Below are 226,350 nucleotides of genomic sequence, written 5' to 3' on the forward strand. Positions count from 1 at the left end.
ACCCACAGCACCCGACTGGGTGGACGTCCCGACCGCGCCGGATGGGAGCGACGACGCCCTGGATGAGGTTGCCATCGAAGAGCTTCAGGTTCTGGCCAGCAGGGACTCTGTGGTAGAAGGCCGTACGGTTCGCCTGACGGCGTTGGCGCTCTACGAAGACGGCTCCGAGGACAACGTCACTGAGCAGGCCGAATGGGAAGTCCAGACGGACGGCGATGCCGTCGCAGTGCGGCTCGACGGGTTGGACGATGGCCAGCAGCTCGTCCGCGGCATGCAGGCCGGGCAATCCGCCGGTGTTTCGGCGTCGTTTGGCGGCGTCTCCGGGGGTACGACCATCTCGGTGGTGGCACCGAGTATCGAGACACTGGAAATTCGGCCGACAGAGCCTCGGCCGGTGCGCGTCGCGGTGGGCTCATCCGTGCAGCTCACGGCCGTTGGATCGTTCGAAAACGAGACAACGGATGACTTAACGGGCGATGTGGCGTGGCAATCGGCCAACACGGACATTGCCAACGTGGCAGACGGCTTGGTCAACGCAGAGCAAGCAGGCACTGCGGTCATTACCGCGACCTACGATGGTGAGAACGGCCAGGGCGACGCGGATGCAACCGTCGACATCGAAGTCTTCGATCCGGGTGCGGTGGAGGCCATTCGACTGACCACCGGGGAATGCGGCGGCTCTGACGACCTTTCAGTGATTAACGTGGACCGCAGCCAGGTACTCGGCATCGTCGCCTGCGCAGAATACGAAGGTGATCAATCAGCCGAGAACATCTCGGACGTGGCCACCTGGGGGGTCGCGGAAAACGATGAGAGCGTTGCCCGGATCGAGTCCGTCGGCGGTGATCCGGCGTCGGCTAGGATCGCTGGGGTGACTGCGGGTGATGCGGCGCTCACGGTCGCCTTCGGTGGCGTTGAGAAGCAGGCGACGATTTCAGTCGATCCAGCCGAGAACCAGCCCGGTGCCCTGTCTTTGAGGGCACGACCCGATGTGATTCTGGCCGGGGCGGACGACCCAACGGAGATCACCGCGGCGGTGCGGGCCAACGATCCGGAGACGGGAGTGATCTCCGAGAGGCAGGATCTGACGCTGACGGTCAGCCCCACTGGGGTTCTTGGTCAGGTGCCGGGCACGCTTGAGGCGCACCCGGACGGCGGGATTGCCACTGGCAGCTTCAGCGCGTCAGCGACCGCTGATAACCCGACGCTGGTGCGGCTCGGTGCAAGGCTGCCGGGGACGATCCTTGAGCGGCGGATTCCGCTTCGGGTTGTGACGGATTTCGGGCAGATCTTCCAGCGCTATGGGGCGATTCATCCGGATCGGCGTGAACTCATCGCGATCCTCATCGTGAATACGTCGAACCGGCCGTTCGACGTGGAAAACCTGGAAGTGCAACCGGCGAACCAACTGATCGACCCGTCGGAGCTGATTTTCCAGACGGTCCCGGCTGGCTCCTCCATTTTCCAGATTGTTGAGCTCCCGAGCGACGACTATCTGGACCAGGAAAACGTTGAGTTGCGCTTCAACCTGATCGAGCCCAGGACGCAGGAGCAGTTTTCGGTGAGTGTGCGGTTTTTCTGAGCTAAAGGAGCTCATCGAAGCCCGCAATGGTGGAGTCGCGCCAGTGGCGCTGGTTAGAGCGGTTCCGCGCCTTCGTTGAGGATGTTCAGGTAGCGGCGATAGACGAAGATCCGGTCTCGCTGGCGGCCGGTGATCTCCTCGACGATCCCTAACTCTTCCAGAGCATCGATGGCGCGACCGGCCGTGGGGGCGGCGACGCCAGTACGCCGGCGAATATCCTTGATGGACGCCACCGGTCGCGACCGGAACGCGTTGAATACCCGCAGGGTGTTCGGCGCAGAGCGCCCGAGGCTGTGGATGCGGGCAGCGTCTTCCTGGAATAGGGCCACCAGCCGATTCGCCGTTTCAACGGCACCGGTTGCCGTGGTACGGACACCCTCCAGGAAGAAATCAAGCCACGCTTCCCAATCAGCGTCATAGCGCACGGTATCGAGAAGCCGGTAGTACTCTGCACGGTTCTGCTTGAAGTAGAGACTCAGGTACAGCAGGGGCTCGTGCAGGATGCCGTCCTGATGGAGCGTGAGCGCGATCAGGAGTCGGCCGATTCGGCCGTTCCCGTCCAGAAAGGGGTGGATTGTCTCGAACTGCACATGCGCGAGAGCGGCCTTGATGAGTGCCGAGAATGGAAGGTTTTCGTCATGGAGAAAAACCTCGAGGGCGGCCATGGCATCCTCGACATAATCTGGCGGCGGCGGCACGAACTGCGCGTTTCCGGGCCGTGTCCCACCGATCCAGTTCTGGCTTCGACGGAATTCTCCTGGCTGCTTCTCCGCGCCGCGGCCGCGGGCCAGCAGTAGCTCGTGCATCTCGCGTATAAGGCGGTTAGACAACGGGAAGCCGCTGCGCAGTCGATACAAGCCGTGCGTCAGGGCAGCGATGTAGTTGGATACTTCCACCACATCGTCGAAGGGCACGCCTGGCGCTTCATCCAGTTCGAAAAGCAGGAGATCGGAGAAGGACGACTGCGTGCCTTCGATCTGGCTGGAGACCAGTGCCTCTCGCCGGATATAGGCGTAGAGGAACAGATCGGGCTCGGGGAGAAGCTGGGTGATGGAATCCAGCCGCCCGCACGCGACCAGTGCCTGCTCATGCATTCGGGCACGTTGCCCGGTCACCTCGGGTCCTGGGTTAGGGGGCAGTGGATGGGGTACGAACGCATGGATCGCTTCTCCGCCCAAGTGTCTTGTGTCGTACTCGCCCGTCGTGCCGCGCTGCGCCATTGTTCTCACCTGTTGGAACTCAAGCCTTATTAACACTTTCTGGCTTTCGTGTTAATAGCAAGACGGCTTAGTTACGGTTGTGAAAATAGCGGAGGATGCGCTGTCATGCCGGCAGAGTGAGTGCGGTTTTCGGGTTGGGTGGTTCGCCACGGGCTCCGCTGCTGGGAGCGGCGCGGGCCGCGACCATGGACGGTGCATCGAGATGCACCCTACGGGTGGGCGGCTTTACTGGCGGGTTCCGCGGGGGTGACCGGATGGAGGTCGTATTCCGCCAGGGTTTCCGTGACGGTGCCGAACTTGAAGCTGGCCAGGAGCTTGTCCAGCCGCGCGTGACACCTGTGCAGGTTATTGTAGTGGCGGAAGCGGGATTTCCAGCTCAGGCCGGGGACGCGGGGCTGCTCGGGGTCCACTTCCCAGGGGTGCAGGTAGAAGATGAACGGCTGGTTGCGGCGGTTGATGCTGCCCAGGCCCCATTTGCTGAACCAGTAGGGGAACAGCCGGAAGTACCCTCCCCCGGCCACGGGAATCCGCTGGCCGGCCAGCCGCGCCGTCGACAGCGGGAACTCCACCAACTCGTAGCCGGCATCCGAGGTGAAGCGGTACGGGTGATCCGGGATGTCCGGCATGCCGTAGGTGTCGTGACGGATGGGGAAGAGGCTCGAGTCCCAGGTGAAGCCCAGCTCACCGAGAATATCCAGCGCCCAGCGGGATTTCGGGGTGATGGAATAGCTGGCCGCCCGGTACCCGGTGACGTGCTGGCCGGTGAGATCCTCCAGAAGCACTTTCGAGCGGTAGGTTTCCTCGCGGAAGACGTCCGGCGTCTGGTTGTAGATGAGCTGGTGGCTGTAGCCGTGGGAGGCGATCTCGTGGCCGGCGGCGTGGATGCGCCTGATCAGCTCCGGATGCCGCTCGGCCACCCACCCCAGCACGAAGAACGTGCCGCGCACACCGTGCTTTGCGTAGAGATTCAGGAAGCTCTCGGTGTTGCGCTCCACCCGCCGCGGCCACTGCTCCCACTCGCTCGGATCAATGACTTCCGAGAGCGCGTTGACGTGGAAGTAGTCCTCGACGTCGAGGGTCAAGGCGTTGGTGATGGGTTTCGTCATGGGTGAGCCGGACAGTGGAAAACGATTTCGTGATGATACAGGGATGACGGCCGGTTTTGGAGTGACCGCCCGTGAGGGCTGAAGAAGCCCCACTCTTCCGTGCCTTCCCTCGTGTAGAATGATCGGTAAAGACGCGGCCGGGGCGGACATGGTGGTCGGACTCGCCAGAGACGTTATGCAGGGTGCGCCATGAGCATGATCGGCGTCGTCAGTTACGGCGTCTGTGCGGCGGCGTTCCTGTTCCTTGCGGTGCTGATGGCAACGAGCTGGCGCGGCGGGGTGCACGGGGCGCTGCTGGCGGTGGCGTGCGTGGCCACTGCGCTGTGGGCCGGTGTGCTGGCCTGGAGCGCCCACGCGCCGACGAGCCCGGCTGTCTGGATCGAGGGCACGGAGCTGCTGCGCAGCGGTCTGTGGCTGCTGTTCCTGGCCTGGTTGCTGGCGCCGCTGCGGCGCGAGAGTGGCGCAATCCGGGTGCTGCAGATACTGGCAGTGGCGGCGCCGGTGGGGGTGCTGCTCCTGCTTGTGGGGCAGCGCGTGGTCACCGGGTCGCTGGGGCAGCCCCTGGTGGATGGATTGCATGGTGCGTTCATCGGCGCCGGGATGGCCTTCGGTTTGCTGGGGCTGGTGCTGCTGGAGCAGCTCTACCGCAACCTGCCCCAGGATCGCCGCTGGGCCATGAAGTTCCTGTGCCTTGGCGTGGGCGTGATCTTCGGCTACGACCTCTACCTGTTCTCCGATTCCCTGCTGTTCCAGCAGCTCGACAGCACCGCCTGGCAGGCGCGCGGCGCCGTGCAGGCGCTGGCGGTGCCGCTAATTGCGGTGGCGGCGACGCGCAACCGGTCCTGGGATACGCCGGTGTTCGTCTCTCGGCACGTGGCGTTCCACACTGCGGCCATTGTCGCCGCCGGTGGTTACCTGCTGCTGATCGCCCTGGGCGGCTACTACATCCGGGATTTCGGCGGCACCTGGGGGGCGTTCGCGCAGATCGTGCTGACCGCGGCGGCGGCCATTGCGCTGATCGTGGTGGCGGCCTCGGGGGACGTGCGCGCGCGGCTGCGGGTGTTCCTGACCAAGCACTTTTTCAGCAACAAGTACGACTACCGCGAGGAGTGGCTGCGCCTGACCCACCGCCTGGCGGACGAGGACGACGGCCTCACGCCATACCAGCGCGCCATTCACGTGGTGGCCATGATCGTGGGCAGCCCGTCCGGGCTGGTGTGGCGCCACCACGAGACCGAGGGCGGGTTCACGCCCCAGGGCGGCTGGAAGATGGATCTGCCGGAGAACGGACTGATCCGCGATGACGAGCCGCTGGTGCAGTTCCTGCGCCAGCACAAGTGGATCATTGACATGGCGGAGTACCGCCAGCAGCCGGAGCGCTACGAGCACATCCCCCTGCCCCGGCCCGTGGCGGACATCGAGCGTGCCTGGGCCGTCATCCCGCTGTTGCAGCAGGAAACGGTGACAGGGTTCATACTGCTGACGCGGCCGGACGTGAATACCGAGATCACCTGGGAAGACCGGGATCTGCTCAAGACCCTGGGCCGGCAGATCGCCAGCTACCTGGGCCAGTACGAGGATGCCCAGGCGCTCTCCCAGGCGCGGCAGTTCGAGGCTTTCAACCAGCTCACGGCATTCCTGATGCATGATCTGAAAAACCTCATCGCCCAGCAGTCGCTGGTGGTGAAGAATGCCGAGAAGCACAAGCACAACCCGGAGTTCGTCGACGACGCCATGGAGACCATCGGCAACTCCGTGCGCCGGATGGAACGGCTGCTGGAGCACCTGCAGCGCAGCCGCCAGCACGGGCTGGTGGAACGGGTGGACGTGGCACACCTGCTGGCCGATGCCGTCCGGCGCTGCGGGGATCGCAAACCATCGCCGACGCTGGATGTCCAACTGGACGGCGAACAGGTGGAGGCGAACCCCGAAGAGTTCGCCATGGTGATGGTGCACCTGATTCGCAACGCCCAGGACGCCACACCGGAGTCCGGGCAGGTGTCGATCAAGGCAACACCGGCCGGCGACGAGGTGGTCCTTGAGGTGGCGGATACCGGCGCGGGCATGTCGCCGGAGTTCATCCGCAACGAGCTGTTCCGGCCCTTCAAGACCACCAAGTCCAGCAAGGGCATGGGCATCGGCGCACACCAGGCGCGGGAGTTCGTGCATCAGACCGGCGGGCAGGTGACGGTGCTGAGCAAGCCGGGTGAAGGCACGCACTTCCGGATCACCCTGCCCGTGGTGGCGCGGGCGGAAGCGGGGCAACAACCACAACAGTCCGTTCACGCAGGAGGTGGGTCTTGAGCGCAGAGAAGCTGCTCATCGTGGAGGACGACCCGGGGCTGCAGAAGCAGTTGCGCTGGTCCTTCGACAACTACGAGGTGCTGGCGGCGGAAGACCGCGAAAGCGCCCTCACGCAGTTGCGCCGCCACGAGCCCATGGTGGTGCTGCAGGATCTCGGCCTGCCGCCGGACCCGGACGGCACCAGCGAGGGCATGGCAACGTTGAGCGAGATCCTGAGCGCCGCGCCGCACACCAAGGTGGTGGTGGTCACGGGCAACGGCGACGACAGCAGCGCCGTGCGCGCCGTGGGCCTGGGCGCTTACGACTTCTACCAGAAGCCGGTGGACACCGACACGCTGAACCTCATCGTCTCCCGCGCCTTCCACATCGCCGACCTGGAGCGGCGCAACCGGGAGCTGATGCGCTCGCAGCAGTCGGCGCTGGACGGGCTCATCACCGGCAGCCAGCGCATGCTCAAGGTCTGCCGGCTGGTGGAGAAAGTCGCCAACAGCAATGCCAGTGTGCTGCTGCTGGGCGAGACGGGCAGCGGCAAGGAGGTGCTGGCCCAGGCGCTACACAACATGAGCGAGCGGGCCAGTCGCAACTTCATTGCCATCAACTGCGCGGCCATCCCCGAGAACCTGCTGGAAAGCGAGCTGTTCGGCTACGAGAAAGGCGCCTACACCGGCGCCCACAAGCAGACCAAGGGCAAGATCGAGCTGGCCGACGGGGGCACACTGTTCCTGGACGAGATCGGCGACATGCCCATGGCGCTGCAGTCCAAGCTGCTGCGGTTCCTGCAGGAGCGGGTGATGGAGCGCGTCGGCGGGCGCCAGGAAATTGCGGTGGATGCGCGGGTGATCTGCGCCACCCACCAGAACCTGGGCGACCTGATCAGCAACGGCGGGTTCCGCGAAGACCTCTACTACCGCATTAGCGAGGTAGAGGTGCCGATTCCGCCGCTGCGCGAGCGCGAGGGGGACAGCGTGCTGCTTGCACGGGCGTTCCTGGCGCGGGCAACGGAGCGCCACGGCAGCAGCGTGCGCGGGTTCACCGATGACGCCATCAAGGCCATCCATGCCCATGCCTGGCCCGGCAACGTGCGCGAGCTGGAGAACAAGATCAACAAGGCCGTGATCATTGCCGACGGCAAGCTCCTGGACACCGATGACCTGGGCCTTGCGGACCCCGAGGGGGAATCCGGCGATCTGCCGTCGCTGAACCTCCGCCAGGTGCGCCAGGAGGCGGAACGCCGCGCCCTGGAGGCCGCCATGGCCCACGCCGACGGCAACGTGTCGAAGGCATCGGAGCTACTGGGGGTCTCCCGGCCCACGCTGTACGACCTGATGCGCAAGCACGGCATGAAAGTTGGTAACGACGCATAACGACACAGACGGGGCCCGACCCCGCCGCGCACCCCAATGGAGCGAGATATGACACAAGGAATCAAACGCTGGCTCGGACTCACCGCAGCCGCCTTGCTGCTCGCCGGCTGCGGCGCCCAGAGCGTGGAAGACCTGATGCACCAGGCCGAAGAACTCCGCGAGCAGGGCCGCTACGAATCGGCCATCGCGGACTACCGCGAAGTCCTGGAGCAGGATCCGGACAACGCCGAGGCGCGCTTTGGCGTAGGCGCCTCGCAATTGCGGCTGGGTGAATACGGCCGCGCGGCGAACGCGCTTGAACGCGCCCGAGATGGCGGCATCAGCGCCGAGCGCATCGACCCCTTGCTGGCCCGGGCGCTGCTGTGGGACGGCCAGTATGACGCCGTGCACCGGAAGGTGGATTCGGAGAACCTCACCGATGCGGGCGCCCAGGCAGAAGTGCTGGCGCTGCGCGGGGAGGCCCATCGCCAGGAGGGGTTCGAGGGTGAGGCACGGGAACGTTTCCGGGCCGCGCTGGACCTGGACGAGAACAACGTCACCGCCCTGGTGGGCATGTCGCGCCTGGCCGCCGCCATGGAACGTACCGACGACGCCCGGACGTTCGCGGAGCGGGCCGTTGCAGTGGACGAGGAATCCCCGGCTGCCTGGCTGGCCACGGCCAACGCCGCGCGCCTGGAACAGCGCCAGGAGGACGCCCTGGACGCCTACGCCCGGGTGCTCGACCTGCCGGTGACCGATCTCTCCTCCCGGGAGCAGTTCAACGCCCGGGGCCAGTACGTGCAGATGCTGCTGGCCGCCGACCGGCGTGATGATGCCCGGGACGAGGTGGACACCATGCTCCGCCAGGGCTCCCGGCACCCCTACGCCAACTACCTGGCCGGGCTCATGGCGTACGGGGACGATGACCTCAGCAATGCGGTGGAGCACCTGCAGACGGTGCTCAGCGTGACGCAGGAGAACCCGCCGGCGCAGACGCTGCTGGCGGCAATCCGCATCCGCCAGGAGCAGTACAACCAGGCGGTGAGCCTGCTGCGCGACGTGGTCTCTGCCCAACCCGCCAACGCCCAGGCCCGCGCCATGCTGGCCACGGCATACCGCGGAGCCGGCCAAGACCGACGCGCCAACGAGGTGCTTGCCGAGGGCATGCGGTACGTCGGAGACGACAGCCAGGCGCTGGCCATTCTCGCCCAGGCGGCGGGTGACGACGTGGACGGCGTCATCGAGAACCTGCGGGCCCGCGCGGAGACGAACCCCGAGTTCCGGCCGGCGCAGTTGCGCTTTGCCCAGGCGCTGGTGGGCCGGGGCGAGTTCGAGCCGGCCATGGGCATGCTGGAGCAGCCGGGAATCGCCGAAGGCGATGACGAGATCATGCGCCGGCAGTTCCTGGCCCTGGCCGCCCTGCGCTCCGGCGATACGGAACGGGCCGTGCGCGAGGCCGAGTCACTGACCAGCGAACATCCGGACAACTCCGCAGCGTACAACCTGGCCGGTGGCATCTACATGGCGCTGGAACGCTACGAGGACGCCGGCGGGGCGTTCGATCGTGCCCGCGAACTGGACCCGGACAGCGCCCAGGTGGCCTTCAACCAGGGCCTGCTGGCACTGGCGGAAGAACGTCTGGACGATGCCGTGGAGCACCTGGAACGCGGCCTGGAGCACTCCCCGGACACCTTTAATGCGCTGATGGCCCTGGCGCAGGCCGAACGGCAACGCGGCAATCCCGAGGCGGCTCTGGCCGCACTGGAGCTGGCCATCGAGGTCGAACCCGATACCGTGCAACCGCATGTGGCGATGGCCCAGGTCCATGCCGGCAACGATGACCCGGACGCCGCCCTGGCGGCCATCGACGCTGCCGTGCAGCGCGCCCCGAACAACGCCAATGTGCTCGGCATCCAGGGCGCACTGCGCCTGGAGGCCGGCCAGGCCGAAGAGGCGGTGGAGAGCCTCCAGGCGGCAGTCGCCGCAGATCCGGACTCGGCCCAGTACCGCTTCCAGCTCGCCCGCGCCCAGGATGCCGCCGGCGAGACGGACCGCGCTATTGAGACGCTGGAGACGCTGGTCGCCGATCGACCGGAACTGATCCAGCCGGCGGTGACGCTCGGCCTCGCGCTGTTCGAGCAGAACCGCTATGACGAGGCCCTCTCCGTTGCCGAGAACCTCAAGCAGCAGGACGGCGGCACTGGCCCTGGCAATCTCATCGAGGGCCACGCCCGCTCTGGTCAGGAGGACTACACCGCAGCCGCCGAAGCCTACCAGCGGGCCGTGGACGCAGGCGTTCGCGACGCCCTTGGGCCGCTGGTGGCCAACCGCGCGGAGGCCGGCATGGACGAGCCCGCCGCCCCGCTGGAGCGGTGGCTTGAGGAAAATCCGGATGACAACGGCACCCGCCTGGCCCTGGCGCAGTGGTATGCCGAACGCGACCTGTTCGCGGAAGCGGCACCCCACTTCGAGCGACTGGTAGAAGTCACCGAGCGCGGCAACGCCGCCATGCTCAACAACCTGGCCTACAGCTACCTGCAGATCGAGGACGACCGCGCCCTGGAAACCGCCCGCGAGGCCCACGAACTGGCTCCCGACAACCCGGCCATCACCGACACGGTCGGCTGGGCCGAGTTCAAGGCGGGCAACGTGGAACGGGCTGTCGAACTTCTCTCAAGAGCCGTGGAAGGTGCGCCCGAAAACGCCGATATCCGTTACCACTACGCTGCAGCACTGACGGAGTCCGGCGATCACGACCAGGCGCGCAGGGAGTTGCAGCGTGCGCTGGAAGATGGACGCGAATTCAACTATCGCAGTGAAGCTGAGGCATTGCTCGACGAGCTGGGGTAGTCGGGATTCTTTACGATCGCAGAAACAGGGGCGCCGTAACGCACCGATTTAAGGGTAGTTTCTTTGTTGGCATGACACATGCATTAACTTCCCCTGCAAAGCGGGACGCCCGGTATCCGTCCGGAGCTCCTGAAAAACACGGATAGGGGAGTTCGGATCATGAGACAGATCAAAGGCCTTTCAACAACCGGTATGACGCTCGGCCTGCTGCTGTTTTCGGCGCCATCGTTAGCGGTGATTTGCGGCCCAAACTCTGAGAATCGGCAGATGACACTGAGCCCCGAAGACAGCGGGGATGCGCTCTGCGTAGCCTCCGACGCGTCGGCCTCGAACGTCCTAAACAATTTCCACGAGAACGACGGCGAGACATTCGATCTGTCCTTCCCGGTGGACGACACGAGCGGACTGGGGCTGGACAAAATCTACGAGTTTTCACCCGATGACGAGACGGACGAAGGGTTCGGGAAGGTGACCGGTCTGGACAAACTCTCCGGGAAGGTCGAATTTAAACGCCTGCTTTTCGATAGCTATTCGGACGTCCATGTCTCGTTCTTCTTCGGCAACCCCGATGAACCGGACAACTGGTTCAGCTACGCCTTGGACAACCTGGACAACCCGAACAAGTTCGTTGCTCACTGGAAAGCGGAGTGGACCAAGGATGACGACTTTAACGGTGACCTCGCGCTGTCCAATGTGAAGCTGTGGGGCAACGAGCGGTCGGTGCCCGAACCCTTGACGCTGGGCCTCCTTGGCGCCGGGTTGTTCGCCCTCGGCCTCGCCAGCCGACGTCGACGCGGCACTGGTAGCCCGGCATAACCACCCCGCCATTGCGGTCGGGATCGACGCCGCCGCTCGGGCGGCGTCTACATTTCTTCTCGCTTATCTTCCGCTTATGCGGCCGCCACTGTAACCCGAGTGATGCGGCCCCGGTGGGGCCGCATCACTGTATATCGCGGAGATCCAACCCCTCCTGTAAAGCCTGCCGACACGACCAGCCCAATACCAGCACGCTCGGTCGTCAAATCCCGTCGAAAAAGATTACATTCGGGAAAATACCCGTTCAGGCCCATCCTCCTATTAGTTTGATGCATATAGACAATCGGCCTGTGGCCCGCTATTTGCTACATCTATCCTGAGGATCCACCGAACGTGACCCGCCCCACCGAGCACCTGCTCCCGGGCCGGCCCGCCCGGCATCCACCCCGAAGCCGTTGCTCACTGAGGAATACGGTCATGACGAACCCCCTGATTCTGGCCTTGATCGCGGTGCCAGCCCTTTTTCTCTCCACGCAGGCCTCCGCGGGCCTGGTAAGCTGCGACGCGCTGCCGGGCGGCGCATCGGCGACGGCCAACGGGGCCGACCCGAATGCCTGCTTTGTGGGCAACGTGCAGCAGCCGAATCCGACTAATGAGGCCAGCGCCATCAACCAGCACTTTGGCGGTGATTTCCTCTACATCGGCAAGTACGACGATGACAAAGGCTCTTTCGACGACAGTGACGTCCAATTGGGCGGGTTCACCCTGCTGGTTTCTCAGTCGGACGGCGCCCCCTGGGGCTATAGCTATGAGCTGCAGGTAGCCCCGAACTGGGTCGGCAAGACAGTGGACTGGGCCATGATGGTCAAGCAGGGAAGCGGCGAGGACAGCTCGATCGGGTATCTGTTCGAGACGGTGACCCTGGGTATCGACGGTGTGTTCAGCAACTGGAACAGTAACGAGGACAAGCAGGACTACTCGCACCTGAGCGGGTTTATCCGGGTGAACACTGCCAAGGTGCCGGAGCCCGCCACGCTGGGCCTGCTGGGCGTCGGTCTGCTGGGTCTGGGGCTTGCCGTGACCCGCCGGCGCAACAGGGACGACAGCCTGTAAGCAGTCCGGCACGGCATAGAAACTTTACACCGCCCCTCGTCGGGCGGTTTTTGTTGCCAATGCTGTCGACATTCTTGACGCCCGCTGCGACACGCCCCAGAGCGGGGGGTAAGTGCGATCTAAGGGAGCGACCGGCCCTATCGTGGGAGCGACGTCAGTCGCGATAGCGCGCGCGCTCTGGAAAAATCGCGACTGACGTCGCTCCCACAGGGTCGGCGGACTGAAGGTCCGCCCTACGCCGGGTTGGCGGCGGCGGATCGGTGCATCGAAATGCCCCCTACAGGCGGGCGTCGACATGGTCGCGGGGGTAGACGCTCTTGAGGTCGAACAGGTAGCCGTTGGGCTTCATGTGCCGGCGGATGCCTTCGGCACCGAGTGCTACGAACTCCCGATGGCCAACTGCAAGGACCACGGCGTCGTAGGCGCCTTCTGGCAGCTCATTGATCAAGGACAGGCCGTACTCCTCCTCTGCCTCTGCCCCGTCCACCCACGGGTCGTGCACGTCCACCTGCGCGCTGAAGTTGCGGAGTTCATCGACCACGTCCACGACACGCGTGTTGCGGAGATCCGGGCAGTTTTCCTTGAAGGCGAGTCCCAGCACCAGCAGGCGGGCGCTGACGATGCTCTGGCCGCGCTCGGCCATGTGCTGGAGCAACTGGGTGGCGACGTAGCGGCCCATGTTGTCGTTGATGCGGCGGCCCGCCAGGATCATCTCCGGGTGGTGGCCGACTTCCTGGGCCTTGTGGGTGAGGTAGTACGGGTCCACGCCGATGCAGTGACCGCCCACCAGCCCCGGCCGGAACGGCAGGAAGTTCCACTTGGTGCCGGCGGCTTCCAGGACGGCCTGGGTATCCAGGCCCATGCGCCCGAACAACATGGCCAGCTCGTTCACCAGGGCGATGTTCACGTCCCGCTGGGTGTTCTCGATGACCTTGGCGGCCTCCGCCACCTTGATGCTCGCCGCCTTGTGGGTGCCGGCGGTGATGACGCTGGCGTAGAGGGCATCAAGGAACTCGGCGACTTCGGGCGTGGAACCGGAGGTGACCTTGATGATATCCCGCACGGTGTGCGCCTTGTCGCCGGGATTGATGCGCTCCGGGCTGTAGCCGGCGAAGAAGTCCCGGTTGAAGGTGAGCCCGGAACCCTGCTCCAGGACGGGCACGCAGTCCTCTTCCGTGGCGCCGGGGTAGACGGTGGACTCGTAGACCACCACGTCGCCGGGCTTGAGCACCTGGCTCACGGTCCTGCTGGCGCTGATAAGCGGGCCGAGGTCCGGGCGCCGGTGGCGGTCGATGGGCGTGGGTACGGTGACAATGAACACGTTGCAGTCGGCCAGGTCGGCGACGTCGGCGGTGAGGCGCAGGTTGTCGGCAGCGAGCAGATCCTCCCGGCTGACTTCGCGGGTGCGGTCCAGCCCTTCCCGCAGTTGGCCGATGCGCTTTTCGCTGATGTCGAACCCGGTGACCGGGTATTGGTCGGCGAAGGCGACGGCCAGGGGGAGGCCGACGTAGCCGAGGCCGATGATGGCGATGTTGGCGTTTTGCAGGGAGGCGGGTGGTTGCATGGGTGTGCCTTGGTCGGGAATTGGTTCCGTTTTTCGGTGATTCGGCTGCTCTGGCTGTTCGGCGGACCTGAAGGTCCGCCCTACCTCCGCCCTACCTCCGCCCTGCCGGTGCGGCTGTGGGAGCGACGTAAGTCGCGATTTCCAGGGCCTTCCTGGACTGATCGCGACTTACGTCGCTCCCACGATTCGTCGTCGCGGCTTGCGCCGCTCCTACGGTGGCGCGGGGCGCGCTGTCAGCGCGCGCCCTTGCCGAACAGTACCACCTGCACCGTGTCCAGGAGGATCATGATGTCCAGGAACAGGGTGTGGTTCTTGACGTAGTAGAGGTCGTACTGGAGCTTCTGCCGGGCGTCTTCCACGGAGGCGCCGTAGGCGTAGCGGACCTGGGCCCAGCCGGTGATGCCGGGTTTGATGCTGTGGCGGGCATCGTAGTACGGGATCTGCTCGGCCAGGTCGCTGACGAACTCCGGACGCTCCGGGCGGGGGCCGACGAAGCTCATGTCGCCTCGGAAGACGTTGAAGATCTGCGGCAGTTCGTCGATGCGCAGCAGACGGATCACCCGGCCCACGGGGGTGATGCGATCGTCGTCGGTCATCGCCCACACGGCCTTGCCGTCTTTCTCGGCATCATTGCACATGCTGCGGAACTTGCGGATGGTGAACACCTGACCGCGCTCGCCCACGCGCTGCTGCTTGTAGAACACGGGCCGCCCCATGGTGAGCAGGATGGCCAAGGTGGTCACCGCCATGATGGGCGCCGTCACCACCAGAAGACCGCCGCTGGCAACGATGTCGAAGGTGCGCTTGACGATATTGCGCATGCTGTTGCGGCGGAAGCCCTCGCTGAAGATGAGCCAGCTCGTGTTCAGGGACTCGACACGGATCTGCCCCGTCTCCCGCTCGAAGAAGTCCGTGAGGTAGGTCACCCGGACGCCGTGTAGGCGACACTCCAGCAGTTCTTCCGTGGGCAGGCCGCCGTTGCGGCGGTCACGCACGCCGACGATGATCTCGTTGATGCCGTACCGCCGAACCAAGTCCCACAGGCGCTCGCCTTCCCCGCGCTGGATCAGACGGCGCTCGGGGACATAGTGTTCTTCCTCGTTGCTGGCCACGAAGCCGACAATGTCCATGCGCCGGGCCGAAGGCTGTGCTCGAACAATGTCGTCCACGCGCGACGCCCTGGAGCCGGTCCCGAGCACCATGACCTGCGGGCGCAGGGCCTTGGCACCCTCCCAGCGGAACACGACTAGCCGCTCCACCGAGATCAGCGCCAGGGCCCCCGCCACACCAACGGCACCGGGAATCCCCAGCACCGCCAGGGTCTCGTTGAGCCCCCGGGAGAGCAGCCCCACCACGGCAAAACCGACGCCGGCGGCGATCACCAGCCGGATCAGCGTTGTCTTCCAGCCTTCGATGGAGGATTGCCCGTAGACCCCCATCAGGCCCATGGCCAGGAGCATCGAGCCGGCGAGGATGAAAGACTCCACGGCTAGGCGATCGGCGGAACCGATACTGCCGGGGCCGGTCCAGAGGATGGCGGCCAGATACACGGACGCCGCGAGGATCAATGCTTCGAGTACCGCGATGAACAGTGTGTTCCGCGGTACGTAGTGACTGAATAGCCGTATCATTGTTCAACCTTCCCTTTTTATTGTCGCTCCATGCCACCCTTTCGGTGTCGTGCCCGTCGCCTGTAGTCAGCGATTCGCCGTCGGCGCGATCCCGCACAGCCGCGCCGGGGTGGGGTTATGACGACACCCCCGAGAAATTCTTTCAAGGATACTCTCTTGATAGCACGACAGGGCGCTTTTGTGAACTAGATCACAAAATTGTCATGCCGTGTTGGATTTACCCTAACCAGTCCACCGGTCGCTCGTCGACCAGCAACCCCCGAAAACGGGCACTGGATCACGAACAGTCGGTTAACCGTTGCCGAACGTGTGACAATGATCACACAGGGTTGTCCAAACCAGGCGGACCGGCCGGACTAACCCTGTGCCGTTTTCCGCAAGCGCAACCCGAGCTCCCGCAACTGCGCCTCGCCCACGGGCGCGGGGGCCTCGGTGAGCAGGCAGCTCGCGGTCTGGGTCTTGGGGAAGGCCATGACGTCGCGGATGGAGTGAGAGCCGGTCATGAGCATGACCAGGCGATCGAGACCGAAGGCGATGCCGCCGTGAGGCGGTGCGCCGTATTCCAGGGCGTCCAGCAGGAAGCCGAACTTCTCCCGGGCTTCCTCCTCGCCGATGCCGAGCAGGCCCAGCACAGCGCGCTGCATGTCGGGGCGGTGGATACGGATGGAGCCACCACCGATCTCGGTGCCGTTGAGCACCATGTCGTAGGCGCGGGAGAGGAGCTGTTCGGCATCGGCCGACTGCAGTTCGTCCACGCTCTCCACGGAGGGGGACGTGAAGGGGTGATGCAGGGCGTACAGGCGCTTGTCGCCCTCGTCGTACTCGAACATGGGGAAATCCACCACCCATACCGGGCGCCAGCCGGCTTCCACCAGGCCGCGGTCGTGGCCGATCTGCACGCGCAGGGCGCCCAGGGCCTCGTTGACGATCTTGGCGCGGTCGGCGCCGAAGAAGATGAGGTCGCCGGCCTCGGCGCCGGTGCGCTCGAGGATGCCGGTGACGGCTTCGTCCGGCAGGAACTTGAGGATGGGCGACTGCAGGCCTTCGCGGCCCTGGGCCGGGTCGTTCACCTTGATGTACGCCAGGCCCTTGGCGCCGTAGCGGCCGACGAAGTCAGTGTAAGTGTCGATTTCCTTACGGGTGAGCTCGCCACCTGTGGGCACGCGCAGCGCGGCGACGCGGCCCTTGGGATCCCCGGCCGGGCCGGAGAAGACCTTGAATTCCACGTCGGTGAGCAGATCGGCGACTTCCACCAGTTCCAGCGGGATGCGCAGGTCCGGGCGGTCGATGCCGAAGCGGTGCACCGCCTCGGCGTAGGTCATGCGCGGGAACGGCTGCGGCAGCTCCTGGCCCAGCACGTTGCGGAACAGCCCGGCGATCATGCCCTCCATGAGATCCATGATGCCGTTCTCGTCCATGAACGACGTCTCAATGTCGAGCTGGGTGAACTCGGGCTGGCGGTCGGCGCGCAGGTCTTCGTCCCGGAAGCAGCGGGTGATTTGGTAGTAGCGGTCCATGCCGGACATCATCAGCAACTGCTTGAAGAGCTGCGGCGATTGCGGCAGGGCGTAGAACTCCCCCTGGTGGACGCGGCTCGGCACCAGGTAGTCCCGGGCGCCTTCGGGGGTGGCGCGGGTCAGCATCGGCGTTTCGATGTCCATGAAGCCCTCGCCGTCCAGGAAGCGGCGCAGCTCACTGGTGATGTGGGCGCGGGTGCGCAGCTTATCCAGCATCTCCGGGCGGCGCAGGTCCACGTAGCGGTGGCGCAGGCGCACGTCTTCGCCCACGTCCACATCGTCGAGCTGGAAGGGCGGAGTCTTGGCGGTGTTGAGGATATCCAGCTCGTGGCCGAGCACTTCCACCTGGCCGCTGTTCAGGTTCGGGTTCTCGGTGCCCTCTGGGCGGCGGCGCACACGGCCCTTGATGTGCAGCACGTACTCGCCGCGCACGCTCTCGGCGGTGGCAAAGGACTCGGCCCGGTCCGGGTCGAACACCACCTGCACCAGGCCGTCGCGGTCGCGCAAGTCGATGAAAATGACGCCACCGTGGTCACGCCGCCGGTGCACCCAGCCGCAAAGCTCCACATCCGTATCGAGTAATGCTTCGGTAACCTGGCCGCAATAGTGGCTGCGCATGACAAATTTCCTGGGTATTCAATGGCCGCGCGGCGCGCGCGAGCCGGGGTGGAATCAGGGCGGCAATGGTAAGGGGTTGGCGGTGGGGGCGCAAGGCAGCGGGCACTCTGGCGCCATGAGGACGGACGAGACAGACGCACAACCGTGATGGTTGACACATTGACTGTAATGAACGCTCGTGCAACGCATCCTGATTCCTTATTGTAGAATCGTAATGAAGCACTTCACAGCGAGCTCGCTCCGCCGCTCAACTCGCAAGAGCGGCGCCGGTGGCCACATCACCGGCTTTGCCATCGGGGGGCTGTCAAACGGATGACCGAGACACTGGGACCATCAGGCGACGACGTCCGCGACGCACTGGCGTATTGCCCGAACCTGCCCTCGCTGTCCAGCGTGGCGGTGAAGGTGGTCCAACTGGCGCGGGAACCGGACCCGGACGCCACGCAGCTTGCACACACCCTGAGCCAGGACCCCGCCCTGGCCACTCGCGTGCTGCGGACCAGCAACTCGCCGCTGTACGCGCAGCGCCGTACGGCCAAGACGCTGCACCAGGCCATTTCGATTCTGGGGCTCAACACGACCATCACGGTGGCGCTCAGCTTTGCCCTGGCGGATTCTCTGCGCACGTCAGCACAGGCGGCCTATGTGAATGATTATGTCTGGCGGCGCTCGCTGCTCGGGGCCATGGCGTGTCGCGAGATCGGGCAGACCATCGGGTATCGTGATCCGGAGTCATTGTTCCTGGCAGGGCTGATGCAGGACATAGGCATTCTGGCGCTCCAGACGGCGCTGCCGGAGCGCTACGGGAAGATCACCAACGACCGGCCCACCCACCAGACCCTGATAGAGCGGGAACAGCAGGCGTTCGGTTGCGATCACGCGCAGGCCGGTGCGTGGCTGCTGGCGCAATGGCATCTCCCCGATTACCTGGTGGAGGCGGTTGCCGGGAGCCATGCGCCGCAGTCTGCGGGGCGAGGAGAACAACGCGAACGGCTCTCCCGCATTGTCTCTTTGGCGAGCACGGTCGCCGAGCTGTTCCTCGCCGGGGACGGTCATGTCGACCCCGGCGATATGGCCGCTGAGGCAGACCAGCTCCTGGATCTTGACGGTCCTGAACTGACAGAGGCGCTTGACCGGATCTCGGAGCATATCCCGGGCACGGAGACCTTGTTCGAGACGACCATCGTCTCGGCGACCTATGCCGCCGGTGTGGTCGATCAGGCCCGGGAGATCCTCACCACCCGGCAGCTCGAGATGATCCGCCAGATGGCCGCCCGCGAGCGCGAGGCCAGCGAACTCGAGGAGAGCACGCGCCAGTGGCGTGAGACCGCGCACCGGGACCGGCTCACTGGCCTCAACAACCGCTGGCACCTGGATCAGCGCCTCGAGGGCGAGTTCGCCCTGGCCCGTGACAACCAGTGGCCGCTGACCGTGGCGTTCATCGATCTGGACCACTTCAAGGGCGTCAACGATCAGCACGGCCACCTCACCGGTGACCGCATCCTTGCCGAGGCGGCGAAAACCCTGGCCGTGCGCCTGCGCGACGGCGACTGCGTCGCGCGCTACGGGGGCGAGGAATTCATCGTGCTTTTGCCCGGCACCGACCGGGAGCATGCCAGCATGGTCATGGAACGCCTGCGCTCCGCCCTGGAGTCGACCCGCTTCATGAGCGATGACGGGCACCCTGTCGAGGTTACTGCCTCCATCGGCCTGACCGTGTTCGAGCCCGGGACCAGAGAGGTGGACGGCCCGTCCACGCTGGTCCGCGAGGCTGATCGGGCTCTGTACGATGCCAAGGAACGTGGCCGTAATCGGGTGGAGCGGTTTTTGCGCGACAGCGCCTGAGGGCCGTGAACGTCGATAACGTGGTTCTTGTCGGTCGGCGACGACAAACAATTGTTGACTGTCGCCAGAATGTGACACACTTCACAACTTCAAAAGCCTGCGGCCGCAAGCGATGCCGGCGTTCGGGTACGGGTGCGCGCCGAACCACGGTCCGCAGGGACGTCAGAACGCCGTCCGACAGTCCGCCTGCATTCTCGAGAGCCGGCAAGGATCAGGGTTGTGGAGCGCGAACTTTCAGCACCAATGCCCGACGCGCAACAGCCCCTTGGCGATGCCGGGGCCCTGAGGGCGTGTGTCCAGGAGGCCAGCACCCTGGCTGCCACTGCTGGCGCCTTCGTCGCCGTCTGGGAGGACGGCAACCTGGTGCACCAGGAACACGCTCACCTCGTGTGCATCTCGTCATGGACCGCACTTGCGACCTGCCGATGCATTCTCCGCGGCAGCCTTCGACGCATGCTGGTCACGCCCGCCGGCGTGGTGCATGCGCAGCTCGCATCCCCGGATTCGGGCAAGCCCACGCCCCGGGCCGCGAAAGGGACGGCGCAGCTTGCCTTCCGCTATATCCGCCGCCCCTTTGCGGCCGTCACCTTCGGTGACGCTTGGCAGCGGCGACGCGGTGTCATGCTGATTGCGTACGCGGACGACGCGGAGCCGACGAAGGCGGATCTGGACGCGCTTGCCCGCATTGCCAGCCATGCCCACCTCCCGGGCAGCTCCGCCGGTGAGGCGGCGAGCGACGATGAAGGTCCCGACGTTGCTTCGGCAGATGCAACGGCCGCCGCAACTGCCGGGTTTGGTGAGCAGGCCAAGCCGGCGGCGCCACCGGACGTGCGGCAGGGAAGTTTTGCCAGACAACTGCACGACACGCTGGACAACATTCCGGACGCCTTGTGCCTGCTCGACCAGCAGTGGCGCTTCACCTTCCTCAATCAGCGCTGTGAGCGCATGATCGGACGCACCCGGATGGATCTTCTCGGGCAGGTGATCTGGGAGGCCTTTCCGCAGCTCGATCGCTCCGCGCTGCTCGCCGCCCACGAGGACGCGCGCCTGAATCAGGTGTCCCGAACGGTGGAGGTGCATCTGGCCGCCATCGGCGCGGATTTCGAGATCCGCATCCATCCCGGTCGCCACGGCATCATGCTCTACTTCCAGGACATCACCGAGCGCAAGCGGAAAGAGCGCGAAGTCGAACACCTGGCCCAACACGACACGCTTACGGGGCTGCCGAACCGCTTTGCCCTGGAGCAGGTCCTGGAGCAGCAGAGCCGACAGCCCGCGCGCTGGGCAGGCTTCTATGCTGTGCTGTTCATCGACCTGGACGGCTTCAAGGACATCAATGACACCTGCGGCCACGTGGAGGCCGACGGGGTACTTGTTGAAGTCGGCCGCCGGCTGCAGGAGGCCGTGCGCAACCAGGACACGGTTGCCCGCTACGGCGGCGACGAGTTCGTCGTCGTCCTGTGCGGGCTCAGCGATGATGCCGCCGCCGCGACAGAGGAAACCGAACGGGTGGCGCACAAGCTTCTGGACGCCGTTCGGGCACCGATCCTCGTCGGCGGCCGGACACGGCGGATTGATGCGAGCATCGGCGCGGCCATCAGCCCGATCGGTAAGGGCGAGGCCCAATGCCTCCTGCGTCAGGCCGACACGGCGATGTATCGGGCCAAACGCAGCCACACCGGTCAGATCGGCGTCTTTGACGGCGGCAGGACCGACTCCGTGCTGGCGGTTGAAACGCGGGACCGTTCGTCGGCGGGCTACTAACTGCCGGAGCCGGTACTATTGTGAATTGCCAGCTCGGTTTACCAGGAGCCACACCGACACCCATGAACGACATCCCTTCCCCGGATCAACTGGGTGCATGGAAGCCATTGGACGAACTCGGCGGCGAGAGGCTGGAGCGCCTGCATGCCAAGGCCTCGGCGGAACGGCTGAAGCGCGGCGTCCGACTGGAGGCGGCCAGGGAGACACGGCATCTGGTGTATCTGCTGAAGGGCCGGGCCAGCGTGTCCGAACCGGATGGCGAGGGCGCCTTCATCGAGGCCGGGTCGGCCACATCCGCGCACCCCCTCTTTGACGGGCTGTCACGGCGCGCGGTGGCTCGCCTGGACAGCGGCTCGGTGGTGATGCGACTGCCCCGATCACTGTTCGATCTGCTGCTGGACGAACAGCGCCAATCGGCCTACCAGGTGCAGGAGACCTACGTCGGCGACAGTAGCATGCGACTGGTTCAGCGCCTGCTCACGGAGATTCACGGCAACAGGCTGGAACTCCCGGTGATGCCGAAAATCGCCCGGCATCTCGCCGCCATGGACGAGGACGATGACCTGGACAAGCTGTACAGGATCCTGCGTCTGGAGCCGTCGCTGGCTGGGCGCATCATCCAGGCCTGCAACAGCCCGGCGTACCGGCGGCCCGGACACACCGTCACGCTGCTTAGCGACGCGATCGCTTTGCTTGGTTTCGTGACCGTGCGCCAGCTCGCGCTGGCCATGACCCTGTCCGCGCCCTTCAAGGTCAAGGCCCCGGAGGCGCGGAAGCTGTTGGCGCCCGTGTGGCGTGACAGTGTCCGGGTGTCCGTCGTCGCGGCCCTGATCGCCAGGGAGTCGGCGACCTCACTGAACAGCGAACGCTGCCTGCTCGCTGGCCTGATGCATCAGGTGGGGCACATCCCGATCATCCTCTACTCAGCGGAAGAAGGCGGCGCTGGCAGCGGTGAGCTCCAGGAGGCACTCGACCAGGTCGGCGGGATGATCGGCCGCGAAGTGCTCTCCTTCTGGGGGTTCGAAGAGGCTGTTGCCGTGGTGCCGGAGCGGTTGCAGGAGGTCACGCAACCGCAGGAGGGACAACCCAGCATTGCGGACGCGGTCTCCCTCGCCCGCATCCTGTGCGACCGGACCCGGGGCGGCAAACAACCCGAGGGACTCCCGGCAGACCGCTACCCCGGCACTGTGCGTCTGGGACTGGACCTGGCCGACCCCGGGGCCTGTGCCACCCTGCTGGAACGGTCGCGCTCGGAGTTGCGAGAGCTGCAGCAGGCCCTGGGGTAAGTGCGAGGGCGCGATCAGCGGCTTTCTGAATCGCGACTGACGTCGCTCCCACAGCGGCCCAGCTTAGTGGGGCGACACAGGAGCCGTAGAGCCGTAGGGCGGATCTTCAGATCCGCCGGTCGGGCTACGACTAACCACCGTGGGTTGTATATGCCTGGTAACGGCGGACCTGAAGGTCCGCCCTACGTGTCTGGCTGATATCCCCCGGCAAAGGCGGACCTGAAGGTCCGCCCTACGCGTCGCTTGCGGCCGTTTTGGTTGGGGTGCTCTCTTTCTTGGCGGTGTCCTTCTTGCCGCCCTCGCCGCTGGCGGCCTTGCCTTCGCCGCCGGATTTCTCGGTTTTCTCGCCGCTGCCGGAGCCGTTGGCGCTGCTGCTGTCGCCGATGACGTTACGGCGGTTGCCGTCCTTGAAGTCGGTCTCGTACCAGCCGCCGCCTTTCAGGCGGAAGGCCGCGGCGGAGATTTTGCGGCGCAGCTTCGGTTCGTGGCAGGCCTCGCAGTCGGTCAGCGGATCGTCGCTGAACTTCTGGATGGCTTCCTGTTCGTGCCCACAGTTGTCGCAGAGGTATTCGTAAATCGGCATTTGTTGTTCCTCCCGGAATCGCTGGGGGTTATATAAGGGCTTTGACGGGAGAACGCAATAGGGGGAGGTGCCGGCGCTTCATGTGGCGCATGCCACCTCGTAGGGCGGACGTTCACGTCCGCCGATGGGCTGTGACGAACCTCTGTGGCCGGCATGTCTGTGGACGGCGGACCTGAAGGTCCGCCCTACGGCTGCTGGGAACGGCGGATATGCCTGGGATCGGCGGACGTGAACGTCCGCCCTACGCGGGTTGGTGCGGGATGCGTACAATTGAGCCTCCTGGACCCACCGCCCGGAGCCTGCCATTCCTCTGCTGATCGGCATTATTGCGTTTGTCTTCCTGTTCGCCCTGATCCAGGTGGGGGCGGTGAGTATCGCCTTCGAGAAGCTGGGGCTGACGGCGGGGTCGGGGATGCTGCTGTTGCTGAGCTGCATCGCCGGCAGCCTGATCAACATGCCGCTGTTCCAGATGCAGGCGTCGGCGCCGCAGCAGACCGACCAGCCCCCCTCGCCCATGCCCTGGCTGCGGCGCTTGCAGCCGCCCTTCGAGGGCAAGACGGTGGTGTGCATCAACCTGGGCGGGGCCATCATCCCGGTGGCGTTCAGCGCCTATCTGCTGGCCACCCAGCCGGTGCCGCTGGGTGCGGTGCTGCTGGCCGTTATCGGCCAGAGTGCGGTGTGCTATTTCTTCAGCCGGCCGATTCCGGGCATGGGCATCGGCATGCCCATTCTCATCGCGCCCATCACGGCAGCGGTGCTGGCGGTGATGCTCGGTGGCGAGCAGTCGGCGCCGGTGGCGTACGTCGCCGGAACGCTGGGGGTACTGGTGGGTGCGGACCTCCTGCGCATCAATAACATCCGCGAACTGGGGGTGCCGGTGGCGTCCATCGGTGGTGCCGGAACCTTCGACGGCGTGTTCATCACCGGTATCGTCGCGGTGTTGCTGGCCTGAGACTCCGACACTGACCGCACGATGCGGTAGTGTATGGCCGGTCTTTTCATCACCGACGACAGGGACGACCCCCGCATGACCACTGCGCGCAGCATTCTGATTTCCGGCTGCTCCTCGGGCATCGGCCATGCAACGGCGCTGCACCTGAAGGAGCGGGGCTGGCGCGTGTTTGCCGGCGCGCGGTCCGATCCGGACCTGTACGCACTGCGCGATCGCGGGCTGGAGGCCGTGCACCTGGACATGGACAGCTCCGCGAGCATCAACGCGGCGGTGGAGACCGTACTGGCGAGCACCGGCGGAACCCTCGATGCGCTGTTCAACAATGCCGGGTTCGGCCAGCCGGGGGCGGTGGAGGATCTCACGCGGCACGCCCTGCGCCAGCAGTTCGAGACCAATCTATTCGGCGCCCAGGAGCTGACCAACCTGGTGCTGCCGGCCATGCGCCGCCAGGGGCACGGGCGCATTATCTACAACAGCTCCGTGCTCGGTTTCGCCGCTCTGCCCTATCGCGGCGCCTACGTGGCCTCGAAGTTCGCCATGGAGGGGCTGGTGGATACCCTGCGCATGGAACTGCAGGGGACGGGGATTCACGTCAGCCTGGTGGAGCCCGGCCCCATCGTGAGCCGCTTCCGCGCCAACGCCTTCGCCCGCTACCGCGAGAACATCGATGCCGCCAACAGCGCCCATGCACGCGCCTACACGGCCATGGAGCGGCGCCTGACCGCACCGGACCAGGCCGGCGGCTTCACCCTGCAGGCTTCAGTGGTGGCACGCAAGGTGGAGCGCGCCCTGGAGGCCCGGCGGCCGAAGCCGCGTTACTACGTCACTGTGCCCACCTGGCTGTTCGGCATTCTGCGGCGGTTCCTCTCCTCCCGCGCCATGGACCGGGTGCTGCTGGCGAGCACTGCCGGCGAGCGCCGCGTTCCCGACGATTCGGAGCAGTGATGCAACGCGCAGTCGCCCTGCTTGCCATCGCCCTGCTCTGGCCGGCGACCGGGTCGGCCTACGATCCGGAATGGGGCACGCTGACGCTGGAGTACGAGAATGATCTGTTCGCCGGTGAAGACCGCTACTACACCAGCGGTGTGCGGGCGACCTGGCTCTCGCCGGATGAGCGGATCCCGGGCTGGGTGAGAAGCGGCGCTGATCTCTTCCCCTTCTTCGAGCCCCACGGGCAACTGAAGCTCAGCTATTCCCTGGCGCAGAACATGTACACCCCCGAGGACATCGAGGAGCCCGATCCGCCGCCGGATGACCGCCCCTACGCAGGGTGGCTGTACTTCACGGTGGGTCTTGGCAACGAGACGGCACGCCGGGTGGACCGTCTGCAGCTCAACGTCGGCGTTGTCGGACCGGCCTCGCTGGCGGAGAAGACCCAGGCGGAGATCCACCGCTTTACCGGCTCACCGCAGCCCCAGGCCTGGGACACGCAGTTACGTAACGAGCCCGCGATCATGCTCAGCTACGAGCGCCAGTGGCGCGCCTGGATCGGCACGGGCATGGATGGCTGGGGCATGGATGTCACGCCCCACGTGGGTGGCTCCGTGGGCAACGTGTTCACTCAGTTGAGCACCGGGCTCACCCTGCGCGCCGGGCGCGATCTACCCCTGGACTGGGGACCGCCGCGGATCCAGCCGGCGCTGCCCGGCTCCGGTGTCTTCCGGCCGCGCTCGGACTTCGGCTGGTACCTGTTCGCCGGCGTCGACGGCCGAGCGGTGGCACGGGACATCTTCCTGGACGGCAACACGTTCAAGGACTCCCGCAGCGCCGATAAACGGCCGTTCATCGGCGAGGTCCAGGTGGGCGGGGCAATGAACATCGGCCGGCGCATCCGCATCACCTACACCCACGTCTTCCCCACCCGGGAGTTCCGCGGCCAGGAGGGGACCCAGGACTTCGGCGCCATCGCAGGGTCGATGGTCTTCTAGTGTCCTGTAACCCAAATTCGTTGCATTTTGAGCGCCTGTGCGGCGCCAGGGCAAGGCGCGGCTCGCAGGCAATGTAGGAGTAAGCGGATTGTGCCTATCGACAGCGCACTCGGACTCCCCTATGGTATGAGGAAGTAATACTTCTTACTACGAGGTCAACATGGCGACACCAACCTCCATTAAACTCGATGAGGAACTCAAGGACCGCGTGCAACGCCTGGCCAACTCCCGCGAGCGCTCAGCGCATTGGCTGATGCGCGCGGCCATTGAGGAGTACGTGGACCGAGAGGAAAGGCGGGAGGCATTCAAGCGGGAAGCACTCGAGGCGTGGGAGACCTACCAGGCCACCGGCCTGCATGTGACCTCCGACGAGATGCGGAAGTGGCTGGCCAGTTGGGGGACTGAGGACGAACTGCCGGCGCCGAAGTGTCACGAGTAATATTCACACCGGCGGCGGTCCAGGACCTTGATCGGCTGAAGGGCTTTCTCCAAGCGAAGGGCCCCGCTGCCGCAGAGAAAGCCGCTCAGGCCATTATCCAAGGCATGCAGGCTATTGAGGAGATGCCGCATATCGGCCGTCCTATCGAGGATCTCCCACCGGAGTACCGGGACTGGCTCGTTGACTTCGGCGATAGCGGCTATATCGCACGTTATCGGCTCGATGGGGAGACTGCCGTCGTGCTCGCCATTCGCCACCAGAAAGAAGTCGGCCTGTAGAGGGCCGATCAGACCGGAGATGGCAGTTGAGCGACCTTACCCTCACCGACGACGAACTAGGCCTGTTCACCGACCTCTATGAACTGACCATGCTCCAGGCCTACTGGGCCGAGGGCATGCACGCGGACGGCGTGTTCAGCCTGTTCTTCCGCAAGCCGCCGGCGAACCGCAACATCGTGCTGGCCTGCGGTCAGGAGCATGCCGCCTACATGGCCCGGGAAGTGCGCTTCCCGAAGGCGCAACTGGATCGCCTGGCGGGCATGGGCATGTTCCAGGACGGCTTCCTGCACTGGCTGGAGGATTTCCGCTTCTCCGGGGAGATCCTGGCCATGCCCGAGGGCACGCCGGTGTTCCCCCACGAGCCGCTGCTGGAAGTGCGCGCGCCGGTGGCCGAGGCGCAGTTGCTGGAGACGCTGATCATGAACCTGGTCACCACCGAAACGGTGCTGGCCTCCAAGGCGCTGCGGGTGGCGCTGGCCGCCGGCGACCGGCCGGTGCTGGATTTCGGCATGCGCCGCATGCACGGCACCGACGCCGCCTTGCGCGGCGTGCGCGCCTACCGGGTGGCCGGCATCCGCGCCACCAGTAACGTCCTGGGCAGCCTGCGTTACGGCCTGCCGGCGAGCGGCACCATGGCGCATTCGTTCATCCAGGCTCATCCGGACGAGACCGACGCCTTCCGCATCTACGGCCGCCTGTATCCGGGCACCACGCTGCTGGTGGACACCTACGACACCATGGCGGCGGTGGACAAGGTGATCACCCTGGTGCGGGACGAGGGTCTGGATATCAATGCCATCCGCCTGGACTCCGGTGACCTGCTGCAGCTCAGCCGGGAGGCGCGGCGGCGCATGGACGCCGCCGGCCTGAGTCACATCAAGATTGTGGTCAGCGGCGGCCTGGACGAGTGGAAGATCCAGGAGCTGCTGACCGCGGGCGCTCCCGTCGACAGTTTCGGCGTGGGCACTGACATGGGCGCGGCGGTGGATGCGCCGTCACTGGATCTCGCCTACAAGCTCACCGAATACGGCGGCGAACCGCGGCTGAAGAACGCCCCGGGCAAGAAGCTCCATCCGGGTCCAAAGCAGGTGTGGCGCTTCGCCGATGCCGACGGCCACTACAGTCACGACGAGATCACCGGCCGGGACGAGCACCGCGACGGCGAGCCGCTTCTGCAGCCGGTGATCCGCGCCGGCGAGCCGGTGGGCGAGCCGCCGGACATCGCCGCCGCCCACGACCGGGCCTGGGCCGCGCTGGGGCGCATGCCGGAGGGCATGCGACGGCTGGAGCCCATGGATACACCGTATCCGGTCCATTTCAGCGAGGCGCTGGAGCGGTTGCGGGTGGAGACCATCGAGGCGTTGAATCGGGGTGGTGTGGGGTGAAATCGGGCGGTTTTCTCGGTGCATCAAGATGCACCCTACGGGTGCCGCGGCCCCGGAGCCACGCTGTAACGTAGGGTGCATCTTGATGCACCGTTTTCCGACATCCCCGAACCTTCCCGGCACTTTCAACAAGGAGCCAACCATTGAGCATTGTCATCATCGGGACCGGCCTTGGCGGCTACAACACCGCCAAGGAGCTGCGCAAGCACGACGCCGAGACGCCGCTGACCCTGATTACCGCCGATTCCGGGCGCTCGTACTCCAAGCCCATGCTGTCCACCGGGTTCCGCAAGGAGCAGACACCGGCGGACCTGGTGCAGGGGGAGCCCGAGGCCATGGCGGAGCAGCTCGACGCGCGGGTGATCACGGGGACCCGGGTCGAGGCCGTCGACCGTGAGGCATCCGTGGTGCGGCTTGAAGGCGGCGAGACGGTTCCCTACGACCGCCTGGTCCTGGCCATGGGTGCGGACACGTTCACGCCACCGGTGGATGGTGATGCCGCCGGCGACATCTTCCAGGTGAACGACCTGGACCAGTACGAGCGTTTCCGCTCAGCGGCGGCGGATGTCCGCCGCATCCTGATCATGGGCGGCGGCCTGATCGGCTGCGAGTTCGCCAATGATCTGCGGGAAGCAGGCTACCAGGTGGATATGGTCTTCCCGGAGCCCCTGCCGCTGCCGCGGCTGCTGCCGGAGCGCCCGGCGAAGGCGCTGCACGAGGCACTGACCGAGCTGGGTGCCACGCTGCACACCGGGGTCACGGTGGAGGCGGTGAACCGGGCCGGCGGCGGATATGCGGCAACGCTGTCCGACGGGCGCGCCCTGGAGGCGGACGTGGTCCTCGCCGCCATTGGCCTGAAGCCGCGCACGGCGCTGGCGGAGGCGGCGGGGCTGACGGTCGGCCAGGGCATCCGCGTCGACAGCACACTCGCGACCTCAGACCCTGCCATTTTTGCCCTGGGCGACTGCGCGGAAGTGGAAGGCTGTGTGTTGCCCTACGTGGCGCCGCTTACCAACGCCGCGCGGGCGCTGGGGCAGACCCTGGCCGGCGAGGTGACCCAGGTGAATTACCCGGTGATGCCGGTGACGGTGAAGACGAGCTGTTGCCAGGTGGTGGCGTGGCCGCCGACGGCCGGCGCCGACGGGGAGTGGCAGTTCGACGGTGACGGGCGCGACCTGCGCGGGGAGTTCCGGGACGCCGAGGGGCATCTGCTGGGGTTCGCGCTCACCGGCAAGCGGATCAAGGAGCGGATGCCGTTGACGAAGGAGATGCCGGGGTTGCTCGGGTAAGGGGCTGCAGAGCGGAGAAAGCAAATCGTAGGGCGGACCTTTAGGTCCGCCGAAAAAAGACATGCAAGCCGAGGTGGCTTATCGAGGCATGAACGGCGGACCTGAAGGTCCGCCCTACCAGGGCTGCGGACCGAGGGGGTTAATCCGGGGCAGTCATGGCGGACCTGAAGGTCCGCCCTACGGTTGCTACGGTTGCTTCGATGCGGGATGGGCGGAGTTGCGTGGCCGTTACGTAGCGCCCTGCACGCCGAGGATGCGGGCCTGGGTGCGGCGGCGGTGGTGGATGTCCCAGGTGACGCCGACGGCGAGGATGACGAAGCCGGTGAGCTCGACAATCAGGCTGTAGTCCACGAACAGGGCGTAGCACACCACCAGGGCGCCGGCGGCACCGACGGCGACGGGCCCCGGGTTGCGGTGGTAACGCATGCCCGGGGCGATGGCGACCACGCTGAGCACTGCGAACAGGGCAATCGCCGCGGCCCAGGCGCCCTCGTGCAGGCCGACGCCCGCGCCCATGGCCGCGAGCAGGCCCAGCGCCGCCATGGTGCCGTAACAGGTGAGCAGCGCCAGCCCCAGGCTGGCTGCGCCAATGATGCCGCGGCGCCACAGGGAGCGCACGCCCCGCACCGGATTCAGCCTTCTGGCCCAGTGCCGGACCAGTCCAGGTGCGTGCTCGCCGCGTGCCATGGCCAGCTCCATGGAATGTGCACCGAAACTCGCGGCGATCTCCCGGGTCTGGGCACTGGGGCTGTGGGCGAAGTAGTCCACTGAGCGGATGATGCGGATGTCCTCGAAGCCGGCATCACGGAACATGGCGAGCAGATCCTCGTCCACGGTGGCACCCACCACGCATTCCACCCATAAGCGCGGGTCCTCGCTGCAGTCCACGGTCACCGGCCGCCGGATCACCACATCGGCGATCTGCAGGCGACCGCCCGGGCGCAGCACGCGGAACATTTCCGCCACGGCGCGGCGCTTGTCGGGCACCAGGTTCAGGGCACCGTTGCTGGTGATGCAGTCCACGCTGCCGTCGGCCAGCGGCAGGCGCTCGGCGGACGCCTCGATGACGCTGACGTTGTGGTGGCCGCCCTCTTCCACGGCCTGCCGGATGCGGCGGGTCATGGCCCGGGTGAGATCCAGGGCGATGACGTGGCCGGTATCGCCCACCAGCCCGGCCGCGATGAGGGCATCGTTGCCGGCGCCGGCGCCGATGTCCAGCACGGTGTCACCGGCCTGCATGGCCTCGGCGGAGAAGGGATGGCCGACGCCGGCAAAGGCCTCCAGGGACGTCGCGGGGAGCTGGTCGAGCTGTTCGGCGGGGTAGCCGATGGCCTCCGCGGCAGCGCGGCCGACGGGGAAGTGGAAGTGGTCGTCCGGGGCGCGCGCCACCGCGCCGTACATGTCCCGCACGGCGGTGAAGATCTGTTCCCGCGAATACCCGAGTATCGCCACCATGGCCGCATTCCCTCCCGCGCCGTGGTGTCAGTAGCGATCCAGCACCTTTTTCAGCCGACGCCGCAGCCGCTCCGGTGCGGGCGCCGTTCCCGTCTGCTGCACGCGGTTGCGGAGATGTTTCTCGAACTCCGCCCGCGTGAAGCAGTCACGACAGCGTGCCAGGTGCCGGTCGATGGCAGCGAGGCGGTCGTCGTCCAGTTCCTCATCCAGGTAGGCGAAGAGCTGGTCCAGGACCTCCTCGCAGGTCAGGTCACCGTGACTCATTGTCGCTCCTCGCCGTCGCCGGGAGGCTTCTGGCACGACGGTGATCCCTGCTCCGTCTGCCGGCCGTACTCCCACAATGCCTTTTGCAGCAGGCCACGTCCGCGATTGAGCCGCGAACGCACGGTCCCCACGGGCACCGCCAGCAAGGCCGCTGCTTCCTCATAGGTATACCCTTGCAGTTCCACCAGCACAACCACCAGCCGATAGGCGTCCGGGAGGGCGTCGACGGCGCGGGCGAGATCCTCCTGATCGAGCCCGTCCACGAACTGCTGCTCGGCGGTACCCCACCACAGCAGGAAGGGCTGATGGAGCTTGCGGAACAGGGAGAAGGAGGCCGCGTCCTCGGCATCAGCGGGCAGTTCGTCCCAGGAGGCCTCATGGTCCTGGCGGGAGCGGCGGCGGCGCCACTGGGTGCAGAAGGTGTTGTTCAGGATGCGGAACATCCAGCCCTCGAAGTGCCCCCAGTCACGCAACTCGGGCAGCTTCTCCCAGGCCCGCTCCACCGCCTCGGCCACCACGTCTTCGGCGTCGTCGGGGTTGCGGGTGAGGCGCAATGCGGTGCCGTAGAGGCGGTCCAGCACGCACTCCAGGCGCTCCTCGAAGCGCGTGCATAACACCTCACGCTGGTGGCGCTTCTGGCTGTCCCCGTCTGCCACGACTGCCCTCGCCCAGGGAGGCGTCCGTCTTCACTCCCTGCTCCCGGAAGTCTAGTCCTTTTCGTCGGATGTCCAGAGAGCTTGGAACCATTCGGCACCTGCCGTGCGTCCTTGGGAACACTCCGGGAGATGCGTTCCGGGGTGATGCCAACGCGAAACGGAGGAGAGACCGCCATGAGCACAGCAACAACAGCAATCCGCGAATCCGGCCTGGTGAACCAGGAGGCCCTGCGCCAGAAGGTGAAGGACATGTACCGCCGGGTGGCGAAGGAGCCCGAGGGGGATTTCCACTTCGCCATGGGCCGGCCCCTGGCCGAGGAGCTGGGCTATCCCCCAGCGGACCTGGACCGCATTCCCCGGCAGGCGCTGGAGTCCTTCGCCGGGGTCGGGTACTTCCTGGGCCTCGCGGACATCCAGCCCGGCGAGCGGGTGCTGGACCTCGGCAGCGGCTCCGGGACCGATACTTTCCTGGCCGCCCTGTACACCGGCACGGAGGGTCACGTTCTGGGGCTGGACATGACCGACGCGCAGCGGGACAAGGCCCAGCGGCTGGCGGAGGAAGCCTGGTTCACGAACATCAGCTTCCATGCCGGCTACATCGAGGAGACACCGTTCGAAGACGCCAGCGTGGACGTGGTGATCAGCAACGGCGTCATCAACCTGTCCGCGGAGAAGGACCGGGTGTTCGCCGAGATCGCCCGGGTGCTGCGGCCCGGGGGGCGACTGGCACTGTCGGACATCGTCACCGAGAGCCAGCTCCCAGAGAAGGTGAAGTGCGACGCCACCCTGTGGGCGGCCTGCATCGGCGGCGCCATGCAGCAGAACGACTACCGGGGCGGAATGACCGCCGCCGGCCTGCGGGTGGCGACGATACAGGACAACCCGCAGTACCGCTTCCTCACCGAGGCCGCCCAGGGCGCAAGCCGCGCCTATGGGGTGAAGAGCGTGAACGTGCTGGCGGTGAAGCCGGCGTAACACGGTGCGAACCAACCAGTAGGAGATCAGCCATGAACCGTTTGACCATCATTACCACTGCATCCGCCCTGGCCCTTGGCCTGTCCACGGCCCTGGCGGGGGACAACCACTACGAGCCGGGCTCCGGCGGGCACCTGTTCGTCATGGGCGACGAACTGGAGTGGGGCCCGGTGAGCTCCATGGGCGAAGGGGCCGAGATCGCCGTGATCGAAGGGGATCTCGGCAAGGAAGAGCCCTTCACCTTCCGCCTGCGGCTGGAGGACGGCTACGAGATCAAGCCGCACGTCCATCCGGCGTACGAACGCGGCACCATCCTCCAGGGCACCCTGCATTTCGCCCATGGCGAGGAGTTCGACCGCGATCAGACCAAGGCCCTGCCCGAAGGGAGCACCTTCATCATGGCACCGGGGGCGCCCATGTACGGCTACGCCGAGGGTGAGGTGATCTTCCAGCTTCACGGGGAAGGCCCCTGGGGCATCGAGTACCTCAACGAGGAGCACGATCCCCGGCAATAGGGCCGGGTCAACACCGGGCCGTGGGGTACGGCAATACCCTGCGGCCCGGCTCAGCGAGGCCCATGACAGGCGCGGAGGGGGTACACCATGCAACCGGACGCGGTGGACAAAATCGGGGAATGCCGCTGGCAGCTCCTGTGCCTCCGGTGCCGCCAGTTGGTCCCGCGCATGAGGACAATCCTGGTGCTGGCGGCCGTGGTGCCGACGGTGGCAAAGGTTGCGGGGACGTCTCCGGAGTGGCTGCTTCAGGGCACGGACAGCATGCTTGTGCTGATCGCTGCCTGCGTGATCTACGCGCTGCTTCTCGCCATTCCCTTCATTCCGTCGGTGGAGATCGGGCTGCTGATCATGGTGCTGTTCGGGGCACCGGGAGCCGCGGGGGCCTATCTGGCGACCTGTACCGGCCTTGCCGGAGCCTACCTGATCGGCCGTCGACTGGGCGGTACCGGGCCGTTCCGGCGGATCAACCTGCCGCCCCGCTACAGCGCACGGCTGAGTGCCATCACCGCCCGACTGCCCGCCGGCCTGCTGCCGGTACTCTCGCTAGCCACGCTGCTGAACATGCCCGGTAACACCGCCTTGGGCGGTGGCGGCGGTATCGCCATGGCCTACGGCGCCGGCCGCCTTCTCTCCGCCCCCGCCTTCCTGACCACCGTGGCTCTGGCCACGGGCATTCTGCCTCTCGCCTTTGTCACCGGCCTGGTCGGGCTGGAGCGCTGGTTGGATCCGTAACGGGCACGTGGATTGACGGCTGCGACCCGGTATCCAGGCTCGCCTAACCAACGTCCTGCAGGTTCCATCAACTCACCCCCGACAATCAGATAACCACCTGATCATTAAATTGTGAACTGCACCGCAGCACTCGACGGCGAAGAAGCGTAGATTGGAACCATAGACAGATGCACTGCGAGGTCTCCTCCAGGCGATTTCCGCCGATGGACCGGCAACCAGGGAATCGCCATTTTGACTCCACCTCCAAGGGGTCTGAGCGCGTTAAGGCAGGGATCCCCTGCCTTTTTTTTTGTCCGTCGCAAGCATCAGCCCTCGGCCACCCGCCCCAGCGTTGGCTCCCCTGTTCACGCGAGCGATGCTGAGCCATCACCGGGGCACCCTCTTCTGCTCCGACTCCTCTGGGACCGCTCCGGGCTGAGGATTATCCCCCGCTCCGGGTAACCGCCCCGGCCGGCGAGTTCGTGGACTCGCAACGGTCAAGGCGTGGTCCGACACCACTCGGTAAAACGCCTCCGGCGATCGAACCCACGGCTGGTAGACCAGTACCGGACGAATAACTCCTCGAGTTTGCTAACCTAAAAATGCGTACATTAGCGGCCCAAGGTACGGTCCATGAAGACGGCCAAACAGGAAGCCCAAAAGCTGCTCCGCAACCTTCCGGACGATAGCAGCTATGAGGATATCCAGTACCACCTGTATGTCCTGGAGAAGGTCAGATGCGGCGAGGCCCGTACTGAGGCAGAGGGAACCATGTCTAACGAAGAGGCCCAGAGCCGTCTTTCGACGTTGGGCATGCAGTAAGGTGGTCAGCGGGGAAGCGGTGGAGGACGTTCAAGCCATTGCGGAGTGGATCGGGCGCGATTCCCGGTACTCGGCCTTCCTCTTTATACGTCCGTCTATAGACGCCAGGAAAACCCGACAATGCCCGACCAGCGCCCGCCGCCCTCGACGATGGGGCTGTCCCGCAGGGTGCCGCCGAAGAACTCCCGGTTGACCTGCACGATCACCCCGGCGCGCTCACCGCCCCGGTAGCGCAGACCCAGGCCCACCGTCCGGTTCAGGGATGCCCCGGGGGAGTAGGCAGGGCGTTCCCCCGTCGCCTCGCCATCGCGGACGCCGTAGTAGTAGGCCGTCATGTCGGCGCTCTGCCAGTCCACGCCCACCGAGGGAATGACGATCCACTGGCCTGCAGGGAACGGCAGCGACACCCGCGCCTCCAGCACCTGGCCGTCGTGGCGGCCAAGCAGTTCCTGGTAGACGCTGGCCTCCAGGCGCAGCCAGCGTGGGCCGGTACTGAACCGCACACCGCCTTCCGCCGTGCGCCGGCGGGTGTCCATGCCCGCCAGCACGGGATCATCCGAGGCGCGGAAGCTCTGCATGCGCGCGCGGGCGACCAGCTCGGTGCTCACCGGGCCCGCATCCGGCAGGCGCCAGCCCAGGCCCAGACCGCGAAAGAAGAACCGCTCGCCCTCATAGCCAATGAACGGGACCGGCATGACGTCATAGTCGGCATCCCCGTAGGGTTTGCCGGAGACGACGGTAGCGGCGCCCAGGGACCAGCCGGTGGGAGGTCCTTGGGCATGGGCGGTGGGGCCCAGTATCAGCAGAAACGTGGCGAACAGCAAGAAGAGGCGCCAGAGGGCATTCCGGGGCATACGGCTCCCGGTAGCATCTGGAACATCCGTAGGGCGGACCTTCAGGTCCGCCTTCTTCCGACCAGCAGGACGAATCGGCGCATTGGAGTCGGTCACGGCGGACCTGAAGGTCCGCCCTACGTCTCCTACGAACGGGGAACCCGGGCACACGTAGGGTGCATCTTGATGCACCGGCCCCGGAGCATGGTCGGGCACTGTCCTGACGGGCACGGCGGCATTGACGGTCGGCATGGGCCCATCCTGGCGCGAGTCGTCCATTTACGGGGAATCCATCCTGAAACAGGGCTGCGGCCGCTCAGTGTGCGGCATGCAGACCGATCGGGCTACCCCGTCCGCGCTTGCCGCCGCCGTCGAGCCTCGGCAACAATGCCTGCTTCATCATACGGGGGACATCCAGCCATGCCGCGCATCACCGCAATTCGCTGCCTCGCCGTGGCCTCGGCACTGGCGGCCGCTGGGACGGGGCACGCCGCCGACATCCGCATCGACGGCCGCCTGCAGGCGGCCTACACCTATTTCGACACTTCCGCCGGCGGCCACGGCAGCACCGTGGGCGACGACAAGGGCCAGAGCCGGCTCGGCGTCCAGGCCCGACAGGCGGTGGGCGAAGGCTTTGCCGCTTTGGGCCGCGCCGAGGTGGGACTGGACCCGGACACCTTCGGCAGCGGCGAGGGTGATGGCGGCAATCCGTTCCGCGCCCGGGAGGCCTGGGTGGGCATGCAGTGGGGAGGCGGCCAGTTGCGCGGCGGTCGCCTACCCGGCGCCTACAAGCAGGTGGGCGGCATTCACTGGGATCTGATGAATGCCACCGAACTGCAGCAGCGCCGCGCCGGCGGGCTCGCCGGGGGCGATTACGCCAATACCGGGTTTCTCAACAGCCTGGCGGAGTACCGCACGCCGCCGCTGGGCGGCTTCGAGTTCATCGCCCAGTACGGCTTCGACGACCGCTCCGATGACAACGGCACCGACCGCAACGGCGATGACTTCCTGTTCGGGGCCATCTACCGCGAGGGGCCTTGGGAGCTGATCGGCGCCTACAGCCGGGATGACAGCCGCTCATCCGGCGACAACCGCAACTGGAAGCTGGGCGCACGTTTCGACATGGGCGAGGCCAGCCTGGCGTACCACTACGAGAAGGTCCGCGTGCGGGACCAGATCGATGATGCGGTGGTGAACCGCAGCAGCGGGAACCTGACGATTGAACCCACCGGCGACGAGTTCGATTTCAATACCCGCCACCACATGGTGGGCGTGAGCCAGATGTACGGTACCAGCATGCTCTGGCTTGCCTGGGGGTACATGGATGCCGATGAGAGCGATTTCGACATCCAGAACGCCACGGCGGCATGGACCCAGTTCTTCGGCGAGGGATTCCGGTGGTACACCGGGGTGCAGTATCAGGACCGCGGCCGGGCGTACGACACGCGGCACATGACGGTGGTATCGACAGGGGTGCGGCTCGATTTCTGAGGCTCTGGAATGAATCGCGGCTGAAGCCGCTCCCACAGCCTCATGTAGGGCGGACCTTCAGGTCCGCCGTTGCCCGACATGCAGGCCAAGCAGGCTGATTAAAGCCGGTAAAGGTGGACCTGAAGGTCCACCCTACGAACCTTTGGTCGCGGCTCACGCCGCTCCTACAACTCCTGCATGGGGATACCGGCCCCGGTTTCGTAGGGTGCATCTTGATGCACCGCTGGTCATACCGTTACCGAGAGCACCCGGGCCGCGACCGGCGCCCCCTGGCTCAGCTCATCAACCGCCGCCGCAGGATCAGGGTCGCCACCCAGAAGGCACCGATTCCATAGACTGCCAGCACCGCCAGATGCAGCAGCACGTTATCCGGATACCCGCCCAGCATCAGCGGCCGCACGATCTCCACGGCATGGGCCAGCGGCAGCAGGAAGGCGCCGGTGGCCACCAGGTCCGGCAACTGGTCCAGCGGGAAGAACACGCCGCTGAGCAGCAGCATGGGCGTCATCACCAGGGTGAAGTAGTAGAGGAAGAAGTCGTAGCTCCGCGACACGGCGGTGATCACCATGGCGCAGGCGCCGAAGCAAAAACCAGTGAGCAGGATCACCGGCAGCACCAGGATCGCCTGCCAGCCGCCGACAAGCCCCAGCACGCTGGCCACCACCAGGATGGCGGTGGAGCTGATCAGCGCCTTGGTGGCCGCCCAACTGATCTCGCCCAGGGCGACGTCGTCGACGTTCAGGGGGGCGTCCAGCATCGCGCCCCAGGTGCGCTGTACGGTCATCCGGGTATAGGCGGAGTACAAGGCCTCGAAGCTGGAGGTGTTCATGGCGCTGGAGCAGATGATGCCCGAGGCCAGGAACATGATGTAGGGCAGCTCGCCGATATCCCCCACCAGGCGGCCGAAGCCGTAGCCCAGCGCCAGCAGATAGAGCAGCGGCTCGCCGAAGTTGCCCATGATCGACGGCAGCATCAGCTTGCGCCAGACCAGCAGGTTGCGCCGCCAGATGGCAAGGAAGCGCAGGGAAACAATGGGCAGGTGGTGCATGGAGATCAATCCCGTAGCTCGTGGCCGGTGAGGCGAAGGAAGACATCTTCAAGGCCCGCCGGGCGGTGCCAGTAACGCTGCTCGGGATTGGCGCCAAGGGCGCCCAGCAGGGGCTCCGGATCCCGTGTGTAGAACAGCAGCGTATCGCCGACCCGTTCGGCGCGGTCCGCCAGCGTCGCGCCCTCTTCCTGCCAGCGGCCGATGTCGTGGCCGCGCAGTTCGATCACGTGGGGCTCGATATGCTCGGCGATGAGCCGGCGCGGGGTGTCGCAGGCGATGATGGCGCCGTGGTCGATGATGGCCAGGCGGTCGCACAGGCGCTCGGCCTCTTCCATGTAGTGGGTGGTGAGAATCAGGGTGCGCCCCTGTTCCACCAGGGCATTGAGACGCTGCCAGATATGCTGGCGCGCCTGGGGGTCCAGTCCGGTGCTGGGCTCGTCCAGCACCACCAGGTCCGGTTCGTTGACCAGCGCCCGGGCCAGGCTGAGGCGCCGCTTCATGCCGCCGGACAGGGCCTGGATCTGGGCCCGTGAGCGACCATCGAGCTGGGCGAACTCCAACAGCCGATCCACCCGCTGCTGCACCTCCGGACCGTCCAGACCGAAGTAGCGGGCGTAGGTGAACAGGTTTTCGCGGACGGTGAAGTCCGGGTCCAGGTTGTCCATCTGCGGAACAACGCCGATGCGGTTGCGCGCGCTACGCGCCTGCTCCGGTACCGGGTGGCCGAGCACCTGGAGTTCCCCGCTGCTGGGCGGTGTCTGCCCCAGCAGCATGCGCAGGGTGGTGGTCTTGCCGGCGCCGTTGGGACCCAGCAGGCCGAAGCATTCGCCGCGGCGGACGTCCAGATCCACGCCGCAGACGACTTCGGTGTCACCGTAGCGCTTGCGCAGGCCGCGGGCGCGGACCACGAGCTCGCCAGTATCGGCGCGCGGGGCCTGTTCCTGCATGAGGTCTGCCATGCGTCTCCTTGGTCGCGACGGGCCTCGCCACGAAACCGCGCCTGCAGTAGGCTACGGCATCGGTTTCAGGGAGGCACTGCCATGATGCACCCGCGTTTAAGGGTCCGCCTGTTGATCGGCCTGGTTGCTGCCGGCCTGTTCTCGCTGGCGGCGTGCAGTGTGTTTCAGCCGGAGCTGGAGGAACCGGAGTTCCGCCTGGAGCGCGTGACGGTGCTCGCGCTGGGCCTCAGCGAGCAGCGCTTCCGGCTCACCCTGGAGGTGGACAACCCGAACCGGCAGTCGTTGCAGGTCCGGGAGATCCGCTACGCCGTGACCCTGGGTGGGCTGGACTTCGCGGAGGGAGAGTCCACCGAGGGGTTCCGCCTTGCCGGGGAGGATACTACCACGGTGGATCTGGAGGCGCGCACCCAGCTCCTGGGCAGCCTGCCGGAGCTCAGCCGCATGGCGTACAGCGGGCAGAGGAGTTTCGACTACACCCTCGGTGGCGAGGTGAAGTACGGGCGTTTCTTCCGGGGAACGCGGGCGTTTGACCGAACCGGGTCGGTGCGGTTGTTGCTGGATTGAGGGATGCGGGATCGGGAGCCGGACCTGTGCCGGGTTCAGCGGAAGGCGGCGTAGCGTGGGTCTTGATGCACCTGTGAGTGTTGGCCGGGGCCGTTGACGGTACATCAAGATCACCCCACGCATCGTCGCGGCTTGCGCCGCTCCTCGGGTGGGGTGCGAACCGTAGGCGCGGCGCAAGCCGCGACCGTCAAACGTGTTCGTGCAGACCGCACTCGCGCTTGAGGCCGAAGAAGCGCGTTTCTTCTTCGGTCATGCCGTCGTCCAGGCGGCGTGTGGTGTGAACGTCGCCGATGGAGACGTAGCCTTGGTGCCACAGCGGGTGGTAGGGCAGATCGTGATCCACCAGGTAGCGATACACGTCGCGGTCGGTCCAGTCGATGAGGGGATGGACCTTGAAGCGCCCGTTCTGCTCTGCCACCACGTCGAGCCCTTCCCGGGAGCTGGCCTGCTGGCGACGCAGGCCAGCGAACCAGGCTTCCGCCCGAAGCTCGGCCAGGGCGCGCTGCATGGGCTCGACCTTGTTCATGCGGTTGTACTGATCGATGCCGTCGACACCCTGCTCCCAAAGCTTGCCGTACCGGGCTTCCTGCCAGGCGGGGCTGAGCGCGTTGCGGTAGACATGCAGGTTGAGCCCGAGCCGCTCGGTGAGGTCGTCCACGAAGCGGTAGGTCTCCGGGAACAGGTAGCCGGTATCCACCAGGATCACGGGGATGTCCGGGCGCGCCCTGGTGACCATGTGCAGCGACACAGCCGCCTGCGCCCCAAAGCTCGAGGACAGCACGATGCGCTGACCGAACTGCTCCAGCCCCCACTGAACGCGCTCCTGCGCAGTGGCCTGCTCAAGCTCGGTATTGATCGCCTCAAGGTCGAAATCGCGCCCTTCGGGCAGCGGTGCGACTGTGGCTCGGCTGTTGGTCATCGCTCTCCTCACTGGGTGATCCCTGTGACTGCGATAACCATACATCGCGACTTTCAGGCAGAAAAAGAATGAAAATACCTATCTTCATGCCCTGGGCGAATATACGCCACGTCGACCCTGTCCCGGCGTAACGCTCAAACCTGTTCGCCCGCGGGTTTGGCCATCAGGTAGTGGGACACGAACCATTCGTCGCCGCCGCGATAGCCGAACAGCTCCGCGCAGGCCATGAAAAAGATGCGCCAGCGATTCCACCACAGGCCGACATGGTCGGCGCCGTACGTGTCGGCGAACACCTTTTCTATGTGCCCGCGCGAGGCGTCCATGCGCTGGAGCCAGGCGTTGCAGGTGGTTTCATAGTGCCGGCCGTTGACTCGCCAGTGCCGGCGCATCTGCAGGTGCTCCTGGTAGTAAAGAGGCAGGCTGTCCGCAGGCATGAGCCCGTCGGTGAAGAAGTAGCGCCCCATCCAGTCGTGCTCGCCCTGGGTCTCGAACACGTAGGCGAGCTCCCGGTGACAGAAGACGTGGAAGAACAGTTGCCCGCCGGGCTCCAGCCAGCCGTGAATCCGCCTCAGCAGTTCCCGCCAGTTGCGCATGTGCTCGAACATCTCCAGCGACACGACCCGGTGAAAGCGCGCGTCCGTGGTGAAGTCGTTCATGTCCGCGGTGATCACGGTGAGGTTGTTCAGACCGCGGGCGTCCCGGCGGGCCTCGATGAAGGCACGCTGGGAGGACGAGTTGGAGACGGCAGTGATGCGGCTGCCGGGATAGTGCTCCGCCATCCACAGGGACAGCGCGCCCCAGCCACAGCCCAATTCGAGGATCTCCTGGCCTTCGGCCAGCCCCGCCCGCTCGCAGGTCAGCGCCAGCATGGCCGCCTCGGCCTGCTCAAGATCGTCGACACTGTCCGGCCAGAGGCAGCAGGAGTACTTCAGGTGCGGACCCAGCACGGTCTCGAAGAACCCCGCCGGGAGTTCGTAGTGCTGCTCGTTGGCGGTATCGGTGGCCAGCGCCACGGGGCTGTCGTCCATGGCCGCAAGCAGGGTGTGCATGGCTTCGCGACGTGCCTCGCAGTCACCGCCCTCCTCCCGCAAGCGCTCACCCAGGAGCCGGCGGATACCCATGCGCACCAGTTGGTCGGGGACCCGTCCCTGCTCCACGAGCCCGATGAGTGTCTGCATGTCAGTTGCTCCTGTCTGATGGGGTGATCGTCGAGCGCAATCATACGATATGTCTACAAGACAAGCGCACGCCTCAGCGGTCAGTCACGCGCCTCGTCGTGCGACAGGGTCTCATGTGTCATCAGCGCACAGAAGGTTGAGCCACGTGGAACAGCCAAAAAACCGTAAGCCACTGTTTTTAATAAGTCTAAATTGTTGGCATGGGGCCTGCATTGGTCTGGGTGAGCCGAAAGGCGTTTTGTCACGCAAGCAATGAAGGAGGTCCTTATGACCGCTCTCATCAAGCTCCGTACCCTGATGCTCACCCTGCTGGCCGCTCTTGGTCTGACCCTCGGCGGCATGGCCACTGCCACCGCCGACGCCGATCACAGCGGCGGCTCCGTCAGCGACGCCCCGGAAACCGTCCAGTGGGACGACGATGATGATGACGATGATTGGGGCGACGACGATGATGACTGGGGTGAATGGGACGACGACGAAGATGACGAGTGGGAGGATGACGACGACGCCGACTGGTAATTCGTCAGGTCTCACCAGCATCTGAAACTGAAGCGCCACCGGAGACGGTGGCGCTTTTGATTGTTTTCACTGCATGCCACTTCGGCTGTTGAATGCCTGACGCATCCTCCTTCCAGTCTGACCGGCAGTCCGGGTGACATGACTGACTCCGCCTGGCCTCGAGCAATTCCAGGAGGGTCGTGCGCAGGGTCACATGTGCCGTCAGCGCACAGAGCCTGGAACCGCAGAGCGAACAAGATCGTGCTATAAGTTATTGTTTTTAAAATGTCCCAAATGTTGGCACGCAGCCTGCAACGATCTGGTTGAGCCGAAAGGTGTTTTCTCACACAAGCAGTGAAGGAGGTCCTTATGACCGCTCTCATCAAGCTCCGTACCCTGATGCTCACCCTGCTGGCCGCTCTTGGTCTGACCCTCGGCGGCATGGCCACCGCCACCGCCGACGCCGATCACAGCGGCGGCTCCGTCAGCGACGCCCCGGAAACCGTCCAGTGGGACGATGATGACGATGATGATGATTGGGGCGACGACGATGATGACTGGGGTGAATGGGACGACGATGAAGATGACGAGTGGGAGGATGACGACGACGCCGACTGGTAATTCGTCAGGTCTCACCAGCATCTGAAATTGAAGCGCCACCCTTTGCGGTGGCGCTTTTTGTCTCCCTGAAGGCGGTGCCTGGAGAGTAACCCGCTGTGGGAGCGACGTCAGTCGCGACGGCCGAAGCCGCGTGCTCTGCAATGTCGCGACTCACGTCGCTCCCACGGGCTTTCCCGCTCGGCCGGTCACTGGAAACTCTAGATGCACCCTACGCGAACAGGCGGACCTGAATGCGGGATTCAGGCGTCGCCGGCGCCCTCCACCACCTTCTGCCGGTTTCGGCCGAACTCCAGCATCCGTCCCAGGGAGACGAGTGCCTGCTCGGCCACGGCCGGATCCACATGAATCTCGTTGGCGCCGGTCTCCAGGGTGTGCGCCAGGTTGCGCAAGCCATTCATGGCCATCCAGGGGCAGTGGGCACAACTGGTGCAGGTGGCGCTACGCCCGGCGGTGGGCGCTTTCAGCAGTGTCTTCCCCGGGGCAGCCTCGTGCATCTTGTGGAACAACCCGGCGTCAGTGGCGACGATGAAGGTATCGGCATCATCCGTCTGCACCGCCTTGAGGAGCTGCGAGGTGGAGCCCACCACGTCGGCCAGCGCCACCACCCCCTGGGGCGACTCCGGGTGCACCAACACCTTGGCGCCGGGGTGTTCGGCCCGCTGCTTCTCGAGTTCAATAGCCTTGAATTCCTCGTGGACAATGCAGGCGCCGTCCCACATGAGCATGTCGGCACCGGTCTGCTGCTGCACGTAGGCGCCCAGGTGTTTGTCCGGGGCCCAGAGGATCTTCTCGCCCTGCTCGTGCAGGTGGCGCACCACCTCCAGTGCGATACTGGAAGTGACCACCCAGTCAGCCCGCGCCTTCACCGCAGCACTGGTATTGGCATAGACCACCACCGTGCGGTCGGGGTGCTGATCGCAGAAAGCGGCGAACTCCTCCGGCGGGCAGCCTTCGTCCAGGGAGCAGGTGGCTTCCAGATCGGGCATCAGTACCCGCTTCTCGGGGCTGAGGATCTTGGCCGTCTCGCCCATGAAGCGCACGCCGGCCACCACCACCGTCTGCGCCGGATGCTCATAGCCGAAGCGGGCCATCTCCAGGGAATCGGAGACGATGCCACCAGTCTCGTCGGCCAGGATCTGCAGGTCCGGCGCGGTGTAGTAGTGCGCCACCAGAACGGCATTCTGCGCGCGCAGTTGCTCGCGAATGCGGTCCATCAACTGCTCGCGCTCACCGCTTCGCAGCGTCTCGTCGGCCGTAAACGGCTGCTCCCGGAAGAACTCCACCGGGGCCTCGGCATGGACCGCTTGTACCTTGCTCATGGCGTCAACCTCCGGCCCGCGGGCCGTTGCCTACTTGATGATATCCACCCGGTCCGGCCGGGTGACGCGGAACAGGCGGGCCGGCCGGTGCTTGCCGGCGCGGAACCGCTCCCCCGTGTCCTCGATGCACGGCAGGTTCCTGACCCGCTTGCGGAAGTTCCGCTTGTCCAGTTGTTCACCCAGGATGGTCTCGTAGACCGACTGCAGCTCGCTGAGGGTGAACCGCTCACCCATGAACTGCAGGGCGATGGTCGAATATTCCAGTTTTGCCGCCAGGCGCCGGTGCGCCATGGCGATGATATCGCTGTGGTCGAAAGCGAGCTCGGGCAGTTCGTCCACCGGCTTCCAGGCGAGCCGCTGGGACTCCGAGGGCAGCGACGGCAGCCGTGCCGGCGGCACCAGGGCGTAGTACGACACCGACACCACCCTGCCCCGGGGATCGCGCTCCGGGCGCCCGAAGCTGTAGAGCTGCTCCAGGTACACCCCATGCACGCCGGTCTTCTCCCGCAGCATGCGGCTGGCGCAGTCATCCAGCGCCTCGTCGATGGGCACCATGCCGCCGGGGAGCGACCAGTAGCCGCTGAACGGCGCGCCGCTGCGCTGCACCAGGAGCACGCGCAGGCAGTGGTCAGTGATGGTGAACACCACCACGTCCGTTGCCAGGCCTGTCAGCGCGCGCTCCGTCATCTGGACGCTGTTCCCGTCGCCAAACTGAAACATAAAGTTAGTGTCGTTCGTACACTATGTCAAATAGTGGACAAAGAGGCGCGCCGGAGGTTCCCGAAGTTTGCATCGCAGCACAGACCGGCGGCCCGTCCGCTTACCTACAACTCCTGATGCAGAAAGCGGGTGGCCTCATCCATGGCACCGCCACGCAGGACGAAGGCGAGAAGATGGCCGCGCAAGCGCTGGAGATACAACTCGCTGCTCACGCCCGCCTCCTTCAACGCAGCGTGGAAGTCGGTGGCATGATCCGTCGGCACCAGCCGGTCCATGGTGCCGTGGAACAGGAAGAACGGCGGCGCCTGTTGATGCACATGGACCACTGGCGACGCGGCAGCATAAAGCTCTGGCACCTCGGCCCGGGAGCCACCGAGGAAATCTTCGAGCAGCTCGCCGTCCTCCCATTTGCGTAGATCGCTGGGCGTGCCACCGGCAACGACGGCGGCGGGTCGGGTCTGTGGCCCGCCATCAAGCTCGCCGCCCTGGCCGGCGACCAGCGCCATCAGGCTCACAAGATGGGCACCCGAGGAGTAGCCCAGCGCACCGATCCGCTCGGCATCCACGTTGAGACGCTCGGCGTTGTCGAGCATCCAGTGCATGGCCTGCTGGATGTCATGGAGCTGGGCGGGAAACCAGTGTTCGGGGGCGAAGCGGTAGGCGACGTTGACCGTGACCAGGCCACGCGCTGCCAGCTGCTCGGCAATGCCTTCCATGTCATCCGGGCTCCGCCGTTGCCAGCCACCCCCGTGCACCACCAGCACCGCCGGGAACGGGCCCTCGCCAACGGGCTGCCGAATGCGGGCATCCAGGGGCTGCGGCCAGTCTTGTGGTGTGTATTGCTCGACCAGTACATCCTGCACGTCCGTGCGGGGTAACTCGGTGGACTGCTTGGGTTTGCCCTCATGGACGGCGCAGGCCGCCAGGGCCATGAGCAGGCCGGCGCCGGGGAGCAGCAGATAGCGGGAGGGCATGGCGTTTCCTTTTGGCTGGCATTGGTCCAAGGCGGGCGCCGTCCGGGGTCGGGCTTAGCGCGGTACCTTATCATCGTCTTATACGATTGCTTCGCAAGACTGGATGCAAGCCGCTCCATCAGGAAATGGTGTCATTGTGAGCTCGGACGCATTCCGGCCCTGCGGCAGTCGGGTCCGCGGGGCCGGAATGGCGGGGGGAGTCAATGCAGGACGGTCACCGGGCAGAAGGCGCCGTGGACCACGCGGCGGCTGACACTGCCCATGACAAAAGCCTCGAGTCGTGACAGGCCGCGACGGCCCATGACGATCTCCGCCTCGCCGATCTCGCGGCTGTAGGCGTTGATGGTCGTGGCCGGGTCGCCGCCCCGACGGACATCGAGGACCTCGATGCTCTCGTCATCGATTTCCCTGCGCGCCTGCTTGAAGGCACGCTCCGCCGACTCGCGCCCGAGTTCAGCGAAACTCTCATCGGCAAACGGCCCGACACCGGCCAGCTCCGCCATGCTGCCACCGACTCCGGGAATCTCCCGCGGCGTATTCGGGAACACGTGGAGCAGGTGGATGGACGCGCCGGTGGCCGAGGCCAGACCGGCGGCGTGCCGCACGGCCACCAGCGCCGACTTGGACCCATCCACCGGTACGATGTAGGCGCTGGTGGCGACCACGTCATCGTCGGAAATGACCGTCACCGGACACGTGGCGCGGAGGATGACACCCTCGCTGACACTCCCTACCAGGAACTCGCGCACGCGCCCGAGACCGCGACGCCCCATGATGATAATGGGCGAGTCGACATTCTTCGCATACTCGGCGAGAGCCTCGGCAGGCTCGCCATCGACAATGACCTCTTCCATGCTGACCGCGCCTTCCAGAAGCAGCGAGCGGGCGCTACTGAAGGCGCGGCTGGCGCTTTCCTTGCGGATGCCTTTGAAGGCGTCCGAGGACAGTGGACCCGCGAGGGCCTGCTCGGTGGTGTTACCCAACCGCTCCATCAGCGCCCGCGGCGACTCCGGGAAGGCGTGCAGGAGTTCTACCCGGGCGTCGATCCTGCGCGCGAGCGAATCGGCGTACCGCGCCGCCGCAGCGGCGTGCTTCGAGCCGTCCACGGGGACGAGGATTGTTTTGATGGTGCTGGCCATTGCCGTGTCCTCCTTGCGGGTTTGCTTTCTCAGTATGTCGCGACGCTCGGCCCGATGGCTTGATGCAGGTTAAGAAAAGCGCAGCGGATGCGGGGATGTGCCACTCGTCGGCTGATGGGAGCAGCTCGTCGTCTGGGGCTGGGCGATGGCTCCGGCGTCTCGGTATATCAGAGTCATGAGAAAACGAAACGGCTTCACGCTGATCGAGCTGATGGTGACGCTGGCGGTGGCAGCAATCCTGCTGACCCTCGGCGTACCCAGTTTTCAGTACATCCTGCAAAGCAATCGAGTGTCGACCCAGACCAACGAGCTGATCACTGGCATATCCGGGGCCCGTTCGGAAGCCGTGCGGCGGAACCAGGATGTGCTCTTGGTCCCCATCGACGGCGACTGGAACCGCGGATTCCAAATCGAGGTACCGGCTCTGGAGGACGAGGACGACGAAGATGACGAGTTCCACGTGGTACGTCGCTTCGATACCTTCGGCAATGGCATGGACGTGACCACCACCGATGCGAACCCGATTACTTTCGCTGGCAGAGGGTCGCTGACGTCAGGATCCGGAACACCAACGATCACCTTGCAACCGGAACGCGAGTGCCGCGGGGACATGCGTCGCGTGATCGAGATCTCGGCCAGCGGAAGCGTACAAACCACACGGGAAGCTTGCCAATGAACACAGCAAAGCGGTGGGCCCCGAATACACAACGCCAGCGCGGCTACAGCCTGCTGGAGATTCTGATCGCCGTACTGGTTCTGTCGATCGGGCTACTCGGGCTGGCGGGTCTGCAGACCACCAGCCTGCAGAGTAATCAATCGGCGGCGCAGGTCTCTCAGGCAACATTCCTTGCGCAAGACATTCTCGACCGGATGCGCGCCAACCCAGGCGCGGCAAGGCAGGGCAACTACGATATCGGTTTCGGCACGTCGAGTTCCGACATGGGTAACAGCCCACTCGCCCGGGCAGACCTTCGCGAATGGCTTCAGCAAATGGAGGCCGCGCTGCCCGGCACCACGGGAGACGGGTGTAACGGCGACTGCGGCGCGGCGATCCAGGTGAACGGTGATGGCCGCGCCGAGATCACGCTCCGCTGGGTGGATGAGCGGCGCCCGGAGGACGACGATCAGCGGGTTACCAGCTTCAGGACGGTGTCACGGATATGAATACAGGAATTCACAGCCGGCGATTGGCCGTGAGCGGGTTCTCCCTGATCGAGCTGATGATCGCAATGGCGATCTCACTGATCCTGCTTTTGGGTGTCACCCAGATCTACCTCGGGACGTCAGCGACGAACCGCGCCCAGGAAGGCTTATCCCGGGTGCAGGAAAACGCGCGTTTTGCCATTGACAGCCTGTCACGCGAGATCCGGATGGCCGGATACAACGGCTGTCCACGCTCAAAATCGCCCGAACTCAGCATCATGGCCAACGATGCCGACGCGGATTTCATTTTCAGCGGCCGGAGCGTGATCGGAGTTGACAACGCCGCCAGCGCAGGCACTGATTTCTGGCTTAATGGTTTACCGGACAACCTCGAAGACGAACAACCCGCAATCCGCGTGACGTTTTCCAGTGGCTCCGACATCGCGACCATTCCGGACAGTTTCGGCAACAGCGCTCAGCTCCAGATTGGTTCTAACGAGGTCGGATTCCGGCAGAACGATTTCATCACCATCACGGATTGCGAGACGGCGCATATCGCAGAGATCACCCGAAATCCCCAGAATGATGACGAGGACGCCGACAAGATCAATATTTCGCACGGAAACACCGGAAATAGCCCACATCGATGGTGTGACGAACCATCCGAGGAAGATTGCAACCAGAACCAGGCCTTCCAGAACTACGACGACGGCGCGCAGGCCATGCAGTTCTACTCGTACACGTTTTACCTGGCCGAGAACGGGAGCGGTGCGCCGTCCCTGTATCGGCGTGATGACATGCGATCCGGGGGCGAGGCCGAAGTCCGCGAACTTGTGGAAAACGTAGAGGCCATGCGCATCCAGTATGGGGAGGACACCAGCGGGGACTTCCAGGTCAACCGCTATCGCACGGCGAGCCAGCTCAGCGACAACGACTGGCAGAACGTCCTCAGTGTCCGCATCTCCGTCCTCTTCGCCAGCGACGAAGTGCTCTCGGAAGCACGTGCCACCGATTTCAGCCTGCTGGGCGAGACGATCCCTACGGATGCTGACCGACGTGTGCGCCAGGTGGCCACGACGACGATTTCCCTGAGAAACCGGCTGCAGTAATGGCGCGGGAGCCCAAATGCCCATGCATGTAAACAACCGACTGACAGCAAGCACTGCCTTCTCTGCCCGACAGCGGGGCGCGGTATTAATCGTATCCCTGATTCTGCTGCTGGTCATGACCATCATTGGTGTGTTCGCCATGCGCGGCACCACCATGGAAGAACGGATGGCCGGCAACATGCGTGACCGGAGCATGGCATTCGAAGCCGGCGAGTCGGCACTCCGGGACGCCGAACGGTGGCTCGACAACCAGGGAAGGGAGTTGAATTTCAGCACGGAAGACGGCGCCGACGCACATCTCTTCCATTACTCGGACTTCGGTGATGACAGACCGCAACGTCCATGGGAGTTAACCGGCAACCCCTGGGTGACGGCCGGATCACCCATCGAGGGCCTATCACGCCCGCCCGAGTACATCATCGAACAGCGGCCGTTCTCGCTGGATCGCGAAGTCGAGGATCTGTCCGCTGATGCGCCGCCGCCCCAGAACTCGGATCAGCTATTCCGCATCTGGGTGCAGGCGTGGGGTGGTTCCGCATCGGAACAGCCGTTCGTCTATCTGGAATCCCAGTATCGCCCGCAGTAATCACCCGAGCAGGAGCACACCAATGAAACGTAGTCACGGGTACAGACAGACATCGGTCCTGCTGGCATCGGGCTTTCTGACGGCAGGGGCGCTGATGTCATCCGCGCACGCCGGCCTGAACCTGACAACAAACCCCTTATTCCTCGCAAGCGGGATCGAGCCGAACGTCATGTTCACTATTGACGACTCAGGGTCGATGCGTTACGAGATCACTCCTGATGAACTACGCCCGTCTGCTGGATACCGCTATCTATACCCGGAAAGCGACGACGTATATGGGAGTGGCGGCTACAACGTAAATAATCCTTACAATGAAGAAGGGGAACCATCGGATCCGCGGTTTTTGTCCGCTGATTTTAACTCTACATACTACGACCCAACGGTGAATTATCGCCCTTGGATCCGGGCAGACGGTACGCGATTTCCGGATGCTGACGAAACAGCGGCCGTATATAACCCGGCAGCACCCTCACGGGGCGAGCCGATGGACCTCACTACGGATAACAACTGGGGTGATGCGACCTACTTCCCGGCCACTTATTATGTCTACGAAGGCGGGGCAAACGGCGATCCAGAAAATCATGATGACTATCAGCTCATCGAGATCGTTGAAGGGAGCACCTACAAGGGCGGTCCCAACCGGAGTGACTGTGGACCCAACCCGGAGCAATGTTCTTACGAGCAGGAAATCCAGAACTTCGCGAACTGGTTTAGCTACTACCGCTCTCGTGGACTGGCCGCGCGCGGTGCGATCGGACGCGCATTCGCACCACAGGATAGCGGTATACGTGTGGGTTTTGGCTCCATCAACCAATCTGGCAACGATGTCGATGGTGTTAACACCAGCACTGTAAGCCAAGGCGTCCGTGTGTTCAGCGGAGATAACCGGCAGGAATTTTATGATGCCCTCTATGATCCGGATATCCCGGCCTCTGGAACACCACTGCGAAGGGCAGCCGTGGATGTCGGCGAGTACTTTTCTCGAGATGATCAGCGTGGGCCGTGGAGCACGACTCCCGGTGAGTTGGGAGGCTCCGATCTTGAGTGTCGACGGAGTTCTCATGTCCTGATGACGGACGGCTACTGGAGCGGGCCCTCCCCAAATGTCGGTAACGTCGATGGCACCTCCGGGGAGGTCATACCAAGACCAGACGACGACGGAGACACTTACCAATACGTCCCCGGCGCACCATTCGAGGATGATTACTCCAACACCCTCGCCGATGCAGCAATGGCATATTGGAAACGGGATCTGCGAGAGGATCTTCGTAACAGGGTTCCAACGACCGAGAATAATCCTGCGTACTGGCAACACCTCACCACCTACGGTGTGGGACTTGGGGTAAACGGAACCGTCGATCCGGATGATGCTTTTGCGGCAATACAAAGCGGCGACACGATTGATTGGCCGGATCCACAAAATAGCAATGAAGCAAAACTAGACGACCTACTTCATGCAGCCGTTAATACACGTGGCGGTTTCTTTAGCGCGCAGGATCCAGAAACATTCGCCGAGGAACTCAGTGATCTCCTAACCGGAATCGCGGCCGAGGCCAATCGCTCTACCGGCGGCGTCTCCGCAAATAGCACTGCACTGCAGGACGGCACTTTACTCTTTCAAGCCCGTTTCGAAAGCGGATCATGGACGGGTGATTTGGAGGCCTATGATGCCACTTCGAACGATATGGCACCTGTATGGGTCGCCTCGGAACAAGTTCCCCATTACAGCAATCGCCGAATCATAGCGGGCGATGGGATTGATCTGGAACAGGATGCTTTCGGTGGAAACCGGGAACGCTGGGATTGGTTTCGTGGCAACCTTGACTTGGACGAAATGGCAGAATTCCGTGATCGGGGAGGCAATCCGATAGGGGACATCATCAACAGCGAGCCTGTTCTGGCCGGCACGTTCGATTTCCAGTATGAACGACTCCCGAGCAATGAGGGTGGTGACTCTTACAGAGACTTCTTTGACGACCACAAGACGCATGACGTTGTCTTCATTGGCGCGAACGATGGGATGCTGCATGCCTTCGATGCTGAAGATGGCAGGGAACTCTTTGCGTTTGTTCCTGAAAGCGTTCTTCACAAACTGGACGACCTACCGAATCCGGAATACGCAGACAACCACCAATTCTTCGTTGATGGTTCCGTAACCGTAAACGACGCGTATATCGGTGGCCGATGGCGCACCGTACTCGTCGGCTCAACTGGGCTAGGCGGCCGGAGCGTCTTCGCCATCGATGTAACCGACCCGGAGAATCCCGAAGCGCTCTGGGAGTTCACTGACCCGGACCTAGGTTACACCGTGGGCAAACCCACGATCGCCCGTCTGGCGAACGGCGACTGGGTTGCCGCATTCGGTAACGGCTACAACAGCGAAGAGCATGACGCGGTGTTCTTCACGATCGACTTGGAGAATGGCGAAATCCAGGATCGGATCCGCCTCTCCAATGGCGCCGCCAACGACCCGAATGGTCTCGCCTCGGTCGTGCCCGCAGATCTGACCGGTGACCGGATTACCGACCGCTTCTATGCGGGCGATCTGAACGGCAACATGCACCGCATCGATGCATCGGACGCTGACAACCTCGAGGCCAACGTGCTTTTCCAGGCCACTGACCGGGAGAGCGGCCAGCCGCAGCCCATTACTTCGCGTCCGGCGGTGAGCGGTCATCCGGACCCCGGTGTGGTGATGGTGTTCTTCGGGACGGGCCAGTTCCTGGAGAATGGCGACAACGTCATCGCTGACGACGAACAGATTCAAACTTTTTACGGGGTCCGGGACGACGGCGACGTGACCGACGTGGACCGCGGCGATCTCCTGCCTCAGGAAATCGAGGAGCAATCGGAACAGGACGGCTTCCGTATCCGTCGGTCTTCCCGGAACTCCTTCAGCGAAGACGATCCCGAGGGCGGCTGGTTCATCGACCTGCTCTTTGACGGGGTGCGCGGCACGCCGCAACGCGGCGAACGGGTGCTCTTCGCACCGCAACTGGCAGCCGGGCGGGTGAGCTTCACCACATTCACACCCAACGACGAAGATCCGTGCGCCGGGGGTGGATTCAACTGGTTGATGGAACTCAATGCCATCGACGGCTCCCAGAGCGACCGCCCAATCTTCGATCTGAGCGGGGATGGCGAAATGGACTTTGACGGATCCGGGGTAGCTTTCGGCGAAGGCCCCCCCACACCGGAGGGGCAGACACTTGAAGTGGATGATGAAACGGGGGAGCTGGTCTACGACGTCGACGAGGACCGTCTTGGTCGGGACCGCTCCTACGATGCCGGCGTGCTCGGGCGGCAGTCCTGGCGGGAGTTCGACTAAAATGAATACAATAAGACGGCAGCAATCCCCGGGATCGGTCTACCCCCGTTCCTGGGGCCAGCAGGGCGGGATCACGCTTATCGAGCTCATGGTCGTGGTTGCCATCATCGGCATCCTCGCCGCGATCGGATACCCGTCCTATCAGAACCACGTTGAGAATACGCGCCGGGCCGACGGGCACAGCGCACTGATGCAGACCGCACAGCGGCTGGAGCGCTGTTATACGACGCAGCAGTCCTACACGGATAACAGCGGTGATCTCTGTGTCGACTTGAACGATTCCGACGATGGCTACTATGCATTGTCTGCATCGGACGTGAGCGCGAACACGTTCACTCTGAGGGCAACCCCTCAGGGCCCACAGACGAGTGATGACTGTGGCTGGCTGGAACTGGACCAGCGCGGCGACCAAGACGCTCAGGGAGATGCGGACGACTGTTGGTAAACAAGCGCGCATGGAGCGGTTGAAAACCTTTCAACTCGAAACACACTTCCCGATTGAGAGACCGAAGGACAGGAGGAACTCGCCATGGAACGGCGATCTCACTCAGGCTTCACGCTGGTGGAGCTACTCATAGCCATCGTTGTGGCGGCGATCCTTTTTGCGGTTGCCATTCCCTCGTTCAACGAACTCCTGGAGCGCCAGCGAAGCTGGTCCTCGCTAAATGAACTCCGTACCGGCCTGCACCAGGCTCGCGAATATGCGGCACGGCACGCCGTGCGGATAACGGTCTGCCGCAGCGCCGATGGCGACACCTGCCTCGCTGGCGACCGCTGGAGCGACGGCTGGATCGTGTTCGAGGACCCCTCGAACCTGCGGGACTGCAGCGTCACCTCCTCCGGCGTCTGTGACCACGGCGGTCGCGTACTCTCGGTGAGTCCGGGAACCGGCAACGGCATTTATATCACCGCCAATCATTTCGTGCGGAACACCGTGCGGTTCTACCCGGAAGGGTTTGCCAGAGCGTCCAATGGCACGTTCACGGCGTGCAGTGCGGATGGTGAGGTGTTGCGGGGCATGGTTCTGGCGTTTTCCGGGCGGGCGCGGGTGGCAGAGGCGGGGGATAATACGAGCTGTTGAGGGGGCTTGCGGCAGAACCGGGGAGCCAAGTGCAGGAGCGGCTTTAGCCGCGATGCATTCCAGAGCCTCTCTCGTCATGGGCGGATCTGTCGGGGCTAAAGCCCCTCCCACAGAGGCCCAGTAGCCGTAGGGTGCATCTTGATGCACCGTGACAACCCTGGCTCGGGCCGCCATGGCCCGCTGGTCTTGGGAAGGTGCATCAAGATGCACCCTACGTGGCGAAAGCCCTCCCACGGAGGCCCGCGCAGTCACCCTACGTGGCAGTGCGCTCCTTGCCGGCGCGGATGAGGTCGCGGGGCAGGGAGAAAACGACCTGCTCTTCGCGGCCGGCGAGTTCGCGGGGTTTTTCCACGCCCCATTGCTGGAGGCGGTCCAGGACTTCAGTGACCAGCTCCTCGGGTGCGGATGCGCCAGCCGTCAGGCCAATGCGTTCGTGACCCCGGATCCACTCTTCACGCAGATCCTCGGCGGAGTCGATCTGGTAGGCGGGGATGCCCATGCGTTCGCCGAGCTCGCGCAGGCGGGTGGAGTTGGAGGAATTGCGGGCGCCGACGACGATGAGCATGTCGGACTGCTCGGCGAGCTCCTTCACGGCATCCTGGCGGTTCTGGGTGGCGTAGCAGATGTCGTCCTTACGCGGACCCTGAATTGCGGGGAAGCGCGCCTGCAGGGCTTCGATGATCTGGGCGGTGTCGTCGGTGGACAGTGTGGTCTGGCTGACGAAGGCCAGGTCGTCCGGATTCTTCACCTGCAGGGTGGCCACGTCCGCGGTTTTCTCCACAAGGTAGATGCCTCCGCTCTCGGTGCCTTCACCCACATACTGCCCCATGGTGCCTTCGACTTCCGGGTGACCGTCATGGCCGATGAGCACCACTTCCCGGCCCTCGCGGGCGTGTTTTTCCACTTCCAGGTGGACCTTGGTGACCAGCGGGCAGGTGGCGTCGAACACGCGCAGGCCGCGCTGGGCTGCCTCGTCACGCACGGCCTGGGAGACACCGTGGGCGCTGAAGATCACGGTGGCGCCGTCGGGGATCTCGCGAACCTCTTCCACGAACACCGCACCCTTGTCCCGGAGGCCGTCCACCACCCGTTTGTTGTGCACCACCTCGTGGCGCACGTAGATCGGCGCGCCGAAGTTCTCCAGGGCGCGCTCGACGATGATGATGGCGCGGTCCACGCCGGCGCAGAAGCCGCGTGGGTTGGCGAGGAGGATGCGGGGCATAGTTGGTTCCAGTCGGTGGATATGATCAGGTATATATTGTATCCCCCAGGAACGTTTCGCCCAAACGCAAGGTTGCGGTTCATCAGGCCGTGGCGTGGGCGGGTGGGCCTTAGCGTCGTAGGACGGACCTTCAGGTCCGCCATCTCCAGACAAGCAAGCGAAGGCGGTTTATCGCCTTGCTCACCGGAAAATCAGGAGCGGAGCGAGTAATTTTTCCGCGTGTAGTAACTTGTTAAAGCCTGCCAAGCCAATACTGGGGACGACGACGGTCATGAGCGACGGCAAGAATCTGTATGATGTGCGTCTTTTCGAGATAAATCAGCGACAATGGAAATCGGTGGAGGGGCGCTCTGCGAATATTGGGCTCAGCCTCAACCTGCCACGCCTTTGGCGTCTCACAAACCAGGTTTATCAGCGCTTCAAATTCCTCAATAAGGGCGTCACCCAAACCTGGAACACGGGATTCGTAATAGCCCACTGACTCCAGGAATTCGGCTTCCGCTGCCGGGTGAAAATCGTACTTCATCTAACCAGTGCTCGCGCCTTCCTCAATACTTCTTCCCCAGGGATCGCGTGCGCCGTTCCTTCATCCAGCTCTTTAGCCCTGCGCTGGGCTTCACTCAGCCACTCGGCCCTGACCTCCTCCGGAGACGGAGAGTCAAGGCTAAGCACCAGGCGCTGAATCAACTGGGCGCGGTCTTCCTTGGAGAGGTGCAGAGCTTCGTCTTCGATCTTCTGTCGATCCATAGGAATAACCTTTCTTTTGTCTATGGAAAATTCTGACACGAAGGCCTGAACAGTGCCACGGCATCAGTACTGGTTGCTTTAAAGGAGCATCAACGGCGGACCTTATGGTCCACCCTACGCGGGGCTCGCGAGCGCTCAGGAGCCGCGGGTCTGGCGGCCTTCCAGGAAGAAGGCGTGGATGAGGATCAGGATCACGCCGATGGTGATGGCGGAGTCGGCGATGTTGAAGATGGGGTAGTGCCAGTCCTGCCAGTGGACGTGGATGAAGTCGATGACGTGACCATAGGCGAGCCGATCGATGACGTTGCCGATGGCGCCACCCAGGATCAGGGACAGGCCCCAGGTCTGCCAGCGGTCCCAGGGCGGCAGGCGCCGCAGCCAGATGATCAGGAACACGCTCACCGCCAGGGCGAAGCCGGTGAACAGCCAGCGCTGCCAGCCGCCGGCATCCCCCAGGAGACTGAAGGCGGCACCGGGGTTGTAGCCAAGGGTCAGGCTGAACACGGGCAGGAGTTGAACAGGCTCGTAGAGCTCCAGCCACGCCTCGGCGGCCAGCTTGGTGAGCTGATCGGCAACGATCACCGCCAGGGCGATCACGCTCCACAGGGGCACCCGCAGCATGCGCCGTCAGGCCACGCTGCGCTGTTCGCCGTCGGCGTCGATGTTGACCACGCAACGCCCGCACAGTGACGGATGGGCGGCATGGCTGCCGACATCGGGGCGGCGGTGCCAGCAGCGAGCGCACTTCTCGTGGGCCGAGCGCACCGCGACAATGCCCAGCTCGCCGCCCTGCTCGAGGTGGGCCCGGGCGGCGGTCGCCGGCATGGCGTCGGCCGGATGCAGGCGTGCCTCGGAGGTGATCAGCAGGAAACGCAGCTCATCACCCAACCGCTGGAGCTGGGCGAGGAGCTCCGGCTGGCAGTAGAGATCCACCTCGGCGTCCAGGGACGCGCCGATGTGGTTGTCGTTGCGCAGGGTCTCCAGCTCCCGGGCCACCGCCTCGCGCACGCCCACGATCTGCTCCCAGAACGCCCGACCGAAGCCATCCGCCCCATCCAGGGGCACGAGTTGGTCGTACCACTCGGCGGTGAACACGGTATCGCCACGCGTGCCGGGCAGGTGCTGCCAGAGCTCGTCGGCGGTGAAGCTGAGAACCGGGGTGATCCAGCGCACCAGGGCCTCGGCGATGTGGTACATGGCCGTCTGGCAGGAGCGCCGCGCCAGGCTGTTCTCCGGCGTGGTGTACTGCCGGTCCTTGGTGACATCCAGGTACAGGCTGCCCAGGTCCACGGTGCAGAAGTTGTGGATGCGGTGGTAGATGCGGTGGAACTCGTAGTGGTCGTAGCAGCGCACGATCTCGTCCTGGGCCTGCAGGGCGCGGTCCACCGCGAAGCGGTCGAAGGGCAGCATGCGTTCCGGCGGCACCATGTCGGTGGCCGGATCGAAGCCGTGCAGGTTCCCCAGCAGGAAGCGCGCGGTGTTGCGGATGCGCCGGTACGCGTCGGCGGTGCGCTTGAGAATGTCGTCGGAGACGGCCAGTTCGCCGCTGTAATCCGAGGAGGACACCCACAGCCGCAGCACGTCGGCGCCCAGCTTGTTCATGACTTCCTGGGGGGCGATGACGTTGCCCATGGACTTGGACATCTTGCGGCCGTCGGCGTCCACGGTGAAGCCGTGGGTGAGCACGCCGCGATACGGCGCGGCATCGCGCATGGCCACCGACGTCAGCAGTGACGACTGGAACCAGCCGCGGTGCTGGTCAGAGCCTTCCAGGTAGAGATCCGCCGGCACATGGAAGCGCTCGTCAGTCTCCATGACCGTGGCGTGGGTGACGCCGGAGTCGAACCACACGTCGAGAATGTCGCGGACCTTCTCGTACTGATCGGCCTCGTTACCGAGCAGGTCGGCGGGCTCGATGTCGTACCAGGCATCGATGCCATCTGCCTCCATGCGCTGGGCGACGGCTTCCATGAGCTGCGGCGTATCCGGGTGCGGCTCGCCGGTGCGCTTGTCCACGAACAGGGCAATGGGCACACCCCAGTTGCGCTGCCGGGAGATGCACCAGTCCGGGCGGTTGCGCACCATGCCGTCGATGCGCTGCTCGCCCCAGGCGGGCATCCACTTCACGCCACTGATGGCGCCCAGCGCCTTTTGCCTCAAGCCGGCCTGTTCCAGGTTGATGAACCACTGGGGCGTGGCGCGGAACAGGATGGGCGTCTTGTGGCGCCAGCAGCAGGGGTAGCTGTGGCGGTACTGCACGTGGGCCAGCAGGGCGCCCCGCTCCTGCAGCAGATCGACAATGGAGCGGTTGGCGTCGAAGGCGAACTCGCCGGCGAAGTGCGGGGTATCCGGCAGGAAACGGCCGTCGTCGCCCACCGGGTTGGCCACCTCCAGATCGTAGGCCTGCCCCACCACGTAGTCCTCCTGACCGTGGCCGGGAGCGGTGTGCACGGCGCCGGTGCCGGCCTCGGTGGTGACGTGCTCGCCGAGGATCACCGGCACGTCCATGTCCAGGAACGGGTGGCGCAGCTGCGCGTGCTCCAGGGCAGCACCGCTGATCCGGGTCAGCTCATCCACCTCGACCATGCGATAGCGCGCCAGGGCGTCCTCGTCCAGGCCATCCACCAGCAGCAGGATCTCGCGCTCACCCTCGCGCTCCACCAGCAGCAGCCGGTAGTCCAGCTCCGGGTGCAGGGTGACGGCGCGGTTGGCCGGGATGGTCCAGGGGGTGGTGGTCCAGATGGGCACGGAGACGCGCAGCCCCGCCGTCCGGGCGGGATCGATGCCGGCCCGGGCGGCGAAATCGTCCTCGTCGACCACCATGAAACGCACGTCGATGGCCGGCGAGGTGTGATCGTGGTACTCCACCTCGGCCTCGGCCAGCGCAGAGCCGCAGTCGGCGCACCAGTGCACGGGTTTGAAACCGCGATCCATGTGCCCGCGGGCCATGATGCGCCCCAGGGAGCGCAGGATGTTGGCCTCGGTGCGGTAGTCCATGGTCAGGTAGGGCCGCTCCCAGTCGCCCAGCACCCCCAGACGCTTGAAGTCCTTGCGCTGGCCATCCACCTGGCGCAGGGCGAAGGCGCGGCAGGCGTCACGGAACTCCCGCAGGGTCACGTCGTGCCCGGCCTTGCCGATGTCATGCTCCACCTTCAGCTCGATGGGCAGGCCGTGGCAGTCCCACCCGGGCACATAGGGGGCATCGAAACCGTCCAGGGTGCGGCTTTTGACGATGATGTCCTTGATGATCTTGTTGACCGCGTGACCGATGTGGATATCGCCGTTGGCGTAGGGCGGGCCGTCGTGGAGCACGAACTTGTCCCGGCCGGCCCGCGCCTGCCGGATGGTGCCGTAGAGGTCCATGGACTCCCAGCGCTGCAACATCTCCGGCTCGCGTTTGGCCAGGTTGCCGCGCATGGGAAAGTCGGTCTTCGGCAGGTTCAGGGTGTGTTTGTAGTCGCTCACCGGTGCACTCGCTTTTCTCGATCTTCAGGCGCGTGTAAACCGTCAAGTTTACCAGATCAAGGCTCCGGTCTCCGCACCGGGGTTTCCGGGGTCGGTGATGGGAATACGATGGGCGGATCTGCTCTGGGATGGTCGCGGCTGAAGCCGCTCCTACAGTCCGGGGTCAGCGCTTTCCAAGGCCGTACCAGGCGCGGGCGGCGTCCACGTCGCGGGCGATCTGCTCGCGCAGGGCGTCCAGGGAGTCATAGCGCTCCTGACCACGCAGCCACTCGCGGAAGGTCACCCGCAGGTGGCGCCCGTACAGGCTGCCGCTGTACTCCAGTAGATAGACTTCCAGTAGCGCGCGCTGGCCGTTCACGGTGGGCCGGGTGCCCATGCTGGCAATGCCTGGCCGTGGGCCGTGACCGTCACCGATATCCACGTCGGCCACCAGAATGCCATCCATGGTCGGGCGACGGCGCAGGCGGATGTTGGCGGTGGGGAACCCCAGTTCGCGGCCGATGCGGTCACCGTGAACCACGCGGCCGGAGAGGGTATACGGGTGACCCAGCAGGCGTTCGGCCGCCGCCAGGTCGCCGCTGGCCAGGGCCTCACGCACCCGGGTGCTGCTGGCCCGGGCGCCATCCACCTGATAGGTCGGGGTGCGCTCCAGCTCGAAACCGTGCTGCTCGCTGGCCTCGCGCAGGGTGTTGAAATCACCGGCCCGTTGATGGCCGAAGCGGAAGTCGTCACCGACAATCAGAAACTGCACCCCCAGGCGCTCCAGCAGCAGATCCTGGATGAATGCCTGGGGTGTCATGGCCGCCAGGGAGGGCCGGAACGGCAGGCAGAGAAACCGGTCGACACCGGCGGCGTCCAGCGACAACGCCTTGTCACGCAGGGGCGTAATGCGCGCCGGCGCCTCCTCCGGGCGGAACACCTCCAGCGGGTGCGGCTCGAAGCTCATGGCCAGGGTCGGCAGCCCGAGACGATCTCCCGCCTCCCGCAACCGCCGCAGGATGGTCTGGTGACCCAGGTGCACGCCGTCGAAGTTGCCGATGGTGGCAACACAGCCGCGGTGCCGGGGCTTGAGGTTGTACTGCCCGCGAATCAGTTCCATGCAGTGGTCTCAGTCGCTCGCCGGTGCCGGTTCCCGCAGCATGCGGGGCCGCAGCCCGAGTAATAACAGGGTGCCCGCGTAGAGCACCACCCCCAGCAGCAGCCAGCCGCTGAGAGCGAGAATCCGCTCGCCCACGCCGGCGGTCATCCACGCCTGCAGTTCGCCCACGGCCAGCCACAGTACACCACCCATGACGGTGGTGGCCGCGGCAATCTGCCCGAACAGCCGCCCCCAGCCACGATCCGGGGCGTAGACGTTGCGCCGTCGCAGCCCGAGATAGAGCATGCCAGCGTTGAGCATGGCGGCGACACCCGTCGCCGTGGCGAGGGCAGCATGCCCCACCTCCGTGTCGATGAGCAGGTACACCGCGGTGGTGCTCATGAGCATGTTGGCCACCATGCTGGTGGCGGCGCATTTCACCGGCGTGCGCATGTCCTGCCGGGCAAAGTAACCCGGGGAGAGCACCTTGACCATGATGAAGCCGGTGAGCCCCACGGCGTAGGCGATGACACTGAGCTGCGCCGCCTGCACGTCCCGGGTTGTGAAGGCGCCGTGCTGGAACAGCGTCGAGAGAATGGGCCCCGCCATCACTGCCAGCCCAACTGTTGCCGGGATGGCGATGAGCATGGCCCAGCGCAGCGCCCAGTCCAGGGTGCGGGAGAAATGCGCCGGGGAACTGGCCGCATGCTCGCTGGACAACCGCGGCAGGATCACCGTGCCCAGCGCCACCCCGAACACGCCTAGCGGGAACTCCATGAGCCGGTCGGAGTAATACAGCCAGCTCACGCTGCCGGTGATCAGGAACGACGCCAGGATGGTGTCCACCAGCAGGTTGATCTGCGCCACCGAGGAGCCGAAGATCGCCGGCAGCATCAGCCGCATGATCCGGCGCACGCCGGAATCCCGCCAGTTGGGCCGCGGCAGGGTGAGCATACCCACGGCACGCAGGAACGGCAGCATCAGCAGGAGCTGGGCAATGCCGGCGATGAACACGCCCCAGGCCAGCGCCCGGATGGGCTCGTCGAACCAGGCCGTCCACCACCAGGCGCTGGCGATCAGGATCACGTTCAGCAGCACCGGCGCGAAGGCCGGCGGGCCGAAGCGGCCGTAGGTGTTCAGCACGCCCTGGGCGCAGGCCACCATGGAGATGAACAGGAGATACGGGAAGGTGATCCGCAGCATGTCCGCCGCCATGCCGAACTTCTCCGGCTCGTCCATGAACCCGGGGGCGAACACCATGACCAGGTAGTCCGCGCCCAGCACGGCGAGGACGGTCAACACCAGCAGGATCAGGAACAGCACCCCCGACGCCCGGCTCACCAGGGTACGCACGGCTGCGGCGTCATGGTGGGTGCGGTACTCCGAGAGCACGGGCACGAAGGCGTGGGAGAACGCCCCTTCGGCGAACAACCGGCGCATGAAGTTGGGGATCTTGAAGGCGACGAAGAAGGCGTCGGTGGCGGCGCTGGAGCCGAACACCGCGGCGATCACCACATCCCGCGCCAGACCCAGCACCCGGGAGACCATGGTCAGTGCGCCGAACACCGCCGTGGAGCGGATCAGGCTCATGGTGTCGCGCCACCGTTGATGGGCATGTCGCTACCGTCCCCTTCTGTGCGAATGCGGGGCATCATATCGTATGCTCCGGGTTCGTCGGCAGCGTATGGGAAATCCCGACGGAAAACCGCATCATGCCGGGTGCGTCAAGACGTGGAGAAGGCAGCATGAGCACGGAAACCCGTGAGTACTGGGAGGAGCGCTGGCAGGCGGGCCGAACGGCCTGGGACCGGGGGGCGCCGAGCCCGGCCCTGCGCCACTGGCTGGAGCGGGATCTGATCCCGCCTGGGCGGATTCTGGTCCCCGGCTGCGGCAACGGCTACGAGGTGGAGGCGCTGGCCGGGGCCGGCTTTCAGGTGACGGCCCTGGACATCGTTCCGGGGCCGCTGGAATCGCTGCGTGCACGGCTTGCCGAGCGCGGGCTGGAGGCCGAACTCGTGCAGGACGACGTGTTCACCTATGGCCCCGCTGAACCCTTCGATGCCGTCTATGAGCAAACCTGCCTGTGTGCGTTCAATCCGGACGCACGGCCGGCGTACGTTCGACAACTCACCCGCTGGGTGCGCCCGGGCGGCACGCTGCTGGCGCTATTCGCCCAGACACCCTGGCGCAATGGGCCGCCGTTCCATTCACCGCCGGAGCAGATGCGTGCACTGTTCACCGATGATCAGTGGCAGTGGCCGGAGCAGGCGGACCTGACCGTGCCCCATGAGGCGGGGTTTCAGGAACTGGGGTATCGGTTGGTACGGCGGTGATGGGTAATGACGGATTCGTAGGGTGCATCTTGATGCACCGTGCAAGACCTGCCAACCAAAGAGGGTCGATCCGAGGGTGTCACGGTGCATCAAGATGCACCCTACGCGGGTTGAAGGCCACCGCGATCGCCACCTTCACTCGCTGCCGGCGCGGCCGATGGACTCCACGCGGTCCCGCAGCGCCCGGTTCATGGCCTCGCAGCCGGCGCGGGTGGGCTTGCCCATGCGCCACCAGAGTAGCGGCAGGAGGATGCCGCTGAACTTCTCGCGGTGGCGCAGCAGCGTGTCACCGTCTTCCGTCGGCTCCAGCTCGAAACGGTGCTCGCCATCGAACAGCCCCGGCACGCCCAGACGACCGAGCCAGCTCAGCTCCTGCTCCGGAAGCACGCGCAGGACTTCCGGGCGAAAGCGCATGGGCCGGCGGTCCGGGAGCGCGACGGTGATCTCCAGGCGCTCGCCGGTGTCCGCATGGCCCTCGATGGCGGTGATCAGGGGATTCCACAGAGGATAGGCCGGGAAGTCCAGCAGCACGCGCCAGACGGCAGCCGGAGCCGCCTGAATGTGCACTTCGGTGACGATCTCTTTGCGCATCCAGTGTTCCCTAAACAACCTGATTTTTATAGAATCGCGCACCGCTGCCCTTCCCGGCAATGCGCCGAAACGCATTGTCCGCCATCGGCCTGACCGGCGACACGGAGTACTCATGAACCACGAACAGCAGGATTCCTACCTCAACGACTGGACCCAGCGCCAGGAACTCGCCGAAGAGATGCTGCCGCTGATTGGCAGGCTCTACCGGGATCGCGGTGTGGTGCTGCGCATCTACGGCCGGCCGCTGATCAATTGCACCCCCATCGACATCCTCAAGGCGCACCGGTTCGTCAAGCAGTACGACGCCGAGGGTCTGTCCATCCACAACACCCTGCCGGTGCTCCAGGAGATGGCCAAGCTGGACCTCTCCCCGGCGCGGGTGGACCTGGGCAAGCTCACCAGCGGCTACCTCAACGAGGCCGACAAGGACGAGAGCATCCGTGACTACGTGACGCGCAAGCTCGAGAGCATCGCCGACGGTCGCGGCAGCCTGCAGTTGAAAGAGCCCCAGGATGTGGTGCTGTACGGCTTTGGCCGCATTGGCCGGCTGCTGGCGCGCCAGCTCATCGAGCGCACCGGCAGCGGTAACAAGCTGCGGCTGCGGGCCATTGTGGTGCGCAAGGGCAAGGGCCATGACATCGCCAAGCGCGCCAGCCTGCTGCGGCGCGACTCCGTGCACGGCCCCTTTGACGGCACCATCAACGTGGTGGAAGACGCCAACGCGCTGATCGCCAACGGCAATTTCATCCAGATCATCTACGCCGACTCGCCGGAAGAGATCGATTACACCCAGTATGGCATCAATAACGCCCTGATCGTGGACAACACCGGCAAGTGGCGGGATCCGGAGGGCCTGGGTCTGCATCTGAAGGCCAAGGGCGCCGGCAAGGTCCTGCTCACGGCCCCGGGCAAGGGCGACATGCCGGACATTGTCCACGGCGTGAACCACAACGTCCTCAAGGCGGACGATCGCATTGTCTCCGCGGCGAGTTGCACCACCAACGCCATCGTGCCGGTGCTCAAGGCCATCAACGACGAGTTCGGCATCGAGCACGGCCACGTGGAGACGGTGCACTCCTACACCAACGACCAGAACCTCATCGACAACTACCACCCCGGCTCCCGCCGCGGGCGCAGCGCGCCGCTGAACCTGGTGCTCACGGAAACCGGCGCCGCCAAGGCGGTGGCCAAGGCACTGCCGGAACTCAAGGGCCTGCTCACGGGCAATGCCATCCGTGTGCCCACGCCCAACGTGTCCCTGGCGGTCATGAACCTGACGCTGAACCGGGACACCAACAAGGACGATCTCAACGGCCACCTGCGGGACACGGCACTGTATTCCGACATGCAGGAGCAGATCGACTACACCGCCTCCACCGAGATCGTCTCCACCGACCTGGTGGGTTCGCGCCACGCCGGCGTGGTGGACTCCGCGTCGACGCTGGTCAACGGCAACAAGTGCGTGCTGTACGTGTGGTACGACAACGAGTTCGGTTACAGCTGCCAGGTCGTGCGGGTGATGCAGCAGATGGCGGGCCTGCATTTCCCGAGCGTGCCCTGATCAGCACAGGACCGCGCCCGGGCACTGCCCCGGGCGCGGTTTCCCCGGGATCGGGCGTCAGATGGTCTGAAGGCGGTAGTCTTCCATCAGCGTCTCGACGCGTTGCCGATCGTCTTCGGGCAGCACGACGAATTCCAGACCGGTGTGATGGAACACCGAACTGCCTTCCTTGCGTGACCACACGGGCCGCGCTTCCACAACCATCTCTTCGGCACCGCCGATGGGGCGATCCAGCTCCAGACGAAGGGTGATCGTATCCTGCCCGTCGGCGAGCGCCAGAGGGCGCTGGCTCTGCAGCATCAAACCGTAAACGCTGACATCCGCGAGATAGCCAACAAGGTCTCCGGTGTCAGTGCGAAAGACACGCAGGTAATGATCCAGCACCTCGCGCTGTGTCCGCCGCCCATCATCCGCTATCGCCATTAGACTCCTCCCTCAGCACCCTTGACACGATCTCTTCTTATTCAGTGATAGCGTTCCATTACTGATGGTAACTCGAAAATGTCCCGACGCGCTCACCATCGGCAAACGTTACCACGTCGTACGGATCCTTGCGGTCCCCCATTTCCATGCCGGGCGAGCCCACGGGCATGCCAGGCACGGCAATGCCATCCACGTCCGGGCGCTCCTCCAGCAGCCGGCGAATATCCGCGGCCGGGACATGCCCTTCCACCACGTAGCCGCCGACAAAGGCGGTATGACAGGAGGCCAGTTCCCGGGTCAGTCCTGCTTCCTGCTTGATGGAGTTGAGCTCGCGCTGGTCGACATCCTCCGCGTCCACATTGAAGCCCTCGTCACGCAGGTAGTCCTCCCAGGCCGTGCAGCAACCGCACTGCGGGGTCTTGTACACTTTCACGGTATCGCTGTCCGTCGCAGCCGGGGTGGCGTTGCCACCGCCGGCAATGGCCCAGGCGGCACCCGCCGCCACAACCACCAGCGCGGCCGCGCCCGCCAGCATCCAACCCTTGCGCCTGCTGTGTGCCATTACGCCCCTCATTCCAGTTGACCTCGCACGAACCGCTGCCTTGCTACCGACCGTTCCAGTATCCCCTTGGATTACGGGTGGTGCCCGGCGTTCCCCGGATGCCTACCGGCTGTCGTCGGCATGGCCCTCCATACCTGCTTCATCATACTCTTCCCAGGCCGCGTACACCTCGTCAGACCACAAAGACTGGAACCACGCGATCACCGCGTCAATCTCTTCGTCGCTCAACGCTTTACCGAATCCGGGCATGTTGTTCTGCCCGTGCGCGATGATCCCGCGTAATTCATCCAGCGGGTGGTGCCATGCATGCGCGCTGCCATCCAGCGGGGGCGGCGGCAGGTTGCCGTCCGGCTCACGGGTCCGCCAGTTCTCGTCACCGCGGGCGCCCTCGCCGTGACACGCCATGCACTGGGCCTCGAAAACCGCCTCGCCGCGCTGGACCTGCTCTTCGGTGTACCAGCGTTCGCCGGCCGCGCCGTCGCAGCCGGCCAGGAGGGCGGCCAGTACGGCGACCAGGGCCGCACGCCACAGCCGGCGCGCGTTCCGTTCGTGTCCGTAATCCGGCAAAGTACCGGGAAGAGCGTCAGCACCCAGGGTGACCATGCAACACGCGACCTGTGTCTGCGGTAATCGACTGTTCTTCGAGAATACCGCCTGTCTGGCCTGCGGCAGAACCCTGGGGTTCGTCCCTGAAACCGTGCGGCTACACCCGCTCGAGCCGCACGGTGATCACTGGCAACCCGCGGAGAGTGACGGTCACACACCCCTGCGCCAGTGCGCGAATCGCCATACCGCAGCTACATGCAACTGGATGCTGCCGGCGGATGCGGATGGGCGCCTCTGCCGGGCGTGCCGCCTGAGCCGCGTGATCCCGGACCAGGCGGTGCCGGGAAATCAGCGCCGCTGGCACACCATGGAGCGGGCCAAGCGACATCTGGTATACGGCCTGCTGCGGCTGCATCTGCCCGTGGAGGACCGTGACAGCGCCGAGACCCCGGGGCTGGCATTTGACTTCAAGGAGGACATGGCCGACGGCACACCAGTGCTCACGGGACACGCCGGCGGCGTGATCACCATCAACATTGCCGAGGCGGACGGTGATCGACGCGAGAGCATGCGCCTGGCCATGGGCGAGCCGTACCGCACAGTCCTGGGACATCTGCGCCATGAAAGCGGCCATTACTACTGGGAGCGCCTGGTTCGCGGCACCGGTTGGCACCAGGGTTTTCGCGAGCGCTTCGGCGACGAAACCGCCGACTACGCCGCGGCACTCCGCCGCCATCACCACACACCCGACGAACACTGGCGCGACCATTACATCAGCGCCTACGCCAGCGCTCACCCCTGGGAAGACTGGGCGGAAACCTGGGCGCATTACCTGCACCTGCGGGACACGCTGGAGACGGCCGCCGACCTGGGACTAATAGAGGCCGATGCGGAACAGTACCGTCGTTTCCGCGCCAGCAACACGGATTTCCGCCAGTTGCTGGGCGAATGGATGCGGCTCACCGTGATCATGAATTCCCTGGCGCGCAGTGTCGGCGCACCGGACACCTACCCGTTCTCACTGAACCCGGCGGTGTGCAGCAAACTGGAGTTCGTCCACGGCGTGGTCCACGCGGCGGGCATGGAGGACTGACCGCCCCCGACCTCAGGATTTCTCCCAGTCAAACCGCGGCAGATCGTCGAAAATACGCCGCAGGCCGTCGCCCCACTGCTTACGGATGGAGGCGAAATAGGGGGAGTTCATCTTGTAGCGCAGCGCCTGGGGATGCTCCAGGGAATCCCGCCGGTAGAGCATCAGATCCAGGGGCGGCCCCACGGAGAGGTTGCTGCGCATGGTGGAATCGATGGAGACCAGCGCACAGCGCGCGGCATCCTCCAGGGAGGTGGAGCGGGTAATGATCCGATCCAGGATAGGTTTGCCATACTTGGTCTCGCCGATCTGCAGGAACGGTTGTTCATCAGAGCAGGTGATGTAGTTGCCCTGGGGATAGACGAGAAACAGGCTCGGCGGTTCATCGCCGATCTGGCCACCGACAATGAAGGTGGCCTCCAGGGACACGCCCCCTGCGCTCTGGCCCTCGGGCCTGTGGCGCTGCTGGATCTGCTGGCTGATCTGGCCGACGTAGTCCGCCGCCTGGGCCAGATGGTCGACCTCCCGCAGTGGCCCACCCTGGTCGCTCTCCCGCTGCAAGCGGCTCACCACCGACTGGGTGGTGGCGAGATTGCCGGCACTCAGCAACACCAGTACGCGATCCCCCTCCCAGATGAACGGGTGCAGCTTGGGATAGGTGTTGATGTGGTCGACGCCGGCGTTGGTGCGGGAGTCCGCCGCGAACACGAGCCCGGCATCCACGGCCGCGGCAAGGCAATAAGTCATGGGAACCCCGTTACGAAGGCGATGGTGCCCAGTGTGCGGACAACCGTGGCGCCTGCACAAGCGAAACATTGAACAACTCCCGCGCAGCTCTGCACGAACTGTTCAGTGTTTCCCAAGTGGCAGATTCAAAAGGAAACCGTGACAACACCACGCAGGTCGGCTGGCCGCCCGCCGGGTTCGCTGCTGGGCTCGGCCACCACGAGCTCCACCCCGGCATCCAGCCAGGAGGTGATGCTCACCCCGGCCTGGAGACCCGGGACGAGCTCCAGACCACTGGCCTCATCCGGCCCCCGCACGCGGGCCATACCAATGCGCCCGCCCAGATAGAACCGCGAACCGAAATAGCGGCTAAAGCGGTAGAACAGGCCATTGCTGCGCACCCGCCGCGTTTCACCGGGTGCGATCTCCGGGCGCCGGCCGGACAGGGCGTGCTCGAACCCCAGCTCGAACAGCCAGTTGGCGCTGTCGGCTTCAGTGAGGCGGGCGCGGTAGGTGATCTGTACGGCGTTCACGGTACCGGCATCGCCGAGGCCGTCGTCGTCATCCTCATACCACTGCACCCCGTGGGCGATCCCGACACCCCAGCGCACCTCGGCGTCCGACTCCGGCGGGTCCAGTTCCACGCGCGGCACCTGATCGGCAGCCAGCGGCGCGGCAAGAACCGCCGCAGTCAGCAGGGCGATCCGTCGGGACCATTTCAAGGCGGTGCAGCGCGTGTTCATGCGGCCGGATTGTGTGCCAGCCCCGCGTCTGGGGCAAGCACCATCCGCAGTCGGATACGGACTCATCGTGTAGAATTCTGGCACTGGGCGATACACGGATAAGGACTCCCCATGGCGAACTCTTCGAGCCCGTCAGCCGGCCTGACCGCGCTGCCCGAGTGGCAGGCGTTGCGCGAGCACGGCGGGGAACTCCGCAACCAGCGCATCCGTGACCTCTTCCGCGATGATCCCGCGCGTTTCCAGCACTTCAGCCTGGAGCAGGGTCGGCTGCTGCTGGATTACTCCAAGAACCTGGTCACCACGGAGACCATGCAGCATCTGCGTGCACTGGCGGACCGGCAGGACCTCGCCGGCTGGATCGAGCGGCTGTTCGCGGGTGAACCGGTGAACAGCACCGAGAACCGTGCGGCCATGCACATGGCCCTGCGCAACCGCGGCAACGGCGCCATGTACGTGGGTGGGCGCGATGTCATGCCGGACGTGCAGCGGGAACTCACCCGCATGCGGCTGTTCGTCAACCGCCTGCACCGGGGCGAGTACCGGGGCTGTACCGGGCGGGTGATCACCGACGTGGTCAACATCGGTGTCGGTGGCTCGGACCTGGGCGCGGTGATGGCCACCGAGGCGCTGGCGCCTTACCGCACCAACGCCATTCGCCTGCACTTTGTCAGCAGCATCGACGGCGTCCACGTCACCGACGTGCTGGAACGGGTGAACCCCAAGACCACACTGTTCATTATCTCGTCAAAATCGTTCACCACCCTGGACACCATGACCAATGCGCGCACGGCCCTGGAGTGGTTCCGGCGCCAGGTAGCCGACGAGACGGCGATTCAGCACCATTTCCTCGGGGTATCGGCCAATGACGCCGCCATGGCGGCCTACGGCATTGCAGAGGAAAACCGGTTCCGGGTCTGGGATTGGGTGGGTGGACGCTACTCACTGACATCGGCGGTAGGCCTGCCGCTGGCCATCGCCGTGGGCATGAAGCACTTCGAGGCCATGCTGGAGGGCTGCTATCGCATGGACCAGCACTTCCGCACGGCGCCGTGGGCAGAGAACCTGCCGGTGATCCTCGGGCTGCTGGGGGTGTGGTACACCAATTTCCTGGGGGCCTCGGGCCACGTGGTGCTGCCCTACGATCACCGGCTCAACCGCTTTCCCGCCTATCTCCAGCAACTGGAAATGGAGAGCAACGGCAAGTGCGTCACCCGCGACGGCGAGCCGGTGGACTACGATACCGGCGCCCTCGTCTGGGGCGAGGTGGGGCCCAATGCCCAGCACTCGTTCTACCAGCTTCTGCACCAGGGCACGCGCCCGGTGATTGCGGATTTCCTCGCGCCGGCCCACGGCTCGGCGGAGTACCCGGAGCACCACGAACTGGCACTGGCCAACTGCTTCGCCCAGACCCGGGCGCTCATGGAAGGGCAGAGCGCCGACCAGGCGCGGCAGGAGATGGCCGCCTCCGGCATGTCCGAGGCCCAGATCGAGCAGGCCGTGCCGCACAAGGTCCATCCCGGCAACAAGCCCAGCAACACCCTGCTGTTCCAGCGGCTGGACCCTGCCACCCTGGGTGAACTGGTGGCACTGTATGAGCACAAGGTGTTCGTACAGAGCGTCATCTGGGGTATCAACGCCTTCGACCAATGGGGCGTGGAACTTGGCAAAAAACTGGCCAAGGAGATGCTTCCGGCGGTCACCGGCGAGCGGGATGCAGCGGATGCAGACCCCTCCACCCGCGGCCTGCTGGACTATCTGCACCGGCAGACAAACCAGTGAACCACCGTTGCGTCAGCAATCATGACGCCGTATGTTCCCGGTCATTCGGGCAATGGCAAACGAACCACGAAAGGACGCTTCCATGACTCAACGCATCCGCAAGGTCGTCTTCCCCGTCGCCGGCCTCGGCACCCGTTTCCTGCCCGCCACCAAGGCGAGCCCCAAGGAGATGCTGCCGGTGGTGGACAAGCCTCTGATCCAGTACGCCGTGGAGGAAGCCGTCGCTGCCGGTGCGGACACCCTGATCTTCGTCACCGGTCGCACCAAGCGCGCCATCGAGGACCACTTCGACAAGGCCTACGAACTGGAAGTCGAGCTGCAGGCGAAGAACAAGCTGCGCATGCTGGAACTGGTGCGCAGCACCGTCCCGGAAGGCATCAACTGCATCTATATCCGCCAGGGCGAGGCGCTGGGCCTCGGCCATGCCGTGCTTTGCGCCCAGCCCATTGTCGGCAATGACCCGTTTGGCGTGATCCTGGCCGACGACCTGATCGACGGCCAGGGCGAGAAAGTGATGTCGCAGATGGTGCGGGAGTTCGACGATCACCAGTGCTCGCTCCTGGGTGTCGAACGGGTGCCGAAGGAAGAGACCGGGAGCTACGGCGTGGTCAGCGCGCAGGAGTTTGCCGACGGCGTGTCCGCCGTGGACGCCATCGTCGAGAAGCCCGACCCTGCTGAAGCGCCATCCAATCTTGCCGTGGTGGGACGCTATGTGTTCACTGCCGGCATTTTCGACAAGCTGCGGGAGACGAAACCCGACCCCAAGGGAGAGATCCAGCTCACCGACGCCATCTCCAGCCTGCTGGCCGATGAACGCGTGCTTGCCCACGAATTCAAGGGCAAGCGCTACGACTGCGGCAGCAAGCTGGGCTACCTCAAGGCGACCGTGGAGTATGGACTCCAGCATCCCGAGCTGGGGGCGGCGTTCGCCGAATACCTCGAGTCACGCCAGGGCTGACGGCGTCGCCGCGCTGCGACGAATATCACAGACAACCGGAGACCACGGGCACCAGTCTGTGGTGGCAGCCAAACTAACTACAAAGCGATAGTTTTGATGTGCGGACGGTAGCGGAATTACCGGCACATCCAAGGACCACAATCCCGGCAACGGAGGCCATACACCGTGTACACGAGTATCGACGAGTTCCATCTCGGGCTGGTTGCCCTGTCCTATCTCATCGCCACCTTTGGTTCCCTCACCGGGCTGCTGACCTCGCGCAACATCCCTCTGGGCGGCCGCCGAATCCACTACGGCTGGCTGCTGGTATCCGCCTTCATGCTGGGCACCTACGCCATCTGGTCCATGCACTTCGTGGGTATGCTGGCGTACGACCCGGGCACGCCCATTACCTACGACACGCAGCTCACGGCGCTGTCACTGGTATTCCCCATTGTCATGATGGCCGGCGGCCTCTGGGCGGCGTACCGCTGGCGGCGCTCGCTGATCGCACTGGCCGTGGCCGCGGTAATCATGGGCTGCGGCATTGCTGCCATGCACTACACCGGCATGGCAGCAATGCGCGTGCAGGCGGACATGCACCATGCCCACGGCCCAGTGGTGGTCTCGGTAATCATCGGCGTCGTGGCGTCCTTCGCGGCGCTGTACATCGTGCGCGAATTCAAGGGTGTCCTGCGCTACGCCTGCGCACCGGTGATGGGGCTGGCGGTATGCGCCCTGCACTACACCGGCATGGCGGGGCTGGTGCTGGAGCCCCGGGAGATGGACATCAACTATTTCGAGGGGGCAGTGACCTCGCCGCAAATGCTGTTCCTGATTGCAGTGAGCATGACCTCTGCCGTGGTGCTCAGCGTCTACCTGTACTGGTGGCAGGAGGACCGCTGGCAGCGCCAGGCCCGCCGGGCGCGCTGAGCAGGCCCGGCGGACGTTGGAGAGGCCGCGGCTTTGCGGGGCCTTGCAACGGTGCATCAATATGCACCGTTGTGCGGCGGATGCCTAATAGGCCCTTCCCGGCCATAGAGCCGTAGGGTGAACCTTCAGGTCCACCGTTGCGGCCTCCGATGGGCCGCCTTGGCTTGCATGTCGGGGGAAGGCGGACCTTGAAGGTCCGCCCTACGTCCCTCTCCCGGCTTCCGGACGCTCCCGGCCGGCGTGGGCTGAAGCCGCTCCTGTGGCAGGGGGGATCCCCGGGCCACGATAGCGGAGCCGTCCCCGTTCAGGCGGAGACGATGAAGAACGGATTGTGGAGATCGTCCTTGTTGTAGCGCAGGGGCGTGGCCTCGTCCTCGGCCAGGCGCACCCGGCCGCCGGCCGCCTCGACGATGGCATGGCCGGCGCCGGTATCCCATTCCATGGTGGGGCCGAAGCGGGGGTACAGCGTGGCGCGGCCCTCGGCGACGGCGCAGAACTTCAGCGAACTGCCCACCGGCACTTCGTCCGCGACATGGATCTTCTCCAGGTAGTCCGCCAGCTCTCCGGTGGGGTGGGAACGGCTCTTGACCACGGCATGGCCGTTGTCCGGCGTTTTCACAGCCAACGGCTCACGGGGGCCGTCCCCCTCCTGCCGCCAGCCCCCCTCACCGACGCGGCCAACATAGGTGGTGCCCAGCGCCGGGGCACGAATGACGCCCCACACCGGCGCACCGTCTTCCACCAGGGCGATGTTCACGGTGAACTCGCCGTTGCGCTTGATGAACTCCTTGGTGCCGTCCAGGGGATCCACCAGCCAGAATCGCTGCCACGCCTGGCGCTCCGCGTAGGGGACGTCGGCGCCCTCCTCCGAGAGCACCGGAATGGCCGGCGTCAGCGCCCGCAGCTCGCGGTCGATGAGCCGGTGCGCCGCCCGGTCGGCGGCGGTGAGCGGCGACTCGTCGTCCTTGGTCTGGACGTCGAACTCGGGGCCGTTGTAGACCTCGAGAATGGCGTTGCCCGCCTCCCGCGCGATGGCGATCACGGCTTCGAAATCGGGTTGGGTCATGATTGTTCTCTTCTCTAGAACAGGGAGAAGGTGGACGTAAACGTCCACCCTACAGCATGGCAGAGACCGTCGGTCCGCCCTACGAGGGTCTCCCTGCGGATCATCCCGTTCAATCCAGGTCGATGTAGCCCTGCTTCTCCAGGTGCAGGATCACCTGCTGGGCCAGTTCGTCGGCAGAGTAGCGGGAGGTGTCCACCACCACTTCGGCCTGCTCCGGCTCCTCGTAGGGGTCGTCGATGCCGGTGAACTGCTTGATCTGCCCGGCGCGCGCCTTGGCGTACAGACCCTTGCGGTCACGCTCCTCGCACACCTCCAGCGGCGTGGCCACATAGACCTCGACGAAACCGCCACCCTGGCTGACCATCTCGCGGACCTCCCGGCGGGTGGCCCGATACGGCGCGATGGGGGCACAGATGGCAACGCCGCCGTTCTTGGTGATCTCGCTGGCAACGAAACCAATGCGGCGGATGTTGATCTCCCGGTGCTCCTTGGAGAAGCCCAGCTCACTGGACAGGTGCTTGCGCACCAGGTCGCCGTCGAGCAGGGTCACCGGCCGGGTGCCCTGCTCCATGAGCTTGGCCATGAGCACGTTGGCTATGGTGGACTTGCCGGAGCCGGACAGGCCGGTGAAAAAGACCGTAAAGCCCTGCTTCTTCTTCGGCGGGAAGGCCTGACGCAGGCGCGTGATCACTTCCGGGTAGGAGAACCAGTCCGGCAGGTCCAGGCCTTCCTTCAGACGCCGGCGCAGTTCGGTGCCGGAGATGTTCAGCACCCGGGAGCCTTCCGGCACCTCGGAGCGGGGCACGTACTGGGCCAGATCCTCCACGAACACCATTTCTTCGAAGGGCTGCATGACAATACCCAGTTCGTCCTGGTACGCGCGTACCAGTTCCTGGGCGTCATAGGGGCCGTAGAAGTCCTCGCCCTGGCTGTTCTTGCCCGGGCCGGCGTGATCGCGGCCGACGATGAAACGCGAGCAGCCGTGGTTCTTGCGGATGATGGCGTGCCACACCGCTTCTCGCGGCCCGCCCATGCGCATGGCCAGGGGCAGCAGGCTGAGCTGGGTGGTCTGCTCGGGAAAGTGCTTGATGACTTCCTGGTAGCAGCGCACGCGCACGAAGTAGTCCACGTCCCCGGGCTTGGTCATGCCCACCACCGGGTGGATCAGCAGGTTGGCCTCGCCCTTCTGGGAGGCGCGCTTGGCCAGTTCCACATGGGCACGATGCATGGGGTTGCGGGTCTGGAACGCCACCACGTTGGTCCAGCCCATCTTGGCGAACCACTCGCGCAGCTCCCTGGGAGAGTGGCGCAGGTGCTTGAAGGTATGGTGCGGGGGCGCCTCGATGCCCTCCAGGGGCCCGCCCAGGTAGACGGGACTGGTCTGGTGGAACAGCCGGAAGACTTCCGGATGGGCCTCGTCTGCGGCGCCGTAGACCTGCTCCGCCTGTCGGCGGAAATCGGGCCGGTAGAGGTCGTCCACGGTCATGATGGCCAGTACCATGCCCTCCGGGTGGCGCAGAGCGATGCGCGACCCCGGCTTGATGCTGCCGGCAAAGTCCTCGGTGACATCCAGGTTGATGGGGATGGGCCACAGGGTGCCGTCGGCCAGGCGCATGTCGGCGCAGACGCTGTCGTAATCCTTCTCCCGCAGGAAGCCGTCCAGGGGCGAGAAGCCGCCGTTGAGCAGCAATTCGATGTCACACACCTGCCGGTCGGTGAGATCCCAGGAGGGCAGATCCCGGGCCTCCTCGCGGAGCTTGGCGGCGCGGTCGGAATCCACCAGCAGCTCCTTGAGGGTGCCGCCGTGGGGCGGGGTGAGGTCCTTGTGGGTGTCAGACATTGGCTTGTACCTCATTGCAGCATTTATGAAAACGGTTCGCCGCGCGTGGCGCGCAGGCGAAAGATCGGGCCCTGGTCTCAGAATCCCCAGACCAGCGGAATCACCAGCACCGCCACCAGCGCGGTCACCAGGTTCAACGGCAGTCCGATGCGCATGAAATCGGAGAAATGATAACCGCCCGGGCCGTACACCATCAGGTTGGTCTGATAGCCGATGGGCGTGGCAAAGCTCGCCGAAGCAGCCAGCATGATGGCCACGGCGAAGGGCATGATACTCACCCCCAGGTCCGATGACAGCGCCATGGCAATGGGGAACATCAGCAGCGCCGCCGCGTTGTTGGTGATCACCGCGGTAAACGCGGCGGTCAGCAGGTAAATGGCCACCAGGTTCACCAGCGGCGCATCACCCGCTGCCTGGATGACGCTGTGGGCCACCACCAGTGCCACGCCGGTCTGCTCCATGGCCGCCCCCAGACCGAAAGCCGCTGCGATGACCAGCAGCACCGACCAGTCGATGTTGCGCCGGGCATTCTCCACCGTGCAGCAGCCAGTGAGGAGCATCCCTGCGGCGGCCAGCAGTGCGGCCTCCAGCATGCTGAGCACGCCAATGCCGGCGGTGACCACCATCACGCCCAGCATGGCCAGGGCCACCGGGGCGCGCTCATGCCGGGGCGGCGAGGAATCCCGGATCTGACTGACCAGGAAGAAGTCGCGACTGTTCCGCTGCTGGTCAACGAAGGCCTGCTTGGCCTCCAGCAGCAGGGTATCCCCCGGCTGGATGACGATATCGCCGATCTTGCCGCCCAGCCGCACGCCGTTGCGGGCCACGGCGATGACCACCGCATCGTAGCGGGAGCGGAAGCGGCCGTCGCGAATGGTCTGCCCCACCACCGGGCAACTGCCGGAGACCACCGCCTCGATCATGATGCGCTCGGAGCGGTGGCCTTCCAGCTTGAACACCTGATCCGTCGCCGGCGTCAGCCCGCGGATCTTCTGCAGTTCCACCACGGATTCCACCACGCCGACGAACACCAGCCGGTCACCGCCCTGGAGCTTTTCCTGGGGCGCCACGGCCGGCAGGATGTCGCCGTTGCGGTCGATCTCGGCCAGAAACATGCCCGAGAGATGACGCAGCCCGGCGCTCTCGATGCTCTTGCCCACCAGCGGACCTTCCGGGTCCACCAGCATTTCCACGCTGTACTCCCGCGGATCGGTGAGGCGCTGCATGGGTGGCTGACGATCCGGCAGCAGCCAGCGGGTGGTGAGCATGATGAAGGCAATGCCCACCACTGCGACGGGCAACCCGACCCAGGCCAGGTCGAACATGCGCAGGCCGTGGTCGGTGCGGTCCACCAGCAGGCCGTTGACCACCAGGTTGGTGCTGGTGCCGATCACCGTGCAGGTGCCGCCCAGAATGGCCGCGTAGCTGAGGGGAATCATGAGTTTCGAGTTGGACAGACCGAACTTCTGTGCCCACTCGTTCACCGCCGGGATCAGCATGGCCACCACCGGCGTGTTGTTCATGAAGGCGCTCAACACCGCCACCGGGCTCATGAGCTTGAGCTGCGCATGCCCCAGCGAACGCGGCCGGCCCAGCACCCGTTGCACGATCCAGTGGATGCCACCGGTCTCCTGCAGGCCGGAGACGACCACGTAGAGGACAGCGACGGTGATCAGGCCCTGATTCGCCAGGCCACCAAAGGCGGCGCGGGCATCCAGCACACCGGTGAGGAGCAGGATGGTGACACCACCCAGGAACACCATGTCCGCCGCCAGCCGCGTGAACGTGAGTACACCCAGGACGCCCACCACCACGGCAACGGTCAGCCATGCTTCCCAGCCCAAGACCTGCCCCCCTGTGGTACACCAGGCGCACAACGCGAAAATGGTCGCGGCCACCAATGCGATCGGTGGCCGCGGAAAGCTGCGACTGTACCCGCCGGCGCTTAGACGAAAAAGGAATCTTTTGTCATACGTTCAGGCGCAAACGGAATACCCGGCAACGCCTTGCAAACCCCGTGGACTGGCCACTGCGTCGCTAGGCCGGCAGCGACAGCGAATCATTGAATCGGCATTTCCCGCACGCTGGCACCGCGGCCGATGGCGTAGTAGGTAAAGCCGCCATCCACCATCCGGCGCGGGTCGTAGACATTGCGGCCATCCACCAGCACGGGCTGCTTCAGGGTGTTGCGGATCCGGTCGAAATCCGGGCTGCGGAACTGTTGCCACTCGGTGCACAGGACCAGGGCATCCGCCCCTTCCAACGCCTCGTAAGGACGTTCGCACAGAACCAGATCGGCGCGCTCGCCGTAGATGTGCCGGGTCTCGTCCATGGCCTCCGGGTCGTAGGCGCGCACCTGGGCGCCCGCCTGCCACAGCGCCTCCATCAGCGTGCGACTCGGGGCATCACGCATGTCGTCGGTATTGGGCTTGAACGCGAGCCCCCACAGGGCAATGGTGCGCCCGGCGAGATGGCCGTGAAAGTGTTCGTTCAGACGCTGGAAAAGCACCTGCTTCTGGCGGGCGTTCACCGCCTCCACCGCATCCAGGATCATGGGCTGGTAGTCCACGTCCCGGGCGGTGTGGGCCAGGGCCTTGACGTCCTTGGGGAAGCAGGAACCGCCGTAGCCGCAACCCGGATAGATGAAATGGTAGCCGATACGCGGGTCGGAACCGATGCCGTGGCGCACGGATTCGATGTCGGCTCCAAGGCGCTCCGCGAGCCCGGCCAGCTCGTTCATGAAGCTGATCTTGGTCGCCAGCATGGCGTTGGCGGCGTACTTGGTGAGCTCCGCCGAGCGCACATCCATGACCAGCACCTTCTCCTGCTTGCGCCCGAAGGGCGCGTAGAGGTCGCGCATGATTTCGGTGGCGCGACGGTCGTCACTGCCCACGATCACCCGGTCCGGCTTCATGAAATCGCTGATGGCTGCCCCTTCCTTGAGGAACTCGGGGTTGGACACCACCGCAAAGGGCACATCCATGCCGCGCTCGGCCAGGGCGGCAACCAGGGTCTCCCGGACCCGGTCAGCGGTGCCCACCGGCACGGTGGACTTGTCCACGATCACCCGGTAGGCGCTCATGTGCTCGCCAATGCTCCGGGCCACCTGCAGCACGTACTTGAGATCGGCTGACCCGTCCTCGTCCGAGGGGGTGCCCACGGCAATGAACTGCAGAAGCCCATGATCCACGGCCTCAGCCACGTCGGTGGTAAAGCGCAGCCGACCGGCCTGACGGTTGGCGGCAATCATGTCCTCGAGGCCCGGCTCGTAGATGGGCACCTCGCCGCGGTTCAACTGCGCCACGCGCTCGGCGTTGATGTCGACGCAGAGGACGTCGTTGCCCGTCTCCGCCAGGCAGGTCCCGGTAACCAGGCCGACGTAGCCGCTGCCGTAGATGGTGACTTTCATGGTTCTGCAATCCCTTCAGAGTATTCAGATATTGTAATAATCGCGGTACCAGTCCACGAAACGACGCACGCCCTCTTCCACCGGCGTATCCGGGCGATAGCCCACCTCCCTCACCAGGTCCTCGGCGTCCGCCCAGGTATCGGGCACATCACCCTGTTGCATGGGCAGCATGCGCTTGTCCGCCTCGCGGCCCAGGCACTCTTCCAGCACATGGATGTAGTGCATGAGCTCGATGGGCCGGTTGTTGCCGATGTTGTAGAGCCGGTAAGGCGCCGCGCTGGTGGCCGGATCGGGCGCATCGCCGGACCATTCGGGATCCGGCGTGGCCACGTGATCCATGGAGCGCATCACGCCCTGGGCGATATCGTCCACGAAGGTGAAATCGCGGCGGTGGTTCCCGTAATTGAAGACGTCGATGGGCTCACCGTTGAGGATGGCCCGGGTGAACAGGAACAGGGCCATATCCGGGCGCCCCCAGGGGCCGTACACGGTGAAGAACCGCAGCCCCGTCACCGGCAGCCGGTAGAGGTGGGCATAGGTATGCGCCATGAGCTCGTTGGCCTTCTTGGTGGCCGCGTACATGGACAGCGGGTGGTCGACGTTCTGGTGCACCGAGAAGGGCATGGCGGTGTTGGCGCCGTACACGGAGCTGGTGGAGGCGTAGACCAGGTGCTCCACACCGGCGTGGCGGCAGCCCTCGAGGATGTTCATGAACCCCACCACGTTGCTGTCAACGTAGGCATGGGGATTCTCGATGGAGTAGCGCACGCCGGCCTGGGCCGCCAGGTGAATCACCCGGTGGAAACCGCTGTGCCGGAACAGCGCCATCATGCCGGCCTGATCGGCCACATCCAGGCGCACGAAGCGGAACCGGTCCCAGTCGCGCAGGCGCGCCAGGCGTGCTTCCTTGAGGGTGACGTCGTAGTAATCGTTGAGATTATCCAGCCCGACGACGGTGTCTCCGCGCTGGAGCAGGAGTTGTGCGACGTGGGAGCCGATGAACCCGGCGGCGCCGGTGACCAGTACCTTCATGGATGCCATTCCCTGCCCCGACCACGGAGAACCACCCGGCCATGAACACTTGGCCGGGTGGACTCTGCGTATGGTACCGGGACGGCCCTGATTCAGCTACCGTTTCCGGGGCTCAGAACAGGCCCACCACCTGCTCGTTCTCGTCGATGTCAATGTGCGCCGCGGCGGGATCGCTGCCCAGCCCGGGCATGGTGCGAACGTCCCCGCACAGGGCATAGACGAACCCGGCGCCGGCGGACAGCCGTACCTCCTTCACCGGCAGGGTCCAGCCGGTGGGTGCGCCCTGCAGGGACGGGTCCGCCGACAGGGACAGATGGGTCTTGGCGATGCACACGGGCAGTTCACCGTATCCCTGGTACTGGTAGGCGTCGATCTGACGCCGGGCCTCGTTACTGAACACCACGCCGTCGGCGCCGTAGATGTGGGTGGCGATGCGCTTGATCTTGTCATCCAGGGCCATGTCGTCGGGGTAGAGGAAGCGGAACTCGCCCGGGTCCTCCGCCGCCTCGGCCACGGCCTCGGCCAGCTCGGCGGCGCCGGAGCCGCCATCGCGGACATGGGTGCACAGCGCCACCCGCGCCCCTGCCCCTTCGGCCACGTCACGAATGGCGGCATGCTCCGAGGCGAAATCCGACGGGAAGACATTGATCGCCACCACCGGGGAGATTCCGTGGGCACGGATATTGGCGATCTGGCGCCGCAGGTTGTCCGCCCCGGCGTAGACGTCGTCCGGATTCTCGGCGGTCATGGCCTCCGGCAGCGGTCGCCCCGGCACCACGTTGAAGCGCCCGGAGTGGAACTTGAGCCCACGCACGGTGGCCACCAGCACGGCGGCATCCGGCTCCATGCCAGACGCCCGGCACTTGATGTTGAAGAACCGCTCGGCACCCATGTCGGCGCCGAAACCTGCCTCGGTGACCAGGAAATCGCTGGTGCGCAACGCGATCCGGTCGGCGACGATGGAGGAGTTGCCGTGGGCAATATTGCCGAACGGACCGGCGTGCATCAGCGCCGGGGTGTGTTCCAGGGTCTGCAGTAGATTGGGCTTGAGGGCATCGCGCAACAGCACCGTCATGGCACCGGCGGCACCGATATCCTCCGCCGTCACCGGCTGATTGCTACGGGTGTAGCCCACCACGATCCGCCCCAGGCGCTGGCGCAGATCACTGATGGAGTGCGCGAGCGCCAGGATCGCCATCACCTCGGAGGCGGCACTGATCTCGAACCCTGTCTGCCTGGTGAAACCGTCCCCCTGGGCACCGAGACCGATGACCATGTTGCGCAGGGAGCGGTCGTTGATGTCCATGGACCGCTTCCAGGTGATGCGCTGGGGATCCAGATCCACACCCCGGCGATGGTGCAGGTGGTTGTCGATCATGGCCGCCAGCAGGTTGTGCGCCGCCGCCACGGCGTGAATGTCCCCGGTGAGGTGGAGGTTGATGCGCTCCATGGGGATCACCTGACTGTAGCCGCCGCCAGCGGCGCCACCCTTGATGCCCAGAGTCGGGCCCATGGATGGCTGCCGCAATGCGACCGAGGCTGTGCGCCCCACGTGGTGGAACGCCTGGGCGAGCCCGATGGAGGTGGTGGTCTTGCCCTCGCCCAGCGGCGTGGGCGTAATCGCCGAAACCACCACGTACTTGCCGCGGGGCCGGTCCGCCAGGGCATGGATGGCGGCCAGATCGATCTTGGCCACATCGAAACCGTACGGCTCCACGTGATCCGGATCCAGCCCCATGCGGGCCGCGATCTCGGCGATGGGTCGGCGCGGCGTATGCCGTGCGATCTCCAGGTTGCTCGGCGGCACGTCCGCCACTGCCGCTTCCACCTCTTTCACGCTCGTTGCCATGTTTCCTCCCCCTCGGGCGTCGTCTGTCATGCCACTGAGGCTGAATTATTCCGCGGCTTCGGCCGTCACGATTGCCCGCAAACGCCTTACGTGGGTTTGCGAGCGACAAACCGGCGCAATTACAGTGGTTTCCGCAACATCGAATCACCGGATTTTACGGCCGGGAGGCGCCGCGACGACAGGCAATGACGTAGATGGAACAGTGTTAACCAAGTCGCAAAGTGAAAAATAGCGAGCGTTACCAGAAAACCAATTGGACCGGGCAAGTGTCCAACCAGTAAACGCATCGATCGGAGGAGAAGACGATGCCGCAGCAAGGCGCGCCGAGCACCCGCCCCAGAAAAGTCGGCTTCCTGCTGGTCCCCGGCTTTTCCAACATGGCCTTCACCTCCGCACTGGAGCCATTGCGCATGGCCAACCAGCTGACGGAGCGAACGCTGTATGAATGGTCAATGGTGAGCCGGGATGGCGGCCCCGTGCGTGCCAGCAACGGGCTCTCGGTGAGCGCCGACTACGCAATGCAGACGGCACCGGAGCTGGACCTGGTCATCGTCTGCAGCGGCATTGACGTTCAGACCCACCTGGACCGGGACGTGCTCACCTGGATCAACCGCCTGGCGAGTCGCCACGTGGCGCTGGGCTCGGTCTGTACCGGCGGGTACATTCTCGCGCGGGCCGGTGTACTCAACGGCTACCGCTGCACCCTGCACTGGGAGCACATCTCCAGCATCCACGAGGCGTTACTGTTCCCCCAGGTGGAGTTTTCCTCCGAGCTGTTCGTGCTGGACCGGGATCGCTACACCTGCTCCGGCGGCGTCGCCCCCATGGACATGATGCTCACCCTGATCGCCCGCGAGCATGGCGCGGATCTCGCCGAGAACATCGCCGAGGAATACCTGCATGAGCGTATTCGCGATTTCAGCGAGCGCCAGCGCACGCCACTCAAGGTGCGGCTGGGCACCAGTCAGCCCAAGCTTGTGGAGGTGGTGACACTGATGGAGGCGAACCTGCACGAGCCGCTGACCCTGGACGAACTGGCGTCTCATGCCCGCCTCTCCCGGCGCCAGCTCGAGCGGTTGTTCCAGCGACACCTGGGCTGTGCACCCACGCGTTACTACATGGATTTGAGACTGGCGCGGGCCAGGCAATTGCTGCTGCAGACGGAAATGCCCATCACCGACATTGCGCTGGCCTGCGGCTTTGTATCGCCGCCGCACTTCACCAAGTGCTACCACGAGCGTCAGGGGCGCTCACCGTCCCAGGAGCGGCGGCTCCGGCGGCAGCGGCTGCTGGCGGGTGAGCCGGGACCAGCCCCGGCAACGTCGCAGGCTGCGCACATGGGGCAGGTGGGCCCGGCAGAGGGCGAGCCGGCGGATGGCGCCATCTGTCGCCTGGATCAGGTGGAGTAAAAAAGGGCCCCTGACGGGGCCCTTTCTCTGTTGGCTGGGGGACCAGGAGATGCGGGGTCCATCCGTGGACCCCGGCACAGCCTGCATCGAACAATCAAAATCACTCCCTGCCCAACCAGACGTCTCTGGCACAAGCCACTGTAGGGTGGACCTTCAGGTCCACCGTTCATGCCTTGATGAGCCGCCTTGGCTTGCATGTCGAGGGAAGGTGGACCTGAAGGTCCACCCTACGCGCGCATCCCGGCCAGACCTCTCTGGCATAAGCTGCGAATAAAGTCCCCCAGGGCAACAAAAAAAGGGCCCCTGACGGGGCCCTTTCTCTGTTGGCTGGGGGACCAGGATTCGAACCTGGGTTGACGGAGTCAGAGTCCGTAGTCCTACCGCTAGACGATCCCCCAATAACCGGGTGCGCGTTAGCGCTTGCTGTACTGGGTGGCGCGGCGGGCCTTGTGCAGGCCGATCTTCTTGCGCTCCACCATGCGGCTGTCACGCGTAACAAAGCCGGCACGGCGCAACGGCGTACGCCACTCTTCGTCGTACTGGATCAGCGCGCGGGTCAGACCGTGACGCACGGCGCCGGCCTGTCCACTGCCACCACCGCCCGCGACGGTAACATTGACGTCGAACCGATCCAAGGCGTCCACCAGCTCCAGGGGCTGGCGCACCACCATCTGGGCGGTCTCGCGGCCGAAGTACTCTTCCAGCGAACGCCCGTTGACGCGAATGTCACCGCTGCCCCGACGCAGGAACACCCTTGCGCGGGAGGTCTTGCGGCGACCGGTTCCGTAATACTGCTCTTCTGCCATTGCTGATTCCGTCCGAACGTTGTTTCGCGGGCTCGCTTAGAGCTCCAGCGGCTTGGGCTGCTGCGCGTGGTGCCGATGCTCGGCGCCGGCGTAGACCTTGAGCTTCCTGGCCATGGCGCGGCCAAGGCGGTTGCGCGGCAGCATGCCCTTCACCGCCAGCTCCACCACCGATTCCGGCTTCTCGGCATGCTGCTTTTCAAACGTCTTCGACCGCAGATGTCCCGGAAAACCGGTATGACGGTAGTACATCTTGTCCGTCGACTTGTTGCCGGTGACGCGCACCTTGTCTGCGTTGACAACGACGACATAGTCGCCGGTGTCCACGTGCGGCGTATATTCCGGCTTGTGCTTGCCGCGCAGGCGCCGTGCCACTTCGGTGGCCAGGCGGCCGAGGGTCTTGCCATCGGCATCCACGACAAACCAGTCGCGTTCAACTTCAGCCGGTTTCGCGCTAAAGGTCTTCATGCACACTCACTCCGAGCGCCGTCGTCCTGATTAAGAAGGGCGCAGATAGTAACCAAATCCCCGGCGCGGTTCAAGCGACAGCGGGGGCTTTATTCCGGGCGATCACCCGTCGATCAACAACCGCTGTACCGGCGTACCGGACTGCAGGTGCTGCTCGATGATGTCGTCCAGATCTTCGTTGTCCACCCAGGTGTACCAGGTGGCCTCGGGGTAAACCACCAGCACGGGCCCCTCGGCGCAGCGGCCGAGGCAGCCGGAGCTGCTCACACGCACCCGCCCGGGGCCGTTCTCGCCGAGCGCCTTGATCCTGTCCTTGAGATAGGCCCTGGCGTCATCCGCCACACCGTTGTTACAGCAGGCGATGTTGTCCTCGCGACGGTTTGTGCAGACGAACACATGGCGCTGGTAGTAACTCATGACGGTCAACGGAACTCCAGCCCAAGGGAGACTTCCTGCCCCGGCTGCAGATTGCGGCCGTAGAAGATCTCCGCCATCTCGCGGCGCAGCTGCATGCGAATCTGCTGCTTGTCCTCCTCGGAGAAGTCCGAGGCCGACTCGCCGAACAGATAGTTGGAGAGCTTGGGCTCCTTGAGCAGCATCTTGGTATGGAACATGTGTTCCTGATAGACGTTCACGTCGATCAGGTGGTACTGCTCCTTGGTGTCCTCGGACAGGTAGTTCTGGATCGAGTTGATCTCGTGGTCGATGAAGTGCTTGCGCCCCTCCACATCCCGGGTAAACCCGCGCACCCGGTAGTCCATGGTGACGATGTCGGAGTCAAAGGAGTGGATCAGGAAGTTCAGCGCCTTCAGCGGCGAGATCACGCCGCAGGTGGAGACATCGATGTCCGCCCGGAAGGTGCTGATGCCGTGATCCGGGTGCGTCTCCGGATACGTATGCACCGTGATGTGGCTCTTGTCCAGGTGCGCAAGCACGGTGTCCGGCAGCGGACCGGGGGCGGCACTGCCAACTTCGGCGCCCTCGATCTCCTCTTCCTCGGAGATCAGCAGGGTAACGCTGGCACCCTGGGGCTCGTAGTCCTGCCGGGCGATATTGAGGATGTTGGCACCGATGATGTTCGCCACCTGCGTGAGGATCTGCGTCAGCCGCTCGGCGTTGTATACCTCGTCGATGTACTCGATATACCGCTGCCGCTGCTGCGCATCACGGGCGTAGCAGATATCGTAGATATTGAAACTCAGCGACTTCGTCAGGTTGTTGAACCCGTGAAGCCTCAGCCCCTCTGACTGGACCAATAGCCCGTCCTCCGATGTCGACCCAGGGAGCGTTCCGCCAGGATGTGCTTTCGGGATCGCCGCCGTCCGGCATGTTGCCGCTCGTCAGGCGCTCACGACCTCGTAATCGTGGGTGAGTTCCGCCACCTGCGCGAGCATGATGGAAGCGGAGCAGTATTTTTCGGCGGACAGATTCACGGCGCGTTTGACCGCCGCGTCCCCGAGCCCCTCGCCGCTGACGCGGTAATGCATGTGGATGCGCGTGAACACCTTGGGGTCGCTCTCGGCGCGCTGCGCCTCCACGTCCACCACGCAGTCGCTCACCGGGTGGCGGCCGCGCTGCAGGATGTGCACCACGTCGAAGGCGGAACAACCGCCCAACCCCAGCAGCAGCATCTCCATGGGGCGCACGCCGCTGTCCTGACCACCGAAATCCGGCGGGCCATCCATACGCACGGTATGCCCGCTGCCCGGGGTGCCCTCAAAGGCGGCTCCACCGACCCATTTCACCGTCGCGTGCATGGACTGCTCCAGCGTTCCGAGGATCCGTTCGCGCCTGGCGCGGGACCCCGCCCCGGGCGCGCGTAGCCGCGGCATTATAGACACATGACCTGCAAGGGTAAATCCATGCGCCCAAGGACGGACAACACCACACGTGCTTGGCCCAACCGCATGGTTCGTTATACTCGTCTACGATTGGAGGAGAAAACGGCGTATACGGACACGCTTCGCAGGGACATCAGGCTCCCGCGGCACACGGACGCAACCAACACGGGTGGATACATGACCGTCGCCGAACCTACGAGAAGAACAAACTGGTCCATCGACAATCTGCTGCGTCACTGCCACCGGCGGCGCTACCCCAGCAAGACGGGCATCATCTATGCGGGCGACCAGCCCGACGCGCTCTACTACATCACCGAGGGCTCGGTGAGCGTGATCATCGAGGACGAGAACGGCCACGAGATCGTGCTGGCTTACCTAAATGCCGGTGATTTCTTCGGCGAACTGGGGCTTTTCGGCCAGGAGACCGTGCGCAGCGCCTGGGTGCGGACCCGTACCTCCTGCGAAGTGGCCGAGATCAGCTACTCGCGCTTCCACCAGGTGGCGGCCGAGGATCCGGAGATCGTCTTCTACCTGGCCGGACAGATGGCGGAGCGGCTACGCAAGACCAGCCGCAAGGTCGGCGACCTGGCGTTCCTGGACGTGACCGGGCGGGTGGCGCGCACGTTGCTGGATCTGTGCAAGGAGCCGGACGCCATGACCCACCCGGACGGCATGCAGATCCGCATCACCCGCCAGGAGCTGGGCCGCATCGTGGGCTGCTCCCGGGAGATGGTAGGTCGGGTGCTGAAGGACCTGGAGGAGCGGGAGCTCATCTCGGTGTCCGGCAAGACCATGGTGATTTTCAACACGCGGTAAGATGTCGGGGACGGTACCCGTCGCGGCTGGCGCCGCTCCTACGCGGTGAGCGGACGTAGGGCGGACCTTCAGGTCCGCCGTTAAAGCCCCGATGAGCCGCCTTGGCTTGCTTGCATGTCTGTCGACGGCGGACCTGAAGGTCCGCCCTACAAGTCTACGGGTCCGCCCCACAGGTCCGCTTTACGCTTGAGGGGGCCACCGGTGGTATCCGCGGCTGGACCCGCCGGATCAGCGAAACATGGCGCGGAGTTGCTCGCCGGGGTCCGGGGCGCGCATGAAGGACTCGCCCACGAGGAAGCCGGGCACGCCCTCTCGCCACATGGCCTCCACGTCGTCGCGGGTGTTGAAACCGCTTTCGGTGACCACGAAAGTGCCCGCGGGGATGCGCTCCAGCAGGCGCAGGGTGGTCTGCAGGTCGGTGTTGAAGGTGTGCAGGTCGCGGTTGTTGATGCCCAGCAGGGCCGGCTCCAGGACCAGGGCACGCTCCAGCTCTTCGTCGCTGTGGACTTCCACCAGCACGTCCATGCCCAGGGTGACGGCCAGGCGGTAAAGCTCAGCCATGCGCGCATCATCCAGGGCGGCGGCGATGAGCAGGATGCAGTCGGCACCCAGCACCCGCGCTTCCCAGACCTGGTACGCATCGATGATGAAATCCTTGCGCAGCACCGGCAGATCGCATGCACCACGGGCCGCACGGAGGTCGAGATCGTGGCCCTGGAAGAACTCCCGGTCGGTGAGCACCGACAGACAGGTGGCGCCGCCGGTAGCATAGCTGCGGGCGATCTCCTCCGGATTGAAATCCTCGCGGATCAGTCCCTTGCTGGGCGAGGCCTTCTTCACCTCGGCGATCACCGCGGGGCGGCCGGCCCCGGCGTCGGCCCGCAAGGCACGCAGGAACCCCCGGGGCGGGCTCGCCGACCCCGCCTCGTGCTGCAGGCTCTGCTCGGTGACGGCCTGGCTCATACGCGCCACATGGGCCGCCTTGTGCTCCAGGATCTTCTTGAGAATGTCCGGTGTCTCGTTCACGCCTTGCTCCGTCAGTTGCCTCGTGTCCTGTCCCCGAAGTGCGTCGTATATTTAGCGCCTGTGCGGTGCCAGTAGACGTAGGGCGGACGTTCAGGTCCGCCGTCTCCGCTCCGCAGGCCAGGGCGGCTTGGGCGAGGCTGGAATGGTGGACCTGAAGGTCCACCTTACGGCTGCTTCAGTGTTTCCCTTGATGCCGGCTGAAGCGCACGAACTCGTCCAGCTTGTCCGCCGCGGCGCCGCTGGAGAGAACGGCGCGCGCCTGTTCCACGCCGGCGGCCACGGTATCGGCCAGACGCGCGGCGTAGATGGCGGCGCCGGCATTCAGCGCCACCAGATCCGACGCCGGCCCCTGCTGGCCCGCGAACACGGCGCGAATCAGCGCCAGACTAGCGTCCACGCTGTCCACGCGCACGGCGTCCAGCGAGGCGCGCTCCATACCGAAATCTTCCGGGGTGATGGTGTACTCGGTGACTTCGTCCTCATCCACCTCGGCCACGTGGGTGGCCGCGGCAATGCTGATTTCGTCCAGGCCGTCCTCGGCGTTGACCACCAGCACCCGGTCGCTGCCCAGGGTCAGCAACACTTCTGCCAGCGGGCGCACCCAATCCCGGGAATAGACGCCGAGCAGCTGGTGAGGGGCGCCCGCCGGGTTGGTGAGCGGGCCCAGCACGTTGAACAGCGTGCGCACCCCCATCTCCTTGCGCGGCCCCACGGCGTGCTTCATGGCCGAGTGGTGGGCCGGGGCGAACAGGAAGCCCACACCCACCTGGTCGATGCACTGCCCCACCTGCGCCGGCGTGAGTTCCAGGTTGGCACCGGCCAGTTCCAGAACGTCGGCACTGCCCGAGGAGCTGGAGACGGAGCGGTTGCCGTGCTTGGCCACGCGCCCGCCGGCGGCGGCCACGACGAAGGCCGTGGCGGTGGAGACGTTGAAGGTGCCGGCCGCATCACCACCGGTGCCGCAGGTATCCACCAGGTGCTCGGTGTCCACGTCCACTTCCGCAGCCAGCCCCCGCATGACCCCGGCGGCGGCGGCGATCTCGTCCACGGTCTCGCCCTTCATGCGCAGGCCGATGAGGAAGCCACCGATCTGCGCCTGGGTTGCCTGGCCGGTCATGATCAAGCGCATGACATCGGTCATTTCGTCGCGGCTGAGGTTGCGGTACTCGGTGACAGCACGAATGGCGTCCTGCATGTCCATTGACTGGTCTCCTGCGGTCATGCCGCCTTGCCGGTGGGCGAGGTGCGGTCAAGAAAGTTCTTCAGCAGTGCATGCCCGTGGTCGGTGAGGATGGACTCCGGATGGAATTGCACCCCCTCCACGTCGAGTTCACGGTGGCGCAGGCCCATGATCTCTTCCACGGCGCCGTCGTCCGCCTCGGTCCAGGCGGTGACCTCCAGGCAGTCCGGCAGACGCTGCTTGTCCACCACCAGGGAGTGGTAGCGGGTCGCCGTCATGGGGTTGGGCAGCCCGGTGAACACGCCGATATCGTGGTGATGCACCTCGGAGGTCTTGCCGTGCATCACCTGACCGGCGTGCACCACGTGGCCACCGAAGGCCTGGCCGATGGCCTGGTGACCGAGGCACACGCCCAACAGGGGAATCCGCCCGGCGAAGCGCTCCACCACCGCCAGGGAGATGCCCGCCTCGTTGGGCGTGCAAGGCCCCGGGGAGAGCACGATCTGCGCCGGTGCCAGGCGCGCGATGGTATCCAGGTCGACGGCGTCGTTGCGGTAGACCTGCACCTCCGCCCCCAACTCGCCCAGGTACTGCACCAGGTTGTAGGTGAAGGAGTCGTAGTTGTCGATCATCAGCAGCATGGCGGCATCCTCACTCGTCCAGCCCGCGTTCGGCCATGGCCACGGCGCGGATCAGGGCCCGGCCCTTGTTCAGGGTTTCCTCCCACTCGGCGCTGGGCACCGAATCCGCCACCACGCCGGCGCCGGCCTGGACGTGCACCTGGCCGTCCTTGATCAGCGCCGTACGAATGGCGATGGCGGTATCCATGTTGCCGGACCAGGACCAGTAGCCCACCGCCCCGGAATACAGGCCCCGGCGCGACGGCTCCATTTCGTCGATGATCTCCATGGCGCGGATCTTGGGCGCACCGCTGAGCGTGCCCGCCGGGAATGTGGCCCGAAGCACGTCCATGGGGCTCAGCTCCGGGCGCAGCCGGGCGCTGACGTTGGAGACGATATGCATGACGTGGGAGTATCGCTCGATGGTCATCTGGTCGGTGACCTCGACGGTGCCGGTCTCGGCGATGCGGCCCACGTCGTTGCGGCCCAGGTCAATGAGCATCAGGTGCTCGGCGCGCTCCTTGGGATCCGCCAGCAGTTCTTCTTCCAGCGCCTGGTCCTCGGCCTCGCTGGCACCGCGCTTGCGAGTGCCAGCCAGAGGGCGGACGGTGACCTCACCCTCTTCCACCCGCACCAGGATCTCCGGCGAGGAGCCCGCCACGTACATGTCCCCCAGATTCAGGAAATACATGTACGGCGACGGGTTGGTGCAGCGAAGCGCCCGGTACAGATCCAGCGGCGCGGCCTTATAGTCGGTGCTCATGCGCTGGGACGGCACCACCTGCATGGCGTCACCGTCGACGATGTAGCGCTTGATCCGCTCCACGGCGCCTTCGAAGTCCTCCCGCGACGTCTCGAAGCGGAAATCGTCCTCGGTAACCTCGCGCCGCTGGTGGTCCGGGCGGTAGTCCGTGGCCGCTGAACGCAGGGTCCGGACCAGGCTTTCGAGACGCGCCTGGGCCTGCTCCCACGCGTCCGGGGCGTCGGCCTCGGCGTGGACGACGAGATACAAGCGACCGGCCAGATTGTCGAACACCAACACCTCGTCCGCCACCATGAGCATGATGTCCGGCATGTCCAGAGTGTCCGGATTGACGCAGTCGGCCAGGCGCGGCTCGATATAGCGGATGGTGTCGTAGCCGAAATAGCCCACCAGACCACCGGTGAAGCGCGGCATCTGCGGAAACCCTGGAGGCGCCGGCACGGCGTGGCGCCCGTGGAACGCCTCCAGCCAGGCCAGCGGGTCCTCCGGGCGCGCCTCTTCGGTCAACTCACCGTCGCGCTCCACGGTGATGTGGCCCTGGCGCACACGAAGCACGGTGCGGCACGGCAGCCCGATAATGGAGTAGCGCCCCCATTTCTCGCCGCCCTGGACGGACTCCAGCAGGAAGGAATACGGCCCGTCGGCGAGCTTGAGATAGGTGCTCAGGGGGGTGTCGAGGTCGGCGAGCACTTCGCGGATCACCGGGATGCGGTTGTAACCCCGGTCAACGAGTTCCTGGAATTGGTCCTTGTTCATGGATGATCACCATCGGCCAACGGTTGAACGAATCACGCAACAGTCACGGGCGCTGTTCAGCCCCGCCATCGTGTGTCGCCCAGCCATGCCTGATGGAGCGATGGTGTCATGGTCATGATCCCGTTTCGCGGTCACCGACGGTCAGCAACCGGTGTAAGTCGTCCATGCTATCAACAATTGCGTCCGGCGCCATGGCCGCCACATCCTCGCCTTGACTGTAGCCATAGGGCACACAGACGACAAACGTGCCTGCGTTGCGGCCGGCGTCCACATCCGCCCGGGAATCCCCCACCATGATGGTGGAGGCAGGTGTGGCGCCCAGCGCGGCGATGGCGTGGTGCACCGGTGCCGGGTCCGGCTTGCGTACCGGCAGCGTGTCACCCCCGACGACCACCGGGAAATAGGCGCCCAGCCCCATTTCTTCCAGTAGCCGGCGCGCCAGGGCCTCGGGCTTGTTGGTGACACAGGCCAGACCATACCCGTCGGCCTGCAACCGGTCCAGCCCGGCCCGCGTGCCCGGGTAGAGCACGCTGTGATCGCTAAGGCGCTCGCCGTAGTAGTCCAGGAACGCCGCCAGGGCGTGCTCGATTTCCGCCTCGGTGGGTTCGCCATCGCCCTGGCCGTCGAGCGCACGCATGACAAGTCGCCGGGCACCGTTGCCCACCCATTGACGCACCCGGGCCTCGCCGGCGGGCCCACGGCCGGCAACGGCGAGCATGCGATCCACTGCCACCGCCATGTCCGGCGCGCTGTCCACCAGCGTGCCGTCCAGGTCGAACAGCAGGGCCCGGATTCCCTTGATCACTGCCCCACCTGCTCCAGTTCCCGGCGCATGGCACCGATCACCCGGGTGTAGTCATCCTTGCCGAAAATGGCCGACCCGGCGACAAAGGTATCGGCACCAGCCTCGGCAACAGTGCGGATGTTCTCCGTCTTGATGCCGCCGTCCACCTCCAGGCGGATATCACGGCCGCTGGCATCGATCAGGGCCCGGGCCTCGCGCAGCTTGTCCAGGGTTCCCGGGATGAAGGACTGGCCGCCGAAACCGGGGTTCACGGACATGAGCAGCACCATATCCACTTTATCCATGACGTACTTGAGAACATCCAGCGGCGTGGCCGGGTTGAACACCAACCCGCTGCGGCAGCCCTGATCGCGCACGAGTTGCAGACTGCGATCCACGTGCTCCGTGGCTTCGGGATGGAAGGTGATCCAGTCGGCGCCGGCGGCGGCGAAGTCGGGGATGATGCGATCCACCGGTTTGATCATCAGGTGCACGTCGATCTCCGCTGTGACGCCGTGGTTGCGCAACGCCTGACAGATCATGGGGCCGATGGTGAGATTGGGGACGTAGTGATTATCCATGACGTCGAAGTGGACCATATCCGCGCCGGCGGCGAGCACGGCATCGACTTCCGCGCCCAGGCACGCGAAGTCGGCGGAGAGGATGGATGGTGCGATGCGGTAGTCAGTCATGGACGCCCCTGCGTATTCGGCTCCGCAACTTTACCGAAAGCGGGCCGGTGGAGCCACCGCAAGGATGCCGGCCACGGTCCGGCACTGCTACACTCCACACGCCTCAACGAAACACTGAACTCAGTGCTTCTTTACCCGAAACACTCGTTGCCAGAGGGATCGCCAAGTGATCAGCATTGCCAGCCTGCTGCATGTCCTGTTCGCCGTCATCTGGGTCGGCGGCATGTTCTTCGCCTACGTCATCCTGCGCCCGGCGGCCGCCAACGTCCTCGAGGCGCCGGAACGCCTGATGCTGTGGCGGCGCGTGCTGGCGAAGTTCTTCGTCTGGGTCTGGAAGTCCGTGGTCATCGTGCTGCTCAGCGGCTACTGGCTTGGCTTCGCCGTGTTCAGCGGCATGGATGCCTGGCCCACCCACGTCCACGTGATGCACGGGCTCGGGCTGATCATGGCATTGCTGTTCCTCCTGGTGTTTTTCCTGCCCTTCCGGCAGTTGCGCAAGGCGGTGGACGCCCAGGACTGGGAACACGGCGCCCGGGCGCTGGCCAACGTCCGGCGCCTGGTCGCGCTGAACCTGGTCATTGGCGTGATCGTGGTGGTGGTGGCCAGCGGCGGCCGCTTCGGCATGCTGGGCTGACGGGGAAGCGCTGACCGCTGCGTCAGAAGCCCTTCTGGCGGCGGATCTCGTCGTAGGCGCGCCGCGCCGCGTGGGTACGGTTGGCGCCGGCGCGTATCTCTTCCTCGGAGCAGCCCCGCGCCTGCAACCGATCCGGGTGATGGCGACTGATCAGCTTGCGGTAGGCCATGCGGATCTGCTCCGGCGTGGCACTCTCCGCCACGCCCAGCACCCGGAACGGGCTCCGGGGCATGGCACGCACCTCGGTGCTGCCCCGCTGGCCGCGGATGAGCCGTCGCAACTCGCTGTCGTTGAAGCCGAGGCGTCGGGCAATGCGCTGGAGCACGGCGTACTGATGGCCTGACGCCGGCCCGTCCGCCTGAGCCACGGCAACCTGATACTCGAGAAAGGCCTGCAACAGGTCGTCATCCCCCTCGCAGGCGCGGTGCAGTCGCTTCAACACCCAGGCCAGGGGAAAATCCCGACGCTTGCCTCGCCCGAACAAGGCAATGGCATCGCCCCGCAACTCATCGTCGATCTCCAGAACGCGGAAGACCTCCCGCGCCACCCTGATCTCGGCCTCACTGACACGGCCATCCGCTTTCGCCACATGGCCCAATACCGCGCAGGCGGCGGTGAGATAGTGGCGCTGCTCCGGATCCGGCAATTCATCACGCCACCGACGACCGGACACCAGCCAGCGGCGCGCGACAATGTCGCCCGCGTACCCGGCCAGCAGTCCCGCCACGGCGCCCGGAGCCCCGAACGCGACGGCGCCGGCGATGGCTCCGGCAAGGCGTCCCGCGGCCCCGGTCAGACGTTCCTGAATCTGTTGCACGGGTCTCCCTGTGATGACAGCCAAAGGATCCTGACCCGAGAGCCCGTGGAAGCCAGCACGGTCAGTGCTCCGGCATGGACACGGCCCGGGGCTCCACGACGCCCAGCGCCACCGCGCGCGCCACGGCCTGCTGCCGGGTACTGGCGCCAAGCTTGCCCACGGCGTTGCTGAGATGAAAGACCACGGTCCGCTCGGCAATACCGAGGCGCAATGCGATTGCCGGCGCACTGCACCCCTCGGCGCACCATAGCAGGCACTCTCGCTCACGGGGCGTGAGCCCTGCCGAGGGATCCGCGCAGACCATGCGTGAGGCGGCATCCTTGAGCCAGGCGCCAGCAAGCATGGCTTGCGGCGCAATGCCTCGAAGCCGCGAATGGGTCTCACGGTCGTCGCGCCCGGTGCCCAACGACAGGATCGCAAACTCGCCCTGCACACCTCGAAAGCCGCAGCTCACACCGTTGCGCAGGCCGAGGGCACGAATCGCTTCCACGTAGCGCGCCGGGGCCGTACCACGCCTGGCCCGGGCGAACGCCTCGTGCCAGAACACCGGCGCCGCCTGCTCGTAGCACTGCAACAGCACCGGATCCGTGTGCAAGCCGTCCATGCGCTCATAGAGTGCCCGAAACCCCTGGGGATAGTCGTCCATCACGATCAGATCGGGATCCACGAACGAGGTGGGCAGGCGCAAGCCAAGGCAGTAGTAGTCCAGTGACAGGGCCTCCCGGACCCGCTTGCAGGCAGCCCCGAGCTCTCCCAGTGTCTCCATCCGGCCCGATTCCCTGCGCAGCGCTGCAAGCCACCCACTTTCCATACATGCTTCCCGCCAGTCCGTCAGGCACCCATTGCTGCGACGGGTTTGCGGGCCACGCGCTCCCGGGGTAACCCGAGTTCGGAACGCAGCTGCTCCACCACACCCTGGAACGTCGTACTGCCACCGACACGGGCGACCTGCAGGCCGCCCTGCAGTGCGGTAAGCACGGACAGCGCCTTGCCGGCAGCCGATCCGCTATAGGTCATCACCCCCTGCGCCGCGCCCTCCTCCAGGGTGCGTGTCATCCACGCCAGCAACTCGCCCAGGAAGACTTCCGTCTCCCGGCGCATGGCCTCCGGAATACCTGCGTGCTCGACACCCACCACACCCAATGGACACACCTTGCCCTCGCGGAGATAGCGCTCCTCGAGATCACAGAACGCCTCCAGCCGGGCCACCGGGTCCAGCCCCTGCGTGGCGAGCTGATCGGTCCACCAGGTGAAGTTCGCCCGGTAGCGGCGAATCAGGGCCACGCCCAGGTCCGTCTTGGATGGAAAGTGATAGTGGATAGCGGCATTCTTCACGCCCAGTTGGGCCGCGATGTGCTGATAGCTGAAACCACCGAAGCCATTACGCTGGAGCAGCTCGCCGGCTGCATCAAGAATGCGCTTGCGGGTGCCTTGCCGCCCTCTCAAGCCGTAACCTCCACGGGATAACTGCCAGTAACTGTAGAGCTACAGGATACGACACTAGTGTCCTGTCCCAGAAGTGCGCTGTATTTTGCCTGACCTCTGGGCGGCTGAGGCAAGGCCATCGGGCCGAAGGCGTAGCGTCACTACGGCGAGGGCCGATAACGCCGGCTCAGCCGCCCAGAGGCAGGCCCTGCGGGAGCGCCTGTGCGGCGCTCAAAATACAGCGCACTTCTGGGACAGGACACTAGGCCACCACCGGTCATCGGCGCATCCGGAAGCGCGTTACAGCCGTACTGGATACCACGGACCTCAATGCACCCTTTCCGAGGGCTGGCATAGCGCCCAAGGTACTGTACAATACTGGTACAACTATTGAATGGAATAAACATGAACGGATCCCGTATTGCGGTTGTCGGTGGTGGCATCAGCGGTCTCGGCGCGGCCTGGCTGTTGAGTCGTCGCCACAGTGTCACGCTGTTCGAAGGCAACGATTACGTGGGCGGCCACAGCCGCACGCGGGACGTACCCGGCCGCGATGGCCCGGTGCCGGTGGATACCGGCTTCATCGTGTATAACGAACGCAACTACCCACACCTGAGCAGCCTGTTCCGTCAGCTGGACGTGCCCACCCGGGACAGTGACATGTCTTTCGCCTTCCGCTCCGCCGACGGCGGACTGGAATGGGCCGGCGACAGCGTGAACAAGCTCTTCGCCCAGCGGCGCAATCTGTTGAGCCCCTCGTTCCTGCGCATGGTGGGCGACATCCTGCGGTTCAATCGGCGGGCCCGTCGGTTCCTGGCGGATGACAGCACCGGCGAGCCGTCCCTGGGCGAGTTTCTGGACGCCATGAACGCCTCCAGTGAGCTGCGGCAGCAATACCTTCTGCCCATGGCCGCGGCCATCTGGTCCTGCCCACCCCAGGACATGCTTGCCTTCCCGGCGCGACGCTTCCTGCAGTTCTTCCACAACCACGGCCTGCTGGACGTGGCCAACCGCCCGCAGTGGCGCACGGTAGCCGGTGGCGCGCGGGAATACGTGCGGCGCATGCTCCCCGGCATCACCGGCGGCTACCACACCCGCACGCCGGTACGGCGGATCAGCCGGGTCAAGGAGGGCGTGGAACTGTTCGGCGATGATGGCCTCCTCGGTCGCTTCGACCAGGTGGTCGTCGGTGCTCACGCCGACCAGACACTGGCCATGCTCGAGCAGCCCAGCTACTGGGAAGAGCGCCTGCTGTCCGCCTTCCGCTATCAGGAGAATATCGGCTGGCTGCACAGTGATCCGCAGCTCATGCCCCGGCTTCGCCGCGTCTGGGCAAGCTGGAATTACCAGGCTGGCGCCCAGCAGCAGCCGGCATCGGTGACATACTGGATGAACCGGCTGCAGGGCCTGGACGGCGTCGGCGACGTTTTCGTCAGCCTGAACCCCGAGTCGCCCCCCGACGAGAGCCTTGTCTACGAGCGCGCAGTCTACGATCACCCGGTCTTTGATGGCGCGGCGGTGCGCGCTCAGGGCATGATGGAGCAGATTCAGGGGCGGGACCGCATCTGGTTCTGTGGCAGCTATCTGGGCTATGGTTTCCATGAGGATGGCCTGCGCTCGGCGGTCAACGTCGCCGGGCGACTCGGGGTGCGGCCGGCGTGGCTTGACCCCGAACCGGTGACACAGGGCGGGTTATTCGGTTCGCCCATCGTTGCAACGGGGTAGGAACGACCATGAACGACGCCACGGAACAGGCTGCCCTGTACACCGGATCAGTGATGCACCGTCGCCATGGCGCCCATCCGCTGCGCTTTCGCTACCGGCTGTTCAGCCTGCTGCTGGACCTGGATGCCATCGACACCACGGCAAAGCGGCTGCGCCTGTTCTCCCGCAACAGGTTCAATCTGTTCAGCTTTTACGACCGCGACCACGGCCCGAAGGACGGCTCACCGTTGCGCCCCTGGATCGACGACGTGCTTGCCCGCGCCGGCATAGTGCTGGAAGGCGGGCGAGTGAAGCTGTTGTGCATGCCCCGGGTGCTGGGCTACGGCTTCAACCCGCTGAGCCTGTGGTACTGCTACCACGCTGACGGCATGTTGCGGGCCGTCCTCTGTGAGGTGCGCAACACCTTCGGCGAGTGGCACGGCTACCTGCTGCACCGACACGGCAGGGCCCTGACTGCCCCGCTCCGCTCCCGGGCCACGAAAGTCTTCCACGTATCCCCGTTCTTCCCCGTCTCGGGGGAGTATCGATTCCGGCTACTGCCGGCGGGTGACACCTTCGTGACCGCCATCCAGTACCTAGACGGTGGCCAGCTGCAGCTAACGGCCGTCCAGCACGGCCAGCGCCGCCCACTCAACGACAGCGAGCTGTTGCGTGCGGGCTGGCGCTACCCATTCATGACCCTGTGGGTCATGATCTCAATCCACTGGCAGGCGCTGAAGCTCTGGCGACGCGGTGCCAGCTTTCACCGCAAACCTTCTCCACCGCAGGAGGACGTCACCTGATGACGTGGGAAAAGTCCATGGCGCAGTCCGGCTCCGGCCTGTCCGGTTTCACCGGGCGCTACTTTGCCCGGGTCCTGGGCCGACTGCAGCACGGCACGCTGGACGTGGAGTTTCCCGACGGCGGCCAACAGCGCTTCTGCGGCGACGACAGCGCCCATGCGGATCTGCGCGTCCAGCGCCCGTGGCGGCTGCTGTGGCGGCTGCTCTCCCAGGGCCATCTGGGCATGGCCGAAGGGTATCTGGCCGGCGACTGGGACACGGGTGACCTGTCGGCACTGTTGCAGCTGATGTTCATGAACGAGGCAGCGCTGGCCCGGGCATCGCGCCCCAGCACCATCACCACGACCCTGGGGCGTCTGCGCCATCGCCTGCGCAGCAACACGCCCCGGGGTAGCCGGCGCAACATTGCCGCGCACTACGACCTTGGCAACGCTTTCTACAGTCAGTGGCTGGACCCCAGCATGACCTACTCCAGCGCCCTGTTCGGTGAAGCCGAAACGCCGGAGACGGACCGTTGGCCGCTGGAGAAGGCGCAGGAGCAGAAGTACCGCCGCATGCTGTCGCTGCTGGAGGCGCGACCGGGGGACCACATCCTGGAGATCGGCTGTGGCTGGGGCGGATTCGGCCGCGAAGCAGCGGCACAGGGGCACCGGGTCACCGGACTGACCCTCTCCCGGGAACAGCTTCAGTGGGCCCGGGAGGCCGCCGGTAACACCGGCCTGGACGGCTCGGTGGACTACGTGTTCCGGGACTACCGGAACGAGACGCAACAGTACGATCACGTCGCCTCCATCGAGATGTTCGAGGCCGTGGGCGAGCAATACTGGCCGGCCTACTTCCGGCAACTGGCCCACTGCCTGAAGCCCGGTGGGCGCGCTGCCCTGCAGGTGATCACCATCGATGAAGCCGCCTTCGCCACCTACCGGCGCAACCCGGATTTCATCCAGCTCTACATTTTCCCCGGCGGCATGTTGCCCACGACCCGGCACCTGACCGAACTGGCCAACGATGCCGGCCTGACCCTGCGGCACATGGATGCCTTCGGCCTCCACTACGCCGAGACGCTGCGGCTTTGGCATGAACGCTTCCTGGCCTGCTGGTCGGGCATCAAGGCACTCGGCTACGACGACCACTTCATGCGCATGTGGCGGTACTACCTGAGCTACTGCGAGGTGGGCTTCCGCATGGGCCGCATCAACCTGATGCAGCTCGCCCTGGAACGCCCGGAGGCGCCGGCTTGAGACCCATCTCCCGCAGCCGGGTGCTGCTCTACGGGCTGCCCGGCCTGCCCCTGGCCATCCTCGGCATTCCCCTCTACGTCTACCTGCCGCCGTTCTACGCGGAGCAGCTCGGCGTCGGTGCCGTGGGCGCGCTGCTGCTGGCCGCGCGCCTCTGGGACGTGGTCACCGACCCGGTGGTGGGTGGTCTGGGCGACCGTCTACGGGTGGGGTTCGGGCGCCGCAAGACGCTGATTCTCATCGGTGTGCCGTTCCTCATGTTCGGAGTGGATCAGCTGTTTCGGCCACCGGGCGACGCCGGCATGCAGCACCTGCTGCTGTGGAGTTTCATCACCTATCTCGCCTGGACCGTGGTGGCGCTGCCCTACATGGCGTGGGGTGCGGAGCTGAGCCGGGATTACCACCAGCGCTCCAGCATCACCGGCAGCCGCGAGGGCTTCGTGCTGGCGGGCATGCTCATCGCCATCGTCCTGCCCGCCATCACCCTCACCGACCCCGAGGCCTCGGCCGGCGCCGCCCTGGAGCAGCTGGCGTGGCTGCTGTGGCTGACGCTCCCGGCAACGGTGCTGATCACCCTGATCGCGGTACCGGAGCCGCGCCACGTGCTGCCCGCCGTGCCCTGGCGAGAAGGAGTCCGGCTGCTGCGGGAGAATCGCCCGTTCTTCCGGCTGCTCATTGCCTACATCATGAACGGCCTGGCCAACGCCCTGCCAGCCACACTGTTCCTGCTGTTCGCGGACCACGTGCTGCAGGCGGAGGGCCAGGCGGGCATCATGCTGGTGGTGTACTTCCTGGCCGGGCTGGGTGGCATCCCCCTGTGGTTGTGGCTGGCGCGCCGCATTGGCAAGCACCGGACGTGGGCGTTGTCCATGCTCTGGGCGGCGGGGATCTTCGCCTGGGTTCCCCTGCTGGGGCCGGGGGACGCGTGGCTGTTCATCATCATCTGCCTGCTCTCGGGGCTCAGCCTGGGCATCGACATGGCCCTGCCCTCATCCATGCAGGCAGACCTGGTGGACCTGGACACCGCCCGCGGCGGCGGCCAGCGTACGGGGCTCTACTTCGGCCTCTGGGGCATGGCCACGAAACTGGCCCTGGCCCTGGCGGTGGGGCTTGCCTATCCGCTGCTGGCGCTGGCGGGTTTCGAGGCGGGCAGCAGTGACCCGGACGGTGTCTGGGCATTGTCCTTGCTGTACGGGCTGGCACCGATCCCGTTCAAGCTGGCGGCGGTGTGGCTGGTGTGGCACTTCCCGGTGGACCAGACGGTGCAGCACCGCACCGTGGAGGACGTGGAGGCCCGCGAGCAGCACGCCTGACGGTTCCGGTTGGCCACGCGGGGCTGTACGCTGCACGCAATCCCCGGTCCGGCGTTGCGTCGCCGCCTGGCCGGGGCAGCACTGCCATCACCCCCGGGAGGAGGCATGGAGTTCATCTACGACTTCGGGCTGTTTCTCAGCAAGGCGGTCACGCTGGTGATCGCGGTTCTGGTCGTGGCGGCGGGCATTGCCGCCCTGGCCGGTCGCGACCGCGAGCAGGGCCGCGAATCCCTGCGGGTGCGCAAGCTCAACCACCGCTACCGGGACATGCGGCGCACCCTGAATCACGCCATCCTGGACCGCAAGGTGCTGCGCCGACTGAAGCGGTCCGAGAAGACGGACAGGAAACAGCGGAAAAAGCAGCAGGCCGCGGACGATACCGATCCCGGTCGCGTCTATGTGCTGCGGTTCGAGGGTGACATCCGCGCCTCGCGGGTGGAGAACCTGCGCGAGGAGGTCACCGCGGTGCTCACCCTGGCACGGCCGGAAAAAGATGAAGTCATCCTCTGCCTGGAAAGTCCCGGCGGCCTGGTGCACAGCTACGGGCTGGCGGCGTCCCAACTGGCGCGGCTGCGGGAGCGTGGCATTACCCTCACCGCGGCGGTGGACCGCGTGGCCGCCAGTGGCGGCTATCTCATGGCCTGCGTGGCCGATCGCATCGTCGCCGCACCGTTCGCCGTGCTGGGCTCCATCGGCGTCGTCGCCCAGCTGCCGAACTTTCACCGCTTCCTCAAACGCCACGATGTCGACGTGGAGCTTCACACCGCCGGCGAGCACAAGCGCACCATCACCACCCTGGGCGAGAACACCCACGCCGGCCGCCGCAAGTTCCAGCACGAACTCGAGGAAACCCATGGTTTGTTCAAGCGCTTCGTCCACCGCTACCGGCCGTCACTGGAGCTGGACCGGGTCGCCAACGGCGATCACTGGTACGGCGAGCAGGCCATCGAGCTGAACCTGGTGGACGCCCTGCAGACCAGCGATGATCTGCTCATGGCCAAGGCCGAGGAGGCGGACGTATTCGAGGTCACCTACCGGCGCAAGCAGCCCATGAGCAAGCGCATCACCCTGGGCATCGAGACGGTGCTGGAGCGGGTGTTGCGGGGACACTAGTGTCCCGTCCCGCAGCTCACTCCTGCGCGGCGTTCGAGTGGACCCAGGACCCTTCCGGGGCGTGCTCGGGGCGGCGGTACATGACCGCGTTCCATGGCACATGCAGCTGGAACTCGAGGAGGTCGTCGGGGCGCTCGACCTCGTAACCCATAGTCTCGAGCCAGTCATAGGCATGGCGAACACCGGCCTCGGCAGCCGAACGCAGGTACGTCTCCGCGAGCTCCCGGTTCCGGAGCCCGCTGTGCAGCCGTCCCAGCAGGTAGTCCGCCAACGGGTAGTCCATCTCGCTGGCCGCCTCAAGGAGCTCACGGGCACGTTCATAGTCGGCCGGGCGGTCAGAATCATGGCCCAGAAGATAGCCGAGCCGGCCCACATACCGCCCCAGCTCCGCCATCGCCACAGGGTCCCCCATCGCCGCGGCACGCTCGTAGATGTCGAGCATGGCCTGCTCGTCATCATTGCGCCTGTACTCCATCAAGCCCAGGGCCGTGAGCGCCTTGATGCTGCCCTTCTCGGCGCCCTCGCGGAGACGGTCGTGGACTTGGTCGCGAAGAAAAAGTGACCGGAACTGAATACGTGCCCAGTAGAAAAACATGTCGGGGTGATGTTCACCCCAGATCAGCACGCCTGAGCACGCCACTTCCTGCCACCTGTTCGAGTCGCGCGCCTCCCGACTGTCTCCGAGATCCGGATACGCAATACAGAAGGCTGTTTTCTCCTCGATATCAAGGTCCAGGACATCACCGAAATCATCAATACCATCCCCGACAGGCCTCGCTTGCAGACTCGAGACTGACAACGCAAGACCAATGGCGAAAACGAGAAACACAGCGAACGGCCGGCGGGCAATCCTGATCGACCCGACCTCCATCACCCTCATAGATCCAGCGCCTCCTGCCATTCGGCGCAGAGTTCCTTGTCGAGATAGACGAAAAGGCCGGGTTGCTGCCGCATCAACAACGTTATATTTTCAAGACGACCGACCGCATCCGAAGCAAGTTTTTCGATCCGCACCGCCTTGGCCTTTGCGTTCTCGCGCTCATCCTTCTGCGCTGCTGCTTGGGCGTCATACGCCCAGGCGCGATCGTGTGAGATCTTTTCTGCAATTCTCCGGGACTTCTCCGGATTGGGAACCCGAATCCGCGAGCGTTCAAGTTGCTGAACGTGTTGCAAATGGTCGCGTTGCTCATCACGCCGCCTCCGCGACTCTTCGATATCGGCATCCAGACGCATTACTACTTCACTCACCACGGCCTCAGAGACCTCGACCTGCTGCCTGATCTCCGCTATCACCCCCTCCAGCGTTTCAAGCTCCGCCAAACGCTCGTATTGGTCGCAGGTGGCACGCCTGGCGCCGAAGGGTAAGTTATCCCCGTAACGCTCAAGATTCGCCTCGATCTCCGTGTACGCCCTGTGGTAATCCTTAGCTGCTTCGTGCAGTGCCTCGATGATTCCCAGCCGGTAGTCCATGGCTGAAGAGGAACCTGCCAATTGCTCGGTGAGATAGGAGTCGACCTTTTCGCTGACCGACGCACCGGCACCAAGAACGCCGGCGCCTTTCACAAGGCCCTTGGCGATCGGCGAAGATGCTCTTTTGGCCGCCGCGTTCGCAAGAGATTTAACGACCGGCCCGAAAAATAGTTTGGCTGCCATAAAGATCCCTCTCCTTAAATTCGGCGATTGTTCGTGCTATCGAAACCCACCACCTGTGGCGGCAATACCCTGCCGTCGGCGTCCTGGCCGACGTATTTCAACTCCCAGGCGGTGAAGCTGATGCGTAGCGTCTCCACCGGGCGGGCGTGACCCCGGCTGCGGGCGCGCACCGCGTACTCGCTGATCAGGGCGTTGTGGAGCACGTACTCGGCAAACGGCTCGGCGCCGGCACCGTCTCCCGTCCGGGTGAGGTGAATGCGGATGGTTTGTCCGCGCCCGCAGCAGGCGCCGAGCACCAGGGCGGGCGTTGCGCGGTCACTGGTGCCGCGGAGTATGAGCTCCTGCAGCTCGGTGTTGCTGGCTTCGCGCCCGCCACGCCGACCCGTGGGCGATGTCACCCCGCGGGTCGCGCCGAACGCGATCTTCTCGATGGGTAACCATCCGAAGTACCCGGCGTCTGCAGCCGCGCCATGGATATCGGGTACTTCCATGGAAATGGACATGGGTTCCGCTCTCCCTGCTGGACATGTCTGTCCAGCCAGGTGCTGCGGGAGAGGGCGTTGTCAATCGCGACTGACGTCGCTCCTACGGGGCCGGGAGGGGTTGGTGTGGTCCTTCCCTGGTCCGTCGCCGGGCGATCCCCGGCACGCCCTCTCCGTGGGCAGTTGCTGGCTGGTGAGTATCAAGATAGGTCAGGAAGGAGTGGCGTGCAAGGCGCGCGGGACCACGGAGATGGCGCATCAAGATGCACCCTTCGGAGAACAGGCAACCGCGTCGTTGCGCTTCTCCAATGCCAACCTCTCTAGTCGCCTTTCTCCACAAGGAAGTAGTAGACCCCGTCGGCGTCCCAGTACTCCACCATGCGGTTGGCGGTTTTCTCGGTGAAGGCGAGGAAGTCCACCACCGAGTGGGGATCGGTGGCCAGCACCCGCAGCACCTGGCCCGTGTCCATGCGGACCAGCTCGCGCTTGGTGCGCAGAATCGGCAACGGGCAGTCCAGGCCGGTGACGTCGAGTTCGCGGTCGTGGTGTGCTGTCATGTCTGCCAGTCGGGGTCGGGCTTGGCGAACCGGGCGAGCGCGCAGGATAACACGGGCTGCCGGGAGATCGGTTATACTCGGCGCCGGTTTTCAACACATCGACGAGGTCGCCGATGAGCGAAAAGGATCAGGACAACAGGAAGGATCTCGACCCGCGCTCCTACACGGACAAGCAGGTCCTGGAGGAGCACTCCCGGGAACAGGTGGAGCGCTGGCGCCGGGAGGCGTTCGAGAAGCATCGGCGCTGGATGGACGTGATGAAGAACGATTACGGCAAGAGCTGACACCCGCACCGACGGTCCGGCACCCCTGCCATCGGGAGGTCAGTCCGCAGCATCGAAAAACGGCTCCAGAACGGCTGCCAGCGCCTCGGGTTGATCGTGATGGATCATGTGGCCGGCGGCGTCGATGCGCACTTCCTCGGCACCGATGATCCCGCGCCGCCGGGCCAGTTCCTCCTCACCGCCGAACCAGGACACGGTGCGCGAGTCATTGCCCACCACCCAGAGCGCCGACGCGGTGATGCATTGCCAGCACGCTTCGGCTTCGGCGAGCCGGTAGAGCACCGGATTGCGCCGTTTGTGGCCGGGGTCGGCGCGTAACTGCCAGCCATCACCGTGCGGGCGCAGCCAGGCGCCGGCGACGAACAGGGCACGGTCCACCGTGAGATGGGGATGCCGCTGCTGCAACCGTTGGGCGAACGCCTCCAGGGACTCCGGTTCGTGCAGTTCGGGCGGCGCGTGCCACTGGTCCAGCCAGCGGGCATAGTTATCCGGGGCTTCCTCCGGCTCCCGGGTGCGGGCACCGAACCCCTCCACCAGGGCCAGCCGGCGGATCCGCTGCGGGCGTACCCCGGCGTACAGCCCGGCGACGTTGCCGCCCATGCTGTGCCCCACGAGATCCACCGGCTCGTCGCCGGCGACGTGGTCCAGCAACCCATCCAGGTCCGCCAGGTAGTCCGGGAAGTAATACCCCCCCGGCACCCACTGGGAGCCCCCGAACCCCCGCCAGTCGGGCGCAACGATGCGACGCTCCCGCGCCAGGGCATCCACCAGGAACTGCCAGGTCTGCCCGGTATCCATCCAGCCATGCAGCAGGACCAGCGGCCGGCCCGTGGCCGGGCCCCAGCACCAGAGCCGGTGGCGCACACCGCGCAGACACAGGTCCTCCGCCCGCGGCACCCGCCGGGGCACGTACATCTGCGTGTCAGCCACCCCACCGCTCCCGGTGGGCCGGCTCGGTAAAGGACCACTCGTCGGCACTGAACTGCTCGCCGTCCACGTCCAGCAGCAGCCAGGCGGTGAAGCGGGCGACGTCGGCCGGGTCTTCCAGCTGGCCGGTGGCGTGCAGATCCATGAAGCGCTGGACCATGGGGAAGCGCTCCGGCGGCTGCTCGCGGATCAGCGCCTGCATGGGCGTGTCCACCACGCCGGGCCGCAGACTGCCGACGGCAATATCGCGGTCGGCGAGTTCCTGGCGCAGCACCTGATAGACCATGAACAGAGCGGCCTTGCCGGCACAGTAACTGCCCCAGCCCGGGTAGCCCTGGTGCGCGGCACCCGAGGACATGTGCAGCACCCGTCCACCCTGCAGGTTGGACAGTAGCCCCTGGGTGAGAAACAGCGGCGCCTCCACGTTGACGGCCTGGGCCTGGCGCCAGTCGTCCAGCAGCACGCCGGCCAGCGGACCGATGGGTTCCAGCATGCCGGCGTTGTGGACAATGCCGGCCAGGGGGCCGTCACCCACGGCGGCGATCACGTCGGCGCGACCCTCCGGCGTGGCGAGATCCGCCGGAACCCGGCTGATGCGCTTCGGATCCAGGGCGCAGGTCTTGTCCAGGGGTTCCCTGCGTCGGCCCACGGCAATGACCTCGACGTCCCGCCGCGCGAGTTCCTGACAGATCGACCGACCCAGGCCGCTGCCGCCTCCGGTAACAATGATGCGTTGTGTCACGCGTGCCTCCCGGCTGTTCATGAGCTTTCGTGATGGTACGTTACGGATAGTACTAAACTAGGGAAACGCTGCGTAATTCCCGCACGCCTCATCGCGTCACGCCATCGCTCCGTACCGGTGGCGCACACGAGGCGACATAACAATACGGGCCAATACCCGGCCGACAACCACCGAACAATCCCTGCCCAGGAGGAGAAACCAATGAGCTACGCGTCCGTCTACCAGCGCTCCATCACTGACCCGGAAGGCTTCTGGCGGGACCAGGCGGCGGAACTGGACTGGTTCAGCCCACCCACCGACATCGTGGGCCAGGACGATCAGGGACTGTACCGGTGGTTCCGCGGTGGCGAACTGAACATGGCGCACCTGGCGCTGGATTACCACGTCAACCAGGGTCGCGGTGACCAGCTCGCCATAATTCACGACTCGCCGGTGACGGACAGTCAGCAGCGCTATACCTACCGTGAACTCCGTGACGCCGTTGCCACCTGCGCCGGCGCGCTGCGCGAGCTGGGGGTTACCAAGGGTGACCGGGTGGTGATCTACATGCCCATGATCCCCGAGGCATTGATCAGCATGCTCGCCTGCGCCCGCCTGGGCGCCATCCATGCGGTGGTCTTCGGCGGCTTCGCGCCCCACGAGCTGGCGGTGCGTATCGACGACGCCAAGCCAAGGGCATTGCTCACCGCCAGCTGCGGCATGGAGTTCGCCAAGGTCATTCCGTACAAGCCGCTGGTGGACGAGGCCATCCGGCAGGCCGAACACAAGCCCGGGGCGGTGGTGGTGAAGGCCCGCCCCCAGGCCGAGGCGGAACTGCAGGCCGACCGCGACAACGACTGGGATCGGCTGATGGCCGGCGCCAGCCCGGCCGACCCGGTACCGGTGGAGGCAACCCATCCGCTGTACATCCTGCACACCTCCGGCACCACCGGCAAACCCAAGGGCGTGATGCGCGACACCGGCGGCTACGCGGTGGCGCTGAACTTCAGCCTGGGCGCCATCTACGACCTCCACCCCGGCGAGGTGTTCTGGACCGCTTCCGACGTGGGCTGGGTGGTGGGCCATTCCTACATCGTCTACGGCCCGCTGGTGCGTGGGCTCACCTCGGTGGTCTACGAGGGCAAACCGGTGAGGACACCGGACGCCGGCGCCTTCTGGCGGGTCATCTCGGAACACCGGGTAAAGACCTTCTTCACCGCGCCCACCGCTTTCCGTGCGGTGAAGAAGGAGGACCCGGAAGCGCGCCACATGGCAGACTACGACCTGAGCTGCCTGAAAACGCTGTTCCTGGCCGGTGAACGCCTGGATCCGCCCACCTACGACTGGCTCAAGGGGATCAGCGACGGTCGCCCGGTGATCGACCACTGGTGGCAGACGGAGACCGGCTGGCCCATTGCGTCCAATCCCATGGGCCTGGAGCCACATCCGGAGAAACCCGGCTCCGCCACCTTCCCCAGCCCCGGCTATCAGGTGGAAATCCTCGACCCCATGGGCGAGCCGCTGGGGCGCGGCGAGCAGGGCCACATCGCCATCCGCCTGCCCCTGCCCCCGGGCTGCCTGCCCACCCTGTGGAACGACGATGCGCGCTTCCGCTCGTCCTATCTGGAGCGCTTCCCCGGCTACTACGACACCTCCGACGGTGGCTACATCGACGAGGACGGCTACCTGTTCGTCATGGGCCGCATGGACGATGTCATCAACGTTGCCGGGCATCGGCTCTCCACCGGCGAGATGGAAGAGATCATCGGCGGCCACGAGGCCGTCGCGGAATGCGCAGTGGTGGGCATCGCCGACGAGATGAAGGGGGAAATGCCCATCGGCTTCGTGGTCCTCAAGGACGGCGCCGAGCTGGATCACGCCACCCTGGAGCAGGACCTGGTGGACATGGTCCGGCGCAACATCGGCGCCTTTGCCTGCCTGCGCCAGGTGGCCATCGTGCAGAAGCTGCCGAAGACCCGCTCGGGCAAGATCCTGCGCAAGAGCATCCGCCAGCTATCCACGGAGTCCGACGTGCCGGTGCCGTCCACCATCGACGACCCCGGCAGCCTGGACGAGATCCGCAGCGCCATGGAGCAACACGGCATGGGACAACAACGACAACGTTGATCCGGATGGCTCGCAATGACGGCGTTTACCGCGTGTCCCCGGGACGGGTGATACCCATCCGGCGTCGTGCCATCATGGTCCGGCGCCGGTACCACGGCGCCCGGTGCGGTTTCCGCACCGGGCACTGAAAGGATTCCTGCGGGGACTGCGAGCATGGGCACACATTACCTGGAGCGGTTCTTCCAGCCCCGGAGCATTGCCGTTATCGGTGCCAGCGAAACCCCCGGCTCGGTGGGTGCGCAGGTGCTGGACAACCTGGTCGACGGCAGCTTCCGGGGCACCATCCTGCCAGTCAACCCGCACCACCGCAGGGTGCGCGAGCTGCCCTGCGTCTCCAGGGTGCAGGCGCTGGCGGAGACCCCGGACCTGGCGGTGATCTGCGTCCCCCCGCGGGCGATTCACCAGGTGGTGGAGGACTGCGGCCGCAAGGGGGTCAGGGCAGCGCTGATCCTGGCCGCCGGCCTGGGCGAGCCAGGCACCGGGGTCAAGCGGGTGGAGCAGTCGGTGATGATGACGGCCCGCCGCCACGGCATCCGGATCATCGGTCCGGACTGGGTGGGCCTGATGCGCCCGCACCTGGGCCTGAACGCCACCTTCTCCCGTAGCCATGCGCTTCCTGGTCAACTCGCGCTGGTCTCCCAGTCCGGCGCGCTCACTTCGGCGGTGCTGGACTGGGCCGACAGCCGCCGCATCGGCTTCTCCGCTGTCTGCTCCCTGGGCGACACCACCGACGTGGACTACGGCGACGTGCTGGACTATCTGGCGCTGGACCCGGATACCCGCAGCATTCTGCTGTACGTGGAGACCATCACCGACGCACGGCGGTTCATGAGCGGCCTGCGCGCCGCCGCCCGGCTGAAGCCGGTGATTGTCATGAAAGTGGGGCGACAGCAGGCCAGCCATCGCGCCACCAGCTCCCACACCGGCGCCCTGGTAGGCGCTGATGACGCCTTCGACGCCGCCCTGGGCCGCGCCGGCGCGGTCCGCGTCCCCACCGTCGGGCAACTCTTTGCCGCCGCCGAGCTGCTGGCCGCCGGGCGGCGTCTGCGGGGGGACCGCATCGCCGTGATCACAAACGGCGGTGGCCCCGGCATCATCGCCACGGACCTGATTGCCGAGCGGGAGCTGCAGCTGTCGGAGCTCAGTGCCGCCACCCTGGACACGCTGAACGAGCATCTCCCGGCGCGATGGCCGGGTGACAACCCGGTGGATATTCTCGGCGACGCCGACGCCGAGCGTTTCCGCAACAGTGTCAGCACCTGCCTGGCCGATCAGGGCGTTGACGGCGCCCTGGTGATCCTCACGCCGCAGGCGCGCACGGAGCCGGAGGCCACGGCACAGGCGCTGTGCGAGCTGGACACGCGGCGCAAGCCGGTGCTGGCCTGCTGGATGGGCGGCACACGCATCCGCAGCGCCCGCGAACAGTTCACCAGCGCCGGTTTTCCCAACTTCGCGACCCCGGAGAACGCCGCCGAGGCACTGTCGGCACTCTCCCGCTACCGGCGCAGCCAGTCCCTGCTCATGCAGGTTCCCGATGCCTCCAGTGCCCGCAGTGAGCCGGACATGGCGACGGCCCAGGGCATCATCGACGCCGCCCTGGCGGCAGGGCAGACCCGGCTCACGCCCTGGCAGTCCAAGTCCATCCTCGAGGCCTTCGAGATCCCTGTCAGCACGACGGTTGTGGCGCGCTCCGCCGCGGAAGCCCGCGCGGCCGCGGAGCGGCTCGGGCTGCCGGTGGCGGTAAAGATCAACTCGCCGGCCATCACCCACAAACGGGCCGTGGACGGTGTGCGCCTGAACGTGCTCAGCGGCGACGCGGTGGAGCAGGCCTACGCCGACATCCTGGCGGCGGTGCGGCGGGCGCGGCCGGACGTGGAGCCGGACGGCGTCTCGGTGGAGCCCATGCACACCCCCCGCCACGGCCACGAGGTCATGCTCGGGGTGGTGCGTGATCCGGTGTTCGGCCCGGTGATCAGCTTCGGCTCCGGCGGCTCCATGGTGGAGGTGATCCGCGACCGCGCCGTGTCGCTGCCGCCGCTGAACGACTTTCTAGCCCGGGACCTCATGGTGCGCACCCGCGTGGGGCGGCACCTGCGCCTGAGCGAGGACAGCCGCCTGCGCCGGGAGTTCGAGCACGCCCTGCTGCGGCTCTCGGATCTGGTGTGCTCGCTGCCCCGGGTCACCGACGTGGACATCAACCCGGTCATTGCCGACCCCGACAGCGGCGTCATCGCGGTGGACGCCCGGGTGCACATCCGCGACAGCGTCGGTGATGGCTACAGCCACATGGCGATCATGCCCTATCCGCGCCACCTCACCCGCACGGAAACCCTGCCCGACGGCACCCGGGTGCTGCTGCGCCCCATCCGGCCGGAGGACGCGGCCATGGAAGAGGCGTTCATCGAGGGGCTGTCGGCACGCTCGCGCTACTACCGCTTCATGGACCACATGGGCCAGGTCACGTTGCCCATGCTGGTGCGCTTCACTCAGATCGACTACCACCGGGAGATGGCGCTGGTGGCCGTGGATGAATCCGGCCAGGAAACCCGGCAGGTGGGGGTCGCCCGCTACGTGGTCAACCCGGACGGGCGCAGCTGCGAGTTCGCCATCGCCGTGGCCGACGACTGGCAGGGCAAGGGGCTTGGCCGTCGGCTGATGGAGCGGCTCATGGAAACGGCCCGCGATCACGGCCTGGAGCGTATCGAAGGCCAGGTGCTCTCGGCCAACCGCGGCATGCTGCGACTGATGGAACGCCTGGGTTTCAGCCGCCAGCGCGTTCCCGGAGACTACAGCGTCATGCAGGTGGAGCGCGCCCTCGAAGGACACGAGCGCCCCGCCCAAGACTACCCCTAAAGTAATACCTTTATTTGTCGACACCTTCACAGCAGTGCCAGGCGCCCCCCTGTAGCCTGCGCGCCTTTCCGTGCAGAACCAAAGGTTGTAGAACGCGCATGCGGAAGAATCTGCCAGTCACGGGCCGTGAACAACGCTTCGACGCCGACAAGCGGCTGATCAGCACCACCGATGCCAAGGGTGTCATCCAGTACGTCAATGACGACTTCTGCGCGGTGGCCGGCTTCCGGCGTGACGAACTCATCGGCCAGGCGCACAACATCATCCGGCATCCGGACATGCCGCCGGCGGTGTTCCAGGATTTCTGGGACACCCTCAAGGCCGGCCGCCCCTGGATGGGCATCGTCAAGAACCGCTGCAAGAACGGTGACCATTACTGGGTGAACGCCTATGTGGCACCCGTGTTCGAGCATGGTCGGCAGGTGGGCTTCCAGTCCGTGCGTACGGCACCGGATAATGATGACGTCCGCCGTGCGGAGCGCCTGTATCAGCAATTCTGGAAAGGCCGGCGGCACCGCCGGCGGTTCTTGCCCGGGCTGCGCGGGCGCATCGCCGCGGCGACGACGGTCGGCGTCCTCGGGGGCTTCGGCGCGGGCAGCCTCGGAGGCACCGCCGGCGCAGCAACAGCCATGGTCGTGCTGGCTGTGGCCGGCGCCAGCGCTGTGTTGGCGGCAGGACGCCTGCACCGTGTGCGGCAACGGGCCGGCGCCCTGTTCGACAATCGCGTTGCCAGGCGGGTCTACGGGGGTGCCGACGACGATGCCGCTCAATTGCTCCTGGAGGTCAAGCTCTACCAGGCCCGGGAGCGGACGCTTCTGGGCCGGATCGGCGACCTGGCCGATCAACTCCGGGACGCGGCGGCCACCTCCGAGCAGGCCGCCGAGCGCAGCGGCGGCGCGATCCAGAGCCAGCAGGAGGAGCTCACCCAGGTGGCCACGGCCATGAACCAGATGTCCGCCACCGTCGCCGAGGTCTCCCGCAACACCAGCCACGCCGCCTCGCGGTCGGAAGACGCCCGTTCCCGGGCGCAGGAGTTCCACGGCCTGGTCCGGGACGCCGACAATGCCATGAACGGCCTCGGCACCGAGACCCGCGACGCAGGCACGGCAATGCAACTGCTTCTGCAGCGCACTGAAGGCATTCAGACCATTCTCGACACCATCCGCGGCATCGCCGAACAGACCAACCTGCTGGCACTCAACGCGGCCATCGAGGCGGCGCGGGCCGGCGACAGCGGTCGCGGCTTCTCGGTAGTCGCCGACGAGGTGCGACAGCTCTCCCGGCGCACCGGCGAGGCCACCGCAGACATCGAAAGTGTCCTCGGTGAAATCAGGACCAGTGCCCGCCAGGCGGCCACCGCCATGGAGCGGGGCCAGACGTCCAGCGAACAGGTGCAGGCGATGACCCGGGATGCGGCCGACGCCGTGGAAGGCGTCCTGGCGGCGGTGGCGGAAATCGCCGACATGAGTCACCAGATCGCCAGCAGTACCGAGCAGCAATCGGCCACGGCGGAGCAGATCAACCAGAACGTCAACACCATCAGCCACGGCCTGGCGCAGACCAGTGAGACAGCCGCCACGGTCGCGGAGACCACCGAGACCCTGACCCGCATGACGGCGGATCTGGGGGATCTGGTCAGACAGTTCCGTTGAGAGTACCGTGCGCAGGATCCAAAGCCAGTGATCGCCCGCCGCCATGGACTTTGCCATCCTGCTCCCAGCCACCGTCACCGTCCTGCTGGTCCTGCTGGCGTTCTTCGTCTGGGTGTCGCGACGACGCCAACGCACGCCGGCCATCAGCGTGCGCCCCAGACCCGTGCTGACCGGGGCTCACCGGCGATTGTACGAAACCCTGCAGGCGGGCCTGCCCAATCACCGCGTACTGGCGCGGGTTCCCTTCAGCGCCTTCCTGGAACCCCGCGGCAAACCACCGCTGGTGCTGGGCGACCAGATCGCGGACTTCCTGGTCTGCGACAGCCAGTTGCGCGTGGTCGCGGTGGCAGAGCTGACGGACGGCCGCCAGCACAGTGAGCGGGATGTCCTGCTACGGGACGCCGCCCTCCCCCTGGTGCGCTGGACAGCAGATGCCCTCCCCGTTGCCAGCGAGGTCCGTGAAACCATCCGCGACCTGGAATCCCTGCGCGCCATGAGCGAACACGTGGATGACGACAGCGCTGACCACGGCGCAGGCGACCCGCCGGACACCGCCCCGATGCAGGGCGACCGGCGCGAGCCGCGCCTCTGACCTAGTGTCCTGTCCCGGACAGGACACTAGACAACGCGCCGCAGATCCTCGCCTCGCCGGTAGGCGCTGACATTCTCGGTGAGCTGCTCGACGATGCGCTGCCGCGCCTCGCGGCTTCCCCACGCGGAATGCGGGGTAACGATCAGGTTGGGAATGCTGTCGTCCAGCAACACGTTGCCCTCCCTCGGCGGCTCCGCCGTGAGCACGTCAAACCCGGCGCCACCCAGTCGTCCGGCGCGCAGGGCCTCCGCCAGGGCCTGCTCGTCCACCAACCCGCCGCGGGCAGTATTGATAACGAAGGCGTGGGGCTGCATGGCGGCCAGTTCCCGGGCACCGATGAGCCCACGGGTGGCATCCGTGAGCGGACAGTGCAGGGACAGCACATCCACCTGCGGCAGCAGCTCATCCAGGGGCACGCGGTCCGGTTCCGGTGCGCCGCCGGGGCGCTGCGCCACCAGCACTTCCATGCCCAGGACCCGGGCTAGCTCGGCCACGCGGCCACCCAGGGTGCCCAGGCCCACCAGCCCGAGGGTGCGCCCGGCCAGTTCCACGATGGGATAGTCCAGCAGACAGAACTGGGTGCTGCGGCCCCAGTCACCGCGCATGGCCGCCCGGTGGTAGTCGAACATGCGCGTGGCCAGGGACAGCATCAGGCCGATGGTGTGCTGAGCCACGGAATCCGTACCATACCCGCGGCAGTTCGCCACGGCGATGCCCGCCTCGCGGCAGGCGTCCACGTCCACGTTGTTGACGCCGGTGGCCGCCACGCAGATCAGTTTCAGATCCGGCAGCCGCTGGACCACGGCGCGGTCCAGGACCACCTTGTTGACCACAGCGATATCGGCATCCGCCAGACGCTCCGCCACCTGCTCGGGGCTGGTACGCTGATGGCTGACGAAGCTGTCCACCGCGCCTTCCAGCGCGGCCATCTTCAGGTCGTTCCGATCCAGGGATTCCCGATCCAGGAATACTGCTTTCACCGTCGTCTCCCCCGTGGTTGTGCGCGCGCCACAAGCACGCAGCTCAGGGCGAGTCTAGCAGCCACCGTGGCCGCCGCGCGCCGACATTTCCTCCCGTGGCCGGGCTTCGGTATCATCGCCGTCTTCAGTTCCACGAGCATCCGTCCCCATGCGTATCGGCCCTTACATCCTTGATGGCAACGTGGTCCTGGCGCCCATGGCGGGGGTCACCGACCGCCCGTTCCGGACCCTCTGTCGCGCCCACGGCGCCGCGATGGCTGCGTCGGAGATGGTCCACTCCGACCCGAAGCTGCGGGACAGCCGCAAGTCCCGCCTGCGCGCTGACCACCGCGGCGAACCCTCGCCCCGGGTTGTCCAGATCGCCGGAGCCGAGCCGGCGATGCTGGCCGACGCCGCGCGCTTCAATGCCGCCGGCGGGGCCCAGATCATCGACATCAACATGGGCTGCCCGGCGAAAAAGGTCTGCAACCGCCAGGCCGGCTCGGCGCTGCTGGCCGACGAGGGCCTGGTGGCGGAGATCCTGGCAACGGTGGTGGCTGCCGTGGACGTGCCGGTGACCCTGAAGATCCGCACCGGACCGGCTCCGGACCATCGCAACGGCGTGCGCATCGCCGAAATCGCCCAGGACGCCGGCATCGCGGCTCTGGCGGTGCACGGGCGCACCCGGGCCGAGCTCTACAAGGGCCGGGCCGAGTACGACACCATCCGCGCCATCCGCCGCGCGGTTACCCTGCCCCTGTTCGCCAACGGCGACATCGACGGCCCCGAGGCCGCCGCCCGGGTCCTGGAGTACACCGGCGCCGACGGCGTCATGATCGGTCGTGCCGCCCAGGGGCGCCCCTGGATTTTCCGCGAGATCCAGCACTATCTGGATACCGGGGAGCAGTCGCCGGAGCCGGACCCGGCGACGGTGCGCGACCTGCTGCTGGGACACCTGCAGCAACTCCACGCCTTCTACGGCCCTGAACAGGGGGTGCGGGTGGCGCGCAAGCACATCGGCTGGTATCTGGCCGGACGCCCGGACGGCGAGGGCGCACGACGCACCCTGGTGCGCATCACGGAACCGGCTGCACAACTCCAGGGGGTGCGCGAGTACTTTGCGCGGCAGCAGGGAGCGCTGGCTGCATGAGCGCCGCAAAACACTGGGCCCCGGCCATGGCCGGCATGGTCGCCGGCTACTGGATGCTGGGCCCCCTGGGCGGCTTCGCCGGGCTCGGCGCCGGCTGGTGGTGGGCGCGCGGCCGGGCAAAGAAGCGCGCCGCCACCGAGCAGCTCCCCGCGGAGCTGGTGGCCGCCTACCGCACCCTGGGCGTGTCGCCCACGGCGGCCGATCCCACGGTGAAGACCGCTTACCGGCGACTGATCAACCGGCATCATCCCGACAAGCTGCCCCCGGACGCCGGGGAACCGCGGCGCCGCAAGGCCGCTGAAGAAGCCACCGCCATTCGCCAGGCCTACGAGCGCATCGTCGCCAGCCGCAGCGACGACTGAAACGGCGCCGTCACGCCCCGGTGGATGGCCGCTCTTCGCGCAGGTTCACCGCGGAGTGCACAGCCAGCGCCGTCAGTACGATGCCGCCTCCGAGCAGGGTCGCTCCCGGCGGCTCCTCGCCCAGCATCACCCAGACCCAGAAGGTCCCCAGTACCGTCTCCACCAGCAGGAACAGGGAAACCTCGGCGGACGGCAAATAGCGGGTGGCCTCCCCCAGGCATGCCAGGGCCACCGGCATCTGCACCAGGCCCATCACCGCCAGCGCCGCCATGCCGCCACCGGTCACGTTCAACGGGTTGACGAACGGCAGCGCCACCAGGGCACCGATCAGTCCGGCGCCGGCCACCGCCGCCATACGATCCACCACGGGGGAGCGGCGCAGCACGGTGAAGTTCGCGCCCACCACCAGGGCGGCCATCAGGGCGAACAGATCCCCGAGCCAGCCGCCGAAGCCGATGGAACCGCCGAACACCAGCAGAATCCCCACCAGGCAAGCGGCCATGGCGACCCAGGTGCGCAATCCCACCCATTCCCGCAGGAACACGCCGGAGAACAGTGCCGCGAACATGGGTGCAGCAGCCAGGATCACCACCACGTTGGCCACACGGGTATTGAGCACCGCCAGCACGAACAGCACCAGCGTGGCCGCGAACCCGGCGCTGACCGCCATCCCCGGCACGCCGCCACGGGCGATCTGCTGCCAGCTCCACAGACCCCGCCACCAGCGCAGCACCACGGTCAGCGACAGGGCGATGAGCAGGCCGCGCCAGAAGATCACCACCCCGGCATCGGCCATGGCCAGGCGCACCAGCAGGGCATCGAAGCTCAGCGCCACCACGCCGATGGTGGCGATCAGGGTGCCACGGCGATGATCAATGGTGCCCCAGGTCTGTTCCACGTCATGCCCCGATTCCCGCAAGCGAGCGACACAGCCTACGCATCCTGCAGGTCCTTTTGCCAGCGATTGAGGGCCGTGTGGGAGCGGCTTTAGCCGCGACGGCGGTATCACAGTGCTCAGGAAGGAATCGCGGCTAAAGCCGCTCCCACAGGCGGGCAGTCTCGCTGCTTTTCTGCACCGTCGCGGTTTGCCCCTTCGCAGATGCTTGAATCCACCATCAGTCGCCGCACAATAGCCGGTGTCATGGGACAACCGGGCGCCACCGCCTTGATCCAGCTTGCCATCGCCGCCGCCCTGCTGGGGCTGATCGTCTACACCTTCCTGCCCGCGGAAAAGCGCCGCGCGTGGGGGCGCAAGGCGCTGCTGTGGGGTGGCGTGGCGTTTCTGGTATTGCTGCTGGTGACCGGGCGGCTGCACTGGATCTTCGCCATCGTGGCAGCACTCTGGCCGCTGGCCATGCGGCTGTGGCCGCTGATCCGGGCATGGCCGCTGCTGCGGCGGTGGCTTGGAGGCGGCCAGGCGTCGGCGGACAGCGGCGATACCGGTGCGGCGGGATCCCGCCGCCGGGATACCCGGCGGGCCGGCCCCCTGAGTCGCGAGGAAGCCTGCGAGATCCTGGGCGTGCCCACGGATGCGGATGCCGAGCAGATCCGCTCCGCCCACCGGCGACTGATGCAGCGCCTGCACCCGGACCGCGGCGGCTCGGACTACCTGGCGAGCCGTATCAACGCCGCCAAGCGACGCCTGCTGGACGAATGACCGCGGCGACGGGAGAAGAGCACGCGGTATGCGCCCTGTGCGGACGTGCCGAGCAGCTCACTCGGCATCACCTGGTGCCACGCACCCGGCACCGCAACCGTCGCACGCGCCGGCAGTATCGCCTGGAGGAGCTGCAGAAGGCGGTGACACTGCTCTGCCGGCCCTGCCACAACCACGTCCACCGCGTGCTCTCCGAGAAGGACCTGGAGCGGGACTACAACACCCTGGAAGCACTGCGGGGGCACCCGGAGATCGCCCGGTTCGTCGCCTGGATCGCCGACAAGCCGGTGGGATTCAAGCCCAAGGCGCCGCCACGGCGTTCGTCGTAGGCGGTGCATCGAGATGCACCATCAATCGTAGAGCGGACCTTCAGGTCCGCCGATCGGGCTTCGGTTACGCCGCCTTGGCCGGCATATCTCGTGACGGCGGATCTGAAGATCCGCCCTACGGCGACGGCTGATCGACCCTGTAGGGCGCGTCATGGTCACAGAACCTGGGCCCCGTGCTCATTTGTCTAAGATGCTGCCGTGCGTCACACTAATGCTTCCGATTCGTGAGTCCGGAGTATCGCATGAGCCGATTGAAGGATATCCCTGTTGTGGTCAGCGGATCCAAGTTCCGCACCGAACAAGGCTTCAACGCCATCAAGAACGGCGTCAAGCAGCAACGTGAGGCAGCACCGGTGCCCCGGGGCGAGAAGCCGCCGTGGCTGCGTGCCCGTATTCCCACCGGCAAGGGCTATTCCGAGGTCAAACGCAACGTGCGCGAGCATCGCCTGAGCACGGTGTGCGAGGAGTCCATGTGCCCCAATATCGGCGAGTGCTGGAACGCCGGTACCGCCACCATCATGCTCATGGGCTCGGTCTGCACCCGCGCCTGCCGATTCTGCGCGGTGGACACCGGCAACCCCGGCGGCTGGCTGGACCACGAGGAACCGGCCAACACGGCGGAGTCGGTGCGCCTGATGGGGCTGAATTACGTGGTCCTCACCTCCGTGGACCGGGACGACCTCCCGGACGGCGGCGCCGAACATTACGCCGAGTGCGTGCGCGCCATTCGCCGCGAGAACCCGGACACCGCCGTGGAGGTACTGACGCCGGACTTCGGCGGTCGCAAGGGCGATGTGGAGAAGGTGGTGGATTCCGGCATCTCGGTGTTCGCCCAGAACGTGGAGACCGTGCGGCGCCTGACTCACCCGGTGCGCGATCCGCGGGCCTCCTATGAGCAGACCCTGGAGGTTCTGGCCCATGCCAAACGCCACCGCCCGGACGTGCTCACCAAGACCAGTCTGATGCTGGGCCTGGGGGAGACGGACGAGGAGATCGACGAGACCATGGACGACCTCCGCGCTCACAACGTGGATATCGTCACCTTCGGTCAGTACCTGCGGCCCACGGTGAATCACCTGCCGGTGGAGCGCTTCGTCACCCCGGATCAGTTTGCCGAGTACCGGGAGCGGGGTCTGGCCAAGGGTTTCCTGGAAGTGGTATCGGGGCCGCTGGTCCGCTCCAGCTACCGCGCCGAGCGGGTGCTGGAAAAGAACAACGTCGGCCTCGGGGACAAGGCCTCGGCGTGAACACTGCCCCTCGGTGCGCGACCGCGTCGCACCGGGGCTGCTCCCGCAACTCGTAGCTTGTAGGGTGGACCTTCAGGTCCACCTTCTGCCTATCTGCAAGCCAGGGTGTTTCGTCAAAGGCAGCAGCGGTGGACCTGAAGATCCACCCTACGCGTGCTTTCCCGTAGGGTGCATCTTGATGCACCGCAAACCACCTCCCACCAACCCGCCTCGGCCGGCATGTCGGGAGAAGGTGCATGAGGATCCACCCTACGTGGCGTCGTGATCCTCCTTTCGGGCCGGTCAGAGCACGTCCTCGGCCTGCAATGCCAGCCGTGAGCGCTCCACTTCCTTCAGGGTCACGTGGGCGGCGTGGGGCCAGCTGCGGAAGCGCTGCACCAGGTAGGTGAGCCCGCAGGTGGTCTCGGTGAGATAGGGGCTGTCGATCTGGCGCACGTTGCCGATGCAGATGATCTTGGTGCCGCGGCCGGCGCGAGTGACCAGGCTCTTGATCTGTTTGGGCGAGAGATTCTGGGCTTCGTCGATGATCAGGAATGTGTCGTTGAACGTGCGACCGCGCATGAATACCGGCGAGCGGAACAGGATCCGGCCGGCGAGCATGTCCTTACCGGCGGCGGCGGTCCAGCTGTCCTCGGCGCGCAGGAGTTCCTCGAGGTTATCCTGAATGCCGCCCATCCAGGGCGCCATCTTCTCTTCCTCGGTACCGGGCAGGAAGCCGATATCCTCCCCCATGGGCACCGCTTCCCGGGTGACGATGATGCGCTCGAAACGGCGGTCCTCGTAGACCTGGTGCAGGCCGGCGGCCAGCGCCATATAGGTCTTGCCGGTGCCGGCCTGGCCGGCGATGGTGACCAGATCAATGGTGGGATCCAGCAGGATGTTCAGGGCGAAGTTCTGGCGGGTGTTGCGCCCGGTGACACCCCAGACCCCGCCGCGATCGCCGCGGTGGTTGCGGCACACTTCCAGCAGCGCAGAGCTGCCGTCATTGTCGCGGACGATGGCCTCGAAGCCGCTGTCCTCGTTCTCGCAGATCAGTAGCCCCGGATGCCACGCCGCCACGCCGGGCCCCGAGACGCGGTAGTAGGTCTTTCCGTCCTCTTTCCAGGAGGCGACGTCGGCATCCAGTTCATCCCAGAGCCCAGGACCACCGACGTGAAGGCCGCTGATCATGGCATCGATGTCGTCCAGAACCTGGTCGTTGCGGTAGTCCTCGACGCGGATACCCAGGGCGGTGGCCTTGACACGCAGATTCACGTCCTTGCTTACCAGCACCACGGCATCCTCGGTGCGGGTGCGCTGCGCCTCCCGCACCTCGGCGATGATGCGGTTGTCCGCGGAGCTGTCGTCCAGCCCCGGGAGCGCCTGCCCGGATGGCGGCATGAAGAAGAACAGCCGTCCCCGCGGCGCATCCGGGTCGGCGGAATCGCCCACGGGAATGCCGTTGGCCACGGCGTCCTGCTCCACCCGATCCAGCAGCGCACCGAGGTTACGGGTGGCCTGGCGTGCGCTCCGGGAGATGTCCGTGGTGCCGGTCTTGAGCCGGTCCAGTTCCTCCAGCACAGCCATCGGAATGATGACGCTGTGTTCCTTGAACTTGTACAACGCGCCCGGGTCGTGGATCAGCACGTTGGTGTCCAGCACGTACGCTCGCCGCCCGGTCATGTCGATGTCGGCCATCCTGCCTCCTCGCGGTCACCATGGTGACGATACTACCAACCGGGGAACGCTTTGTGACGCACGCCAGGGCGTCCGATACATGGTTGGAGCGCCGCCGTGGCGACAATGGTCCGACGACTCCCTTAAGGACCGGACAGAAGGTCCCGTCGCAGGCTGTCCGACAGGGCGTTGTCACCGAGCCAGATCCCCAGGTAGGCGCGGGCGAAATCAGCGCCATTCACGCTGCCCTGCAGTTCACCGTTGAAATACAGGCGCGACTCTTCACCGTCCGGGCGATACTCGTAGACGTATTGATCGCCGTCGCCGACGTCCTGGTACAGCGCGTTGAAGCTGTCGAAGCGGTCGGCGAGTTCCGCCATTTCGTCCTCGTTGAACTGCTCGTCCAGCACCACCCGCGTGGCCTCGCGGATGTCGTCGGCACCCACATCGCGCAGGTAGGTGATCGCCAGTCGCCGTGGAACGTCACTCGCCAGCAGGTCCTCGGGCGCGGTATCTTCCGGACCGTACATGGCCGCGACGTAGACGCGGAAAATGCGGGCGTAGCGGGCCACGCCGTGACCGAAGAGCACCACGGGCGCGCCGTCCACCTCCGCCTGACGCGGAATGTCGACACCCTGGGAACGCACCGTGTCCCCTTGAACCGGCGCAGTGGACAGAAACAGCGAAGCGGCGACCGCGACGGCCAGGAACAGAGGTTTCATGAACAGGGTCTCCCGGGAGCGAACAGCAGTTGGTGGAGCGTCAGACAACACACTAATTATACAACCAACGTACACACCCTTTACTACGAAAACACTGAACGGTTCCTGACGTTTGACCGGGAACCCGCGCTCCGGAAGGGTGGTCTTGAGGGAATGGGGAGAGCATTAAATCCGGATCGGCAAGAGACATCACGAGCACAGTCCGGCATCACCAGCTGCCTGCCAACCGCCAGGGGCGCGATCTGATCGTAGGTGACCTCCATGGTTGCCGTGCGGTGCTGGAGCGCGCGCTGGATGCACTGGGATTCGACCCGGTCAATGACCGGGTGCTGTCCGTGGGTGACCTCATCGACCGGGGCCCTGAATCCGCGGATTGCCTCGCGCTGCTGGAGGCCCCCTGGTTTCATGCGGTAATGGGTAATCACGAGGACATGATGCTCCGCCGTCTCGCCGGTGACCCCGGCGCAGCAGCGCTGCATCTGGAAAACGGCGGCGAGTGGCTGCACGGGCGGCGGCATCCGGAGGAGGAGCCCCGGCTGGCGGCTAACGTCGAAGCGGCGGCAAAGCTGCCCCACCTGATCACCGTTGGCGGTGGCAACGGCGAGTGCTATCACGTGGTGCACGCGGAACTGCCTACCGGCGCCGCAACGGTGGTCACGGACTCGGAACTTGAAGCGGGCATCGACATGGACCCGGCGCACCTGCTCTGGACGCGGAAACTCATGCTCGGCGGCGGCGAGGGCGTGCCGGAACGTGCGCCGGGACTGTCCACCACGTACTGTGGACACACGCCGCATCCGCAGGTCCGGCGCCGGCGATCCCATGTCTGTCTGGATACAGGGGCGGTTTTCGCCTGTCTGACCGGTGACGAAACGGCCGGTGCGCTGACCATGGTGGAACGGCAGTACGGCAGGGAAATGGCGCTCCATCGCTTTGCGCCGTGAAGGAACCGCGCACGGAGGACGCGCATGAACATTCGCCACATTACCGCGGCCATCCTTGTTGCGGCCCTCTGGCAGGTCCCTCAGCTCGCGATGGCAGCACCGGAGGAGGCCTGCAAACAAGAGACCGGCATGCCGGTGGTGCCGGGGGGGTTCTGCGCCCGTCTGGTGGCGGTGGACCTTGGTCCCATGGGCCACATGGACGTCACCGACGATGGCGACCTCTACGTTGCCATTCAGAATACGCCGGACGGGCCCGGAGGAATCGCCGGCCTGCGCGATACGGACGGTGATGGCTGGTTCGACGAGCAGGTCCGCTTCGGTGAACGCGGCGGCGTCGGCCTGGCGATCCAGGGCGACCGGCTGTTCCTTGCAGAGCCGGGGCGGGTACTCAGCTCACCACTGCACGAGGGGCGCCTGGGGCCGCGGGACAGCCCGCGGGTCATCGCCCACGGCTTTCCCGACACCGACGCCCCGCGCTCGCTGGTGGTCCACGAGGACGGTGTCTTCGTCAGCGTGGCCACGGCCAGGGAATCATGCCCTCCGGACGAGCAGGCCACCGCCACGGCAGCACCGTGCAGGGAGCGCGACCGTGCCGCCGGAATCTGGTTTTTCCAGCGTGATGAGGCCGGCCAGAGCCAGGAGGACGCCGAACACTATGCCGCCGGCCTGCGGGATGCCACCGGCATGAGCTGGAACCCGCGTGAGGAGCAGTTGTATGCGCTGGGACAGGCACCCGGCCCGCTGACCCGCCGAGTCGATGACCAGGCACCCATGGCAGACCGGCTGCCACAGGTTGCCGACGAACTGCTGCGCATCGGCGCGGCAAGTGACTTCGGCTGGCCCTACTGCTACTACGACGCCGCCAGGCACCGCCGCCTGGAAACCCCCGACTACGAGCGCGACGGGAAGCCGGGCAACGGTTGCAAGCTGTTCCGGGCGCCGGAAATGACGTTCCCCGGGGCGCGGGCACCAACGGACCTGCTCTTCTACAGCGGCCACCAGTTCCCTGAACACTATCGGCAGTCGGCCTTTGCCGCCTTCGCCGGCGATACCGATACACCGCCCGTGGTCACTGCCCTGTCACTGGACGACGAGGGTCGGTTAACCGGCGAACGCAGCGTGTTCGTTGAGGGCCTGCCAGCAGGGCCGGCACCCCGGGGGCGGGCTATCATCTCCCTGGCGCAGAGCCCGGATGGCAGCCTCTACCTGGGGGATTCCCGCCACGGCAGCATCTGGCGGATCGACTATGTCGGCGAGCCGGACGAAGAGCAATAGGACCGGGAAGCGCTGAACCACCCCCGGCGCCGGGTCGATCAGCCGCCGATGGAGCGCAACTTCGGCGCGGACTTGATCTCCTTGAGTGTGGCGGTGTAGTTCTCCCGCTCCACGTGCTCCTGCTTCACCACCACCGGAATGTACTCCAGCTCCGGGGCAAACCACATGGTGGTGGTGCGCCTCTCCGAACCGCCAACGCGCTGAACCTTGACCGTGTCAAAGGCTCCGGCGTCGGTCTCGATACGTTCATTACCGGCGACCTCGAAACGGTACACTTCCCGCTCGCCGTCGCCTTCCACCACGGTAAATTCCATCTCCGTCTCGCCGGCGCGCACCGCCATTGCCAGGCGTAGCTGCGACAGCAGCTCGTCCATCACCTCGCCCTCGATATCGTCTTGCCACTCGTCGTCGCCGCGGCTATTGACACGCCCGGTGGCGGGATTGAAGAACAGGCGAACGTATTCGTCATTGTCGCCGCGGGCGCGCTGGCGATAGGAGTAGTCCCTGGGGTAAATGCCGTCGGCATCCAGACGGAAGCGGGTGAATTCCTCGATGCGGCCGCGCAGGAGCAGATCGGCGAAGCCCACGGTTCGCCCCTCGGAGCTGAACCGGCAGAGGCCGTCATCCTGGCACCGCAGTGTGCGCGTGAGCTCCGCACCCCGGAGATTGTTGCGCCGGAGTTCGTAGACGGCGCTGAACTCCGGGATCTCCGGGGCCGCCCGCGCCTCGTCGGCGCCGTCGCCGCCGGCGAAGGCCGGCGCACCCGCAAACGCCACGAGAATCGTCCCCAGCAGCAATTGTCTCAACATCCGTGACTCCTGAATCCTGCCCATGCCGCTGACCGCCCGGTCAGCATGCATTTGGACGTCAGTGCGCACGCACAGTTCCGTTCCGCCCCATATTCAGTCCGCCGCGAGGAACTCCAGCAGCTCCTCGTTCAGCAGCCGCCCCAGGGTCCGGCTCAGGGCGGCGTCCAGATAGGCCTGATTGTCGTCGGCGTCCGGGCGATGGCTGACCCGATCCGAATCGCGTGCCCGCGCCTGCCCGCTCAATCGACTCTCGCCGCGATGTCCCTCGGAGCGCAGCTCGATCCGGGTGGACACATCCCGCGAGAGCCCGGCAGAGACCCGGTGCTCCAGGTCCAGGACCCGGACCTCCAGGCGTCGCTCGGCATCGGCGTCCCAGCCGGCGACGGCAAAACCACTGGCCCGCAGGCCCTCTTCCACGGCCTGGCGCACCACCTCCTCCACCTGGACGGCGCCGACCAGATCCGCATGCTCGCCGTCGCGGTTCTCGAGCTGCCCCAGGCGGGCATGCTCACGCTCGTCCACCACCCGCAGCGCCACCGTGTGGCCATCACCGATGGTGCGCTCGTCCATCTGCGCATCCGGGGCGAGGCGGAGCTGTTGGCTGGTCTGGGCACAGCCGGCGAGCAGCAGCACCATCAGCGCCGCTACCATCGTGCGAACCGGTGTCATCGCAAGTCCTCCGCGTTGGTGTCGTACGTGATCGCACCGTATATCATAGCGCCAGGGCAAACCAGTTCCCCGGGGAGGCGCATGGCGGACCGCGGCAATCTCGTTCTCATCGGCATGCCGGGCAGCGGCAAGAGCACCATCGGGCGCCTGCTTGCTGACCGGCTGGGACGGCGCTTCGTGGACACCGATGCCCTCGTGGAGGCGAGCCGCAAATGTTCACTGCAGACCATCGTGGATGCGGAAGGCCCGGCAGGCGTACTGGCCGCCGAAGAAACCGAGGCCCGGGCACTGGACTGTCGCGATACGGTGATCGCCACCGGCGGCTCCATGGTCTACAGCGAGCCCGCCATGACGGCCCTGAAACGCCTGGGCAGGATCCTCTGGCTGGACGTCCCCCTGGCTGCGCTACAGCAGCGCGTGGGCTCGGGTGCCGACCGCGGGCTCGCCATGCGGCCCGACCAGGATCTCTCTGATCTCGCCAGCGAGCGCCTGCCCCTGTACGCACGCCATGCCGACCTGCGCATCCCCGCGCCGGCCGGTGCATCGCCCGAGGACATTACCGCCGTCATCCTCGCGCAGTTGGCCACTACCGACGACAGCGACCCTGGCTGAACATCTCTCAACGGTTATCTTGCGCGGAAGTCCTTGACGTCGCTGAACGATTACTCAAGAGTGGCGTTATGGGATCAGTCTCCGCCGATACATTGCGACGCACGCGTCTCAATAACCTGCCCAGCCCGCCTGATCTGTTGCTACCGCTGATGCGGCTGTGCACGGACGACGAGGCGGTGCCCGCAGACGCATCACGGGTCATCAGCCGTGACTCCGCGCTCAGCACGCGCATGCTCGCCGCCGCTTCGGCGCCGGTATTCGGCCAGCAGCAGCCACATACATCTCTGGATGCAGCAGTGCATGCCCTGGGCATGAACACCGTGCGCAGCCTTGCCCTGGCCGCTACGGTGCAGCAGTACTTCGGCGTTGTTGGCGGCCATGACCGGGAGTGGTTCCCGCGCATCTGGCACCGTGCCATCGCCTGCGCCACCATTGGTTACCAGCTCGCCCGCCATTGCGGCAACGCCCACCCGGAAGAAGCCTACCTGGCGGGCCTGTTGCACAACATCGGCCAGCTGGCCATGTCGCACCAGCTCCGCGACGACTATGCAGCGCTCCTCAATGAGGCGGCTGCCGGCGAACACCACCTGGCCAGCCTGGAGCGCGACCGGTTCGGTATCGATCATGTCAGCCTCGGCGCCGAATTGCTGGAACGCTGGCATGTGCCGGCCCTGGTCGTGGATGCCGTGCGTTTCCAGCAGGAACCCGCGGAGCAGCTTGCCGACGCGCACGCTCTGGTCCGCACCACCGCCCTGGCCCGCACCCTTGCGCCGCAACGCCACGAACCCGACGCGGTCACACGTCATGCCGCGGCCTGCCTGTTCGACCTCGGGCCCACGGCCGTCGCTGCCATTCTCGCCCACGCCGCCACCGACCAGGAGCGGATCCACAACGCCCTGGGCGGCGCGGCGACTGCAGCTCCCACCGTCGACGGCCGCGACGGGCCGGTCGCCCAGGAACTGCGACAGGCCACACTGATGGGCGATGTGCGCCGGCACCTCAGGGGCGACGCGCCGGTAGACGGCATTGCCCGCTGCGCGGTGCTGCTGTTCGGCATCCGGCACATGCTCTGTCTCCAGACCGACAGGGAGCACGGACTCATGCGAGTGCTGCCGCCCAGCGGCGCCGACCCGAGGCTGGCGGAGCTGACCCTGCCCCTGGAGCGCGGGCGCAGCCTGATGGCGGAATGCCTGCTGGACGGGCAGCCGGTGCACACGCTGGACCCGGCCGTGGAATCGCGACTCAGTGTGGTGGACCGCCAGCTCCGGGCCCAGCTACCCGGTGACGGACTGCTCTGCCTGCCCATGGCCACCGGCGAGGCACCGGCCGGGGTACTCGTCCTGGGCATTCGTCACGACCAGGTCTCCGCCCTGCTGGACGAATCGCCCCTGCTTCTGGCCTTTGCCCGCGAGGCCGGCGATGCGCTGCATGCCGCGGACCGGCAACGCCAGCGGCACAACGCCGCCGTTGCCGACGGCGTCGCCGCAGCGCGGGTCGATCAAGACGATCTGGTGCGCGAGGCCAGCGAGCCGCTGGCCATTCTGCGCAACTACCTGGCCACGCTGGAGACACACATTGAGGACGGCAACCCCGCACGCGGACAGCTGCTGGCCCTGAACGAGGAGGCGGAGCGGCTGTCACGACTGCTGGCCACCCATGACGACGGCTCCCGCGCGGCCAGCATCAACCAGCAGGTGCGACGCGCAGTGCGTGTTGCCGAACGCGGTGGCGCGCTGCCGGCCAATGCACGGGTCGAGCTGAGCCTGAATCCGGACCTCGATGGGGAGACGGGCCCAGCCGGACCGACAACGCTGCAGCAGATCCTTCTCAACCTGCTGCGACTCCTGGGCGAGCACATCGGCGGCGGCGTCACCCTGAGCGTGCGCACCACTGGTTTGGTGGAAACCTCCGGGCAACGGTACATTGAGATTCTGCTGGAACACGATGGACCGGATCTGCCAGCGGAAATCCGGCAGCGTCTGGCGGTCGGCAGTGCGCCGAGTGGCGCACCCCATGCCGCCAATGCCGAAGGACTGACCATGGCCGCCACCCTGTTGCGGGACGCGGGTGGGCTGCTGACATACCGATGGATCCATGGCGAAGGAGCGCGCATGCAGGTAATGGTGCCTCCGGCGCCCGCCTGACCATGCGGCTACCGCCGGGCACCGTTGACGACTGGCGACAACCCGCGAGAGACCGCGGGCGGAGCCGCGAGCGGACAACAAGAACCTGAACGGGCACGGGTGGGATGGCTTCAATGGCAGGGGATCAATCTCACGAACGCGTGCTGGCGATCGATGCGCAGCCACGCATGCTGGCGAGTCTGCAGGCGCTCGCGGCGAGCCGTGCCTTGCCGCTGGACACGGCGGACTCCCTGAGTGAAGCCCGTAGTATGCTCGCCGGCGGCCATCACGGCGTGGTGCTGCTGGACCCCCGGTTTCCCGACGGGGACGGCCTGGCACTCCTCCGCGAACTGCGGGACGGCCACCGGGACGTGGACGTGGTGGTGTTCACCGCTGACCCGTCGTCGCAGGCTCCGGTCCAGGCGCTGCGACACGGCGCGTCGGATTTCCTGCGCAAACCCTGCAGCCCCGAAGAGCTGCTGGTCACAGTGCAGAACACCCTGGAGCGACGCGATCTAAGCCGGCGCAATCGCGAAATCAGCAACCGCCTGCGGCGCTCGGAACGCCTTTATCAGTACATCGTCGACAGCTCCCCGGACCTGATCTATGTCCTCGACGACGAAGGGCGGTTCACCTTCGTCAACGACACCATCCAGCGGTTGCTGGGCTACCAGCCGCAGATGCTGCTGGGCCGCCATTTCAGCCAGATCATTACCCGTGCCGACCGCGCCCTGGCCCAGTGCTGCTTCAACGAGCGCCGCACCGGCGACCGCGCAACCCGGGGGCTGGAACTGCGGCTGCAGCCGGCCCGCGGCGGCCACCCGGTGTATGTGGACCTCAATGCCATGGGTATGTATGGGGACGGCGACGGCGAAGCCGCCGGGCGTTTCCTGGGCACCTACGGCGTTGCCCGTGACGTCACTGAACGCAAGCACGCCGAGGCCATCATCCGACACCAGGCCCACCACGACATGCTCACCGGGCTGCCCAACCGGGTGCTGTTCCAGGACCGCCTGCGCCAGACCCTGGCCCAGGCGCGGCGCGCCCAGGCCTCCGCGGCCGTGCTGTTCCTGGACCTGGACCGATTCAAGATGGTCAACGACAGTCTCGGCCACTCCTTCGGTGACCGGCTGCTGGAGAACGTGGCCCGGCGGCTCCGGGACTGCCTCCGCGAGGGCGACACGCTGGCGCGCATGGGCGGCGACGAATTCACCATCCTGCTGCCCAAGCTGGAGCGCGAAGATTCGGCGGCCCGGGTGGCCGAGAAATGCGTCAATGCCCTGGAACCGGCGTTTACCCTGGACGAGCAGGAGATCTACCTGGGGGTGAGCATCGGCATCGCCGTCTATCCCCAGCACGGCGAGACCATGGAGACACTGGTAAAGCATGCCGACGCCGCCATGTACCACGCCAAGGCAACAGAGGCGACGCATTTCGCCTTCTACGACACCAACATGGGATCACGCCTGGATCACTATCTGAGCATGGAAACCGGCCTGCGCCGGGCGCTGGGCAACAACGAACTCAGCGTGGTCTATCAGCCCCAGGTGAACGCCAGTGACGGTCAGACGACCTGCCTGGAAGCCCTGTTGCGCTGGCAGCATCCGGAACGCGGCGCGATTGCGCCCATGGACTTCATCCCGGTGGCGGAACAAACGGGGCTCATCGTACCCATCAGCCTGTGGCTCCTGAGCGAGGCCTGCCGCGAATGCCTGACGCTGGGTCCTCCCGGCAATCCACCACGGCTGGCCGTCAACCTCTCCAGTCTGCAGGTGGAGCAGCCCGACTTCGTCGACGGCGTGGTCGATGTGCTCAACACCACCGGTTTTCCCCCGGAGCGACTGGAGTTCGAGATCACCGAACACCTGTTGCTTCGCAATACCGAGGTGGTGGTGGACAAACTGCGGGATCTGAGCGGACGCGGCATTACCTTCGCCATCGACGATTTCGGCACCGGCTACTCGTCCCTGAGCTATCTGCAGCGCCTGCCCATCCACACCCTCAAGATCGACCAGTCATTCATCCAGGGCCTGCAGAACAGTGGCGACGAGGCAACGCTGGTACAGACCATTGTCGCCATGGCCCGGGGCCTGGGCCTGGCGGTGGTGGCCGAGGGGGTCGAGACCACGGAACAGATGCGCGCCCTGCAGTCCATGGACTGCCATACCATGCAGGGCTACCTGTTCAGCTTCCCCCAGCCGGCCAGCGCCCTCGCCGACCCAGGCCGACCCGGGGAAGGCGCTCCTGCCCCGTCGGCAACACGGGTCAACGCCGGATCTCGGCAGTAAAGTTCAGCGTGGCCTCGCCGCCGGCGGGAACATCCAGCGTCCAGCGTGCCATGCCGGCTTCCGGCCGGGTGTGGTCGACGGACTCCTCCAGCATGGTCCAGTCTCCGGGCAGGGTCTCCACCACGGTCACCTCCCGGTCCACTTCCCCGGCATTGCGCAGGCGGACCTCCCAGCCCTGTTCCTCGGTACGCTCGTCCAGTCGGCGGAAGCGCGTCTGTCGCCGCTCTGCGGTGAGATCAAACGCAGCGCCGATGGTGATCTCCGCCTCCTCCCCTGTCGGTGTGGGCCGCAATCGATCCTGACCGGCAAGCACTGGCTCACCGTCGCTGTCCAGCTGATACACCCGCACGCGGCCACCGGGTAGTGGCTGCCCCAGCGCCGGCTCGTCGTTGACGAAGGTCAGATGCACTGTCACCGGCTGAAAGCTGCCGCGCCCCTGGCGACCGAAGCCAACGCCGCCGCGCATGCGGTATTCCCGGGTCAGCGCCACGTCCTCGGCACCGAGGAAGCGGACCTGCTGTTCGTCACCGGCCTCCAGGGTCACCGGACTCTGCAACCGGAAACGGTGCTGATCAGCGACTGCCTCCGTGTCACCCACCTGATCGTCCAGAGCGCGACTGGCCAGCTGCTCGGGCCGCACCGTGGCATCGGCGGATGCTCCGGCCACCAGCCGCACGTCTGCATTGGAGAACGGCGTCCCGGTGCGGTTGCGCAGCGTTGCCCAGGCGTCCAGGTCCATGGCCTGCGTATCCGCGCTGACGGTCATCACGTACCCCACCTGCCAGTCCAGGCCATCAGCCAGGTAGCTGAAATCCAGGCGCTGCCGCCCGGGGAGATCGGTGTTCAGGACCAGGTCCAGCGCCGGTGTCGCGGACAACGAAGGCGGCAGTTCCTGGAATACCGGCCGCCAGGGGCTGCCGGGCAGAAGCGTTTCCACACCGGCGTCCCCCTGCACCACGGCCCGATCACCCTCCACGGCAAGCACCCGCACTGTGCGCTCGACGGTGTCGCCCGCATCTGCATCGCGAACAAGAGTGATCTCGCGCCCCTGGTGCGCCGCCAGAAGGCGCTCCGGTGTCAGTTGCCCCTGACGCAAGCGGGTGCGAGCAACCCGGGGACTCCCCTCACCGACCACCATCAACGTATCGGCTTGTAGACTCGCGGGCACGCCGAGCAGTCGCAACGCCTGCTCGCCGCGACGCAGCCCCGCAGTGCGACGCTCGGCCACCTGGGCCGGCCCCTGCTGGTACAGCGTCACGATCAGGGCGTCACGGTCCTCGGGACCGGACTCCACGCGGCCGGGCTCATTCAGAGGTGCGCCGTCGACAGTGCGGCCGTCCCACGTCACCGGGGTGACGCGCACTGTCTCCGCCGATGCGGCGGCGGCACCACCCACCAGCACACCCGCTACGGTCAGTGCAAGAACCAGTTTGCCCACGCGTTGTCTCCTTCCACAGGCGCCGTTGATAACGGGCAGCCGTTGACGTTTCACCGGGGGCTTGCAAGACTCCGGCGGCTCAGAACCCAGAACACACGGATAACCGACCAATGCGCCAGCCTCTCCGCCTGACACTCACCGTCGCTGCGCTTACCCTGCTCGCGGTGGCGGGCGATGCCTTTGGCAAGAGCATCTTCGGATGGATCGAACGGGTCAAGCTGATGGACAGTGACCTGATCATGGAAGCCAAGCTCGACACCGGCGCCGACACGTCATCCATTAACGCTCCAGATACCGAGGAATTCGACAAGGATGGCGAGGATTGGGTTCGTTTCGAGATCACGGACGCAGACGGCGACAGCCACACCTTCGAGCTGCCCATCGAGCGCACCGTGCGCATCCGCAGCGCCGCAGGGACCACCCGGCGCCACGTGGTAAGAATGGACATGTGCCTGGGACACATCCGCCGCAAGGCGGAAATCAACCTGGCAGACCGGGAGGAGCTGAGCTACCAGATGCTGATCGGCCGCAATTTCATGGAAGGCTACGTGCTGGTGGACTCGGGCCCGAAGTTCACCATGGACCCCACCTGCCATGACGAGGCCGAGGACGTTGACGCGATGGATGACGCCGACGACGACAAGGACGCTGACCAGGCGCCCGAGGACGAGGGCAACGACGAGACGGCAGAGGACGACGCGGACGACTGATCCCCTGTTACTACACGTAAACGCCGGGCAGGCGATGCGCCGGATCCTGGCGAAAATACCGTCGCAGTTGCTCATACACCCCGGGCAGGGCGTCGCGCAGACCCGCAGGCTGCTCGAAGAAGGCTTCGCATGCCACGGCGAAAAACTCCCCCGGCGCTTCCGCGGCATAGGGGTCCAGAAACGTCTCGCGTTCCTCCTCCACATTCCGGCACAGCGCGTGGTAGGCCTCGCTGAAGGCAGCCGTCCAGGCCTGTAGCGACATCTCCGCGGGCAGCGGCGGGTGGCCATTGGCATCGCCATTGACCATGTCCAGCTTGTGGCAGAGTTCGTGGATGACCACATTGTAGCCGTCGAGATCCAGGGATCGCTCCACGTCATCCCAGGAGAGCACCACCGGCCCGCCCTCCCAGGCCTCACCTGCCAGGGGACTGACCTCCTCGTGCGCCACCCCGGCATCATCGGTGTAGGCGTGCCGGGCCAGGAAACCGCCGGGATACACCAGCACCGTGTGCCAGCCCCGGTAGGCCGACAGGCCCAGGTTCAGGACCGGCAGGCAGGCCAGCGCAGCAAGACCGCCCCGCATGCTGGCATCCAGCTCCAGGCCGTCCAGCGGCTCTACCTGCTTTTCATGCAGGAACAGCGACGCCAGCTCGCGCAAGCGCTCGCGCTCGTCGGTATCCAGGCCGGCGAACTGCGGCAGCCCCTGCATGAGCTCCTGCCACAGCGCCGGGTCGATACCTTCGCGCTCAAGTATGCGTTCGCGCCGCCAGCGGCGCAGTCGATGGAGCATGCCGCTCTCCGTAACGGATGATACCGCCCATGAGATTACCCCCGAAGGATACCCCCTGTCGCGCCCGCAACTGTCGCCTGCCGGCGTCTCCCTTGGGAAACATGTCGCGATCATGGATAATCGCGGCTCCAGTCGTATCCTGCGCGGGAAAAATCCATGGCCCCTCCAGCCCAGTCCGGCGGCCCTCGCCGGGAGATCAGCACCGGTGACAGCCGCTACACCCTCCTCGGCACCGCCCACGTCTCCCGGGCCAGTGCCGAGGAGGTCACCGACCTGATCCGCTCCGGCGAGTTCGATGCCGTGGCCGTGGAGCTGTGCTCCACGCGCTACCAGAGCCTGACCCAGCCGGACAGCATGGCCCGCATGGACCTGTTCCAGGTCATGCGTGAGGGCAAGGCAGGCATGGTGGCGGCCAGTCTGGCCCTGGGTGCCTACCAGCAGCGGGTGGCGGAGCAGGCCGGCATCCAGCCCGGCGCCGAAATGAAGGCCGCCGTGGACGAGGCCAAGGCCGCGGGGCTGCCGGTGATGCTGGTGGACCGGGACATCGGCATCACCCTGCGGCGGGTCTACCACAACGTACCCTGGTGGCAACGCTTCAGCCTCATTTCCGGGCTCATGGCCAGCCTGGTGACACGCCAGGACATCAGTCCCGAGGAAATCGAACAACTCAAGGAAGGGGACGTCCTGGAATCTACCTTCGCCGAATTCGCGGAGCGCTCCGAGCGGCTGTACCAGCCGCTGATCGCCGAGCGTGACAGCTACATGGCGCTGCGCCTGCGGGAAGAGAACGGCGCGGGGCAGTACCGCAACGTGCTGGTGGTGATCGGCGCGGGGCATCTGAAAGGGCTGGCACAGCACCTGGAGGCGCCGGCACCCGCTAATGTCGGGGCCGAGCGGGAACGGCTGGACACGGTGCCGAAGAAAGTCCGGTGGCCGCGCATGATCCCGTGGATCATTGTTGCCCTGATCCTCTCGGGCTTCGTCATCGGCTTCACCCGCAACCCCCAGCTCGGTGCCCAGCTGGTGGGGGAGTGGTTCCTGATCAACGGCGTGCTGTCCGCCGCCGCCGCAACACTGGCCTGGGCGCACCCCGTGACCATCATCGGCACCTTCTTCGCGGCACCGTTGACATCCCTGAACCCCACCATCGGCGCCGGGTTCGTGGCCGCCGCCATCGAAATGACCATGCGCAAGCCCAACGTGGGTCATTTCGCCAGCCTGCGTACCGATGTCGCCTCACTGAAGGGCTGGTGGCGCAACCGCGTCTCGCGCACGCTGCTGGTGTTCCTGTTCGCCACCCTGGGCTCGGCGGCGGGGACCTATATCGCCGGTTTCCGCATCTTCGAGCGCCTGATCACCATGTAGTTGTAGGGTGGACCTTCAGGTCCACCATGGCGGGCTGCGACGAACCACCTTTGCTTGCATGTCTCCTGCCGGCGGACCTGAAGGTCCGCCCTACGGTCCTTCGACGAACCACCTTGGCTTGCATGTCGGGGGAAGGTGGACCTGAAGGTCCACCCTACAGCACGCGCCCAGACCGCCGGGCGAATACGCCGGCCTCTCAATGCTCGCGGGTGGCGTGGAACGCGATGTCCGGCCAGCGTTCCTGGGTGAGGTCGAGATTGACCCTGGTGGGTGCCAGGTAGGTGAGATTGCCGCCCACGTCCTCGGCCAGGTTATCGCCCGCCTTGCGGCGAAACTCCTCGAGCTTCTTCGGATCGTCGCAGGTCACCCATCGTGCGGTATTGACGTTCACCGGTTCGAACAGCGCATCCACGCCGTACTCGCTCTTGAGGCGGTGAGCGACCACGTCGAACTGCAGCACCCCCACGGCACCGACGATGAGGTCGTTGTTGTTCAGCGGCCGGAAAAGCTGTGAAGCGCCCTCCTCGCAGAGCTGCTCGATGCCCTTCTGCAGGGCCTTCATGCGCATGGGATCCTTGAGCACCACACGGCGGAACAGTTCCGGGGCGAAGTTCGGGATGCCGGTGAACTTCAGGGATTCCCCCTGGGTGAAGGTATCACCGATCTGGATGGTGCCGTGGTTGTGCAGGCCGATAATGTCCCCCGGGTAGGCATCCTCGGCCTGATCCCGATCCGAGGCCATGAAGGTGATGGCGTTGGGAATCTTCACGTCCTTGCCCAGGCGCACATGGCGCACCTTCATGCCGCGCTGGAAGTGCCCGGAGCACACCCGCATGAACGCCACCCGGTCCCGGTGGTTCGGGTCCATGTTCGCCTGGATCTTGAACACGAAACCGGTGAGCTTCCCTTCCGACGGGTCCACCGTGCGCTCGGCGGCTTCCCGCGGCTGGGGCTCCGGCGCATAGCTGACGAAGTCATCCAGCAGTTCCTGGATGCCGAAGTTGTTGATGGCCGAGCCGAAGAACACCGGCGTGAGCTCGCCGCGGAGGTAGGCCTCCTTGTCGAAGGCGTGGCTGGCGCCGCGGATGAGCTCGATTTCCTCGCGCAGGGCCTCCGCCTCGCCGGCGCCGAAAAGCTCGTCCAGGCGCGGATTGTCCAGCCCCTGGATCACCTCGCCGTGCTGCACCTTGCCGCCGTGGGTGGGGCTGAACAGATGTACCGCCTCGTTGTAGAGGTGGTAGACACCCTTGAACCCCTTACCCATGCCGATGGGCCAGGTGATGGGGGCGCAGCGGATGTTGAGCACGTCCTCCACCTCGTCCAGGAGTTCCATGGGGTCCCGCCCCTCGCGGTCAAGCTTGTTGACGAAGGTCATGATCGGCGTGGTGCGCAGCCGGCAGACGTCCATGAGCTTGATGGTGCGCTCCTCGACGCCCTTGGCGGCGTCGATGACCATCAGCGCCGAATCCACGGCGGTGAGCACCCGGTAGGTGTCCTCGGAGAAATCCGCATGGCCCGGGGTGTCCAGCAGGTTGACCGTGGTGTCCAGGTAGGGGAACTGCATCACCGACGAGGTCACCGAAATGCCGCGCTCCTGCTCCATCTGCATCCAGTCGGAGGTGGCGTGGGCATCGGCCTTGCGCCCCTTGACCGTACCGGCGACCTGGATGGCGCCACCGTAGAGCAGCAGTTTCTCGGTCACTGTGGTCTTGCCCGCGTCCGGGTGCGAGATAATGGCAAAGGTGCGGCGCTGGGCCACGGTTTCGGAGAGGTTGCTCATGCGTTGCGTCCGGGGGTTAGCATTGAGCGGCGGCGATGCGCCAGCGCTTGTGTACCGAGTGAAGGCGCGCAAGTATAACGCCCTGTCACCGCCACGACGAACCCCGCAACCGGGAGATCCGACCTCCACCATGACCCGACTGTCCCTGATCGCTCTGCTGGCCTGGCTGTCCGTGTGTTTCGTCGTAGCCACCCTGGCTGCCATGGTCACCGACCCGGGTGAATGGTATGCCCAGCTCGACAAGCCCGCCTGGACACCGCCGGACTGGCTGTTCGCGCCGGCCTGGACGGTGCTGTACACGCTCATGGGCGTGTCCGCGTGGATGATCTGGGAGCGGCGCCTGCAGGAGCCGTTGGCGTGGCCGGCCCTGCTGCTGTTCCTGGGGCAGCTGGTACTGAATGGCCTGTGGTCCTGGTTTTTCTTCGGTCAGCACGCCATTGTTGCCGCCTTCGTGGACATCCTGCTGCTGTGGACGGCGCTGCTGGCGACGTTGCTGCTTTTCCTGCGCGTGCGCCGACCGGCGGGCCTGCTGCTGGTGCCTTACCTGCTCTGGGTCACCTACGCAGTGGCGCTGAACGGTGCCATTGTGGTTCTCAACGCGTAAACGGCTGCCCGGATTGTCATGAGCTTCGATAAACGCCCATTCTGGGAAACCAAGACGCTGGAGGAGATGACCGCCACCGAGTGGGAGTCCCTGTGCGATGGCTGCGGCCGCTGCTGCACCCACAAGCTGGAAGACGAGGACACCGGGGAGGTCTACCCCACCAGCATCGCCTGCCGGCTGCTGGACTGCCACGACTGCCTGTGCAGCGACTACGCCAACCGGCGACGGCACGTGCCGGACTGCCTGCAGATGACTCCCGAACTCGCCCGCACGGCCCCGTGGTTGCCCGAGAGCTGCGCCTACCGCCGCGTGGCCGAGGGCCGCGGCCTGGCCTGGTGGCACCATCTGGTGTCGGGGTCCAGGGAGACGGTGCACGAAGCGGGGATCTCGGTGCGCGACCGGCTGACCCCCGAGGCAGAGGTGGACCCGGATGACCTGGAGGACTACCTGGCGGACTGGGTGCAGGACGACCCGGAGGTGGACCCGTAGCTGACCTCGTAGGGCGGACCTTCAGGTCCGCCGTTCATGCTTCGATAAGCCCCTTTGGCTTCTATGTCTTGAGACGGCGGACCTGAAGGTCCGCCCTACGGATACTACGGTTACTTGAAATCGGGGGAAGGCGGACGTAAACGTCCGCCCTACGCGGGGGCGCTGGCACCGTCCAACGGTTACCCCGTACCGGCAACGGCGTTAACCGTTGATGCGCTGGTCGCTCTCCTCGTCCAGGCGGCGGTAGAGGGTGCGGCGGCTGACGTTGAGCAGCGCGGCGGCACGGCGCTTGTTGCCCCCCACCTGTTCCAGTACGTAGCTGATGTAGCGACGTTCGAGTTCATCCAGGGTGGGCAGGATGGGCGAGTCCAGGAACTGCTCCATGACATGGTTGAGACTGGAGCTGTCCACCTGAGGGCGCTGGTGTTCCTGCATGCGCGCCGGCAGGTGTTCCACGTCCACCTGCTCGTCGTGGCAGAAGGTCACCGCACGCTCGATGGCATTCTCGAGTTCGCGCACGTTGCCCGGGAAACCGTACTGCTTGAGACACTGCATGGCCGCCGGCGTGAAACCCTGCACATCGCGGTCCATCTGCACGGCAAACCGCTCCAGGAAGCGGGCGGCGAGCAGTTCCATGTCGTCCTCCCGCTCCCGCAGCGGCGGCACCCGCAGGGTGAAGGTCTCCAGGCGGTAGTAGAGGTCCTCGCGGAAGTCACCGGACTCGATCAGCTCCTCGAGATTGCGGTTAGTGGCAGCCACCACGCGGACATCCACCTGGTGCTCCTTGTTCGCACCAACCGGGCGGATGACACCGTCCTGCAGCACCCGAAGGAGCTTGGCCTGCAGTGCCATGGGCATCTCGCCCATTTCATCCAGGAACAGGGTGCCGCCGTCGGCCTGATCGAACAGGCCCTTGTGGGTCTTGGAGGCGCCGGTGAAGGCGCCGGCCTCGTGGCCGAAGAACTCGCTCTCCAGCAGTTCCGCGGGCACGCCGGCACAGTTCACCGCCTGGAACGGCGCCCGGGCGCGACTGCTCTCGGCGTGGATGGCCCGGGCCACCAGCTCCTTGCCGGTGCCACTTTCGCCAGCCACCAGCACCGGCCCCGCGGCCCGGGCCAGCTGGCGGATCTGATCGAACATCACCTGCATGGTGCGGCCACGCCCGATCATGCCGTGGAAGCTGTCCTGCTCCATGATCTCGCGGAAGCGCTGGACCTCGCCGCGGAGGCGGCGCGTCTCCATGAGGCGGTTCACCGCCAGCATGAAGTGCTCCAGGTCCAGGGGCTTGGTCAGGAACTCGTCGGCACCCTGCTTGAGGGCATCCACGGCCTGGGAAATGGTGCCGAAGGCCGTGATAATCAGGAACGCGGGCCGGGCGTGCAGATTGCGCACCTCCTGTAGCAGGGTCATGCCATCCATGCCGGGCAGGCGCAGATCGCTGATCACCAGATCCGGGCTGGCCTGCTGCAGCGCCTTCAGCGCCTTTTCGGCGGAATCCACCGCCTGGGCTTCCATGCCGGCGTCCTCGAGTTCATCCAGCAGCAGTTCCCGCAGGCCGCGGTCATCCTCGACCAGCAGGACCTTCTCCGGCTGCTTCGCCGCCTTCTTTGTCATGCTTGCTCCCCTGCCCGTTATGTTCCACATCATCCGGATTGCCCTGGCGCGGCAGGGTCAGTCGGAAGCTGGCGCCGCCGTCGGCACTGGCATCGACGGCGATGGTGCCGCCGTGCTCCGTGACAATCCCGTGCACAACGGCAAGGCCCAGGCCGGTCCCTTCACCCACGGACTTGGTGGTGAAGAACGGCTCGAACAGCCTCTCCCGGATGTCCTGGGGAACCCCGGGGCCGTTGTCATCCACCTGCAGCCAGACGGTGCCGTCGTCATCACCCCAGTCCAGGGTGAGCTTCGTGGCTCCCGCCTGGAGGGCATTACGCAGCAGATTCACCAGCACCTGCTCGATGCGTACGGGATCGACGCAGAAGTCGGCGCCGGGTGTCTCGCCGCGGACGATCACCGCGACCCCGTGTTCCCGGAAACGATCCTCCAGTGCCGTGAGCGCAGCCCCCACCAGATCACCGATCCGGGTCCAGCGGAACTGGCGATTCGACGATCGCCCGAATTCCAGCAGCTGCCGCACGATATGCTCCATGCGCGAGACCTCGTCGCGAATCTGCTGCAGCGAGCGCTCCTGGCGCGAATCACTGTCGGCGTGCCGCAACGCTCTCTGGGCCTTGCCGTCGATCACGCTCAACGGCGTCCCCAGTTCGTGCGCCACACCGGCAGACAGCCGCCCGATGGCCGCGAGCTTCTCCGCATGGCGAAGCTCGCCCTCCAGCCGCGCCTGATCCGACCGGCGCTCGGCAATCTCCCGCTCGGCGGCTTCGATACTGTTCAACATGGTGTTGAATGCATTACTCAGCGACCGCACTTCCTTGGGTCCCTCGCCGCTGGCGCGATGATCCCGCTCACCACTCTCGATCCGCGCCATGCTCCCGGCGAGGCCTGCAAGATGCTTGCCGATCGCCTCCCGGTGGCCGAACAGCAATAGCCCGGTAATGACCAGCCCGGCACCGCCCATGAAGGAGAACGCCTGTAGCCGCAACCGGCCGATATCTTCCCGGAAATCACTGCCACGCCGGGTGACCTGCAACAAACCACTAATGCGCCCGCTGCTGTCGGTGAGCGGCTCGAAGTAGGAATACACCTCCTGCCCCTGAATCTCCTCGTAGCCGCCGCTGCGCTCGCCGTCGGCGGCACGCCCGGCGACGTCCTGTTTCTCCGCAGCCGGGTTGACCGCACCTACCGCGGCAACCAGATCCCCTTCCTGGTCGTAGACGTAGGCACCATAGACACGGCCGATCCGGAACACCGACTCCAGGGCCTGACGCACGCTGGCGTCCTCACCACGCTCGAGGCTGTCGCTGATGGGAAGACGGACTGCCCGCGCCACCAGTTCGACGTCTTCCTGCATCTGCGTCTCGATGGACGATTCCAGCGTCCTCAGCCCAACGGCCGTCACCAGACTCATGGCCACAAGCAATGGCACTAGGACGCGCAGGATCAGCGCCCAGCGCAGGCTGTACCGGTGATTCCAGAGTGCCAGGAGCGGCTTCACGGCGCGTAGCATTCTTGTCCCATGTGCCATATTTACACATTATGTGTCACGATCGTAGCCGGCAAGTGGGCGCGCTACCGGCCCAACAGGAGCGCGGTAACGGGCTCCGGGCCGGATTTCCCGGGCATCGTAACGACGCACGGGGATTCTGGCATAGCGCGTGCATTAGTCAGGCCACGAGCAATTTGCAACTTCAGAGGAGTCTCCCGACATGAAGACCCGCACATCCATCCGTTTCATGATTCCGCTGCTTTCGGGGCTGCTTCTGGCACCCACCCTGTACGCCATGGACCAGGAAGACGGTCAGGCCGAGACCTACGAGCAGGAACCGGACGCCATGGCCGAGCAGCAGGATTTTGACGACGAAACGCTGGAACAGTTCGCCGATGCCTATGTCGAGGTGGGCGAGATTCACCGCGAATATTCAGAGCGGCTCCAGGGCGCCGAGGCCACCGAAGACGCGCAGGAACTCCAGCAGGAAGCCAATGACGAAATGGTGGAGGCCATCCAGGCCAGTGGTCTGGAGGTTCAGGAGTATTCCGCCGTCGCCGCGGCGCTGGAGCGTGACCCGGAGATGCGCGAGGAAGTCGTCGGCATGATCGAGGCGCGCCAGTAAGCTGGCTGCAGTCGGACCCGCGCGGTCCGGCATTGGATGGAGAGTTTGTCAAGTGGTTGCCCTCCACGCTTGCCCCGTGTTCGCACGGGGTTTTTTTTGTCCGTTTCCCGGAGGTTCGGGTTCGCAGACGCGAATCGTCATGCACCGCCACTCGATCCTGACGGAGCTATCCCTTACACTTTGCCCGTATTCATCACTGTGCTATCCGCCACGGCGCCTGCCGCTCCGGCGGGTCGTAGCACCCCGAGGACCCGATGGCAACGAATCCGCACTATCTGAAAAACGACTCGAGTTTCGATTACGACGACCTCATCCGGTGCGCCGAAGGCGAGCTCTTTGGTCCGGGCAATCCGCAGCTCCCCAAGCCGGGAATGCTGATGCTGGACCGCATCGTCCACATCGACGACACCGGCGGCACCCATGGCAAGGGCCAGATCCATGCGGAGCTGGATATCCGGCCGGACCTGTGGTTCTTCGACTGCCACTTCAAGAACGATCCGGTGATGCCGGGGTGCCTCGGGCTGGACGCCATGTGGCAGCTGGTGGGCTTTTTCCTGGGCTGGAAGGGTGGTCTGGGCCGCGGCCGCGCTCTGGGTGCCGGTGAGGTGAAGTTCTTCGGTCAGGTACTGCCCCAGGCCAGGCTGGTCACTTACCGGATCAACATGAAACGGGTGATCATGCGCAAGCTGGTGATGGGCATTGCCGACGCCGAGATGCTGGTCGATGACAAGCCCATCTACAGCGCCAGCGATCTCCGTGTCGGCCTGTTCCAGTCTCCGGAGTCCATGGAAGCCTAGTGTCCTGCCCCCTTGGCGGTGCCTCCGGATACCCTTGAGTCGGTTCGTGCCCAGGCACGATGGAGTTGGGAGCAACACGGTATGAAACGCGTGGTGGTAACGGGGGCGGGGATTGTCTCCTGCCTCGGAAACGACAAGTCAGCGGTGGCGGACAGTCTCCGCACCGGCCGCTCGGGCATTCGGTACCGCGAAGCGTACGAAGAGATGGGACTGCGCAGTCGCATCGCCGGCGCCGTGGACCTGGACCTGGACGCCCATGTCGACCGCAAGGCGCGACGCTTCATGGGGGACGCCGCCGGCTTTGCCTACGTCGCCATGCAGGAGGCCATCGAACACGCGGGGCTGGAGCCGCACGAAGTCTCCAACCCGCGCACCGGGCTGATCACCGGCTCCGGCGGCGGCTCCACCGAGAACCTGCTCAAGGCGGCGGATATCCTGCGCGAACGAGGCGTCAAGCGGATCGGCCCGTACATGGTGCCCAAGGTCATGAGCAGTACTGTATCCGCGTGCCTGGCCACACCGTTCAGGATCAAGGGCGTGAACTACTCCATCACGTCTGCATGTGCGACCAGTGCGCATTGCATCGGCAATGCCATGGAACAGATCCAGCTGGGCAAGCAGGACGTGGTTTTCGCCGGCGGCGGCGAGGAAGAGCACTGGACCCTGACCATGCTGTTCGATGCCATGGGGGCGCTGTCGTCAAGGCGCAACGACACGCCGGAGTCCGCCTCGCGGGCGTACGATGCTGACCGGGACGGCTTCGTCATCGCCGGCGGTGCCGGCATGCTGGTGGTGGAGGAACTCGAACATGCACGAGCCCGGGGCGCCACCATTCTCGCCGAATTGACAGGGTACGGGGCCACGTCGGACGGCCACGACATGGTGGCTCCGTCCGGAGAAGGCGCCACACGATGCATGCAGCAGGCCCTGGCAACCCACGACGGACCGGTGGACTACATCAACGCCCACGGCACCAGCACGCCCGCGGGCGATATCACCGAACTCAACGCCATCCGCGAGGTGTTTGGTGACACCCCGCCTGCCGTGAGTTCCACCAAGTCCCTCACCGGCCACTCCCTGGGTGCGGCCGGCGTGCAGGAGGCGATCTACAGCCTGCTGATGCTGCAGAACGATTTCGTCACCGCCTCGGCCAACATCGAGAACCTGGACCCGGAGGCTGAGGGCATGCCCATTGTCCGGGAACGCCGGGACAACGCCGGGTTGAACGCGGTCATGTCCAACAGCTTCGGCTTCGGCGGCACCAACGCCACATTGGTCTTCCGGCGCTGGACCGGAACCTAGCTACATTCTGAGCGCCTGCACGGCAGCAGGGCACCGCGACGGTGTCTGTCGGCATGCCGGATGGCCGGCTTCAGCGACGCGCGCCGTGACGGAGCCCACCCCAAATCGCTATCGAGGATACGATCCATGCGCATCAGAGCACTGGCTGTCTGCCTGTTCACCGCCACCACCCTGGGTCTGACGGCCTGTGGCACCACGGACCCATACACCGGCGAGGAACGCACGGCGCGCACCTCCACCGGCGCGGCCATCGGCGCCATTGCCGGGGCTGCCATCGGTATTGCCACCGGTTCCGACAGCCGCGAACGCCGTCAGCGTGCAGCCATCGGCGCCGGCATCGGCGGTTTGTCCGGCGCGGCGGTGGGGGCCTACATGGACCGCCAGGAAGACAAGCTCCGGGAACAACTGGAAGGGACCGGCGTCAGTGTCACCCGCGAGGGCGACGAGCTGATCCTGAACATGCCGGGTAACATTACCTTCGGTTTCGACAGTGCCGAGTTGCGCTCCGAATTCTACGATGTGCTGGACAGCGTGGTGCTGGTGCTGGAGGAGTTCGACCAGACCCTGATCGAGGTGGCGGGGCACACCGACAGCGTCGGCGATCCGGCCTACAATCAGCGGCTCTCGGAGAGGCGGGCCGACTCGGTGGGCCGCTATCTGCGCAGCGAAGGCATTACCGATCAACGCATCGCAACTGCGGGTTTCGGCGAGGACCACCCCATCGCTGACAACGAGACTGAAGAAGGTCGGCAGGCGAACCGGCGGGTGGAGCTGACGCTGATCCCCATCACCGATGACTGACGAAGCGGCGTTCGCTCTGGCCACTCGGTCGTCAGATCAGGCCGGCAGCAGCCGCTCCAGCAGGGGTAGATAGTGGTCCAGCAGCAGCAGCCCGAAGAGCCCCATCAGATAGGTAATTGAATAGCCGAACGCGCGCATCGGCAATCGCTCATCGCTGGAGTAACGCAGCGCAAAAGCGTAATAGAGGAAGCCGGCATTGAGTAACAGCACGCCGACCAGGTACACGGGCCCGCTCATCCTGGTGGCAAACGGCAGCAGGCTGGCGGCCACCAGCAGCAGGGTGTAGAGCAGGATCTGCACTTCGGTAAAGCGCACCCCGTGGGTCACCGGCAGCATGGGAATGTCCACCTTGGCGTAATCCTCGCGCCGGTGGATGGCCAGGGCCCAGAAATGGGGTGGCGTCCAGATAAAGATGATCAGAAACAGCAGCAGGGCATGGGGATGGATGGTCCCGGTCACCGCCGCCCAGCCCAGCACCGGCGGCGCGGCACCGGCGGCGCCGCCGATGACGATATTCTGCGGCGTCGCCCGCTTCAGGAACAGGGTGTAGACGAACGCATAACCCATCAGCGAAAGGAAAGTGAGCAGCGCCGTCAACGGGTTCACCAGCAAGTAGAGAATGCCGAGCCCGAGCAGGCCGATGGTGGCGGCGAAGACCATGGCGCGGCCGGCCGGTAAGGCCCCGGTGGGCAGGGGGCGCCCCTTGGTACGGGCCATGGCGGCGTCCGCTTTTTCATCCACGATCTGGTTGATCGCCGCCGCCGAGGCGCTGCTCAGGGCAATACCGAGACTGCCGAAGATCAGCGCGTTCCACGGCACCTCCGCCGGTGGGGCGGCCAGCACCATGCCCACCAGCGCGGTGAAGACCAGCAGTGCCACCACCTTGGGCTTGCACAGCTCGTAGTAGTCTTCCCAGCGGTGGCGGCCGTATGCCGTGGAGTGCTGCCCGGAGGCTGTCATGACCCTCATCCCGTCAGTCGCCCGTTCCATGCGTTGCAGTTGCATCATTAGGCAGTGGGCGAAGGGTATGGTAAAGACCGACCACGCTCAACAGCAGTAGCGCGGCGCCGCCGTTATGTGCCACCGCCACCGACAGCGGCAGACTCGCGAGGACGTTGGTGATGCCGAGGATCCACTGCACCACAAGCAGGGCCACCGTGGCGGCGGCATAACCACGGACCAGCGTGGACCGCGTCCGGAGCCATACCGTAACGGCGAGACCGATCACTGCCAGCGCAGTGACCACCGCCCCAAGACGGTGGACAAACTGAATCGCGACTCGCGCCGGGTGATCCAGGACGCCGAACTCGTAGTCGACACCGAGCCCCTTCCACAGCACAAAGGCGTCGGAATAGTCCGCTTCCGGCACCCATTCCCCCCCGCAACGCGGGAAGTCGGTACAGGCCAGAGCCGCGTAATTGGTGCTGACCCAGCCGCCCAGGAGGATCTGCGCCACCACCACGGCGAGCACCGCGAGCACCAGCGGTCGCAGGCGCTGCCCGGGATCCCGCACCGGCGGGCGGTGCATGACGCCGGCCCGCAGGCTGAGCCACCACAACAATGCCAGCGTCGTCATGCCACCGAGCAGGTGCATGGTCACCACCAGCGGTTTGAGCTGCCAAGTGACCGTCCACATGCCGAGAATGGACTGGGCGATAATCAGGATGGACAGAAACACCGGCAGGCCCACGGGTTGCCCGGGCTCATGGCGGCGCCGGACGGCGTAGATGGTGATGGCGAACACCAACAGGCCGAGGATGCCGGCGGCGTAGCGATGGATCATCTCCTTCCATGCCTTGCCCACGTGCACCGGGCGCTCCGGATAGGCCACGTTGGCCGATTCAATGGCTTCCTCGGTCTGCGGCACCCCCAGGAGCATGCCGTAGCAGCCGGGCCAGTCCGGGCAACCGAGACCAGCGTCTTCCAGCCGCACCCAGGCACCGAGGAGTACCACGATCAGGGTGAGGGCGGAAGCAGTCAGACAGAGGCGAAAGAAACCCTGGTTGCGCATGTATTCATTCCCGGTCGGTTGCTGCGTCGCTGCGCTCCCCGCAAAGACGACGGTTCAGCGTTCCTGTAAGCCATCGAGGCGTTCGATATCAATATTCGACAGCCGCAGCAGATGGCGGAGATCGTCGAGCATGCCCGCGGCGTCGAAGGGCTCGCCGTAACGCATCATCAGGTAACCGCGGGTATCCACCAGGCTGAGCGCCACGGATGTGTCCGTCTGCGGCGGGCTGGTCCAGTCGGTGTCCTCCGTGCGCACGACATGGAGGTCCCGGTGACGCTCCAGAAGCCCGCTCTCAGGCGGCTCCGCCCCTTCACCGATCACCAGCACGCGCTGGGCGCGATCGGCGTTCTGCGCCAGCGCGCGGCGGATCTGCCGCGTTTCCCGCAGGCGCTCGACGCAACCGTCGTCGCATGGTTCCCGGAGCGTCATCAGCATCGTCCACCGGCCGCGCAGCTCCGGGGGTCCAGACGTATCCCCCGGACCAGCCAAACGCTCCATGGCGGGCACGTCGAGCTGGACTGGCGAATCCAGGAGATCACCGTGATTGGACGTGGCCGGGGGCCGCCAGCCGGAGAAGAACAGCGTCCACGCGATGGCCGCGGGCACGAAGAACACGGCCAACAGCAACAACAGGGAACGCCGTCCGCGGCGGGTGCGGCTATCAATCGGTGGCATCGGTTCTGACTCGTCGTAGATTGACTGAAACGAAAATCACCATCAACGCGGCGGCCAGCGCAAACCACTGCACCGCGTAGCCATAGTTGCGATCCGGCCCGTAACCTTCCCGGTACACGGGGCCCCACTCGCGCACGAAGCCGTGGTCGGCGTCCGGATCCAACCGCAGCACGACGGGGAGAAGAGGATAGCCGAGCCTTTCCTCCAACTCGTCGAAGTCCACATACTGCACCCGGAGCGGCCAGCCGCTCTCACCGTCGGCCATGCCCCCCAGACGGATGCCCGTGGGCGGGCCCTGATCCACGTGCCCGCGCAACGTCCGGGGCTCGTCCGGAGCGGCCACATCCGGCAGGCGGCCGCGGTCATCGCCGCCGGGCACCCAACCGCGGTCAACGAGCACGGCCGCGTCCCGCCCATCCAGGCGCAATGGCGTCAGCACATGGTAGCCGGGCTGCCGCTGGTGCATCTGATTGTCGACCAGCAGCTGCCGGTCGACATCGTAGATGCCGCGGGCGCGGGCGTTCCGCGTGAGCGCCTGGCGCTCGGGCGGTGCATCACGGTTCAGGTCCAGCGGTGACCGCTGATCCCGCGTCTCGTAGGCCTCCTGGAGCGCTTCACGCTGCTCCGCGCGATCCAGCTGCCAGAACCCCAGGGAGACCAGAACTGGAAACACGATCAGGGTCGCCAGGCTGGGGATCAGGCCGGGCCTGAACTGAAACCCACCGATGCGCATGCAACCTCCGGCGGCCGGGTGTGCGACGGCTCACGCAAGGCGTATGATGAAGAGGTTCGTCTCGAAACGACCCTGAGACGCGCCTCGCTGACCGCTACCGCAACCATCCCTGGTAGAGACCCATGACACTGGCAATCAAGATCGGCGTCGTTCTGGCCATGCTGGCCATCGTGTTCAGCCTGTTCTCCGGGGCCATCTTCCTGGTGCGCGACCAGAGCAGTTCGCGCCGCGTGGTACGGGCCCTGACATGGCGCATCGGCCTGTCGGTGGCCCTGTTCGCCATCATCCTGGTGCTGTTGACAACGGGAGTCATCGAGCCCGGAGACCCGATGCGCCCGTAGGTAGACGCTGAAACGAAGCGGGAGTTCCCGGCGCGGAACCACGGCGTGAAAGGCGTCCGCCTCTCACGCCGGGCGCCAGCGTCAGATCACATAGACGAACACGAACAGGCCCAGCCAGACCACGTCCACGAAGTGCCAGTACCAGGCGGCCGCCTCGAAGCCGAAGTGGTTATCGGCAGTGAAATGGCCCTTGAGCACGCGCAGCAGGATCACCAGCAGTGTCAGGGCGCCGATGATCACGTGCACGCCGTGGAAACCGGTGAGCATGTAGAACAGCGAGCCGTAGATGCCGGTATCCATCCGCAGGTTGAGCTCATCCCATGCGTAGAAATACTCGTACGCCTGAATGGAGCTGAACAGGAAACCAAGCGCCACCGTCAGGGCGAGCCCGATGACCACCTGCCGGCGATGGTTCTCCTTGATGGCGTGGTGAGCCCAGGTCAGGGTCACGCCGGAGGTCAGCAGGATGATGGTGTTAAGCGTCGGCAGGAACCATGCCCCCATGGCCGTGTAGTCCAGGTCCAGCATACCGGGACCGGCAGTCGGCCAGGACAACACCACGGAGTCCCAGAGGAACTGACTGGTGGCAGGATCCGCACCGCTCAGCCACGGAATCGAGAACACCCGGGCGTAGAACAGGGCGCCGAAGAAAGCGCCGAAGAACATCACCTCGGAGAAAATGAACCACGCCATGCCCTGGCGGAAGGAGACATCCACCTGGGCGTTGTACTTGCCACTCACGCTCTCGTGGATCACGTCCCGGAACCACATCACCGTCATGATCAGGGTGATGATCGCCCCGAGCACCATGGTCGGCACGCCCCAGTTGCCCCCGTTCAGGTACACGGAGAACCCCGCCATCAGGAGCGCGATACCCGGAACACCGAATACCGGCCAGCGGCTCTCATGGGGAACGTAGTAGCTGCCTTCTGCTTGGCTCATCGTTATGTTTCCTCGTTTCTCGCCATTCAGCGCGAGCCGGCGTGCAGCTGCGCATCCTCGGGATCGAAATCGGGGTCGTCGCCCGCGCCCAGGTCAAACAGGGTGTACGACAGCGTCACCGTATTCGTGCGGTCATCCAGGCGTGGATCGATAAAGAAGGTCACCGACATATCCCGGTTCTCCCCCGCCTCGAAGGGCTGCTCGGTGAAGCAGAAGCACTCTGTCTTGCGGAAGTCCCGGGCCGCACGACCGGGGGCCACGCTCGGCACGATCTGGCTGACCGTATCTTCGTCCTGGGTGTTGGTCGTCTCGAAGGTCACCGTGTAGAGCTCACCGGGCGTCACCTCCATGCGACGTACCTCGGGCTTGAAATCCCAGGGCCGGTTGTCGTTCACGGTGGCCACGAACTCGACGGTGATCTTGCGGTCCGGATCCACTTCACCGCGTTCGTAGTCCGCGGCCTGGAGATCCACCACGCCATTCAGTCCGGTGATATCGCAGATCACGTCATACAGCGGCACCAGGGCGAAACCGAATCCGAACATGCCGAAGGTGACCAGAACCAGTTTCGTCACCAGACTGGTATGGCGTTTACTCGTGGTCTCGTCACTCATAACCGCACCTGCATCAGGATAAACGTCACGTATAAGCCCAAGGCGATGGCGGCGAGCACCAGCCCCGTAACCACGGCGCCTCGCCGCTTCGACTTGTGCCGATTGTCGCTCAACTGACCTCCGTTACCTCACCACCGGGGGCGTCTCGAAGGAGTGGTACGGCGCCGGCGACGGCAACGTCCACTCGAGGCCTTGCGCTCCGTCCCACACCTGGTCGCTGGCCTTCTCGCCACCGCGGACGCACTTGATGATGATCCAGACGAACAGCAGCTGCGAGAAACCGAACACGAAGCCGCCAATGGACGAGATCATGTTGAACTCCGCGAACTGCAGCGCGTAGTCCGGAATACGCCGTGGCATGCCGGCCAGCCCCAGGAAGTGCTGCGGGAAGAACAATACGTTCACCGAGATGGTGGACACCCAGAAGTGCCACTTGCCCAGGCGCTCGTCGTACATGTGCCCGGTCCACTTCGGCAACCAGTAGTAGACGCCCGCCATGATCGCGAACACGGTGCCGGACACCAGCACGTAGTGGAAGTGGGCCACCACGAAGTAGGTGTCATGGTACTGCAGGTCCACCGGCGCCAGGGCCAGCATTACCCCGGAGAGGCCACCGACGGTGAACAGGATGACGAAGGCGATCGCGAACAGCATGGGCGTTTCGAAACTCATGCTGCCGCGCCACATGGTGGCCATCCAGTTGAAGATCTTCACCCCGGTGGGCACGGCCACCAGCATGGTGGCAAACATGAAGAACAGCTGCCCGGCCAGTGGCAGACCCACGGTAAACATGTGGTGCGCCCAGACGATGAACGACAGGAACGCGATGGCCGCGGTGGCATAGACCATGGAGCTGTAGCCGAACAGCGGCTTGCGCGAGAACGTCGGCAGAATCGCCGAGACGATGCCGAACGCCGGCAGGATCAGGATGTACACCTCGGGATGCCCGAAGAACCAGAAGATGTGCTGGAACATCACCGGGTCACCGCCGCCGGCGGCATCAAAGAAGCTGGTGCCAAAGTACTGATCCGTGAGCAGCATGGTCACCGCCCCGGCCAGCACCGGCATCACCGCGATCATCAGGAAGCCGGTGATCAGCCACGTCCAGACGAACAGCGGCATTTTCATCAGCGTCATGCCGGGAGCGCGCATGTTCAGGATGGTGGCGACGATGTTGATCGACCCCATGATCGAAGAGATGCCCAGGATGTGCACCGCGAAGATCAGGAACGGGAACGCATCACCCAGCTGCAGCACCAGCGGCGGGTACATGGTCCAGCCCGCGGCCGGACCGCCGCCGGGCATGAACAGCGTGGCCAGCAGCAGCACGAAGCCTGCCGGCAGCAACCAGAAGGCCCAGTTGTTGACCCGCGGCAGCGCCATGTCCGGCGCCCCGATCTGCACCGGCACCAGCCAGTTGGCCAGCCCGGTGAGCGCCGGCATCACCGCCCCGAAGATCATCACCAGGGCGTGCATGGTGGTCATCTGATTGAAGAAATAGGGATCAACAAGGTTGTAGCCGGGCTGGAACAGCTCGGCCCGGATTACCATCGCCATGGCGCCGCCGATGAAGAACATCAGCAGCCCGAAGGTCATGTACAGGACGCCGAGATCCTTGTGGTTGGTGGTGAACAACCACCGCGTGATGCCATAGGGCGCGTGGTGATGGTCGTCGTGACCGTGGTGCGCTTCATGTGTCGTGGAGGACATGGCCCAGAACCCCTTCGTTGAAATTCTCTACCCGGCGCTCAGCGCGCGTCCCGAATATCCGACGGCTGGACGAGGTCGCCGGCATCGTTACCCCAGGCGTTACGGATGTAGGTCACCACACCGGCAAGCTCCTGGTCGTCGAGGCGACGGCCAAAGGCCTGCATGGCGGTACCGGACACGCCGTTCACGGTGACGTCGATGGCGAATTCCCTGTCGTCGATCACCCGCTCGTTCCCAGCGAGGGCCGGGAAGTTGCCCATGCCCCCACCCTCAGCACGGTGGCAGGCCAGGCACTGGCTATCGTAGACCTGATTGCCCAGCGTCATGAGCTCGTCCTCGGACATGTCCGCGAGCTCCTCTTCATCGACTTCGGCGACCGCGGGATCTTCCTCGGGAACGTCGCCAACGGCCGGCGCCTCGCCATTCTGTTCGGCGACCCAGTCATCGTATTCGTCCTGCTCCAGCGCCACCACCACGATGGGCATGAAGCCGTGGTCACGGCCACACAGTTCGGCGCACTGGCCGCGGTAGATGCCCGGCTCTTCAATGCGCGCCCAGGCCTCGTTGATGAAGCCGGGAATGGTGTCCTTCTTCCAGCCGAGTTCCGGCACCCACCAGGAGTGGATGACGTCATTGGCGGTCAGCAGGAAGCGGATCTTCTTGTCCACCGGCACCACCAGCGGGTTGTCCACATCCAGCAGGTAGTGCTCGACATCGCGGGGGGAGATTTCCGGATTGCGCTGCCGAGCACGCTGGCTGTCCCGGTCCAGGCGACTGAAGAAGCTGATGTCCTCGTCCAGGTACTCGTACTCCCACATCCACTGGTAGCCGGTCACCTTGACGGTCATGTCGTAGCCGCTGGTGTCTTCCATCTTGATCATGGTCTGCGTGGCGGGCACCGCGATGCCCAGCAGGATCAGGAAGGGAATCACCGTCCACACCACCTCGATGGTGGTGTTGTGGTGGAACTGCGCCGGCTTGGCGCCCACGGAGCGGCGGAACTTCCAGATGGAGTAGAAAATGCCGATGAACACGAAAGCACCGATGGCGCAGACGATATAGAACACCAGCATGTGCAGGTCATAGGCCTGCTGGCTCAGGGACGTCACCCCCTCGGGCAGATTCAGACCCCACGGCTTGCGCCAGCCCGACTCACCAGGGGCGGCGAGTGCGAGAGGCATGAGCCCCATCAGACCCACGGCGGCGAGGGCTCTCACCAGCATCTTCGAAGTCATTCCACGTGTTCTCCCAAATGGAATCGGCGCTTTATCGTCATTCACTCCCGGGGCCGGACCGGGCGGCGGCCTTGCCGCCTCCCGCTGCCATGGGACCAATGCTCTCCATCAGCTCACTGGCCAGGCTCTCGCGCTCCTCGTCTGTGAGGAAGGCGCCACACTCGACCTGATCTCCCCCCGAGCGAATCAGCAGGCGGGCCGGGTGCAAACGCAACGGCGAGCGCTGCAACTCGACCGCGGACCAGGCCCGGCTGAACTCCCAGGTCTGTTCCGGCGTACGGCGACCTTTCTCGATACGAATCCGCTCCGGGCCCACCCGAATGACCTCGCGGTAATCACCGCGACGTGCAGAAACGTACAGCGCCGCACCCAGGGCCACAACTTCCAGCCCGGCAAAGGGCAGGATGGGCCAGAAACCCGCAAACGCGAACACCGTGGCCACGCCAAGGCAAACCACGGAGAGCATCAGGAAGATGACCAGGGTTTGCCGCCAGTAGACACCGGCATTGGGGCGCAGATCAAACAGCCGTTCGTCTTCGGCTGTGTCGCTTCGCGTCATCGCCATGGTGGCTCAACCCCCAGGGCCTGTCAGGCGACCCCGGCATGCCAGAGTCGGATCACCATGACAGCGGATCGTGGACTCATTCTAGAGGAGTTGCCCGCCGGAGAAAAGCGCGCCACGGCGCCATGCGGCGCCTGTATCCCTGGCGCCTGCCCGGATCGAGTCACAAGCCACTGATTCCATGCGCCGATTCAGACCAGCGGACCAACATCCAGCAGTGCCCCCATGGCCGCCGACGAGGCACCGGGTCGTGGCGGCAGGGTCCCCAGGCATGGTGCCGGAAGCCGGGCCTGCAGACTGGCGATCTGTTCCCGCTGCAGCGGCTCGTCCGGGTCCATCACGTTGGCCACCCAGCCGGCCAGGGGCAGACCATCCCGCTGCACCGCCTCCGCGGTGAGCAATGCATGGTTGATGCAGCCCAGCCGGATCGCCACCACCAGCACCACGGGATACCCCAGATCCTGCGCCAGATCTGCGAAGCCGGTGGCCGCACCCAGGGGCACGCGCCAGCCGCCGGCGCCTTCCACCAGCAACAGGTCGGCATCTGCTTCAAGCCGGCGCCCCGCCTGCGCCAGCGCGGAGACGTCGATCTCCACTCCGGCCCGGGCAGCGGCCAGATGTGGCGCCACGGCCGGCTCCAGGGCCACGGGATTGACCTGCTGGTAGGACACCTTCACCGACGCCGTTGCCTGCAGCGCTTCCGCGTCCTCGTTCCGCAGCCCCGCCGACGTGTGGCGACACCCCGAGGCAACGGGCTTCATTGCCACCGTACGCAGCCCCGTGTCGGCCAGCGCCGCCAGCAGGGCGCAGCCCACCACGGTCTTGCCCACCCCGGTGTCCGTACCGGTAACGAACAGCCCGGTCACGGGGACCCGTCCTGGTTCCGGCGACTGCGGAAGGCATCCAGGGAGAATGTCGCGGCGCCGCCGTCGGTCTGCCGCTGCGGCACCATGCTGGTTGCCCAGGCGTGGCCGTAGACCACCTCGCAGGTGGCGGGCAGCCGACCGTCGGCATCAGCATAGCGAGCGTAGGCGGTGGCCATCTGCTGCCAGCGCCCGCGCCCGGTCAACCCTCGCGGGCGGCCGCCCTGGACGGTCTGTGAACCCAGCGCCCGGAGGTCCCGCATGACATCGGCGGGTGTAGCGTAGGTCAGGTTGAAATACTCCATGTCCATGACCGGATCGGCAAACCAGGCGGACACCAGGGCATCGCCGATATCGTGCATGTCCGCGAAGCGGTTCACGTGACGGTAGCCGTCGGCATCGGACCAGCTCTCCCGCAGTTCCCGCAGCGTGTCCGGACCGAAGGTCGTGAACATCAGCAGGCCACCGGGACGCAGCACCCGCTGGCACTCCTTGAACAGCGCGTCCAGGTCGTTACACCAGTGGAATGCGGCATTGGAGTACAACAGGTCCACGCTGCTGTCCGCCAGCGGCAGGGCCTGGGCATCGGCACAGATCACGGGCAGAGGCCGCAGCCAGCTACCGCGATCCCGGGCGCGACGCAACATCCCCGGCGCCAGGTCCAGGGCGAACACCCGCGCCTTGCGGAAGCGCTGTCGCAGCGCCGCCGTCTGCTCGCCGGTCCCGGCGCCGAGGTCCACCGCCCGCTCCGGCGCCAGACGGATGAAGTCGAGCCGCTCGAGCATGCGCCGCCCGACCTCGCGTTGCAGTACCGCCGCCTGATCATACGATGCTGCGGCGCCGTCGAAGGCCCGTTGCAGCGCCTGTCGGTCGAACCGGCTGTCGTCTCCGCTCATGAAAGGCCGTTCCGGGATGCTGGCAGAAAGGCCGTCCATGATACGCCAACAACCGCGTTCCTTCAGGCCTCGACGGTGTCACCGGCGGCGGCTTCGGTGGCGCACTTGGCACCCTCGAACTGCAGCCCCAGCCGGGCGAACAGCCGCTGGTCATGCTCCACATCCGGGTTGCCGGTGGTGAGCAGCTGTTCCCCGTAGAAGATGCTGTTGGCCCCGGCCAGGAAACACAGCGCCTGGGTTTCGTCGCTCATGTCCGTGCGCCCTGCCGACAGGCGAACGTGGGAGTGCGGCATCAGAATCCGGGCAACGGCAATGCAGCGTACGAACTCCAGCGGGTCCAGATCATCCTCGTTCTCGAAGGGCGTGCCGGGCACGCGGATGAGCTGGTTAATGGGCACGCTCTCGGGGTGGGCGGGCAGGTTGGCCAGGGTCTGCAGCATGGAGGCCCGGTCGGTCACCGACTCGCCCATGCCGAGGATGCCGCCGCAGCAGACGTTGATCCCCGCCTCGCGCACGGACTCCAGGGTGTCCAGGCGATCCTGGTAGGTGCGGGTGGTGATCACCTCGCCGTAGTACTCCGGGGAGGTGTCCACGTTGTGGTTGTAGTAGTCCAGCCCCGCCTGCCGCAGCCGCTGACTCTGCGCCCCGTCGAGCATGCCCAGGGTGGCGCAGGTCTCCAGACCCAGCGCCTTCACCTCGCCGATCATCTCGGCGACGCGCTCCAGATCCTTGCCCTTGGGGCTGCGCCAGGCGGCGCCCATGCAGAAGCGGGTGGCGCCCGCATCGCGGGCCGTGCGTGCCGCCGCCAGCACCTCGTCCTTGTCCATCAGCGCCTCGCGCTCCAGGCCGGTGTCGTAGCGTACGCTCTGGGGGCAGTACTTGCAGTCCTCCGGGCAGGCCCCGGTCTTGATGGACAGCAGCGTGCTCACCTGCACGGCATTGGGGTCATGGAAGCGGCGGTGTACCGTCTGGGCCTGGAACAGCAGGTCGTTGAAGGGCAGCTCGAACAGGGCCTGAACCTCGTCCAGGCGCCAGTCGTGGCGAATCGGGCTGTTTGCATCCGGCATGCGGGGGACTCCATGGAGATTGTGGCTAGAAGCGATTCCTGCGATGTTAGCCGGCAACAGGGATGTGTCAACAGATTATGGACAAAATGGTTTACACCCGGCTACGTCACGCCTTTCAGTCGCTGCTGCCCTCCTCCTGCCTGTGCTGCGAGGCTCCGGGCTGCGGCAACGTGGACATCTGCGCCGGCTGCTTCCGCGATCTGCCGCGCAACGAACACGCCTGCACCACCTGCGCGCTGCCCGTCACTGTCGGGCAGCGGGAATGCGGACGCTGCCAGGACCAGCCCCCGCCGTTCTCGCGCCTGGTGGCGCCCTGGCGCTATGCGGAGCCCGTGGACGGGCTGATCCAGGCGCTGAAATTCCGCGGCCAGCTACCGGCGGGCCGGCTTCTGGGGACGCTGCTGGCAAGAGAGCTGTTCCGGCGGCACGCTACCGCCGACGTCATCGTGCCGCTGCCCCTGCACAGGCAGCGCCTGCGTGAGCGCGGCTTCAACCAGGCGACGGAGATCGCCCGCTGCCTGCCGCAGCGACTGGGCATTCCACTGCGGCATGACATACTCCGGCGCGCCGGCGGCACCATCCGCCAGTCGCAGCTCGGGCGTCGGCAGCGCGTTACCAACATCCGCGGCGCATTTGCGACCACGGACAGCGCCCGCGGCCTGCGCATTGCCCTGGTGGATGACGTGGTCACCACGGGCAGTACCATCGAGGAAGCGGCCCGCACTCTGCTGCGACAGGGCGCGGTATCCGTGGAAGTCTGGGCGGTGGCGCGAGCAACGCTCTCGCCCCGCGATCGACATACCGGGGAGACCGAAAAGGAGACGCCGTGAACAACCCCGTCCTGCTGACCCTGCTGGCCACCGCGGTTGTGGGCGGCATTGCCGCAATCCTGCTGCTGCGGCTGCGCATCGTGTTCGTGATCGAGCTCCGGGACGGGCGCGCACGCATTCGCTCCGGCCGCCCGCCGGAGGACTTTCCCGCCGCCTGCGAGGATGTGGCGCGCCGTCGCGGCGTCACCCGCGGCCGTATCACCGGCGTGCGGGACGGCAGCAGCATCCGGCTGACCTTCTCCCGGGATATCCCCGAAAGCAGCCACCAGGCCTTCCGCAATGTCTGGACGCCACCGCCCCCTCGCGGCGGTCCGCCCGGTGGGGGCATGCGCGCCCGGGGCTGATCATGACTGCCGATGGAACCTTTTCCGCTACCCCTGCGTGTGTGTGGGTATGAGTCAACTCGCCCACCTCTGGAAACGCCTCTCCGCGCGCTCCGCCTTCGAGGCGGCGCTGGCACCGCACATGGACCGGCTCTGGCGGCTGGCGCTGCGCTTCCAGGGCAACAGCAGCGATGCCGAGGACCTGCTCCAGGAGCTTGTCAGCCGGGCCTGGGACAAGCGGGCCACCATCCTGGAGCTGGACGCCCCCGGCCCCTGGCTGGCCAAGGTACTGTACCGCCTGCACGTGGATCGCTGGCGCCGGCAAGGCGCGTTTGACCACGCGGAAAGCCTGGATGAAGCCCTGCAGATCGAGGCGGCCAGTCAGACCGAGGCGGCCCTGGAACGCGTCAGCGTGGACGAGATCCTTGCCGAGGTGGAACGGCTGCCGGAGCATCAGCGCGCCGTACTGCTGCTCCACGACGGCGAGGGTTACCGCCTGGAGGAGATTGCCACCATGGTTGAGGCCCCCGTCGGCACGCTGAAGTCGCGCCTGCACCGGGCGCGAGCGGCGGTACGGCGCAGTTTCGCCGAAGATGGAACCAAATCGGACGCGGCTGCGTGTTCAGGGGGTAAGGAGGGATGATCATGGACTGCCAGACGCTGCAATCGGACCTGGACGCCATTCTGGATGGCAACCGCGGCCAGGCGCTCCTCGCGGAAGTGCGGGAGCACCTGGGCCAGTGTCCCGCCTGTCGGGCACATGTGGCCGATGTGCGCGCCCTGCAGCGCGCCCTGGCCGACGGTGACCGCTCCGGGATGCCGGCGGCGACGCGCCAGCGTCTGCTGCGCAGCCGGCATGTAACGGCATTCACCGGCGCTGCGGGCGTTGCCGCCGGGGTGGTACTGGCGGTGGTCGTGACCCTGCTATGGCCGGGCACCGACCACCCCGGCGAGGAAGTGGCCCGTGTGGACGACAGTGACTGGCGCACCACCACGGTGCAGATGGAATTCCGCACTGAACGGGCCCTGTCCGGCGTGCGCTTCAGCCTGGAACTGCCCGAGGGAACGGAGCTGGAGGGCCATCCGGGGCAGCGGCGCCTGAGCTGGGAAGACGATCTGGAAGCGGGGGCGAACCGGCTGCGCATCCCGCTGATCCTGACCAATGAACCGGGTGGCGAACTCGTCGCCCGACTCGAGCACGACGGGCGCAGTCGCGAACTGCGGCTGGCGGCCGATGAACTGCCACGTTAACGACCAATACGGAGGTCGATCATGACGATGAAACGCGCAATGCTGCTGGGACTGATCCTGGTGCCCTTCATGTTTACGCCGCTACACGCCGAAGACGACCTGGACGTGACCATGGACGTGACCGATGAGGACGCCGACGAGGAAGAGGTAAGCCGCGAGCTCAGCCTGCCGGAGAGTGCCTCCGAACAGGGCCGGGAGAGCTCCGAGCAGGGACTGGACACCGCCAACGAGGCCCGCGAGCGGGGCCGCGAATTCGGCCAGGAACGCGCCGAAGAAGCCCGGGAACGGGGCGAGGAAGCCCGCGAGCGGGGTGAAGGACGCGCCGCCGAAGCACGGGAACGCGGCGGCTCTGCCCGTGAACGTGCTGACGGGGCTCGCGAAAACCGCGGTCAGTAAGCGAAACCCGGCTGCCGGGCGTAGGGAAACGCCCGTTCCGTTGCAACTCAAGGTGGCACAGCCGGGCTGTGCCACCTTTTCGCGTTTGCCCGGAGACCCCTCATCGATGACACGCAGACTGCTCTTCCTCGCCCTGCTGGTTTGTGCCCAGCCCCTGCCTGCCGCCGAGAGCACCTACCAACAGGGCCTGGATGCCTTCCGTGACGGCGATTACTCGGCGGCCCTGGAGGCGTTCCAGAGGGCGCAAGACGCAGGCAAAGACACGCCGCAACTCCATTACAACCTCGGGGTGACCCACTATCGCCTGGGGCAGCTCGACCAGGCCGACGCCGCGTTTGCCCGCGCTGCCGAAGGGCCCGACCTGCAGGCACTCGCGCTCTACAATCGTGGTCGCGTCGCCACCCGCGACAACCGCCCGGACGATGCAACGGATCTCTACCGCGCCGCTCGCGACGCGGCGCGCACCGACCAGGTCCACGATCTGGCAAAGGCGGCCCTGGACGCCCAGGCGGAGGCCCGGGACGAGGCCCGGGAACCGCAACGGCCCGGCCCGACGGTACTGGCGGAACTCGGGCTCGGTTACGACAGCAATACGGCGCTGCAGGGCGAGGAGCGCCCCAACGGTGACCGCGGCGACAGCTTTGCCGAACTACTGCTGTACGGCGATATCCCCGTTGCCGGGACCACGGAACGGGGCCTGCGGGTTCACGGCCTGCTCAACGGCGTCCAGCATGCGGACAACAGCGAGGACGACTTCGACCGCCTGGAAACCGGGCTCACCGCTTTCCGCAGCCCCGGCGACTGGCGGCAGGAAATCGGCGCCAACGTCTCCCTCGCCCGCCTGGACGGCGAGCGGCTGGAAACCGCAATGGAGGGGCACGGCGAAGTGAAGCGCGCCCTGGGCGGCGGCCTGCACGCGGGGCTGCGCTACCGGCTGGCATGGATCGATGCCGGTGACGCCTTCGAAGGGCTCGACGGCATCCGGCAGGATCTCCGCGCCCGGCTGCGCGGTTCAAGCGGTGCCGCCCGCTGGCGTGCGGACTACAGCTTCGAGTGGAACGACCGCGACGACATCGAGGATGGGAACGGCGTCATCAGCTACTCGCCCATGCGCCACGGCGTCCATGCCCGCTGGATTCAGCCGCTCACCGACCAGGTGCGGGCCAGTGTCGACGGCGGCGCCCGCTACAGCACCTACCCAGACCGCGAGGACACCGAGGACGGTCTACAGCGCCGGGAGGATCTGCGTTTCCGTCTCAGCGGCCAGGTGACCCGGGAACTCGGCCGCGGCTTCAGCGCGTTCGCCCGCATCCACTGGCTGGACAACCGCTCGTCCATCGAGCGCTACCGGTTCGCCCGCATCCGCGGCGGCGCCGGCCTGGAGTACCTGTTCCACTGAGTCACGGGGCGGCCCGTGGCCGCCCCGTGATGACTGCCGATCAGGTCGGGTCCGGCGTGCCGTCCTCCGGATCCCCCAGCCCCTCGCCGGTGACATCGCCGACATCGCCGGTCTCCGGCCCGGCGATGTGGCCGCGCCGCGGATCGCCGGCATCCGTCTGCAGGGTCTGCACCCGGGCCGGCGGCGCGGAGCCTTCCTTGTCCTGACCGAAGTACAGGGTCATGTGCGGGTACGGAATCTCGATACCCGCCGCATCCAGATGGCGCTTGACCAGGCGGTTGTAGGCGCGGCCCACGGCCCACTGCATGCCCGGCACCGTCTTGATGCGTACCCGCACGCTAACGGCGCTATCGCCGAAGGCGGTGACGCCGAAGATCTCGAGATCGCCCAGGATGTGCTTGCGCTGATCCTCATCTTCCATGAGCTCGTCGAAGGCCTCCTGCAGCCGGGCGATGACGTCGTCGGTATCCTCGCGGTACGCCACACCGTAATCACCCAGGTGGTAACCGTAATCGCGCATGAAGTTGGACACCGAGTCCACGCTGGAGAACGGCACCATGTGGTAGGTGCCGGCCAGGTCACGTAGCCCCAGGGAACGGATGGTGAGCTTCTCCACGGTGCCGGACATGCCGCCGGCGGTGACGAAGTCCCCGGTATTGATGGCGTTCTCCAGCTGGATGAACACCCCGGTGATCACGTCCTGCACCAGCTTCTGGGCGCCGAAGCCCACGGCCAGGCCGAGCACGCCGGCGCCGGCGATCAGCGGGCCGATGTTGATGCCGATCTCCGAGAGCACGATCATCGCCGTCATGGTGATCAGCACGATGGCGAAGGCGTTGCGGAAGATGGACAGCAGCGTCTTCTCCCGCGCGCCCGGCTCGCCACCGCGGGCATCCGGGTTGAGCCGGTGCTCGATCCAGCTGGCGACGCCGATCCAGACGCCGGCGGCCACGGCGAGGATGATGGCCACGGTGATCGCCGTCGCCAGCAGGGCCGCGCCGGCATCGGAGGCCAGCCACCCCCCCAGATCGAAGATCGCCCAGGCATCCAGGATCAGCGCCAGCACGACCAGCAGGATGACCACACGCAACACCTTCAACGCATTGGGCACGTAGGAATTCAGGCGATCTTCCAGGGACGGGAACCGTAACCGCGTCTCTTCCGGCACACTGATGCGCCGGCCGATCACCTGGGTCAGCAGCACGGAAATGAATAGCCCGGCACCGGCCGCGACCAGCGTCTGCACGGTGGCCTGGACCATGAACGGCAGCGCATCCTCCGGCCGCACCAGGGTGGCGAGACTGAGCGCCAGGAAATAGGCGATGGCCAGCAAGTGCCAGGTCCTGCCCAGGGCGTGCAGCAGCGTCCGCGTAAAGGCCATTTCCGCATCACCGGCCCTGGCTTCGAGATTGGCACGCACCCGCTGGCGATTCTGCAGTACGATTGCCAGGGCATAGAGGAACGCCATGGCCATGATCAGTACCGCCAGGATGCGACCCAGCTCCGGCGCCAGGTCCATGTTGACGATGGGCACCACCACCATGAGGCCATAGCCGATGAACCCGGCCAGGCGCGCCAGCCATACGTTCCAGTAAGCGGCCTCCTCGGCCTGCATGGGCAGAAGGCGCAGACCGTCATCCCGTGAGGCGAACACGGTACGGATCAGGGCCTTGAACACTTCGATCAGCAGGAAGGCGTTGAGGAACAGTGCCTGCCGCGTGTCCATCACGCCGGCGTCGCCCAGGACGAACAAGGCGAGACCGTAACCCACCAGATAGGCGAGAACGATCACCGCCAGATCCACCACTGTGGCGCCGATCACGGCAACGGCGCGCCGGATCAGCCCGGTGCCATCACTGACACTGCCAGCCATGGCCCACTGGCTTGCGCCGGCGAACAGCGGCCGCGCCAGGCGCCGCAGCAACAGGAACGCCGCCACGGTCACCGCGATCACGATGCCGAGACCGATCGCCGCGGTACCAATGGCCGCAAACCCGGCGCCAAGCTCATCGAAACGGATGGCCCCGAGCGCGCTTCCGGCCTCACGGAACTCCGAGACAAACCCCTCCGCAATGCCCTGGGTGAAATCGGCAATCTGGCGCGGTAACGTCAGCGCTTCCGTGGGTTCCTCCTCCGCCGCCGGTGCCGCCTCCGTGTCCTCGGCCGCGCCCCGGAGCTCCCGGATCAGACGCTCGCGGGCGTCGTCATCTTCGAGGATGTCTGCGAGGCGGGTGGCCTCGCTGCGCTCGCCATCGGCGCCCTCCTGGGCCACGGCAGGCAGACTGAACGCCAGCAACGCGATAGACAGCAGCAGGAGCCGCAGCAGACCGCCGCGGAAGAGGTTCGGCACCATTCGATTTCCCCTCGATCAGAAACAAGAAAAATGGCCGGGCACCCTGGCCCCTGGCCGTGGTCATGGATTGAAGCCTCCGGCGATTCATTTCCTGAGGGAAATTGAATCGCGGATTCCGATCACTCACGCAGCCAATGTGGCCTTGGACCACAGGCTGGAGAGTGTCACCGGACTTCGCGGTGTGCGCTCAGACTTCGGCTGAGGCGCACAGGCCGCAGACTCGCGTCTGCCGCCCTGGAAGTACACCACCCCGCGGGCGGCGATGTTGTACGCGGCGTTGAGATCCGCGTGGTAGCGCTTGCCGCTGGCAAAGGTGCACAGGCCGTGGTTGCGGGCATCCCGCTTGACCGCCCCGGAGCCATCGAAGGCCTGACTGGAGGTGCCCCGGGCGTGAATCAGCGCCGTGCGCAGCCCCACCTCCCGGGCTTTGCTCTGGACGCGGTCGACCAGCATGCGATGGAACCACCGGTGAAAGCGTGCCTTCATCGACGTGCGCTTGCCACCGGCCTTCGGTCGCCAGCCCTTGAGGTTTTCCGCCACCACCGCCTGACAGTCATGCGCCCGGGCCAGATCGACCAGTTGCCGGCTGATCTGGTGGGCGGCATTGTCCGCCAGGTGCTTGAGACGCAGGTGGTCCCGGGCGCAGAACCCCGGTGGCAGCCGGGTGCCGTGGCGAGTCTGCCGCCTCGCCGCTTTGCGGATGCGCTGCATGAGTCGATGTTCCCGGTCCTTATCCGGTCGCCGGAGAAACCCTCTGGCGTGGACAGTGCCTTGATCATCGACCACAGCCCATGTGGCCGCCGTATTGATCCCCACATCCACCGCGAGCACCCGCTTCGGGGCTCTCACCGGCTTCACCGGGGTGAACTGCTCCGGCAGGGAGAGCCCCCACCGTTTTCCATTGGACGTCAGCATCGGCGATTGACTCGTGCCGCGGCCGCGATAGCGCAACGTCCCGGACAGCCGGAACCCCATCCACACCCAGTCATTGCGGTACCGGACCTTGATGAACGCCTGCGTGCCCTCCTTGTTGAGTTTGATGCACTGCCCGCCGTACAGGCTGGGAAAGGTCTTCGTGCTGGCGGTCAACCTGGGCGGCCGGGCGTTCGCATGACGGCGCTTACCATCGAGCCAGTCACTGTGGCGGGTCATAAACGAGCGTACCTGACCCACCGCGTCCATGATCGCTACCCGGCGGAGATAGCTCGGGAACTTGTAGTAGCGGTTCTGGAAATACCGGTACCGCACATCAGGGCGCTTGGCGGTAGGGTGGACCAACCCCTCCATGACCGACACCACGGCATTTCCTTCCAGCGGGCCGATGGCCGGCCAGTGGGTGAACGCCACAGTCATCAGATCGCGCACCAGCCGACGGTACAGCCGCAGCGTCTCGGACAACGCCTCGCGTTGCGCCGGGCTGTCGGCATGAATACGGAGTCGGTCGGAACGGGTGATGCTGCCCATGGAAAACACTGTATATTTAACCACCCACCAGGACAAGCCGCCTTGACCCGCGAATCATTCAAAGAATGGATTCGGGGAATGCGGCGGCGTTTTGTTCAAGTGTCTTGTACGGCACGGTCTCGGCCCCCCTCGGGCACGCGCGCCGGGGACTGTGCCACGGTCAGGGCACTCATGTTCACCAGCCCGCGCACGGTGATGGACTGCGTCACCACGTGGGCCGGCGCATTGGCGCCGATCAGGATCGGCCCCACCGAGACCCCGCCGCCCAGCACCTTGAGCAGACTGTACGCGATGTGGCCGGCATCCACATGGGGCATAATGAACAGATTCGCCGCGCCCTGCAGCCGGGAATCCGGATAGGCCAGGTCGCGGATCTCCTGGGAGAGCGCGGCATCGGCGTGCATCTCGCCGTCCACTTCCAGGTCCGGCCGCTCCTTGTGCAACCGGCGTACCGCCTCGCGCATGCGTATCGCCGGGGCGGACTCCTGGCTGCCGAAGTTCGACCGCGAAACCAGTGCAATCTTCGGCGCCACGCCGAAGGCGGACACCTGCTCGGCGGCCATGCCGGTCATCTCCACCAGCTCCTCGACGCTGGGCTCCATGGTGGCGTGGGAGTCGCAGATGAAGAACGTGCCAGCGGGCAGAATCAGCGCGGTGATCGTCGCCAGGGAGTGGACGCCCGGTGCCGGGCCGATGACGTTGTCCACGGCATCCAGATGGCGCTGGAACTTTCCCACCGAGCCGCAGATCATGCAGTCAGCGTCACCCTTGCGCACCATCAGCGATGCAATCACCGTGTTGTTGGTGCGCACGGTGGCCTTGGCGTCATCCGGAGAAACCCCGCGACGGCCCATGAGCGCCTGATACTCGCTGTGGTATTCGCGGAAACGCGGATCGCTGTCCACGTCGATGACGGTGACGTCCTGCCCCGGGCGAAGCCGCAGCCCCAGTTCGCTCATGCGCGCCGCGATCACAGACGGCCGGCCCACCAGGATGGGTGACGCCAGCCCCTCGTCGACGACCTCCTGGACCGCCTGCAGCACCCGACGGTCCTCGCCTTCGGCAAACACCAGCCGCCGCGGGGCCTGCCGGGCGCGCTCGAACAACGGCTTCATGAGCAGCCCGGACTTGTACACGAACTCGATGAGCTGCTGGCGATAGGCGCCGAAATCCTTAATCGGGCGGGCGGCCACACCGCTCTCCATGGCGGCGCGTGCCACCGCCGGAGCGATGCGCACCGGCAACCGCGGATCGAAGGGGCTCGGAATCAGGTAATCCGCACCGAAGCGGCTTTCGGTGCCGCCGTAGGCCTTGGTCACCAGTTCGGAGGGTTCGTCCATGGCCAGATCGGCGATGGCCTGGGAGGCCGCCAGTTTCATGTTGTCGTTGATATCCGAGGCGCCGACATCCAGGGCACCGCGGAAGATGTAAGGGAAACAGAGAACGTTGTTGACCTGGTTCGGGTAGTCGGAGCGGCCGGTGGCAATGATGGCGTCGGGGCGCACCTCCCGCGCCGTCTCCGGCAGGATCTCCGGTGTCGGGTTGGCCAGGGCCATGATCACCGGCTTGTCGGCCATGCGCCGGACCATGTCCGGCTTGAGCACATTGGGCGCCGACAGCCCCAGGAACAGATCCGCGCCCTCGATCACGTCGTCCAGGGTGCGGGCATCGGTCTCCCGGGCATACACCGCCTTCCAGCGATCCATGCCCTTCTCGCGGCCGGCATGCACGACCCCGTCGATGTCGGTGACGGTGATGTGCTCCAGCGGCAGGCCCAGTTTCACCAACAGGTTCAGACAGGCCAGGGCCGCCGCTCCGGCGCCGGAGCAGACCAGCCGGACGTCCTCGATGCGCTTGTCCACCACCCGCAGGGCATTGGTCACCGCGGCGGCGACGATGATGGCGGTGCCGTGCTGGTCATCATGGAACACCGGGATGTCCATGCGCTCGCGCAGGGCATCCTCGATGATGAAGCACTCCGGCGCCTTGATGTCCTCCAGGTTGATGCCGCCGAAGGTGGGCTCCAGGCGTGCCACGGTGCGGATGAACTCCTCCGGGTCGCTCTCCTCCACCTCCAGGTCGAAGACATCGATGTTCGCGTACTTCTTGAACAGCACCGCCTTGCCTTCCATCACCGGCTTGGCGGCCAGTGGCCCGATGTTGCCGAACCCGAGCACCGCAGTCCCGTTGGTGACCACCGCCACCAGGTTGCCGCGAACGGTCAGGCGCGCCGCTTCGTCGCGGTCAGCGAGGATCGCCTGGCAGGCGGCACCGACGCCGGGGGAGTAGGCCAGTGAGAGATCGCGCTGATTCGCCAGCGGTTTGGTTGGCGTGATTTCCAGCTTCCCGGGGCGCGGCTCCCGGTGATAGCGCAGCGCCTGTTCCTGGAAGTCCTTGCTCATGACCGTTCTCGCTGTTGCGCGTTATTGTTATTATTAGCCTAGCCCACTCCACCACCCCGTTGACACCGCGCACCGCAACAATCCGGGAGTTGACCGCAGCCGCTGCTCCCCTAACCCGTGTTCGCGCACACGGCCCGGTCACAGGCTACCCTTGTGCGCGCCCCACAACTCGGACAGGCGGGAATCGACATGTCGACGCCGGCAGGTGCCTCACCCTGATTCGGGCAGCCACGACGACTGCAGGCGGCGTGTCCGTGAAAGCCGCAGAGGGAACAGGCGGGTCCGCTCCCGCGCACCAGACCAACACCACGATCTTCCCGTCGGTTCGGGCACGTTGGCCGGTCACAGGGACGTCCCGTATCTGCCCCACAGCTCAGACAGTTGCTTCGTTCAATGTGCATCTGGTTTCCACCTCGTCAGGAGAGCGCTGAACAAGTCGTCATTGCGGGAGCAGAGCGACGAAGCAATCTCTTGATCCCTCGTCATCGCTGGCGGTGTGGATTGCTTCGCTGCGCTCGCAATGACAATAATCCTTTGATTCAGCGTGTTCTTAGCGGCTCCGGGCCAGCGACAGCCAACGGATATCCGCGGAAAATGAACTGGCCAGGAAACCCAGCGCGGCAGCCGCCGCCAGGGTCGCCAGCCAGCCCGGAATGACCGGCGCAAGCACCGCCGTCAGCACCACGCCCTGGATCACACAGGCCGTCTTGCGCCGGAATGACGGCGGTAGCGGCTGCTGCATCCAGGGCAACAGCCAGGCGGCGGCCACGAAGGCGTAGCGCATGCCACCGATCAATAGCACCCAGACACTAGTCTGGCCGGACTGCCAGACCAGCACCGACAGGCCCAGCAGCAGCAGCGCATCCAGCTCCATGTCGAAGCGCGCCCCGAACGCGCTGGCCGTGCCGGTCCGGCGGGCCACCCAGCCATCCACGCCATCCAGGGCCAGCACCAGACCGGCAAACACCACCGCCAGCCAGCGTCCCGTCTCGGTGAGCACCTCCGGGAACGGCACGAGCGCCAGCACCGGCATGGCCAGGACGGCCCGCCCCAGGGTGACCCGGTTCGCCGCGCCCAGCCTGCCGGACGGCAGCCGGTGCGCCGTGACGGCCAGCACGCTAACGCCGGCCAGCACGAGCAGCAGGGCAACCGCCGGCAGGGTCGGCGGCACTGGCAGAACGGCGTAGACTCCCAGGCAGAGCACCATGGCTGCAGCGGACGCCGCGGCCAGGTCCCGGGCGACGCTCCAGGGCGGCATCCGGCCGCCTGCTCGCCCCGTCCCGGGGCCGGCATGGAGACTCGGAATGTACATGAATAGTGTATAGACTCAACAATGTTTGTATATGACGAAGAGCGTAGCAGAAATGGTCCCGCCCCGCCCACCTGACCGGCCAGCAACCGCGTCCCGGTTCCAGATCCAGGAGCCCCTGCACGGCGCCATCGTCGACACGCCGCTGCCGACGCCGCGCGATGCCGAGGTGATGGTGCGCAGTCTCTACTCCGGGATCAGCCGCGGCACCGAAGGGCTGGTGTTCCGCGGCGAAGTGCCCACGAGCCAGCACCAGGCCATGCGGGCTCCGTTCCAGGCCGGCGAGTTCCCCGGGCCGGTGGCCTACGGCTACATGAACGTCGGCGAGGTCATCGACGGTCCCGAAACACTTCGCGGACGCACCGTGTTCTGCCTGCATCCGCATCAGGACTACTATGTGGTTCCCGCTGCAGCCGTCGTTCCACTGCCCGCCAGCGTGCCACCCGCCCGCGCGATCCTGGCGGCCAACATGGAAACGGCGGTCAACGGGGTCTGGGATGGCACCCCGGGGCCCGGCGATCGCATCAACGTGATCGGCGCCGGCGTCATCGGCCACCTGGTCGCCTGGTTGTGCAACGCCATTCCCGGCACCCGGGTCACGCTGGTGGATACGCTGCCCCAGCGCGAGGACAGCGCCGCCGCACTCGGGCTCACCTTCGCCACCACGCCGCCGGCCGAGCCCGCCGACCTGGTCTTCCACGCCAGCGGCAGCAGCGAAGGGTTGCGAACCGCCCTGGAGCACACTGCCCTGGAAACCACCGTGGTGGAGCTGAGCTGGTACGGCGACCGGGCGGTCCCTGCACCGCTGGGCGAGGCGTTTCACGCCCGCCGGCTCCAGCTGCGCAGCAGCCAGGTGGGTCACCTGCCACCGAACCGGGCGCCGCGCTGGTCCCACCGGCGGCGCCTGGAGCTTGCCCTGGCACTGCTGGAGGAGCCGGCGCTGGACGCGCTGATCACCGGCGAAAGCCCATTCGCCGCCCTGCCGGAGGTCATGCAGACCCTGAGCACCACGCCGGCAGGCACGCTCTGCCACCGTATCCGCTACTGACCGGAGGCCGCCATGTACCGTCTGACCGTCCGCGAACACATCATGATCGCCCACAGCTTCCGCGGCGATGTATTCGGCCCGGCCCAGCGCCTCCACGGCGCCACCTACCTGGTGGACGTCACCTTCATGCGCCCCGAGCTGGACAGCGACAACCTGGTGGTGGACATCGGCCTCGCCGGTGAGCAACTGCGCCAGATCCTGGCGCCGCTGAACTACAGCAACCTCGATGAGCAGCCCGAACTGGCTGGCGAGAACACCACCACCGAATTCCTCGCGGGGCATATCTTCCGGCGCATGGCCGCCGCGATCCGCGACGGGCACCTTGGCCCGCAGGCCCGGGGCCTCACCCGCATGGGCGTGACCCTGCACGAGTCCCATATCGCCTGGGCCAGCTACGAGGCGGACCTTCACGCGCCGGGGGCCAACGCTTGAGCTCTCAGCTACACGTCTTCGTCCCCGGGTCTCTGTCCCGACGCACCGGCGGGACCATTTACGACGCCCGCATGATCTCTGCGCTACGCGACCGGGGCGAGAACGTGGTTGTCCACGAGCTTGACGGCACGTTTCCCGCCGCCGACGCAACGGCACGCCGGGCACTGGCCGCAAGCCTGGAAGCCGTACCGGATGGGGCCGTCACCATCCTCGACGGCCTGGCCCTGGGTGACAGCCCGGAACTGGTGGAACCGCACCGTGAACGGCTGTGCCTGCTGGCCCTGGTCCACCACCCGCTCGCCGACGAACACGGGCTTGATGCGGGCCTGCAGCGCCGGTTTCTCGAACACGAGCGGCGTGCCCTGGCGGCCTGCCACGGCGTGATCGTGACCAGCGCCTTCACCGGCCGCCGGGTGGCGCAGCTGGGCGTCCCCGCGGCCCGGGTTCGCGTCGCCGAGCCGGGCACCGACCCGGCGGCGCCGGCCACTGGCCCTGGTCCGGACGCCCCGCCGGAGCTGCTCTGCGTTGCCAGCCTGACGCCGCGCAAGGGCCAGGATGTGCTGGTGGGGGCACTGGCACGGCTCCAGGATCTGCCCTGGCACGCCTCGCTGGTCGGCGCCACCGACGCCGACCCGGCCTTTGCCCGGCGTGTGCAGCAGCAGGTGGCCGAGGCGGGACTGGAGCAACGCATTCACTTGACCGGCGCCTGTGACGGCACCGTTCTGGCGAACCTGTATCGGCATGCCACCCTGTTCGTGTTGCCATCGCGGTACGAAGGCTATGGCATGGTGCTGACCGAGGCGCTCGCCTGCGGGTTGCCGGTGATCAGCACCACCGGCGGCGCCATCCCGGACACCGTGCCGGACGGGGCAGCCCGCCTGGTCCCGCCAGGGGATGCCGACACCCTGGCGGAAGCGCTGGACCACTGGTTGCGTGATCCGCGCGCGCGCGCCGAGGCCGCCGCGGCGGCCGGCACTCACGCAGCCAGCCTGCCGGACTGGCCGCAGGCGGCGATGCTCCTCGCCGAGGCAATCAACGAACTTGCGTTACAGGACACGAATTGAGTACCCGATTCTCCGACGACTGGCTGCACCTGCGCGAACGCGCCGACCAGGAGGCGCGGGCCGCGGCCCTGCTGCCCCCGCTCACTGACTGGCTGGGCGACCGGCGCATCCACGTCGCCGACCTGGGCGCCGGCACCGGTGCCAACCTGCGGTACCTGGCGCAGGTGCTGCCCGCCCCTCAGGAATGGACCCTGCTGGACCAGGACCGGGCCCTGATGGCCGAAGCCACCCCGCCCCGCAGCGGCATCTCGGTCCAGTGTTACCACGTGGATCTCACCCGGGGTGACCCGCTGGCGGCCAGCGGCGTCGATCTGGTCACCGCGTCGGCATTGCTGGACCTGGTCTCCCGGGCCTGGCTGGAGGCCCTGGCCCGAAGCTGCCTGCAACAGCGAAGTGCCGTACTACTGGCGCTGAGCTACGACGGCACCATTCGCTGGGAACCCCGGGCCCGGGGGGACGACCTGGTCAACACACTGGTCAACAGCCACCAACGCCGGGACAAGGGCTTCGGGCCCGCCCTGGGGCCGGACAGCGGACCGACGGCGGACGCCGTGTTCCGGGCCCACGGGTTCCATACCTGGCTGAGCCCGAGCCCCTGGCGCCTGGGACCGGGCCAGGCCACACTCCAGCAGGCCCTGCTGGAGGGGTGGACCCATGCCGCCGTGGAGCAGGCTCCGCATCAACAGCGGGAACTGCACGCCTGGGCCACCCGCCGGCGCCGGAACATTGCCGCCGGTAAAAGTTCGCTGCACGTGGGCCACCTGGATCTTCTGGCCCTGCCGCCGGAGTCGCGATGACGCCACGCAGCCGCCTGTTGCTGCGCATGACCGTGAGCATCGGCCTGCTTGCGGCGGTGGCGATGGCCGTGGATCCCGCCAGCGTAGTCCGGCATCTGGGTAGTCTTCACCCTGGCTGGGTCCTGGCCGCCCTCGCGCTGTCGGCGGTGCAGCTCGCCCTGTCCGCCTGGCGCTGGCACTTCACCGCCCACCGTCTTGGCCTGCGGCTGCGCTGGGCTGCGGCGCTGCGGGAGTACTTACTGGGGAGCTTCGTCAACCAGGTGCTTCCGGGAGGCGTCATCGGCGATGCATCCCGCGCCTGGCGGCACGCCCGGGAGACTGCTCGCACCGGGCCCGCGATCCGGGCAGTCATTCTCGAGCGGGGCTCCGGGCAACTGGTCATGGCCCTGGTCGCCGTTCCGGCGGTGTTTGCCCTGGCTGGCTGGGCACCACCGCTTCTGGCCTGGAGCGCTGCGACCGCCTTCGGACTGATACTCCTGGCGACGTCACCATTGCTGCCGGCAGCACCCGCTGACAACCAGCCGGGCATCCGTGCGGACCTGCGGCGCGCGCTGCTCTCTCCCGGGGCGCTGCCGCTGCAACTGATCGGTTCCGCGCTGGTGGTCGCCACCTACCTGGGTGTCTTCCTGGCCGCGGGCCGGGCCATCGGTGCAACGCTACCCGCCCTGGAGCTGATGGCCCTGGTGCCACCTGTGCTGCTGGCCATGCTGATTCCGATCACCATCGCCGGCTGGGGCCTGCGGGAGGGCGCGGCAGCGACGGTCTGGGCAGCAGCCGGCCACGATCCCGCCGAAGGCGCCGCCATCGCCGTCGCTTACGGACTGCTGGTACTGGTCGCCACGCTGCCGGGAGCCCTGTGTTTCAGGGCCCCGCGCCGAACACCGACGACAGGGTGAAATCGAAAAGCACATCGTCCCCCAACCGGAAATTGCGGCAGGTGGGACGCATGGCCTCGTCCATGGTGCGGATGGGCGGCAGGCTGAGCCCCGGCCGCCCGGAACCGATGACCAGCGGTGCCACGGTGACATGCAGGCGATCCAGGGCGCCCTCGGCCAGGAACCGGGACACAGTCACCCCGCCGCCCTCCACCAGCAGGCGCTGCAGCCCGCGCTCTGCCAGGAGCGCCGTCACGTCGGCAGGCGCGAACGCACCCTCCGGCGCCGGCAGGGTGAGCACCTCCACTCCTGTAGGGCCGGGGTCCAACCCTTCCCCGCGCAGCAACAGCGTTGGCGCCGCACCATCGCAGAACAGCTGATAGCCATCCCGCAGCCGGCCGCTGGGGTCGAGAACCACCCGCACCGGCTGCTCACCCGGCACGTTTCGCACCGTCAATCGTGGATCGTCGGCGGCGACAGTCCCGGGGCCGACGATCACCGCATCCACCAGTGCCCGCAGACGGTGCAGGTGCCGGATATCCTCGGCGCCGGTGACATAGCGGGAGTGGCCGCTGTTGGTGGCAATGTGCCCGTCCAGGCTCTGACCCAGCTGAGCGATGGTGTAGCGCGGCTGCAGCACCAGCGGCAGGTACAGATCGAGCTGCGCCCGGGCAGCCTCATTCACCGGCAGCAGTGCCTCCCACGTGCCATCAGGAAAGACGCGCACGGCCTCCTGGCCGTCGAGCCGCAGGATCCCTGGCGCGACGCTATCGCGTTGCAGTTTGCAGCGGCGCAGCAATGCCCACGCCGCAGTGCCATCGATACGCTCCATGGACCGGATACTCCCGTCGGGTCGCCACCGGAGACAGACCACCGGGGCCACTTGCGTTACACTTTATGTTTTCTAGAGTATAGTCCTACAAAACCTGGACAGAGTATATGCAACAGGCAGAACGTGCCATTTTCGATCTTCGCCGCGGACAACCGGTGCGGGTCAAGGACAACAACGGCGACGTGGTCGCTGTGGCTGTGGAGAATCTCACCACCGACACGCTTGCATGGATGCGCACGTTCTGTGGCGGGCACCCCGGCCTGATCATCACACCCAACCGGACCCGCGCGCTGGGTCTGGAACCGGGTAACGCGCCGGCGGTGCGTCTGCCGTTGCGGGACGACGTCGCAGTGGAGGACGTGTTCGCCCTGGCCACGGCGGTGTCCGACGACCATCCCCACCACGTCCACCCCAGCCTGGCGCCGGCAACGCGCCCGGAGCATGCTGCGCTGCATCTGACCCGCGCCGGCAAGCTGATTCCGGCGGCAGTGTCCGTGAGCGCAATGGATGTGGCGGCCACGGAACGGCTTGACCGACTGGAGGCCGACGGCACACTCCTACGTGTGGCCCCGGGCGACGCCCTGGCGGTGACCGCCACGCCGGCGCTGGAAATGGTCTCCGTGAGCGACGCCTACGTCCCCCTGGAGGACGCCGCCAACACCCGGTTCATGCTGTTCCGCGAGGCCAACGGGTTGCTTGAACATGTGGCCGTACTCATCGGCAACGAACCCGACTGGCCCGACCCACTGCCAGTGCGCCTGCACTCCTCCTGCCTCACCGGAGATCTCTTCGGCAGCCTGCGCTGCGACTGCGGTGAGCAGCTGCGCAACAGTGTCCGCGCCATCAACGAGGCCGGTGGCGGGGTGCTGCTCTACCTGGCCCAGGAGGGGCGCGGCATCGGCCTGGCCAACAAGCTGCGCGCGTACACCCTGCAGGACACCGGCATGGACACCCTGGAGGCGGACTGCTCCCTGGGGTTCGGCTCCGATGAGCGGCGCTATGAGGCGGCGGTGGAAATGCTCCAGCACCTGGGCGTACGGCGCATCTCCCTGCTTACCAACAATCCTCTGAAGATCCAGGCCCTGGAGGACGGCGGCATCACGGTGGCGGACCGCAGACCGCTGCACGGCTCGCTGAACCCCCACAACGTGCGCTATCTCAACACCAAGGCGGATCGCGCCGGCCACTGGCTGGATGAACTCCTCTCGCGGGCGGTACCGGACGACTGAAATCGTCATTGCCAGCGGAGCGACAACAAAAAATCAGACCGGCACCAGCCTCTCCAGCGGAAAGCGCCCCGCGTCCTCAATCAGGGCGGCCAGAACACCGCCGTAGTGAGCCACCAGTCGCCCCCCGGTCTCCGCGTCCGCTGCTGCAGCATTACCGGCCACACCACTGGGATGGAGGTCACCGGCAAGCCAGGCGAACGCACCCGGCCCTTCGGGCCGCAGATAACTGCAGGTGCGCTCCAGGTCCTCGCCGAGGGAACGAAAAGCGGCCAGGTGATCCGTGTTCACCCGCTCCGGCGCCAGGTGCAGCATCATGGCCGTCTCCAGGGCGCCGCCGTGGAGGCCGTGGCGGAGTTCGGTGACATCCAGCAGCGGTGGCTGCGGCGACGGAAAGCGGACATAGCTGGCCTTGACCACGAGCATCCCGCATTCCCGACGCAGTCGCAGGGCGGCCATGTCCATGGCGGCATGATTGCCACCGTGACTGTTGCCAAGCACCAGGCGCCGGATGCCGGCGGCGGCGACGGCACGCCCCTGGGCCACCAGCACATCCACCAGGAGTTCGGGAGGCAGGCTCAACGTCCCCGACCAGGCCAGGTGCTCACTGCTGGTACCTACCTGCACAGCAGGCAACAGCAGCACCGGCAGATCAGCGGACAGTACGCTCATGGCGTGCTGCAGCAGCCCCTCGCCAATGATCAGGTCGGTGCCCAGGGGCAGATGAGGACCATGCTGCTCCACCGCCGCAAGCGGCAACACCGCCACCGTATCCTCGCCGCCCATGCCCGCCAGTTCCGCCGCGGTGAGATCCATCCAGTTGCGCACAGTCATCCGTTCTCCTCCCGGCGGTCAGGCAGGTGCCATGCGTACACGTCCCCCGAGGACAGGCCTTCAGCACCCGCCGCCAGCCAGGCATCCATGGCGGCTGCATCGCACCAGTCATTGAACAGGAACGCTCGCCCCTCTCCGGCGATCACGTTGTACCGGTAACGCCCCAGCTCCTCCAGTCGGCCCACACACTGCCGCGCCGCACCCAGGCAACCGGCGACGAATTCCAGGGACAGCCCGGGCACCGGATGGCTCAGCCCGGCAAGCACCAGCGCCTCGAAGCCTTCCACGTCGATCTTGCAGAACGCCGGCTCGCCGTGCTCATGAATCAGGGCATCCAGGGTGACCACGGGCACGGTGACGGTTTCCTGCCAGGCAACGCCCTGGAAGCCGGGGTTCGCCGAGGCGACCGACTTGCGCCAGACACCACTCATTGAGGACACTGTCGGATTGCCGATGCTGACGGCAAGCTCGGCGGTGCCGGGTTCAGCGCCTGCTGCAGCACAAAGCAGCGTGACGCCGGGGCGGCGACCGGCGATGCGCTGTAGCCAGCGGTAGACGTGGGGTTGGGGCTCCAGTGCCACCACCCGGGCACCCAGTGCGGCGAAGGCCAGGGTCCGGTCGCCCAGATGCGCGCCGACATCCAGCACCAGGTCACCGCGACCGACGAAGCGGCCGTAGAGCCGGCGCAAGCCGCGCTGTCGGCCGGGGCGCCAGTAGACGAGCAGCGAGCGTAGCAGCCCCAGTTGCAGGTGCAGTGTTGCCGAATCCATGGGCGGTAATCTCGTGATCTGTTGCCGAAAGCCGGGATCTGCGTCACAGGGTCGCCGCGCCGGAGGCAGTATCCTCCAGATCGACAGTGTATTCGAGGACACGCGGACCAGAGTAACGGAACCGAGATGACGGGTCGCACAGAGGACAGGGAAGTGGCAACCGCCGACGTGGACGTGACCACGCTACAGCGTAGCTGGAATCGCGTCGGCAACGATGGCAGCGGTGTCGCGTGTTTCCGCGGACAGGCGGCGGAACTCGCCACCGCAGCGCGGCATAACGGCCAGCCTCGGGTCGCCGAATTGGCCATGATGATCGAAGTGATGTGCGACCCGGTGGCCGAGGGCGAGGAGTCAGTCACCCGCGAGTTCGCCAGCATCATCGGCAATTACCTGGATGCGCTGGACCAGGTCCAGAGCGGGTATGCGGAGGGTGGCGCGGCGTCGCCCCAGGAGCACCTGTCCCACGGCGAAGTCTTTCTGCTGGCTGATCAGCGGCAGACCGACGCCCAGGACATTCGCCGTCAACTCGCCCATTTCGGTTATCAGGTCACCACGGTGGCCGACCACGACGCACTTCTGAAGGAAATGCAGCGGGCGATACCTCTGGCCGTGGTGATCGATCATGACCATGCCGCCGGCGGCGTGGCGCTGGACGACATCCCGCCCCCTCTGCGGCAGGCCGGCGGCGAGAACCTGCCCATTGTCATGATCAGCTCAAGGGGCGACATGGCCACCCGTCTGCAGGCGGCCCGCGCCGGCATCCAGGTCTACCTGGTGAAACCATTGAGCCCCCACGACCTGATCGATCAGCTGGAGCAGTTTGCCCCGGCCACCGCACCGGAACCACTGAACATCCTGCTGGTGGAAGACAGCCGCACCCAGGCCATGTACTTCTCCGACATTCTGGAACGGGCCGGCATGCAGGTTTACGTGGAAGCCGATCCGCTGCAGGTGCTCAACGCCCTGGAAGACCGCGCCATCGACCTGATCCTCATGGACATGTACATGCCCAACTGCAACGGCCATGAACTGGCCCGAGTCGTCCGCCAGGTGCCCCGCTACGCCAGCATCCCCATCGTGTTCCTTTCCTCCGAGACCAAGGTGGAACGGCAGCTGGATGCCATGAGCCGCGGCGGTGACGATTTCCTTACCAAGCCCATCGAAGCGGAACACCTGATCCGCTCCGTGACCATCCGTGCCGAGCGGGCCCGGACGCTGCGGTCGCTGATGGTCACGGACAACCTGACCGGGCTGCTCAACCACACCCGCATCAAGGAGGAGCTGGAGAACGAGGTCAGCCGCAGCCAGCGGCGCGGCGGCCAGCTGGCGTTCATCATGCTGGACATCGACCGCTTCAAGTCCATCAACGACACCCACGGCCACCCGGTGGGTGACATGGTCATCCGCAGCTTGGCCCGGCTGCTTCAGCAGCGCCTGCGCCGCTCGGACGCCATCGGCCGCTACGGTGGCGAGGAGTTCGCCATCATCATGCCCGATGCCAGCAGCGAACAGGCCGCCAGCATTCTCGACGGCATCCGCCGCAGTTTCGCGAGCCTCTCCCATGACGGCGCCGGGGAACCGTTCAGCGTGACCTTCAGCGCCGGCGTCGCGGGCTTCCCCGCTCTGACAACGGCCGACGCCCTGACGGCGGCCGCGGACGCCGCCCTGTATCGCGCCAAACACCAGGGCCGGAACCGCATCATCGAGGCCTAGTGTCAGCAGGTCACTCAGCCTCGGCCGATGCCTCCCCGGAGACACCGCTCATGGCATCGGTGGGCAGGATCAGCGGCACCGGCAGGTGCAGCGCCACCACGATCACCCGCAGCAGTTCCGCTTCCGCCACACTGACCTCACCGGCATGGGCGGCGGCCGCCGCCAGGCCGCGGGTCAGGTTCTGCCGGCCGTCGGCATCCAGCGCCGCCAGGGTATTCAGGGCACGGGTCATGGGTACGATCCAGGCATCAGGCACCTGGCGGCTCGGTGGGCTGGGCACCAGCATGGCGGCCATCCCCGCCTGGTAGGCACCCTCGGGATCCTCCGGGCAACCATGGCTGGCCAGCAGCCCCAGCACCAGGGCCGCCTCGTCCATGCACGCGTGCATTGGCATCGGCTCGCCGGCGTCGCCGCCGTTGTCACCCATGAGCTGCAATTGCAGCAACCGCGATACGGCATACTCGTGGACATCCCGTGGGCCACCGTTGCAGCGAAGCAAGCGCCCCACCGCGGCCAGCAGCCGGGCACGGTGCGCCTCGGGCAGATCCGTCAGCACCGGCAGGGCCAGCTCCAGCAACGGCAGGCGATGGGCGGGCGTTGGCAGGCGTCCGTATTCGGCGAGGAGCGCGACCACGTCGGCGTGCACCGCATCACCCAGCGTCGCGGTGACTTCCTCGAGCTGCCGGCGGCGCGCCTCCACGTCGTCGGCCAGCAGCAGATACACCGCCAGCGAGCGCACCCGCGCGGGGTCGGTGGCGGCATCGTGAAGGGGGCGCGCCACACCCACAAGCTCCGCGCGATTGCGGCGCAGCCCCAGTGTCTCGGCCTGGCCCGCGGCGGCAAGCGTCGACAGCAGCACCGCATCGTTGAGGGGGCCACCACGCAGCGCCGAGGGCACGCGGGATTCGTCCCCCGTGTCCTCCATGGCGTCGGCGGCGATGTCCGGCTCGCCACGCTGGCGCTCCGCCTGGCGCTGCTGCATGAGCTCGTTCATGCGCTGGCGCACGTCATCCAGCTCCCAGCTGCGGTAGCGCGGCTCCAGGGCGCTGATGCGCTCCTCCACCGGCGGATGCGTCGACAGCAACGGCAGTATTGCGTCGGCGAACCCCAGCCCCGGGGCAAACAACATGTGGCTCACCTCCTGGCGCCGGCTGGCAAGCAGGGCGGAACCCAGGCGCCGCCCGGCCGCCACCTTCTTCAACGCGCCGGCAAGCCCCTCGGGATAGCGGGCGTACTGCATTGCCGCCGCATCCGCCAGCCACTCGCGCTGGCGCACGATGGCCGCCTTGACCAGACGGCTGCAGAACACCCCCAGCAACCCCAGGAGGTACATGCTCACGCCGAAGGCAAGCGTGCCGGCGCCGTGGGGATCCCGGTCACGGGTCACGCCGGGCGCCCGCCGGTGACTGCCTCGCCCGTGCCTGGGCACGCTCATGTAGATGGTGCCCTGAATGGCCACCGCCTCCAGGCCGTGGACGATGGCCAGGAGCCAGCTGTTCAAGCGGGTATCACCGTTGACGATGTGGCCGATCTCGTGGGCCACGACGCCCTGGAGTTCATCGCGGGTGAGCTTGTCCAGCGCGCCTCGGGTCACCGCGACCACGGAATCCGCCGGCGTGAGCCCGGCGGCGAAGGCGTTGATGCCCGGCTCCTCCCGCAACACATAGACGCCCGGCGTGATGACGCCTGCGGCCAGGGCCATTTCCTCCACGACATTGCGCAGACGCCGCTCACCGGGATCGTCGCTGTCCGCCTTCACCGGCTCGCCACCCAGGTCCTGGGCAATAACCCGGCCGCCGGAGCGCAGGCGCAGCACCATGCGCAGCATCGCCCCGCCCATGAGCGCCAGCAGCACCAGACTGAAGCCCGTCATCAACCCGCGGGCGTCGGCAATGCCCTCGGACAGCTGCGCAGGCTGTCCGGAGGGCGCGGACAAGCCGGGAAGGAACTGGGGATGAACCATGAACAGCAGCAGGGTGTTCACCAGGAACAGCAGCCCGGCGACCACCAGGGCGAACACACCGATCAGCATCCAGGTGCGCATGCGCGCCTGGTCCTGGCGCTCGAAGATTGCGGTTGGCATGAGCGGTCCTCCCTGGACGCGGCGCTTCCTGGCGCCTTCCTTTACTCGCTACGCCAGGCGCACCCGGTTGCGCCCGCTGCGCTTGGCAGCATACATGGCCGTGTCGGCGGCGGCGAGCAGGTCCTCGGCGCTGTCGCCGTGCTCCGGGAAGGCGGCCACGCCGATGCTCACCGTCACCCTTACATCGCCGCCCCCCTCCACCGGCAACGGCCGTGATGCGACCAGGTCACGCAGGCGTAGCGCGCCCTCCTCGGCCTCGGCCGAGGTCATCTCCGGCATCACCACGGCGAGTTCCTCGCCGCCGTAGCGGGCAGCGTAGTCAACGTTGCGGATATTGTCCCGGACCAATCCGGCAAGGGCCCGCAGCACGTCATCGCCGGCCAGGTGCCCGTGCGTGTCGTTAATGGCCTTGAACTCGTCCACATCCAGCCATATCAGGGCCAACGGGCGCTGATAGCGCCGGGCGCGCTCCACTTCCTCGGCGAATTGCTGATCGAACTCGCGCCGGTTGTAGAGCCCGGTGAGTGGATCGCGGATGGCGAGGGCGGCGAGCGCCTGTTCCATCTGCTTGCGCTGGTCGATATCCATGACAATGCCTTCCAGGCGCGTCTCACCCGCCACCTGCTCGGCCCGCCCCTGCTCCCAGACCCAGAGTTCATGGCCGGCGCGGTGGTGCAGCCGGTACTCGAAGGCGTAGGGGCGTTGCTCGGCGATGGCGCGCTGGATTTCGGCGATGGCCGCGGCCAGGTCATCCGGCCGCACCAGGGCGCCGAAGGCCACCACCTGGTTGTCGATGAGCTCCTCGGGGGCATACCCGGTGAGCGCACGACAACCCTCGGAGACGTATTTCATGGTCCAGGAATCATCATTGAGGCAGCGGTAGGCCATCCCCGGCAGGTTGGCCATCAGCGTGGCCAACTCGCGCTCACGCTCCTCCAGGGCCTGCTCCATCTCACGGCTCCGGGTAACGTCACTGCCGATGGCCACTACGCCCAAGGGGCCGCCATCGGAATCGTACAGGCGGCGCGACGACCAGCAGATGAGCCGCTCGGCCCCTTCACGGGCGGTGATCCGGGTCTCGAAGTCGTTGAGATCCTCGCCGCGGGCAAAGGTGTCACGGATCGCAGCCATGACCCTGGCCTGGTAGGCGGCCTCGGGGTAGAGCCAGTCCCACACCGCCGCCGACCCCAGGACCTCGTCACGGGTGTAGCCGCTGATCTGCTCCGCGGCGGTATTCCAGAGGGTCACCCGCCCCTCACGATCCACCACATTGATCCAGATGCTGGCGTTGTCGATCACGGCTTCGCGGAACTGGCTCAGGCCCTCCAGATCCCGACGCTGCCCCTCACGCTCGGCCAGCTTCACGGAATCCCGGCGGAATTGTCCGCGCAGGATGATGAAAAAGATGGTGGCGGTGGCGGCAACGAACAGCCAGCCCTTGATGGTCTGTGCGGTGGTGAGCATGCCGGTGCCGGCAAACAGCCAGTCGACCGCCTGATCGGAGAAGCCGATCCACAGGATTCCCAGAAACGCATAGATCAACGCGAAACGCGCAGCCCGCCCCGCCGCGCCGGGGCGGTTGTCCCCCTGTGTCATACCACCCTCACTACCCGCCGCGATAGCTGCCGGACCGGCGCCCAGCGCCCCTCCGGCCGTCAAGGAAGCGTTGTTGTGCTTTTCGGACAGTCTGCTTGTCTTTGGTGGAAATGGGAATGCCGGCGGTCATTCCGCGCAGTATGACAAGTCGCACGGGATTTCCCGGTGTTGTCAGCCATTGCACAGCGCCCGGTGTGCTCCACTGCGACTCAGTTCGTGGCCCGAGGGCAGAGGGGCCCCGATGTCATCGAGCCAGGCATTGATGTCGGCATGCACCTGCGCGGAACCGGAATAACGGGTGAGCATGTGGTAGCCGCCCGGGTAGAGCACGAAACGCCAGGGGCGAAAATCCGGATCGGGCAGCCGCCGGAGCATCATGCACACGGGCTCGGCTGGAATGATCTCGTCCTGGTCACCGTAGAGGATGAGGCTCGGGCCGGGCAGTTCAGTGCTGGCCTCCAGGGCCGCGTCCATCAGGTCCGACAGGCCATCGATGGTATCCACCCGCGCCTCCCGCTGCACGCGGGGGTTGTCCCGCATGGCCTGGCGCACGTCTTCGTCATCGGTGGGCAGAATGCCCATTGCTTCCGCCAGATCCACGGACAGCCGCATGCCCGGCGTAACGGCCTCCCCCACCCGCAGCCCCAGGCGCTGATACCAGGGCATCACCTCCTCGCCCCAGACCGCCGGCGCCACCAGGATGCTGCCGGCCACCGACGGGGCGTCGTCGCGGGTCAGCGCCAGCATGGTTACAGCGCCGCCCATGCTCTTGCCGAGCATGAACAGCGGCCGCTCGGGATAGCGCTGGCGCAACAGGCGCACAGCGACAATGGCGTCGTCCACCAGCAACTCCTGGCCGGGCCAGACCCCACGCGGCGCCGCATCCCCGAAACCACGCTGGTCATAGGCATACAGGGCGAAGCCGTTGGCGGTGAAATCATCCGCGAGCACGCTGAAAGCACCGCCGTAATCATTGAAACCGTGGATGGCCAGCACCACGCCGCGGGGTTCGCTCTCCGGCGTCCAGCGGTGCAGCGGCAGGGCATAACCATCGGTGGCAATGATCCGGTCCGCCTCCAGCGCGGGCGAGCCGCCGCCGGGGCCCACCGGCCGTTCCGCAGGCCGGGCACAGCCCATCACCAGGAGGGTGAGCATCAGCAGGATGATGCGCAGAGGGGCGCGGCTATCCCACCCCCGGGAACAGCTCGCGGTACAGTGACGCATCAAACAGCACCTCGATCCGGACGATCCGGCCGTCCTCGACCCGGGCCCAGTGGGCCAGGTCGACGGCGTGGCGCTCGGAAATCTGCACATGGTAGACGAGAAAATGGCAGACATCGCCGCCATCCGCGAAGACCTTGCGGACGTCCACCCGGCGGACGATGCCGCTGCTCATGAAGGACTGGTTCACCAGGTCATCGGCGCTGTCCAGCCGACCCAGCGGGCTGACATGCTCGAACCCGGTATCCGCCAGGTAGCCGCGTGCAGCGCGGTAGTCCTGCGCCTGCACGGCCTGTAGATACTGCTCCACCAGGGTTTTCGGATCCATGAACGATCCTCTGCGCCAACGCCCGTTCGCAATCGTGTCACCCCAGTATACGTTGCCGACAGCGACGGCGTCGCGCCATCTATGCCAGCGCCACCGCCAGCGCACGGCCGGCGGCGCGCCCGGAAAACAGGCACCCCCCCAGGAAGGTGCCTTCCAGCGACCGGTACCCGTGCATGCCACCGCCGCCGAAGCCGGCCGCCTCACCCACCGCGTAAAGGCCGGGCACCGGCGCGCCGTCGCTCCCCAGCACCCGCGCTTCCAGATCCGTCTCCAGGCCGCCCAGGGTCTTGCGTGTGAGGATATTCAGGCGCACGGCGATCAGCGGTCCGTGCTTCGGATCCATCATGCGGTGCGGGCGTGCCGTGCGGATGAGCTTGTCACCCAGGAACCGCCGCGCGTTGTGCATGGCCATGATCTGGAAGTCCTTGGTGAAGGGGTTGTCCAGCTCACGATCCCGCGCGGCGATCTCCGTCTCCAGCTCGCGGGCGTCCAGCAGGTGGTCGCCGGCAAGCGCGTTCATGCCCTCCACCAGCTGCGGCAGGGTGTCGCGGACGATGAAATCCTCGCCGTGCTCCTTGAACGCCTCCACCGGCCCGGTGGCCTTTCTGCCGACGGCGCGCCTGGCGGTCATGCGCCAGCTGCGGCCGGTGAGATCCGGGTTCTGCTCGGAGCCGGACAGGGCGAACTCCTTGCGGATGATGCTCTGATTGAGGATGAACCAGCTGTAGTCGTAGCCGCTGGCCATGATATGGGCGAGCTGCCCCAGGGTGTCGGAACCCGGGTACAGCGGCGCCGGAAACCGGCGCCCGCGGGCGTCGAACCACAGCGACGATGGGCCGGGCAGGATGCGGATGCCGTGCCGGGGCCAGATGGGGTTCCAGTTGCGCAGGCCCTCCACGTAGTGCCACATGCGGTCGCGGTTGACGATGCGCCCGCCGGCGGCTTCCGTGATGCCGAGCATGCGCCCGTCCACGTGGGCGGGCACGCCCGCGACCATGCGCCGCGGCGGCTGTCCCAGCCGCTCCGGCCAGTTGCGCCGAACCAGCTCGTGGTCGCCGCCGATGCCGCCGGCGGCGACGATCACCGCCTGGGCGCGGAGTTCGAAGGCATCCACCTCCGTGCGAGACGTCTGCTCGCCCCTGGAGGCATCATCCGGCTCCAGCACTGCACCGCGCACGCCGTCCACCGCGCCATCGGTGGTCAGTAGCTCATCGACCCGATGCCGGAAGCACAAACGGATCAGGCCTTTCTCGACAGCAGCCCGCACCCGCCGCTGGAAGGGCTCCACCAACCCGGGGCCGGTACCCCAGGTGATGTGGAACCGAGGTACCGAATTGCCGTGACCGGTGGCGTGATAACCGCCGCGTTCAGCCCAGCCCAGCACCGGGAAGCTGCGGTGGCCCATGGCACGCAGCCAGGCCCGCTTCTCGCCGGCGGCGAAATCAACATAGGCCTCCGCCCACTGCCGCGGCCAGTAATCCTCGGGCCGGTCGAAGCCCGCCGTGCCCAGCCAGTCCTGCCAGGCCAGCTCGCGGGAGTCCCGGATGCCCATGCGCCGCTGCTCGGGGGAGTCGACGAAGAACAGGCCGCCGAAGGACCAGTACGCCTGACCGCCCAGATTCTGCTCCGGCTCCTGGTCGACGATGATCACGCGGCGCCCGGCATCCGCCAGCTCCGCCGCCGCCACCAGCCCGGCCAGGCCGGCGCCCACCACGATCGCGTCCGCATCGAGACCCATGACGACTCCTCCATGTGTATGTTCTTTATCGCAGCATGGTGTCAGGCGCCAGCGGGAGCCGCCAGCGCCGACGGCAACCTCAACCGCGCGGAGGCCGTACGGCCTCCAGGGCGGGGCCGATCCGGTCGGCCAGGGTCGTCAGCGCGTCCACCGGCTCCAGCACCAGGGTGCGGCAGACATTACTCAGCATCAGGTTGAGGCCGCGGTCCTCGCCGCCGCGGAAGTCGGTGCGGACCCCCACCACCGGAACCCCCCGGGCATAAGCGTAACCGAGCTCCAGGCTGGTGCCGGAATCCGCGTCGGGACCGTCCAGGATCGCCAGCACCGCGTCGCTGGCATCGATCATGGCCAGGCAGTCTTCGAACATCCGCTCCGACCAGTCCTCACGATCCAGGAACTGCGACGCGCGCTCCTGCGGCAGCACGAACTCGGCGTCGCCCAGGCGCTCGCCGAGGGCGTCGGCCAGCTCCCGGTTGAACCGCTTCTCCGCCAGACTGAATAGTGCACCGGCGTAATAGATACGCATGCTTCAGGCCTCCTGCAGCGACTTTGGGAGCCAGGGAGCATACGCCTTCGTACGGCCACGATTCCACGCTTGCAGTGCGGACCTGAATACAGGAACATTCAGGACAGATTCCCGCGACCCCGGGGCAGGTCGATCCGCCGAACGCCCCACTGGCAGGAGACCAGCGTGCCGCCCCTTCACCAACTGAATGATGCCGATCCGCTCGCCATTCTGGGCGCGCAGGACGGCTGGAAACTGATACAGGCCCTCTGGGCGCATTTCCCGGAGAACATGTTCGTCATCGGCATGCGCGACGACGGCTTCGTCATCGAGGCCATCAACCCGGCGCAACACGCCATGCTGGAGCTGCCCCTGGAGCAGTGCCTGAACCGGCCCCTGGAGTGCCTGTTCCCCGAGGAAACCGCGGCGCAGCTCAGCGCCAACTATCGGCGCTGCATCGAGGCCGGTGAGCCCCTCCGCTACGAGGAGCGAGGCGTCTACCTGGGAGCCGACGGCTGCCAGCGCGAGGGCAACTGGCTAACCCTGCTGGTGCCCGTGCGCAGTGACGACGGCGCCATCCGCCGGCTGTTCGGCGTGTCCCAGAACGTCACGGACATCTACCGCGCGCGGCAGGCCCTGGAGGAGCAGAACCAGCGACTGGAGCAGCGCGTGGCAGAGCGCACCCGGGAGCTGGAGGAACTGAACCGCCAGCTGGAGGAACTCGCCAGCCGCGACGGCCTCACCAACACGCTCAACCGCCGCGTGCTCTACCGTATCGCCGGCGAGGAGTTCCAGCGCGCGCGACGCTACGACACGCCGCTATCCGCCCTGATGCTGGACGTGGACGAGTTCAAGACCTTCAACGAGGTGCACGGGCACCACTACGGCGACGCCGTCCTTCTGGACGTGGTTCGCACTCTGGAGGGCGCACTGCGGGAGTCGGACCGGCTCGGCCGGGTGGGCGGCGACGAATTCGTGGTCCTGCTACCCGGCGTCCACCTCCACGAAGCCCTGCAGACCGCCGAGCGTCTGCGCGCCCTGATCCACGACCGCAGCCATTGCTCCATCAGCCTCGGGGCCGCCAGCCTCGAGCCCGGGGACACCACCATCGAGGTGCTGTTCAAGCGCGCGGATGACGCCCTGCGCGCCTCCAAGCGCCAGGGCCGCAACCGGGCCACCCCGGCCGCGCAGGGTGTCGGGCAGGCGCAGTCGCTCTGAGCCAGCGCCCGCGCCACCGAATCCATCACTCGGCGGACATCACCTCGGCAGGCATGCGCCCAAGCTCGATGCGACGCTGCGTGCGTTGCTCGTAGCGCCCGGCATCTCCGTCGACCTCCTCGGCCTGGCCCTCGCGGACGATGGGAAAGTAGAGCGGCTCGTCCTCGTCACAGAACGGGCCTCCGCACCACACCTCCCACCACAACCGCGCTCGACCGTCTCCGGAGTACCCCGCAAGCAGCATGTGCTGGTAGTGCTGACTGCGCGGGTAGTCCCGGTACCACTGCCGCACACGCTCCTCCAGGTCCTCCGGCAACGCGATGTCGAGTTCGTAGAACGTCTGCTCGCGAAACGAGAACCAGCGGGCGTACCACGTCTCCGGCACCGGCGTACCTCTCAGCGACAGTATCCCTCCGCCGGAGGGCGGTTCCTCCCATGAGACCTCGCCAACCGACCCTCCCGAGAAACGGATCCAGCGACCGAAGATCTGATCTTCCACCCACACCGGGTAGCCAGGAGGACCGCCACTGGTGGCGAGGGAGTACGGATACTGCCGTGGCTCCTGGTATTTCCCCCACCCCCACCAGCCCAGCCACACAAGCCCCACCGCCAGCATCAGCAGAAGAACCACGTGCCCCGGCCCCATCCGGGCACGCCACTCGGCCAGCCTCACTTCAACGCCTCCCGCTGCCGCCGCAGCATGGCATCCTGCTCCCGGATCAACGCCTTCTCCTCCTCGCTGAAACGCTCCGGGTAGTCACGGATCACCCGCGGCTCGGGCGCTCCCGAGGCCGGCAACAATGCCCCTTCCGGGGTGTTGGCGTGCACCACCCGCTGCATGTCCGGCGTCGGGGCATTCACCACCTCGTCGAAGCGGTGCGAGGTGTGGATGTAGTGCCCCAGCAGCCACCGCTCCCGCGCTTCATCCAGTGGCTCGCCGGCGTTCTGCCAGACCTCCAGGGCCCATTGGAAGTGCTGCGGCAGGCGGTAGCCGGACTCGGAGTCATCCATATCATCCAGCGGCACACCGACGCCTTTCGCCTCGTCGTACATCCGGTGCAGGTAATAGATTGAGAGCGCCTTATGGGTATGACGCTGCTCCGTTCGCACCTCGATCAGTTCCGAACCCAAGGCGTAGAGGGTGTGCCCCTCGCGCTCCGCCCGATGTTGAATGATCTGCCTGCGGTCTCGCTCCCACGGGGCCACCGGATGCCGGGCGACGAGGACGGGGACATGCTCGATATTGTCACTGTCCTCCACCGGGTTCTCGTAGCCACCACCCACGTTGGCGTGCACGCCGGGCACTGCGATCTCGGTGAAGTTGTCCGGCAGGTTGCCGTCGGCATCCGCGATGCGCGTCAGCGGGAAAAAGCGGCGGATCTCGTGGTGGGCGGTGAAATGCACCACCCGCTCGGCGCTGCCCGCACCCAGGTTGAGATTGAACGCGCCATGACGCCCGTTGGCCGGCCAGTAGAGACTGGCCACGGTATCGAACAGGCCCACGAAGCGCACCTCCATGGGGATCTCGTGGGGCCAGCGGTCCGGGTGCCAGTCGGTGGGCGCACCCGTGCCCAGCACGTTCACCAGGTGGCGGGCTATCGCGGCACCCCGACTGAAGCCGAACACGTCGAACACCACGCGCTCGTGCTGGTCCGGATCCAGACGGCGCCGAATGTCCTGCATCGCATCATCAACACGCGCACGTGCGCCGGTGCCCCCGATCCCCATTGCGCCACCGGGGGCGTCGGTATCCGCTTCGATCTCGCCGTTGTCATCGAGTTCTCCGGGCTCTATGCCGACTCCCGGGACGTACACGCGCTCTTTACGTCCTTCTTCCTGATCGTAGAGATCATGGAGTTTCACAACGTTGGATACATCGCGGTCCGAACGATTGCGATCCACCTCCTGATGCTGCCAGGTGCCGTCACAGAACACGCCGATGTAGAGCGTCTCCTTGACGATCTCCTCCTCTTCTTCCTCTTCCACTGGCAACGCATCCCGTTGTGCCGCCTTAAGTGCGTCCGGCACCTCGGCGGTGTCGGGCGTGGGCGGGTGCTTGGAGCGCAATTCCTTCTTGTAGAACGCTTTCCAGGACGCGAACCACCCCGCCTCGCCACGGAACTCGAAGGCCACCTCGGCGGCGAGACGCTGCTCGATGTGCCGGGTGAAGCCCTTCATCGGGGTCTGGAAGATGCGTTGGGTCAGTGCCCTGGCCTCGCCGGGGGCAAGCTGGTTTTCGACGTGGGTGTTGTCACCGATGCGCACGTTCGGTGAGCCGCTGATGATGGTGCCGCCGCAGTGGATGGCGTCACCCATGCGGGCCGCCGGCAGGCCGTTGATCCGCACCGCCTTCGAGCCTTCGGCCACAAAGCGGTTGTGGGTGCTGGCACCGGACTTGGTGTGGGGCACGGCCTCGTCGGTGACCCGCGCCGCCGGCTGGCCGTTGACGGTCACATTGGGGCTGCCCGTCATCACCGGCGTTGCCGGGTAGCCGTCATGCGGACCGGCCTGGTCCTTGAGTGCGCGGGCCGCTGGCTTTCCTGCCATGGGCACTCCTTGGGGTCACCCCTTCAGCTGTTGAGATCCGTCTGCGAGGTGGCCACGTCCAGCTTGACGCCGTTGATGGTCACACCACCGTTGTCGATGACCACACTGTTGCCGCCCACCGCGAGTTCGATCCGATCGTCGGCGGAGACCTTCACCGCACCACCAACGGTGTCGGTGACGTTATTGGCCACGCGTCGGTTGATATCGTTCTTGATGTTCACGGTGAGATCCTTCTCCGCCTGCAGGAACACCTCCTCGCTGCCCTTGGCATCGTCGAAGCGCAGTTCGTTGGCCTCATCCGGGTTGCCACCCTTGGTGGAGCGGGTGCGGATGCCGGAGCGGGTGGGTTCATTCGCGTACGGCGGGCGGTGGCCCGGGTGGTAGAGCGCGCCCATGACGAACGGGCGGTCCGGGTGGCCGTTCTCGAAGGCCACCACCACTTCCTGGCCCACCCGGGGGAGGAAGTGCATGCCAAAGCCCGGGCCGGCGACACCCTGCATCACCCGCAGCCAGCAGCTGCTGCGCTCGTTGTGCGCACCGTGGCGGTCCCAGTGGAACTGCACGCGGACGCGCCCGAGTGCGTCGGTGTGGATCTCGGCCCCCTCGGGGCCGGTGACCACGGCAGTCTGCAGGCTGGCGATGGTGGGCCGCTCGCCCTCGGGGTAGACCAGCCGGCCCACGGGGACTGCCTCGATGGCGGTGGTCACGCCCCGGTCGTTGTGGGCACTGAGCTCCACCGCGGTGAGGGTGAACTCTTCGCCGGGGGCGGGGCCGTCCTCGCCCCCGGGGCCGGTGACGGTAACGTTGTGGCCGGTCTGCAGGAAGCGGTAGTCACCGCTGGCGGTGATCACGTCCTGGCGCTGCGCGCAGCGGTTCATGGCCACCCGGGCCACATGGTCACCCTCGGCGGGGTCGTCGAACTCCTCGTTGTAGGCGACGCTGTCGAGATGCTCCACCCCGGCGAGCTGCTGGACGGCGTCCGGCGCCTGCGCCTCGGCGGTCTGCGCCACGGGGTCGGTGTAGTTGTAGGTGACGTGGGTGGTCGCCCCGCCGGTAAGTTGCTCCTCCCGGCGCCAGCCGGTGAGGGCGTCATGGTCCACCGTCTCGCCGCTGCGCACCACCAGCTCGCGCTGCTCCAGCGGCGGGCACAGCCAGCCGTCGTCGATGAAGTGCACGGTGTGGGCGCCGTTGTCGTGGGTGGTGTAGTAGGCAATGCCCGCGCGCCGGCAGAGGCGGTCGAGGAAGTTGCGGGTGGTCTCGTTGTACTGCACCAGGAAGCGGCGCTCGGCGTGGGCACCGAAATCCACCTTGCTGAAATCCGCGCCGCCGACGCCGCTCCACTCACCGCACACCGCCTCCAGCACCTCGGGGATGGACTGGTTCTGGAACACCCGGCAGTCGGTGACCTGCTCCAGCAGCCACAGCCAGGAGACCACGGTGAGCCGGTAGATACTGCGCTGGTCGTCGCGCACCCGCCCCTGCGGACGCAGGCTGCTGACGATGCCGTTGAAATACCGCACCCCGCCCTCGCCGTGCTCGGGCGTGGACTGGGCGAGATCGAACGTCACCGGCGTGCCCACCAGATCACTGGCCGTCAGATCGTGGCGGGTCTCGGAGTAGGCGGTCAGGGTGTAGCTAAAGCCGCCGGAGAGCGTCTCCGCGCCCTGGAACCCCTCGGCGATCAGGACATCATCACCGAGATGCGTCTGGATGCGATGCAGCAGAGTGGTCTGGCTCGAGCGCGCGTCGGCGAGCGACATGGGCAACCTCCGTGTGCCGGGGCATGCATACTCCCTATGCATGGTGGTCTGGGAAACGGCTAAGCCGTTATGCCGGAATTCTGTTCCGTGCACCCGAGACTGTCAATGACCGCCGGCGCCCGGGCGCCCCGGATCACTCCTCCTGGTGGGTCAGCAGGCCGCGGGCTTCATTGTAGGTGAGCTCGCGGATACCGGACTGCTCCATGGAGGCCCCCAGGGAGTTGGCGAGACCGTAGGCGTAAGCGCGCTGGTAGAAAGGCAGGCGGGATTCGTGGACCGGCAGCGCATCCTCCAGGGAGTCCGCCGACTCCAGCGTTTCCTCGAAGTGCGCGCGTTTGGCCTCCAGGTAGTGCATGAAGGTCTCGTCACTGGCCACGGCGTCGGCCAGCATCAGCGTCCAGCTCATGTCGTCCTGCAGTTCGCACTCGCCGATGTAGCGTCCGTACACCACCGGCGACCACTCCTGGGGCGGAATGTGGGAGAGCCAGAAGCGCCCGTCTTTCTGGTACATCCAGTACGGCCGGCCCACCACCGGCTGGAAGCCGAAATCGCTCTCCAGCACGAACAGCGAGGTGAACAGCTCCAGCGAGACCTGTTCGATGTGCTTGGGCGGCACCGCCAGCGCGGCTTGCTGGCCCTCGGCCAGGGCGGCGAGAACCGGCACCTGCCCTTTACCGTCGGGATTGGGGTTTTCTGCCATGACGTCTCGTATTGTACAAGCGCTGCACAAATGGGTATCAGGAGTTTACTCAAGAGACCATGTCTTGTCACAGCCGCGTGGACATGCTCGCCCCACACACCCCACCGCCTTGTCTCCAGGGGACGCGTTGGTTAGCGTCGGTGGATTGAAGGGGAGCCAAACCACGGGGGCCAACCATGTCACACCGGCTACACACGCTCATGACCGGCGGCGATTTCTTCGAAGGGCCGCGCTGGCGCCGCGGCCGGTGGTGGGTGTCCGACTTCTACCGCCACGGCGTCTACACCGTCACCCCCGATGGCGAGGCGGAGAAGATCCTGGACGTACCCGGGCAGCCCTCGGGCCTGGGCTGGATGCCCGACGGCTCGCTGCTGGTGGTCTCCATGCGGGATCGTCAGCTGCTGCGCCGGTGGCCGGACGGCCAGGTCACCACCCACGCCGATCTCTCCGCACACGCCCCCTGGCACTGCAACGACATGGTGGTGGACGGCCACGGCCGCGCCTGGGTGGGCAACTTCGGCTTCGACATGATGAGCGGCGCCAACCCGGTCACCACCTGCCTGCTGCGGGTGGACCCGGACGGCAGCGTCACCGAGGTGGCCGACGGGCTCGCCTTCCCCAACGGCGCGGTCATCAGTCCCGATGGCCGCGCGTTGATCGTCGGCGAATCCATGGCCGGCCGGCTGACCGCCTTCACCATCGGCCAGGACGGCGCCCTGGCCGACCGTCGCGTCCACGCGCAGCTCGGCAAGGCGCCGCCCCTGACCAGCGCAGAGGAGACCATGGCCGGCCTCACGCTGGCGCCGGACGGCTGCTGCCTGGACGCCAAGGAGCACATCTGGGTGGCCGACGCCCTGGGCGGCGGCTGCATGCGGGTGGCACCCGGGGGTGACATCGCCGAGACCATCGAACCGCCGGAGGGGCAGAGCTTCTTCGCCTGCATGCTCGGCGGCCCCGAGGGGCGCACCCTGCTGCTGTGCTGCGCACCGGACTCCAGCGAGCACCGCCGTGCCGGTGCCGGCGAGGCGACCCTGCTCACCTGTGAAGTAGACACGCCCCACGCCGGGTATCCGTAGGGGCTGGTTGCCATGCAGCGCATCCTCATCATCACCGGGATCCTGATCCTCGTGGTCGGCCTGCTCTGGCCCTGGCTCGCCAACCTGGGCCTCGGCCGCCTGCCCGGAGACATCCTCATCCAGCGCGACGGCTTCACCTTCTACTTCCCCATCACCACCATGCTCATCGTCAGCGCCGTTCTCACCCTCATCTTCTGGCTCTTCCGGTAGTAGCGGGGCGTAGGGCGGACCTTCAGGTCCGCCAATCGGGCTCCACTGAACCACCGAAGCTTGCATATCCTTCGACGGCGGACCTGAAGGTCCGCCCTACCATGCTGAACCGAGGCCACCATGGTGCATCAGGATGCACTCGACGCATTGTATGCTCCTTCCTTGAACAGCTTGCCCCGCCCCGGGCCATGCAGTACTTTCGAACGTACATTTAAACGTACCGAGGTAGCTTCCATGTCAAGGGTTCGCGTCGATGAAGATATCCGCCCCCTGTCCGAATTCCGCGCAGGGGTGGCCACGTTCGTAAAGCAGCTCCACGAAACCCGTCGACCCATGGTACTGACACAGCGAGGTCGTGGCGTTGCCGTACTGGTGGATGTGCACGAGTACGAGAAGATGCAGGAACGCCTGGAAATACTGGAAGAGGTGTACAAGGCGGAAGAACAGATCGCCTCCGGGGAGGGCATCGCGCATGAAGACGCGAAGGCGCAGGTTCTGAGCGGGCTGCGCCGGTGAAGATCGTCTGGTCCCCGCTTGCGCTGGAGCGTGTCGAGGATATCGCTCGGTATATTGCGGAAGACAACCCGGATGCAGCGGTGCGGTGGGTTGAGGAACTGTTTGCCACCGTGGAGCGGTTAGCCGATTCTCCAAAAAGTGGACGTGTGGTTCCTGAAGTTGGCTCACCGCGCATAAGGGAGCTGATGTATGGAGCGTATCGGGTGATTTATGGCGCCAGAGATCAGGTTGACATCTTGACCGTGCGCCGGAGCAGTCAGTTGTTAAGGCTATCGGAGCTGGGTGATGAGGCAACATGACCAGCGGCTGCTCCATGGCGACCGATGTCCCGCCGCTTGGCGGCTCTCCAACCGGCACGTGAGCCGGATGATAGCCGCCTTCCCGGTCATCATTCGATGTAACACATCCCCCACCTGTTGCAACGCATCACAAGTCACCCTCGACGCAATGCCTGCAATGGCTATACTTTGACGTTGAACGACGACATCCGGGCCGATCACAACAAGCCAGTGGCGCGGAGCAGGCGAAAGGACAACAAGATCCTGGCAGTGCGGACATACGCAATCACCCGACTGCATACCGGCAACGACACCCCCGGCCATCACGCCGCATCGGCATCGTCGATTCGGGTGAATCACGTGTTGTGCACGCGCAACACACACTTAAAGTAATTTCTCATGTTTGTTGATTACAGCGAACTATTGTAGTACATAGGAACGTGTGTATGATGAACACAGCGTCGGGCTGAGGCGTTGCCTCTATACAACAAGCTCGAAGCGGTTACGGGTGGTGACACCCACCGGACCTGAGTGGGGGGTCCGGCGGCGGAGCAGGACGGCTTCGCCGAGGCGCCCACAGCAGTGCAAACCAAAAATCTCAAGGGGAATGCATCCATGAAAAAGGTAACTTCAGCTCTGGCACTCGCTGCCCTGGTGGGCACGCCCGCTGCCGCCATGGCGAACGTGGAATTCGGTGGTGATTTCGACGCGCTGTACTATAACGTGCAGGGCACCGGCGACCAGGCCACTGGTTTCGAGCAGCGCATGCGGCTTCAGAGCGCATTCGAAACTGACGGCGGCGTCTCGGCGCACGCGCGCTTGAACCTGTTCAATGATCGCTGGACCGGTGACGCCTCCGGCCAGAACCTGGACGAGGCCCCGTTCAACGGCCGAGGCAACCGCAACGTCGAACTGGATATGGCCTACGTGAGCATCCCCATGGCGGGTGGCAGCGTGAATATCGGCCGCCAGGCAGCCAACTGGAACCCGATGGGCCTCACGACCACCGACGACCGTCGTGACCGGATCAGCTACGTGCGTCCGCTGGGTGGCGGTCACACGGGTATCGTACTCTATGACCGTCGTCAGGCTCCTGACGACACAGTGCGGGAAGCGGACGGCAACCTCTTCGTCGGTGCCCTGCTCGGCCCACTGGCCGAGGGTGTACAGTACGGCTTCCTGGTTGGCCAGTTCACGGCCGGTGGTGGCGGCGCCGGTAGCGCCGTCGACGCCGACGGTAACCCGGTAGCCGGCTACGGTCTTCGTGGCGCCACCCTCCTGTCCCCTTACATTGAGGGCCAGGCGGGGGACTTTAACTACGGTGCCGGCTTCCACTATTTGGGTGATAGCCACGGGGGCGCCTTCACCGAGGACACTCTGGCCGGCTATGTCCATGGTGGCTTCCAGATGACCCCCGAGTTCAAGCTGGACGGTCAGATCTTCCACGCGGCCGATGGTGCCCTAGTCGCCGGTGGCTACGACACCTACTCCAGCCTGATCCACAACAGCCCGGATCACGACCAGTCCGCCACCCGGATCGGCGCGCTGAACCTCGGCGGTCTCGGCACCGAAGGCCAAGACGGCATCAGCCGGACCCTGGCCGCCACCCGCGGCACCTTCGAGATGATGGACTGGACCTTTATCGGCGCCCTGGGCTGGGTCAACTACGACAACGAAGATGCTGGTGGGCTGGATGAAGACGTGGTATTCGTCGACGCCCAGGCGCACTATCAGCTGACGCCGTCCACCAAGGTGTTCGCCACCGCCGGCTACGCCGACGTGGACGAAGATCAGTTCGGTCGTGACAACTTCTTCGCCAGCAGCCTGAACCTGAACGTCCAGTTCTAAAGGCCGGGCAGCTCATTGAGAGTTGAAAAAGGGCGCCCACGGGCGCCTTTTTTTCGCATTGATCCTGTCTCCGCGCTATTACAGGTTGGCGGGAGGAGCAGAGCTGCATAAGCTCCAGCATGGTGTTCATCACAACCGAATTCACAGCGTGGTTATCCGCCATGGCCAGGCACATTCGATACTCCGGCGCGACACTACTGCTCGCAGTCCCCCTGACCGCCACCGCCCACGCGGGAGACTGGTCCGGCCCTTATGCGGGCCTGGGCACCGGCTACCAGACCAGTGTGCTGGACGGCAGCGCCCGCCTGGGCAGCGACAGCCTGGGCCTGGATCTCGGCGCCTCCGGGGCGCTGCTCAGCGGCTACGGCGGCTACGGCTGGAGCCGCGGCAGTCTGTACCTGGGCGGCGAGGCCAATTACGGCTTCAGCGCGCTTGAGGGGCAGTTCCGCCTGGATGACCGCGAGATCGACTACCGCGGCCGCGACACCTGGGGCATCTCCGGTGTCATGGGCGGACTGCTCAACCCGGACACCCTCCTGTACGGTCGTGCCGGCTATCAGCAGCGGCGGCAGGACCTAAGCCTCCCGGGCTTCCGCAGCGAGGACTGGACCGACGGCCTGCGCCTGGGCGCTGGCGCCGAGTTCCGGCTCTGGGGCAGCGGCAGCCTCCGCCTGGAGTACAGCCAGGTCTGGCACGAGGAGGCCGGCGGCGCCGGCAACGGCGACGAGATCGACTACCGCGCCCGCGAGCAATGGTTCGAAGCCGGGGGTATCCTGCGGTTCTGAAACACCCCCGTTGCCTCCCGGCCCGGGGTTTCCTATCCTCGTTCGCTGTAACCGAATCCGCCAATGGAGCTCCCCATGAAGCAGCGCCCCGTGCTCACCGCCGGCACCCTTGTTCTTGCCGCCGCCTTCCTGGCCGGCTGCGCCACCGACGACGGCATGACCGACGAGGACCGCGACCGTTACCGCGAGGCCTTCGGCCTGGAGCACGAAGACTGGTCCGACCGCCCCAGCCTGTTCCGTGACCTGTTCGGCCGGGATGCCGATGACGAAGCCGCCGACGACGAGCGCATTGCCCAACTGGAGGAGGCCATCCGGGAACTGGAGGAACAGCGCAGCACCCGCACCGGTGACCGCGAACCGGTGGCCACAGACACCCCGCGCCAGCGCGTGGGCCTGTTGCTCGACGGTGATGCCGACGGCCTCAGGTCCGCATTCCGCGACGTGGCGCCGGATCATCCCATCGTGCTGCTGGATGATGACGCCACGCGGGAGAGCCTGAGCGAAGCCGGCTGCGACGTGGACGATCTCGCGGCCTGTGCGGGGGATCTGGCGGTCTACCCGGGGTTGCGGACGGTGCTGACCATCGAGGCGGACGGCAACCAGCTGCGGTGGCACAGCTACGACGTGGTCCTGGACTACCGGCACACCACCCGGGACAGCGAACTCCCCGAGGTGGATGGCGCCGTCCCGGAGGCCGCCTGGCGCACCTTCGCCGACCAGGCCCTGATCGCCACCGTGGACCGCCTGGACGCCGCCCCCTGGCACGCCCGGGCCTTCAGCCAGGAAGGCGACGGCTGGGCCATCAACGCCGGCCGCGCCAGCGGCCTGGAAACGGGAGACCGCCTGGCCGTCCGCGGCGAGCCCAGCATCATCCGCAACCCCAGCGACCGCCCCGTGGGCTGGCGGCCCGGTGCGCGCAAGGGTGTGGTGGAAGTCGTCGAGTTCGCCGGTGATGACATTGCCGTGGTGGAGCTCGTCGACGGGGACGGACCCACGGAAACGGATGTGCTGGTGATGGAGGAATAGTCCTCCCGGGTATCGCGACTGACGTCGCTCCCACACGGGAAACGTCGAATCGGGGCCAGGCTTCGCGACTGACGTCGCTCCCACAAGGAAAACGCTCGGTCAAAGCCACCCTGTGGGAGCGACGTCAGTCGCGATACCTTCCCAGAGCGTCAGTCACGACACCTAACCGGCCAAGTAGCCCCACAAACGCAATCTACGGATCCAGGGAAGGAACCGTCATGTCCCCAAGGCCACCCGGCCCCGGCTACCGCGCCCTGCGGCGCGGACGCGTCTCGCAGCCGGGCCAGTACTACCTGGTCACCACCGCGACGCACCAGCGGCGCCCGCTGTTCCATGACCTGAGGGCCGGGCGCTGTGTTGTCCGGGCGCTGCAGACTCTCGAACCCCTCGCCGAAACCAAGTGCTATGTCATCATGCCCGATCATTTGCACTGGCTCCTGAAACTGCGGGGCGGGACAACGCTCTCCGCCGCAGTGCAACGCGTGAAGGCCGGCTCGGCACGGGCCATCACTGCCCGGGCACCGCACTTGCGCCCCGTGTGGCAAGGCGGGTTTCACGATCACGCCGTTCGTCGCGAGGATGAACTTCGGGCGCTTGCCCGGTACGTCGTGGCAAACCCGCTGCGGGCGGGGCTGGTGGAGCGCATCGGTGAATATCCGCTGTGGGATGCAGTGTGGGTGGAGGATGGGCGGGGTGGTGGATAGATAGCCTGTGCTCTGGAATGTAATCGCGACTGACGTCGCTCCCACAAGGAAAGCGTTCGATCAAAGCCACCCTGTGGGAGCGACGTCAGTAGCGATTACATTCCAGAGCACAAGGCCACCCAACCGAAAAAAACGGCGCCCACACGGGGCGCCGCCTCTCCTCCTCCAGGTATTACTCCCGGTACTCGGTGGTCAGCGCTTCATGGATTCGAAGAATTCGCTGTTGACCTTGGTGTCCTTGAGCTTGTCCAGGACGAACTCGATGGCGGCGAGTTCGTCCATGGAATGCAGGACCTTGCGCAGGATCCAGATCTTCTGCAGCTCGTCCTGGGGCATCAGCAGCTCTTCGCGGCGGGTGCCGGAGCGGTTGATGTTGATGGCGGGGAAGATGCGCTTTTCGGCCACGCGGCGGTCCATGTGCACTTCCATGTTGCCGGTGCCCTTGAACTCCTCGTAGATGACCTCGTCCATGCGCGAGCCGGTCTCCACCAGCGCGGTGGCGAGGATGGTCAGGCTGCCGCCCTCTTCCACGTTGCGCGCGGCGCCGAAGAAGCGCTTGGGCCGGTGCAGGGCGTTGGCGTCGACGCCGCCGGTGAGCACCTTGCCGGAGGACGGCACCACGGTGTTGTAGGCGCGGGCCAGACGGGTGATGGAGTCCAGCAGGATGACCACATCGTGCTTGTGCTCCACCAGGCGCTTGGCCTTCTCGATGACCATTTCGGCCACCTGCACGTGGCGGCTGGCGGGTTCGTCGAAGGTGCTGGAGACCACTTCGCCGCGCACCGAGCGCGCCATCTCGGTGACCTCCTCCGGGCGCTCGTCGATGAGCAGCACGATGAGGTAGGCCTCGGGATTGTTGGCGGCGATGCTCTGGGCGATGTTCTGCAGCATCATCGTCTTACCCGCCTTGGGTGGCGACACGATGAGGCCGCGCTGGCCCTTGCCGATGGGCGCGCACATGTCGATGACACGGGCGGTGAGATCCTCGGTGCTGCCGTTGCCGCGCTCCAGCCGGAAGCGTTCGCGGGTGAACAGCGGCGTGAGGTTCTCGAACAGCACCTTGTGCTTGGCGTTCTCTGGCGGCTCGAAGTTGATCTCGCCGACCTTGAGCAGCGCGAAGTAGCGCTCGCCCTCCTTGGGCGGGCGGATCTTGCCGGAGATGGTGTCGCCGGTGCGCAGGCTGAAGCGACGGATCTGGCTGGGCGAGACGTAGATGTCGTCGGGGCCGGCCAGGTAGGAGCTGTCCGCCGAGCGCAGGAAGCCGAAGCCGTCCTGCAGGATCTCCAGCACCCCGTCCCCGTGGATGTCCTCGCCCTTCTTGGCGTGCGCCTTGAGCACGGCGAAGATCAGATCCTGCTTGCGTGAGCGGGCCATGCCCTCGATGCCGAATTCCTGGGCGAGGTCCAGGAGTTCCTTGGCGGGCATCTTCTTGAGTTCGGTCAGATTCATGGCGATTACTGTCAGTGAGTGTGCTTAAGTAGGGACGCGGGATGCGCCCGCCAGTGTCATGCGGATGTCCGCGACGGCGTTACCTGGAATGAGCGCCGGGCATTCTGCGAACCCACCGGGCCGGCCAACATGCTCTCAAACCTGCTTTGCTCGCGATTCCCCGGAATGGCAGCGATGCCCGTGGCGGCTGCGCAGGGCGGGGATCCCGCGCGCCATGCCCGGACCGGATTCGCTGCTGACAGGCCGCCTCGCCGTCGAGGCACATCCTGCTTCCAGAGTTCGGGTTGAGCGACTGCGGCGGTCGCGGGGAACGACCGCCGTGCCCGGCGCTTCGCGCCTGTTGTGTTATCCGCTCCGCAATGGAGCTCAGATATTGCTGTCGATGAATGCCGACAGCTGGGACTTCGACAGCGCCCCCACCTTGGTGGCCTCGACATTACCGCCCTTGAACAGCATCAGCGTCGGGATGCCGCGAATGCCGAACTTCGGCGGCGTCTCCGGGTTTTCGTCGATGTTCAGCTTGGCGATCTTCAGCCGGCCGTCGTAGTCCTTGGAGATTTCTTCCAGGATCGGCGCGATCATCTTGCAGGGACCGCACCATTCCGCCCAGTAGTCCACCAGCACGGGTTCACCGGCCTGCAGGACTTCCTGCTCGAAATTGTCATCGGAAACGTGGACTATCTCTCCGCTCACGATTGCGTGCCTCCAGAGTGCTTGGGTTCGGAGTATTCCGGAAACGATTGAATGGTCGATGGAATGCGGCGCGGGGACTCGCGTTGGGCGCGCTCCATGGGGTTGAGGCGGCCGGTCGACTGATTTGGCAAACGATAGCGGCGGCGCGATGGCATGTCAATCACCTGCGCAACAGGCGCGCTGAAATGCAACAGATTGCCGTGATATTGCAACGCCGGGACATCACGCCTACCCTTGACCAGTTGAGGTCCGGCCTGCCCCGGGGACAAAGGCCCTCCAGCCGCCATGCATCCCGGCAGCCCGGCAGCAAGCCACCAGGGCGGATCGCCCCCGATCCGCAAGAGTGGTCCAATACGTGCCCCAGGCGTGTGATGCGTTCGCTGGCCAACGCCGTCTCGGCATGCGTCAATAGTCGCCGGCGGGGCAGACAGGGTGAACTGACGTGCCCACATTGTTATCCGGACTGCAATTGCATCCAGGCCAGATCCAGCGCCTGGCGTTGCCGGTGACGGTCGCGCTGGTGGTGGCAGTGGCCTATTCCGCCGCACATCTGGCGTGGCAGCTTGTGCCGGCACCGGATCAGGGCGGCGCACCGCCGGCGGCAACGCAGCAACGTGCGGCGGCCGGCGAGGCGGACTCCGGGGATTCGCCGGAGGCCATCGCACGCTGGCATCTGTTCGGCCAGGCAGACCCTCTGGATCAGGAACGCGACGAGCGCATCGACGCGCCGGAAACCCGCCTGAACCTGCAACTGCGCGGGGTGTTCTACAGCCCCGACAGTGCCCGGGCGCAGGCCATCATCACCAGTCGCGGCCGCGCCGCCGAGCACTACCGGGTGGGCGACAACCTGACGAGCGGAGGGACGATCGAGGCCATCTACGAGGACAGGGTGATCCTGCGCCGCCAGGGTAGCTACGAAACACTGTCCCTGCCCGGTGACCGGGTACCACTGGACCGCACCCTGGGAGACCTTGACCTGCAGGCGGGCAACGGCGACACCGCGCAGGCGGACGACCCCGGCGGCGCTCCGGAGGCGGATGCGGGCAACGGCGACGAACTGGAGCAGTACCGCGCGCAACTGGCGGAAGACCCGCGGCAGCTGTCGCAGATGATGAACCTGCAGCCCGCCTCCGGCGATGATGGTGAAATGATCGGCGTGGAGGTGTCGCCGGGTCAGGACGAGCGCATCATGGAACTGCTTGGCCTGGAGACGGGTGATATCGTCACGTCCATCGACGGCAACGAACTGGACAGCCCCGGGCGGGCATTCCAGGCAATGCAGGGGCTGGAAGGCGGTTCCGTGGAACTGCGGGTGCTGCGCGACGGCTCGGAACAGACCATGCAGATTGATTTCAACTGACAGGGAAGCGCCCATGACAACCGGCCCGACTCCCCGAACCCTCCTGACGCCCCTGCTCACGCCGCTGCTGGTTGCGCTGGTGCTACTGCTCTGGCTGCCCGCGGCGGCCGCCGACGACGCCGTGGAAGTGGACGACGACGACCGCGTCACGCTGAACCTGCAGGAAGCCGATATCACCGCCCTGATCAACACCGTGGCCGATGTCACCGGGCGGAATTTCATCATCGACCCGCGGGTGCGCGGCACGGTCACCGTCGTCACCAAGCGCCCCATGGACGAGGACGAACTCTACCGGGTGTTCCTGTCCATCCTCGAAGTCCACGGCTTCGCCACCATCCCCACCGGCGACATCATCAAGGTGGTGCCGGATGCCAATGCCAAGCAGCTCGGTACTGCCGGGGAGCCGGAAGCGCCGGGGGACATTGTTACCACGGTGATCCCGGTGGAGAACGTGCCGGTGGCGCAGCTGGTGCCGATCCTGCGCCCGCTGGTGCCGCAGAACGGCCACCTGGCGGCCTACCCGCCCACCAACGTGCTGATCATCTCCGACCGCGCCGGCAACCTGGACCGGATCACGCGACTGGTGGACCGGGTGGACCAGGCCGGCGACGAGGACGTGGACATCGTGCCGGTGGAGAATGCCTCCGTGGGCGAGATCGCCCGCATCCTTCGCAGTCTGCAGCGGACCGAGGGCGAGGAGACGCCGGGGCAGCGGCTGCAGATCGCCGTGGACGAGCGCACCGGCAGCATCCTGCTCTCCGGGGCCAGCCGCCAGCGTGAGCGCATGCGCCGGCTGATCGAGGAGCTGGACGAGCCGGACGACGACCAGGGCGATACTCATGTGATCTACCTGCGCTACGCCCGCGCCGAGGATCTGGTGGAAACCCTCACCGGCGTCAGTGAGAACATCCAGGAGCGGCAGGAAGCCCAGGAAGGCAACGACACGCCCGCCGTGAGCATCCAGGCGGACGAGGCCACCAACGCCCTGGTCATCACCGCCCAGCCCAACATCGTGCAGTCCCTCAAGAGCGTGATCGAGCGCCTGGACATCCGGCGGGCGCAGATCATGGTGGAGGCGGCCATCGCCGAGATCTCCACCGAGCGCGGCGCCGAGCGCGGCGTGCAGTGGTTCGTCTCCGGCGACCAGGACGGCGCCGCCGCGGTCACCCGCTTCGGTGATGTGGGCACCCCCATAGAGAGCCTGCTGACCCTGGGCAGCGACACCCCGCAGGTCGACGACGGTGTCAGCGCCGTGATCGGAGATCTGGACAGCCGTGTGCAATTCGGCGCCTTCGTCCGCGCCCTCTCCCAGGACCGCAACACCAACATTCTGTCGACGCCGTCGCTGGTCACCATGGACAACCAGGAAGCCGAAATCCGCGTCGCCGAGAACCGCCCCTTCGTCACCGGGCAGTTCAGCCAGGAAGGTCGCACGGTGCAGAACCCGTTCCAGACCATCGACCGGGAAGATATCGGTATCATTCTCAAGATCACGCCGCAGATCAACGAGGGCGACGCCATCCGGCTGGACATCGAACAGGAAGCCTCCAACGTCATCGGCGAGACCTCCGAGGCCGGCCCCATCACCAACCGTCGCACCATCGAGACCAGCGTGCTGGCCGACGACGGCCAGGTGATCGCCCTTGGCGGGCTGATGGACGACGACGTCCAGGAGGAAGAGCAGCGCGTGCCCGGACTGGGCTCCATTCCGCTGCTGGGGGAGCTGTTCCGCTACCGCTCCAGCACCGAGACCAAGCGCAATCTCATGGTGTTCATGCAACCCAACATCATCCGCGACCAGGCCACCGCCGAAGGCCTGACCGGCCGCAAGTACAGTTTCATGCGGGCCCAGCAGATCCAGCAACGGGACCAGCAGTCCAGCCTGCTGCGGGACGTTGAATCCCCCACGCTGCCGCGCCGGGACCGCCCCGAGCTGCCCACGCCGTTCAGTGACTGACGCCATGGACGCCCGCACCGACAGCGAGTTTGCGCCCACCGCCGGGAATGCGGAGTCCTTGCTCCGGCGCCCCTCCTTCGCCTATGCCCGGCGCCAGGGCGTGTGCGTGATCGACATCGAGGACGGCCGTGCCCGGGTCGCCTACCGCCCCGGCGCCACCGCCCGCACCTTCAGCGAGCTACGGCGGAGCCTGGGTGTGCCCCTGCGCCTGGAGCGCATGGAGGGCAACGCGTTCGAGCAGTTGCTCCAGCGCACCTATGAGCGCCAGAGCGGCGAAACCCAGCAGATGATGGAGGACATCGGCGAGGACATTGACCTCAGCCGGATCGCCGAGAGCCTGCCGGAAACCGAGGATCTGCTGGAGAGCGAGGATGACGCCCCCATCATCCGGCTGATCAACGCCATCCTCACCGAGGCCATCAAGGAAGATGCTTCGGATATCCACATCGAGCCCTTCGAGAACCGGCTCGTGGTGCGCTTCCGCGTGGACGGCGTGCTGCGGGAAGTGCTGGAACCGCCGCGGATGATGGCGCCGCTGCTGATTTCCCGCGTGAAGGTCATGGCACGACTGGACATCGCCGAGAAGCGCCTGCCCCAGGACGGCCGTATCGGCCTGCGGGTAGCCGGGCGCGCCGTGGACATCCGTGTCTCCACCCTGCCCTCGGGGCACGGCGAACGGGTGGTGCTGCGGCTCCTGGACAAGCAGGCCGGCAAGCTCGACCTCGAGCACCTGGGCATGCCGGAGACACTCCGCAAGACGCTGGACGCCATCATTCACCGCCCGCACGGGATTCTGCTGGTCACCGGGCCCACGGGTTCGGGCAAGTCCACCACCCTGTACTCCGCCCTCACCGAGCTGAACGACCAGAGCCGCAGCATTCTCACGGTGGAGGATCCCATCGAGTACTACCTGGAAGGCATCGGCCAGACCCAGGTCAACACCAAGGTGGACATGACCTTCGCCCGCGGCCTGCGCGCCATCCTGCGCCAGGATCCGGACGTGGTCATGGTGGGCGAGATCCGCGACCTGGAGACCGCCGAGATCGCCGTGCAGGCAAGTCTCACGGGGCACCTGGTGCTCTCCACCCTGCACACGAACACCGCCGTGGGCGCCGTGAGCCGCCTGCGGGACATGGGCGTGGAACCGTTCCTGCTCTCCTCCAGCCTGATCGGGCTCATGTCCCAACGGCTGGTGCGGATGCTCTGCGAGCACTGCAAAGAGCCGTACACCCCCAACCAGGTGGATTGCGAGCGCCTGGGGCTGGACGCCGCCGATCCGCCGACGCTCTACCGCGCCGTGGGCTGCCCGAAATGCAACCAGCAGGGCTACCGTGGCCGCGGCGGCATCTTCGAGCTGGTGGCGGTGGATGACAAGGTCCGCAACATGATCCACGACGGCGAGGCAGAGCAGACCATCGAGCGTTACGCCCTGGCGGAGATACCCACATTGCGCCAGGACGGAATCCGGCGCGTGCTGGCGGGTCAAACCACCATAGACGAAGTATTGCGCGTAACCATCGAGGATACGGCGCCGATGGAGGCGTAATGGGCGCATACGAATACGCAGCGCTGGATGCCAGCGGCAAGGAACTCAAGGGTGTCCTGGAAGGCGACACCGCCCGCCAGGTGCGCCAGCAGCTGCGTGACAAGGGCTGGACGCCGCTGTCGGTGGACACGGTAGCCGAGGACGCCTCCGGCGGCCAGGGCCTCGGCAAGGTGCGGCTGGGCGGCTCCATCAAGGCTGCGGAACTCGCCCTGATCACCCGCCAGCTGGCCACGCTGGTGGGCTCCGGGCTACCGCTGGAGGAGGCGCTGCGCGCCGCCGCCGCCCAGGCCGAGCGTCCGCGCTTGCGCAGCATGATCACCGCCGTGCGCGCCCGGGTCATGGAGGGCCATACCCTGGCGGACGGCCTGGCCCAGTTCCCGCGGGCATTCCCGGAACTCTACCGGGCCACCGTGGGTGCCGGCGAGCACACCGGCAACCTGGACCTGGTGCTGGAGCGGCTGGCGGAGTACACGGAAAGCCGCCAGCAGATGCAGCAGAAGATCCAGAACGCGCTGGTTTATCCGGTGGTGCTGACCGTGATTGCCATCGCCGTGGTGGTGCTATTGTTGACCTATGTGGTGCCCCAGGTCACCGAAGTGTTCGCCGATATCGGCCAGGGGCTGCCGCCGCTGACCGTGGGCCTGATCGCCGTGAGCGACTTCCTGCGCGACCACGGGATCTGGCTGTTGCTGCTGATCGCCCTGGGCGTGATCGCCTTCGGCTACGGCATGCGGCGGGAGACATTCCGCTACCGGGTCCACGCCCTGGCGCTGCGGCTGCCATTGATCAGCCGCGTCACCCGGGGCGTGAATGCGGCGCGCTTCGCACGCACGTTCAGTATCCTGGCGGGCAGCGGCGTGCCGGTGCTCGAGGCCATGCGCATCGCGGCGCAGGTGATGTCCAACCTGCCCATGCGCGCCGCGGTCACCGACGCCGCCACCCGGGTGCGTGAGGGCTCCGGCATCAGCAAGGCGCTGGAGCAGAGCGGGCAGTTTCCGCCCATGCTCATGCACCTGATCGCCAGCGGCGAGAACAGCGGGCGCCTGGAGTCCATGCTGGAGCGTGGCGCCCTGAACCAGGAACGCGAGGTCCAGAGTCTGATCGACACGTCCCTGGCCATTTTCGAGCCGGCGATGATCGTGGCAATGGGCACCATCGTGCTGGTGATCGTTGCGGCCATCCTGCTGCCCATCTTTGAATTGAATCAGCTCGTCGGCTGACGACGAGCCCGTTACATGACGAGGGAATCGTAATGAAGACAATGCAGTTCCACGCCGCACGGCGAGCGCAACACGGCTTCACGCTCATCGAGATCATGGTCGTGGTTGTCATCCTCGGCATCCTGGCCGCGGTGGCAGTACCCAACATCATGAGCAACCCGGAACAGGCCCGGGAAGAGCGGGCCCGGCACGACATTCGCACGCTGGAATCGCAGATGGAGATGTACCGTCTGGACAATCACCGCTATCCCACCACCGATCAGGGCCTGGAAGCGCTGGTGGAGCGCCCCACCAGCCAGCCGGAGCCGCCCAACTGGAAGGAAGGCGGCTACATGCGCAGCGTACCCACCGATCCCTGGGGCAACGAGTACGAGTACCTTGATGCCGATGACGCCGACGGCCGCATCATGATCTACACCTACGGCCCGGACGGACGCCGCGGTGGCGATCCGGAGATCACCAACCGCGACCTGGACTAGTCCGTGCCGGGCACCGGAATGACGCCCCCGGGGCGCTCTGCCCGGAGCCAGTGGGGGACGCCGCAACAGCACGGCTTCACCCTGATCGAGATCCTGGTGGTGATCGTGCTGATCGGCATCATCACCAGCATGGCGGTGATCAACATTGGCGGCCAGGACGATACCGAGGAGCGGGAAGCCCGACGCCTGGCCGCGGTGCTGGAGACGGCGAGCCGCGAGGCGGTGATCGAGGCCCGCGAGCTGGGGCTGATCCTGAGCGATGAGGGCTACCGCTTTACCCGCCTGGAGCAGGGCGAATGGCGTAGCGACGCCTTCAGCCAGGACCGGGCCCTGCGCCGACACGCGTTCCCGGAGGGCGTACGCCTGGAGGTCAGCACCGAGGGCCTGCCGGGGAGCCGCGAGCCGGGGGCCGGCAATGACGATGACGACGACAATGGCCGGCCCCACGTTTTGATCCTCTCCAGCGGCGAGCTTACCCCTTTCGAGATCGAGATCCGGCGCCCGGCATCCCGGCGCGCGTCCTGGTTTGTCACCGGCGACCTGGACGGCAGTATCACCTTCTTCGAAGAGGGCGACGGAGACGACGAGGAATGAGACGCGCGGCTCGCGGATTCACTCTGCTGGAGGTGATGGTGGCGGTGGCCGTGCTGGGCATCTCCATGGCGGCCGTGATCAAGGCCGGCTCGGAGATGACCGCCAACTCCCGCTACCTGCAGGACCGCACCTTCGCCCAGTGGGTGGCCGGCAACGTCATGACCGAACTGCAGGCCCGCCGCTTCTGGGACGATGAAGGGGATGACGGCACGGCGCGCCAGGGGGGATACGAGTGGTACTGGTCCTTCCAGGTGGAGAGCACGCCCAACCCGGACTTCCGCCGCGTGGACGTCTCCGTTTACCGCGACGAGGATGCCGACAGCCCGGTGGCCACCATCACTGGCATGGTCAGCAACCCGGAACTGGGCGAAACCGTGACGGAGCCCCCCGAGGAGATGCTGGAATGAGCCGCCGGCGGGGGTTCACGCTCATCGAGCTGCTGGTGGCGCTGGCCATCTTCGCCGTGGTCTCGGTGGTGAGCTTCTCCGGCATCATGCTGATGATCGACAACCGCGACCGCGTCACCGCCCATGCCGAACGCCTGGCGGACATCCAGACCGCCCTGACGCTGCTTCAGCGGGACCTGCAGCAGGCAACGGCACGCCCGATCCGCGACCCCTTCGGCGACCAAAGGGCCGCCATGCTCGCCGAGGATCTGGCGGACCTGGAATTCACCCGTTCCGGCCACTCCAACCCCCTGGGCATCCGCCGCAGTGAACTGCAGCGCGTGGCCTACCGCATCGAGGAAGGCGAACTGCAACGGTTGAGCTGGGGCGTTCTGGATCAGCAACCGGAGCCCCCACGCCAGGACCGCGTGCTGCTGGAGCGCATCGAGGACATCGAACTTCGGTTCATGGACGACGACACCCAGTGGCTGGAGATCTGGCCCCCCGCCGGCGCCGAGACCGGCACTGCCATTCTGCCCCGCGCGGTGGAGGTCACCCTCACGCTGGAGGACCTGGACACCATCACCCGCGTGGTCGCGCTGCCGGAGGCGCCGGCCAACATGCGCCAGCCCATGACGGAGATGATGCAGTGACGGCACCGGGGCGCCAGCGCGGGGTCGCCCTGATCACCGCCATGCTGGCGGTGGCCATCGTCACCGTGCTGGCGGTGGAACTGGTCACCCGCCAGCACATGGACGTGCGCCGCACCCAGAACATGCTCGCCCGGGACCAGGCCTACATGTACTCCCTGGCCGTGGAACGCTGGGCCCTGTCCATGCTCATCGAGAAGCGACGCGAACAGGACGAGGCGGTGGATCATCTCAACGAGATGTGGGCCGAAGAGCTGACTCCGCCCCCTTTCGAGGGGGCACAGATGCGGCTGCGCATGGAGGACCTGCAGGGGCGGTTCAATCTCAACAACCTGGTGGCCGAGCCGGGCACCGACGACGAGGTCGCCATGGAGCGCTTCTCCCAGCTCCTTCTGGGGCTGGAGATCGAGCCCATGTTCGTCCAGGCCACGGCGGACTGGATCGACATCGCCCCCGACGTGCGGTTTCCCGACGGCGCCGGCGATGACTGGTATTCGCGGCTGGACCCGCCCTACCGTGTCGCCAACCGGCCCATGGTCAGCGCCTCCGAACTGCGACTGGTACGCGAAGTCGAGGATGAGCAGTGGCGCGTGATCGCGCCCTACGTGACCGCGCTGCCGGAGGCGACGCCCATCAACGTCAACACCGCGCCGCCGGCGGTGCTGCGGAGCCTGACACCGGAGATGTCGGAGGACGCCGCGGAGGATCTGGCCGAGGATCTGCCGGAGGATGGCTGGCGCAGCGTCGAGGATTTCCTCGCCCACCCTAGCCTGGCCGGCCAGGACATCGACGCCGGCACCCTCAGCGTCAACAGTGACTATTTCCTGTTGCGCAGCGAGATCAGCCTCGGCCGGGTCACCATCCGCAGCGAGAGCGTCCTGTTCCGTCAGGGGGAGGGCGGCGGTCAGGTGATTCTCCGGCGCCAGGGCTTCTTCGACTAGGCCGTTTCCCTCGGGTTTGCACCGCCGCCGGGGAGCCGGGACAATAAAACATTCTTGAAAAACGTTGCATCCGTCTGCGGACGCAGCACCAGGGACGAGCCATGAACCCGACACGCATCCTGCGCCTGCAGCCCGGCGCCCCCGACCAGGCCCAGTGGATCCTCGTGGACCGCGACGGCGCCGTGGAGCAGCAGGGCGAGTGCGCCCTTGACCAGGTCGCCGGCAACGGCCGCGATCTCGTGGTGCTGGTGCCCTCGGAGGAGGTGCTGCTGGCGTCGGTGAATGTTCCCACCCAGAGCCGGCAGAAGCTGATCCAGGCCATCCCCTTCGCGCTGGAGGACCAGCTGACCAGCGATATCGAGGATCTCCATTTCGTCCCCGGCACCCGCCAGCCGGACGGCAGCTGCCCGGTGGCGGTGGTGGAACATACCCGCATGCGCGCCTGGCTGGACGCCCTCAACGACGCCGGGCTGGCGCCCATGCGCATGGTGCCGGACGTCCTCGCCCTGCCGCGCCAGGGCGACGCCTGGACGGGTGTCATCGACGGCCAGCGGGTGCTGGTGCGGACCGGCGCCAGTACTGGCTTCGCCGGTGAGGCCGAAAACCTGGCAATCCTCCTGGATGCCGCCCTGGAAGAGGCCGGCGATGCGCCTCCGGGGCACATCCTCATCGACGGCGCAGAAGAAACACCGGAACTGGCGCATGATGTCCCCTTCAGTGCGGGCCAGCGGGATGCAGCCCGGGCACTGGCCGCCGGGGTGGCCGCCGGCGGACTCGCGCCGGCGGAGCTGCGCACCGGTGCGTACACCAGCAGCAGCGACCGGCGCGCCTGGTTGCGCCCCTGGATCCCCGCGGCCGCGTTGCTACTGACCTGGATCGTGCTCGACACTGGCCAGCTGCTCAGCGAGCGCTGGCAATTGCAGCAGGAGCTGAACACCCTGGATACCCGCGTGGAGGAGCTGTTCTTCGACGTTTTCCCGGACGCCAACCGGCTCACCGCGCCGCGACAGCGCATGGAGAGCCAGCTCAACCGCCTGCGCGGCGGCGACCGGCCCGCCGGCGATGACCTCCTGGATACCCTGCTGCTGGTGGGCCCCTACCTGGAAGGCGAAGACGACTTTCGGCTCACCGGCCTGAGCTGGCGTGGCGACAGCCTGGAGCTCGAGCTGCGCGCCAGCTCGCTGCAGCGTCTGGACGCCCTGCAGCAGACCCTGGACGACGAGGACGCCCTGGCCGCCGAGATCCGGCAGGCCCGCTCCGAGGACGACGAAGTCCACGGACGCCTGCTGGTACGGAGGCAGCCGTCATGATGCAGTGGTGGCAGTCACTCTCGGCACGGGACCGGCGGGTTCTCATCATCGGCGCCGCCGCGGTTGCGGTGATCCTCTATGTCTTCGGCCTGCGCATTCCGTCCCACAATGCCGTCGCCGAGCTGGAAACCCAGGTGCGCGAGGAACGCGAACTGGTCAACTGGATGGAACAGGCGCGCCGGGAAATCTACGCCCTGCGGGGCCAGGGTGACCCGGACGCCGACGCCGCAACCCGCCGCTCCCTGTTCTCTCTCGCCGACGAGAGCGCCCGACAAGCCGGGCTGGGACCAGTACTCCAACGGGTGGAGCCCACCGGCGACAACGGCGCGCGGGTGAACTTCGAGAACATCGCCTTCGACGAACTCATCTCCTGGCTCGCCCGTATGCGCAGCGAGCACGGCGTCGTCGCCGACCAGCTCACCGTGCGCCGCGGCGCCGATGATGGGCGCGTGGACGTGCAACTGGTGCTGGAGCCTGCATGATGCGATGGATCGGCCTGATTTCCCTGGGCACGGTGGTGTTTGTGATCACCCTGGTGGTGACGGTGCCGGCGCCGCAGGCCTACCGGTTGCTGGGAGACCAGTTGCCCGCCCAGGCCTGGGGCCTGCACGGTTCGCTGTGGGACGGCGAAGCGGCGGTGGTGATGGTGGACGGCGTGCGCATCGACCGGCTGCGCTGGCGGCTGGACGGCTCGGCACTGCGCAGCGGGCGCATCGCCTACCAGATCTCCGGGCGTCTCGCCGAGGGCGAGTTCTCCGGGCATGTGGCGACCCGCACCGGCGCACACATCCGGCTCAGTGACGTGCGCGCCAACCTGGGCGCCGACAGTCTGGTGCGCATGGTCGGTGCCACGGACTACCCCGCCACCCTTGGCGGCACTGTGGACGCCTACATCCGTGAAGCCGATGTGGAGGGCGAACGCCCCACCTGGATCGACGGTGTGGTGAGCTGGGACAACGCCAGTGTCTCTGCCTTCGGCGAGTCGGTAGAACTGGGCAGTTTCGGCGTACGACTGGACACCGGCCCCGGGGGTGAACTGCGGGGCGACCTGCAGACCACCCGGGAGGGCCCGCTGCGCATTACCGGCGACGTGGAACTGCTGCTGGACGGTACCGCGACCGGCCGTGCCTCGGTCATCACCACGGAGCAGGCCGGAGAGAATCTCCTCCAGGGCATGATGGCCCTGGGCATCCCAGATCCCGAGCAGGAGCTGGATATTCGCTTCGAGGGCAACATCAACGACCCCATGGGCTTCCAGGGCTACCTGGAGTAACGCCGCCGACCCGCTTTCGACGCACTGCAACAACGGCCTCAGGGTGTAAACTGGGCAGCTAATTCCTCCGTGAGCACGAGGCCGGCATGCCGAAAAAGCCCGAGATCCTGTCCACCCGCACCGTCGCCCAGTCCCGCCTGTTCCGCGTGGAAGCCGTGGACCTGCGCTTCGCCAATGGCGTGGAAGTGGAGTTCGAGCGCATGCGTGGTGCCGGGCGCATCGGCGCCGTGATCATCGTGCCGGTGCTGGACAACGACACCCTGGTGCTGATCCGCGAGTATGGCGTCGGCCTGGAGCGCTATGAGCTGGGGCTGCCCAAGGGCCGGGTGGAGCCCGGCGAGGACATGCTGGAAGCGGCCAACCGGGAGATCATGGAAGAGATCGGCTATGCCGCCGAGCGGCTCACACCCCTGCGTGCCCTCAGCCTCGCTCCGGGCTACCTGGGCCATCGCACCCAGATCATTCTCGCAGAAGGGCTGTATCCCCATAGCGCCCCCGGCGACGAGCCGGAACCGCTGGAAGTCGTCCAGCGCCCCCTGGCCGACCTGGAGGACCTGGTGCTGGAGGAGGAGTTCAGCGAGGGCCGCTCCATCGCCGCGCTGTACCTGGCGCGGGACCACCTGCGCCGGCGTGACGCCGGGACGGAGAATCGGTGAACCAGGCCACGCTTCGCCGCCTGCTGCCACAGATCCAGCAACTCGCCCGGCAGGCGGGCAGCGCGATCCTGGACGTCTACCGCAACGAGTTCACGGTGGACGCCAAGGCGGATCAGTCCCCGGTCACTCCGGCGGATCGCCGCGCAAACCGGGTGCTGCGCGACGGGCTGGCACGGCTGGAGCCGGGGCTGCCCGTTGTGTCCGAGGAGACGGCACCACCGGGATTCCGCGAACGGCGGGACTGGCAACGCTACTGGCTGGTGGATCCGCTGGACGGCACCCGCCAGTTCATCGCCCGCTCCGACCAGTTCGCCGTGAACATCGCCCTGGTGGAGCGCCACCGCCCGGTGCTGGGCATCGTGCATGCGCCGGCCCTGGGCCAGACATGGTTCGGTGGCCCCGGCCTGGGGGCCTTCCGTCAGGCAGACGGCGGCGAACCGGAAGCGATCCGGGTCGCGCCCCGGGCGCAGGATCCGTTACGCATTGTCCTCGGTAACAGCCGCCCCGGCCCCCGTACCCGCGCCACCCTGGAGCGTCTGCCGGAGTACGAAACGCGCATCTGGGGTGCCTCCATCAAGTTCTGCCTGATTGCCGAAGGCAATGCCGACCTGTTCCCCCGATACGGCCCCATCTCCGAGTGGGACATGGCCGCCGCCCAGGCCATCCTCGAGGCCGCCGGCGGCCACCTCACCGACATGCGGCAACTGCGGCCGATCCGCTACAACACCGCAGAGTCACTGACCACCAGCGATATTCTCGCCTTTGCCGACAAACGCGTGGACTGGCGGCGATACCTCGCCGGGGAAGTGCAACCGTAGTAACCGTAGGGTGGACCTTCTGGTCCACCATTGCGGGCTTCGGGGAACCACCTTGGCTTGGATGCCAGGGGAAGGCGGACCTTCAGGTCCGCCATGGCAAGACATGCGGGCCCGGGCGGTTGATAAATGCCTCAACGGCGGATCTGAAGATCCGCCCTACGCCCTACGCGGAGGGTCGAGCCGTCCTGCATCCGTAGGGCGGACCTTCAGGTCCGCCGCGGCGGCTTCTCCCTGCCGCAGTTCCAGCACTGCGCGAACTGCGGCTCCAGGTCCTCGCCACAGCCCGGGCAGCCCCAGTTGGCCTCGTCGGTGGGCGGATCCTCCAGGGCCTCCCGCACCACCCGCTCGGCCCGCTCATAGTCGATCTCCCGCTCCACCCACAGTTCCGGCCACACCGCCGTGGGTGGCAGCTCGCCGGCACCGCTGACCAGGCCCATGTTGCGGGTGGTACAGCGGATGCCCTCGGCCTCCAGGACGTTGCGCATGTGCCCCACCAGCAGAGGGCTGTGGGCGCTGTAGACACATTTCATGGGCTCTCCGGCACGGCCAGACGTCGGGGTTTTCGGGGCTGAAGCCCCTCCCACAAGCTCGCTCCCGGCCGCCGGGCACCTTCTGTGGGAGGGGCTTCAGCCCCGAAAACCGTATGCCTTCAAGATAGCAACTTCAGGGTGTGGCGGGCGATCATGCCCTCCTCGTCGGTGGGTACCACCAGCACCGGGCGGGTGTCGGCGCTGTTGATCACGCGCTGGTTGTCCCTGTTGGCGGCGCTGTCCACGGCGAAGCCAAGCCCGCCCAGGTGCGCAACAATGGCCGCCCGCACCGCTGGGGCGTTTTCGCCCACCCCGGCAGTAAACACCAGGGCGTCCAGGCCGCCCAGCGCCACGGCCAGGGAGCCGATCTCCCGGGCGGCGCGGTAGGTGTAGGTGGCCACCGCCTCGGCGGCCGCGGGATCGTCGCTGGCCAGGAGTTCGCGCATGTCATGGCTGATCCCGGACATGCCCAGCAGCCCGGAGCGGTGATAGAGCATGTCCTGGATCTCTTCCCGGCCCAGACCCTGTTCCAGGAAGTACAGCACCACGCCCGGATCCAGGGCGCCGCAGCGCTGGCCCATGGGCAGGCCGTCCAGGGCGGTGAAACCCATGCTGGTGCCGACACTGGCGCCGGCATCCATGGCACAGAGGCTGGCGCCGTTCCCGAGGTGGGCAACGATGACCTTGCCCGACAGGAGATCCGGGTGCTCGTCGTGGAGGCGCTCGGCAATGGCCTCGTAGGAGAGGCCGTGAAAGCCGTAGCGCAGCACGCCGCGCTCGGTCCACTCCCTGGGGATGGCGAAACGCTGGGCAACGGCGGGCTGGGTACGATGGAACGCCGTATCAAAGCACGCCACCTGGGGCAGTTCCGGCCGCAGGTCGGCCAGGATCCGCGCGGGGGCCAGGTTGTGGGGCTGGTGGAGCGGCGCGAGGCTGCTCAGCGCCTCCAGGGCGTCCATGTTGGCGTCGGTGAGCCGCGCCGGGGCGTGGAAGTCGGTACCACCGTGGACAACACGGTGGCCCACGGCCAGCAGGCTCTGGTAGCCCACGGCCTGGTCCAGCCACCCCAGCAGCCGCTCCAGGGCCTGACGATGCCCGGCTGCGGCCAGGGTTTCATCCACCTGCGGCACCTTGCCGGCCCCGAACACACGAAAGCGCGCGCGATTCCCGCCCAGGCCGTCGGCCTGGCCCTGCCAGTCCGGGTTGCGGAGATCACCGTCGGTGGCGTAGACGGCGAACTTGATGCTGGACGAGCCGGCATTGAGAACCAGCAGGCGCTTTCCGGACATCAGGGTGTCCTCCCCGAGGCGCGGTAGTGGGCCAGCAGCAGGGCAATGGCACAGGAGGCGGCACGGGAGAAGAGATCATCGGCGCGGCTGGTAAGCACGATGGGCACCCGCGCGCCCAGCACGATGCCGGCGGCATCGGCGTCGGCCAGGTAGTGGAGCTGCTTGCCCAGCATGTTGGCGGATTCGAGATCCGGCGCCAGCAGGATGTCCGCGCGACCGGCCACGTCGGAGCGGATCCCCTTGGTGCGCACCGCCTCCTCGGAGATGGCGTTGTCGAAGCCCAGCGGCCCGTCCAGCAACCCGCCGCGGATCTGACCGCGGTCGGCCATCTTGCACAGGGCCGCGGCATCGATGGTGGAGCGGATCTGCGGATTCACCTCTTCGGTGGCCGACAGGATCGCCACCAGCGGCCGTTCCACCCCCAGGGCCTGGGCCAGTTCGATGGCGTTACGGGTAATGTCGGCCTTGGCCAGCAGGTCCGGCTCGATATTCAGCGCGGAGTCGGTAATCAGAAGCGGCCGCGGGTAGGTGGGCACGTCCATGGCCCAGACGTGGCTCATGCGCCTCTCGGTGCGCAAACCGCTCTTGCGGGTGACGATGGCGCGCATGAGTTCGTCGGTGTGCAGCTTGCCCTTCATCAGTGCACCCACATGGCCGCGGGCGGCCAGGTCGACGGCATGCTCCGCGGCCTCGTGGCTGTGCTCGGTAGCGATGATCTCGACCTCGCCGAGGTCCAGGCCGTGTTCCTCGGCGCAGGCGCGGATCTTGGCCTCGGGGCCCACCAGCACCGGCTCGATGAGGTCCCGGTCCCGCGCCTCCAGGGCGCCGGCCAGGCTGGGCTCGTCCACGGGATGCACCACCGCGGTACGCAGGGTCTCCAGCCCCTGGGCCTGCTGTAGCAGGCGCTGGAGCTGGCGGTGCTTTTTCAGTGCGGGGTCGTCCGCGTGATTCTTGCTGCCCATTGGTCTTTCCTTGTGGTCAGCCGACCACGTGGTAGCCGGCGTCGATGTAGGTGGTGTTGCCGGTGATGGTCCTGGCCCGGTCACTGACCAGGAACGCCGCAGCGGCACCGACGTCATCGATGTCTGCCAGGTTGTCCTGGGGTGCACGCTGCCGGGCGCGCTCCAGGAGGTCGTCGAAGCGCTGGATGCCGGACGCGGCACGGGTCTTCAGCGGGCCGGGCGAGAGCGCGTGCACGCGGATGCCCTGGGGGCCGAGCTCTGCGGCGGCGTAACGCACGCTGGCTTCCAGGGCGGCTTTCACGGGCCCCATGAGGTTGTAGTCTTCCACCACCTTTTCCGCACCGTAGAAGCTGACGGTGAGCAGGGCGCCGCCTCTGGGCATGAGGGGCTCGGCCATGTGTGCCATGCGCAGGAAGCTGTGGCAGGAGACGTCCATGGCCTGGAGGAAGCCGGCCTGGCTGCTGTCCACCACGCGGGCGTGCAGGTCGTCTCTGGGGGCGAAGGCGATGGAGTGCAGCAGGAAGTCGAGCTGGCCCCATTCGGCTTCGATGGTTTCGAATACGGATTCCAGCTGACCGGGCTCGCGGACGTCGCAGGGCATGAACAGGCTGGCGTGCACGCGCTCGGCCAGGGGGCGGACCCACGGCAGGGCCTTGTCGTTGACGTAGGTCATTGCCAGTTCGGCGCCCAGTTCGTGGAAGGCCCTGGCACAGGCCCAGGCGATGGAATCCTCGTTGGCGACGCCGACGACGAGGCCGCGCTTGCCTTTCAATGAGAGGAAATCGGACATTGCTGTTTCTGACCCCACTGTTGAAGGTGCCTTCGATCCGGGGCACCGAGGGCGGGACGACACTTCCGGGGACGCTGTGAATACATCCATGTACGCTTGGCGCTGGCCATCCATGGCCAGCGACACCCCGGAAGTGTCGTCCCGCCCTCGGTGCTCCCTGGGAATTCAAGCCGACCATCGCAGAATATGCTGCGCTGCACCGTAACGCATCCCAGCTTAACGCGTACTGCCAACATCCTCTTGATCTGAGTCATCCGGGCGGCGCTGTTCCCGAGCGCGCTCGACCGGCTCCACCTGCCGCACGGGGAAAGGCTCCGTGGCGCTGCCGGCGTACAGGCTCACGTGCGGGAACGGAATCTGGATGCCGGCGGCGTCGAAGGCCTTTTTCACTTCCATGGGCAGGCCGTTGCGCAGCTCTATGAAGTTCTCCCGAAGGGTCCACACGGAGTACTGGAGTTCGATGCCGGAGTCGCCGAAGGCCAGGAAGAACAGCTGCGGTTTGGGCTCTTCCAGGGACAGCGGGTTGGCGTCGCTGACGGCCTCCAGGGTGTTTTTTACCCGGTCCAGGTCTTCCTTGTAGGCAACACTGACTTTCATGTCGAAGCGCCGGATGGGGAAGCGCGAGAAGTTGGTGACCTGGGCTTTGACCAGGGTCTCGTTGGGCACGCGCACGAACAGGTTGTCCCGGGTGCGCAGCTTCACCGACAGCAGATCGATGGCCAGGACTTCACCGACGGTGTCGCCGATCTGAACAAAATCGCCGATCTGGAACGGGCGTTCGGCGATCAGGAACAGGCCGCTGATGAGGTTGGAGGCGGAGGTCTGGGAGGCGAAGCCGATGGCCACGGTGAGGATGCCCGCCGCGCCCAGCAGCACGCCGAGACGGAAACCCAGCTGGTGGAGCGCCGAGGCGACCACCAGGCCGAGGATGACGTAGAACACCACCCGGCGGAGGATGATGGTCTGGTGGACGTCCAGCCGCAGGGCCAGCAGACGGCCGGCCGCGCGGGCCACGAGCCGCGCCAGCAACCAGCCCACGAACAGGATGATGGCCGCCTGCAGCCAGCCGGCCCAGTTGACGCCCAGCAGTTGGTTCCAGAGGCCAGTGCCCAGCTCACCCACGATCTGTCTCCACGATTACCCGGCCACGATTCGTTGTCATTGCGAGCATTCCTCAGAACAGCGCGCTGAACGCCCGCACCAGGGTATTGCGCTGCGGTGTCTCCCGCGGTTCGGCGATTTTCTCCGCGTGGCCCGCCTCCGATGGTGCTCCGTTGCCCAATGCCAGGTCCGCCATGCCGCCGCTGGCCTGCCGTGTCAGGGTCACGTCCTGGGTCCAGAAGCGACCGTCGCCATCACGATACAGGCTGAGCACGGACACCGGCAGCCGCACCTTCTCCAGGAGCAGCGTGGTATCGGCCCGGTTGCGAATGGCCAGGGGCGTGATTGCCCGGCAGGGCAGATGCGGGTGGTCGGCCAGGTTCAGTCGGCAACGGCTGCGGGTGCCATAGCAGAGCACGCCCTCCCGGGTGTTATCCCCGAACCAGGTGTCCGACAGGCGGAAGCTGGGGAACTCCAGCAGCGAGCGCGCCGGTTCCCCAACCCCGATGTTCACCCACAGGGGGTAGCTGAGGTAGAGCCGCACCGCCTCGCCGGAGGGAATGCTCAGCGGCGTCATTGGGCGTGAGACAATGCCGCGGTCCGGCAGACGCACGCCGATCTGAACTACACTGCTGTCTCCGGAGACGACGAACCGCTGCTCGGAACGGTCTTCGGGCTCATTGCGCTGCTCTTGCCGCTCCTCCAGCGTGACCTGGTCGTCGTACAAGTCGCCCTTGCTCTGGTGGCGGATCAGCCATTCCTGCCGGCTCCGGTGGACCGTCAAGGACAACGGGCCCACCGTCAGTGCCAGCGTGTGATCCACCGGCACGGTGAAATCACCCACCCAGGCATCCGGCCTCAGCCGCTCCACCGGGGTCATTGCCCGGCCTCCTCCCGCTGGATCCGGGAAGGCACCATCAACGTGGCTTCGCCGGTGACCACGCGCTTGTCGGCAACGCGGCACTCGGTACGCAGGGTCACGATGTGCTTCTCGGGCATGAGCTCGGTGACTTCCGCACGGGAGACAACGCGATCGCCGATACGTACTGGAGCGCGGAAACGGAAGGACTGCTCCAGGTAGATCGCTCCCGGCCCGGGCAACTGCATGCCGAGCACGGCGGAGATATAGGCACCGCTGAGCAGGCCGTGGGCGATGCGCCCCTGGAAGCGGGTGCCGGCGGCGAACTCCTCGTCCATGTGCACGGGGTTGAAGTCGGTGCTGACCCCGGCGAAATTGGCAAGGTCCGCCTCGGTGACCGTCTTGCCGAAGGAGGCGCTCATGCCCACTTCCAGTTCTTCGAAACAGTAACCCTGATACAAGAGAGATCCTCCCGTCGTCTGCGAGTGCGTGCCTGAGTGCGTCAGCCTACCGTGATCGTTGTCGCAGTGCGAAAACCGCTACCCTTCCTCGGCATCCTGCAGCAGTCGCATGGGCGAGACGCGGTACAGCCGCCGGGTCGCGAGCAGCCCCGCCAGGGCGACGACCACGGCCCCCACCAGCGCACCGATCAACGGGAACCACGGGTTGAAGGCGTAATCCAGCTCGAACAACTGGCGACCGATCACCACGCCGGCAATGGTCGCGGCGGCGCCTGCCAGCAGCCCGGCCACACCGCCCAGCAGGAGGAACTCGACCCCCGCCAGGCGCCGGATCAGGGCGCGCCGAGCGCCCATGGACCGCAGCAGCGCACTCTCGAACTGGCGCTCCTCGCGGGTGACCTGCAACGCCGCCAGCAGCACCACCAGCCCCGAGAGCAGGGTCAGGAAGGCCATCAGTTCCACCACCCGGGCGCCCTGCTCCATGATCCCGCGCACGGTGTCGAGGATGGCGTTGACGTCGATCAGGGTCACACTGGGAAACTCCCGCACTAGCTGCCCCACCAGCGCGGACTGCTCGGAGGGCAGGTAGAAGCTGGTGATGTAGGTGGCCGGGGCGTCGTCCAGCAGGCCCGGGGCCGCCGCGGCGAAAAAGTTGACGTTGAAGCTGTCCCATTGGACGGCGCGGACGTTGGTGATGGGTGCGCTGTAGCGCTGGCCGGCCACCTCGAAGTGCAGCACGTCGCCCACGCCCACCCCCAGGCGCTCCGCCATTTCCTCCTCCAGGGAGAACTGCTCGGCGTCACCGGTGTCGGCGTTCCAGAACTCGCCGGCAACCACGCGGTTGTCCTCCGGCAGATGCTCCAGCCAGGAGAGGTTGAACTCCCGGCCCACCAGGCGCTGGGTGCGCGGCTCATCGAAGTCCGACGGACTGATGTCACGGTCGTTGATGCCCACGAGACGGCCGCGGACCATGGGGTAGACGCTGCTCTCGAGGCCGGCGTCGTCCAGCCTGGCCGCCAGATCGTCCACCTCTTCGGGCTGGATGTTGATCAGGAAGTAGTTGGCGGCATCCTCCGGGACGCCCTCCTGCCAGGTGGCCAGCAGGTCGTTGCGCACCAGGGTAAGCAGCAGCAGCGCCGTGAGCCCCAGCCCCAGGGCCATGATCTGGATGGAAGCAGTCCAGGGGCGACGCACCAGCCCGGAGAGCAGCAGCGAGGCGCTGCCGCGCCGGCCCCGGCCCATGCGCAACAAGGCGATCACGGCGGCGGCCGCCAGGCCCAGGGCGGCCAGCGCCCCTAGCACGGCGCCGAAGACGTAGACGCTCAGCACCAGGTCGCCGGCCTGCCACCACATCAGGCCGAACACCGCCAGTAGCGCGACCACGTAGACGCCGGCGCCCCGGTAGACGTGATCCCCCAGATCCCGCCGCAACACCCGCAACGGCGGGACGCGCTTGAGACGCAGCACCGTGGGTATGGCGAAACCGAGCAGGATCACCTGAGCGGTGAGCAGGCCGATGACACCCGGGCGCCACGAGGGAGCGGGCAGATCCGGCAGGTATTCGGCCACCAGCGCCAGCATCAGCAAATGCACCAGGTAACCGAGTACCGTCCCCGCAAGCCCAGCAAACAGGCCCAGCCAGGCCATTTTCCAGGTGAGCATGGCCACGATCTGGCGCTGGGTGGCGCCCAGGCAGCGCATCACCGCCACGCGATCCAGATGACGGGCGGCGTAGCGGCGGATGGTCAGCAGCATGGCCACACCGCCGACGATCACCGTCAGCAGTGCACTCAGGCCGAGGAAGCGCTCAGCCACCTCCATGGCCTGCGCCACCCCGGGCTGTTCCTGGCCGGGTGCCTCCAGCGCGGCGTCATCACTGAGTTCCGGCTCGACCTGCCGCGCCCATGCACTGACGGCGTCGGCATCGCCGGCCACCAGCAGCCGGTGGCGCACGCGACTGGCCTCCTGCAGCAGTTCGGTCCCGGCAACATCATCCAGGTGCATCATCACCCGTGGGGCCAGGCTCTGAAAGCCACCGCCGCGGTCGGGCTCCAGGAACAGGACCTGACCGATGGTCAGGGTCGAGGCGCCCAGCTCAATGGTGTCGCCGGGCTCCAGCTCGAGTTGCAGCAGCACCCTGGGCTCCACCCAGACCTCCCCGGAGGACGGAACCCCCTCTGCCGGCTGGCGCTGGGCATCGGCGTCGGGTCCGATTTCCAGTTCACCGCGCAGGGGGTAGGCCCCGCCCACGGCCTTGACCGCGGTGAGCAGAGTGTCGTCGCCGGACAGGATGACACTGGTGAACTCCAGGGTCCGCGTGGTTTCCAGGCCCAGGTCCAGGGCGCGGCTTTCCAGTGCCGTGGGTATTTCCGCGGTACTGGAGATGGCACGGTCCGCACCCAGCAGTTCCGAGGCCCGGCCTTCGGTGCCGGCGGCTACCCGATCCGCCAGCCAGGCAACGGCGGTGATGGCAGTGACGGCGAGCACGACCGCGGTGGCCAGCAGACGCAGCTCGCCGGCGCGCCAGTCCCGTTGGAGCAACCGCAAGCCCTGGCGCATGGCCCTCATGCCGCCACCAGCTGGCCGCCGTCCAGATGGAGTACCCGCTGGCAGCGCTGAGCCAGGGCCGGGTCATGGGTGACCACCACCAGGGTCGTACCCTGAGCGCTGTTGAGCTCGAACAGCAGGTCCTGGATGCGCTCGCCGGTGGCACGGTCCAGATTGCCCGTGGGTTCGTCGGCAAACAACAGCCTGGGGGCGCTGACGAATGCGCGGGCGATGGCCACGCGCTGCTGCTCACCACCGGAGAGCTGTTTGGGATAATGGCCGGTGCGGTCCTGCAGCCCGACACGCTCCAGAGCGCGATGCGCGGCGCCCTCGGCATCCGGGCGCTCGGTCAGCTCCAGGGGCATCATCACGTTCTCCAGGGCAGTGAGGCCGCCCAGCAGATGGAACGCCTGGAACACGAAACCGATCTGCTCGCCACGGACACGGGCCCGCTGATCCTCATCCAGCGCCGTCAGCTCGGAGTCGCCCACGTAGACGCGGCCCTCGGTGGGCACGTCAAGCCCCGCCAGCAGGCCCAGCAGGGTGGACTTCCCCGAGCCCGATGCCCCCAGAATGGCGAGCGTTTCACCGCCATCAATGGCAAGATTGATGTCCTGAAACAGGCGAATGACACCTTCGGGACCCTGAAACACCATGCCCAGATTTTCGGTTCGCAAGACGTTGCCCGGCTGCTGGTCCACCATGCGTTGCACGCTCCTGATTCGGTTCAGTGTTGCGATACTGCTGCTGTTGTTGCTGACCCCGGTGCAGGCCGGGGAACGGACCATCCTGGTGCTGGGCGACAGCCTCAGCGCCGCCTACGGCATGGATCGGGACCAGGGCTGGGTGGCCCTGCTGGACCAGCGCATGCGCCAGGAGGGCTACGACTGGCGCGCCGCCAACGCCAGCACCAGCGGCGACACCACGCGCAACGGCCTCAGCCGGCTGCCCCGGGCGCTGGAACAGCACGAACCGGCCATCGTCGTCATTGCCCTGGGCGGTAACGACGGCCTCCGCGGCGTCAGCCCCGGGGAGATCGAGAACAATCTCCAGCGCATGGTCGATACGGCCCGGGAGAGCAGCGCCCGGGTCCTGATCGCCGGCGTGCGCATCCCCCCGAACTACGGTCGCGCCTATACCGACCGTTTTGCCGACACCTTCGCCAATGTTGCCACGGAAAACGATCTGCCGCTCGTGCCCCGGATTCTCGACGGTGTCGCCGAGGATTCGTCGCTGATGCAGTACGACGGCATCCATCCCGGCGTCGAAGCGCAGGAGCGCATCCTGGACAACATCTGGTCGGAACTGAGACCAATGCTGGAGGAGTAAGGTTCCCGGCGCCGGTGGCACCCGATCGGCGGACCTGAAGGTCCGCCCTACGATGCTCACCCTGCGCGGGCTCTGGGAGATCGCGACTGACGTCGCTCCCACAATTTTAGGGTGGACCTTCAGGTCCACCATTCCGCGGTTCGACCAACCACCACGGTTCGCATGTCCCAGAAGGTGGACGTGAACGTCCACCCTACCCCTGGTCGTCGGTCATGACCTCCAGCAGCCGCGGCATGAGGCGGGAGAGCTCCAGGCTCATGATGGCGAAATCGCTGTCGAAGCGTTCGGCGTCGGTGTTGGTCTCGGTCTCGGCGCGTTCGTCCTGGACAGCGTCCAGGAAACGCAGGCGCTTGAGGCTCATGTCGGCGTCCAGGACGAAGCTGACCCGGTCCTGCCAGGTCAGCGCCAGCCGGGAGACGCGCTTGCCGGCCTTGAGGTGGTTCTTGACCTCGGCCGACGACAGATCAAGGCGCTTGCAGCGCACTTCGCCGCCTTCCAGTTCCGGATCCACCAGCACGCACTCGTCGCCCAGTGCGAAATCCGACGGCGGTGCATCCCGGGTGAGCCAGCGGGTCATCACCGCCTGGGGGGCAGTGTCCGCCTCCGGCGGCTGCACCGGGAAAGTGCCTAGCACGTCACGCAGGCGCTCGGTGAACTCCTCGGCCTTTTTCCAGGTGGCGGCGTCCACCAGCAGCCAGCCGTTGCGGGTGTCGATATAGCCGAAGGTGCGCTTACTCCGGCTGAATGCGCGGGGCAGGAGGTCCAGAACGATCTCGTCCTTGAGACGGTCCTTTTCCTTCTTGCGCACCTTGCGGTCTTCCTGCGCCTCGATGGCCTGCACGCGCTCGTCCAGGCTCTCGCGGATGACGCCGGCGGGCAAAAGCTTGCTCTCCTCCTTGAGCGCCAGCATCAGGCACGGCCCGGTGGGATGCACCAGCTGGGTGGCGCCCTCGCCCAACGGCGGGCTGAAGCCGCCGGATTCCATGTCCAGCCGGCCGCAGGGTTCGAAGCCGTCGCGCGCCAGGCGCTCGTCCAGGCTCTCGGCGTCGTAGGGGAAGTCCTGTTCCAGGGTGTAGAGGCAGACGTTCTTGAACCACATTGCGGGGTGTTCCTTGTCGGTTTCGGATTGATGGTCCGGGCGGCTTCAGGCCACGTCGGCGTACCGTAGGGCGGACCTTCAGGTCCGCCGGAAAAAGACATGCAAGCCAAGGAGGGCCATCGAAGCTCGATCGGCGGACCTGAAGGTCCGCTCTACCGCTTCCTTTACATGCAGGCCGAAGCGGCTCGATGCGACGCAGTTTCGGTGCATCAAGATGCACCCTACGGTCTCCTACGGAGATTTAGATCCCAGTGTCCGTCAGGGCCGCGCGGGCGGCCAGGGCGCGGGTGCGGGCGTCGTCACGGTCGCTGCCGAAGGCGACCATGTGGCCCATTTTGCGGCCGGGCTTGGGTTCGCGCTTGCCGTACAGGTGCAGTTTCACCTGCGGATCCCGCAGGGCACGGGCCCAGTCCGGCTCGCCGGCGCTCCAGAGATCGCCCAGCAGGTTGACCATGGCCGCCGGGCGCAGCAGCTCGGTACTGCCCAGGGGCAGGCCGCAGGCGGCGCGCACCTGCTGCTCGAACTGACTGGTGACACTGGCATCGAAGCTGAAATGCCCGGAGTTGTGCGGCCGCGGCGCCAGCTCATTGACCAGGAGTTCGCCGTCGGCGCGGAGGAAGAATTCCACGCACAGCACACCCACCACGTCCAGGCTCTCCATGATTCCCCGCGCCACCTCCACGGCCCGCTCGCGCACCGGCTGGGTCACGGGGGCATCGGGCACGGAGACGTCCAGGATGTGGTTACTGTGGTCGTTGGCCACCACACCCCAGTGCGCAAACGCGCCGTCCAGCCCGCGGGCGGCGATCACGGAGACCTCGCAGTCGAAATCCACCAGGGTCTCCAGGACCGCCTCGCCGGAGCCGATGCTCTGCCAGGCGGCATCGATGTCGGCCTCCGTCCGGATCACGGCCTGCCCCTTGCCGTCGTAGCCGAAGCCGGCAGTCTTGAGCACGGCGGGCAGGCCCAGCTCGTCGATGGCCCCATCCAGCGCAGCGCGGTCGGGGATCTCCCGGAACGGCGTCACCGGGAAGCGGTTATCCCGGAGAAAGCGCTTCTCCCGCAGCCGGTGCTGGCAGACATGGAGCACCCGCCCCGCCGGTCGCACCGGGGCGTGGCGCTCCGCGCACTCGGTGGTGGCCGAGGGCACGTTCTCGAACTCGAAGGTCACCACGTCCACGGACTGGGCGAAGGCGGTGACGGCATCCAGGTCCTCGTAGGCGGCGGTGAACTCACGGTCCGCCAGGTGGCCGGTGGGCGTATCCGTATCCGGCGACAGGGTGTGCACGCGATAGCCCAGACGGCGGGCAGCGGAGGCCGCCATGCGCCCGAGCTGGCCGCTACCGAGAATGCCGATGGTGGCGCCGGGGAGAATCACCTGACTCACGGCAGGCTGTCCTCCCGCACCTTGCGCGCCTGATGCTCGCGGAAGGCGTGCAGGCGCTGGCGCAGATCCGGGCGGCTGTTGGCCAGAATGGACACGGCGAACAGCGCGGCATTGCGGGCGCCGGCAGTGCCGATGGCCAGCGTGCCCACGGGCACGCCGGCGGGCATCTGGACGATGGAATAGAGCGAATCCAGGCCCTTCATGGTCCGGCTTTCCACGGGCACGCCCAGCACCGGCAGCGTCGTCTGCGCCGCCACCATGCCCGGTAGATGCGCGGCCCCGCCGGCACCGGCAATGATCACCTCCAGTCCGCGCTGCTCCGCCTCGGCGGCGTACTCTGCCATCCATGCCGGCGTCCGGTGTGCGGAGACGATCCGGCACTCATGGGCGACGTGGAACTCGCTGAGGACCTCGTCGGCGTGGGCCATGGTGTCCCAGTCGGACTTGCTGCCCATGATCACGCCTACCAGGGGTTGCTGCGTCATAACGGTTATCCCCGGGAAAAACCCGGAATTCTACCACCGTTCCGTCGGCATCAGGGAGTGCAGGGTTGCCTGGCCGCCGTGAAGCGGCGAATGTCCTCCACCACCCCCGGCAGATCGTCCTGATGGGGCGAGTGTCCGGCGACGGCGTGAATGCGAAGCCGGGAATCCGGCGTGCGACGATGGACGTAGCGCGCCACCTCCATGCCGTAGAAACTGGC

Annotated in this window: 216 protein-coding genes, 1 tRNA gene and 2 pseudogenes (2 of these 219 cut by a window edge); 106 read left to right on the forward strand and 113 right to left on the reverse strand. The window is 66.2% G+C overall.

All coding sequences use genetic code 11. From position 1 onward, the window contains the following. A protein-coding gene (locus tag KU884_RS16150; RefSeq protein WP_167783577.1) for an Ig-like domain-containing protein crosses the window boundary here: on the forward strand, positions 1-1,582 show its 3' portion. Its footprint begins 125 nt before the window's first position; the window shows 1,582 of its 1,707 coding nt (coding positions 126-1,707); its start codon lies off the left edge, out of view; its stop codon occupies positions 1,580-1,582. 53 nt (positions 1,583-1,635) lie between these two features. Here KU884_RS16150 and KU884_RS16155 read toward each other — a convergent pair whose 3' ends face one another. Beyond that, positions 1,636-2,802 carry a Fic family protein gene (locus KU884_RS16155; protein WP_167783578.1) on the reverse strand — a complete coding sequence of 389 codons (1,167 nt, stop codon included), beginning with the start codon at positions 2,800-2,802 and terminating at the stop codon, positions 1,636-1,638. A gap of 209 nt (positions 2,803-3,011) precedes the next feature. Then, positions 3,012-3,908, reverse strand: a complete 897-nt coding sequence (locus KU884_RS16160; RefSeq protein WP_167783579.1) for an XrtA system polysaccharide deacetylase — start codon at positions 3,906-3,908, stop codon at positions 3,012-3,014. 189 nt (positions 3,909-4,097) lie between these two features. Between KU884_RS16160 and prsK the strand changes: the two genes are divergently transcribed. The 5 genes from prsK to KU884_RS16185 all read left to right on the forward strand — a co-directional run bounded on the left by prsK (position 4,098) and on the right by KU884_RS16185 (position 12,274). Beyond that, complete coding sequence (prsK, locus tag KU884_RS16165) at positions 4,098-6,212, forward strand: XrtA/PEP-CTERM system histidine kinase PrsK (RefSeq protein WP_167783580.1); 2,115 nt, start codon at positions 4,098-4,100, stop codon at positions 6,210-6,212. Next, a complete protein-coding gene (gene prsR, locus KU884_RS16170; RefSeq protein WP_167783581.1) occupies positions 6,209-7,576 on the forward strand; it encodes a PEP-CTERM-box response regulator transcription factor in 1,368 nt (455 codons plus the stop codon). The genes prsK and prsR overlap by 4 nt, the downstream gene beginning before the upstream one ends. Positions 7,577-7,624: 48 nt before the next feature. Further along, the gene (prsT, locus tag KU884_RS16175) at positions 7,625-10,405 is read left to right on the forward strand and encodes an XrtA/PEP-CTERM system TPR-repeat protein PrsT (protein ID WP_167783582.1); all 2,781 of its coding nucleotides are present in this window, start codon (positions 7,625-7,627) and stop codon (positions 10,403-10,405) included. Between the two features lie 159 nt (positions 10,406-10,564). Next, positions 10,565-11,221 carry a PEP-CTERM sorting domain-containing protein gene (locus KU884_RS16180; protein ID WP_167783583.1) on the forward strand — a complete coding sequence of 219 codons (657 nt, stop codon included), beginning with the start codon at positions 10,565-10,567 and terminating at the stop codon, positions 11,219-11,221. A 417-nt stretch (positions 11,222-11,638) separates the two neighbouring features. Further along, positions 11,639-12,274, forward strand: a complete 636-nt coding sequence (locus KU884_RS16185) for a PEP-CTERM sorting domain-containing protein (RefSeq protein WP_167783584.1) — start codon at positions 11,639-11,641, stop codon at positions 12,272-12,274. A gap of 277 nt (positions 12,275-12,551) precedes the next feature. Here the strand turns inward: KU884_RS16185 and KU884_RS16190 are convergent, their stop codons facing one another. From KU884_RS16190 to aspS, 3 genes are all read right to left on the reverse strand, one after another. Continuing rightward, positions 12,552-13,838: a nucleotide sugar dehydrogenase gene (locus KU884_RS16190; RefSeq protein ID WP_167783585.1), complete on the reverse strand. Its 1,287-nt coding sequence runs from the start codon at positions 13,836-13,838 to the stop codon at positions 12,552-12,554. A gap of 233 nt (positions 13,839-14,071) precedes the next feature. Further along, the gene (locus KU884_RS16195; protein WP_167784304.1) at positions 14,072-15,466 is read right to left on the reverse strand and encodes a TIGR03013 family XrtA/PEP-CTERM system glycosyltransferase; all 1,395 of its coding nucleotides are present in this window, start codon (positions 15,464-15,466) and stop codon (positions 14,072-14,074) included. A 359-nt stretch (positions 15,467-15,825) separates the two neighbouring features. Then, positions 15,826-17,604 carry an aspartate--tRNA ligase gene (gene aspS, locus KU884_RS16200; RefSeq protein ID WP_167783586.1) on the reverse strand — a complete coding sequence of 593 codons (1,779 nt, stop codon included), beginning with the start codon at positions 17,602-17,604 and terminating at the stop codon, positions 15,826-15,828. Between the two features lie 312 nt (positions 17,605-17,916). Here aspS and KU884_RS16205 point away from each other — a divergent pair, with 312 nt between their 5' ends. The 3 genes from KU884_RS16205 (at position 17,917) to KU884_RS16215 (ending at position 22,499) form a co-directional block, all read left to right on the forward strand. After that, positions 17,917-19,449 carry a GGDEF domain-containing protein gene (locus KU884_RS16205; RefSeq protein ID WP_167783587.1) on the forward strand — a complete coding sequence of 511 codons (1,533 nt, stop codon included), beginning with the start codon at positions 17,917-17,919 and terminating at the stop codon, positions 19,447-19,449. Between the two features lie 243 nt (positions 19,450-19,692). Continuing rightward, positions 19,693-21,213 (forward strand): sensor domain-containing diguanylate cyclase, encoded by a 1,521-nt coding sequence (locus KU884_RS16210; protein ID WP_167783588.1) that lies wholly within the window; start codon positions 19,693-19,695, stop codon positions 21,211-21,213. A 62-nt stretch (positions 21,214-21,275) separates the two neighbouring features. After that, entirely contained in the window at positions 21,276-22,499 is a 1,224-nt protein-coding gene (locus KU884_RS16215; protein WP_167783589.1) for an HDOD domain-containing protein, read from the forward strand. A gap of 232 nt (positions 22,500-22,731) precedes the next feature. Here the strand turns inward: KU884_RS16215 and KU884_RS16220 are convergent, their stop codons facing one another. Continuing rightward, the gene (locus KU884_RS16220; RefSeq protein WP_167783590.1) at positions 22,732-23,082 is read right to left on the reverse strand and encodes an FmdB family zinc ribbon protein; all 351 of its coding nucleotides are present in this window, start codon (positions 23,080-23,082) and stop codon (positions 22,732-22,734) included. Positions 23,083-23,449: 367 nt separating this feature from the next. On the opposite strand from KU884_RS16220, the gene KU884_RS16225 reads away from it, so the two are divergent. The 7 genes from KU884_RS16225 to KU884_RS16255 all read left to right on the forward strand — a co-directional run bounded on the left by KU884_RS16225 (position 23,450) and on the right by KU884_RS16255 (position 29,353). Continuing rightward, positions 23,450-24,034 carry a DUF1614 domain-containing protein gene (locus KU884_RS16225; protein ID WP_254432085.1) on the forward strand — a complete coding sequence of 195 codons (585 nt, stop codon included), beginning with the start codon at positions 23,450-23,452 and terminating at the stop codon, positions 24,032-24,034. Positions 24,035-24,067: 33 nt separating this feature from the next. Further along, positions 24,068-24,979, forward strand: a complete 912-nt coding sequence (locus KU884_RS16230; RefSeq protein ID WP_254432086.1) for an SDR family NAD(P)-dependent oxidoreductase — start codon at positions 24,068-24,070, stop codon at positions 24,977-24,979. Further along, on the forward strand, positions 24,979-25,962 hold the full coding sequence (locus KU884_RS16235; RefSeq protein WP_167783591.1) for a lipid A deacylase LpxR family protein: 984 nt from the start codon (positions 24,979-24,981) through the stop codon (positions 25,960-25,962). The genes KU884_RS16230 and KU884_RS16235 overlap by 1 nt, the downstream gene beginning before the upstream one ends. Positions 25,963-26,122: 160 nt before the next feature. After that, entirely contained in the window at positions 26,123-26,401 is a 279-nt protein-coding gene (locus KU884_RS16240; RefSeq protein ID WP_167783592.1) for a CopG family ribbon-helix-helix protein, read from the forward strand. Continuing rightward, positions 26,389-26,679, forward strand: coding sequence for a type II toxin-antitoxin system RelE/ParE family toxin (locus KU884_RS16245; RefSeq protein ID WP_167783593.1), 291 nt, complete (start codon positions 26,389-26,391; stop codon positions 26,677-26,679). The genes KU884_RS16240 and KU884_RS16245 overlap by 13 nt, the downstream gene beginning before the upstream one ends. Positions 26,680-26,705: 26 nt before the next feature. Further along, the gene (locus KU884_RS16250; RefSeq protein ID WP_167783594.1) at positions 26,706-28,064 is read left to right on the forward strand and encodes a nicotinate phosphoribosyltransferase; all 1,359 of its coding nucleotides are present in this window, start codon (positions 26,706-26,708) and stop codon (positions 28,062-28,064) included. A 143-nt stretch (positions 28,065-28,207) separates the two neighbouring features. Further along, complete coding sequence (locus KU884_RS16255) at positions 28,208-29,353, forward strand: NAD(P)/FAD-dependent oxidoreductase (protein WP_167783595.1); 1,146 nt, start codon at positions 28,208-28,210, stop codon at positions 29,351-29,353. A 228-nt stretch (positions 29,354-29,581) separates the two neighbouring features. Here KU884_RS16255 and KU884_RS16260 read toward each other — a convergent pair whose 3' ends face one another. From KU884_RS16260 to KU884_RS16270, 3 genes are read right to left on the reverse strand one after another with little or no spacing between them, the layout of a single operon-like run. After that, positions 29,582-30,808 carry a MerC family mercury resistance protein gene (locus KU884_RS16260; protein WP_167783596.1) on the reverse strand — a complete coding sequence of 409 codons (1,227 nt, stop codon included), beginning with the start codon at positions 30,806-30,808 and terminating at the stop codon, positions 29,582-29,584. A 27-nt stretch (positions 30,809-30,835) separates the two neighbouring features. Continuing rightward, complete coding sequence (gene rsrA / locus KU884_RS16265; RefSeq protein WP_167783597.1) at positions 30,836-31,072, reverse strand: mycothiol system anti-sigma-R factor; 237 nt, start codon at positions 31,070-31,072, stop codon at positions 30,836-30,838. Then, positions 31,069-31,728, reverse strand: a complete 660-nt coding sequence (locus KU884_RS16270) for an RNA polymerase sigma factor (RefSeq protein WP_167783598.1) — start codon at positions 31,726-31,728, stop codon at positions 31,069-31,071. The genes rsrA and KU884_RS16270 overlap by 4 nt, the downstream gene beginning before the upstream one ends. 174 nt (positions 31,729-31,902) lie before the next feature. Between KU884_RS16270 and KU884_RS16275 the strand changes: the two genes are divergently transcribed. The 4 genes from KU884_RS16275 to KU884_RS16290 all read left to right on the forward strand — a co-directional run bounded on the left by KU884_RS16275 (position 31,903) and on the right by KU884_RS16290 (position 34,751). Beyond that, positions 31,903-32,703, forward strand: a complete 801-nt coding sequence (locus tag KU884_RS16275; protein WP_167783599.1) for a methyltransferase domain-containing protein — start codon at positions 31,903-31,905, stop codon at positions 32,701-32,703. Positions 32,704-32,735: 32 nt separating this feature from the next. Beyond that, the gene (locus tag KU884_RS16280) at positions 32,736-33,218 is read left to right on the forward strand and encodes a cupin domain-containing protein (protein ID WP_167783600.1); all 483 of its coding nucleotides are present in this window, start codon (positions 32,736-32,738) and stop codon (positions 33,216-33,218) included. A gap of 168 nt (positions 33,219-33,386) precedes the next feature. Continuing rightward, complete coding sequence (locus KU884_RS16285) at positions 33,387-33,950, forward strand: hypothetical protein (protein WP_167783601.1); 564 nt, start codon at positions 33,387-33,389, stop codon at positions 33,948-33,950. A gap of 612 nt (positions 33,951-34,562) precedes the next feature. Further along, complete coding sequence (locus tag KU884_RS16290; RefSeq protein ID WP_167783602.1) at positions 34,563-34,751, forward strand: hypothetical protein; 189 nt, start codon at positions 34,563-34,565, stop codon at positions 34,749-34,751. 95 nt (positions 34,752-34,846) lie between these two features. Here KU884_RS16290 and KU884_RS16295 read toward each other — a convergent pair whose 3' ends face one another. Then, entirely contained in the window at positions 34,847-35,605 is a 759-nt protein-coding gene (locus KU884_RS16295; protein ID WP_167783603.1) for a MipA/OmpV family protein, read from the reverse strand. A gap of 399 nt (positions 35,606-36,004) precedes the next feature. Here KU884_RS16295 and KU884_RS16300 point away from each other — a divergent pair, with 399 nt between their 5' ends. Further along, positions 36,005-37,075 (forward strand): porin, encoded by a 1,071-nt coding sequence (locus KU884_RS16300; RefSeq protein WP_167783604.1) that lies wholly within the window; start codon positions 36,005-36,007, stop codon positions 37,073-37,075. A 274-nt stretch (positions 37,076-37,349) separates the two neighbouring features. Here the strand turns inward: KU884_RS16300 and KU884_RS16305 are convergent, their stop codons facing one another. Next, positions 37,350-38,123: an ABC transporter permease gene (locus KU884_RS16305; protein WP_167783605.1), complete on the reverse strand. Its 774-nt coding sequence runs from the start codon at positions 38,121-38,123 to the stop codon at positions 37,350-37,352. Positions 38,124-38,128: 5 nt separating this feature from the next. Continuing rightward, positions 38,129-39,082: an ATP-binding cassette domain-containing protein gene (locus KU884_RS16310; protein ID WP_254432087.1), complete on the reverse strand. Its 954-nt coding sequence runs from the start codon at positions 39,080-39,082 to the stop codon at positions 38,129-38,131. 81 nt (positions 39,083-39,163) lie between these two features. Here KU884_RS16310 and KU884_RS16315 point away from each other — a divergent pair, with 81 nt between their 5' ends. Then, a complete protein-coding gene (locus KU884_RS16315; protein WP_167783606.1) occupies positions 39,164-39,646 on the forward strand; it encodes an LEA type 2 family protein in 483 nt (160 codons plus the stop codon). A gap of 187 nt (positions 39,647-39,833) precedes the next feature. Here the strand turns inward: KU884_RS16315 and KU884_RS16320 are convergent, their stop codons facing one another. Both KU884_RS16320 and KU884_RS16325 read right to left on the reverse strand, forming a co-directional pair. Continuing rightward, positions 39,834-40,565 (reverse strand): phosphoadenylyl-sulfate reductase, encoded by a 732-nt coding sequence (locus KU884_RS16320; protein ID WP_167783607.1) that lies wholly within the window; start codon positions 40,563-40,565, stop codon positions 39,834-39,836. 134 nt (positions 40,566-40,699) lie between these two features. Beyond that, positions 40,700-41,743, reverse strand: a complete 1,044-nt coding sequence (locus KU884_RS16325) for a cyclopropane-fatty-acyl-phospholipid synthase family protein (protein ID WP_167783608.1) — start codon at positions 41,741-41,743, stop codon at positions 40,700-40,702. A 267-nt stretch (positions 41,744-42,010) separates the two neighbouring features. On the opposite strand from KU884_RS16325, the gene KU884_RS16330 reads away from it, so the two are divergent. After that, positions 42,011-42,262 (forward strand): hypothetical protein, encoded by a 252-nt coding sequence (locus KU884_RS16330; protein WP_167783609.1) that lies wholly within the window; start codon positions 42,011-42,013, stop codon positions 42,260-42,262. Positions 42,263-42,610: 348 nt separating this feature from the next. After that, the gene (locus KU884_RS16335) at positions 42,611-42,862 is read left to right on the forward strand and encodes a hypothetical protein (RefSeq protein ID WP_167783609.1); all 252 of its coding nucleotides are present in this window, start codon (positions 42,611-42,613) and stop codon (positions 42,860-42,862) included. Positions 42,863-43,101: 239 nt separating this feature from the next. Here KU884_RS16335 and nadA read toward each other — a convergent pair whose 3' ends face one another. The 4 genes from nadA to KU884_RS16355 form a co-directional block, all read right to left on the reverse strand. Continuing rightward, positions 43,102-44,181 carry a quinolinate synthase NadA gene (gene nadA / locus KU884_RS16340; RefSeq protein WP_167783610.1) on the reverse strand — a complete coding sequence of 360 codons (1,080 nt, stop codon included), beginning with the start codon at positions 44,179-44,181 and terminating at the stop codon, positions 43,102-43,104. A 30-nt stretch (positions 44,182-44,211) separates the two neighbouring features. After that, complete coding sequence (locus KU884_RS16345; protein ID WP_254432088.1) at positions 44,212-44,901, reverse strand: NUDIX domain-containing protein; 690 nt, start codon at positions 44,899-44,901, stop codon at positions 44,212-44,214. Positions 44,902-45,005: 104 nt separating this feature from the next. Then, positions 45,006-45,875, reverse strand: a complete 870-nt coding sequence (locus KU884_RS16350) for an alpha/beta hydrolase (RefSeq protein ID WP_254432089.1) — start codon at positions 45,873-45,875, stop codon at positions 45,006-45,008. Positions 45,876-46,075: 200 nt separating this feature from the next. Next, entirely contained in the window at positions 46,076-47,014 is a 939-nt protein-coding gene (locus KU884_RS16355; RefSeq protein WP_167783611.1) for a universal stress protein, read from the reverse strand. 175 nt (positions 47,015-47,189) lie between these two features. Between KU884_RS16355 and KU884_RS16360 the strand changes: the two genes are divergently transcribed. The 7 genes from KU884_RS16360 (at position 47,190) to KU884_RS16390 (ending at position 54,261) form a co-directional block, all read left to right on the forward strand. Continuing rightward, the gene (locus tag KU884_RS16360) at positions 47,190-47,690 is read left to right on the forward strand and encodes a GspH/FimT family pseudopilin (protein ID WP_167783612.1); all 501 of its coding nucleotides are present in this window, start codon (positions 47,190-47,192) and stop codon (positions 47,688-47,690) included. Then, positions 47,687-48,178, forward strand: coding sequence for a type IV pilus modification protein PilV (gene pilV, locus KU884_RS16365; RefSeq protein WP_167783613.1), 492 nt, complete (start codon positions 47,687-47,689; stop codon positions 48,176-48,178). Before KU884_RS16360 ends, pilV begins: the two co-directional genes overlap by 4 nt. A 29-nt stretch (positions 48,179-48,207) precedes the next feature. Next, positions 48,208-49,266 (forward strand): PilW family protein, encoded by a 1,059-nt coding sequence (locus KU884_RS16370; RefSeq protein WP_167783614.1) that lies wholly within the window; start codon positions 48,208-48,210, stop codon positions 49,264-49,266. A 16-nt stretch (positions 49,267-49,282) separates the two neighbouring features. After that, positions 49,283-49,852 carry a PilX N-terminal domain-containing pilus assembly protein gene (locus tag KU884_RS16375; RefSeq protein WP_167783615.1) on the forward strand — a complete coding sequence of 190 codons (570 nt, stop codon included), beginning with the start codon at positions 49,283-49,285 and terminating at the stop codon, positions 49,850-49,852. Between the two features lie 22 nt (positions 49,853-49,874). Continuing rightward, positions 49,875-53,180 carry a pilus assembly protein gene (locus KU884_RS16380; RefSeq protein ID WP_167783616.1) on the forward strand — a complete coding sequence of 1,102 codons (3,306 nt, stop codon included), beginning with the start codon at positions 49,875-49,877 and terminating at the stop codon, positions 53,178-53,180. 1 nt (position 53,181) lies between these two features. Beyond that, on the forward strand, positions 53,182-53,625 hold the full coding sequence (locus KU884_RS16385; RefSeq protein ID WP_167783617.1) for a type IV pilin protein: 444 nt from the start codon (positions 53,182-53,184) through the stop codon (positions 53,623-53,625). An 84-nt stretch (positions 53,626-53,709) separates the two neighbouring features. Continuing rightward, complete coding sequence (locus KU884_RS16390; RefSeq protein WP_167784310.1) at positions 53,710-54,261, forward strand: GspH/FimT family pseudopilin; 552 nt, start codon at positions 53,710-53,712, stop codon at positions 54,259-54,261. A 253-nt stretch (positions 54,262-54,514) separates the two neighbouring features. Here KU884_RS16390 and ispH read toward each other — a convergent pair whose 3' ends face one another. From ispH to murJ, 7 genes are all read right to left on the reverse strand, one after another. After that, positions 54,515-55,483 (reverse strand): 4-hydroxy-3-methylbut-2-enyl diphosphate reductase, encoded by a 969-nt coding sequence (ispH, locus tag KU884_RS16395; RefSeq protein ID WP_167783618.1) that lies wholly within the window; start codon positions 55,481-55,483, stop codon positions 54,515-54,517. 232 nt (positions 55,484-55,715) lie between these two features. Further along, positions 55,716-56,009 carry a type II toxin-antitoxin system RelE/ParE family toxin gene (locus KU884_RS16400; RefSeq protein WP_167783619.1) on the reverse strand — a complete coding sequence of 98 codons (294 nt, stop codon included), beginning with the start codon at positions 56,007-56,009 and terminating at the stop codon, positions 55,716-55,718. Then, positions 56,006-56,230, reverse strand: a complete 225-nt coding sequence (locus KU884_RS16405) for an addiction module protein (protein ID WP_167783620.1) — start codon at positions 56,228-56,230, stop codon at positions 56,006-56,008. The genes KU884_RS16400 and KU884_RS16405 overlap by 4 nt, the downstream gene beginning before the upstream one ends. Before the next feature lie 135 nt (positions 56,231-56,365). Further along, complete coding sequence (lspA, locus tag KU884_RS16410; protein ID WP_167783621.1) at positions 56,366-56,851, reverse strand: signal peptidase II; 486 nt, start codon at positions 56,849-56,851, stop codon at positions 56,366-56,368. Positions 56,852-56,857: 6 nt separating this feature from the next. Then, a complete protein-coding gene (gene ileS / locus KU884_RS16415; RefSeq protein ID WP_167783622.1) occupies positions 56,858-59,695 on the reverse strand; it encodes an isoleucine--tRNA ligase in 2,838 nt (945 codons plus the stop codon). A 163-nt stretch (positions 59,696-59,858) separates the two neighbouring features. Further along, a complete protein-coding gene (ribF, locus tag KU884_RS16420) occupies positions 59,859-60,794 on the reverse strand; it encodes a bifunctional riboflavin kinase/FAD synthetase (protein ID WP_167783623.1) in 936 nt (311 codons plus the stop codon). A gap of 9 nt (positions 60,795-60,803) precedes the next feature. After that, complete coding sequence (murJ, locus tag KU884_RS16425) at positions 60,804-62,363, reverse strand: murein biosynthesis integral membrane protein MurJ (RefSeq protein WP_167783624.1); 1,560 nt, start codon at positions 62,361-62,363, stop codon at positions 60,804-60,806. A 155-nt stretch (positions 62,364-62,518) separates the two neighbouring features. Between murJ and KU884_RS16430 the strand changes: the two genes are divergently transcribed. Beyond that, complete coding sequence (locus tag KU884_RS16430) at positions 62,519-63,106, forward strand: methyltransferase domain-containing protein (protein WP_167783625.1); 588 nt, start codon at positions 62,519-62,521, stop codon at positions 63,104-63,106. Positions 63,107-63,241: 135 nt separating this feature from the next. Here KU884_RS16430 and KU884_RS16435 read toward each other — a convergent pair whose 3' ends face one another. After that, positions 63,242-63,697 (reverse strand): SRPBCC domain-containing protein, encoded by a 456-nt coding sequence (locus tag KU884_RS16435; protein WP_167783626.1) that lies wholly within the window; start codon positions 63,695-63,697, stop codon positions 63,242-63,244. Between the two features lie 112 nt (positions 63,698-63,809). On the opposite strand from KU884_RS16435, the gene KU884_RS16440 reads away from it, so the two are divergent. Continuing rightward, positions 63,810-65,258: a glyceraldehyde-3-phosphate dehydrogenase gene (locus KU884_RS16440; protein ID WP_167783627.1), complete on the forward strand. Its 1,449-nt coding sequence runs from the start codon at positions 63,810-63,812 to the stop codon at positions 65,256-65,258. A gap of 57 nt (positions 65,259-65,315) precedes the next feature. Here the strand turns inward: KU884_RS16440 and KU884_RS16445 are convergent, their stop codons facing one another. The 3 genes from KU884_RS16445 to KU884_RS16455 all read right to left on the reverse strand — a co-directional run bounded on the left by KU884_RS16445 (position 65,316) and on the right by KU884_RS16455 (position 66,846). Then, on the reverse strand, positions 65,316-65,681 hold the full coding sequence (locus KU884_RS16445) for a PilZ domain-containing protein (RefSeq protein WP_167783628.1): 366 nt from the start codon (positions 65,679-65,681) through the stop codon (positions 65,316-65,318). A 58-nt stretch (positions 65,682-65,739) separates the two neighbouring features. Further along, positions 65,740-66,243, reverse strand: a complete 504-nt coding sequence (locus KU884_RS16450) for a DUF411 domain-containing protein (RefSeq protein ID WP_167783629.1) — start codon at positions 66,241-66,243, stop codon at positions 65,740-65,742. Between the two features lie 102 nt (positions 66,244-66,345). Then, positions 66,346-66,846 (reverse strand): cytochrome c, encoded by a 501-nt coding sequence (locus KU884_RS16455; protein ID WP_167783630.1) that lies wholly within the window; start codon positions 66,844-66,846, stop codon positions 66,346-66,348. Here KU884_RS16455 and KU884_RS16460 point away from each other — a divergent pair. Next, positions 66,845-67,882, forward strand: a complete 1,038-nt coding sequence (locus KU884_RS16460) for a putative zinc-binding metallopeptidase (protein WP_167783631.1) — start codon at positions 66,845-66,847, stop codon at positions 67,880-67,882. The genes KU884_RS16455 and KU884_RS16460 overlap by 2 nt on opposite strands. 12 nt (positions 67,883-67,894) lie before the next feature. Here the strand turns inward: KU884_RS16460 and KU884_RS16465 are convergent, their stop codons facing one another. Together KU884_RS16465 and KU884_RS16470 are read right to left on the reverse strand one after the other, a co-directional pair. Further along, entirely contained in the window at positions 67,895-68,626 is a 732-nt protein-coding gene (locus tag KU884_RS16465; protein WP_167783632.1) for a proteasome-type protease, read from the reverse strand. A gap of 125 nt (positions 68,627-68,751) precedes the next feature. Beyond that, positions 68,752-69,348 (reverse strand): hypothetical protein, encoded by a 597-nt coding sequence (locus KU884_RS16470; protein WP_217351389.1) that lies wholly within the window; start codon positions 69,346-69,348, stop codon positions 68,752-68,754. Between the two features lie 111 nt (positions 69,349-69,459). Here KU884_RS16470 and pgi point away from each other — a divergent pair, with 111 nt between their 5' ends. The 3 genes from pgi to KU884_RS16485 all read left to right on the forward strand — a co-directional run bounded on the left by pgi (position 69,460) and on the right by KU884_RS16485 (position 72,997). Beyond that, positions 69,460-71,127: a glucose-6-phosphate isomerase gene (gene pgi / locus KU884_RS16475; RefSeq protein ID WP_167783634.1), complete on the forward strand. Its 1,668-nt coding sequence runs from the start codon at positions 69,460-69,462 to the stop codon at positions 71,125-71,127. Between the two features lie 82 nt (positions 71,128-71,209). Then, positions 71,210-72,085 carry a UTP--glucose-1-phosphate uridylyltransferase GalU gene (gene galU, locus KU884_RS16480; RefSeq protein WP_167783635.1) on the forward strand — a complete coding sequence of 292 codons (876 nt, stop codon included), beginning with the start codon at positions 71,210-71,212 and terminating at the stop codon, positions 72,083-72,085. 165 nt (positions 72,086-72,250) lie between these two features. Next, positions 72,251-72,997 carry an MHYT domain-containing protein gene (locus KU884_RS16485; protein ID WP_167783636.1) on the forward strand — a complete coding sequence of 249 codons (747 nt, stop codon included), beginning with the start codon at positions 72,251-72,253 and terminating at the stop codon, positions 72,995-72,997. A 304-nt stretch (positions 72,998-73,301) separates the two neighbouring features. Here the strand turns inward: KU884_RS16485 and cysQ (KU884_RS16490) are convergent, their stop codons facing one another. The 6 genes from cysQ (KU884_RS16490) to KU884_RS16515 form a co-directional block, all read right to left on the reverse strand. Next, positions 73,302-74,063, reverse strand: coding sequence for a 3'(2'),5'-bisphosphate nucleotidase CysQ (cysQ, locus tag KU884_RS16490; protein ID WP_167783637.1), 762 nt, complete (start codon positions 74,061-74,063; stop codon positions 73,302-73,304). A 109-nt stretch (positions 74,064-74,172) separates the two neighbouring features. Beyond that, positions 74,173-75,903, reverse strand: a complete 1,731-nt coding sequence (locus KU884_RS16495) for a bifunctional sulfate adenylyltransferase/adenylylsulfate kinase (protein ID WP_167783638.1) — start codon at positions 75,901-75,903, stop codon at positions 74,173-74,175. A gap of 77 nt (positions 75,904-75,980) precedes the next feature. After that, complete coding sequence (locus tag KU884_RS16500; protein ID WP_167783639.1) at positions 75,981-77,747, reverse strand: SLC13 family permease; 1,767 nt, start codon at positions 77,745-77,747, stop codon at positions 75,981-75,983. A gap of 215 nt (positions 77,748-77,962) precedes the next feature. Further along, positions 77,963-79,312 (reverse strand): UDP-glucose/GDP-mannose dehydrogenase family protein, encoded by a 1,350-nt coding sequence (locus KU884_RS16505; protein ID WP_167783640.1) that lies wholly within the window; start codon positions 79,310-79,312, stop codon positions 77,963-77,965. A 24-nt stretch (positions 79,313-79,336) separates the two neighbouring features. Beyond that, a complete protein-coding gene (locus KU884_RS16510) occupies positions 79,337-80,344 on the reverse strand; it encodes an NAD-dependent epimerase (protein WP_167783641.1) in 1,008 nt (335 codons plus the stop codon). A 112-nt stretch (positions 80,345-80,456) separates the two neighbouring features. After that, on the reverse strand, positions 80,457-82,193 hold the full coding sequence (locus KU884_RS16515) for a formate--tetrahydrofolate ligase (protein ID WP_167783642.1): 1,737 nt from the start codon (positions 82,191-82,193) through the stop codon (positions 80,457-80,459). Positions 82,194-82,498: 305 nt separating this feature from the next. Here KU884_RS16515 and KU884_RS16520 point away from each other — a divergent pair, with 305 nt between their 5' ends. Further along, the gene (locus KU884_RS16520; protein WP_167783643.1) at positions 82,499-83,602 is read left to right on the forward strand and encodes a GlxA family transcriptional regulator; all 1,104 of its coding nucleotides are present in this window, start codon (positions 82,499-82,501) and stop codon (positions 83,600-83,602) included. 324 nt (positions 83,603-83,926) lie between these two features. Here the strand turns inward: KU884_RS16520 and KU884_RS16525 are convergent. The 6 genes from KU884_RS16525 to KU884_RS16550 all read right to left on the reverse strand — a co-directional run bounded on the left by KU884_RS16525 (position 83,927) and on the right by KU884_RS16550 (position 86,630). Next, positions 83,927-84,000: transfer RNA gene (locus KU884_RS16525), tRNA-Gln, on the reverse strand. A 15-nt stretch (positions 84,001-84,015) separates the two neighbouring features. Further along, complete coding sequence (gene rpsI / locus KU884_RS16530) at positions 84,016-84,408, reverse strand: 30S ribosomal protein S9 (RefSeq protein ID WP_167783644.1); 393 nt, start codon at positions 84,406-84,408, stop codon at positions 84,016-84,018. Positions 84,409-84,444: 36 nt separating this feature from the next. Further along, positions 84,445-84,873, reverse strand: a complete 429-nt coding sequence (rplM, locus tag KU884_RS16535) for a 50S ribosomal protein L13 (protein ID WP_167783645.1) — start codon at positions 84,871-84,873, stop codon at positions 84,445-84,447. Between the two features lie 102 nt (positions 84,874-84,975). Then, on the reverse strand, positions 84,976-85,290 hold the full coding sequence (locus KU884_RS16540; RefSeq protein ID WP_167783646.1) for a ferredoxin: 315 nt from the start codon (positions 85,288-85,290) through the stop codon (positions 84,976-84,978). Positions 85,291-85,295: 5 nt separating this feature from the next. After that, a complete protein-coding gene (speD, locus tag KU884_RS16545) occupies positions 85,296-86,129 on the reverse strand; it encodes an adenosylmethionine decarboxylase (RefSeq protein WP_167783647.1) in 834 nt (277 codons plus the stop codon). A gap of 84 nt (positions 86,130-86,213) precedes the next feature. Continuing rightward, the gene (locus KU884_RS16550) at positions 86,214-86,630 is read right to left on the reverse strand and encodes an OsmC family protein (RefSeq protein WP_167784311.1); all 417 of its coding nucleotides are present in this window, start codon (positions 86,628-86,630) and stop codon (positions 86,214-86,216) included. A 261-nt stretch (positions 86,631-86,891) separates the two neighbouring features. On the opposite strand from KU884_RS16550, the gene crp reads away from it, so the two are divergent. Next, entirely contained in the window at positions 86,892-87,530 is a 639-nt protein-coding gene (gene crp / locus KU884_RS16555; protein ID WP_167783648.1) for a cAMP-activated global transcriptional regulator CRP, read from the forward strand. Between the two features lie 228 nt (positions 87,531-87,758). Here the strand turns inward: crp and trpC are convergent, their stop codons facing one another. From trpC to rpe, 6 genes are all read right to left on the reverse strand, one after another. Beyond that, positions 87,759-88,556 carry an indole-3-glycerol phosphate synthase TrpC gene (gene trpC, locus KU884_RS16560; RefSeq protein ID WP_167783649.1) on the reverse strand — a complete coding sequence of 266 codons (798 nt, stop codon included), beginning with the start codon at positions 88,554-88,556 and terminating at the stop codon, positions 87,759-87,761. A 175-nt stretch (positions 88,557-88,731) separates the two neighbouring features. Beyond that, a complete protein-coding gene (trpD, locus tag KU884_RS16565; protein WP_167783650.1) occupies positions 88,732-89,757 on the reverse strand; it encodes an anthranilate phosphoribosyltransferase in 1,026 nt (341 codons plus the stop codon). A 17-nt stretch (positions 89,758-89,774) separates the two neighbouring features. Continuing rightward, on the reverse strand, positions 89,775-90,377 hold the full coding sequence (locus tag KU884_RS16570; RefSeq protein WP_167783651.1) for an aminodeoxychorismate/anthranilate synthase component II: 603 nt from the start codon (positions 90,375-90,377) through the stop codon (positions 89,775-89,777). A 10-nt stretch (positions 90,378-90,387) separates the two neighbouring features. After that, positions 90,388-91,875, reverse strand: coding sequence for an anthranilate synthase component I (trpE, locus tag KU884_RS16575; RefSeq protein ID WP_167783652.1), 1,488 nt, complete (start codon positions 91,873-91,875; stop codon positions 90,388-90,390). A gap of 112 nt (positions 91,876-91,987) precedes the next feature. Then, a complete protein-coding gene (locus tag KU884_RS16580; protein WP_371807942.1) occupies positions 91,988-92,680 on the reverse strand; it encodes a phosphoglycolate phosphatase in 693 nt (230 codons plus the stop codon). After that, the gene (gene rpe, locus KU884_RS16585; protein WP_167783653.1) at positions 92,677-93,351 is read right to left on the reverse strand and encodes a ribulose-phosphate 3-epimerase; all 675 of its coding nucleotides are present in this window, start codon (positions 93,349-93,351) and stop codon (positions 92,677-92,679) included. Before rpe ends, KU884_RS16580 begins: the two co-directional genes overlap by 4 nt. Before the next feature lie 223 nt (positions 93,352-93,574). Between rpe and KU884_RS16590 the strand changes: the two genes are divergently transcribed. Then, complete coding sequence (locus tag KU884_RS16590) at positions 93,575-93,985, forward strand: CopD family protein (protein WP_217351512.1); 411 nt, start codon at positions 93,575-93,577, stop codon at positions 93,983-93,985. Between the two features lie 22 nt (positions 93,986-94,007). Here KU884_RS16590 and djlA read toward each other — a convergent pair whose 3' ends face one another. The 3 genes from djlA to KU884_RS16605 form a co-directional block, all read right to left on the reverse strand. Continuing rightward, a complete protein-coding gene (gene djlA / locus KU884_RS16595; RefSeq protein ID WP_167783654.1) occupies positions 94,008-94,802 on the reverse strand; it encodes a co-chaperone DjlA in 795 nt (264 codons plus the stop codon). Positions 94,803-94,863: 61 nt separating this feature from the next. After that, the gene (locus KU884_RS16600) at positions 94,864-95,568 is read right to left on the reverse strand and encodes a LuxR family transcriptional regulator (protein WP_167783655.1); all 705 of its coding nucleotides are present in this window, start codon (positions 95,566-95,568) and stop codon (positions 94,864-94,866) included. 65 nt (positions 95,569-95,633) lie between these two features. After that, a complete protein-coding gene (locus tag KU884_RS16605) occupies positions 95,634-96,248 on the reverse strand; it encodes a TetR/AcrR family transcriptional regulator (protein ID WP_167783656.1) in 615 nt (204 codons plus the stop codon). A 384-nt stretch (positions 96,249-96,632) separates the two neighbouring features. On the opposite strand from KU884_RS16605, the gene KU884_RS16610 reads away from it, so the two are divergent. From KU884_RS16610 to sohB, 5 genes are all read left to right on the forward strand, one after another. Then, positions 96,633-97,952, forward strand: coding sequence for an NAD(P)/FAD-dependent oxidoreductase (locus tag KU884_RS16610; protein WP_167783657.1), 1,320 nt, complete (start codon positions 96,633-96,635; stop codon positions 97,950-97,952). Positions 97,953-97,960: 8 nt separating this feature from the next. Further along, the gene (locus KU884_RS16615) at positions 97,961-98,734 is read left to right on the forward strand and encodes a DUF1365 domain-containing protein (protein WP_167783658.1); all 774 of its coding nucleotides are present in this window, start codon (positions 97,961-97,963) and stop codon (positions 98,732-98,734) included. Then, the gene (locus KU884_RS16620; RefSeq protein WP_254432091.1) at positions 98,734-99,975 is read left to right on the forward strand and encodes a cyclopropane-fatty-acyl-phospholipid synthase family protein; all 1,242 of its coding nucleotides are present in this window, start codon (positions 98,734-98,736) and stop codon (positions 99,973-99,975) included. The genes KU884_RS16615 and KU884_RS16620 overlap by 1 nt, the downstream gene beginning before the upstream one ends. Further along, positions 99,972-101,285: an MFS transporter gene (locus tag KU884_RS16625; protein ID WP_167783659.1), complete on the forward strand. Its 1,314-nt coding sequence runs from the start codon at positions 99,972-99,974 to the stop codon at positions 101,283-101,285. The genes KU884_RS16620 and KU884_RS16625 overlap by 4 nt, the downstream gene beginning before the upstream one ends. Before the next feature lie 105 nt (positions 101,286-101,390). Then, positions 101,391-102,398, forward strand: a complete 1,008-nt coding sequence (gene sohB, locus KU884_RS16630; protein WP_167783660.1) for a protease SohB — start codon at positions 101,391-101,393, stop codon at positions 102,396-102,398. Positions 102,399-102,414: 16 nt separating this feature from the next. On the opposite strand, the gene KU884_RS16635 is transcribed toward sohB, so the two are convergent. The 4 genes from KU884_RS16635 to KU884_RS16650 form a co-directional block, all read right to left on the reverse strand. Next, positions 102,415-103,272: a tetratricopeptide repeat protein gene (locus KU884_RS16635; RefSeq protein ID WP_167783661.1), complete on the reverse strand. Its 858-nt coding sequence runs from the start codon at positions 103,270-103,272 to the stop codon at positions 102,415-102,417. Positions 103,273-103,274: 2 nt separating this feature from the next. After that, the gene (locus tag KU884_RS16640; RefSeq protein WP_167783662.1) at positions 103,275-104,051 is read right to left on the reverse strand and encodes a hypothetical protein; all 777 of its coding nucleotides are present in this window, start codon (positions 104,049-104,051) and stop codon (positions 103,275-103,277) included. A 14-nt stretch (positions 104,052-104,065) separates the two neighbouring features. Beyond that, positions 104,066-104,554 carry a type VI secretion system tube protein Hcp gene (locus KU884_RS16645; protein WP_167783663.1) on the reverse strand — a complete coding sequence of 163 codons (489 nt, stop codon included), beginning with the start codon at positions 104,552-104,554 and terminating at the stop codon, positions 104,066-104,068. Between the two features lie 299 nt (positions 104,555-104,853). Further along, on the reverse strand, positions 104,854-105,090 hold the full coding sequence (locus tag KU884_RS16650) for a sulfurtransferase TusA family protein (RefSeq protein ID WP_167783664.1): 237 nt from the start codon (positions 105,088-105,090) through the stop codon (positions 104,854-104,856). Between the two features lie 113 nt (positions 105,091-105,203). Between KU884_RS16650 and KU884_RS16655 the strand changes: the two genes are divergently transcribed. Next, entirely contained in the window at positions 105,204-105,374 is a 171-nt protein-coding gene (locus KU884_RS16655; protein ID WP_167783665.1) for a hypothetical protein, read from the forward strand. Between the two features lie 39 nt (positions 105,375-105,413). Here the strand turns inward: KU884_RS16655 and KU884_RS16660 are convergent, their stop codons facing one another. Together KU884_RS16660 and KU884_RS16665 are read right to left on the reverse strand one after the other, a co-directional pair. Then, positions 105,414-106,304, reverse strand: a complete 891-nt coding sequence (locus KU884_RS16660) for an alpha/beta fold hydrolase (protein ID WP_254432092.1) — start codon at positions 106,302-106,304, stop codon at positions 105,414-105,416. Further along, positions 106,297-107,043, reverse strand: a complete 747-nt coding sequence (locus KU884_RS16665; protein ID WP_254432093.1) for an SDR family NAD(P)-dependent oxidoreductase — start codon at positions 107,041-107,043, stop codon at positions 106,297-106,299. Before KU884_RS16665 ends, KU884_RS16660 begins: the two co-directional genes overlap by 8 nt. 201 nt (positions 107,044-107,244) lie before the next feature. Between KU884_RS16665 and KU884_RS16670 the strand changes: the two genes are divergently transcribed. From KU884_RS16670 to KU884_RS16685, 4 genes are all read left to right on the forward strand, one after another. Then, positions 107,245-109,149, forward strand: coding sequence for a propionyl-CoA synthetase (locus KU884_RS16670; RefSeq protein WP_167783667.1), 1,905 nt, complete (start codon positions 107,245-107,247; stop codon positions 109,147-109,149). Positions 109,150-109,302: 153 nt separating this feature from the next. Further along, positions 109,303-112,002, forward strand: coding sequence for a bifunctional acetate--CoA ligase family protein/GNAT family N-acetyltransferase (locus KU884_RS16675; protein WP_167783668.1), 2,700 nt, complete (start codon positions 109,303-109,305; stop codon positions 112,000-112,002). Positions 112,003-112,100: 98 nt separating this feature from the next. Further along, entirely contained in the window at positions 112,101-113,654 is a 1,554-nt protein-coding gene (locus tag KU884_RS16680; protein ID WP_167783669.1) for a PAS domain-containing methyl-accepting chemotaxis protein, read from the forward strand. A 43-nt stretch (positions 113,655-113,697) separates the two neighbouring features. Next, entirely contained in the window at positions 113,698-114,246 is a 549-nt protein-coding gene (locus tag KU884_RS16685) for a DUF2726 domain-containing protein (RefSeq protein ID WP_167783670.1), read from the forward strand. Between the two features lie 26 nt (positions 114,247-114,272). On the opposite strand, the gene KU884_RS16690 is transcribed toward KU884_RS16685, so the two are convergent. Then, the gene (locus KU884_RS16690) at positions 114,273-115,226 is read right to left on the reverse strand and encodes a 2-hydroxyacid dehydrogenase (protein WP_167783671.1); all 954 of its coding nucleotides are present in this window, start codon (positions 115,224-115,226) and stop codon (positions 114,273-114,275) included. Between the two features lie 148 nt (positions 115,227-115,374). Here KU884_RS16690 and dusB point away from each other — a divergent pair, with 148 nt between their 5' ends. Both dusB and KU884_RS16700 read left to right on the forward strand, forming a co-directional pair. Continuing rightward, entirely contained in the window at positions 115,375-116,355 is a 981-nt protein-coding gene (gene dusB / locus KU884_RS16695) for a tRNA dihydrouridine synthase DusB (RefSeq protein WP_167783672.1), read from the forward strand. Further along, a complete protein-coding gene (locus KU884_RS16700; RefSeq protein ID WP_167783673.1) occupies positions 116,352-116,717 on the forward strand; it encodes a DnaJ domain-containing protein in 366 nt (121 codons plus the stop codon). Before dusB ends, KU884_RS16700 begins: the two co-directional genes overlap by 4 nt. 10 nt (positions 116,718-116,727) lie before the next feature. Here KU884_RS16700 and KU884_RS16705 read toward each other — a convergent pair whose 3' ends face one another. Continuing rightward, positions 116,728-117,615 carry a DMT family transporter gene (locus tag KU884_RS16705; RefSeq protein WP_254432094.1) on the reverse strand — a complete coding sequence of 296 codons (888 nt, stop codon included), beginning with the start codon at positions 117,613-117,615 and terminating at the stop codon, positions 116,728-116,730. Positions 117,616-117,816: 201 nt separating this feature from the next. Here KU884_RS16705 and KU884_RS16710 point away from each other — a divergent pair, with 201 nt between their 5' ends. From KU884_RS16710 to lipA, 3 genes are all read left to right on the forward strand, one after another. Further along, positions 117,817-118,374, forward strand: coding sequence for a DnaJ domain-containing protein (locus tag KU884_RS16710; RefSeq protein ID WP_167783674.1), 558 nt, complete (start codon positions 117,817-117,819; stop codon positions 118,372-118,374). Next, positions 118,371-118,703: a hypothetical protein gene (locus KU884_RS16715; RefSeq protein WP_167783675.1), complete on the forward strand. Its 333-nt coding sequence runs from the start codon at positions 118,371-118,373 to the stop codon at positions 118,701-118,703. The genes KU884_RS16710 and KU884_RS16715 overlap by 4 nt, the downstream gene beginning before the upstream one ends. A 242-nt stretch (positions 118,704-118,945) precedes the next feature. Next, a complete protein-coding gene (gene lipA, locus KU884_RS16720) occupies positions 118,946-119,950 on the forward strand; it encodes a lipoyl synthase (RefSeq protein ID WP_167783676.1) in 1,005 nt (334 codons plus the stop codon). Between the two features lie 282 nt (positions 119,951-120,232). Here the strand turns inward: lipA and KU884_RS16725 are convergent, their stop codons facing one another. Both KU884_RS16725 and KU884_RS16730 read right to left on the reverse strand, forming a co-directional pair. Then, entirely contained in the window at positions 120,233-121,627 is a 1,395-nt protein-coding gene (locus tag KU884_RS16725; RefSeq protein ID WP_167783677.1) for a PhoH family protein, read from the reverse strand. A gap of 122 nt (positions 121,628-121,749) precedes the next feature. Then, positions 121,750-122,328 (reverse strand): chalcone isomerase family protein, encoded by a 579-nt coding sequence (locus KU884_RS16730; RefSeq protein WP_167783678.1) that lies wholly within the window; start codon positions 122,326-122,328, stop codon positions 121,750-121,752. 275 nt (positions 122,329-122,603) lie between these two features. Between KU884_RS16730 and KU884_RS16735 the strand changes: the two genes are divergently transcribed. Both KU884_RS16735 and KU884_RS16740 read left to right on the forward strand, forming a co-directional pair. After that, positions 122,604-123,272, forward strand: a complete 669-nt coding sequence (locus KU884_RS16735) for a metallophosphoesterase (protein ID WP_167783679.1) — start codon at positions 122,604-122,606, stop codon at positions 123,270-123,272. Between the two features lie 24 nt (positions 123,273-123,296). After that, positions 123,297-124,547: a sorbosone dehydrogenase family protein gene (locus tag KU884_RS16740; protein WP_167783680.1), complete on the forward strand. Its 1,251-nt coding sequence runs from the start codon at positions 123,297-123,299 to the stop codon at positions 124,545-124,547. Between the two features lie 38 nt (positions 124,548-124,585). Here KU884_RS16740 and KU884_RS16745 read toward each other — a convergent pair whose 3' ends face one another. Together KU884_RS16745 and KU884_RS16750 are read right to left on the reverse strand one after the other, a co-directional pair. Then, positions 124,586-125,356, reverse strand: a complete 771-nt coding sequence (locus KU884_RS16745; RefSeq protein WP_167783681.1) for a DUF3108 domain-containing protein — start codon at positions 125,354-125,356, stop codon at positions 124,586-124,588. Positions 125,357-125,449: 93 nt separating this feature from the next. Further along, the gene (locus KU884_RS16750) at positions 125,450-126,025 is read right to left on the reverse strand and encodes a YajG family lipoprotein (RefSeq protein ID WP_167783682.1); all 576 of its coding nucleotides are present in this window, start codon (positions 126,023-126,025) and stop codon (positions 125,450-125,452) included. An 81-nt stretch (positions 126,026-126,106) separates the two neighbouring features. Between KU884_RS16750 and KU884_RS16755 the strand changes: the two genes are divergently transcribed. The 3 genes and pseudogenes from KU884_RS16755 to KU884_RS16765 all read left to right on the forward strand — a co-directional run bounded on the left by KU884_RS16755 (position 126,107) and on the right by KU884_RS16765 (position 131,048). Continuing rightward, entirely contained in the window at positions 126,107-126,637 is a 531-nt protein-coding gene (locus KU884_RS16755; protein ID WP_167783683.1) for a shikimate kinase, read from the forward strand. Between the two features lie 149 nt (positions 126,638-126,786). Beyond that, positions 126,787-127,290: pseudogene (locus tag KU884_RS19315) on the forward strand (HDOD domain-containing protein); the annotation flags it as partial. 1,604 nt (positions 127,291-128,894) lie between these two features. Further along, entirely contained in the window at positions 128,895-131,048 is a 2,154-nt protein-coding gene (locus tag KU884_RS16765; protein WP_167783685.1) for a bifunctional diguanylate cyclase/phosphodiesterase, read from the forward strand. Here KU884_RS16765 and KU884_RS16770 read toward each other — a convergent pair. After that, positions 131,026-132,486 (reverse strand): DUF4139 domain-containing protein, encoded by a 1,461-nt coding sequence (locus KU884_RS16770; protein ID WP_167783686.1) that lies wholly within the window; start codon positions 132,484-132,486, stop codon positions 131,026-131,028. The genes KU884_RS16765 and KU884_RS16770 overlap by 23 nt on opposite strands. Positions 132,487-132,596: 110 nt before the next feature. On the opposite strand from KU884_RS16770, the gene KU884_RS16775 reads away from it, so the two are divergent. Beyond that, positions 132,597-133,196, forward strand: a complete 600-nt coding sequence (locus tag KU884_RS16775; protein ID WP_167783687.1) for an ATP-dependent zinc protease — start codon at positions 132,597-132,599, stop codon at positions 133,194-133,196. A gap of 10 nt (positions 133,197-133,206) precedes the next feature. On the opposite strand, the gene KU884_RS16780 is transcribed toward KU884_RS16775, so the two are convergent. Continuing rightward, the gene (locus tag KU884_RS16780; RefSeq protein WP_167783688.1) at positions 133,207-133,986 is read right to left on the reverse strand and encodes a zinc-dependent peptidase; all 780 of its coding nucleotides are present in this window, start codon (positions 133,984-133,986) and stop codon (positions 133,207-133,209) included. A 156-nt stretch (positions 133,987-134,142) separates the two neighbouring features. Here KU884_RS16780 and KU884_RS16785 point away from each other — a divergent pair, with 156 nt between their 5' ends. After that, positions 134,143-135,351 carry a TraB/GumN family protein gene (locus tag KU884_RS16785; protein ID WP_167783689.1) on the forward strand — a complete coding sequence of 403 codons (1,209 nt, stop codon included), beginning with the start codon at positions 134,143-134,145 and terminating at the stop codon, positions 135,349-135,351. A gap of 196 nt (positions 135,352-135,547) precedes the next feature. Here the strand turns inward: KU884_RS16785 and KU884_RS16790 are convergent, their stop codons facing one another. After that, the gene (locus tag KU884_RS16790; protein ID WP_167783690.1) at positions 135,548-137,131 is read right to left on the reverse strand and encodes a peptide chain release factor 3; all 1,584 of its coding nucleotides are present in this window, start codon (positions 137,129-137,131) and stop codon (positions 135,548-135,550) included. 130 nt (positions 137,132-137,261) lie between these two features. On the opposite strand from KU884_RS16790, the gene KU884_RS16795 reads away from it, so the two are divergent. Then, a complete protein-coding gene (locus tag KU884_RS16795; RefSeq protein WP_167783691.1) occupies positions 137,262-137,735 on the forward strand; it encodes a TspO/MBR family protein in 474 nt (157 codons plus the stop codon). Positions 137,736-137,753: 18 nt separating this feature from the next. Then, positions 137,754-138,224 (forward strand): YcgN family cysteine cluster protein, encoded by a 471-nt coding sequence (locus KU884_RS16800; RefSeq protein WP_167783692.1) that lies wholly within the window; start codon positions 137,754-137,756, stop codon positions 138,222-138,224. A 201-nt stretch (positions 138,225-138,425) separates the two neighbouring features. On the opposite strand, the gene KU884_RS16805 is transcribed toward KU884_RS16800, so the two are convergent. Next, positions 138,426-139,838, reverse strand: a complete 1,413-nt coding sequence (locus KU884_RS16805) for a sigma-54 dependent transcriptional regulator (RefSeq protein ID WP_167783693.1) — start codon at positions 139,836-139,838, stop codon at positions 138,426-138,428. Continuing rightward, entirely contained in the window at positions 139,786-141,351 is a 1,566-nt protein-coding gene (locus KU884_RS16810) for an ATP-binding protein (RefSeq protein ID WP_167783694.1), read from the reverse strand. Before KU884_RS16810 ends, KU884_RS16805 begins: the two co-directional genes overlap by 53 nt. A gap of 199 nt (positions 141,352-141,550) precedes the next feature. On the opposite strand from KU884_RS16810, the gene KU884_RS16815 reads away from it, so the two are divergent. From KU884_RS16815 to KU884_RS16830, 4 genes are all read left to right on the forward strand, one after another. Beyond that, entirely contained in the window at positions 141,551-141,955 is a 405-nt protein-coding gene (locus KU884_RS16815) for a DUF4168 domain-containing protein (protein WP_167783695.1), read from the forward strand. A gap of 254 nt (positions 141,956-142,209) precedes the next feature. Next, positions 142,210-142,752: a bifunctional 3-hydroxydecanoyl-ACP dehydratase/trans-2-decenoyl-ACP isomerase gene (gene fabA, locus KU884_RS16820; protein WP_174813752.1), complete on the forward strand. Its 543-nt coding sequence runs from the start codon at positions 142,210-142,212 to the stop codon at positions 142,750-142,752. 81 nt (positions 142,753-142,833) lie between these two features. Next, the gene (fabB, locus tag KU884_RS16825; RefSeq protein WP_167783696.1) at positions 142,834-144,054 is read left to right on the forward strand and encodes a beta-ketoacyl-ACP synthase I; all 1,221 of its coding nucleotides are present in this window, start codon (positions 142,834-142,836) and stop codon (positions 144,052-144,054) included. A 126-nt stretch (positions 144,055-144,180) separates the two neighbouring features. Further along, positions 144,181-144,855, forward strand: a complete 675-nt coding sequence (locus tag KU884_RS16830) for an OmpA family protein (protein ID WP_167783697.1) — start codon at positions 144,181-144,183, stop codon at positions 144,853-144,855. 36 nt (positions 144,856-144,891) lie between these two features. Here KU884_RS16830 and cyoE read toward each other — a convergent pair whose 3' ends face one another. From cyoE to KU884_RS16850, 4 genes are read right to left on the reverse strand one after another with little or no spacing between them, the layout of a single operon-like run. Continuing rightward, the gene (cyoE, locus tag KU884_RS16835) at positions 144,892-145,815 is read right to left on the reverse strand and encodes a heme o synthase (RefSeq protein WP_167783698.1); all 924 of its coding nucleotides are present in this window, start codon (positions 145,813-145,815) and stop codon (positions 144,892-144,894) included. Between the two features lie 13 nt (positions 145,816-145,828). Continuing rightward, the gene (locus tag KU884_RS16840; RefSeq protein ID WP_167783699.1) at positions 145,829-146,866 is read right to left on the reverse strand and encodes a heme A synthase; all 1,038 of its coding nucleotides are present in this window, start codon (positions 146,864-146,866) and stop codon (positions 145,829-145,831) included. Positions 146,867-146,920: 54 nt separating this feature from the next. Next, complete coding sequence (locus tag KU884_RS16845) at positions 146,921-147,541, reverse strand: hypothetical protein (protein WP_167783700.1); 621 nt, start codon at positions 147,539-147,541, stop codon at positions 146,921-146,923. After that, entirely contained in the window at positions 147,528-148,274 is a 747-nt protein-coding gene (locus KU884_RS16850; RefSeq protein ID WP_167783701.1) for an SURF1 family protein, read from the reverse strand. The genes KU884_RS16845 and KU884_RS16850 overlap by 14 nt, the downstream gene beginning before the upstream one ends. A 122-nt stretch (positions 148,275-148,396) precedes the next feature. Here KU884_RS16850 and KU884_RS16855 point away from each other — a divergent pair, with 122 nt between their 5' ends. Then, the gene (locus tag KU884_RS16855) at positions 148,397-148,615 is read left to right on the forward strand and encodes a twin transmembrane helix small protein (protein ID WP_167783702.1); all 219 of its coding nucleotides are present in this window, start codon (positions 148,397-148,399) and stop codon (positions 148,613-148,615) included. Between the two features lie 81 nt (positions 148,616-148,696). On the opposite strand, the gene KU884_RS16860 is transcribed toward KU884_RS16855, so the two are convergent. The 8 genes from KU884_RS16860 to bioB all read right to left on the reverse strand — a co-directional run bounded on the left by KU884_RS16860 (position 148,697) and on the right by bioB (position 156,504). Beyond that, positions 148,697-149,557 carry a cytochrome c oxidase subunit 3 gene (locus KU884_RS16860; protein ID WP_167783703.1) on the reverse strand — a complete coding sequence of 287 codons (861 nt, stop codon included), beginning with the start codon at positions 149,555-149,557 and terminating at the stop codon, positions 148,697-148,699. Positions 149,558-149,583: 26 nt separating this feature from the next. Beyond that, entirely contained in the window at positions 149,584-150,171 is a 588-nt protein-coding gene (locus KU884_RS16865) for a cytochrome c oxidase assembly protein (protein WP_167783704.1), read from the reverse strand. A 123-nt stretch (positions 150,172-150,294) separates the two neighbouring features. After that, positions 150,295-151,881: a cytochrome c oxidase subunit I gene (gene ctaD, locus KU884_RS16870; protein WP_167783705.1), complete on the reverse strand. Its 1,587-nt coding sequence runs from the start codon at positions 151,879-151,881 to the stop codon at positions 150,295-150,297. A 38-nt stretch (positions 151,882-151,919) separates the two neighbouring features. Next, positions 151,920-153,116 carry a cytochrome c oxidase subunit II gene (gene coxB / locus KU884_RS16875; RefSeq protein ID WP_254432095.1) on the reverse strand — a complete coding sequence of 399 codons (1,197 nt, stop codon included), beginning with the start codon at positions 153,114-153,116 and terminating at the stop codon, positions 151,920-151,922. 37 nt (positions 153,117-153,153) lie between these two features. Further along, positions 153,154-153,681 carry a DUF2244 domain-containing protein gene (locus KU884_RS16880; RefSeq protein WP_167783706.1) on the reverse strand — a complete coding sequence of 176 codons (528 nt, stop codon included), beginning with the start codon at positions 153,679-153,681 and terminating at the stop codon, positions 153,154-153,156. Between the two features lie 188 nt (positions 153,682-153,869). After that, positions 153,870-154,544 carry a dethiobiotin synthase gene (bioD, locus tag KU884_RS16885; RefSeq protein WP_167783707.1) on the reverse strand — a complete coding sequence of 225 codons (675 nt, stop codon included), beginning with the start codon at positions 154,542-154,544 and terminating at the stop codon, positions 153,870-153,872. Continuing rightward, complete coding sequence (gene bioC, locus KU884_RS16890) at positions 154,541-155,437, reverse strand: malonyl-ACP O-methyltransferase BioC (protein WP_167783708.1); 897 nt, start codon at positions 155,435-155,437, stop codon at positions 154,541-154,543. The genes bioD and bioC overlap by 4 nt, the downstream gene beginning before the upstream one ends. A 62-nt stretch (positions 155,438-155,499) precedes the next feature. After that, positions 155,500-156,504 carry a biotin synthase BioB gene (gene bioB / locus KU884_RS16895; protein WP_167783709.1) on the reverse strand — a complete coding sequence of 335 codons (1,005 nt, stop codon included), beginning with the start codon at positions 156,502-156,504 and terminating at the stop codon, positions 155,500-155,502. Positions 156,505-156,581: 77 nt separating this feature from the next. On the opposite strand from bioB, the gene KU884_RS16900 reads away from it, so the two are divergent. From KU884_RS16900 to KU884_RS16925, 6 genes are all read left to right on the forward strand, one after another. Then, on the forward strand, positions 156,582-157,334 hold the full coding sequence (locus KU884_RS16900; protein WP_254432096.1) for a ComF family protein: 753 nt from the start codon (positions 156,582-156,584) through the stop codon (positions 157,332-157,334). Continuing rightward, on the forward strand, positions 157,331-157,678 hold the full coding sequence (locus KU884_RS16905; protein WP_254432097.1) for a DUF3634 family protein: 348 nt from the start codon (positions 157,331-157,333) through the stop codon (positions 157,676-157,678). Before KU884_RS16900 ends, KU884_RS16905 begins: the two co-directional genes overlap by 4 nt. Before the next feature lie 49 nt (positions 157,679-157,727). Continuing rightward, positions 157,728-158,300, forward strand: a complete 573-nt coding sequence (locus tag KU884_RS16910) for an RNA polymerase sigma factor (protein WP_167783710.1) — start codon at positions 157,728-157,730, stop codon at positions 158,298-158,300. A gap of 2 nt (positions 158,301-158,302) precedes the next feature. Continuing rightward, positions 158,303-158,908: an anti-sigma factor gene (locus KU884_RS16915; protein ID WP_167783711.1), complete on the forward strand. Its 606-nt coding sequence runs from the start codon at positions 158,303-158,305 to the stop codon at positions 158,906-158,908. 21 nt (positions 158,909-158,929) lie between these two features. Continuing rightward, positions 158,930-159,304 carry a hypothetical protein gene (locus KU884_RS16920; protein ID WP_167783712.1) on the forward strand — a complete coding sequence of 125 codons (375 nt, stop codon included), beginning with the start codon at positions 158,930-158,932 and terminating at the stop codon, positions 159,302-159,304. Between the two features lie 106 nt (positions 159,305-159,410). After that, on the forward strand, positions 159,411-160,703 hold the full coding sequence (locus KU884_RS16925) for a tetratricopeptide repeat protein (RefSeq protein ID WP_167783713.1): 1,293 nt from the start codon (positions 159,411-159,413) through the stop codon (positions 160,701-160,703). A gap of 40 nt (positions 160,704-160,743) precedes the next feature. Here KU884_RS16925 and ybiO read toward each other — a convergent pair whose 3' ends face one another. The 4 genes from ybiO to KU884_RS16945 form a co-directional block, all read right to left on the reverse strand. Further along, entirely contained in the window at positions 160,744-163,056 is a 2,313-nt protein-coding gene (ybiO, locus tag KU884_RS16930; protein WP_167783714.1) for a mechanosensitive channel protein, read from the reverse strand. 123 nt (positions 163,057-163,179) lie between these two features. Continuing rightward, positions 163,180-164,520: a transposase gene (locus KU884_RS16935; protein ID WP_254432098.1), complete on the reverse strand. Its 1,341-nt coding sequence runs from the start codon at positions 164,518-164,520 to the stop codon at positions 163,180-163,182. Between the two features lie 95 nt (positions 164,521-164,615). Beyond that, positions 164,616-166,922, reverse strand: coding sequence for an NADP-dependent malic enzyme (locus KU884_RS16940; RefSeq protein WP_167783715.1), 2,307 nt, complete (start codon positions 166,920-166,922; stop codon positions 164,616-164,618). A gap of 550 nt (positions 166,923-167,472) precedes the next feature. Beyond that, positions 167,473-168,180 (reverse strand): CDP-alcohol phosphatidyltransferase family protein, encoded by a 708-nt coding sequence (locus KU884_RS16945; RefSeq protein ID WP_167783716.1) that lies wholly within the window; start codon positions 168,178-168,180, stop codon positions 167,473-167,475. Positions 168,181-168,286: 106 nt separating this feature from the next. On the opposite strand from KU884_RS16945, the gene KU884_RS16950 reads away from it, so the two are divergent. From KU884_RS16950 to KU884_RS16970, 5 genes are read left to right on the forward strand one after another with little or no spacing between them, the layout of a single operon-like run. Then, positions 168,287-169,279, forward strand: a complete 993-nt coding sequence (locus KU884_RS16950; protein WP_254432099.1) for a zinc-binding alcohol dehydrogenase — start codon at positions 168,287-168,289, stop codon at positions 169,277-169,279. A gap of 12 nt (positions 169,280-169,291) precedes the next feature. Then, on the forward strand, positions 169,292-169,711 hold the full coding sequence (locus tag KU884_RS16955) for a 6-carboxytetrahydropterin synthase (protein WP_167783717.1): 420 nt from the start codon (positions 169,292-169,294) through the stop codon (positions 169,709-169,711). Further along, positions 169,708-170,775 carry a glycosyltransferase family 4 protein gene (locus KU884_RS16960; RefSeq protein ID WP_254432100.1) on the forward strand — a complete coding sequence of 356 codons (1,068 nt, stop codon included), beginning with the start codon at positions 169,708-169,710 and terminating at the stop codon, positions 170,773-170,775. Before KU884_RS16955 ends, KU884_RS16960 begins: the two co-directional genes overlap by 4 nt. Next, positions 170,772-171,572 (forward strand): class I SAM-dependent methyltransferase, encoded by an 801-nt coding sequence (locus KU884_RS16965; protein WP_167783718.1) that lies wholly within the window; start codon positions 170,772-170,774, stop codon positions 171,570-171,572. Before KU884_RS16960 ends, KU884_RS16965 begins: the two co-directional genes overlap by 4 nt. Continuing rightward, on the forward strand, positions 171,569-172,468 hold the full coding sequence (locus tag KU884_RS16970) for a lysylphosphatidylglycerol synthase transmembrane domain-containing protein (protein WP_167783719.1): 900 nt from the start codon (positions 171,569-171,571) through the stop codon (positions 172,466-172,468). Before KU884_RS16965 ends, KU884_RS16970 begins: the two co-directional genes overlap by 4 nt. Here KU884_RS16970 and KU884_RS16975 read toward each other — a convergent pair. Beyond that, on the reverse strand, positions 172,434-173,279 hold the full coding sequence (locus KU884_RS16975; protein WP_167783720.1) for a RibD family protein: 846 nt from the start codon (positions 173,277-173,279) through the stop codon (positions 172,434-172,436). The two genes, KU884_RS16970 and KU884_RS16975, sit on opposite strands and share 35 nt — an antisense overlap. Positions 173,280-173,386: 107 nt before the next feature. Between KU884_RS16975 and ribA the strand changes: the two genes are divergently transcribed. Beyond that, on the forward strand, positions 173,387-174,508 hold the full coding sequence (gene ribA / locus KU884_RS16980) for a GTP cyclohydrolase II RibA (protein ID WP_167783721.1): 1,122 nt from the start codon (positions 173,387-173,389) through the stop codon (positions 174,506-174,508). Between the two features lie 33 nt (positions 174,509-174,541). On the opposite strand, the gene KU884_RS16985 is transcribed toward ribA, so the two are convergent. Together KU884_RS16985 and KU884_RS16990 are read right to left on the reverse strand one after the other, a co-directional pair. Then, a complete protein-coding gene (locus tag KU884_RS16985) occupies positions 174,542-175,339 on the reverse strand; it encodes a creatininase family protein (protein WP_167783722.1) in 798 nt (265 codons plus the stop codon). Then, positions 175,336-176,109, reverse strand: coding sequence for an FkbM family methyltransferase (locus tag KU884_RS16990; protein ID WP_167783723.1), 774 nt, complete (start codon positions 176,107-176,109; stop codon positions 175,336-175,338). Before KU884_RS16990 ends, KU884_RS16985 begins: the two co-directional genes overlap by 4 nt. A 126-nt stretch (positions 176,110-176,235) precedes the next feature. Here KU884_RS16990 and KU884_RS16995 point away from each other — a divergent pair, with 126 nt between their 5' ends. Then, complete coding sequence (locus KU884_RS16995) at positions 176,236-177,822, forward strand: response regulator (RefSeq protein ID WP_167783724.1); 1,587 nt, start codon at positions 176,236-176,238, stop codon at positions 177,820-177,822. Positions 177,823-177,832: 10 nt separating this feature from the next. On the opposite strand, the gene KU884_RS17000 is transcribed toward KU884_RS16995, so the two are convergent. The 6 genes from KU884_RS17000 to KU884_RS17025 form a co-directional block, all read right to left on the reverse strand. Continuing rightward, entirely contained in the window at positions 177,833-179,905 is a 2,073-nt protein-coding gene (locus KU884_RS17000; protein WP_167783725.1) for a M48 family metalloprotease, read from the reverse strand. 48 nt (positions 179,906-179,953) lie between these two features. After that, entirely contained in the window at positions 179,954-181,501 is a 1,548-nt protein-coding gene (locus tag KU884_RS17005; RefSeq protein ID WP_167783726.1) for a diguanylate cyclase, read from the reverse strand. Between the two features lie 171 nt (positions 181,502-181,672). Then, a complete protein-coding gene (locus KU884_RS17010; RefSeq protein ID WP_167783727.1) occupies positions 181,673-182,725 on the reverse strand; it encodes an alpha/beta hydrolase in 1,053 nt (350 codons plus the stop codon). Then, a complete protein-coding gene (locus KU884_RS17015) occupies positions 182,685-183,050 on the reverse strand; it encodes a nuclear transport factor 2 family protein (protein ID WP_167783728.1) in 366 nt (121 codons plus the stop codon). Before KU884_RS17015 ends, KU884_RS17010 begins: the two co-directional genes overlap by 41 nt. Before the next feature lie 79 nt (positions 183,051-183,129). Next, positions 183,130-184,788: an FAD-binding dehydrogenase gene (locus tag KU884_RS17020; RefSeq protein WP_167783729.1), complete on the reverse strand. Its 1,659-nt coding sequence runs from the start codon at positions 184,786-184,788 to the stop codon at positions 183,130-183,132. A gap of 79 nt (positions 184,789-184,867) precedes the next feature. Then, positions 184,868-185,314, reverse strand: coding sequence for a nucleoside 2-deoxyribosyltransferase (locus tag KU884_RS17025; protein ID WP_167783730.1), 447 nt, complete (start codon positions 185,312-185,314; stop codon positions 184,868-184,870). A gap of 165 nt (positions 185,315-185,479) precedes the next feature. Here KU884_RS17025 and KU884_RS17030 point away from each other — a divergent pair, with 165 nt between their 5' ends. Then, the gene (locus tag KU884_RS17030; protein ID WP_167783731.1) at positions 185,480-186,511 is read left to right on the forward strand and encodes a GGDEF domain-containing protein; all 1,032 of its coding nucleotides are present in this window, start codon (positions 185,480-185,482) and stop codon (positions 186,509-186,511) included. Between the two features lie 25 nt (positions 186,512-186,536). Here the strand turns inward: KU884_RS17030 and KU884_RS17035 are convergent, their stop codons facing one another. The 4 genes from KU884_RS17035 to KU884_RS17050 form a co-directional block, all read right to left on the reverse strand. Then, complete coding sequence (locus tag KU884_RS17035) at positions 186,537-187,184, reverse strand: DUF2931 family protein (protein WP_167783732.1); 648 nt, start codon at positions 187,182-187,184, stop codon at positions 186,537-186,539. Next, positions 187,181-189,058 (reverse strand): phospholipase effector Tle1 domain-containing protein, encoded by a 1,878-nt coding sequence (locus KU884_RS17040; protein WP_167783733.1) that lies wholly within the window; start codon positions 189,056-189,058, stop codon positions 187,181-187,183. Before KU884_RS17040 ends, KU884_RS17035 begins: the two co-directional genes overlap by 4 nt. Before the next feature lie 23 nt (positions 189,059-189,081). After that, on the reverse strand, positions 189,082-190,818 hold the full coding sequence (locus KU884_RS17045) for a type VI secretion system Vgr family protein (protein ID WP_167783734.1): 1,737 nt from the start codon (positions 190,816-190,818) through the stop codon (positions 189,082-189,084). A 133-nt stretch (positions 190,819-190,951) separates the two neighbouring features. Beyond that, positions 190,952-191,518 (reverse strand): DUF2452 domain-containing protein, encoded by a 567-nt coding sequence (locus KU884_RS17050; RefSeq protein ID WP_167783735.1) that lies wholly within the window; start codon positions 191,516-191,518, stop codon positions 190,952-190,954. A gap of 176 nt (positions 191,519-191,694) precedes the next feature. Here KU884_RS17050 and KU884_RS17055 point away from each other — a divergent pair, with 176 nt between their 5' ends. The 8 genes from KU884_RS17055 (at position 191,695) to KU884_RS17090 (ending at position 197,961) form a co-directional block, all read left to right on the forward strand. Then, on the forward strand, positions 191,695-192,594 hold the full coding sequence (locus KU884_RS17055; RefSeq protein WP_167783736.1) for an SMP-30/gluconolactonase/LRE family protein: 900 nt from the start codon (positions 191,695-191,697) through the stop codon (positions 192,592-192,594). 12 nt (positions 192,595-192,606) lie between these two features. Next, positions 192,607-192,804, forward strand: a complete 198-nt coding sequence (locus KU884_RS17060) for a DUF2905 domain-containing protein (RefSeq protein ID WP_167783737.1) — start codon at positions 192,607-192,609, stop codon at positions 192,802-192,804. 234 nt (positions 192,805-193,038) lie between these two features. Continuing rightward, positions 193,039-193,320 (forward strand): type II toxin-antitoxin system Phd/YefM family antitoxin, encoded by a 282-nt coding sequence (locus KU884_RS17065; protein WP_167783738.1) that lies wholly within the window; start codon positions 193,039-193,041, stop codon positions 193,318-193,320. After that, the gene (locus KU884_RS17070) at positions 193,317-193,619 is read left to right on the forward strand and encodes a type II toxin-antitoxin system RelE/ParE family toxin (RefSeq protein ID WP_167783739.1); all 303 of its coding nucleotides are present in this window, start codon (positions 193,317-193,319) and stop codon (positions 193,617-193,619) included. The genes KU884_RS17065 and KU884_RS17070 overlap by 4 nt, the downstream gene beginning before the upstream one ends. Positions 193,620-194,213: 594 nt before the next feature. Then, positions 194,214-195,446, forward strand: coding sequence for a porin (locus KU884_RS17075; RefSeq protein ID WP_167783740.1), 1,233 nt, complete (start codon positions 194,214-194,216; stop codon positions 195,444-195,446). Positions 195,447-195,607: 161 nt separating this feature from the next. Further along, complete coding sequence (locus KU884_RS17080; RefSeq protein WP_167783741.1) at positions 195,608-196,231, forward strand: outer membrane beta-barrel protein; 624 nt, start codon at positions 195,608-195,610, stop codon at positions 196,229-196,231. 75 nt (positions 196,232-196,306) lie between these two features. Continuing rightward, entirely contained in the window at positions 196,307-197,257 is a 951-nt protein-coding gene (locus KU884_RS17085; RefSeq protein ID WP_167783742.1) for a hypothetical protein, read from the forward strand. Between the two features lie 218 nt (positions 197,258-197,475). Continuing rightward, positions 197,476-197,961, forward strand: a complete 486-nt coding sequence (locus KU884_RS17090) for a transposase (protein WP_167783743.1) — start codon at positions 197,476-197,478, stop codon at positions 197,959-197,961. 192 nt (positions 197,962-198,153) lie between these two features. On the opposite strand, the gene rho is transcribed toward KU884_RS17090, so the two are convergent. Then, positions 198,154-199,410 carry a transcription termination factor Rho gene (gene rho, locus KU884_RS17095; protein ID WP_167783744.1) on the reverse strand — a complete coding sequence of 419 codons (1,257 nt, stop codon included), beginning with the start codon at positions 199,408-199,410 and terminating at the stop codon, positions 198,154-198,156. A 366-nt stretch (positions 199,411-199,776) separates the two neighbouring features. Continuing rightward, positions 199,777-200,103, reverse strand: a complete 327-nt coding sequence (trxA, locus tag KU884_RS17100) for a thioredoxin TrxA (RefSeq protein ID WP_167783745.1) — start codon at positions 200,101-200,103, stop codon at positions 199,777-199,779. 442 nt (positions 200,104-200,545) lie between these two features. On the opposite strand from trxA, the gene KU884_RS17105 reads away from it, so the two are divergent. The 14 genes from KU884_RS17105 to cysQ (KU884_RS17170) all read left to right on the forward strand — a co-directional run bounded on the left by KU884_RS17105 (position 200,546) and on the right by cysQ (KU884_RS17170) (position 213,293). Further along, entirely contained in the window at positions 200,546-201,463 is a 918-nt protein-coding gene (locus KU884_RS17105) for a type II secretion system protein N (protein WP_167783746.1), read from the forward strand. Between the two features lie 13 nt (positions 201,464-201,476). Next, on the forward strand, positions 201,477-203,420 hold the full coding sequence (gspD, locus tag KU884_RS17110) for a type II secretion system secretin GspD (RefSeq protein WP_167783747.1): 1,944 nt from the start codon (positions 201,477-201,479) through the stop codon (positions 203,418-203,420). Between the two features lie 4 nt (positions 203,421-203,424). Next, complete coding sequence (gene gspE, locus KU884_RS17115) at positions 203,425-204,966, forward strand: type II secretion system ATPase GspE (RefSeq protein WP_167783748.1); 1,542 nt, start codon at positions 203,425-203,427, stop codon at positions 204,964-204,966. After that, positions 204,966-206,186, forward strand: coding sequence for a type II secretion system inner membrane protein GspF (gspF, locus tag KU884_RS17120; protein WP_167783749.1), 1,221 nt, complete (start codon positions 204,966-204,968; stop codon positions 206,184-206,186). The genes gspE and gspF overlap by 1 nt, the downstream gene beginning before the upstream one ends. A 32-nt stretch (positions 206,187-206,218) precedes the next feature. Next, positions 206,219-206,665 carry a type II secretion system major pseudopilin GspG gene (gspG, locus tag KU884_RS17125; RefSeq protein ID WP_305793263.1) on the forward strand — a complete coding sequence of 149 codons (447 nt, stop codon included), beginning with the start codon at positions 206,219-206,221 and terminating at the stop codon, positions 206,663-206,665. Positions 206,666-206,668: 3 nt separating this feature from the next. Next, a complete protein-coding gene (gspH, locus tag KU884_RS17130; protein ID WP_167783750.1) occupies positions 206,669-207,259 on the forward strand; it encodes a type II secretion system minor pseudopilin GspH in 591 nt (196 codons plus the stop codon). Continuing rightward, entirely contained in the window at positions 207,256-207,666 is a 411-nt protein-coding gene (gspI, locus tag KU884_RS17135) for a type II secretion system minor pseudopilin GspI (RefSeq protein WP_167783751.1), read from the forward strand. The genes gspH and gspI overlap by 4 nt, the downstream gene beginning before the upstream one ends. Then, positions 207,663-208,298, forward strand: a complete 636-nt coding sequence (gene gspJ / locus KU884_RS17140) for a type II secretion system minor pseudopilin GspJ (protein WP_167783752.1) — start codon at positions 207,663-207,665, stop codon at positions 208,296-208,298. Before gspI ends, gspJ begins: the two co-directional genes overlap by 4 nt. After that, positions 208,295-209,236 (forward strand): type II secretion system minor pseudopilin GspK, encoded by a 942-nt coding sequence (gspK, locus tag KU884_RS17145; protein WP_167783753.1) that lies wholly within the window; start codon positions 208,295-208,297, stop codon positions 209,234-209,236. Before gspJ ends, gspK begins: the two co-directional genes overlap by 4 nt. Before the next feature lie 101 nt (positions 209,237-209,337). Then, positions 209,338-210,546, forward strand: coding sequence for a type II secretion system protein GspL (gene gspL, locus KU884_RS17150; protein ID WP_167783754.1), 1,209 nt, complete (start codon positions 209,338-209,340; stop codon positions 210,544-210,546). Next, positions 210,543-211,028, forward strand: coding sequence for a type II secretion system protein GspM (gene gspM, locus KU884_RS17155; protein WP_167783755.1), 486 nt, complete (start codon positions 210,543-210,545; stop codon positions 211,026-211,028). Before gspL ends, gspM begins: the two co-directional genes overlap by 4 nt. After that, complete coding sequence (gspN, locus tag KU884_RS17160; protein ID WP_167783756.1) at positions 211,025-211,819, forward strand: type II secretion system protein N; 795 nt, start codon at positions 211,025-211,027, stop codon at positions 211,817-211,819. Before gspM ends, gspN begins: the two co-directional genes overlap by 4 nt. Positions 211,820-211,905: 86 nt before the next feature. After that, positions 211,906-212,475 carry an ADP compounds hydrolase NudE gene (gene nudE / locus KU884_RS17165; RefSeq protein ID WP_167783757.1) on the forward strand — a complete coding sequence of 190 codons (570 nt, stop codon included), beginning with the start codon at positions 211,906-211,908 and terminating at the stop codon, positions 212,473-212,475. Next, on the forward strand, positions 212,472-213,293 hold the full coding sequence (cysQ, locus tag KU884_RS17170) for a 3'(2'),5'-bisphosphate nucleotidase CysQ (protein ID WP_167783758.1): 822 nt from the start codon (positions 212,472-212,474) through the stop codon (positions 213,291-213,293). The genes nudE and cysQ (KU884_RS17170) overlap by 4 nt, the downstream gene beginning before the upstream one ends. 206 nt (positions 213,294-213,499) lie before the next feature. On the opposite strand, the gene KU884_RS17175 is transcribed toward cysQ (KU884_RS17170), so the two are convergent. The 9 genes and pseudogenes from KU884_RS17175 to KU884_RS17215 form a co-directional block, all read right to left on the reverse strand. Then, entirely contained in the window at positions 213,500-213,823 is a 324-nt protein-coding gene (locus tag KU884_RS17175) for a DUF2007 domain-containing protein (protein ID WP_167783759.1), read from the reverse strand. Positions 213,824-213,942: 119 nt separating this feature from the next. Further along, positions 213,943-215,112, reverse strand: coding sequence for an acetate/propionate family kinase (locus tag KU884_RS17180; protein ID WP_167783760.1), 1,170 nt, complete (start codon positions 215,110-215,112; stop codon positions 213,943-213,945). Beyond that, a pseudogene (locus tag KU884_RS17185) lies at positions 215,112-216,047 on the reverse strand (bifunctional enoyl-CoA hydratase/phosphate acetyltransferase); the annotation flags it as partial. The pseudogene KU884_RS17185 and the gene KU884_RS17180, both read right to left, overlap by 1 nt. Positions 216,048-216,090: 43 nt before the next feature. After that, on the reverse strand, positions 216,091-216,864 hold the full coding sequence (fabI, locus tag KU884_RS17190) for an enoyl-ACP reductase FabI (RefSeq protein ID WP_167783762.1): 774 nt from the start codon (positions 216,862-216,864) through the stop codon (positions 216,091-216,093). Between the two features lie 216 nt (positions 216,865-217,080). After that, positions 217,081-217,986 carry a mechanosensitive ion channel family protein gene (locus KU884_RS17195; RefSeq protein WP_167783763.1) on the reverse strand — a complete coding sequence of 302 codons (906 nt, stop codon included), beginning with the start codon at positions 217,984-217,986 and terminating at the stop codon, positions 217,081-217,083. Between the two features lie 52 nt (positions 217,987-218,038). Then, positions 218,039-218,845, reverse strand: coding sequence for a hypothetical protein (locus KU884_RS17200; RefSeq protein ID WP_167783764.1), 807 nt, complete (start codon positions 218,843-218,845; stop codon positions 218,039-218,041). After that, positions 218,842-219,285, reverse strand: coding sequence for a MaoC family dehydratase (locus KU884_RS17205; RefSeq protein ID WP_254432101.1), 444 nt, complete (start codon positions 219,283-219,285; stop codon positions 218,842-218,844). Before KU884_RS17205 ends, KU884_RS17200 begins: the two co-directional genes overlap by 4 nt. Before the next feature lie 78 nt (positions 219,286-219,363). Further along, complete coding sequence (locus KU884_RS17210) at positions 219,364-221,844, reverse strand: ABC transporter permease (protein ID WP_254432102.1); 2,481 nt, start codon at positions 221,842-221,844, stop codon at positions 219,364-219,366. Positions 221,845-221,849: 5 nt separating this feature from the next. Continuing rightward, entirely contained in the window at positions 221,850-222,536 is a 687-nt protein-coding gene (locus KU884_RS17215) for an ABC transporter ATP-binding protein (protein WP_217351390.1), read from the reverse strand. On the opposite strand from KU884_RS17215, the gene KU884_RS17220 reads away from it, so the two are divergent. Then, positions 222,535-223,161, forward strand: coding sequence for an arylesterase (locus KU884_RS17220; RefSeq protein WP_167783766.1), 627 nt, complete (start codon positions 222,535-222,537; stop codon positions 223,159-223,161). The two genes, KU884_RS17215 and KU884_RS17220, sit on opposite strands and share 2 nt — an antisense overlap. A gap of 193 nt (positions 223,162-223,354) precedes the next feature. On the opposite strand, the gene KU884_RS17225 is transcribed toward KU884_RS17220, so the two are convergent. The 4 genes from KU884_RS17225 to KU884_RS17240 form a co-directional block, all read right to left on the reverse strand. Continuing rightward, complete coding sequence (locus KU884_RS17225) at positions 223,355-224,260, reverse strand: recombination-associated protein RdgC (protein WP_167783767.1); 906 nt, start codon at positions 224,258-224,260, stop codon at positions 223,355-223,357. Between the two features lie 241 nt (positions 224,261-224,501). Then, a complete protein-coding gene (locus tag KU884_RS17230) occupies positions 224,502-225,647 on the reverse strand; it encodes a 5-(carboxyamino)imidazole ribonucleotide synthase (RefSeq protein ID WP_167783768.1) in 1,146 nt (381 codons plus the stop codon). Beyond that, entirely contained in the window at positions 225,644-226,132 is a 489-nt protein-coding gene (purE, locus tag KU884_RS17235) for a 5-(carboxyamino)imidazole ribonucleotide mutase (RefSeq protein WP_167783769.1), read from the reverse strand. Before purE ends, KU884_RS17230 begins: the two co-directional genes overlap by 4 nt. Positions 226,133-226,182: 50 nt before the next feature. After that, a protein-coding gene (locus KU884_RS17240; RefSeq protein ID WP_167783770.1) for an alpha/beta fold hydrolase crosses the window boundary here: on the reverse strand, positions 226,183-226,350 show its end. Its footprint extends 669 nt past the window's final position; only the last 168 of its 837 coding nucleotides appear in the window; the start codon falls outside the window, past its right edge; the stop codon is at positions 226,183-226,185.

It is taken from the genome of Aquisalimonas sp. 2447 (genome assembly GCF_012044895.1).
Classification (GTDB): domain Bacteria; phylum Pseudomonadota; class Gammaproteobacteria; order Nitrococcales; family Aquisalimonadaceae; genus Aquisalimonas.

Bases quoted from the DNA above. Each gene is read 5' to 3' on its own strand.
- KU884_RS16155 (WP_167783578.1), bottom strand. From the start codon at position 2,802: ATGGCGCAGCGCGGCACGACGGGCGAGTACGACACAAGACACTTGGGC.
- KU884_RS16160 (WP_167783579.1), bottom strand. From the start codon at position 3,908: ATGACGAAACCCATCACCAACGCCTTGACCCTCGACGTCGAGGACTAC.
- prsK (WP_167783580.1), top strand. From the start codon at position 4,098: ATGAGCATGATCGGCGTCGTCAGTTACGGCGTCTGTGCGGCGGCGTTC.
- prsT (WP_167783582.1), top strand. From the start codon at position 7,625: ATGACACAAGGAATCAAACGCTGGCTCGGACTCACCGCAGCCGCCTTG.
- KU884_RS16180 (WP_167783583.1), top strand. From the start codon at position 10,565: ATGAGACAGATCAAAGGCCTTTCAACAACCGGTATGACGCTCGGCCTG.
- KU884_RS16185 (WP_167783584.1), top strand. From the start codon at position 11,639: ATGACGAACCCCCTGATTCTGGCCTTGATCGCGGTGCCAGCCCTTTTT.
- KU884_RS16190 (WP_167783585.1), bottom strand. From the start codon at position 13,838: ATGCAACCACCCGCCTCCCTGCAAAACGCCAACATCGCCATCATCGGC.
- aspS (WP_167783586.1), bottom strand. From the start codon at position 17,604: ATGCGCAGCCACTATTGCGGCCAGGTTACCGAAGCATTACTCGATACG.
- KU884_RS16205 (WP_167783587.1), top strand. From the start codon at position 17,917: ATGACCGAGACACTGGGACCATCAGGCGACGACGTCCGCGACGCACTG.
- KU884_RS16210 (WP_167783588.1), top strand. From the start codon at position 19,693: ATGCCCGACGCGCAACAGCCCCTTGGCGATGCCGGGGCCCTGAGGGCG.
- KU884_RS16215 (WP_167783589.1), top strand. From the start codon at position 21,276: ATGAACGACATCCCTTCCCCGGATCAACTGGGTGCATGGAAGCCATTG.
- KU884_RS16220 (WP_167783590.1), bottom strand. From the start codon at position 23,082: ATGCCGATTTACGAATACCTCTGCGACAACTGTGGGCACGAACAGGAA.
- KU884_RS16230 (WP_254432086.1), top strand. From the start codon at position 24,068: ATGGCCGGTCTTTTCATCACCGACGACAGGGACGACCCCCGCATGACC.
- KU884_RS16235 (WP_167783591.1), top strand. From the start codon at position 24,979: ATGCAACGCGCAGTCGCCCTGCTTGCCATCGCCCTGCTCTGGCCGGCG.
- KU884_RS16240 (WP_167783592.1), top strand. From the start codon at position 26,123: ATGGCGACACCAACCTCCATTAAACTCGATGAGGAACTCAAGGACCGC.
- KU884_RS16260 (WP_167783596.1), bottom strand. From the start codon at position 30,808: ATGGTGGCGATACTCGGGTATTCGCGGGAACAGATCTTCACCGCCGTG.
- rsrA (WP_167783597.1), bottom strand. From the start codon at position 31,072: ATGAGTCACGGTGACCTGACCTGCGAGGAGGTCCTGGACCAGCTCTTC.
- KU884_RS16275 (WP_167783599.1), top strand. From the start codon at position 31,903: ATGAGCACAGCAACAACAGCAATCCGCGAATCCGGCCTGGTGAACCAG.
- KU884_RS16280 (WP_167783600.1), top strand. From the start codon at position 32,736: ATGAACCGTTTGACCATCATTACCACTGCATCCGCCCTGGCCCTTGGC.
- KU884_RS16285 (WP_167783601.1), top strand. From the start codon at position 33,387: ATGAGGACAATCCTGGTGCTGGCGGCCGTGGTGCCGACGGTGGCAAAG.
- KU884_RS16290 (WP_167783602.1), top strand. From the start codon at position 34,563: ATGAAGACGGCCAAACAGGAAGCCCAAAAGCTGCTCCGCAACCTTCCG.
- KU884_RS16295 (WP_167783603.1), bottom strand. From the start codon at position 35,605: ATGCCCCGGAATGCCCTCTGGCGCCTCTTCTTGCTGTTCGCCACGTTT.
- KU884_RS16300 (WP_167783604.1), top strand. From the start codon at position 36,005: ATGCCGCGCATCACCGCAATTCGCTGCCTCGCCGTGGCCTCGGCACTG.
- KU884_RS16305 (WP_167783605.1), bottom strand. From the start codon at position 38,123: ATGCACCACCTGCCCATTGTTTCCCTGCGCTTCCTTGCCATCTGGCGG.
- KU884_RS16310 (WP_254432087.1), bottom strand. From the start codon at position 39,082: ATGGCAGACCTCATGCAGGAACAGGCCCCGCGCGCCGATACTGGCGAG.
- KU884_RS16315 (WP_167783606.1), top strand. From the start codon at position 39,164: ATGATGCACCCGCGTTTAAGGGTCCGCCTGTTGATCGGCCTGGTTGCT.
- KU884_RS16320 (WP_167783607.1), bottom strand. From the start codon at position 40,565: ATGACCAACAGCCGAGCCACAGTCGCACCGCTGCCCGAAGGGCGCGAT.
- KU884_RS16325 (WP_167783608.1), bottom strand. From the start codon at position 41,743: ATGCAGACACTCATCGGGCTCGTGGAGCAGGGACGGGTCCCCGACCAA.
- KU884_RS16330 (WP_167783609.1), top strand. From the start codon at position 42,011: ATGACCGCTCTCATCAAGCTCCGTACCCTGATGCTCACCCTGCTGGCC.
- KU884_RS16335 (WP_167783609.1), top strand. From the start codon at position 42,611: ATGACCGCTCTCATCAAGCTCCGTACCCTGATGCTCACCCTGCTGGCC.
- nadA (WP_167783610.1), bottom strand. From the start codon at position 44,181: ATGAGCAAGGTACAAGCGGTCCATGCCGAGGCCCCGGTGGAGTTCTTC.
- KU884_RS16345 (WP_254432088.1), bottom strand. From the start codon at position 44,901: ATGTTTCAGTTTGGCGACGGGAACAGCGTCCAGATGACGGAGCGCGCG.
- KU884_RS16350 (WP_254432089.1), bottom strand. From the start codon at position 45,875: ATGCCCTCCCGCTATCTGCTGCTCCCCGGCGCCGGCCTGCTCATGGCC.
- KU884_RS16355 (WP_167783611.1), bottom strand. From the start codon at position 47,014: ATGGCCAGCACCATCAAAACAATCCTCGTCCCCGTGGACGGCTCGAAG.
- KU884_RS16360 (WP_167783612.1), top strand. From the start codon at position 47,190: ATGAGAAAACGAAACGGCTTCACGCTGATCGAGCTGATGGTGACGCTG.
- pilV (WP_167783613.1), top strand. From the start codon at position 47,687: ATGAACACAGCAAAGCGGTGGGCCCCGAATACACAACGCCAGCGCGGC.
- KU884_RS16375 (WP_167783615.1), top strand. From the start codon at position 49,283: ATGCCCATGCATGTAAACAACCGACTGACAGCAAGCACTGCCTTCTCT.
- KU884_RS16380 (WP_167783616.1), top strand. From the start codon at position 49,875: ATGAAACGTAGTCACGGGTACAGACAGACATCGGTCCTGCTGGCATCG.
- KU884_RS16385 (WP_167783617.1), top strand. From the start codon at position 53,182: ATGAATACAATAAGACGGCAGCAATCCCCGGGATCGGTCTACCCCCGT.
- KU884_RS16390 (WP_167784310.1), top strand. From the start codon at position 53,710: ATGGAACGGCGATCTCACTCAGGCTTCACGCTGGTGGAGCTACTCATA.
- ispH (WP_167783618.1), bottom strand. From the start codon at position 55,483: ATGCCCCGCATCCTCCTCGCCAACCCACGCGGCTTCTGCGCCGGCGTG.
- KU884_RS16400 (WP_167783619.1), bottom strand. From the start codon at position 56,009: ATGAAGTACGATTTTCACCCGGCAGCGGAAGCCGAATTCCTGGAGTCA.
- KU884_RS16405 (WP_167783620.1), bottom strand. From the start codon at position 56,230: ATGGATCGACAGAAGATCGAAGACGAAGCTCTGCACCTCTCCAAGGAA.
- lspA (WP_167783621.1), bottom strand. From the start codon at position 56,851: ATGCTGCGGGTGCCCCTGTGGAGCGTGATCGCCCTGGCGGTGATCGTT.
- ribF (WP_167783623.1), bottom strand. From the start codon at position 60,794: ATGGAACTGATTCGCGGGCAGTACAACCTCAAGCCCCGGCACCGCGGC.
- murJ (WP_167783624.1), bottom strand. From the start codon at position 62,363: ATGAGCCTGATCCGCTCCACGGCGGTGTTCGGCGCACTGACCATGGTC.
- KU884_RS16430 (WP_167783625.1), top strand. From the start codon at position 62,519: ATGAGCACGGAAACCCGTGAGTACTGGGAGGAGCGCTGGCAGGCGGGC.
- KU884_RS16435 (WP_167783626.1), bottom strand. From the start codon at position 63,697: ATGCGCAAAGAGATCGTCACCGAAGTGCACATTCAGGCGGCTCCGGCT.
- KU884_RS16440 (WP_167783627.1), top strand. From the start codon at position 63,810: ATGAACCACGAACAGCAGGATTCCTACCTCAACGACTGGACCCAGCGC.
- KU884_RS16445 (WP_167783628.1), bottom strand. From the start codon at position 65,681: ATGGCGATAGCGGATGATGGGCGGCGGACACAGCGCGAGGTGCTGGAT.
- KU884_RS16450 (WP_167783629.1), bottom strand. From the start codon at position 66,243: ATGGCACACAGCAGGCGCAAGGGTTGGATGCTGGCGGGCGCGGCCGCG.
- KU884_RS16460 (WP_167783631.1), top strand. From the start codon at position 66,845: ATGCAACACGCGACCTGTGTCTGCGGTAATCGACTGTTCTTCGAGAAT.
- KU884_RS16455 (WP_167783630.1), bottom strand. From the start codon at position 66,846: ATGGTCACCCTGGGTGCTGACGCTCTTCCCGGTACTTTGCCGGATTAC.
- KU884_RS16465 (WP_167783632.1), bottom strand. From the start codon at position 68,626: ATGACTTATTGCCTTGCCGCGGCCGTGGATGCCGGGCTCGTGTTCGCG.
- KU884_RS16470 (WP_217351389.1), bottom strand. From the start codon at position 69,348: ATGAACACGCGCTGCACCGCCTTGAAATGGTCCCGACGGATCGCCCTG.
- pgi (WP_167783634.1), top strand. From the start codon at position 69,460: ATGGCGAACTCTTCGAGCCCGTCAGCCGGCCTGACCGCGCTGCCCGAG.
- galU (WP_167783635.1), top strand. From the start codon at position 71,210: ATGACTCAACGCATCCGCAAGGTCGTCTTCCCCGTCGCCGGCCTCGGC.
- cysQ (WP_167783637.1), bottom strand. From the start codon at position 74,063: ATGACCCAACCCGATTTCGAAGCCGTGATCGCCATCGCGCGGGAGGCG.
- KU884_RS16495 (WP_167783638.1), bottom strand. From the start codon at position 75,903: ATGTCTGACACCCACAAGGACCTCACCCCGCCCCACGGCGGCACCCTC.
- KU884_RS16505 (WP_167783640.1), bottom strand. From the start codon at position 79,312: ATGAAAGTCACCATCTACGGCAGCGGCTACGTCGGCCTGGTTACCGGG.
- KU884_RS16510 (WP_167783641.1), bottom strand. From the start codon at position 80,344: ATGAAGGTACTGGTCACCGGCGCCGCCGGGTTCATCGGCTCCCACGTC.
- KU884_RS16515 (WP_167783642.1), bottom strand. From the start codon at position 82,193: ATGGCAACGAGCGTGAAAGAGGTGGAAGCGGCAGTGGCGGACGTGCCG.
- KU884_RS16520 (WP_167783643.1), top strand. From the start codon at position 82,499: ATGCCGCAGCAAGGCGCGCCGAGCACCCGCCCCAGAAAAGTCGGCTTC.
- rpsI (WP_167783644.1), bottom strand. From the start codon at position 84,408: ATGGCAGAAGAGCAGTATTACGGAACCGGTCGCCGCAAGACCTCCCGC.
- rplM (WP_167783645.1), bottom strand. From the start codon at position 84,873: ATGAAGACCTTTAGCGCGAAACCGGCTGAAGTTGAACGCGACTGGTTT.
- KU884_RS16540 (WP_167783646.1), bottom strand. From the start codon at position 85,290: ATGAGTTACTACCAGCGCCATGTGTTCGTCTGCACAAACCGTCGCGAG.
- KU884_RS16550 (WP_167784311.1), bottom strand. From the start codon at position 86,630: ATGCACGCGACGGTGAAATGGGTCGGTGGAGCCGCCTTTGAGGGCACC.
- crp (WP_167783648.1), top strand. From the start codon at position 86,892: ATGACCGTCGCCGAACCTACGAGAAGAACAAACTGGTCCATCGACAAT.
- trpD (WP_167783650.1), bottom strand. From the start codon at position 89,757: ATGGACATGCAGGACGCCATTCGTGCTGTCACCGAGTACCGCAACCTC.
- KU884_RS16570 (WP_167783651.1), bottom strand. From the start codon at position 90,377: ATGCTGCTGATGATCGACAACTACGACTCCTTCACCTACAACCTGGTG.
- trpE (WP_167783652.1), bottom strand. From the start codon at position 91,875: ATGAACAAGGACCAATTCCAGGAACTCGTTGACCGGGGTTACAACCGC.
- rpe (WP_167783653.1), bottom strand. From the start codon at position 93,351: ATGACTGACTACCGCATCGCACCATCCATCCTCTCCGCCGACTTCGCG.
- KU884_RS16590 (WP_217351512.1), top strand. From the start codon at position 93,575: ATGTTCTTCGCCTACGTCATCCTGCGCCCGGCGGCCGCCAACGTCCTC.
- KU884_RS16600 (WP_167783655.1), bottom strand. From the start codon at position 95,568: ATGGAGACACTGGGAGAGCTCGGGGCTGCCTGCAAGCGGGTCCGGGAG.
- KU884_RS16610 (WP_167783657.1), top strand. From the start codon at position 96,633: ATGAACGGATCCCGTATTGCGGTTGTCGGTGGTGGCATCAGCGGTCTC.
- KU884_RS16615 (WP_167783658.1), top strand. From the start codon at position 97,961: ATGAACGACGCCACGGAACAGGCTGCCCTGTACACCGGATCAGTGATG.
- KU884_RS16620 (WP_254432091.1), top strand. From the start codon at position 98,734: ATGACGTGGGAAAAGTCCATGGCGCAGTCCGGCTCCGGCCTGTCCGGT.
- sohB (WP_167783660.1), top strand. From the start codon at position 101,391: ATGGAGTTCATCTACGACTTCGGGCTGTTTCTCAGCAAGGCGGTCACG.
- KU884_RS16640 (WP_167783662.1), bottom strand. From the start codon at position 104,051: ATGGCAGCCAAACTATTTTTCGGGCCGGTCGTTAAATCTCTTGCGAAC.
- KU884_RS16645 (WP_167783663.1), bottom strand. From the start codon at position 104,554: ATGTCCATTTCCATGGAAGTACCCGATATCCATGGCGCGGCTGCAGAC.
- KU884_RS16650 (WP_167783664.1), bottom strand. From the start codon at position 105,090: ATGACAGCACACCACGACCGCGAACTCGACGTCACCGGCCTGGACTGC.
- KU884_RS16655 (WP_167783665.1), top strand. From the start codon at position 105,204: ATGAGCGAAAAGGATCAGGACAACAGGAAGGATCTCGACCCGCGCTCC.
- KU884_RS16670 (WP_167783667.1), top strand. From the start codon at position 107,245: ATGAGCTACGCGTCCGTCTACCAGCGCTCCATCACTGACCCGGAAGGC.
- KU884_RS16675 (WP_167783668.1), top strand. From the start codon at position 109,303: ATGGGCACACATTACCTGGAGCGGTTCTTCCAGCCCCGGAGCATTGCC.
- KU884_RS16680 (WP_167783669.1), top strand. From the start codon at position 112,101: ATGCGGAAGAATCTGCCAGTCACGGGCCGTGAACAACGCTTCGACGCC.
- KU884_RS16685 (WP_167783670.1), top strand. From the start codon at position 113,698: ATGGACTTTGCCATCCTGCTCCCAGCCACCGTCACCGTCCTGCTGGTC.
- dusB (WP_167783672.1), top strand. From the start codon at position 115,375: ATGCGTATCGGCCCTTACATCCTTGATGGCAACGTGGTCCTGGCGCCC.
- KU884_RS16700 (WP_167783673.1), top strand. From the start codon at position 116,352: ATGAGCGCCGCAAAACACTGGGCCCCGGCCATGGCCGGCATGGTCGCC.
- KU884_RS16710 (WP_167783674.1), top strand. From the start codon at position 117,817: ATGCTTGAATCCACCATCAGTCGCCGCACAATAGCCGGTGTCATGGGA.
- KU884_RS16715 (WP_167783675.1), top strand. From the start codon at position 118,371: ATGACCGCGGCGACGGGAGAAGAGCACGCGGTATGCGCCCTGTGCGGA.
- lipA (WP_167783676.1), top strand. From the start codon at position 118,946: ATGAGCCGATTGAAGGATATCCCTGTTGTGGTCAGCGGATCCAAGTTC.
- KU884_RS16725 (WP_167783677.1), bottom strand. From the start codon at position 121,627: ATGGCCGACATCGACATGACCGGGCGGCGAGCGTACGTGCTGGACACC.
- KU884_RS16730 (WP_167783678.1), bottom strand. From the start codon at position 122,328: ATGAAACCTCTGTTCCTGGCCGTCGCGGTCGCCGCTTCGCTGTTTCTG.
- KU884_RS16740 (WP_167783680.1), top strand. From the start codon at position 123,297: ATGAACATTCGCCACATTACCGCGGCCATCCTTGTTGCGGCCCTCTGG.
- KU884_RS16745 (WP_167783681.1), bottom strand. From the start codon at position 125,356: ATGTTGAGACAATTGCTGCTGGGGACGATTCTCGTGGCGTTTGCGGGT.
- KU884_RS16750 (WP_167783682.1), bottom strand. From the start codon at position 126,025: ATGACACCGGTTCGCACGATGGTAGCGGCGCTGATGGTGCTGCTGCTC.
- KU884_RS16755 (WP_167783683.1), top strand. From the start codon at position 126,107: ATGGCGGACCGCGGCAATCTCGTTCTCATCGGCATGCCGGGCAGCGGC.
- KU884_RS16765 (WP_167783685.1), top strand. From the start codon at position 128,895: ATGGCAGGGGATCAATCTCACGAACGCGTGCTGGCGATCGATGCGCAG.
- KU884_RS16775 (WP_167783687.1), top strand. From the start codon at position 132,597: ATGCGCCAGCCTCTCCGCCTGACACTCACCGTCGCTGCGCTTACCCTG.
- KU884_RS16780 (WP_167783688.1), bottom strand. From the start codon at position 133,986: ATGCTCCATCGACTGCGCCGCTGGCGGCGCGAACGCATACTTGAGCGC.
- KU884_RS16785 (WP_167783689.1), top strand. From the start codon at position 134,143: ATGGCCCCTCCAGCCCAGTCCGGCGGCCCTCGCCGGGAGATCAGCACC.
- KU884_RS16790 (WP_167783690.1), bottom strand. From the start codon at position 137,131: ATGAGCAACCTCTCCGAAACCGTGGCCCAGCGCCGCACCTTTGCCATT.
- KU884_RS16795 (WP_167783691.1), top strand. From the start codon at position 137,262: ATGACCCGACTGTCCCTGATCGCTCTGCTGGCCTGGCTGTCCGTGTGT.
- KU884_RS16800 (WP_167783692.1), top strand. From the start codon at position 137,754: ATGAGCTTCGATAAACGCCCATTCTGGGAAACCAAGACGCTGGAGGAG.
- KU884_RS16805 (WP_167783693.1), bottom strand. From the start codon at position 139,838: ATGACAAAGAAGGCGGCGAAGCAGCCGGAGAAGGTCCTGCTGGTCGAG.
- KU884_RS16810 (WP_167783694.1), bottom strand. From the start codon at position 141,351: ATGCTACGCGCCGTGAAGCCGCTCCTGGCACTCTGGAATCACCGGTAC.
- KU884_RS16815 (WP_167783695.1), top strand. From the start codon at position 141,551: ATGAAGACCCGCACATCCATCCGTTTCATGATTCCGCTGCTTTCGGGG.
- fabA (WP_174813752.1), top strand. From the start codon at position 142,210: ATGGCAACGAATCCGCACTATCTGAAAAACGACTCGAGTTTCGATTAC.
- fabB (WP_167783696.1), top strand. From the start codon at position 142,834: ATGAAACGCGTGGTGGTAACGGGGGCGGGGATTGTCTCCTGCCTCGGA.
- KU884_RS16830 (WP_167783697.1), top strand. From the start codon at position 144,181: ATGCGCATCAGAGCACTGGCTGTCTGCCTGTTCACCGCCACCACCCTG.
- cyoE (WP_167783698.1), bottom strand. From the start codon at position 145,815: ATGACAGCCTCCGGGCAGCACTCCACGGCATACGGCCGCCACCGCTGG.
- KU884_RS16840 (WP_167783699.1), bottom strand. From the start codon at position 146,866: ATGCGCAACCAGGGTTTCTTTCGCCTCTGTCTGACTGCTTCCGCCCTC.
- KU884_RS16845 (WP_167783700.1), bottom strand. From the start codon at position 147,541: ATGCCACCGATTGATAGCCGCACCCGCCGCGGACGGCGTTCCCTGTTG.
- KU884_RS16850 (WP_167783701.1), bottom strand. From the start codon at position 148,274: ATGCGCATCGGTGGGTTTCAGTTCAGGCCCGGCCTGATCCCCAGCCTG.
- KU884_RS16855 (WP_167783702.1), top strand. From the start codon at position 148,397: ATGACACTGGCAATCAAGATCGGCGTCGTTCTGGCCATGCTGGCCATC.
- KU884_RS16860 (WP_167783703.1), bottom strand. From the start codon at position 149,557: ATGAGCCAAGCAGAAGGCAGCTACTACGTTCCCCATGAGAGCCGCTGG.
- KU884_RS16865 (WP_167783704.1), bottom strand. From the start codon at position 150,171: ATGAGTGACGAGACCACGAGTAAACGCCATACCAGTCTGGTGACGAAA.
- ctaD (WP_167783705.1), bottom strand. From the start codon at position 151,881: ATGTCCTCCACGACACATGAAGCGCACCACGGTCACGACGACCATCAC.
- coxB (WP_254432095.1), bottom strand. From the start codon at position 153,116: ATGACTTCGAAGATGCTGGTGAGAGCCCTCGCCGCCGTGGGTCTGATG.
- KU884_RS16880 (WP_167783706.1), bottom strand. From the start codon at position 153,681: ATGGCGATGACGCGAAGCGACACAGCCGAAGACGAACGGCTGTTTGAT.
- bioC (WP_167783708.1), bottom strand. From the start codon at position 155,437: ATGAGCGGAGACGACAGCCGGTTCGACCGACAGGCGCTGCAACGGGCC.
- bioB (WP_167783709.1), bottom strand. From the start codon at position 156,504: ATGCCGGATGCAAACAGCCCGATTCGCCACGACTGGCGCCTGGACGAG.
- KU884_RS16900 (WP_254432096.1), top strand. From the start codon at position 156,582: ATGGACAAAATGGTTTACACCCGGCTACGTCACGCCTTTCAGTCGCTG.
- KU884_RS16910 (WP_167783710.1), top strand. From the start codon at position 157,728: ATGAGTCAACTCGCCCACCTCTGGAAACGCCTCTCCGCGCGCTCCGCC.
- KU884_RS16915 (WP_167783711.1), top strand. From the start codon at position 158,303: ATGGACTGCCAGACGCTGCAATCGGACCTGGACGCCATTCTGGATGGC.
- KU884_RS16920 (WP_167783712.1), top strand. From the start codon at position 158,930: ATGACGATGAAACGCGCAATGCTGCTGGGACTGATCCTGGTGCCCTTC.
- KU884_RS16925 (WP_167783713.1), top strand. From the start codon at position 159,411: ATGACACGCAGACTGCTCTTCCTCGCCCTGCTGGTTTGTGCCCAGCCC.
- ybiO (WP_167783714.1), bottom strand. From the start codon at position 163,056: ATGGTGCCGAACCTCTTCCGCGGCGGTCTGCTGCGGCTCCTGCTGCTG.
- KU884_RS16935 (WP_254432098.1), bottom strand. From the start codon at position 164,520: ATGGGCAGCATCACCCGTTCCGACCGACTCCGTATTCATGCCGACAGC.
- KU884_RS16940 (WP_167783715.1), bottom strand. From the start codon at position 166,922: ATGAGCAAGGACTTCCAGGAACAGGCGCTGCGCTATCACCGGGAGCCG.
- KU884_RS16945 (WP_167783716.1), bottom strand. From the start codon at position 168,180: ATGCCGCCCTGGAGCGTCGCCCGGGACCTGGCCGCGGCGTCCGCTGCA.
- KU884_RS16950 (WP_254432099.1), top strand. From the start codon at position 168,287: ATGGTCCCGCCCCGCCCACCTGACCGGCCAGCAACCGCGTCCCGGTTC.
- KU884_RS16955 (WP_167783717.1), top strand. From the start codon at position 169,292: ATGTACCGTCTGACCGTCCGCGAACACATCATGATCGCCCACAGCTTC.
- KU884_RS16970 (WP_167783719.1), top strand. From the start codon at position 171,569: ATGACGCCACGCAGCCGCCTGTTGCTGCGCATGACCGTGAGCATCGGC.
- KU884_RS16975 (WP_167783720.1), bottom strand. From the start codon at position 173,279: ATGGAGCGTATCGATGGCACTGCGGCGTGGGCATTGCTGCGCCGCTGC.
- ribA (WP_167783721.1), top strand. From the start codon at position 173,387: ATGCAACAGGCAGAACGTGCCATTTTCGATCTTCGCCGCGGACAACCG.
- KU884_RS16985 (WP_167783722.1), bottom strand. From the start codon at position 175,339: ATGACTGTGCGCAACTGGATGGATCTCACCGCGGCGGAACTGGCGGGC.
- KU884_RS16990 (WP_167783723.1), bottom strand. From the start codon at position 176,109: ATGGATTCGGCAACACTGCACCTGCAACTGGGGCTGCTACGCTCGCTG.
- KU884_RS16995 (WP_167783724.1), top strand. From the start codon at position 176,236: ATGACGGGTCGCACAGAGGACAGGGAAGTGGCAACCGCCGACGTGGAC.
- KU884_RS17000 (WP_167783725.1), bottom strand. From the start codon at position 179,905: ATGCCAACCGCAATCTTCGAGCGCCAGGACCAGGCGCGCATGCGCACC.
- KU884_RS17005 (WP_167783726.1), bottom strand. From the start codon at position 181,501: ATGACACAGGGGGACAACCGCCCCGGCGCGGCGGGGCGGGCTGCGCGT.
- KU884_RS17010 (WP_167783727.1), bottom strand. From the start codon at position 182,725: ATGCGTCACTGTACCGCGAGCTGTTCCCGGGGGTGGGATAGCCGCGCC.
- KU884_RS17015 (WP_167783728.1), bottom strand. From the start codon at position 183,050: ATGGATCCGAAAACCCTGGTGGAGCAGTATCTACAGGCCGTGCAGGCG.
- KU884_RS17020 (WP_167783729.1), bottom strand. From the start codon at position 184,788: ATGGGTCTCGATGCGGACGCGATCGTGGTGGGCGCCGGCCTGGCCGGG.
- KU884_RS17025 (WP_167783730.1), bottom strand. From the start codon at position 185,314: ATGCGTATCTATTACGCCGGTGCACTATTCAGTCTGGCGGAGAAGCGG.
- KU884_RS17040 (WP_167783733.1), bottom strand. From the start codon at position 189,058: ATGGCAGGAAAGCCAGCGGCCCGCGCACTCAAGGACCAGGCCGGTCCG.
- KU884_RS17045 (WP_167783734.1), bottom strand. From the start codon at position 190,818: ATGTCGCTCGCCGACGCGCGCTCGAGCCAGACCACTCTGCTGCATCGC.
- KU884_RS17050 (WP_167783735.1), bottom strand. From the start codon at position 191,518: ATGGCAGAAAACCCCAATCCCGACGGTAAAGGGCAGGTGCCGGTTCTC.
- KU884_RS17055 (WP_167783736.1), top strand. From the start codon at position 191,695: ATGTCACACCGGCTACACACGCTCATGACCGGCGGCGATTTCTTCGAA.
- KU884_RS17060 (WP_167783737.1), top strand. From the start codon at position 192,607: ATGCAGCGCATCCTCATCATCACCGGGATCCTGATCCTCGTGGTCGGC.
- KU884_RS17065 (WP_167783738.1), top strand. From the start codon at position 193,039: ATGTCAAGGGTTCGCGTCGATGAAGATATCCGCCCCCTGTCCGAATTC.
- KU884_RS17075 (WP_167783740.1), top strand. From the start codon at position 194,214: ATGAAAAAGGTAACTTCAGCTCTGGCACTCGCTGCCCTGGTGGGCACG.
- KU884_RS17080 (WP_167783741.1), top strand. From the start codon at position 195,608: ATGGCCAGGCACATTCGATACTCCGGCGCGACACTACTGCTCGCAGTC.
- KU884_RS17085 (WP_167783742.1), top strand. From the start codon at position 196,307: ATGAAGCAGCGCCCCGTGCTCACCGCCGGCACCCTTGTTCTTGCCGCC.
- KU884_RS17090 (WP_167783743.1), top strand. From the start codon at position 197,476: ATGTCCCCAAGGCCACCCGGCCCCGGCTACCGCGCCCTGCGGCGCGGA.
- rho (WP_167783744.1), bottom strand. From the start codon at position 199,410: ATGAATCTGACCGAACTCAAGAAGATGCCCGCCAAGGAACTCCTGGAC.
- gspD (WP_167783747.1), top strand. From the start codon at position 201,477: ATGACAACCGGCCCGACTCCCCGAACCCTCCTGACGCCCCTGCTCACG.
- gspE (WP_167783748.1), top strand. From the start codon at position 203,425: ATGGACGCCCGCACCGACAGCGAGTTTGCGCCCACCGCCGGGAATGCG.
- gspF (WP_167783749.1), top strand. From the start codon at position 204,966: ATGGGCGCATACGAATACGCAGCGCTGGATGCCAGCGGCAAGGAACTC.
- gspG (WP_305793263.1), top strand. From the start codon at position 206,219: ATGAAGACAATGCAGTTCCACGCCGCACGGCGAGCGCAACACGGCTTC.
- gspI (WP_167783751.1), top strand. From the start codon at position 207,256: ATGAGACGCGCGGCTCGCGGATTCACTCTGCTGGAGGTGATGGTGGCG.
- gspJ (WP_167783752.1), top strand. From the start codon at position 207,663: ATGAGCCGCCGGCGGGGGTTCACGCTCATCGAGCTGCTGGTGGCGCTG.
- gspL (WP_167783754.1), top strand. From the start codon at position 209,338: ATGAACCCGACACGCATCCTGCGCCTGCAGCCCGGCGCCCCCGACCAG.
- gspM (WP_167783755.1), top strand. From the start codon at position 210,543: ATGATGCAGTGGTGGCAGTCACTCTCGGCACGGGACCGGCGGGTTCTC.
- gspN (WP_167783756.1), top strand. From the start codon at position 211,025: ATGATGCGATGGATCGGCCTGATTTCCCTGGGCACGGTGGTGTTTGTG.
- nudE (WP_167783757.1), top strand. From the start codon at position 211,906: ATGCCGAAAAAGCCCGAGATCCTGTCCACCCGCACCGTCGCCCAGTCC.
- KU884_RS17175 (WP_167783759.1), bottom strand. From the start codon at position 213,823: ATGAAATGTGTCTACAGCGCCCACAGCCCTCTGCTGGTGGGGCACATG.
- KU884_RS17180 (WP_167783760.1), bottom strand. From the start codon at position 215,112: ATGTCCGGAAAGCGCCTGCTGGTTCTCAATGCCGGCTCGTCCAGCATC.
- fabI (WP_167783762.1), bottom strand. From the start codon at position 216,864: ATGTCCGATTTCCTCTCATTGAAAGGCAAGCGCGGCCTCGTCGTCGGC.
- KU884_RS17200 (WP_167783764.1), bottom strand. From the start codon at position 218,845: ATGACCCCGGTGGAGCGGCTGAGGCCGGATGCCTGGGTGGGTGATTTC.
- KU884_RS17210 (WP_254432102.1), bottom strand. From the start codon at position 221,844: ATGCGCCAGGGCTTGCGGTTGCTCCAACGGGACTGGCGCGCCGGCGAG.
- KU884_RS17220 (WP_167783766.1), top strand. From the start codon at position 222,535: ATGCGTTGCACGCTCCTGATTCGGTTCAGTGTTGCGATACTGCTGCTG.
- KU884_RS17215 (WP_217351390.1), bottom strand. From the start codon at position 222,536: ATGGTGGACCAGCAGCCGGGCAACGTCTTGCGAACCGAAAATCTGGGC.
- KU884_RS17225 (WP_167783767.1), bottom strand. From the start codon at position 224,260: ATGTGGTTCAAGAACGTCTGCCTCTACACCCTGGAACAGGACTTCCCC.
- purE (WP_167783769.1), bottom strand. From the start codon at position 226,132: ATGACGCAGCAACCCCTGGTAGGCGTGATCATGGGCAGCAAGTCCGAC.